195 protein-coding genes, 7 tRNA genes, 1 other RNA gene and 5 pseudogenes (2 of these 208 only partly in view) are annotated in these 230686 nt (G+C 54.3%); 139 read left to right on the forward strand and 69 right to left on the reverse strand.

Features of this window, described 5'->3' with window-relative positions:
• From ACT3RW_RS06770 to ACT3RW_RS06780, 3 genes and pseudogenes are all read left to right on the forward strand, one after another.
• Positions 1 to 710 (forward strand): annotated as a pseudogene (locus tag ACT3RW_RS06770) (IS1634 family transposase); its annotated part reaches 715 nt to the left of the window's first position; the annotation flags it as partial.
• Between the two features lie 105 nt (positions 711 to 815).
• On the forward strand, positions 816 to 2093 hold the full coding sequence (locus ACT3RW_RS06775) for an ISL3 family transposase (RefSeq protein ID WP_444612499.1): 1278 nt from the start codon (positions 816 to 818) through the stop codon (positions 2091 to 2093).
• A gap of 34 nt (positions 2094 to 2127) precedes the next feature.
• Positions 2128 to 2298: pseudogene (locus ACT3RW_RS06780) on the forward strand (IS1634 family transposase); the annotation flags it as partial.
• 427 nt (positions 2299 to 2725) lie between these two features.
• Here the strand turns inward: ACT3RW_RS06780 and ACT3RW_RS06785 are convergent.
• The 5 genes and pseudogenes from ACT3RW_RS06785 to ACT3RW_RS06805 form a co-directional block, all read right to left on the reverse strand.
• Complete coding sequence (locus tag ACT3RW_RS06785) at positions 2726 to 4387, reverse strand: stealth conserved region 3 domain-containing protein (RefSeq protein WP_444613243.1); 1662 nt, start codon at positions 4385 to 4387, stop codon at positions 2726 to 2728.
• Positions 4384 to 6030 carry a hypothetical protein gene (locus tag ACT3RW_RS06790; protein WP_444613244.1) on the reverse strand — a complete coding sequence of 549 codons (1647 nt, stop codon included), beginning with the start codon at positions 6028 to 6030 and terminating at the stop codon, positions 4384 to 4386. The genes ACT3RW_RS06785 and ACT3RW_RS06790 overlap by 4 nt, the downstream gene beginning before the upstream one ends.
• Before the next feature lie 248 nt (positions 6031 to 6278).
• A complete protein-coding gene (locus ACT3RW_RS06795) occupies positions 6279 to 6476 on the reverse strand; it encodes a hypothetical protein (RefSeq protein ID WP_444613245.1) in 198 nt (65 codons plus the stop codon).
• A gap of 445 nt (positions 6477 to 6921) precedes the next feature.
• A pseudogene (locus tag ACT3RW_RS06800) lies at positions 6922 to 8392 on the reverse strand (IS1380 family transposase).
• Positions 8393 to 9221: 829 nt separating this feature from the next.
• Positions 9222 to 9428 carry a hypothetical protein gene (locus tag ACT3RW_RS06805; RefSeq protein WP_444613246.1) on the reverse strand — a complete coding sequence of 69 codons (207 nt, stop codon included), beginning with the start codon at positions 9426 to 9428 and terminating at the stop codon, positions 9222 to 9224.
• 563 nt (positions 9429 to 9991) lie between these two features.
• Between ACT3RW_RS06805 and ACT3RW_RS06810 the strand changes: the two are divergent.
• From ACT3RW_RS06810 to metG, 4 genes and pseudogenes are all read left to right on the forward strand, one after another.
• Positions 9992 to 11075, forward strand: a pseudogene (locus ACT3RW_RS06810) (IS3 family transposase).
• Between the two features lie 976 nt (positions 11076 to 12051).
• The gene (locus ACT3RW_RS06815; RefSeq protein WP_444614621.1) at positions 12052 to 14778 is read left to right on the forward strand and encodes a stealth conserved region 3 domain-containing protein; all 2727 of its coding nucleotides are present in this window, start codon (positions 12052 to 12054) and stop codon (positions 14776 to 14778) included.
• A gap of 242 nt (positions 14779 to 15020) precedes the next feature.
• Complete coding sequence (locus ACT3RW_RS06820) at positions 15021 to 16013, forward strand: NYN domain-containing protein (RefSeq protein ID WP_444613247.1); 993 nt, start codon at positions 15021 to 15023, stop codon at positions 16011 to 16013.
• Between the two features lie 57 nt (positions 16014 to 16070).
• Positions 16071 to 17621: a methionine--tRNA ligase gene (gene metG / locus ACT3RW_RS06825; protein WP_444613248.1), complete on the forward strand. Its 1551-nt coding sequence runs from the start codon at positions 16071 to 16073 to the stop codon at positions 17619 to 17621.
• A gap of 80 nt (positions 17622 to 17701) precedes the next feature.
• On the opposite strand, the gene ACT3RW_RS06830 is transcribed toward metG, so the two are convergent.
• Together ACT3RW_RS06830 and ACT3RW_RS06835 are read right to left on the reverse strand one after the other, a co-directional pair.
• Positions 17702 to 18394, reverse strand: coding sequence for a response regulator (locus ACT3RW_RS06830; RefSeq protein WP_444613249.1), 693 nt, complete (start codon positions 18392 to 18394; stop codon positions 17702 to 17704).
• Between the two features lie 6 nt (positions 18395 to 18400).
• Positions 18401 to 19657, reverse strand: a complete 1257-nt coding sequence (locus ACT3RW_RS06835) for a sensor histidine kinase (RefSeq protein ID WP_444613250.1) — start codon at positions 19655 to 19657, stop codon at positions 18401 to 18403.
• Between the two features lie 156 nt (positions 19658 to 19813).
• On the opposite strand from ACT3RW_RS06835, the gene ACT3RW_RS06840 reads away from it, so the two are divergent.
• From ACT3RW_RS06840 to thiL, 10 genes are all read left to right on the forward strand, one after another.
• On the forward strand, positions 19814 to 20872 hold the full coding sequence (locus ACT3RW_RS06840) for a 3-isopropylmalate dehydrogenase (RefSeq protein ID WP_444613251.1): 1059 nt from the start codon (positions 19814 to 19816) through the stop codon (positions 20870 to 20872).
• Between the two features lie 115 nt (positions 20873 to 20987).
• Positions 20988 to 22082, forward strand: a complete 1095-nt coding sequence (locus ACT3RW_RS06845) for a branched-chain amino acid aminotransferase (protein ID WP_444613252.1) — start codon at positions 20988 to 20990, stop codon at positions 22080 to 22082.
• 75 nt (positions 22083 to 22157) lie between these two features.
• Entirely contained in the window at positions 22158 to 23249 is a 1092-nt protein-coding gene (galE, locus tag ACT3RW_RS06850; RefSeq protein WP_444613253.1) for a UDP-glucose 4-epimerase GalE, read from the forward strand.
• 17 nt (positions 23250 to 23266) lie between these two features.
• Positions 23267 to 24031, forward strand: coding sequence for a fumarylacetoacetate hydrolase family protein (locus ACT3RW_RS06855; protein WP_444613254.1), 765 nt, complete (start codon positions 23267 to 23269; stop codon positions 24029 to 24031).
• Positions 24032 to 24151: 120 nt separating this feature from the next.
• The gene (gene gltX, locus ACT3RW_RS06860) at positions 24152 to 25657 is read left to right on the forward strand and encodes a glutamate--tRNA ligase (RefSeq protein WP_444613255.1); all 1506 of its coding nucleotides are present in this window, start codon (positions 24152 to 24154) and stop codon (positions 25655 to 25657) included.
• A gap of 368 nt (positions 25658 to 26025) precedes the next feature.
• A tRNA-Gln gene (locus ACT3RW_RS06865) sits at positions 26026 to 26097 on the forward strand.
• Positions 26098 to 26145: 48 nt separating this feature from the next.
• Positions 26146 to 26221, forward strand: a tRNA-Glu gene (locus ACT3RW_RS06870).
• Between the two features lie 98 nt (positions 26222 to 26319).
• Positions 26320 to 28089, forward strand: a complete 1770-nt coding sequence (locus tag ACT3RW_RS06875) for a dynamin family protein (protein ID WP_444613256.1) — start codon at positions 26320 to 26322, stop codon at positions 28087 to 28089.
• Complete coding sequence (locus tag ACT3RW_RS06880) at positions 28086 to 29729, forward strand: GTPase (protein WP_444613257.1); 1644 nt, start codon at positions 28086 to 28088, stop codon at positions 29727 to 29729. The genes ACT3RW_RS06875 and ACT3RW_RS06880 overlap by 4 nt, the downstream gene beginning before the upstream one ends.
• Positions 29730 to 29735: 6 nt before the next feature.
• Entirely contained in the window at positions 29736 to 30746 is a 1011-nt protein-coding gene (gene thiL / locus ACT3RW_RS06885) for a thiamine-phosphate kinase (protein WP_444613258.1), read from the forward strand.
• Between the two features lie 27 nt (positions 30747 to 30773).
• On the opposite strand, the gene ACT3RW_RS06890 is transcribed toward thiL, so the two are convergent.
• Positions 30774 to 31499, reverse strand: coding sequence for an IclR family transcriptional regulator (locus ACT3RW_RS06890; RefSeq protein WP_444613259.1), 726 nt, complete (start codon positions 31497 to 31499; stop codon positions 30774 to 30776).
• Between the two features lie 122 nt (positions 31500 to 31621).
• On the opposite strand from ACT3RW_RS06890, the gene leuC reads away from it, so the two are divergent.
• The 6 genes from leuC to ACT3RW_RS06920 all read left to right on the forward strand — a co-directional run bounded on the left by leuC (position 31622) and on the right by ACT3RW_RS06920 (position 38220).
• Complete coding sequence (leuC, locus tag ACT3RW_RS06895) at positions 31622 to 33061, forward strand: 3-isopropylmalate dehydratase large subunit (RefSeq protein WP_444614622.1); 1440 nt, start codon at positions 31622 to 31624, stop codon at positions 33059 to 33061.
• A gap of 14 nt (positions 33062 to 33075) precedes the next feature.
• The gene (gene leuD, locus ACT3RW_RS06900) at positions 33076 to 33681 is read left to right on the forward strand and encodes a 3-isopropylmalate dehydratase small subunit (RefSeq protein ID WP_444613260.1); all 606 of its coding nucleotides are present in this window, start codon (positions 33076 to 33078) and stop codon (positions 33679 to 33681) included.
• Between the two features lie 257 nt (positions 33682 to 33938).
• The gene (murA, locus tag ACT3RW_RS06905; RefSeq protein ID WP_131088023.1) at positions 33939 to 35258 is read left to right on the forward strand and encodes a UDP-N-acetylglucosamine 1-carboxyvinyltransferase; all 1320 of its coding nucleotides are present in this window, start codon (positions 33939 to 33941) and stop codon (positions 35256 to 35258) included.
• A gap of 98 nt (positions 35259 to 35356) precedes the next feature.
• A complete protein-coding gene (locus tag ACT3RW_RS06910) occupies positions 35357 to 36040 on the forward strand; it encodes a lysophospholipid acyltransferase family protein (protein WP_131088024.1) in 684 nt (227 codons plus the stop codon).
• A gap of 33 nt (positions 36041 to 36073) precedes the next feature.
• Entirely contained in the window at positions 36074 to 37108 is a 1035-nt protein-coding gene (locus tag ACT3RW_RS06915; RefSeq protein WP_444613261.1) for an NAD(P)H-dependent glycerol-3-phosphate dehydrogenase, read from the forward strand.
• Positions 37108 to 38220, forward strand: a complete 1113-nt coding sequence (locus ACT3RW_RS06920) for a D-alanine--D-alanine ligase family protein (RefSeq protein WP_444613262.1) — start codon at positions 37108 to 37110, stop codon at positions 38218 to 38220. The genes ACT3RW_RS06915 and ACT3RW_RS06920 overlap by 1 nt, the downstream gene beginning before the upstream one ends.
• Before the next feature lie 78 nt (positions 38221 to 38298).
• Here ACT3RW_RS06920 and ACT3RW_RS06925 read toward each other — a convergent pair whose 3' ends face one another.
• Positions 38299 to 38751, reverse strand: a complete 453-nt coding sequence (locus ACT3RW_RS06925) for a DUF3515 family protein (protein ID WP_131088027.1) — start codon at positions 38749 to 38751, stop codon at positions 38299 to 38301.
• A 135-nt stretch (positions 38752 to 38886) separates the two neighbouring features.
• On the opposite strand from ACT3RW_RS06925, the gene ACT3RW_RS06930 reads away from it, so the two are divergent.
• From ACT3RW_RS06930 to rsmD, 4 genes are read left to right on the forward strand one after another with little or no spacing between them, the layout of a single operon-like run.
• Entirely contained in the window at positions 38887 to 39930 is a 1044-nt protein-coding gene (locus ACT3RW_RS06930) for an LCP family protein (protein WP_131088028.1), read from the forward strand.
• Between the two features lie 22 nt (positions 39931 to 39952).
• Positions 39953 to 40921, forward strand: a complete 969-nt coding sequence (locus ACT3RW_RS06935; protein WP_444613263.1) for a DAK2 domain-containing protein — start codon at positions 39953 to 39955, stop codon at positions 40919 to 40921.
• Positions 40914 to 43100 carry an ATP-dependent DNA helicase RecG gene (locus ACT3RW_RS06940; RefSeq protein WP_444613264.1) on the forward strand — a complete coding sequence of 729 codons (2187 nt, stop codon included), beginning with the start codon at positions 40914 to 40916 and terminating at the stop codon, positions 43098 to 43100. The genes ACT3RW_RS06935 and ACT3RW_RS06940 overlap by 8 nt, the downstream gene beginning before the upstream one ends.
• A gap of 18 nt (positions 43101 to 43118) precedes the next feature.
• A complete protein-coding gene (rsmD, locus tag ACT3RW_RS06945) occupies positions 43119 to 43703 on the forward strand; it encodes a 16S rRNA (guanine(966)-N(2))-methyltransferase RsmD (protein WP_444613265.1) in 585 nt (194 codons plus the stop codon).
• Here rsmD and ACT3RW_RS06950 read toward each other — a convergent pair.
• Both ACT3RW_RS06950 and ACT3RW_RS06955 read right to left on the reverse strand, forming a co-directional pair.
• Entirely contained in the window at positions 43680 to 44459 is a 780-nt protein-coding gene (locus ACT3RW_RS06950) for a spermidine synthase (protein ID WP_444613266.1), read from the reverse strand. The two genes, rsmD and ACT3RW_RS06950, sit on opposite strands and share 24 nt — an antisense overlap.
• Positions 44456 to 45667 carry an aminotransferase class I/II-fold pyridoxal phosphate-dependent enzyme gene (locus tag ACT3RW_RS06955; protein ID WP_444613267.1) on the reverse strand — a complete coding sequence of 404 codons (1212 nt, stop codon included), beginning with the start codon at positions 45665 to 45667 and terminating at the stop codon, positions 44456 to 44458. Before ACT3RW_RS06955 ends, ACT3RW_RS06950 begins: the two co-directional genes overlap by 4 nt.
• Positions 45668 to 45779: 112 nt before the next feature.
• Here ACT3RW_RS06955 and coaD point away from each other — a divergent pair, with 112 nt between their 5' ends.
• The gene (gene coaD / locus ACT3RW_RS06960; protein WP_131088034.1) at positions 45780 to 46247 is read left to right on the forward strand and encodes a pantetheine-phosphate adenylyltransferase; all 468 of its coding nucleotides are present in this window, start codon (positions 45780 to 45782) and stop codon (positions 46245 to 46247) included.
• Positions 46248 to 46339: 92 nt separating this feature from the next.
• On the forward strand, positions 46340 to 47239 hold the full coding sequence (gene galU, locus ACT3RW_RS06965) for a UTP--glucose-1-phosphate uridylyltransferase GalU (RefSeq protein ID WP_444613268.1): 900 nt from the start codon (positions 46340 to 46342) through the stop codon (positions 47237 to 47239).
• A gap of 205 nt (positions 47240 to 47444) precedes the next feature.
• Here the strand turns inward: galU and ACT3RW_RS06970 are convergent, their stop codons facing one another.
• Positions 47445 to 48158 carry an SGNH/GDSL hydrolase family protein gene (locus tag ACT3RW_RS06970; RefSeq protein WP_444613269.1) on the reverse strand — a complete coding sequence of 238 codons (714 nt, stop codon included), beginning with the start codon at positions 48156 to 48158 and terminating at the stop codon, positions 47445 to 47447.
• Positions 48159 to 48620: 462 nt separating this feature from the next.
• Here ACT3RW_RS06970 and ACT3RW_RS06975 point away from each other — a divergent pair, with 462 nt between their 5' ends.
• From ACT3RW_RS06975 to ACT3RW_RS07020, 10 genes are all read left to right on the forward strand, one after another.
• The gene (locus ACT3RW_RS06975; RefSeq protein ID WP_444613270.1) at positions 48621 to 49691 is read left to right on the forward strand and encodes an LCP family protein; all 1071 of its coding nucleotides are present in this window, start codon (positions 48621 to 48623) and stop codon (positions 49689 to 49691) included.
• 134 nt (positions 49692 to 49825) lie between these two features.
• The gene (locus ACT3RW_RS06980) at positions 49826 to 50674 is read left to right on the forward strand and encodes an ABC transporter permease (protein ID WP_131088038.1); all 849 of its coding nucleotides are present in this window, start codon (positions 49826 to 49828) and stop codon (positions 50672 to 50674) included.
• A gap of 148 nt (positions 50675 to 50822) precedes the next feature.
• On the forward strand, positions 50823 to 51542 hold the full coding sequence (locus ACT3RW_RS06985) for an ABC transporter ATP-binding protein (RefSeq protein WP_444614623.1): 720 nt from the start codon (positions 50823 to 50825) through the stop codon (positions 51540 to 51542).
• Positions 51543 to 51549: 7 nt separating this feature from the next.
• Positions 51550 to 52587 (forward strand): glycosyltransferase family 2 protein, encoded by a 1038-nt coding sequence (locus tag ACT3RW_RS06990; protein WP_444613271.1) that lies wholly within the window; start codon positions 51550 to 51552, stop codon positions 52585 to 52587.
• Entirely contained in the window at positions 52584 to 53405 is an 822-nt protein-coding gene (locus tag ACT3RW_RS06995) for a CDP-alcohol phosphatidyltransferase family protein (RefSeq protein WP_444613272.1), read from the forward strand. The genes ACT3RW_RS06990 and ACT3RW_RS06995 overlap by 4 nt, the downstream gene beginning before the upstream one ends.
• 44 nt (positions 53406 to 53449) lie before the next feature.
• Positions 53450 to 54340 carry a glycosyltransferase family 2 protein gene (locus ACT3RW_RS07000; protein ID WP_444613273.1) on the forward strand — a complete coding sequence of 297 codons (891 nt, stop codon included), beginning with the start codon at positions 53450 to 53452 and terminating at the stop codon, positions 54338 to 54340.
• A gap of 298 nt (positions 54341 to 54638) precedes the next feature.
• Positions 54639 to 55919 carry a stealth conserved region 3 domain-containing protein gene (locus ACT3RW_RS07005; protein ID WP_444613274.1) on the forward strand — a complete coding sequence of 427 codons (1281 nt, stop codon included), beginning with the start codon at positions 54639 to 54641 and terminating at the stop codon, positions 55917 to 55919.
• 162 nt (positions 55920 to 56081) lie between these two features.
• Positions 56082 to 56543 carry an adenylyltransferase/cytidyltransferase family protein gene (locus tag ACT3RW_RS07010; RefSeq protein WP_444613275.1) on the forward strand — a complete coding sequence of 154 codons (462 nt, stop codon included), beginning with the start codon at positions 56082 to 56084 and terminating at the stop codon, positions 56541 to 56543.
• Positions 56544 to 56591: 48 nt separating this feature from the next.
• Positions 56592 to 57866: a CDP-glycerol glycerophosphotransferase family protein gene (locus tag ACT3RW_RS07015; protein ID WP_131088044.1), complete on the forward strand. Its 1275-nt coding sequence runs from the start codon at positions 56592 to 56594 to the stop codon at positions 57864 to 57866.
• A gap of 150 nt (positions 57867 to 58016) precedes the next feature.
• Entirely contained in the window at positions 58017 to 61889 is a 3873-nt protein-coding gene (locus ACT3RW_RS07020; protein ID WP_444613276.1) for a CDP-glycerol glycerophosphotransferase family protein, read from the forward strand.
• Between the two features lie 75 nt (positions 61890 to 61964).
• Here ACT3RW_RS07020 and ACT3RW_RS07025 read toward each other — a convergent pair whose 3' ends face one another.
• Complete coding sequence (locus tag ACT3RW_RS07025; RefSeq protein WP_444613277.1) at positions 61965 to 63200, reverse strand: CDP-glycerol glycerophosphotransferase family protein; 1236 nt, start codon at positions 63198 to 63200, stop codon at positions 61965 to 61967.
• 396 nt (positions 63201 to 63596) lie between these two features.
• Between ACT3RW_RS07025 and ACT3RW_RS07030 the strand changes: the two genes are divergently transcribed.
• From ACT3RW_RS07030 to ACT3RW_RS07060, 7 genes are all read left to right on the forward strand, one after another.
• Positions 63597 to 64145, forward strand: a complete 549-nt coding sequence (locus ACT3RW_RS07030) for a YceD family protein (RefSeq protein WP_444614624.1) — start codon at positions 63597 to 63599, stop codon at positions 64143 to 64145.
• 17 nt (positions 64146 to 64162) lie between these two features.
• Positions 64163 to 64366, forward strand: coding sequence for a 50S ribosomal protein L32 (rpmF, locus tag ACT3RW_RS07035; protein WP_060701450.1), 204 nt, complete (start codon positions 64163 to 64165; stop codon positions 64364 to 64366).
• Positions 64367 to 64390: 24 nt separating this feature from the next.
• Positions 64391 to 65068: a ribonuclease III gene (gene rnc / locus ACT3RW_RS07040; RefSeq protein WP_444613278.1), complete on the forward strand. Its 678-nt coding sequence runs from the start codon at positions 64391 to 64393 to the stop codon at positions 65066 to 65068.
• A gap of 9 nt (positions 65069 to 65077) precedes the next feature.
• Positions 65078 to 66010 (forward strand): bifunctional DNA-formamidopyrimidine glycosylase/DNA-(apurinic or apyrimidinic site) lyase, encoded by a 933-nt coding sequence (gene mutM / locus ACT3RW_RS07045; RefSeq protein WP_131088048.1) that lies wholly within the window; start codon positions 65078 to 65080, stop codon positions 66008 to 66010.
• A gap of 472 nt (positions 66011 to 66482) precedes the next feature.
• Entirely contained in the window at positions 66483 to 67598 is a 1116-nt protein-coding gene (locus ACT3RW_RS07050; protein ID WP_444613279.1) for a PQQ-dependent sugar dehydrogenase, read from the forward strand.
• A gap of 47 nt (positions 67599 to 67645) precedes the next feature.
• Complete coding sequence (locus ACT3RW_RS07055) at positions 67646 to 68596, forward strand: aldo/keto reductase (protein ID WP_444613280.1); 951 nt, start codon at positions 67646 to 67648, stop codon at positions 68594 to 68596.
• A gap of 291 nt (positions 68597 to 68887) precedes the next feature.
• Complete coding sequence (locus ACT3RW_RS07060) at positions 68888 to 69721, forward strand: IS5 family transposase (RefSeq protein WP_444613281.1); 834 nt, start codon at positions 68888 to 68890, stop codon at positions 69719 to 69721.
• Positions 69722 to 69751: 30 nt separating this feature from the next.
• Here ACT3RW_RS07060 and ACT3RW_RS07065 read toward each other — a convergent pair whose 3' ends face one another.
• Complete coding sequence (locus ACT3RW_RS07065) at positions 69752 to 70567, reverse strand: serine hydrolase domain-containing protein (protein WP_262197882.1); 816 nt, start codon at positions 70565 to 70567, stop codon at positions 69752 to 69754.
• Between the two features lie 149 nt (positions 70568 to 70716).
• Here ACT3RW_RS07065 and smc point away from each other — a divergent pair, with 149 nt between their 5' ends.
• The gene (gene smc / locus ACT3RW_RS07070; RefSeq protein WP_444613282.1) at positions 70717 to 74289 is read left to right on the forward strand and encodes a chromosome segregation protein SMC; all 3573 of its coding nucleotides are present in this window, start codon (positions 70717 to 70719) and stop codon (positions 74287 to 74289) included.
• Positions 74290 to 74340: 51 nt separating this feature from the next.
• Here the strand turns inward: smc and ACT3RW_RS07075 are convergent, their stop codons facing one another.
• Together ACT3RW_RS07075 and ACT3RW_RS07080 are read right to left on the reverse strand one after the other, a co-directional pair.
• Positions 74341 to 75744: a tetratricopeptide repeat protein gene (locus tag ACT3RW_RS07075; RefSeq protein WP_444613283.1), complete on the reverse strand. Its 1404-nt coding sequence runs from the start codon at positions 75742 to 75744 to the stop codon at positions 74341 to 74343.
• A gap of 14 nt (positions 75745 to 75758) precedes the next feature.
• Positions 75759 to 75938 carry a hypothetical protein gene (locus tag ACT3RW_RS07080; RefSeq protein ID WP_444613284.1) on the reverse strand — a complete coding sequence of 60 codons (180 nt, stop codon included), beginning with the start codon at positions 75936 to 75938 and terminating at the stop codon, positions 75759 to 75761.
• Between the two features lie 296 nt (positions 75939 to 76234).
• On the opposite strand from ACT3RW_RS07080, the gene ACT3RW_RS07085 reads away from it, so the two are divergent.
• Positions 76235 to 77743, forward strand: a complete 1509-nt coding sequence (locus tag ACT3RW_RS07085) for a glycosyltransferase family 2 protein (RefSeq protein WP_444613285.1) — start codon at positions 76235 to 76237, stop codon at positions 77741 to 77743.
• Between the two features lie 92 nt (positions 77744 to 77835).
• Here ACT3RW_RS07085 and ACT3RW_RS07090 read toward each other — a convergent pair whose 3' ends face one another.
• Positions 77836 to 79119, reverse strand: coding sequence for an MFS transporter (locus tag ACT3RW_RS07090; RefSeq protein WP_444613286.1), 1284 nt, complete (start codon positions 79117 to 79119; stop codon positions 77836 to 77838).
• A gap of 172 nt (positions 79120 to 79291) precedes the next feature.
• On the opposite strand from ACT3RW_RS07090, the gene ftsY reads away from it, so the two are divergent.
• From ftsY to ACT3RW_RS07140, 10 genes and pseudogenes are all read left to right on the forward strand, one after another.
• On the forward strand, positions 79292 to 80464 hold the full coding sequence (gene ftsY, locus ACT3RW_RS07095; RefSeq protein ID WP_131088056.1) for a signal recognition particle-docking protein FtsY: 1173 nt from the start codon (positions 79292 to 79294) through the stop codon (positions 80462 to 80464).
• A gap of 466 nt (positions 80465 to 80930) precedes the next feature.
• A pseudogene (locus tag ACT3RW_RS07100) lies at positions 80931 to 81224 on the forward strand (SH3 domain-containing protein); the annotation flags it as partial.
• Positions 81225 to 81491: 267 nt separating this feature from the next.
• Positions 81492 to 82454 (forward strand): gamma-glutamylcyclotransferase, encoded by a 963-nt coding sequence (locus ACT3RW_RS07105; protein WP_444614625.1) that lies wholly within the window; start codon positions 81492 to 81494, stop codon positions 82452 to 82454.
• 16 nt (positions 82455 to 82470) lie between these two features.
• A complete protein-coding gene (locus ACT3RW_RS07110; RefSeq protein ID WP_444613287.1) occupies positions 82471 to 83151 on the forward strand; it encodes a hypothetical protein in 681 nt (226 codons plus the stop codon).
• A 388-nt stretch (positions 83152 to 83539) separates the two neighbouring features.
• On the forward strand, positions 83540 to 85648 hold the full coding sequence (locus ACT3RW_RS07115) for an acyltransferase family protein (RefSeq protein ID WP_444613288.1): 2109 nt from the start codon (positions 83540 to 83542) through the stop codon (positions 85646 to 85648).
• A 179-nt stretch (positions 85649 to 85827) separates the two neighbouring features.
• Positions 85828 to 86487 (forward strand): hypothetical protein, encoded by a 660-nt coding sequence (locus ACT3RW_RS07120; RefSeq protein WP_131088061.1) that lies wholly within the window; start codon positions 85828 to 85830, stop codon positions 86485 to 86487.
• A 296-nt stretch (positions 86488 to 86783) separates the two neighbouring features.
• A complete protein-coding gene (locus ACT3RW_RS07125) occupies positions 86784 to 88004 on the forward strand; it encodes an ammonium transporter (protein WP_131088062.1) in 1221 nt (406 codons plus the stop codon).
• Positions 88005 to 88256: 252 nt separating this feature from the next.
• Entirely contained in the window at positions 88257 to 89819 is a 1563-nt protein-coding gene (gene ffh, locus ACT3RW_RS07130; protein WP_444613289.1) for a signal recognition particle protein, read from the forward strand.
• Between the two features lie 189 nt (positions 89820 to 90008).
• On the forward strand, positions 90009 to 90137 hold the full coding sequence (locus tag ACT3RW_RS07135; protein ID WP_262197871.1) for a hypothetical protein: 129 nt from the start codon (positions 90009 to 90011) through the stop codon (positions 90135 to 90137).
• 285 nt (positions 90138 to 90422) lie between these two features.
• Complete coding sequence (locus ACT3RW_RS07140; RefSeq protein WP_444613290.1) at positions 90423 to 91616, forward strand: hypothetical protein; 1194 nt, start codon at positions 90423 to 90425, stop codon at positions 91614 to 91616.
• A 30-nt stretch (positions 91617 to 91646) separates the two neighbouring features.
• Here the strand turns inward: ACT3RW_RS07140 and ACT3RW_RS07145 are convergent, their stop codons facing one another.
• Positions 91647 to 92480, reverse strand: coding sequence for an IS5 family transposase (locus tag ACT3RW_RS07145; protein ID WP_444613281.1), 834 nt, complete (start codon positions 92478 to 92480; stop codon positions 91647 to 91649).
• 240 nt (positions 92481 to 92720) lie between these two features.
• Positions 92721 to 94439 (reverse strand): AMP-binding protein, encoded by a 1719-nt coding sequence (locus ACT3RW_RS07150; protein WP_444613291.1) that lies wholly within the window; start codon positions 94437 to 94439, stop codon positions 92721 to 92723.
• A 230-nt stretch (positions 94440 to 94669) separates the two neighbouring features.
• On the opposite strand from ACT3RW_RS07150, the gene ACT3RW_RS07155 reads away from it, so the two are divergent.
• Positions 94670 to 95473, forward strand: a complete 804-nt coding sequence (locus ACT3RW_RS07155; protein WP_131088066.1) for an IclR family transcriptional regulator — start codon at positions 94670 to 94672, stop codon at positions 95471 to 95473.
• A 16-nt stretch (positions 95474 to 95489) separates the two neighbouring features.
• Here the strand turns inward: ACT3RW_RS07155 and ACT3RW_RS07160 are convergent, their stop codons facing one another.
• From ACT3RW_RS07160 to ACT3RW_RS07180, 5 genes are all read right to left on the reverse strand, one after another.
• Complete coding sequence (locus ACT3RW_RS07160) at positions 95490 to 96431, reverse strand: hydroxymethylglutaryl-CoA lyase (RefSeq protein WP_444613292.1); 942 nt, start codon at positions 96429 to 96431, stop codon at positions 95490 to 95492.
• Positions 96428 to 97675 carry a CaiB/BaiF CoA transferase family protein gene (locus ACT3RW_RS07165; RefSeq protein WP_444613293.1) on the reverse strand — a complete coding sequence of 416 codons (1248 nt, stop codon included), beginning with the start codon at positions 97673 to 97675 and terminating at the stop codon, positions 96428 to 96430. Before ACT3RW_RS07165 ends, ACT3RW_RS07160 begins: the two co-directional genes overlap by 4 nt.
• Before the next feature lie 31 nt (positions 97676 to 97706).
• A complete protein-coding gene (locus ACT3RW_RS07170; protein WP_444613294.1) occupies positions 97707 to 99128 on the reverse strand; it encodes a GntP family permease in 1422 nt (473 codons plus the stop codon).
• 192 nt (positions 99129 to 99320) lie between these two features.
• Positions 99321 to 101027, reverse strand: a complete 1707-nt coding sequence (locus tag ACT3RW_RS07175; protein WP_444613295.1) for an AMP-binding protein — start codon at positions 101025 to 101027, stop codon at positions 99321 to 99323.
• 253 nt (positions 101028 to 101280) lie between these two features.
• A complete protein-coding gene (locus tag ACT3RW_RS07180; RefSeq protein WP_444613296.1) occupies positions 101281 to 102429 on the reverse strand; it encodes a thermonuclease family protein in 1149 nt (382 codons plus the stop codon).
• 381 nt (positions 102430 to 102810) lie between these two features.
• On the opposite strand from ACT3RW_RS07180, the gene ACT3RW_RS07185 reads away from it, so the two are divergent.
• A complete protein-coding gene (locus ACT3RW_RS07185) occupies positions 102811 to 103521 on the forward strand; it encodes a hypothetical protein (protein WP_444613297.1) in 711 nt (236 codons plus the stop codon).
• A gap of 538 nt (positions 103522 to 104059) precedes the next feature.
• Complete coding sequence (locus ACT3RW_RS07190; protein ID WP_444613298.1) at positions 104060 to 104929, forward strand: VOC family protein; 870 nt, start codon at positions 104060 to 104062, stop codon at positions 104927 to 104929.
• Between the two features lie 14 nt (positions 104930 to 104943).
• Here ACT3RW_RS07190 and ACT3RW_RS07195 read toward each other — a convergent pair whose 3' ends face one another.
• On the reverse strand, positions 104944 to 105711 hold the full coding sequence (locus tag ACT3RW_RS07195) for a CatB-related O-acetyltransferase (protein ID WP_444613299.1): 768 nt from the start codon (positions 105709 to 105711) through the stop codon (positions 104944 to 104946).
• Between the two features lie 76 nt (positions 105712 to 105787).
• Positions 105788 to 107620, reverse strand: coding sequence for a glycosyltransferase (locus ACT3RW_RS07200; protein WP_444613300.1), 1833 nt, complete (start codon positions 107618 to 107620; stop codon positions 105788 to 105790).
• Between the two features lie 216 nt (positions 107621 to 107836).
• On the opposite strand from ACT3RW_RS07200, the gene ACT3RW_RS07205 reads away from it, so the two are divergent.
• From ACT3RW_RS07205 to ACT3RW_RS07285, 17 genes are all read left to right on the forward strand, one after another.
• Positions 107837 to 109528: an HNH endonuclease signature motif containing protein gene (locus ACT3RW_RS07205; protein ID WP_444613301.1), complete on the forward strand. Its 1692-nt coding sequence runs from the start codon at positions 107837 to 107839 to the stop codon at positions 109526 to 109528.
• A 254-nt stretch (positions 109529 to 109782) separates the two neighbouring features.
• Complete coding sequence (gene rpsP, locus ACT3RW_RS07210; RefSeq protein ID WP_131088078.1) at positions 109783 to 110193, forward strand: 30S ribosomal protein S16; 411 nt, start codon at positions 109783 to 109785, stop codon at positions 110191 to 110193.
• A gap of 2 nt (positions 110194 to 110195) precedes the next feature.
• Positions 110196 to 110438: an RNA-binding protein gene (locus tag ACT3RW_RS07215; RefSeq protein WP_444613302.1), complete on the forward strand. Its 243-nt coding sequence runs from the start codon at positions 110196 to 110198 to the stop codon at positions 110436 to 110438.
• A 147-nt stretch (positions 110439 to 110585) separates the two neighbouring features.
• A complete protein-coding gene (gene rimM, locus ACT3RW_RS07220) occupies positions 110586 to 111155 on the forward strand; it encodes a ribosome maturation factor RimM (RefSeq protein WP_444613303.1) in 570 nt (189 codons plus the stop codon).
• Between the two features lie 3 nt (positions 111156 to 111158).
• Positions 111159 to 112016 carry a tRNA (guanosine(37)-N1)-methyltransferase TrmD gene (gene trmD / locus ACT3RW_RS07225; protein ID WP_444613304.1) on the forward strand — a complete coding sequence of 286 codons (858 nt, stop codon included), beginning with the start codon at positions 111159 to 111161 and terminating at the stop codon, positions 112014 to 112016.
• Between the two features lie 251 nt (positions 112017 to 112267).
• Positions 112268 to 112627, forward strand: a complete 360-nt coding sequence (gene rplS / locus ACT3RW_RS07230) for a 50S ribosomal protein L19 (RefSeq protein WP_444613305.1) — start codon at positions 112268 to 112270, stop codon at positions 112625 to 112627.
• A complete protein-coding gene (lepB, locus tag ACT3RW_RS07235) occupies positions 112605 to 113288 on the forward strand; it encodes a signal peptidase I (RefSeq protein WP_444613306.1) in 684 nt (227 codons plus the stop codon). Before rplS ends, lepB (ACT3RW_RS07235) begins: the two co-directional genes overlap by 23 nt.
• Positions 113289 to 113717: 429 nt before the next feature.
• Positions 113718 to 116078 carry a S1 family peptidase gene (locus ACT3RW_RS07240; RefSeq protein WP_444613307.1) on the forward strand — a complete coding sequence of 787 codons (2361 nt, stop codon included), beginning with the start codon at positions 113718 to 113720 and terminating at the stop codon, positions 116076 to 116078.
• A gap of 189 nt (positions 116079 to 116267) precedes the next feature.
• Complete coding sequence (locus ACT3RW_RS07245) at positions 116268 to 116843, forward strand: hypothetical protein (RefSeq protein ID WP_262197851.1); 576 nt, start codon at positions 116268 to 116270, stop codon at positions 116841 to 116843.
• 207 nt (positions 116844 to 117050) lie between these two features.
• On the forward strand, positions 117051 to 117755 hold the full coding sequence (gene lepB, locus ACT3RW_RS07250) for a signal peptidase I (RefSeq protein WP_444613308.1): 705 nt from the start codon (positions 117051 to 117053) through the stop codon (positions 117753 to 117755).
• Complete coding sequence (locus tag ACT3RW_RS07255; RefSeq protein ID WP_444613309.1) at positions 117715 to 118494, forward strand: ribonuclease HII; 780 nt, start codon at positions 117715 to 117717, stop codon at positions 118492 to 118494. Before lepB (ACT3RW_RS07250) ends, ACT3RW_RS07255 begins: the two co-directional genes overlap by 41 nt.
• Positions 118494 to 118814, forward strand: coding sequence for a DUF2469 domain-containing protein (locus tag ACT3RW_RS07260; RefSeq protein WP_131088087.1), 321 nt, complete (start codon positions 118494 to 118496; stop codon positions 118812 to 118814). Before ACT3RW_RS07255 ends, ACT3RW_RS07260 begins: the two co-directional genes overlap by 1 nt.
• Positions 118815 to 118934: 120 nt before the next feature.
• Positions 118935 to 119297, forward strand: a complete 363-nt coding sequence (locus ACT3RW_RS07265) for a YraN family protein (protein WP_444613310.1) — start codon at positions 118935 to 118937, stop codon at positions 119295 to 119297.
• Complete coding sequence (locus ACT3RW_RS07270; protein WP_444613311.1) at positions 119294 to 120853, forward strand: YifB family Mg chelatase-like AAA ATPase; 1560 nt, start codon at positions 119294 to 119296, stop codon at positions 120851 to 120853. The genes ACT3RW_RS07265 and ACT3RW_RS07270 overlap by 4 nt, the downstream gene beginning before the upstream one ends.
• Before the next feature lie 10 nt (positions 120854 to 120863).
• Positions 120864 to 122108 carry a DNA-processing protein DprA gene (gene dprA / locus ACT3RW_RS07275; protein ID WP_444613312.1) on the forward strand — a complete coding sequence of 415 codons (1245 nt, stop codon included), beginning with the start codon at positions 120864 to 120866 and terminating at the stop codon, positions 122106 to 122108.
• A gap of 19 nt (positions 122109 to 122127) precedes the next feature.
• Positions 122128 to 123156 carry a tyrosine recombinase XerC gene (locus ACT3RW_RS07280; protein ID WP_444614626.1) on the forward strand — a complete coding sequence of 343 codons (1029 nt, stop codon included), beginning with the start codon at positions 122128 to 122130 and terminating at the stop codon, positions 123154 to 123156.
• Between the two features lie 142 nt (positions 123157 to 123298).
• Positions 123299 to 123802 (forward strand): DUF3145 domain-containing protein, encoded by a 504-nt coding sequence (locus ACT3RW_RS07285; RefSeq protein ID WP_131088091.1) that lies wholly within the window; start codon positions 123299 to 123301, stop codon positions 123800 to 123802.
• A gap of 154 nt (positions 123803 to 123956) precedes the next feature.
• Here the strand turns inward: ACT3RW_RS07285 and ACT3RW_RS07290 are convergent, their stop codons facing one another.
• The 6 genes from ACT3RW_RS07290 to aceE all read right to left on the reverse strand — a co-directional run bounded on the left by ACT3RW_RS07290 (position 123957) and on the right by aceE (position 131778).
• Positions 123957 to 124532: a dihydrofolate reductase family protein gene (locus tag ACT3RW_RS07290; protein WP_444613313.1), complete on the reverse strand. Its 576-nt coding sequence runs from the start codon at positions 124530 to 124532 to the stop codon at positions 123957 to 123959.
• 209 nt (positions 124533 to 124741) lie between these two features.
• Complete coding sequence (gene fabF, locus ACT3RW_RS07295) at positions 124742 to 125989, reverse strand: beta-ketoacyl-ACP synthase II (RefSeq protein WP_131088093.1); 1248 nt, start codon at positions 125987 to 125989, stop codon at positions 124742 to 124744.
• Positions 125990 to 126097: 108 nt separating this feature from the next.
• Complete coding sequence (locus tag ACT3RW_RS07300) at positions 126098 to 126343, reverse strand: acyl carrier protein (protein ID WP_131088094.1); 246 nt, start codon at positions 126341 to 126343, stop codon at positions 126098 to 126100.
• A gap of 208 nt (positions 126344 to 126551) precedes the next feature.
• A complete protein-coding gene (locus ACT3RW_RS07305; RefSeq protein ID WP_131088095.1) occupies positions 126552 to 127475 on the reverse strand; it encodes an ACP S-malonyltransferase in 924 nt (307 codons plus the stop codon).
• Positions 127476 to 127665: 190 nt separating this feature from the next.
• Complete coding sequence (locus ACT3RW_RS07310; RefSeq protein WP_131088096.1) at positions 127666 to 128874, reverse strand: PucR family transcriptional regulator; 1209 nt, start codon at positions 128872 to 128874, stop codon at positions 127666 to 127668.
• 159 nt (positions 128875 to 129033) lie between these two features.
• The gene (gene aceE / locus ACT3RW_RS07315) at positions 129034 to 131778 is read right to left on the reverse strand and encodes a pyruvate dehydrogenase (acetyl-transferring), homodimeric type (RefSeq protein ID WP_131088097.1); all 2745 of its coding nucleotides are present in this window, start codon (positions 131776 to 131778) and stop codon (positions 129034 to 129036) included.
• Positions 131779 to 132182: 404 nt separating this feature from the next.
• On the opposite strand from aceE, the gene ACT3RW_RS07320 reads away from it, so the two are divergent.
• The 3 genes from ACT3RW_RS07320 to ACT3RW_RS07330 all read left to right on the forward strand — a co-directional run bounded on the left by ACT3RW_RS07320 (position 132183) and on the right by ACT3RW_RS07330 (position 133201).
• Positions 132183 to 132557, forward strand: a complete 375-nt coding sequence (locus ACT3RW_RS07320; RefSeq protein ID WP_131089758.1) for a DUF3052 domain-containing protein — start codon at positions 132183 to 132185, stop codon at positions 132555 to 132557.
• Positions 132557 to 133006 (forward strand): redoxin domain-containing protein, encoded by a 450-nt coding sequence (locus ACT3RW_RS07325; RefSeq protein ID WP_444613314.1) that lies wholly within the window; start codon positions 132557 to 132559, stop codon positions 133004 to 133006. The genes ACT3RW_RS07320 and ACT3RW_RS07325 overlap by 1 nt, the downstream gene beginning before the upstream one ends.
• Positions 133007 to 133125: 119 nt before the next feature.
• Positions 133126 to 133201, forward strand: a tRNA-Val gene (locus tag ACT3RW_RS07330).
• Between the two features lie 66 nt (positions 133202 to 133267).
• Here ACT3RW_RS07330 and ACT3RW_RS07335 read toward each other — a convergent pair.
• A complete protein-coding gene (locus ACT3RW_RS07335; protein ID WP_262197840.1) occupies positions 133268 to 133558 on the reverse strand; it encodes a hypothetical protein in 291 nt (96 codons plus the stop codon).
• A 378-nt stretch (positions 133559 to 133936) separates the two neighbouring features.
• Here ACT3RW_RS07335 and ACT3RW_RS07340 point away from each other — a divergent pair.
• Together ACT3RW_RS07340 and ACT3RW_RS07345 are read left to right on the forward strand one after the other, a co-directional pair.
• A tRNA-Val gene (locus ACT3RW_RS07340) sits at positions 133937 to 134012 on the forward strand.
• Between the two features lie 91 nt (positions 134013 to 134103).
• Positions 134104 to 134712, forward strand: a complete 609-nt coding sequence (locus ACT3RW_RS07345; RefSeq protein ID WP_444613315.1) for a class I SAM-dependent methyltransferase — start codon at positions 134104 to 134106, stop codon at positions 134710 to 134712.
• A 49-nt stretch (positions 134713 to 134761) separates the two neighbouring features.
• Here the strand turns inward: ACT3RW_RS07345 and ACT3RW_RS07350 are convergent, their stop codons facing one another.
• The gene (locus ACT3RW_RS07350; RefSeq protein WP_444613316.1) at positions 134762 to 135991 is read right to left on the reverse strand and encodes a methyltransferase; all 1230 of its coding nucleotides are present in this window, start codon (positions 135989 to 135991) and stop codon (positions 134762 to 134764) included.
• Positions 135992 to 136200: 209 nt separating this feature from the next.
• Between ACT3RW_RS07350 and ACT3RW_RS07355 the strand changes: the two genes are divergently transcribed.
• On the forward strand, positions 136201 to 136395 hold the full coding sequence (locus ACT3RW_RS07355; RefSeq protein WP_061952239.1) for a CsbD family protein: 195 nt from the start codon (positions 136201 to 136203) through the stop codon (positions 136393 to 136395).
• A 95-nt stretch (positions 136396 to 136490) separates the two neighbouring features.
• Here ACT3RW_RS07355 and ACT3RW_RS07360 read toward each other — a convergent pair whose 3' ends face one another.
• Positions 136491 to 137702 carry a glycosyltransferase gene (locus tag ACT3RW_RS07360; protein ID WP_444613317.1) on the reverse strand — a complete coding sequence of 404 codons (1212 nt, stop codon included), beginning with the start codon at positions 137700 to 137702 and terminating at the stop codon, positions 136491 to 136493.
• A 67-nt stretch (positions 137703 to 137769) separates the two neighbouring features.
• Between ACT3RW_RS07360 and ACT3RW_RS07365 the strand changes: the two genes are divergently transcribed.
• The 3 genes from ACT3RW_RS07365 (at position 137770) to ACT3RW_RS07375 (ending at position 140964) form a co-directional block, all read left to right on the forward strand.
• Positions 137770 to 138429, forward strand: coding sequence for a TetR/AcrR family transcriptional regulator (locus ACT3RW_RS07365; protein ID WP_444613318.1), 660 nt, complete (start codon positions 137770 to 137772; stop codon positions 138427 to 138429).
• A gap of 94 nt (positions 138430 to 138523) precedes the next feature.
• Positions 138524 to 139693: an acetylornithine deacetylase gene (argE, locus tag ACT3RW_RS07370; protein WP_444613319.1), complete on the forward strand. Its 1170-nt coding sequence runs from the start codon at positions 138524 to 138526 to the stop codon at positions 139691 to 139693.
• A complete protein-coding gene (locus tag ACT3RW_RS07375) occupies positions 139690 to 140964 on the forward strand; it encodes an MFS transporter (RefSeq protein ID WP_444613320.1) in 1275 nt (424 codons plus the stop codon). The genes argE and ACT3RW_RS07375 overlap by 4 nt, the downstream gene beginning before the upstream one ends.
• A 78-nt stretch (positions 140965 to 141042) precedes the next feature.
• Here ACT3RW_RS07375 and trhA read toward each other — a convergent pair whose 3' ends face one another.
• Positions 141043 to 141732 carry a PAQR family membrane homeostasis protein TrhA gene (trhA, locus tag ACT3RW_RS07380; protein ID WP_444613321.1) on the reverse strand — a complete coding sequence of 230 codons (690 nt, stop codon included), beginning with the start codon at positions 141730 to 141732 and terminating at the stop codon, positions 141043 to 141045.
• 187 nt (positions 141733 to 141919) lie between these two features.
• On the reverse strand, positions 141920 to 142180 hold the full coding sequence (locus ACT3RW_RS07385) for a GlsB/YeaQ/YmgE family stress response membrane protein (RefSeq protein WP_444613322.1): 261 nt from the start codon (positions 142178 to 142180) through the stop codon (positions 141920 to 141922).
• Between the two features lie 318 nt (positions 142181 to 142498).
• Here ACT3RW_RS07385 and ACT3RW_RS07390 point away from each other — a divergent pair, with 318 nt between their 5' ends.
• Both ACT3RW_RS07390 and ACT3RW_RS07395 read left to right on the forward strand, forming a co-directional pair.
• Entirely contained in the window at positions 142499 to 143020 is a 522-nt protein-coding gene (locus ACT3RW_RS07390) for a gluconokinase (protein WP_444613323.1), read from the forward strand.
• A 47-nt stretch (positions 143021 to 143067) separates the two neighbouring features.
• Positions 143068 to 144483, forward strand: coding sequence for a GntP family permease (locus ACT3RW_RS07395; protein ID WP_444613324.1), 1416 nt, complete (start codon positions 143068 to 143070; stop codon positions 144481 to 144483).
• Between the two features lie 97 nt (positions 144484 to 144580).
• Here ACT3RW_RS07395 and ACT3RW_RS07400 read toward each other — a convergent pair whose 3' ends face one another.
• Positions 144581 to 145315, reverse strand: coding sequence for a FadR/GntR family transcriptional regulator (locus ACT3RW_RS07400; protein ID WP_131088109.1), 735 nt, complete (start codon positions 145313 to 145315; stop codon positions 144581 to 144583).
• 206 nt (positions 145316 to 145521) lie between these two features.
• Between ACT3RW_RS07400 and gndA the strand changes: the two genes are divergently transcribed.
• The 4 genes from gndA to ACT3RW_RS07420 all read left to right on the forward strand — a co-directional run bounded on the left by gndA (position 145522) and on the right by ACT3RW_RS07420 (position 150946).
• Positions 145522 to 146961, forward strand: coding sequence for an NADP-dependent phosphogluconate dehydrogenase (gndA, locus tag ACT3RW_RS07405; RefSeq protein WP_444613325.1), 1440 nt, complete (start codon positions 145522 to 145524; stop codon positions 146959 to 146961).
• 197 nt (positions 146962 to 147158) lie between these two features.
• A complete protein-coding gene (locus tag ACT3RW_RS07410) occupies positions 147159 to 148154 on the forward strand; it encodes a phosphodiester glycosidase family protein (RefSeq protein WP_444613326.1) in 996 nt (331 codons plus the stop codon).
• Between the two features lie 4 nt (positions 148155 to 148158).
• Positions 148159 to 149256, forward strand: coding sequence for a GtrA family protein (locus tag ACT3RW_RS07415; RefSeq protein WP_444613327.1), 1098 nt, complete (start codon positions 148159 to 148161; stop codon positions 149254 to 149256).
• Between the two features lie 67 nt (positions 149257 to 149323).
• Positions 149324 to 150946 carry a carbohydrate-binding domain-containing protein gene (locus ACT3RW_RS07420; protein WP_444613328.1) on the forward strand — a complete coding sequence of 541 codons (1623 nt, stop codon included), beginning with the start codon at positions 149324 to 149326 and terminating at the stop codon, positions 150944 to 150946.
• A 102-nt stretch (positions 150947 to 151048) separates the two neighbouring features.
• On the opposite strand, the gene ACT3RW_RS07425 is transcribed toward ACT3RW_RS07420, so the two are convergent.
• Positions 151049 to 151633: a TetR/AcrR family transcriptional regulator gene (locus ACT3RW_RS07425; RefSeq protein ID WP_131088114.1), complete on the reverse strand. Its 585-nt coding sequence runs from the start codon at positions 151631 to 151633 to the stop codon at positions 151049 to 151051.
• Between the two features lie 98 nt (positions 151634 to 151731).
• Here ACT3RW_RS07425 and ACT3RW_RS07430 point away from each other — a divergent pair, with 98 nt between their 5' ends.
• Positions 151732 to 152118, forward strand: a complete 387-nt coding sequence (locus ACT3RW_RS07430) for a DUF1304 domain-containing protein (protein ID WP_262197828.1) — start codon at positions 151732 to 151734, stop codon at positions 152116 to 152118.
• A 46-nt stretch (positions 152119 to 152164) separates the two neighbouring features.
• Positions 152165 to 153175, forward strand: a complete 1011-nt coding sequence (locus ACT3RW_RS07435) for an NADP-dependent oxidoreductase (protein WP_131088116.1) — start codon at positions 152165 to 152167, stop codon at positions 153173 to 153175.
• A gap of 109 nt (positions 153176 to 153284) precedes the next feature.
• Here ACT3RW_RS07435 and ACT3RW_RS07440 read toward each other — a convergent pair whose 3' ends face one another.
• The gene (locus tag ACT3RW_RS07440) at positions 153285 to 153794 is read right to left on the reverse strand and encodes a GNAT family N-acetyltransferase (RefSeq protein ID WP_444613329.1); all 510 of its coding nucleotides are present in this window, start codon (positions 153792 to 153794) and stop codon (positions 153285 to 153287) included.
• The gene (locus ACT3RW_RS07445; protein WP_444613330.1) at positions 153791 to 156058 is read right to left on the reverse strand and encodes an ATP-binding cassette domain-containing protein; all 2268 of its coding nucleotides are present in this window, start codon (positions 156056 to 156058) and stop codon (positions 153791 to 153793) included. Before ACT3RW_RS07445 ends, ACT3RW_RS07440 begins: the two co-directional genes overlap by 4 nt.
• A 431-nt stretch (positions 156059 to 156489) precedes the next feature.
• Between ACT3RW_RS07445 and ACT3RW_RS07450 the strand changes: the two genes are divergently transcribed.
• Positions 156490 to 157773, forward strand: a complete 1284-nt coding sequence (locus ACT3RW_RS07450; protein ID WP_444613331.1) for a dicarboxylate/amino acid:cation symporter — start codon at positions 156490 to 156492, stop codon at positions 157771 to 157773.
• A 71-nt stretch (positions 157774 to 157844) separates the two neighbouring features.
• Here the strand turns inward: ACT3RW_RS07450 and epsC are convergent, their stop codons facing one another.
• The 3 genes from epsC to msrA form a co-directional block, all read right to left on the reverse strand.
• Entirely contained in the window at positions 157845 to 158429 is a 585-nt protein-coding gene (epsC, locus tag ACT3RW_RS07455) for a serine O-acetyltransferase EpsC (RefSeq protein WP_444613332.1), read from the reverse strand.
• A 141-nt stretch (positions 158430 to 158570) separates the two neighbouring features.
• Positions 158571 to 159506 (reverse strand): cysteine synthase A, encoded by a 936-nt coding sequence (gene cysK / locus ACT3RW_RS07460; RefSeq protein WP_131088121.1) that lies wholly within the window; start codon positions 159504 to 159506, stop codon positions 158571 to 158573.
• Between the two features lie 127 nt (positions 159507 to 159633).
• Positions 159634 to 160161 carry a peptide-methionine (S)-S-oxide reductase MsrA gene (gene msrA / locus ACT3RW_RS07465; RefSeq protein ID WP_444614627.1) on the reverse strand — a complete coding sequence of 176 codons (528 nt, stop codon included), beginning with the start codon at positions 160159 to 160161 and terminating at the stop codon, positions 159634 to 159636.
• A 132-nt stretch (positions 160162 to 160293) separates the two neighbouring features.
• On the opposite strand from msrA, the gene ACT3RW_RS07470 reads away from it, so the two are divergent.
• Positions 160294 to 161244 carry a Nif3-like dinuclear metal center hexameric protein gene (locus ACT3RW_RS07470; protein ID WP_444613333.1) on the forward strand — a complete coding sequence of 317 codons (951 nt, stop codon included), beginning with the start codon at positions 160294 to 160296 and terminating at the stop codon, positions 161242 to 161244.
• Between the two features lie 12 nt (positions 161245 to 161256).
• Complete coding sequence (locus tag ACT3RW_RS07475) at positions 161257 to 161655, forward strand: VOC family protein (protein WP_131088123.1); 399 nt, start codon at positions 161257 to 161259, stop codon at positions 161653 to 161655.
• Between the two features lie 127 nt (positions 161656 to 161782).
• On the opposite strand, the gene ACT3RW_RS07480 is transcribed toward ACT3RW_RS07475, so the two are convergent.
• The 3 genes from ACT3RW_RS07480 to ACT3RW_RS07490 all read right to left on the reverse strand — a co-directional run bounded on the left by ACT3RW_RS07480 (position 161783) and on the right by ACT3RW_RS07490 (position 164906).
• Positions 161783 to 162961, reverse strand: coding sequence for a DUF7507 domain-containing protein (locus ACT3RW_RS07480; protein WP_444613334.1), 1179 nt, complete (start codon positions 162959 to 162961; stop codon positions 161783 to 161785).
• Entirely contained in the window at positions 162895 to 163737 is an 843-nt protein-coding gene (locus tag ACT3RW_RS07485) for a sialidase family protein (protein ID WP_444613335.1), read from the reverse strand. The genes ACT3RW_RS07480 and ACT3RW_RS07485 overlap by 67 nt, the downstream gene beginning before the upstream one ends.
• Before the next feature lie 356 nt (positions 163738 to 164093).
• Positions 164094 to 164906: a YaaA family protein gene (locus ACT3RW_RS07490; RefSeq protein ID WP_444613336.1), complete on the reverse strand. Its 813-nt coding sequence runs from the start codon at positions 164904 to 164906 to the stop codon at positions 164094 to 164096.
• Between the two features lie 147 nt (positions 164907 to 165053).
• Here ACT3RW_RS07490 and ACT3RW_RS07495 point away from each other — a divergent pair, with 147 nt between their 5' ends.
• The 5 genes from ACT3RW_RS07495 (at position 165054) to ACT3RW_RS07515 (ending at position 169925) form a co-directional block, all read left to right on the forward strand.
• Positions 165054 to 165674, forward strand: a complete 621-nt coding sequence (locus tag ACT3RW_RS07495; RefSeq protein WP_444613337.1) for a TetR/AcrR family transcriptional regulator — start codon at positions 165054 to 165056, stop codon at positions 165672 to 165674.
• 2 nt (positions 165675 to 165676) lie between these two features.
• Positions 165677 to 166543 (forward strand): N-acyl homoserine lactonase family protein, encoded by an 867-nt coding sequence (locus tag ACT3RW_RS07500; protein WP_444613338.1) that lies wholly within the window; start codon positions 165677 to 165679, stop codon positions 166541 to 166543.
• Between the two features lie 190 nt (positions 166544 to 166733).
• Positions 166734 to 167088, forward strand: an RNA gene (gene rnpB, locus ACT3RW_RS07505) — RNase P RNA component class A.
• 203 nt (positions 167089 to 167291) lie between these two features.
• Entirely contained in the window at positions 167292 to 168749 is a 1458-nt protein-coding gene (locus tag ACT3RW_RS07510; protein ID WP_131088127.1) for a glyceraldehyde-3-phosphate dehydrogenase, read from the forward strand.
• A gap of 129 nt (positions 168750 to 168878) precedes the next feature.
• A complete protein-coding gene (locus ACT3RW_RS07515) occupies positions 168879 to 169925 on the forward strand; it encodes a winged helix DNA-binding domain-containing protein (protein WP_444613339.1) in 1047 nt (348 codons plus the stop codon).
• Positions 169926 to 169937: 12 nt separating this feature from the next.
• Here the strand turns inward: ACT3RW_RS07515 and def are convergent, their stop codons facing one another.
• The 5 genes from def to orn all read right to left on the reverse strand — a co-directional run bounded on the left by def (position 169938) and on the right by orn (position 173813).
• Positions 169938 to 170510: a peptide deformylase gene (gene def, locus ACT3RW_RS07520; RefSeq protein ID WP_131088129.1), complete on the reverse strand. Its 573-nt coding sequence runs from the start codon at positions 170508 to 170510 to the stop codon at positions 169938 to 169940.
• 24 nt (positions 170511 to 170534) lie between these two features.
• On the reverse strand, positions 170535 to 171683 hold the full coding sequence (locus ACT3RW_RS07525; RefSeq protein ID WP_444613340.1) for an acyl-CoA dehydrogenase family protein: 1149 nt from the start codon (positions 171681 to 171683) through the stop codon (positions 170535 to 170537).
• A gap of 872 nt (positions 171684 to 172555) precedes the next feature.
• A tRNA-His gene (locus ACT3RW_RS07530) sits at positions 172556 to 172631 on the reverse strand.
• Positions 172632 to 172966: 335 nt separating this feature from the next.
• Positions 172967 to 173042: transfer RNA gene (locus ACT3RW_RS07535), tRNA-His, on the reverse strand.
• Positions 173043 to 173198: 156 nt separating this feature from the next.
• Entirely contained in the window at positions 173199 to 173813 is a 615-nt protein-coding gene (gene orn / locus ACT3RW_RS07540) for an oligoribonuclease (protein WP_444613341.1), read from the reverse strand.
• Positions 173814 to 174025: 212 nt separating this feature from the next.
• On the opposite strand from orn, the gene mptB (ACT3RW_RS07545) reads away from it, so the two are divergent.
• The 6 genes from mptB (ACT3RW_RS07545) (at position 174026) to ACT3RW_RS07570 (ending at position 182066) form a co-directional block, all read left to right on the forward strand.
• Positions 174026 to 175552 carry a polyprenol phosphomannose-dependent alpha 1,6 mannosyltransferase MptB gene (mptB, locus tag ACT3RW_RS07545; RefSeq protein ID WP_444613342.1) on the forward strand — a complete coding sequence of 509 codons (1527 nt, stop codon included), beginning with the start codon at positions 174026 to 174028 and terminating at the stop codon, positions 175550 to 175552.
• Positions 175552 to 177069 carry a polyprenol phosphomannose-dependent alpha 1,6 mannosyltransferase MptB gene (mptB, locus tag ACT3RW_RS07550; protein ID WP_444613343.1) on the forward strand — a complete coding sequence of 506 codons (1518 nt, stop codon included), beginning with the start codon at positions 175552 to 175554 and terminating at the stop codon, positions 177067 to 177069. The genes mptB (ACT3RW_RS07545) and mptB (ACT3RW_RS07550) overlap by 1 nt, the downstream gene beginning before the upstream one ends.
• Before the next feature lie 61 nt (positions 177070 to 177130).
• On the forward strand, positions 177131 to 178249 hold the full coding sequence (locus ACT3RW_RS07555; protein WP_444613344.1) for a VanZ family protein: 1119 nt from the start codon (positions 177131 to 177133) through the stop codon (positions 178247 to 178249).
• Between the two features lie 117 nt (positions 178250 to 178366).
• Complete coding sequence (locus ACT3RW_RS07560; RefSeq protein WP_444613345.1) at positions 178367 to 179155, forward strand: DUF2637 domain-containing protein; 789 nt, start codon at positions 178367 to 178369, stop codon at positions 179153 to 179155.
• A 79-nt stretch (positions 179156 to 179234) separates the two neighbouring features.
• On the forward strand, positions 179235 to 180332 hold the full coding sequence (locus ACT3RW_RS07565; RefSeq protein ID WP_444613346.1) for a GTP pyrophosphokinase: 1098 nt from the start codon (positions 179235 to 179237) through the stop codon (positions 180330 to 180332).
• Between the two features lie 132 nt (positions 180333 to 180464).
• On the forward strand, positions 180465 to 182066 hold the full coding sequence (locus tag ACT3RW_RS07570) for an ABC-F family ATP-binding cassette domain-containing protein (protein ID WP_131088136.1): 1602 nt from the start codon (positions 180465 to 180467) through the stop codon (positions 182064 to 182066).
• Positions 182067 to 182591: 525 nt separating this feature from the next.
• Here the strand turns inward: ACT3RW_RS07570 and ACT3RW_RS07575 are convergent.
• From ACT3RW_RS07575 to ACT3RW_RS07585, 3 genes are read right to left on the reverse strand one after another with little or no spacing between them, the layout of a single operon-like run.
• Positions 182592 to 183497, reverse strand: a complete 906-nt coding sequence (locus tag ACT3RW_RS07575; protein WP_444613347.1) for an SURF1 family cytochrome oxidase biogenesis protein — start codon at positions 183495 to 183497, stop codon at positions 182592 to 182594.
• Positions 183498 to 183743 (reverse strand): acetone carboxylase, encoded by a 246-nt coding sequence (locus ACT3RW_RS07580; RefSeq protein WP_131088138.1) that lies wholly within the window; start codon positions 183741 to 183743, stop codon positions 183498 to 183500.
• On the reverse strand, positions 183743 to 184141 hold the full coding sequence (locus tag ACT3RW_RS07585) for a DUF3099 domain-containing protein (RefSeq protein WP_165477262.1): 399 nt from the start codon (positions 184139 to 184141) through the stop codon (positions 183743 to 183745). Before ACT3RW_RS07585 ends, ACT3RW_RS07580 begins: the two co-directional genes overlap by 1 nt.
• Before the next feature lie 215 nt (positions 184142 to 184356).
• Here ACT3RW_RS07585 and ACT3RW_RS07590 point away from each other — a divergent pair, with 215 nt between their 5' ends.
• Positions 184357 to 185079, forward strand: coding sequence for a beta-ketoacyl-ACP reductase (locus ACT3RW_RS07590; RefSeq protein WP_131088140.1), 723 nt, complete (start codon positions 184357 to 184359; stop codon positions 185077 to 185079).
• A gap of 65 nt (positions 185080 to 185144) precedes the next feature.
• The gene (locus ACT3RW_RS07595) at positions 185145 to 185894 is read left to right on the forward strand and encodes an SDR family oxidoreductase (protein ID WP_444613348.1); all 750 of its coding nucleotides are present in this window, start codon (positions 185145 to 185147) and stop codon (positions 185892 to 185894) included.
• Positions 185895 to 186055: 161 nt separating this feature from the next.
• Here ACT3RW_RS07595 and ACT3RW_RS07600 read toward each other — a convergent pair whose 3' ends face one another.
• Both ACT3RW_RS07600 and serB read right to left on the reverse strand, forming a co-directional pair.
• Positions 186056 to 187786, reverse strand: coding sequence for a VanW family protein (locus tag ACT3RW_RS07600; protein WP_444613349.1), 1731 nt, complete (start codon positions 187784 to 187786; stop codon positions 186056 to 186058).
• Positions 187787 to 187948: 162 nt separating this feature from the next.
• Entirely contained in the window at positions 187949 to 188869 is a 921-nt protein-coding gene (serB, locus tag ACT3RW_RS07605) for a phosphoserine phosphatase SerB (protein ID WP_444613350.1), read from the reverse strand.
• 123 nt (positions 188870 to 188992) lie between these two features.
• On the opposite strand from serB, the gene ACT3RW_RS07610 reads away from it, so the two are divergent.
• From ACT3RW_RS07610 to ACT3RW_RS07630, 5 genes are all read left to right on the forward strand, one after another.
• A complete protein-coding gene (locus ACT3RW_RS07610) occupies positions 188993 to 189778 on the forward strand; it encodes an ABC transporter ATP-binding protein (RefSeq protein ID WP_131088144.1) in 786 nt (261 codons plus the stop codon).
• 28 nt (positions 189779 to 189806) lie between these two features.
• The gene (locus ACT3RW_RS07615; protein ID WP_131088145.1) at positions 189807 to 190604 is read left to right on the forward strand and encodes a sulfite exporter TauE/SafE family protein; all 798 of its coding nucleotides are present in this window, start codon (positions 189807 to 189809) and stop codon (positions 190602 to 190604) included.
• Between the two features lie 4 nt (positions 190605 to 190608).
• Positions 190609 to 191442 (forward strand): TrmH family RNA methyltransferase, encoded by an 834-nt coding sequence (locus tag ACT3RW_RS07620; protein WP_444613351.1) that lies wholly within the window; start codon positions 190609 to 190611, stop codon positions 191440 to 191442.
• Positions 191443 to 191590: 148 nt separating this feature from the next.
• A complete protein-coding gene (locus ACT3RW_RS07625) occupies positions 191591 to 191848 on the forward strand; it encodes a type B 50S ribosomal protein L31 (protein ID WP_131088147.1) in 258 nt (85 codons plus the stop codon).
• Between the two features lie 162 nt (positions 191849 to 192010).
• Positions 192011 to 193066: a lipoate--protein ligase family protein gene (locus tag ACT3RW_RS07630; protein ID WP_444613352.1), complete on the forward strand. Its 1056-nt coding sequence runs from the start codon at positions 192011 to 192013 to the stop codon at positions 193064 to 193066.
• 81 nt (positions 193067 to 193147) lie between these two features.
• Here the strand turns inward: ACT3RW_RS07630 and pepN are convergent, their stop codons facing one another.
• Together pepN and ACT3RW_RS07640 are read right to left on the reverse strand one after the other, a co-directional pair.
• Complete coding sequence (pepN, locus tag ACT3RW_RS07635) at positions 193148 to 195796, reverse strand: aminopeptidase N (protein WP_444613353.1); 2649 nt, start codon at positions 195794 to 195796, stop codon at positions 193148 to 193150.
• A gap of 63 nt (positions 195797 to 195859) precedes the next feature.
• A complete protein-coding gene (locus tag ACT3RW_RS07640) occupies positions 195860 to 196585 on the reverse strand; it encodes a FadR/GntR family transcriptional regulator (protein WP_444613354.1) in 726 nt (241 codons plus the stop codon).
• A 141-nt stretch (positions 196586 to 196726) separates the two neighbouring features.
• Here ACT3RW_RS07640 and ACT3RW_RS07645 point away from each other — a divergent pair, with 141 nt between their 5' ends.
• The 8 genes from ACT3RW_RS07645 to ACT3RW_RS07680 all read left to right on the forward strand — a co-directional run bounded on the left by ACT3RW_RS07645 (position 196727) and on the right by ACT3RW_RS07680 (position 205487).
• Positions 196727 to 198334, forward strand: a complete 1608-nt coding sequence (locus ACT3RW_RS07645; protein WP_444613355.1) for an ABC transporter substrate-binding protein — start codon at positions 196727 to 196729, stop codon at positions 198332 to 198334.
• Positions 198335 to 198434: 100 nt separating this feature from the next.
• On the forward strand, positions 198435 to 199391 hold the full coding sequence (locus tag ACT3RW_RS07650; RefSeq protein ID WP_444613356.1) for an ABC transporter permease: 957 nt from the start codon (positions 198435 to 198437) through the stop codon (positions 199389 to 199391).
• 2 nt (positions 199392 to 199393) lie between these two features.
• Complete coding sequence (locus ACT3RW_RS07655; RefSeq protein ID WP_444613357.1) at positions 199394 to 201397, forward strand: dipeptide/oligopeptide/nickel ABC transporter permease/ATP-binding protein; 2004 nt, start codon at positions 199394 to 199396, stop codon at positions 201395 to 201397.
• Entirely contained in the window at positions 201394 to 202191 is a 798-nt protein-coding gene (locus ACT3RW_RS07660) for an ABC transporter ATP-binding protein (protein WP_444613358.1), read from the forward strand. Before ACT3RW_RS07655 ends, ACT3RW_RS07660 begins: the two co-directional genes overlap by 4 nt.
• A 49-nt stretch (positions 202192 to 202240) precedes the next feature.
• Positions 202241 to 203188 (forward strand): dihydrodipicolinate synthase family protein, encoded by a 948-nt coding sequence (locus ACT3RW_RS07665; protein ID WP_444613359.1) that lies wholly within the window; start codon positions 202241 to 202243, stop codon positions 203186 to 203188.
• 11 nt (positions 203189 to 203199) lie between these two features.
• Complete coding sequence (locus tag ACT3RW_RS07670) at positions 203200 to 204135, forward strand: ROK family protein (RefSeq protein WP_444613360.1); 936 nt, start codon at positions 203200 to 203202, stop codon at positions 204133 to 204135.
• A gap of 11 nt (positions 204136 to 204146) precedes the next feature.
• Complete coding sequence (locus tag ACT3RW_RS07675) at positions 204147 to 204833, forward strand: N-acetylmannosamine-6-phosphate 2-epimerase (RefSeq protein WP_444613361.1); 687 nt, start codon at positions 204147 to 204149, stop codon at positions 204831 to 204833.
• Positions 204834 to 204923: 90 nt separating this feature from the next.
• Positions 204924 to 205487 carry a hypothetical protein gene (locus ACT3RW_RS07680; protein ID WP_444613362.1) on the forward strand — a complete coding sequence of 188 codons (564 nt, stop codon included), beginning with the start codon at positions 204924 to 204926 and terminating at the stop codon, positions 205485 to 205487.
• On the opposite strand, the gene ACT3RW_RS07685 is transcribed toward ACT3RW_RS07680, so the two are convergent.
• Positions 205484 to 206896 carry an aminotransferase-like domain-containing protein gene (locus ACT3RW_RS07685; protein ID WP_444613363.1) on the reverse strand — a complete coding sequence of 471 codons (1413 nt, stop codon included), beginning with the start codon at positions 206894 to 206896 and terminating at the stop codon, positions 205484 to 205486. The genes ACT3RW_RS07680 and ACT3RW_RS07685 overlap by 4 nt on opposite strands.
• Between ACT3RW_RS07685 and ACT3RW_RS07690 the strand changes: the two genes are divergently transcribed.
• The 3 genes from ACT3RW_RS07690 to ACT3RW_RS07700 all read left to right on the forward strand — a co-directional run bounded on the left by ACT3RW_RS07690 (position 206895) and on the right by ACT3RW_RS07700 (position 209320).
• The gene (locus ACT3RW_RS07690; protein ID WP_444613364.1) at positions 206895 to 207842 is read left to right on the forward strand and encodes a DMT family transporter; all 948 of its coding nucleotides are present in this window, start codon (positions 206895 to 206897) and stop codon (positions 207840 to 207842) included. The two genes, ACT3RW_RS07685 and ACT3RW_RS07690, sit on opposite strands and share 2 nt — an antisense overlap.
• A 73-nt stretch (positions 207843 to 207915) precedes the next feature.
• Entirely contained in the window at positions 207916 to 208809 is an 894-nt protein-coding gene (locus ACT3RW_RS07695) for a dihydrodipicolinate synthase family protein (RefSeq protein ID WP_207306500.1), read from the forward strand.
• 67 nt (positions 208810 to 208876) lie between these two features.
• Entirely contained in the window at positions 208877 to 209320 is a 444-nt protein-coding gene (locus tag ACT3RW_RS07700; protein ID WP_444613365.1) for a VOC family protein, read from the forward strand.
• Positions 209321 to 209389: 69 nt separating this feature from the next.
• On the opposite strand, the gene ACT3RW_RS07705 is transcribed toward ACT3RW_RS07700, so the two are convergent.
• Together ACT3RW_RS07705 and ACT3RW_RS07710 are read right to left on the reverse strand one after the other, a co-directional pair.
• A complete protein-coding gene (locus ACT3RW_RS07705; RefSeq protein WP_444613366.1) occupies positions 209390 to 211405 on the reverse strand; it encodes an acyl-CoA dehydrogenase family protein in 2016 nt (671 codons plus the stop codon).
• Between the two features lie 49 nt (positions 211406 to 211454).
• Complete coding sequence (locus ACT3RW_RS07710; protein ID WP_131088163.1) at positions 211455 to 212114, reverse strand: TetR/AcrR family transcriptional regulator; 660 nt, start codon at positions 212112 to 212114, stop codon at positions 211455 to 211457.
• 73 nt (positions 212115 to 212187) lie between these two features.
• Here ACT3RW_RS07710 and ACT3RW_RS07715 point away from each other — a divergent pair, with 73 nt between their 5' ends.
• Genes ACT3RW_RS07715 through ACT3RW_RS07725 form a run of 3 tightly spaced genes read left to right on the forward strand, consistent with a single transcriptional unit; the run spans position 212188 to position 215682 of the window.
• Complete coding sequence (locus ACT3RW_RS07715) at positions 212188 to 213483, forward strand: acetyl-CoA C-acetyltransferase (RefSeq protein WP_444613367.1); 1296 nt, start codon at positions 212188 to 212190, stop codon at positions 213481 to 213483.
• Positions 213483 to 214820, forward strand: a complete 1338-nt coding sequence (locus ACT3RW_RS07720) for a 3-oxoacyl-ACP reductase (protein WP_444613368.1) — start codon at positions 213483 to 213485, stop codon at positions 214818 to 214820. The genes ACT3RW_RS07715 and ACT3RW_RS07720 overlap by 1 nt, the downstream gene beginning before the upstream one ends.
• 1 nt (position 214821) lies before the next feature.
• Complete coding sequence (locus ACT3RW_RS07725; RefSeq protein WP_444613369.1) at positions 214822 to 215682, forward strand: MaoC family dehydratase; 861 nt, start codon at positions 214822 to 214824, stop codon at positions 215680 to 215682.
• A gap of 62 nt (positions 215683 to 215744) precedes the next feature.
• Here the strand turns inward: ACT3RW_RS07725 and ACT3RW_RS07730 are convergent, their stop codons facing one another.
• From ACT3RW_RS07730 to ACT3RW_RS07750, 5 genes are all read right to left on the reverse strand, one after another.
• The gene (locus tag ACT3RW_RS07730) at positions 215745 to 216935 is read right to left on the reverse strand and encodes a glycosyltransferase (protein WP_444613370.1); all 1191 of its coding nucleotides are present in this window, start codon (positions 216933 to 216935) and stop codon (positions 215745 to 215747) included.
• Positions 216936 to 217001: 66 nt separating this feature from the next.
• Positions 217002 to 217979: an alpha/beta fold hydrolase gene (locus ACT3RW_RS07735; RefSeq protein WP_444613371.1), complete on the reverse strand. Its 978-nt coding sequence runs from the start codon at positions 217977 to 217979 to the stop codon at positions 217002 to 217004.
• A 107-nt stretch (positions 217980 to 218086) separates the two neighbouring features.
• Positions 218087 to 218170: transfer RNA gene (locus tag ACT3RW_RS07740), tRNA-Leu, on the reverse strand.
• 228 nt (positions 218171 to 218398) lie between these two features.
• A complete protein-coding gene (locus tag ACT3RW_RS07745) occupies positions 218399 to 219046 on the reverse strand; it encodes an NADPH-dependent F420 reductase (protein ID WP_444613372.1) in 648 nt (215 codons plus the stop codon).
• 81 nt (positions 219047 to 219127) lie between these two features.
• A complete protein-coding gene (locus ACT3RW_RS07750) occupies positions 219128 to 220411 on the reverse strand; it encodes an Nramp family divalent metal transporter (RefSeq protein WP_131088170.1) in 1284 nt (427 codons plus the stop codon).
• A 242-nt stretch (positions 220412 to 220653) separates the two neighbouring features.
• Between ACT3RW_RS07750 and ACT3RW_RS07755 the strand changes: the two genes are divergently transcribed.
• The 5 genes from ACT3RW_RS07755 (at position 220654) to ACT3RW_RS07775 (ending at position 226305) form a co-directional block, all read left to right on the forward strand.
• A complete protein-coding gene (locus ACT3RW_RS07755; protein ID WP_131088171.1) occupies positions 220654 to 221322 on the forward strand; it encodes a response regulator transcription factor in 669 nt (222 codons plus the stop codon).
• Between the two features lie 179 nt (positions 221323 to 221501).
• Complete coding sequence (locus ACT3RW_RS07760; protein WP_444613373.1) at positions 221502 to 222752, forward strand: sensor histidine kinase; 1251 nt, start codon at positions 221502 to 221504, stop codon at positions 222750 to 222752.
• Positions 222745 to 223719, forward strand: a complete 975-nt coding sequence (locus tag ACT3RW_RS07765) for a TAXI family TRAP transporter solute-binding subunit (protein WP_444613374.1) — start codon at positions 222745 to 222747, stop codon at positions 223717 to 223719. Before ACT3RW_RS07760 ends, ACT3RW_RS07765 begins: the two co-directional genes overlap by 8 nt.
• Positions 223720 to 223805: 86 nt before the next feature.
• A complete protein-coding gene (locus ACT3RW_RS07770; protein WP_444613375.1) occupies positions 223806 to 225122 on the forward strand; it encodes a M20/M25/M40 family metallo-hydrolase in 1317 nt (438 codons plus the stop codon).
• 43 nt (positions 225123 to 225165) lie between these two features.
• Entirely contained in the window at positions 225166 to 226305 is a 1140-nt protein-coding gene (locus ACT3RW_RS07775) for an acyl-CoA dehydrogenase family protein (protein ID WP_444613376.1), read from the forward strand.
• Here the strand turns inward: ACT3RW_RS07775 and ACT3RW_RS07780 are convergent.
• Positions 226302 to 226541, reverse strand: coding sequence for a DUF5703 family protein (locus tag ACT3RW_RS07780; protein ID WP_131088176.1), 240 nt, complete (start codon positions 226539 to 226541; stop codon positions 226302 to 226304). The genes ACT3RW_RS07775 and ACT3RW_RS07780 overlap by 4 nt on opposite strands.
• 44 nt (positions 226542 to 226585) lie before the next feature.
• On the opposite strand from ACT3RW_RS07780, the gene ACT3RW_RS07785 reads away from it, so the two are divergent.
• From ACT3RW_RS07785 to mshC, 3 genes are all read left to right on the forward strand, one after another.
• Complete coding sequence (locus ACT3RW_RS07785) at positions 226586 to 226795, forward strand: hypothetical protein (RefSeq protein WP_262197798.1); 210 nt, start codon at positions 226586 to 226588, stop codon at positions 226793 to 226795.
• A gap of 78 nt (positions 226796 to 226873) precedes the next feature.
• On the forward strand, positions 226874 to 227698 hold the full coding sequence (locus ACT3RW_RS07790) for an undecaprenyl-diphosphate phosphatase (RefSeq protein WP_262197797.1): 825 nt from the start codon (positions 226874 to 226876) through the stop codon (positions 227696 to 227698).
• Positions 227699 to 227825: 127 nt separating this feature from the next.
• Positions 227826 to 229088 carry a cysteine--1-D-myo-inosityl 2-amino-2-deoxy-alpha-D-glucopyranoside ligase gene (mshC, locus tag ACT3RW_RS07795; RefSeq protein ID WP_131088179.1) on the forward strand — a complete coding sequence of 421 codons (1263 nt, stop codon included), beginning with the start codon at positions 227826 to 227828 and terminating at the stop codon, positions 229086 to 229088.
• A 49-nt stretch (positions 229089 to 229137) separates the two neighbouring features.
• Here mshC and ACT3RW_RS07800 read toward each other — a convergent pair whose 3' ends face one another.
• Positions 229138 to 230046, reverse strand: a complete 909-nt coding sequence (locus ACT3RW_RS07800; protein ID WP_444613377.1) for a proteasome assembly chaperone family protein — start codon at positions 230044 to 230046, stop codon at positions 229138 to 229140.
• An 82-nt stretch (positions 230047 to 230128) separates the two neighbouring features.
• Here ACT3RW_RS07800 and ACT3RW_RS07805 point away from each other — a divergent pair, with 82 nt between their 5' ends.
• Positions 230129 to 230686: the 5' portion of an HAD family hydrolase gene (locus tag ACT3RW_RS07805; protein ID WP_444613378.1), read on the forward strand. It continues 156 nt past the right edge of the window; the window shows 558 of its 714 coding nt (coding positions 1–558); the start codon lies at positions 230129 to 230131; its stop codon lies beyond the right edge, outside the window.

Consider the following 230686-nt stretch of genomic DNA (forward strand, 5'->3'; position numbering starts at 1 on the left):
TGGACCCGGCAGGATTCCCGCTGGAACTGCACATGTTCGAAGGCAACAAGGCCGAAACGACCACCATCATTCCCGTGCTTCAAGCATTCCAGGCACGCCACGGAATCACCGACTTGGTCGTAGTCCCTGACGCGGGCATGCTTTCAGCAAACAACCTGAACGCGATCGAGGATGCCGGATTCAAGTTCATTGTCGGCTCCCGGCTGACCAAGGCACCCTATGACCTGCAGGAGCATTTTGATACGAAAGGCAATCGGTTCACCAACGGGCAGGTCCTGGAATCCACGCGGGTGATGGGCACCGGGAAAAACGCTCGTGAACGTCGGATTGTTTATCAGTGGTCGGCCAAGCGTTTTGCTAGAGATAACCGCAATATCAACCTCATGGAGCGCAAGGCTTTGGCGGTCGCCGAAGGGAAATCGCCGATGAAGAAAGTGCGGTTCTTGAAAGTGTCAGGGGCTGAGAAGGAGCTGGATGAGAAGGTCATCGAGCGGGCCAGGATGCTGGCCGGGCTGAAGGGCTATGTCACTAATATGCTCGTCGATTCTGTGCCTGCCACGCTGGTGATCAGTGCTTATCACGACTTATGGCAGGTTGAGGCGTCGTTCAGGATGACGAAATCGGATCTGCGGGCCCGACCGATTTTCCATCGTGAAAAGGATTCCATTGATGCGCATTTGACGGTGGTGTTCGCGGCGTTGGCTATTGGCGGCTCTTCAAGTTTTAGCGTGGTGACCCCGAAAAAGAAGTAAGGCCCGCAGTCCTCTGCGAAGATGAGTGTTGTCTAGACATACATCAGCAAGGAACTACGAGCCGTGTTCAAGGATACCGGGCCAATCGATGCTGCGTCGATTCTGTTGAACCTCAACGACTACCGCGTCATCAGCGCCACCCACGAAGCAGACGGACGACAAGCCCTCATCGAGCCCAAAGCTACCGAAGCAGCATGCCCCACCTGTGGAGTGCTCACCCAACGAATCCAGGCCAGACCAATACATCGGGTGAAGGACGTGCCAGTCGGCGGCACCGACCTGCAGGTATTGGTGCGCAAACGCCGTATGGCCTGCCAGGAATCGGCCTGCGAACGCCGTTCATTCGTTCAAACCACCGAGCAACTCCCGTTCCGTGCCAGGATCACCACACGACTCTCCCAACAGTTCGTGGACGAGATGAGTTCCGAACTCAGGGCAGTGTCCCGGGTCGCTGCCGCGCATGGGGTGTCTTGGCCTACGGTCATGGCCCGGCTAACCACGATCGGTGAACTGGTCGGGGACGTGGACCGCATGTTCATCCGCCGGCTCGGCATTGATGAGCACCGGTTTCGCAAAGTCCGCTACGCACGGGGCCGGACCGGGAAAGTAGTGCGGATTGAGCCGTGGTCGATTGTGTTTACTGATCTGGATACCGGAAAGATTCTGGATATCGTGGACGGACGCCGCGGCACGGCGGTGAAACGGTGGCTGAAGAATCGGCCACGGTATTGGCGCCAACGGGTGCAGTACGTCGCGATCGACATGTCATCGGAGTTCCGCAAGGCGGTGCGGGAGAATCTGCCGAAGGTAAAGGTTAGCGTGGATCATTTCCACGTGATTCAGCGGGCGAATCTGATGATCACCCAGGTCCGCCGACGTCGCTCCCACGAAGTCTTTGATCGTCGTGGCCGGGCTGCTGATCCGGCTTACAAGTACCGGAAATTATTGACTTGCAATCTGGAGAACTTGTCGATCAAGCAGGTTGAACGGTTGAAGCTGATCTTGGAATCAGACCCGGAACTCGGAGTGATCTATGCGATCAAGGAGCATGTGCGGGAACTATTGAAAGCTACGAATATCCATGAGTTCCAATCCCGGTGGGCGGTGCTGGAAAAGTCCGTGCGAGCAACAACAATGGTTGAGGCGAAGTCGCTGTTCCGGACGTTGACCGGATGGCGCAGGGAGTTGCTGGTGTTCGTTAGAACCAGATTGACGAACGCCAGGAGTGAGGCAGCGAATCTGACGGCGAAGAACTTGAAACGCATTGGCCGGGGTTATCGGAACCATGCGCATTACCGCCTTCGGATACTGTTATATACGGCAGGGCTGCGCCCGTGCTGAACACTCTGCACCACGCTTAAGTTTTAAGAGCCCTATTGGCCGGCATTTGCAGGAATTATCTGGTGTGCCGTTGAAACGGCTGATCACCGATCTGAAAGCTATCCGCTCAGCGAAAGTACTGATCAATGGCCAAGTGTTGACCTTTGCAGCGCAGGTCCCCGAAGGGTTGGAAGAAGTGCTTACGAAGCTTCGTGGTGGTTACTAAGGCATTTGGCACGACACAGGACGAACTATTGAGACATGCTGTGCACGAAGTCATGAGTCCGTGTGTCCACAAAGTGATGAGACAGGACAAGCCGGAATCCCAGTACCATCTACCCGGACTGGTAGTACCCACTAACCGCATTCAGCACATAAGTCCCAATTGAGAAAGGGTAACGCGCGACAGGTGATGGCCATCTTGCGGAACATCGCTATCACTTTATTGAAGCATCGTGGAAAGCACAATCTTACGAGATTGTCGCGGAAGCTAAGAAATCAGACGCAACCGGTATTACCCATGATTGGGTTGGTGCCTGTTCACTGACTTTGTAGACGCGCTGCCACCGGCCGTTGGCGGAAGACCACATTGGATCGAAGCCTCCTAAGTTGTTCAACGCATGACCTGGAAAGTCAAAAGCAACAGAAACTCGTCACTTGCTAATTTCCCAGGGACAAGGAATAGGAAGAAATCGTCGCAGATGCGACTTGATGAAATCGGCAGAGGCGTTCTCAGGAATATCCGGGGAAGCAGATGCTCTGTCGTTAATCACTACACAGTCATAATTTCTGCGACGTAATAAACGCAGCATGCGCATTCGTCCATCGATAGTTGAAGGATCGATGTAATCATATTTGATCTTGCTAGGAACACCGATTCCTGTGGACAAAGCGAAATTAAAATAAAATGATCCTGCAGTAGCTAAGTCGTTGGACGACCTAAATTGAGCGGCACGGGTTGCGGCATACTCCTGACTAAATTCTAGTTCCAAGGATTCACAAACACTTCGACGTAGGACGCCTGGCGTGTGGAAGAACTTTCGAGAAAAATTCTTATACCCATTACGGACAAGCACCGCTCTGGCGTTCTTTGCAGCTGTAGTAGACGCACCTTCGTGAGCGTCCGGAGGTAATGAATTCACTTGTGCCTTGGACCAGAAGATCTTTGAAACTCCGCTGGCAAAAAAGAACAAATCAGGGCAAACTGGACGAGTAAGCAAAACATCATCATTAAAATATAGGAAATGTTCGCTAAGCCCTGGAATCCGATGAATGCATGATTCAATAGCATGAGAATTAAAGCTGGGAAGTCCAATATCGTCTGGCCAAATATCCTTGTGATCGACGACTTCAAGTCTTCCGTCAGTTCGCAACCAGGCAGGAGTCTGAGAATCGGTAACGACATAAATCTTGTTTACCCACGGAGCGTATTGATAGATTGAGCGAAGACTGAAACGCAACTCATCATTATCGCGAAAACGTGCGTCATCATGTGATTCAGCGACGAGATCTTGTCTATTTGCTGAGATTGCCGAGGCGTTCTTTTTCATCAGCCAATTTTTGTCGCTGCCATCGACCCATGTGTAGACAATATCAATTTTTTCGTGAAAACTACCAACATGCTCATTACATAAATTCCCCACCTGTCTCCAGAAATCCTCAGGGTCTGTTCTACAGTTCGGAAGTTCAGCAACTTCCTCATGCCAAACAGGGCAGGAGAGCATACTCGGCGACGTTTCGCTGTCCGGAACCTCATCCCAAAATCTAATTTCCACACCTTGCAACGCGCCAGACCTGAAACTCAGCGCCTCGGAGCACGCAACTCGTTCAAAAACGCGAATAGCCGAAAAATGATAATTATCAGAGAAGTCTGCAAGGAAACTAACTCCTTTTAACATTTTACCAGAATTGTCTACTGGTGACACGTACCAATGAGATAGTCCCTCCGTAGACTGTAGTATCCGCACAAACTTTTCTCGATCGTCGGATAGCAGATTTAGAATCACTGGCCCATTCGTTTTGGATGGCAAAGTCCAGTGAAGTAGGTTATTAGTTTGCGCAATTCCAGAAATAGTCGAAAGACTGCGAAGACGAATGCTATTAAGGGAAAATTCGGCCTCTAGTTTAAATAAGGCAGCCTTTCTGCCAGAACGAAGAATTGATAAGTTAGGATCAAACCTGCTGTGTTTCGACAGTAATCCTCTTATTGCACTTTCTTGTCGCTTGAAGGCTATTCGATCAACCAAATACCTTAATCTATATGCCATTGTGTTTGGCAACACAAACGTGGCCAGGCGAGATAAAAAACGAATCACTTCAATACCTCTCGTTGTAATGAAACCTTCCCTGATGAGGTGTAGTGCAGGATAAAGCCGGTCGGTACCCCGAAATAATTACTTCCCGACAACAACCCAATGGACAGACGGAATAAACCTTCATTCTCTATGGAACTATTCAATTCTAGACTGGTGCTGAATCCAGCGCCCGGGTGGAGAGTTCGGCTTAGCCCCTTGCCGATCGCCAAGTTTTCGGTTGACCGCCGAAGCGGAAATAACCTGATTTCATTGGTCTCAATGTTTGTTGCGATTAACTTGAAGCGGTGATAGCCGATTTTGCTTGCCTCAGCTGCTTCACTGAACACAAGCTCTCCCTGGATTTCAAGTTTTCGCTTGTCGATTTCGGCCTGATTGAGGCTAAAATGTAGAGGAGTGGCGGTAATTGGTTCGTTAAGAGCATATTTACGTATCCGCATGACTTTACCAAGTGAATACAAGCAATAAATTGATTCATTCGCTACACTCCAAGATTTTCGGACGGAGGAATCATCTAATGTGGAACGTTGTATTTGATCATCGTGTAAGGCTTCAATCGATAGATAATAGTCTCCTATCGGTAGGGTTGAGAGGTCAATCCCCTGGCTCTTTCGAGTAGAGAAACCGCCGCGATCATAATTAAGATATCGCCCCTGATAATAAATGTACGATAGGTAAAGATCGGTGGTATGAAACAGTGGGTAGCGGTATTCTTGACCCCAGTCATCTTTAAGGATTAGAGTATTGGACAGATTCGAGTCGTTTGGTTCAAGCCCTCGTATGAACGAATGCCCCGCAATATACAGATGATTTTGCTCTAACGAGGCCGAGCTCGTTTTGCAAATATGGTACTTCGATTCTTCAGTCTTCGAATCTATGCGCCGATAGTCGCGATTCCCGTTCGTAACCGTACCGAATCTCGGGGTTATGTTGTCGACGAGGAGGTTTACGACGGCTATGATGTTGGGCAGGTTGTAGCGTGTTACGTCGCGATGCCGTCTGACTAAGTCACTTTCGGTTATCGTCAGATTGAAATTTGTGTATTTTTCAAATTTAGGCAGATGTTCACGTAGTTCTCCTTCGAATAACGGGTCTTGGGGAGACGAGTATAAATAGATGTTCTTGTCTAACTTGTGATCATCAAGAATCAAATTCGGAATTATCTGATCTAGTTCACGGATTGATTGTTCGGAATGATCAGCAGTCAATCCATTGAGAATCTTCGGGCGTTCGACGTTCGCAGAACCAAGCTTTATTCGAGGAACTGTTGATACAATGTTCTTGAAATCATACTTTATTCCGTGGTAAAGTGCGGCGCTTCCCCCTTTTGAGAATCCCATTAGAATGACGTCGCGCTTTGAGATCCCTAATCGTGTTACATAATAAGAGATCAAATCTTGAATATCGTCGCCAAGGCCAAAACCTGAGCGATCTCTAATGTAGTAGGTGAATTCCCCATTGAACATGTCTCGAATCCAGAGAATATTTGATTTAACGAAGTCGCTAGACTTGCCTGAAAAGTCATAATAATTAGTGGCGGCAAAATCGCCAGAAAAGATGACAACTAATTTCCGTTTGTCAAGCCGCGCGGAGCGGAATTTATACGTTATCTTGTAATTTTTCCCAAAAAATGTTTGTTCGCTCATTGATTATCCCTTCGTAAGTGGCACACTTCTCGGATCATATGGCTCTCGATGCGATTTCCAAGAATGGTATTTTTGTCAAACTCTCTTGGTGATTTTACATGTGAGTGAGCAGTCCGGTCGAATCGATTTGAATTCATTGGACGGTGCGTGCCTGCCAAGGCTTTATGGTGCATGGCGGAAGTTTGTCCCTTGGCAGGCAAAGAGATTTGTTGTCAGCCTCGGCGGTGAATGTGTTCTCGTCTTCTATGTCAATTGATTTCAATCGACGACACGCCACGGGTTGAACCATTGCTGATCATGAAGAATGACTGTGCGCTGACGGTGGGCGTAGCCGCGAGGACTTCCAGTGTGACCTCGGAATCCAGCCATGGGCCGAGGCACTCCTCGGTGCGCGCATTGCGAGTGAGCAGTTCGGGGGCTAGAGACAGATCGAAACCAGGGGACATGCCCAAGGTGCATCATCTCGTCTGAGACTTGCAGGCTGCGCATCGTGTGCCCCATGGTGCGCGCTGTGTCCGCAATCGGGAAAGCGACCTTTCGTCACGCCACACAGTTTCGCGAAGTTTTCTGCGATACTCGCTTCGATAACCGGTTAGGTGTGCCGCAGGAATACGGCGATTCTGGACGACCACGAAAGCGAAGTGCCGTAAGGTGTCTGGTTGTCCTGAGTCAGCTAGCACGGCCCGTTTGCCACTGGGCCTGGTAGTGTACCGCTTCTAGCCCAAGTTTTTCACGAGGTCGTAGGGATGTCGCCTAAATGCACTCTCAAAGGATTCCTGGTGGCCGTCTCCGATTTCGCCGGCTGCAAAGTGCGCCAGAACCACCGGCGCAGGATGCCGGCCGCCATCAACCTGGAATCAAGGAACCTTGCGCAACCATTGGAACATAGACTCAATCGCAAGCACGGGCAGTCAGCTCACCGCACCGCAACCGATGAAACGCTAACCGATGCTCTTCTGCATCAAGCTGACCAATCCCGACTCCGACGCTATCACCGGGATCAGCAACCTCCGCTGCCGTCGGTCGGAGACGATTTTCTCTGCCATTGAGAGCATCCGGTACCTCCACCGTTACACAAATCAGCGGCTTGCCTCTTGTCCGCCGGGCAACACCGCCGACTGCAGCCAAGGCACTAGCTCTAGTGCGAACATCGCCAATTTAGCCCAGGTCTGGTTCGCGGCGAAAGTCCAAGAAGGCAACTGGCCCAAGCCGCATTCTGCAGTGTTTCGATCCTGTTTTCGAACTGGCCTCGGCCGCGGTGCCTCGCATTGAGGAACGTCACATTGAACCACGGACCGTTGGTCAAGAACGCCGTCGCCGGGTTTCCGTCGGTATCGAACAAGTTCGCTTTGGCCCCAAAATGCTACGACCAGCCCGCAAATAGATCCGTGTTCCTAGCCGGCAGTCCTTCAGCTGCATTACGTTGCTGGTGTCGATCACCCACACGTTATTCCGTTGATTGCTGTCAGCGTTCAGCGGTGGTTCCCAATCCTTCTTTTCGTCGATCCATCGAATGAATTGTTCCATGATGACCGGCAGTGCATAGGTGGTTGGGAATCGGATCCCCAACGAGTCCAGAAAGTTCAAGAAGTCGCGCGACGAACCGCATGCTTCGGTGCGGGCTAGCACCTTCTCCGCCATGAGGTTTCTGTGTTCATCATAGAATTCGTCAGGTAACTGGGCCAATGCTTGGTTGTGTTCTTCGATATGGGACTTGGCAGAGTACGCGCCCAGATTGCCCGGATGCAACTGCACTGCGAGGTCTTATCCGGTGCTGTTGACACCGCCGTATTCGGCTAGGGCAATCGTGTGTGAGAATCCGTATCCGCCTTTAATAGGTTCCAGCTGTGTTCTTTATCGGAATGCACATGCACCACGGAGATATCGATGTCGATGACCATTGGGTTCGAGGCCGTCGATTGCGGGGTGGGAATCCATGGCCCGGTTGCCGTTCAGGCTTTGGGTGCGAGGGGTGTGGGGGCATGGTGGCGAACCTATACTCAAAGGCTTCTGGTTGGTCCTTGAACCGGCTCATGAACCTGCTAACCGTGGGCATCGGAAGGTAGTGGTTTGAAGCGCTCTGATGCAGCATGTAGCTGGTCGATATCAGAAGCTTGCTCGCGGCCAGCAGCCAGATTCAAGGCCAGTATGCCGAGGATCTTGCCATGCCGGTGGGTTGCAGAGTCTGGTGCGCACTGGCTGAAACGGTCTTCGCCGAGAATGGGGAAGTACAAGGCGTTAAATAATTTGGTTAGCGCCGATAGACCTGCGTGGGAGACCAAGTACTTGGCCGGTGAGTTGAGTTGGAACGTGGGAAGATGTGACTATAACGGTTGTCTTGTCCATTTACGCCTGATGCCAAGGTGAAAATCTTCTCAAACTGCCGGAAATTACTTCGTGCGAGATACCACGTCAGAAAACGTTTGATCACCCGATAACTCAGCCCTTCAGCTGTTCGCCGTTCGACGTACTCCTTGGTCGTTTGATCATGGATCATTTGGTTCTTGATCACTATGTCCAATGTCATGTTGAGCTGGCGATCTCCGTGGCGATTTTGTCGATGTCTGGTCATGTTGTTGGACGAGGCAGGTAGAGCAGTGTGGTCTGCCCGCGACGCAAACGTGGCTTCTGAACGGAATCGACCATGGTGTGAGTACTACAACAGAATGATTCCCCTGGGCTACAGGACCCAGACCGGGCTGGCCCTGGCGCCCAGGTGGTAGCTGCACGCTCAACGCAGTCAACTGCTCCTCATTGCTCTTCAACCGTGCTGACGTTCTTAGGCTGTAAATGGCTGATTCTGTGGCTTCCTGCCGGGCAATGCGTTGCTTAAGCCCATCGCCGGGGCGGCTTCGCCAAGAACCGTTTTCTGAGATTTTCTGTTCGGGCAAAGCTCGACCTGTGTCCAGGCGAAGTTCGGTCTGACGGGTCCAGGAATACAGTGCGTTACTGTCGGTTGTGCACTGCTGTTCGATCCTCCTACGGCACGTCAGCAAGAGGTTCATGGTTGCCCGAATTCCGTCGGCACGCGGCTGTAACAACAATTCAATGTAGTGCCGAGGACGCTCATCTCTGCGGACGTCGCATCGTTTTCGTCGCTCTTCCCAACATCTGCGCGGGCTTGCATGAGTGGTGGCTTCATCGCCGTCCCAATGATGTCGGCATCAGTATGTTCACGGCAGAGCGACGTTTCAATACGATCTACTACTTTCCAGAGCAACAATGATTTCGTCGGTCATGTTACGTCGAACCCAGGCGATGGCACTGCCCAAACCCGGCCCGGATACCGGGAATGTTTCGCAGCCTGTACGGACTCCAGTTTTGGTGTTGATGTTCGCGTAGGCGTGGGTGCTGGAGTGGGTGCCGATTCCGATGACGTAGTCGCACTTCTCTGCCACGCTGGTCGTGGCGGTGGACTTCTGTCCCAGTTGGTGGCCCTTGACGTGGCATAAGTCGGGAAGGGGGCATTGCCAGACAGTTCACTAATTAGGCACCCCTCGTGGAAGAGATGACCAGCCATTTATCAAGCCATGGCAAGGGTCGAGACTGATGCCAACCCTTCACGCCGGACAAATCAGTGAGACGGCACATGGTCGCGCTTCTGGGTAGAAAAGGAGTGGGCAACGTTATGTCAGGGTGGCATCGATCTTGCCAGCGGGTCCGAGTTAGTCTCTGCAATGAAAGGCTCAAGATCCACAAGCTCCTAGAGAGAATTCTCTAAAAGGGTTACATCTTGTTAATGGTTCTGTTGGGGCTTCTTTGGTCTTGTGAAGGGGATGGGATATTTCATACTTTGAATACCAAGGGCAGCTCGGGACGTCGTGGTTGGGTCCCCGGAAAGTAGTCCAGTGACTTTGTGAGTATTCGTGTCCGACAATGGACACAGGAGGAAACACACAAAATCACGGCACGCAGACACATACCAGACCAGGTCATCGCTAAAGTCCGTGACGGACAAAAGATGCTCAATGAAGGCCACCCGATGATCGAAGTCATCAAAGAACTACAGATCTCTGAAGCGACCTAATACCGGTGGATCAACCAGTACGGGACCGAGAAAAACGCCGAAGCCAGCAAACGTACCAAAGAACTGGAAAAGGAAAACGCCCGACTCAAAAAGCTGCTCGCGGATCAGATGCTTGCCAACGACATCCTGACCGAGGTGGCGAAAGGAAAATTCTAAGCCCCGAACCACGCCGTCGTGCCGTACGGATGGCGATGGAAAAATTTGGGGCCTCCGAACGCTTCGCTTGTCAGGTCTTGGGCCAGAACCGCTCTGCGTTGAGTAAGAAAAAGGCTCCGATGAGCTTTGACGAAACGCGGCTGAGAGCCGATTTCCGTGCAGTCGTGTCTGAGTATCCGGTGTGGGGCTGGCGCAAGGCCCGTTGGCACCTGCTGAATACCGAACGATGGAAAGACGCGGGCTTGAATAGCAAGCGTGTTCGTCGGTTGTGGCGCGATGAGGGCTGGTCTGTAAGCCGAAGCGTCGAAAGAAGCGCCGTACTGGCCCTGGAGCAGGTGAGCAAAAGCGACTGACCGCCGAGTATCCGATGCATGTGCTCAGTTTCGACTTTCAGATGTCACCTCTTGCGGACGTCACGTCCGGTTTTTCAATGTCATTGCTGAGTACACGAGAACAGCATTGGCGATTATCGCGCGGCGGTCTTTCAAGGCTGATGATGTGGTGGCCGTTTTGGAAGGGATCATTGCCCAGACGGGGCTCCAGCCAACATTCGTGCGGTGTGACAATGGTCCTGAATTCACTGCTGGTGCGTTGGTGAACTGGTGCAACTGTGTTGGGGTTTCTACTGCGTTCATTGATCCGGGTTCGCCGTGGCAGAACGGTTTCATTGAGTCGTTTAACGCGCAGTTTCGACGTGAACAGCTCTCGGGGGAAAATATGGATACTTTGGTGGAAGCGAGGTATTTGGCTGATGAATGGAAGGACATTTACAATCAGGAGCCCCCATGGTTCCTTGGATGGAATGACGCCGTCCCAGTTTTGGGCTGAATGGGTTATGAAGAATCAGTTAGCTATCGCATAGTTACTGGACTGCCAAATGGGACCCAATCAGTCGGATTAGGTAAACAGTTCTGAACCTGAAAGAACTGGTGACAACAAAGACCGCTTGCTTAACCTTGGGAAATGTGGAACGGCAATTGGTAAGTTAGAATGATAGGACTGTGTTGGCGGTTTGTGCCCCTTCAATGGTGCAGTTCGATTTTTGGAGGACCTGGGAACCTAATGACGATCAATACAATTCACGACAGTCAGCATCAAATCGAAATCGTAGACTACGCGGTTGGTGCCACAACGCTGGATCTGTTGATCCGATCTGATCGTGAATTCACGCCCTACCTTAGGAGAGCCCGAGGTTTGAGGAGAAGGTTAGGGTTCGTTGAGCTTCCCTCCTCTAACTCAGGGCGGCATTTTCAGGCGGACTTGAGAGAAATCCAAAGCGATTACGACCTAAGAATTCTTGGAGATGATCGACGCCAAATTCCTGTGATTGTTCTTGAACGTCTGACTGAGCGTCCGATGCGGACTAGGATCACCTCGCAAAAAATCGCGGGGTCATATCGTGAGCTCGTTCTGAACCATAATTCAATTGGCATAAGAGGCATTAACGGGTCCGCGCCGTCCGTTAGTAAAATTATGGTATATACATCGACAATCGATGTGACGTTATGTAAGGAAATGCCAGGTGAGATTGAATTTAGACCTAGGTCTCAAGCGTTCCTTCCAAGAACTCTCGTTTGCAGTTCACGGGGCGTTCTAACTATTCACAAAGAATGGTTGAGGGAATTTCAATCAGTAAACGGGTCGTTGCTAATTAATTTGGTGGATTCGAATTCAGGTCAACGACTTAGCTATGAGAATCCAGAAGTCGGTTCTCCGCGAGAGTTATTTGCGTATTCCGCTATGTCATTAGTGGCAGAGAACTACCGCGTGAGCGCTCGACCTTATTGGACGGCGGATGGATACCTGTCACTTAAAATTGTAACGAAGCGAGCTTGAACGTGAAATTAATTTATCTTCTAACCACGGCTGATGCGAACGCAGGTACCGAGCGGGCGATTCAGAGTCAGATTGAAAATTTTTCGCCGGGAAATCATGAAATTGAAATTGTCAGTGTCTACCGTCAAGATGGCAGTGCAATCAATCGATTCCCTGGTCACGTGAAGGTGCGGTATTTGATCGATACTGCTTCCAAATTGGATCTTGAATTCGGACTTGGAGCGTCTCGATCAACTGAGTTGTATAACCTACAATCTAACCTAATTGATGTTTCGTGGGACAATCAATTCAACGCACTTTCGGATCTTTTGCTTAAGAATTACCTAAATTCTGTTTCGAATGCAGTGATCATGACGACGACGCCGGCTTTCGCGTATTTAGCATCTCTTTTTGTTGATCCCAGCGTTAGGATTATAGCCCAAGAGCACCGAGCAACTTCTGAACGTGGTATCGGATTGACACCATTGCTGCTTGCTCGGGAATCCTTGGCTGCAATAGTTTCTTTGAATGAAGAGAACAATGATTGGGTAAAAGAAAGATTTGGGTCTGTTGGTATCCATTATCGAGTTATTTCTAATTCAATCTCAGCGGATTTTGCGCCGAAGTCTTCCCTTGATTCGAAGATCTTAATGGCAGCAGGAAGGCTCGCGCCAGCGAAGCAGTTCGATCATTTGATCGAAGCTTTCTCTCAGATAGCGAAGAAGTATCCGGATTGGGTCCTAAGGATATTTGGCTCAGGTCCCGAAGGGAACAAGTTGCGTGGACTTATTGCGAAATACAATTTGTTCGATCAAGTTCAGATATTGCCGGCTGTTGAGTCACTTCAAGTTGAGTGGGCGAAAGCCAGCATACATGTAATGGCCTCAAGGAGTGAAGGGCAGTCGCTAGTCATTCTCGAAGCGGCAAATTCATTCGTGCCGACTCTCGCCTACGATTGTCCTACTGGTCCCCGGAATCTCATAGAAGATGGTGTGAATGGGCGACTGGTCGAACTGAATTCTATTATGGGGCTGGCCAGTGCTATGGAAGAACTGATCCTTAGTAAATCGCTTCGTAAGCGGCTGGGTGCGGCTGCTCGAGAATCAGTAATGGCTTATTCCCCTGCGACGATTTCGAGACTTTGGAATGACTTGCTGCACGACACTGCCAAGAAGCCACAGCCTGCTGAGGACGCTGATTCTAAAGATGTTCTGGATCTCCTTCCAACTAGCGGTGCATATCAGAAGGCCAACAAGGCAGAAAGGCCCAAGGTAGAGACCAAGGCCGCCGCGGCCATTCACTATTCAGCGGAGAGCATTGATATTGAACGCGCGAAAGTTGAGAACTATCAGTTTGTGCGCGGTCTTCTTGAATCTAAGGACATATCGTTCGTTCCTATAGAGACATACGGCTATTATCGACATGCCTTGGCCATTCGAGAAGACGACTTGGATCTGCTCTTGGACGCTTTCCTGGAAATTTCCGCACCCAATATAGCAGTCCGGTGCAAGAAGGGGAATGCTAGGCTCGTGCATCGGGACTGGTACCCCGCCCGTGGTGTAGTTCCTTATCAATTGTCTGAAGCGGATGTATTTAGGATTTTTAACCACTATTCTGATCCACTGGATTCTAAGATTGTTGGGGCGATTGCATCGACGGACATCGAACTTTGGCATTGGGACAGTGACGCGGAGGTATACAAAGCGCCACGTCATAACCGTTCGGTCGACCAGTTATTGGGGACGCAATTTGAACGGGAAGCAGCAAGACCTAGTACACCACTTTGGAGTAGTGTAACTTTTCCAATCGATGTTGTGTATACGTGGGTAGACGACACGGATGTGGACTGGCAAGAGCGCAAGCGCAATCATCTGCCTTTGGTAGATGGTTTGCATCCGATGGCTACGAGTTCGGTGAGGTTTAGAAATAGGGATGAACTCAAGTATTCCATTCGAAGCCTTCGGATGTTTGCGCCTTGGGTCAATAATATCTACATTGTCACCGATAAGCAGAGGCCCGGTTGGCTGGCTGACGAGTCGGACATAGTTGTCGTGGATCATAGAGAGTTGTTCCCGGATGCCGCCTCAATCCCTACGTTCAATTCACATGCAATTGAGTCTGTCCTTCATCGCATCCCGGACTTAGCGGAACATTTTCTGTATCTGAACGATGATGTAATGTTCATGAGATACCAGGATCCGGAAACATACTTCTATTCAAATGGTATCGCTAAGTTTTTCCATTCACCAGTTAAAATTGCCGATTTAGGTGATTATACGGAACCACACATGTGGGCGGCGGTAAACAATCGACAACTATTGAATCAACGTTTCGATCGACTTATAGCGCAATCTATGCTGCATACGCCACATCCGCATAGGAAATCAATATTGAAGAAAATTGAGAAGGAATTTCCTGATATTTTTTCCGTTGTAAGACTCAACCGATTCCGTTCGTCTGATGATATTTCCCTGCTTTCATCATTCGCCCAGCATTATGGGTACTTCGTGGGCAGTTACGCGCCCGGATCTATTCGGTATACGTACTGCGCAATTGGATCTGCAAATTCGCGTCAGCGTTTCCGTGAGTTGGCTGTCGAAGAACGCTTTGACGTACTTGCCCTTGGGGAATCCAATTCTCCTGAGCTGTCCGAAGAGGATGCTGACGGGGTATTGAGCGGTTTCTTTGCCTCGAAGTTTCCTGTCGCGTCTAGGGATGAGTCCAACGCTTCCAAATCCTTGGGGTGGTAGGTGCTTATGCAGCATGTCCTAACGGCCGTTGCCAGCCTTGACTATTTAGGAAGCTTCAACGGCCGTTAGAACTCGTCGTGTTTCTCATGATCCCGGAACTATTCATTTTGCGACGGGGTCGCGGTTACTAGCGATCCGCAAATTGGCCGGTTACGTGTTTGACGGCGTAGATTCGTTTGTTTGCTAGTGGATTTTATATTGCGTCGCAAGTATGTTCAGTCTGCAGTCGGTAGGATCGAATCATGATGAACCAAACTGCAATATTTATTGACGCCGGATTTTTGCTCTCACTAGGCGGCCATCGGGCTGCCGGCACAACTCTTAGATCAGCATTTACTACTCATTACGAAGCCCTCGTCAGAGGTATCGTCCAAACGGTAAAGAAGAACACAGGTCTCAATAACCTGCGCGTCTATTGGTATGACGCATCCAAAGACGGTCTTTTTACTGAGCAGCACAAACGTATCGGTCTGATTCCCGGCGTAAAAGTTCGACTCGGACGGATCTCTTATAACGGGGAACAAAAGGGTGTTGACCTTCGCCTGGCATTGGACCTTGTAGGCGTTGCTAGGAATTGTTCCGCATCTATCGCCTACCTTGTTTCCGGGGATGACGATCTTGCTGAGGCAGTCGAAGAAGCTCAAGACTTGGGAATGAAGGTCGTTCTACTGGGCATCGCCAAGTCCGATAGTCGTCTAGGTGTGGCTTCAGTTGCTGAGCACCTAGCGCTAACTGCCGACTATATTGAAACGATTCCTAGCCAGCTTTTGGACAGTGCCTTCACCAAGGTTCTGGAATGGGACAAGCACCACTCGGAAAAAACTTCTGAGATCGCCGGTGCGCCAACCGCGGTGCCTAAACCCGTTGTTCCGAGCCCCGCTATGCTGGCTCAGAAACCGCTTCCCAAGGTACCGGTACAGCCCGAACCGAATGTTGAGATGGTGTACTCCAGCGGTGGTGAACGCCCGGGCTATAAAGGTAACGCTGCCTACGAGCAAAAGGAGCTTAAAGTCGCTGAGGAAATCGGCGCCAAGGTCGCTGAGTCGTGGCTGGCCTTCACAACGCAACAGGAAGTCGTTGAGCTCATGGCCGATAAGCCGCAACTTCCACCTGAAATCGATAGAACACTTCTCAAAGACTGTGCCCAGGTACTGGGGGAGTGGAAGACTGATCAGCAGATCATTCGCCGAACACTTCGAGGGGCCTTCTGGGAGTACCTAGCCAAGATCATGTGACCGGCTAGCAACGACTCAAAGAACTGCAAAGCAATCAAGCTAAGGTAAATTGGTAATGTGACTTCTCAGCAGAAACCTTTTTACATAACCACTGCCATTTCTTACCCGAACGGCACCCCACACATTGGCCACGCCTACGAGGTCGTGGCTACCGACGTGATGGCTCGTTTTAAGCGCCTCGACGGCTTTGATGTTTTCTTCATGACTGGCACCGATGAGCACGGTCAAAAGATGATGCAGACGGCTGAAAAGCTGGGAATCACGCCGGCGCAGCTGGCTCAACGTAACTCAGACGCATTCCAGGCCATGAATGATGATCTGGGCACCAGCTATGACCGGTTCATTCGCACCACCGATGCTGACCACCATGCGGCTGCACAGGAACTATGGCGCCGAATGGAAGCCAATGGCGATATCTATCTAGATAAGTACGCTGGCTGGTACTCAGTACGTGATGAAGCATTCTACACGGATGATCAGACTGAAGTCCGTGAAGACGGTATTCGCTATGCCAAGGAAACCGATACCGAGGTTACCTGGACCGAGGAAGAATCCTACTTCTTCCGCTTGTCCAAGTACCAGGACAAGCTGCTCGAATACTACGAGAACAATCCAGAGTTTGGTGCTCCTCGTTCCCGCTTTAACGAGGTTGTCCGCTTCGTAGAGGGCGGGCTGACCGACCTATCCATTTCCCGCACGACTTTTGACTGGGGAATTCCTGTTCCTGGTAATGAAAAGCACGTCATGTACGTGTGGGTAGATGCCCTGACCAACTACCTCACGGGTGTTGGCTTCCCAGACGTTGACTCGGCCTCGTTCCAGAAGTACTGGCCAGCAGATGTCCACGTCATCGGTAAGGACATTTCTCGTTTCCACGCCATCTACTGGCCTGCATTCTTGATGTCCGCCAACCTGCCGCTGCCAAAGCGCGTCATGATTCACGGCTTCTTGCACAATAACGGCGTGAAGATGTCTAAATCGCTGGGTAATACCGTTTCCCCAGACGACTTTGTGAACCGTTATGGTCTCGACCAGGTTCGCTACTTCTTCCTGCGCGAAGTGCCATTTGGTGCGGACGGAAGCTACAACCACGAGACCATTGTCGCGCGCATCAACGGTGACCTTGCCAATAACTTCGGTAACTTGGCGCAGCGCTCCTTGTCCATGGTGGCCAAGAACTGTGGTGGAGTTGTCCCAACTCCTGCTCAACTCCTTCCCGTGGATCAGGAGATTCTTGATGCCGCCGGAAAGCTGTTGGAAATTAACCGCGATGCATATTCGCGTCAGGAATTTAGCAGGGCTCTGGAAGCTGTCTGGCACGTGCTGGGCGACACCAACGCGTACTTCGCCGAGCAGGAACCTTGGAAGCTTAAGAAGACTGACCCTGAGCGTATGGCCACCGTCTTGTACGTGACCATTGAAATTGTGCGCAAGGTAGCGCTACTCCTGCAGCCAGTCTTGCCGCAAGCAATGACTGCAATGCTCACTTCGCTGGCGGTGGGCGAAGGATCAGCCCGTACCTTCGAATACTTCGATACCGCTTTGGTTCCAGGCACCGAGCTTCCGGCACCTGCTCCGGTCTTCCCTCGGTATGAAGAAGAGAAGTAAATTCGACTTCTGAAATGTAATGCCGGTCTGGCTGGTAATCCTACTTTTGGGATTGCTAGCCAGACCGGCATTAGATCTATCTAGGGACTAACGACCCCAGTCTGGTAGGCGATTACCACCGCTTGAACACGATCACGGGCTTCAAGCTTGGAGAGAATGTGTCCCACATGCGTCTTCACTGTGGCTTCCGACAGGAAGAGTTCCTCAGCTATCTCTGGATTTGAGCGCCCGAGGGCAATGAGCCCGAAGACTTCACGCTCGCGTCGCGTCAGTGAGTCGACCAGGGCAGTAAGTTTCTCATTGCAGGGAGCGGACGCTTTTTTCATCAACGGCGCCATGTGATCGAGTAACCGTCGGGTGGTCGATGGCGCAATAACGGCGTCACCCCTATTTACGGTCCTGATGGACTCCAAGAGCTCTTCCGGCGGAGCATCCTTGAGGAGGAAGCCGCTGGCGCCTGCCTGGATGGCGCTGAATGCGTACTCATCCATGTCAAAGGTGGTCAAGACAATGACTTTGGGCCCTTCGGTAGCTGATCTAGCAGGAGCTAGTAAATGCTGGGTTGCTTCGATGCCGTCCATTTCTGGCATACGGACGTCCATGAGGATCACATCAGCCTGGTTCATCAGGGGAGAGGCGATAGCCTCACGACCATTGCTAGCTTCAACGATTACCTGCATATCTTCTTGAGAATCAATCAGCATTCTGAAGCCACTACGAACGAGCAGCTGATCATCAACCAATGCGATTTTGATGGCATTGATATTTTCCATGTGTATTTAGTCCTCGGAGTATGGGATGAAAACCGCTACGGCGAAGCCGCCGGATGGTTGCGGGCCTGAGGTGCAAGTACCGTCATATAAGGCTACGCGCTCACGCATACCGATGAGTCCTTGTCCGGCCCCTTCGACCTTGATCGCTCCAGCGCCGCGACCGTTGTCGGTTATTCGCAAATTAAGTCCGCGGTAGGTCCAGGTGAGGACAACTTCCGCTTGTGCATTGGTTCCTGCATGCTTCAAAACATTGGTCAGGGATTCCTGGACACAGCGATAGGCTGTAAGTTCAGCTCCGGCCGGAAGTTCCTTTCGTGGAGTACCTGCGGACTTCAGCCTTGCCTCTAGCCCAGTGTTTCTTGCTACTTCAACAAGGTCATCAAGGTCAGCAAGGGATGGCAACGGACGATTCTGCAGTTGTTCGTCGGTGCGCAAGACCCCTAAAAGTCGACGCATTTCCTTCAGAGAGGCGCGACCGGTATCCGAGACTGTCTTCAGGGTTTCGATGGCAATCTGCGGATCTTTGACAGCGGCATAGCGGGCGCCATTGGCTTGAGTGATAATGACGGACAGAGAGTGAGCGACGATATCGTGCATTTCGCGGGCAATGTGATTTCGTTCGTCGGAGGCGGCCAAGGCACGCTCCATGATGCGTTCGTTCTCGAGCCTTTCCGCATGGTCCTTGAGTGATTTCATGGCGAGCCTGCGGGTGCGCGCTAGGTCACCGGATGTCCATGAAAGCGTGACGACTAGTGCAAGCCCGACGAAAGAGATGATCATGTCGCCGGAGAATGAGGGTGTCGCCCCGGGATCATATTGCGACGGAGTGAAGATGCTCGCCGTTGCGAGCAACGCGCCAAGTAATCCAAGGGCCAAGGTACTAAACGATTGCCAGCGCTTACCGTAGACCGCCATGGTGTAAACCATGATTGGTACGGATAGTTGAGAAGGGAGCATGAGTCCGGCAAAGCCAAGTTGCAAAAGGTGTCCCAGCGTAACTATTAAAGTTACGGTCCAAGGAAATCGCCTGCGTACCATTAGTGGCGCTGATTGCAACAGCATGATTGCAAAGATAGACAGGACGGCTGAGGTGCTCATTGCCCCGATAAGTCCGACAGCAACTGGTATGCAGAACAGCGTATAGACCAGCCCTGTAATGAAATCTATGCGCCGAGGGTTCGCGCGGATCCAACCGTCAATTCGACGGTGGGGGTTGGCAAGAAACAATGCGTCCTTCAATTCAGTGGTGCTGCGAGGCAACAAAATGTGCCAGATCTTCTCTCGATATACCTAGAGTATCGAGTCATTGCGGCGATGCACCTCATGCCCAGGTTTGAAGTATGAAACTTCACGAGTACGAAGTTCTCAATATATGAGACGAACTCTCACATGTTGGACTTGGGTCGCTAGAGTTAAAGCATGGCAAATGAATTTGATATTGCGGTCATTCCAGGCGACGGGATTGGCCCGGAAGTAGTCAACGAAGCGGTCAAAGTACTGAACTATGTCACTAACGGCGGCAAGTACAACGTCAAGCTCACGGAGTACAAGCTCGGAGCAGAGCATTGGCTTGAGACTGGCGAGACGCTTCCAGATGAAACATTGGCCGCGATCAAGGAACATGACGCCATTCTCTTTGGAGCTGTTGGTGCAGCTCCGGGGGACACCCGAATTCCTTCGGGAATCATTGAACGCGAGCTACTTCTGAAGCTACGTTTCTCTCTGGATCACTTTGTGAACCTTCGCCCGTCTAAGCTCTATGCGGGAATTGAGAGTCCGCTGGCCAACCCGGGCGACATTGATTTCATTGTGGTTCGCGAAGGCACAGAGGGACCATATGTAGGTAACGGTGGCTCGGTACGAACCGGAACTGAGCACGAGATTGCCACGGAAGTATCGGTTAATACTGCTTACGGCGTCGAGCGAGTAGTGCGTGACGCTTTCCGCCGTGCTGCCGGCCGCGAACGTAGGCACGTGACCTTGGTCCACAAACACAACGTCCTGGTGCACGCCGGGCACCTATGGAAGCGCACCGTTGAGGCAGTTGCTCAAGAGTTCCCCGAAGTAACTCATGACTACCTGCACGTGGACGCCGCAACAATTTTCTTGACCACTGATCCTTCTCGCTTTGATGTTATTGTCACCGATAATCTCTTTGGCGATATTCTGACTGACCAAGCCGGAGCCATTACCGGCGGTATCGGATTGGCCGCAAGCGGCAACATCAACATGGAGCGTACCTACCCCTCAATGTTTGAACCGGTTCACGGCTCGGCTCCAGATATTGCTGGTCAGCAGAAGGCAGATCCAACTGCTGCAATTCTGTCCGTTGCTCTGATGCTTGATCATCTTGGATTGTCAGAAGAAGCACGCACAGTTGAGCAAGCTGTTGAAAAAGAGATCACTTCACGTCAAGAATTGACCGATAATCGCACCACCAGTGAAATTGGCGATGCAATTGTCGCGTTACTGGCATAAGCTGAACGTGTCGTTTCCGGTTATGAGCTAACCGGTAGCAATTCCACGAACGGGTGTTCCGCTTTGGAGTGGAGCATCCGTTCTTTGTTTATTGAGCTAGGAAGTCCAAGGGTAGATGGAATTCACCGAAAATCTCTCAACGAGTCGCAAGAGCACAGATGAGCGCGCCAGCGTATTGGCCAACCCAGGATTTGGGGACTTCTTCACTGACCACACTGCTGTCGTTGACTGGACGGCCAATGAAGGTGGACACGATGGCACGTGGCATGACGCACGAATTGAACCGTACGGTCCCATTGCAATGGATCCAGCGGCTTCGGTACTTCACTACGGGCAAGAGATCTTTGAAGGTCTGAAAGCTTACCGTCATGAAGACGGGTCAGTATGGAGCTTCCGTCCTCGCGCCAACGCTGCACGACTGAACAAGTCAGCTCAGCGTCTAGCATTGCCACAACTGGACGAAGACGTATTCGTTGATTCGCTAAAGAAGCTTGTTGCCACAGACATTGACTGGGTGCCAACTGGTGAAGGCGAAGCGCTTTACCTGCGTCCATTCATGATTGCCACCGAGGCCTTCCTCGGAGTCCGTGCTGCGCGTGAGGTTTCCTACCGCGTCATTGCCTCTCCCGCGGGAAACTACTTCGGTGGTGAGCTCAAGCCTGTAGCCATTTGGGTCTCCAAGGACTACGCACGTGCCGGTCGCGGTGGAACCGGCTCGGCCAAGTGTGGTGGCAACTACGCAGCTTCGCTCATCGCACAGCTGGAGGCAGAGGAGCACGGCTGCAAGCAGGTGCTGTTCCTAGATTCGTTCAACGACAATGCAGTTGAAGAACTCGGCGGAATGAACGTTTTCTTTGTCACTAAGGAGAATAAGCTGGTCACCCCTGCTTTGACTGGAACCATCCTTGAAGGCGTCACCCGATCATCGGTCATTCAGCTTGCCAAGGACCGCGGCATGGAAGTCGAAGAACGCAAAATCACTTTGGACGAGTGGCGTGACGGTATCGCTTCCGGGGAGATCTCAGAAGTATTTGCCTGTGGTACCGCTGCAGTCATCACTCCGATTGGTGTTCTGAAAAATGGTGATGAACTTATCGGAAACGAAAGTGCTCCGGCCGGTGAAGTGACCATGTCAATTCGTGAGGAACTGCTTGGTATTCAGTTGGGCACCGTTGAAGACCGACACGGTTGGCTGGAGAAGTTGGCCTAGGGGTCAATGCTAGCGACTACGATGGTCTCGGGGATTATTTCCCGAGACCGTTGTTTTTGTCTGTAAAGGATTAACATGCATGTACTGGTAACTGGTGGCGCTGGCTATATAGGGTCGCACGCGGTGCTCCTATTGCTTGAAGCAGGACACAAAGTATCCGTATTTGATAATTTGAGCAATTCTTCTCCAGAATCACTCAAGCGAGTACGCGAGATGTCAGGTTCTGCGCCACAACTGTTTACTGGTGATCTGCTTGATAGTGAACGTTTAGATTTTGTTCTCCAGGAGACGCAGCCTGATGCTGTGATTCACTTTGGCGGATTAAAGGCCGTAGGTGAGTCGGTCGAAAAGCCTATTACCTATTACCAGAACAATGTTGTTGGCACCTTGAACTTGGTGTCCGCAATGGAAAAGGCCGGGGTTAAGAGACTGGTATTCAGCTCCTCGGCGACAGTTTATGCAGAATCCACCGAGTTGCCATTGGTCGAAGGTGCGCAGCGTGACGCTTCAAACCCTTACGGCCGAACCAAGCTTCACATTGAGCAAATTCTTGAGGACCTTGCGGTGTCGGATAACTCGTGGTCAATTGCGACGCTGCGTTACTTCAACCCTGTGGGCGCACACCCATCGGGCAATATCGGTGAAGATCCGCAAGGCATTCCAAATAACCTGATGCCGTTCATTGCTCAGGTAGCAGTGGGACGCCGCAGCGAAGTTCAAGTCTTTGGCAACGACTACCCAACCTATGACGGTACTGGCGTTCGAGATTACATTCACGTCATGGACCTCGCACAAGGCCATCTTGACGCGCTGGACTTCCTCAGTAGCAACACCGGTCAGTACGCATGGAATTTGGGTACAGGCAGCGGAACCAGTGTCCTCGACGTTATTGGTGCATTCTCGCGAGCTTGCGGACGTCAACTACCATACAAACTAGTTGACCGACGCCCGGGGGATATCGCCGAGTACTACGGTGATCCAACCACTGCGCGATTGGAGCTAGGGTGGAAAGCGGAACGCGGTGTTGAGGAAATGGCCCGCGATATGTGGCAGTGGCAGTCTATGAACCCAGAGGGCTACCCGGAATACGCACTGGGCAACATTTCTGAAGAAGAAATGAACGAGTTTATTCGCGGCGAACGTACTTCGCTGGCCAAGAAAAATTAGACAAGAGAAGTAATCGAATGAAAATAGCAAGATTTGTAGTCGACAGTGATCCGCTTTACGGAGTCGTTGACGGAAACGAAATTCACGTTCTTGCCGGAGACCCGTTCTTCCAAGGCATCAAGACCACCGGCGCAACGCACAGTTTGGACGACGTGCGATTGGTTGCTCCGATCATTCCGCGCTCCAAGGTTGTGGGATTCGGCCGTACTTACCGCGAACATGCCAAAGAACTAGGCAACGAGGTCCCTAAGGAACCGATCATGTTCCTCAAGCCAAATACCTCGGTAGTTGGACATGGCGATCCAGTGACGTTGCCCGCATTTTCTGATGAAGTTTCCTTCGAAGGTGAACTGGCTGTTGTCATTGGTCGAATCTGCAAGGATGTTCCTGCCGATAAGGCACAGGACGTTATCTTTGGTTACACGGTGGCTAATGACCTGACCGCGCGTGATGCGCAGCGATCGGACCCGCAGTGGGCGCGAGCCAAGGGATTTGATGGCTCTTGCCCATTAGGTCCATGGATTGAAACTGAAATTGCGGACGCCGATGACTTGGGAATTATTTCCCGTGTTAACGGCGAGGTACGTCAAGACGGATCGACGAGCGATCTGATCTGGCCAGTCAACGAACTGATCGCACGCGCATCAGAAGCCTTCACGCTGTTGCCTGGTGATGTGATCATGACCGGCACTCCTGCAGGCGTGGGACTCGTTGAAGCCGGTGACGTCGTTGAAATTGAGGTCGAAGGTATTGGCTCCTTGCGTAGCGTCTTCCGCCGCTAGGCCCTAGGTCTGTCAGAGTTCCGTGAGGTAGAACTGCACTGGCTCTCGATCACTTATGTGATCGGGAGCCTTGCGTTTTAAATGCAACTTTGCGCGTCAAAGGCATAGAATGAAGACATCATGATTGATCTATCGCTGATTCCTGAAGTAACCGAAGAAACCCCGGTTCGCGTCCGCTTTTGCCCATCACCCACTGGCACGCCACACGTTGGCCTGATCCGTACGGCCCTTTTCAACTGGGCCTACGCGCGTCACACCGGCGGAAAGATGATCTTCCGCATTGAAGACACTGATGCAAAGCGTGACTCGGAAGAAAGCTACAACCAGGTGCTAGAAGCATTGGGCTGGTTGGGCATCGACTGGGACGAGGGCGTGAACGTGGGCGGACCCCACGAGCCGTACCGTCAGTCGCAGCGTGGTGAAATCTACCAAGACGTCATTGCTAAGCTTCGAGCAGCTGGACATGTTTACGAGTCTTACTCGACTCCTGAGGAAGTTGAAGCTCGTCACAAGGCAGCAGGCCGCGATCCAAAGCTTGGCTATGACAACTTTGACCGTGAGCTCACCGATGAGCAGAAAGCTGCATTCAAGGCCGAAGGTCGTGAGCCAGTTTTGCGCGTCCGCATGCCAGACCACGATGTAACTTTTAATGACTTAGTTCGCGGAGAGATCACCTTTAAGCCTGGCACTGTGCCGGACTACGTAGTAGTTCGTGCCAATGGTCAGCCTCTATACACCCTGGTTAACCCAATCGATGATGCTCTGATGGGTATCACCCACGTACTGCGTGGTGAAGACCTTCTTTCTTCCACTCCGCGACAGGTCGTTTTGTATGCATTGCTCCATGACATTGGGGTCGCGCAGTACATGCCACGCTTTGGACACCTGCCTTACGTCATGGGGCAAGGTAATAAGAAGCTGTCCAAACGTGATCCAGAGTCAAGCTTGTTCTTGCACCGTGATAATGGATTCATCCCTGAAGGCCTACTGAACTACTTGGCTCTACTTGGTTGGTCCCTGAGCGCTGATGAAGATATCTTCTCGCGTGATCAGCTTATTGAAGCCTTTGACGTGACGGACGTGCTGTCTAACCCAGCACGCTTTGACGTGAAGAAGGCCGAAGCTATCAACGGTACTCACGTGCGCATGCTTGAGCCACAAGATTTCCGTGACCGTTTGGTTCCTTACCTTCAGGCTGCTCAGCTTGTTGGTGAAGAACTTACCGCGCGCGAAAACGAGATCTTGGATCAGGCTGCTCCACTGGTGCAGGAACGCATTGCCTTGCTCGGCGAAGCTACAGACATGCTTGAGTTCCTCTTCAAATCAGATGATCAGATCGTTATCGCTGACAATGCGCTTAAGGGCATGCCAGCTAACTTGGTCGAGGTCGTTGATGCATCAGTAGCCGCTTTGGAAACTGTTAGCGAATGGAATGCTGAACAGATTCAGGTTGCCCTGCGTGCAAAGCTCGTTGACGAACTGGAATTGAAGCCTCGTCAGGCTTTTGGTCCAGCTCGTGTTGCCATCTCAGGCAAGCGAGTTTCTCCTCCGCTTTTCGAGTCAATGGAAATCCTGGGACGCGAATCGAGCCTGAACCGCTTGCGTGCATTCGGTGAAAGCCGATAGATAGCCACTGAAGGTTTTCTTGCTTTGAACCGTCGCTCCGAGGCGCCGCAGCATTTTTGTTGTAGCCCTCGGGGCGACGTTTTTGTGTCACGGACGCGTTGGTCTACCTGCGACGCAGAACTCTCTGTTTCGTTCTTGGCTAGTCGTAGGAAGAGTGCGTTAATTCACAGATACTAAACACTGGGTTCTGTGCTTGATAAAGGTCAACTGAACTGAGCTTTTCCGCACCATGTCGCGCAATATCTCCTTAGAAACGAACACAGTTCACGATTTGTGTTGATAATCGTAGAGCTGTATAGTTTTATCTCGTGCTGCGGGAGTGGCCGGAAATCAGAAGTACCTGAAGTCCCTAAACCTCCAAGTCACATTGGGATATGGTGTAATTGGCAACACAGCAGTTTCTGGTTCTGTCGTTCTAGGTTCGAGTCCTGGTATCCCAGCGCTTCACCAAAGTAATTTGGTGAGTTGAAGATTCGTCTTCAGCATACGGCCCCATCGTATAGCGGCCTAGTACTCCGCCCTCTCACGGCGGCAACACGGGTTCGAATCCCGTTGGGGTCACCACATTAAAACCACGGAGAAATCCGTGGTTTTTTGTTTTGCCCCAAAATTCCGCGTTGGGCTCTCCATAATCACCGTTGTCATAAGGCAAGATGGTGCACATGGAGTCGAATTCAGATCAGAGCGAAAGCGCAGCAAGTAATGTTGCTAGTGGTAGAGGATTCAGCAGCGTCGCCACCCAGAACCTGACTGAACTACGAGACACACTCACCGAATTAGTTTTTGTTCACGGTCCCTCAGAAGCTGTGTCACAAAGCGAAGAGTTGCGTGCCAAAACCTTGCACCAGATTTCTGATTACCTTCTGCCCCGTGTATCAAACTTGGGAGCACCGTTGCTTGCCGTGGTTGGCGGGTCTACCGGTTCAGGAAAATCGACTTTGGTGAATTCACTGCTGGGGGAGCAAGTTAGCGTTTCCGGTGCCGTGAGACCGACCACTCGAACTCCAGTTCTTGCATTTAATCCTGCAGACCAAGCATTTTTTGATTCGGAACGCGTATTACCGGAACTCAGCAGGGTATCTGGACAAGGTTTCGCTGTTGTCGGCGACTCATCTCGAAGTGATGCGCTGCTCATGACTCCACATGAACGCGTTCCGCAGGGTCTAGCAATTTTGGACGCGCCGGATATTGACTCGGTATCTGACGATAATCGGGCTCTTGCGGGACAGCTTTTGAACGCAGCTGATCTATGGATTTTTGTCACCACAGCCAACCGCTATGCCGACGCCCTGCCGTGGGATCTGCTTACCGACGCCGGCGTTCGAAACATTACTGTGTGCGTCGTACTCAACCGCGTACCTCTGGGCGCTGAGAAAGACATCGTCCCTGATCTACGACGACTGTTAACGGAAAAGAATCTTGACCCTGCGCTGCTCCACGTACTGAACGAGACGCAGCTAAGCGAGGACAAGCTAATTCCGGCAGACCAGGTAGCTCCACTATCTTTGTGGCTTAACGAGCTGGCTGCGGATGCGACCAGAAGACAGCAACTAGCAGCCCAAACGCTTGAGGGAGCAATGCGCAGAACCACAGCTGACGCGGGTGAGCTGCTGGCCGAAGTGCAAGATCAAGAGAATCAACTTGCTGAACTTCGCAAACTAACTTCCGACAGGTTCGATCAAGCGCTGGCGAGAATTAATGAAGGGTTAGACGACGGGTCGCTTCTTCGAGGGGAAATCTTGGCCCGGTGGCAAGACTTCGTCGGCGCAGGAGAGCTACTTCGCGGGATTGAAGGTGCCGTTGGCCGCATGCGCGATCGCGTGAGCTCGTTCTTCTCAGGACGGCCAGCCGCGACCCATAAAGTGGAACAGGCGATTGAATCTGGACTCCATACAGTCTTCATTGCAGAAATTACCAAAGCCTGCCACGACATAGACAGATCTTGGAAAAACACACCTCTGGGGCAAGTGCTTCGAGGCGAACTCAGTTCGCCTCGGCCCGCCGCTGACTTTAATGAGCAAGCTGCCGACAGCATTCGGCTTTGGCAAAAAGACATTCTTGAGATGATCCGTGAAGAAGGTGCGGGCAAACGTAAGACCGCCCGTATGGCCGCTTTTGGTGTTAACGGAGTCGCGGTGATCTTGATGGTGGTGGTCTTTGCCTCCACCGCTGGGCTCACCGGGCTAGAGATCGGTATTGCCGGCGGGTCCGCGGTTGTTGGCCAGAAGCTCTTGGAAGCGATTTTTGGTGAGGACGCTGTGCGTCGCATGGCTTCACGAGCAAGAAAAATGCTTGATACGCGAGCAAAAGCACTCATTGCAAATACATCCGAGATCTACACGAATGAAATAGACGGACACTCGCAGCCTGAGGTTGTAGAGGCATTGAACCGTGCTACGGAGAGCCTGAACAGCAAGGGGGCCCGCAAATGACGGAACGCAAAGTAGTCCGTGCAGCCAATGGTCTTGATCAGCAGATCAACAGCGTCGTCCAAGCGATGCAACTTGCTGAACCATACCTGGACACGGAGAGTATAGATTTAGCCGCTGCAGTCATCAACAAAGCTGAATCACGCCGTCAACTATCAGCTGACCACGTAGTAGTTGGGTTGTTCGGGGCTACCGGAAGCGGAAAATCCACACTTTTCAACGCACTCGTTGGCCAGAAGCTAGCAACCACAGGGGTCATTCGACCTACAACAACAAAGACCGTCGCGGCCATTTGGGAGACCGAAGGTGCCAACGAACTCCTTGATTGGCTACAAGTCACTGACCGCCACGTCATTGAGAAGTCTGCTGAAGGGAAAAGAAGGGTAACCAAGAAGTCCCTAGACTCAGGGTTGATGCTCTTGGATCTGCCCGATATGGACTCCACAAGAGTAGAACACCATGAGATTGCCACCCGGCTGGTTGGTCAAGTGGACTTCTTAGTCTGGGTGCTAGATCCCCAGAAGTACGCCGACGCGTCGATTCATCATGGATATCTGAATTCCTTGCGCAGTCAACAGGGAAATATTGTGATTGTCCTGAACCAAATCGACAAGGTTGCAGAATCAGACCGCAAGAACGTCGTGCATTCATTGCGCGAGATCCTCGCGCAATCTGGTCTTGAACGGTTGCCGGTAGTTTGTGCTTCTGCAGTGACTGGCGAGGGTCTGGACGAGGTTCAGAAGCAGATTGCAACTGTGGCTAAGAACAAGGCTTTGTCTACTCGGCGTTTACGTTCTGACGTAGATCAAGTTATCCATAGGCTCAACGGTGATTTGAGCACCGAAAAGGTGCGTTTGCCGGGGCAAATGCATCAAGCAGAGCTTGAACAGACAATTGCCAATGCGCATGGAGCAAAGTACATCGCGGATGCTGTTGAAACTTCGTACAAGCTTCGTGGCGCGCAACGCACCGGCTGGCCACTGACCACGTGGTTGATCCGACTGCGAAATGACCCGTTGCAGAGAATGAATTTGGGGCGTAGTAGGCAAACTTCTGATTTGTCCATTACTTCGCGTCCAGAGCGTTCGGTTGCAGAATCCGCGGCTATTGATCATGGGATCGACAAGTACGTAGCAGAGGCTACAAGTCAATTGCCGGAGAGCTGGCATGAACCGATTAGAGATGATGTCAGCTCAAACGTTACTTCGTTGGACAGCGCAGTAGACTCAGCCATCGCCGCAACACCACTTGGGGTGGAACGTTCTTCTTGGTGGTGGCCAGTGATCAAGTTTGTTCAGTGGGTGGCACTGCTCGCTGCACTGGCAGGGGCTCTTTGGCTCGCGGCCTACCCGGTGGCCGGATACTTCCAATTTGACCTGCCAGAAGCGCCGCGCATAGAGGGCCTAGCCGTACCAACGTTGGTTCTTGTCATTGGTGTGTTGCTTGGCGTGGTGCTGGGTATAGGGTGCTCGTTCGTCAATCGAATAGTGGCTAAAGTTAAACGTAGAAAAGCGTTGAAGAATATTCAACGTTCTGTGTCGGGTTTGGTCCGGACGGCAATCGTTGATCCGGTTGATCAGTACCTGAACACTTACAACAGTTATGCCGAACTCATCAGCTCGGCAGCAAAGAAAGCCGAATAGAACTCCGTGACTAATTTTCAATCCGAAGCTACGGTTGGTGACCTTGGCGAGCAAGGAATACTTGACGCCATTTTGCCGCTTCTTGATTCAAGCAAAGCGAGCTTGGGTCCCGGTGACGACGCGGGTGCGTTGCGCGTGGCCGGGGGAGAAGTTCTCGTTTCGGTTGACACGCTAGTTGAAAATCAAGACTTCAGATTGGTCTGGCCCAGCGGTCAAGAACACAAGGCTTATGACATTGGGTGGAAGTCAATTGCCCAAAATGTCTCTGATATCAACGCAATGGGTGGCAAATCCACGGGGGCTGTTATCTCGCTATCCCTTCCTGAAAACACGCCATTGGAGTGGGCCAAGGATTTTGCGCAGGGCGTTACGGATGCAATCAAGTATCTCGGAGCAGAGGAACTGACTATCCTCGGCGGTGATCTTGGAAAGGCATCAGAAATTTCGGTGACTACCACGGTGCTCGGTGAATCTGAGCATGGAAAAATTCTGCGTAGCGGTGCCAAGCCGGGTGACCTTTTAGCTGTGGCTGGCCATTTGGGTGATGCTGGTGCCGGTCTAGAAGTACTGGAGCATCAAAGCGATTCAGCAACCTGGAACAGAGCTGTGCGTCGGTTAGTCGCTGGACAGTGTAGGCCTGTTCCTCCATTGGGCTCTGGACCTCGCGCCGCAGAAGCTGGTGTTCATGCACTCATGGATATTTCGGATGGGCTGATTCGTGACAGCGCCCGGATGGCTAAAGCCAGCGGTGTGAGCATTGATCTTGATCTTGAGGTTCTCAAGAAATTTGCTGAACGGTTAAAGCCGGCTGCTGTGTTGACCAAGCAAGAGCCGATGAAGTGGGTTTTGCACGGAGGTGAGGATTTTGGACTCCTGGCTGCTTTCCCGAAGGCTTCGGATGTGCCAGAAGAATTCACTGTCATTGGCAAAGTCACTGCCCGCAGTGGCCGTCGGTCTGTGGTGACTGTGGGTGGCAAGCCCGCTCTTGGAAGTGCGGGCTTTGATCACTTCAGCTAAGTCAGCCTAGCGGCCGCAGCGTCGAGGTTAGACGTGGTCGTTCTGAACGCGCAGTAGTTCGGAAAGTTCGTGGGCCGCGCTGGTCACCGCTTCATGATGTATTTTGCCCGGCTGTCGGGTTAGACGTTCAATCGGTCCTGACAGCGATAACGCGGCGATGACTCTTCCAGACTGTCCGCGAACTGGAGCTGACACGGAGGCGACGCCTGGTTCACGTTCGCCCAGTGATTGGGCCCAACCGCGTCTGCGCACGCCGGCGAGGATTGTTGGAGTGAAGCGAGCATGGTGAAGCCCATCAACCATGCGTTCATTGTCTTCCCACGCAAGCAGAATCTGGGCGGCGGAGCCTGCCTTCATAGACAACTGTGTTCCTACCGGAATGGTGTCTCGTAAACCGATAGGTCGTTCTGCGCTGGCAATGCACACACGGAAGTCACCTTGCTTGCGGAAAATCTGAGTACTCTCACCGGTGATATCTCGAAGCTTAATCAGAATCGGCCCAGCGGCGCTCACAAGACGGTCTTCGCCGGCGGCGCTAGCCAGCTCTACTAACCGGTTGCCCAGCTCAAAACGGCCATGCATGTCTCGTCCAACGAGTCCGTGATGCACTAAGGATTGGGCAATGCGATGCACGGTGGGACGTGAAATATCGGTCAGGTCCACAAGCTGAGAAAGGGAAGTGGGTCCATTCTCAAGCGCGTTGAGAATAGCCGCTGCTTTGTCGAGTACGCCTACACCGCTACCAATAGTCATACAGTTAGTATCGCGTCTCATTATTTGAGATTCAAGTCCGCATACTGGAAAAGACTCTCTGTGAAGTGTCAAAGTTGAACTACCACAATTACGTAGCTTGAGGAGTGTGTCGCATGTCCGTCATGCAGTCGCCCCAGACATTGGCAGAAAAAGTTTGGAACGCACACGTTGTGCGCCATGGAGAAGGCAACGGCGAAGCCCGTCAGCCTGATTTGATCTACATTGATCTCCACCTATTACACGAGGTGACGTCCCCGCAGGCCTTTGAAGGTTTGCGCTTAGCGGGACGTCAACTGCGTCGCCCAGATCTGACCATTGCGACAGAAGATCACAACACTCCCACGCTTGAAATCGATAAGCCTATTGCTGATCTCACCAGTCGTACGCAGATTGAAACCTTGCGCGAGAACTGTAAAGAGTTCGGCGTGCGTCTGCACTCGCTGGGTGACAAGGAACAGGGAATCGTTCACGTTGTCGGCCCCCAGCTGGGGCTGACCCAGCCTGGCATGACCGTTGTTTGCGGAGACTCTCACACCTCGACCCACGGTGCCTTCGGCGCTTTGGCATTTGGTATCGGAACTTCCGAAGTTGAACACGTCATGGCTACTCAGTCTTTGAGCCTGAAGCCTTTTAGGACCATGGCCATCAACGTTGAAGGCACTCTGAAGCCGGGTGTTACCGCGAAGGATATTATCTTGGCTGTTATTGCCAAGATCGGTACCGGTGGCGGTCAAGGTTACGTACTTGAATACCGCGGTTCAGCAATTCGCTCGCTGTCCATGGACGCACGTATGACCATCTGTAACATGTCAATTGAAGCTGGCGCTCGCGCTGGCATGATTGCTCCAGATGAAACGACTTTTGAATACGTCAAGGGACGTCCACACGCGCCACAAGGCGAAGACTGGGACGCAGCAGTTGCCAACTGGAACACCTTGCATTCTGATGAAGGCGCGAGCTTTGACGCAGAAGTCTTCCTGAATGCTGATGAACTTGAGTCGTTTGTCACCTGGGGTACTAACCCTGGTCAAGGCGTTTCGCTCTCGCAGAGTGTTCCTTCTCCGGAAGATTATGAAGACGAGAATGACCGTAAGGCTTGCGAACGCGCATTGACCTATATGGGCCTGACTGGCGGAACGCCAATGAAGGACATTCGTGTTGACACAGTCTTCTTAGGATCGTGCACCAACTCCCGAATGGAAGATCTGCGAGCGGCTGCAGAAGTAGTCAAGGGCAAGGTTAAAGATCCAAACGTGCGGATGATTGTCGTTCCGGGTTCGGCTCGCGTTCGCTTGGAAGCCGAAGCAGAAGGCTTGGATCAGATATTCAAAGACTTTGGAGCAGAATGGCGTTTCGCCGGTTGCTCAATGTGCTTGGGAATGAATCCAGACCAGTTGGATGAGGGGGAGCGTTGCGCTTCGACCTCCAACCGAAACTTTGAAGGACGTCAGGGCAAGGGTGGGCGTACCCACTTGGTTTCACCGCTGGTTGCAGCTGCAACCGCAGTGCGCGGAACCCTGTCTTCACCTAGCGACCTGGCTAATACTCCGGCCGCAGTCTAGAAAGGATTACCATCATGGAAAAGATTCTTACTCATACCGGCATTGGTGTCCCACTGCGTCAGAGCAACGTGGACACGGACCAGATCATCCCGGCCGTTTATCTGAAGCGTATTACCCGTACTGGGTTTGAGGATGCCTTGTTTGCTGGCTGGCGCCGTGACGAGAACTTCATCCTGAACAAGGAACCTTTCAACGAAGGTTCTGTGTTGGTAGCGGGCCCGGACTTTGGTACAGGTTCTTCTCGTGAGCACGCAGTATGGGCGCTGAAGGACTACGGCTTCAAAGCTGTAATCTCAGCTCGGTTTGCTGATATCTTCCGTGGGAACTCTGGCAAGCAGGGATTGGTTGCTGCCGAGGTTGCTCAAAGTGATATTGAGCTGATCTGGAAGGAACTGGAGAATAATCCAGGCACTACCGTGAGCGTTGATCTTGAGTCACGCACGGTTCAGTGTGGATCGATTTCTGCTCCGTTCCAGATTGATGATTACACTCGCTGGCGCCTGATGGAAGGTTTGGATGACATCGGGCTGACCTTACAGCAGGAAGACGCCATCACGGCGTATGAAGCCACGCGCCCGGAGTACAAGCCAAGAACCCTGCCTGCTAAAACCGCCGGGTAATTCTCACGCGCTATTGCGGAATAATAGGTCCGTTCTCATCTGTTCAAATAGGTGAAGAACGGACCTACCTTTCTTTAAGGACGCACATACCGTGCGAGAAGGCTGACGTGGCTGAAAGCATGCTCACAATGTGTGCGCCACACGATGACCTGAACGTATCAACAGCTTGATAAGCGGTATGCTTGCTAAGTCCTGCCAGTTCGAAAGCTCAAAAGCTTCGGCGGGCGATAACGACTACGCGATGAGGTAATTCATACATGGGTAAGATCTTGACGATCCATGGTGGTGTCCCACTTAAGGGCACCGTACGAGTCGGCGGAGCTAAGAACCTAGTGCCAAAAGCCATGGTTGCAGCTCTGCTCGGTGACACTCCTTCGGTTTTGCGAAACGTACCGGAGATTAAAGATGTCGTTGTAGTACGCAGCTTGCTTGAAATCCACGGAGTCAAGGTTGATCAGGACCCAACCACCGGTGACCTCTCGCTGGATCCAACCAATGTGAAGACCGCGTCGAATCAAGCAATTGATGCGCACGCTGGTGATTCACGTATTCCTATTCTTTTCTGTGGCCCACTGATCCACGCACTGGGTGAAGCCTTCATTCCAGACCTTGGTGGTTGCCGCATTGGTGACCGTCCAATCGATTTCCACCTAGAAGTTCTTCGCGAATTCGGTGCAGTCGTGGACAAGGCTCCTGATGGCATTCGTATCTCGGCTCCAAACGGTCTCACTGGTGCCAAGCTGAACCTTCAGTACCCAAGCGTTGGTACCACCGAGCAGGTACTGCTTTCGGCGGTTCGCGCTAAGGGTGTTACCGAGGTCAGTAACGCAGCTATTGAGCCAGAAATTCTAGATTTGATCTCGCTGTTGCAGAAGATGGGCGCAATCATCTCTGTACACCGTGACCGTGTGATCCGTATTCAGGGTGTAGATAAGCTCAGCGGCTTTGACCACACTTCGCTGCCAGACCGCAACGAGGCAGCTTCATGGGCTTCGGCAGCGCTGGTGACCAAGGGTGATATTTTCGTTCAGGACGCGCAGCAGCGTGACCTGACCGCATTCCTGCACGTATACCGCCAGATTGGTGGCGAGTTCGAGGTCAAGTCCAACGGCATTCGTTTCTACCACCCAGGTGGAGATCTGAATCCGTTGATCCTCGAAACCGACGTTCACCCCGGCTTCATGACCGACTGGCAGCAGCCGTTGGTTGTTGCTTTGACCCAGGCTAAGGGTGTCTCGGTAATTCACGAGACGGTCTATGAAAACCGTTTCGGTTTCACCGACGCTTTGGTGCGCATGGGTTCTACGGTTCAGGTGCACACTGACTGCCTTGGTTCCACTCCTTGCCGGTTTGGCCAGCGAAACTTCAAGCACTCTGCAGTTGTTGTCGGTCCTGCAAAACTCAGCGGCGCAGACATTGACGTTCCAGACTTGCGTGGTGGCTTCTCGCACCTGATCGCTGCTTTGGCAGCTGAAGGTACCAGCCGTGTGACCGGGATTGAAATCATCAACCGCGGTTACGAGCACTTCATGGACAAGCTTCAGGGTCTGGGCGCAAACGTCGAGCTGAGCAACTAACTAAGGGGATCTCGTACGTGGTAAAGATCCTGGCTCCCGGAGAGTCTGCTAGCACCAAACTTGTGTTTTCTGTCTTGGCAGGAATTGTCCGTTCAGGCATGAACGTGATGACAGGCAAGTCATGGAAGGGCTTTGATTCTCTTCCAAAGGGTGGCTACATTGTGTGCCCTAATCACTTGACGGAAATTGATCCGTTGGTGGTTGGCCACGCAATCTATAGCAACGGCAGGCTCCCACGGTGGCTGGCAAAGGAATCTTTGTTTAAGGTTCCTGTGCTTGGGTGGTTCCTTAAGAAGACCGGTCAGGTTCCGGTGACACGTAGTTCAGCTAGTGCTGGTGAATCTCTGAAATCAGCGCAAGAAGTTCTGGACGCTGGGGGAGTCATTGTGATCTACCCAGAAGGTACCCTTACCCGAGATCCAAATTTATGGCCAATGGTCGGTCGCACTGGTGCTGCGCGTCTTGCGCTGCAGACCGGTGCGCCGGTCGTGCCTATGGCCCACTGGGGAGACCAAGAGCTGCTGCCTAGGTATTCCAAAAAGATGTATTTGTTCCCTCGCAAACACGTAACCGTCGCTGTTGGAGCGCCGGTAAATCTTGATGATTTGCGTGATGGCCCTCGTACTCGCACCGTTCTTCAAGAAGCCACTGACCGTATCATGGATGCAATTACCGGTTTGCAGGCTGAACTTCGTCAAGAAGAAGCTCCGGCGACTCGCTGGGATCCCAGTGACCACGGCCAAACTCAGACCGGCCGTAGTTTCGAAAAGCCAGAAAACTAATCGACTTCATCATCACTTTCTAGAGGACAGATAATGACTAAGCCGCTTCCACGTAAAATTGCCGTCATGGGTGCCGGTAGCTGGGGAACCACCTTCGCCAAAGTGCTTGCCGATTCCGTTGTGGACAAGGGGACTCCGGTGCAAATCTGGGCTCGCCGTGATGACGCAGCTGCAGAAATTAATGATCGCCACACCAATTCGCGCTATCTGCGTGAAACGAAGCTTCCGGCGAACATCTCGGCTTCCTCAGATCAGCGTGAAGTGCTAACGGATGCGGATTTGGTGGTTCTTGCCATCCCGTCCCAGTCGTTGCGACAGGAACTGGCGGCGTTCAAAGAACACTTTGCGCCTGGCGTGGTTTTGCTTTCGCTGATGAAGGGTCTGGAACGCGGCACCGATCTACGCATGAGTGAAGTCATTTCGGAAGTGACTGGATTGCCAGCCGAACAAGTAGCCGTGCTTTCAGGTCCAAACCTTGCAATGGAGATTGCCCGTGAGCAGCCAACTGCCTCGGTTGTAGCTTGCACAGATTCAGAAACTGCTGAGTGGATTGCAGAACTTTGTTCAGCACCATATTTCCGTCCTTACACCAATGATGATGTGTTGGGCGTGGAGCTTGGCGGAATCGTCAAAAACATCATTGCCCTCGCTGTTGGTATGTGTGACGGCATGGGTATGGGCGATAATACAAAATCAACTGTCATCACCCGCGGCTTGGCAGAAACCACTCGTCTAGTTCTCGCACTCGGTGGCCGACTAGATACTTTGGCAGGGCTCTCCGGCCTGGGTGACTTGGTGGCAACGTGCTCCTCATCATTGTCGCGTAATAACACCGCGGGCCGTTTGCTGGGGCAGGGACTTTTCCTGGAAGAGGTCAATGACCGCATGTCCCAGACTGCTGAAGGCATCAAGTCTGCACGTGCAGTATTTGATCTGGCGCAGACTCACAAGGTCGAAATGCCAATTACTGAAGCAGTAGTCATGGTTCTTGAAGGTACGCTAAGTGTTGAAAACATGGCAGCACGTCTACTTTCGCGTGAATTGAAGTCTGAAGGAGAACAGCACTAATGGTTGATCGTAAACTCCGAGTCCTGCTCCTTTTCGGCGGTCGTTCATCTGAGCACTCCGTATCTTGTGTAACGGCAGCCGGTGTCATGCATGCCATTGATCGTGAACGTTTTGACGTAATTCCAGTTGGAATTACTCGTGACGGTGGCTGGACCTTGCTGGACAAAGACCCAGAGGGCTGGGCTTTGGACTCCGGCCAGCTGCCGGAGATCTCCTCCGTTGACCACCCGGTGCAGCTGTCTCCTGAAACCAATACAACATCTCTTCAGTCATTGACTGGCGCGACCATTTCTGAGGTTGCTGAAGTCGATGTGGTCTTCCCACTGCTTCACGGTCCTTTCGGTGAAGATGGATCGATCCAGGGAATGCTGGAAACTGCAGGCGTTCCATACGTCGGCTCCGGAATTGCAGCCAGTGCCATGGGCATGGATAAGCACTTCATGAAGGTCGTTTTTGAAGGCGCTGGATTTAACGTTGGACCTTATGAGGTCATCACCAATAAGCAGTGGCTCCGCGATAGCGAAGCTGCTCTAGAACGTTGCCAGAATCTTCAATACCCACTATTCGTAAAACCTGCCCGTGCAGGTTCCTCTGTGGGTATCACCAAGGTGGATGTCCCATCGGAACTTCGCGCCGCAATCGATGTCGCTCGGGCCGAAGACCCAAAGGTGATTGTTGAGCAAGGCATCGTTGGTCGCGAAATTGAGTGTGGCGTATTGGAAGGCCGCGGTAGTTCAGCCGCACGAGCTTCGTTGCCCGGTGAAGTTGCCGTCGCAGCGAACGGACACACGTTCTACGATTTTGAAGCGAAATATGTGGACGGCACCGCAGCCCAGCTCAGTTGCCCCGCTGAACTGAGTGAAGAAGCCACCGCAGAAATCCGCGAGCTTGCAGTCAAAGCCTTTGACTCTTTGGACGCAGAAGGTCTATCCCGCGTTGATTTCTTCTACACGCCCGAGGGCGAGTGGATCATCAATGAAATCAACACCATGCCGGGCTTTACGCCGTCAAGCATGTACCCACAAATGTGGGACAAGACTGGCATTGCATATCCAGAGCTCATCAATGAGCTCATAGCTTTGGCGACTGAACGAAACGTAGGACTGCGCTAAACGACATACTGCATTTGCAAATAACAAAGCGAGGAGACGATTCGTCTCCTCGCTTTGTTATTGCTCAGTGCTTCTTGGCTACAGCTTTTCTGCCTTATCGACGCTAACACACGCCTTTTGGGCTGGAATCTTGGCCGCCGCGTCAGAAAGGGAAGCGAGCACCGTGCTGGAAGGTATGACGTTCGGATCAAGGACCACTTCTGTCGCAGGGGTGCGTCCGTAGGTGGTCAATGTCCAGATCTTTGTCTTTTCATCTTCGTGAGCAACCCAATCAACATCATTGACTGATACGCACGGATCTGAAGTAGGCGTAGGAACTTGCACGCCGCAACGCAGTACTACTTGCGAAGGATCGCCCCAAGCTGAGGTAGCTTGAGAAGTTGTGGACCGTCGTTGTGCGTCCCCGATCAAATCAGGTAACGCCACCATCATCTCTGCGCAGGCAGGATTGGCCGCGTCAGGTGCAGCATCAACGGCGGCGACAGATGAACAAGCAGTGAGAGAAGCAAGTGCAACTACGCTTGCCGCCATAGCCGCAATCTTTTTTATATTTGCATAACATTTCGGCGACACTTCGGAATTCACACTGAGTTTAGACACTTCATAAGCCTACATCCCTACGCTGACAGATAAGATGTATTCAGATGAAACTGTGAAAGGTAGCATATGTCCTTCGATGCACATGCGAGTCAGCCAGTAAAGAAAAAACATACTGGCCGCGCGATAGTACTGAGTATTCTTGTTTTGGTCGCAATTGCGGCGCTTGTAGCCGCCGGCTACCTTTGGAATCTGGGGCGAACATTCGACTCCGAAAGCGGCAAGATTGCTGATGCCTTCCCTAACGAGGACACCCGTCCTGAAGTTAAGGACGAGTCCAAGGATGCAGTCAATATTCTTCTGCTAGGTACAGACACTCGGGCCACGCGAGATGCGTCGGAAGACAGCGAAGACTTTGGCACACTGCCAAATGGCGGTCGTTCCGACACGATGATGCTGGTTCATATCCCTTCGGATCACAAGAATATTTTCGTCACCTCCATCATGCGTGATACCTGGTTGAACATCCCAGGTGTAGGTGAAGCAAAGGTTAATGCGGCCTTCGCCCATGGTGGTGTCTCCAAAGCAGTTGAAACCCTCGAAGGTCTATTCGGTGTTCGCATCAATCACGTTGCGTCAATTGACTTTGAAGGATTCAAGGGACTCACTGATGCCGTTGGTGGCGTGACCATCAACAATCCACGTGCATTCAATTCAACATCCTTCAAGGGCAACAATTTCCCTGAAGGTGTTCAGACCCTCAACGGTGATCAGGCATTAGCGTTCGTTCGTGAACGCCACGCGTTCCCCGAGAGCGACTACCAGCGCGTCAAGAACCAGCAGCTGTTCGTCAAGGCCCTGCTTGGTCAGATCATGTCTAAAGACACCCTGACTAACCCTGCAAAGGTGTCAGACGCTGTGGGACAGATTGCCCCATACATTGCTGTTGATGATTCGCTTGATTCTGCTCAGGTAGCTTCATATGCATCATCTATGCTCAACATCCGTCAGAGCGACATGGAATTCTTCACCCTTCCAAATAGTGGCACCGGTCGATCCGCAGATGGTCAGTCAATCGTGGTTCCAGACATGGCAGCCATTGATAAGTTTGGTCAAGCGCTTCAGGACGATAAAGTTTCTGAGTTCGTGAACACCACTGATCTATCTAAATAGTTCAATTAAGGACTAGGAATCCATGACTCCCCAAAAGCTCGATACCTCCGTGCGCGCAATTCATGAATGGCTTGCTCGGAGCGTCAAGAGTCTCGGGAACCACTCTGATCGACTTAATGCCATCAACGTCTTTCCAGTCGCAGACGGGGATACCGGGAGCAATCTCTACCTCACCGCACGCGCTGGGCACGATGCAGTTAGTGAACTGAAAAGTGACGATATCGGTGGTTTTCTTGAAGTTGCTGCGCGTGCGTCCATGGAGTCCGCCCGCGGTAACTCAGGAACCCTTTTTGCCGTCTTTCTCAGCGGCCTCAGTGAGCCATGGATTGGCCACGAACGGCTGACCGCACCTCTGCTCGCTCTGGGATTGGAGCGGGCAAAGGTACGCTCATGGTCTGCATTGAGTGAACCGGTTGAAGGCACCATGCTTTCGGTAATTAATGCGATAGCTCTAGCTGCTGGATCGACTCTTTCGCACATCAAGACTGATCTCGAAAGCCGTGCTGCATTAGACGCACTGTTGACCCAAATGACTCAGGCGGCGCAGCTAGCGGTCAAGGGTACGGAAACGGAATTGGAACCACTGCTTGAGGCCGGAGTTGTTGATGCCGGAGCAGTGGGAATGCTGATTATCATTGATGAGCTCTGTGCAGCGATCCGTAATGACGTCACTGATTTTGAATCTTATGAATCATTCCATGGCTACAGGGTGCAGGATCCGCATGTTCACCTGAATCGAGAAACCGAGTCCGGGGTTGAAGTCATGTGCACCGTTTCCTTAGATGCCTTGGGTGCGGCCACGTTGCGTGGTCAGCTAGACGCCATGGGCAATTCGGTGATCATGTCGCCGGTGAACCAATTGGGAGAAGATACCTATCGTTGGCGAGTCCATGTCCATGTTCCTGAAGCAGAGCCAGCCATAGAACTAATTGGGAAATACGGCGATCCCGTAAATGTCAGCGTCACCGACTTGTGCACGAATGATGACTGAACAGACCCTGGTTTCATTTGAGGCTTCAGAACTTTCCACCTACCTTGGCGACAAGAACGCCACGGCACTGGAAAAGACATTTGGATATACAACAGTAGGGGAATTGCTGTGGCACTTTCCGCGTCGATATGTTGAAGTCGGTGAGCTGACCCCTATCGCTGAGTTGCCATTTGATGAACACGTCACCGTGGTCGCTCAGGTTGTCAACGTTAGCCAACGTCAGATGCACTCACGCCGAGGCTTCATCTATGAAGTTACGGTTAGTGATGAGCTGAGCTCTGGCGGACAAGAACTGAAGATGACTTTCTTTAATGGTTATCAAGCGCGCACTGATCTGACTGTCGGTACTATCGCGATGTTCAGTGGAAAAGTTGGTTGGTATCAAGACCACTTACAACTCAGCCAACCAGACTACGCAGTATTGGACGAAGCCTCCCAAGCGGACCCTCGACCAATTCCTATCTATCCGGCATCGGCAAAGATGCCCAATAAACGGATACGAGATTTGATAGGGCTGCTTCTCCCACACGTCACCGAAGAGAACCTTCCTGAATTTCTCCCTAGTGACCTTCTTGGATCAAATCATTACCCCCAGCGTTTCCAGGCGTACCTGCAGCGACATGCGCCACGCGAGGTGAAGCACGCGTACGTTGCCCGTCAACGTTTCGCCTATGAAGAAGCATTTGTATTGCAGCTGACCCTAGCTGAACGTAGTCGTCAGCTCGGTGCCCAGCACGCCGTTGCGCGTCCGCGTCAGTCCGGGAAGCTGGCTGACAAGTTTGAAGCGCAATTGCCCTTTACCCTGACCGAAGACCAGCTACAAGTAGGGGATCAGCTTGCGTCTGATCTTTCCCAACCACATCCAATGCACCGTCTTTTACAGGGTGAAGTGGGCTCCGGTAAAACGATCGTCGCATTGAGGGCAATTCTCCAAGTCATTGATGGTGGGGGACAAGCCGCCCTCTTAGCGCCAACGGAAGTTTTGGCCGCTCAGCACTTTGCGTCCATTACTAAGATGTTGGGCAGGCTTGTAGACCCAGGACTATTCGGTGAAGGCGAGGGGGCTGGCGTAGCTCTTCTGACCGGTTCTGCAAAAACGGCACAACGACGACAAGCCCTGTTGGGCATCGCCAGTGGCGAGATCGGTTTGATTATCGGTACTCATGCCTTGCTTAGCGACCAGGTGCAGTTTGCCGAACTCGGGCTTGTCGTTGTTGACGAGCAACACAGATTTGGCGTTGAGCAACGCGATGCGTTGCGAGCCAAGTCTGGTGACGCGGTTCCACACACTTTGGTCATGACGGCCACTCCAATTCCACGTACCGTCGCGATGACAGTATTTGGGGATCTAGACACCTCTACCATCAAGCGTTTGCCAGCTGGACGTGCGCCCATTCAAACGCATATTGTGCCAATGCAACTGACCAGTTTCCGGGAACGATTGTTCTCGAAAATTACGGAAGAAGTGAGTCAGGGGCACCAAGTGTATGTTGTGTGCCCTAGGATCACTGACACCGCTGCAGAACAAGGTGTACTTCTATCGACGTATGAAGAATCGTCGGGCCAAACCATGAGCGTTGAAGCCATGATGGAGCTACTGGCCGGCATGCCAAGTTTCGCTAACGTACGGGTCGAAGCATTGCACTCGCAATTGGACTCAGAGGACAAGCAAGACGTTATGGACTCATTCGCAGGGGGCAACATCGATGTTTTAGTTTCCACGACGGTCATCGAGGTTGGCGTTGACGTCCACAACGCGACTCTCATGGTGATCATGGACGCTGAACGATTCGGAATCTCACAGCTACACCAGCTTCGCGGACGTGTTGGTCGTGGCGGCTTGCAGGGAACGTGCCTGATGACTACATGGCTGGATGCTGATCATCCTTCGGTGGGGCGACTGAAAACAATCGAGTCCACCATGGATGGATTTGAATTGGCTGAAGCGGACTTGGCTGAACGTCGGGAAGGCAATATTCTCGGTGCGCAGCAGTCCGGAAGTAGGTCAGCCTTGAAAGAGCTAAGCATTATCAAGGACCGTAAGCTCATTGAGCAGGCCAGGGCCAATGTTGAGGCGTTGATGAATGTATCCGAGTGGCAAAACAAATACCCAGAACTGCTGAAGATGGCTGGTTCCTGGGTGGACGAGTCATCTCAAGAATTTTTGAATAAGAACTAACTAAAGATTGAGGCTGGAATGAGCCGTATTATTGCCGGTGCAGCGGGCGGAAATCCGTTGAAGTCAGTACCCGGAGATGCGACGCGACCAACTACGGATCGAGTCAAGGAAGCACTGTTTTCCCGCTTAGAGAGCTGGGACGTGCTTTCTGGTGCACGCGTTCTGGACCTATTTGCAGGGTCAGGCGCTCTTGGCATTGAATCGGCAAGCCGGGGCGCACGCCAAGTTGTGCTTGTTGAAAAAGCGCCTAAGGCAGCGAGTGTTTGCCAGCAAAATGCGTCCATGGTTAACAAAGCGCTAAAGGCATCGGTGGTTGCTGTGCATCGAGGTTCTGTTGATTCAGTTCTAGACAGTTTCATGTCAAGCAGTACGGGTCTGCCGAACCGAACATTCGACCTTGTCGTTTTAGATCCTCCTTACCCGCTGACCGAAGAAGAGCTAACGGTTACTCTGGGCAAGATATCCAAGATTCTGGCTGATGACGCGACAGTTGTTATCGAACGCTCGGCTCGTTCACCCGAACCAACCTGGCCCGCGGGCCTAGAGAATTTCTCAGATAAAAAATACGGAGAAACGCACCTATGGTTTGCTGAACCGGTCTAGGTCCAGCGAGTGCCGCACCTCTGAAGGATATGGCCCGGCTGCTTGGCATCGCTCAACCATGTCTTCGGGTAATGGGCTCTGCATGGCGGTGAGGATCAAGTTTCCCGGATAGCGTTGCGTAAACATCTCGGGGCTAGAACTGAGCATCACAAATCTAAAGACAGACTGAGCTGCAACGACTTGAGACTTCGCAAAGTTCAACGGGGGATCATCGCCAATGTTAACGAATAGTAGTCCGCCCTCAGACAAGGAATTAAGAAGTTCTGAGTAGTAGTCAGCTGTAGTCAGGTGTCCGGGAGCTTCCGGCCCCGAGAAGATGTCCAGAACTATGACATCAAATTTTTCATTTGCTAGTTGATCGCTCAAGACCGATCTTGCATCGGCGACAATTGGTCGTAGCTGGCATTGAGCAGGTAGCGGCAATTGAGTTAGGACAAAGTCCAGTAGCTCACGCTCAATATCGACTGCAACATGGGTACTAGAAGGGTAGACAACGCTGGCCCACCGGGCCAGTGTTAGAGCTCCTGCACCCAGATGGAGCATCTTGAGCGGTTTATCCGGGGTGCGCAGCACCTGCAAATGATTAGCAACGCGGGCAAGATATTCGTAGAAGACCTCTTCAGGGTGCGCCAAGTTCACATGCGACTGCGGAGCATCACCGATGGCCAGTATTTTTGATCCTGGGATCAAATCGTCATCATAAATTGTTGCGTGCTCTTGGACGAATCCCAGCCAACGTTTTGCTGTTTTGCTCATCGGTCTAATACCTCTGGTAGGTGCTGGAGCTTTTCTACTGCAGCGGCGATCACCTGGGGTTGTTTGCAGAAAGCGAATCGTAAGAAGCCTTGATAGTGCTTCATGTTTTCGGGGCGCACAAACACTGACAACGGTATCGCAGCGACACCGACTTGTTCAGGCATCAATCGTGCTACCTCCACGGCATCCTTGCGCTTAAATTGATTAATGTCTGCCACAAGGAAGTATGTGCCCTTGGGCCTGATGACAGGGATGCCAGCCGCCTCCAGCCCTCGGGACAACGCTATTGCGCTTTCCTCTAGTGTCGCGGCGAATCTTTCAAAGAATGGAACTGGTAGCTGTAAAGCTTGGGCAATTGCTGGCTGAAAAGCTGGGCCTGAGGAGTAGGTGAGGAACTGCTTGACTGTTCGAAGCGCCGTGATCAGTTCTTTAGGACCAGTGGCCCAGCCGACTTTCCAACCCGTGAAAGAAAATGATTTACCGGAAGACGAGATCGTGAGCGTTCGTTCAAAACCGCCAGGCAGGCTTGCAATCGGAACATGCTTCGTACCAAAGGTGAGATGTTCATAGACTTCATCGGAGATGATGATGCAGTTGTGCTGATGAGCCAAGGCAATGATCTCATTGAGAACAGTGAGTGAAAATACCGCACCCGTAGGATTGTGTGGGTTATTGATAAGAATGATTCGAGTTTGGTCCGTGACTACACTGCGAAGATCATCTAGGTCGGGTTCAAACGCGGGAGCCCGCAGCGGGACTACCCTATGCTGCGCATTCGTCAAGCCGATCATGGCCGCATAAGAGTCGTAAAACGGCTCGAAAGTTACTACTTCGTCGCCTGATTCTATGAAAGCCAGTAGCGCCGCGGCGATGGCCTCGGTTGCACCAGTCGTTACAACTACTTCGGATAGTGGATCGATCTTCAACGAATAGAAGCGGTTCTGATGCTCTGAGATTGCCTCTCTGAGCTGCAGGGTTCCGGATCCCGGCGCATACTGATTGGCCCCGCCCATTATGGAATCTATAGCAATTTGGCGGACTTCTTCCGGACCTTCAGTATCCGGGAAACCTTGACCTAAGTTGATTGCATTATGTTTATTGGCGAGTGCGGTGATCTCTTCAAAGATCGTCACTCCGGGTTGACCGGCAGAGTCCAGAAGATTCGCCCCGTGCGCTGTACGTTGCCAAGGAGTCATTGAAATACCCATAGGTTCATTATGAGTGCCTTGCAATGGTTTGTTGGCAATTTAGTCAACAAATGGTTGCATGACATTTACCTTAGAACCAACAATTGAGCTGAGTTCTTGATAGATTCAGTTCATGCGAAGAGCAGTATGCCCCGGATCCTTTGACCCAATCCACAATGGTCACGTTGAAATCATTGCGCGTGCGGCAAGCCTTTTTGACGAGGTGATCGTTGCTGTGTCTACGAACTATTCCAAGAAGTATCGGTTTAGTGAAGACGAGCGCGTAGCAATGGTTGAAGAGACCGTCGGGGGGTTGCGCGGCGTAACAGCTGTCCCGATGGGACAGGGGCTCCTAGCTGATTTCTGCAAGGAAAACGGTGCCGAGGCCATAGTCAAAGGACTTCGTAGCACTGTGGACTACGCCTATGAGATCCCAATGGCGACCATGAATCGACACTTAACTGGCGTCGAGACGGTGTTCCTGCAGGCAGATACTCGTTTCACTCATCTGTCTTCTTCACTTTTGAAGGAAGTTCAAGCACTGGGTGGAGACGTTGACGAGTACTTCCCTCGTTCAGTCAAAAAACGGCTCCTTGAATAGCTGATGCTTAACGCAATTGGTAATTACACAGGGTAGATATAAGATTAGGGTCTTGAAAGATCACTCTCACTTTTTCGGACGGTATTTCTAAAATGAATCCACGAGTCATCACTAAAGCAGTAATCCCAGCCGCAGGTTTGGGTACTCGCTTCTTGCCAGCAACCAAGGCAATGCCAAAGGAGATGCTGCCAGTTGTCGATAAGCCAGCTATCCAGTACGTTGTCTCGGAAGCTGTAAAGGCTGGCTTCACCGACCTTTTGATGGTCACCGGCCGTAGTAAGCGGGCTCTTGAGGATCACTTTGACCGAGTTCCATCGTTGGAGTACTCGCTAGAGGCTAAGGGCGACAAGAAAAAACTGGCTGCAATTCACGAAGCAACTCACTTGGGCGACATTCACTATGTCCGCCAGGGTGACCCAAAGGGGCTCGGCCATGCAGTCTTGTGCGCTAAGCAGCACGTCGGTAATGAACCATTCGCTGTCTTGCTTGGCGATGACCTGATCGATGAACGTGACGAGTTGCTGTCGGTGATGGCTGAAGTTCAGCAAAAAACCGGTGGTTCTGTGATTGCTTTGATGGAAGTTGAGCCAGAGCAGATTAGCGCATACGGTTGCGCCGACGTATCAGTCGTTGAAGGCGAAGAATACGTCAAGGTCAACGGGCTTGTTGAAAAGCCGGCAGTGGACGAAGCACCAAGCAACTTGGCGATTATTGGACGTTATCTTCTTCACCCAAGTGTGTTTGAAGTACTTGAGCACACCGCTCCAGGACGAGGCAACGAGATTCAGCTGACTGACGCTCTTCAAGTTCTTGCTGCTGCAGAAGGAGAGGGCGCTGGTGTGCACGCTGTTGTGTTCCGTGGACGCCGTTACGACACTGGTGACAAGCTGAGCTACCTTCAGGCAAATATCACTCTGGCAGTAGACCACGAAGATCTCGGCGCAGGACTCAAGACCTGGCTGAAGGACTTTGTAGCAGGACTCGACGACTAGAGAGCTCCCGGCCTGTTCCGGATGGCATAGACGCTATAAAAGCGGCGACCTAGAAAAATCTAGGTCGCCACTTCGATTTTGAGGGTTCAGGTTTCAACTTCGTGGAATCCAAAGGTTCAGCTGATCTGGTGCTGAAATGTGTCCATCGTGAAGCTGAATTGCCACTAGAGATACCAGAACGGAATGGGTCGCCTAAACCCAAATCTTATTTGGCCTGCAGCCCCAGTTCGCGGCTAAGCCTTTTCGCGATGGCCTGATGACCCAAATTATTTGGATGGAATGCGTCTGACTTCCCTTTCCAAGTGACGGCGCCGGCAGGCCCACGATTGGCTGGCTGATCAAAAATGTCGGAGATTTGAATATAAGTGCCACCGTTTTGCAAGCATGATTCGCGAATGATGCGATCTAGGGCTTGAGTATTCTTTGATTTTGAATCATGCCACACGCCTAGACAAACCAGTTTTACCTTTGGCGAGCTGGCTTTGATCTTTTTCAAGTATGCCTGATATTCACGCTTGAACACTTGGGCCGGTGTGCGTCCCCTTATGTCGTTGGTCCCCAGCTCAACGATCGCCAGGTCGACTTTTGAGGGCAGTTCCTTGCGCTCGGCGATGTACTTTAACTTCGCACCGGACTTGGCAATGGTCGTGATTGAATTCGTTCCTCCGCTGCTGAGCTTTTGCTCAACAAGTTCACGAAAGCTCCTGGGCAGTTCCTGAGCATCACGACCGACGGTGATGGAATCGCCCGCAAACAGCACACGGTCGTAAGTGTTGATCGTGGTGGTCTGTTGCGGATCGGTACTTGGTAGTGACTCATTGGCCTGATCTGAAGAGGTGGTGACGCTTCGAATTACCGGAATTGCTCCTACGGCAAGAACGATTAATATGATTAGTCCGATTGCTAGCTTGCGACCCACGGATTTCCTATCGGTACTGGGGTGGTCAGGCACTCGGCACTCCCACATATACGTTTCTCATACTTCTTGACGACAGGGCTTAGTTTATCGGTGGAGTGTGAATACTGGGTGTCGGGCAACATGGAGATCTGGTGACATGCATCGCACTTTGGCGGCGCGTCCGACTCGCTCCTTTGGAATCTGATTTTGCCGGCTTGTTATTGTTGTTTCACCCCAAACACCCGTATTGGGCTTTCGTTTCAATAACTTCCGTTCTTGAATAATTCGATAGATCAATGACGTATCAAAGCAATATTGATCGGTTCATTCTCTGATTTCGTGGATTAATCGTGGTAATTATCACTAGCGAGTCGGCTGATTTTGCTCAGGGTAAACACAACTAGCGTCGGTATTCTGTTTGCTTGCGCGAAGTCTCGCGGATCGTTGGTTTGCTTCGGCGTGTGTCATCCCCGTGGAGTTGGTTTGAAAAAAGAAGTCCCTGAGTCGTCAGGTTTTGCGTCACGTAGTACGCGCAAAGCGGTAGAACGAAAAAAGAAGAAACGAACTAGAACTGTCTTCGTCGCTGTCGTTGCAGTGATGTTGGTTTGTGTGCTCGGAGCCGGTTACTACGTCTTTGATCTTCAACGACAGTTCAACTCAAAATCTAATTCGCTGTCTTTGGCTTTTTCGGATGCAGACCAGCAAGCCCGTCCCGTGAAGGACCCTGACGACAAGTCGATGAACGTCTTAATGCTTGGTGTGGATCATGCAGATGATGACAGTGACGGATCAGCTGCTTTGACCGGTGCTGTCGAGCAGCGTAGTGACTCAATGATGCTTGTGCATATTCCGGAAGACCGTTCGCAGATTTACGTCATGTCCATGGTTCGAGACATGTATGTGGATATTCCCGGGCATGGTCAGAACAAGCTCAATGCCGCAGTGTCATTGGGTGGCGTTCCGCTTCTAATGCAGACTGTCGAAGGTATGTTTGATACAAAAATCGACCATGTCGCCATGGTCGATTTTGAAGGTTTCAAAGAGCTCTCGACCGCACTCGGGGGTGTGAGCGTGGAGAACGACCTTCCATTTACTGCAAATGACACGGACTACTTCTATCCAAAGGGCACAGTTGCCCTAGAAGGAGACAGGGCCCTTCGGTTTGTTAGAGAACGTAAGTCATTCTCAAACGGTGATTATCAGCGCGTAGTCAACCAGCGAAAATTCATTGCCTCGGTCGCCAACAAGCTCTTGTCTTCGGATACGCTGACGAATCCAGTCAAGCTTTACGACATTGTGGACACCGTTTCGCCTTACCTAACCTTTGATGAAGATTTTGATGCAGCAACCTTGGTTGGCCTTGGAATGCAGCTAAAGAACGTGGATACAAGGAATATGGCTATGTTTACAATGCCTACCGCGGGAAGTTCGGTCGATGCCCAAGGGCAATCGATAGAGCTTGCCAGTGAGCAAGCCGTTGACCGAATTGGCGAGGCATTGCGTACGGACACCATGGCGGAGTACCTCAAGGTAAATCCACCTGAAAGTGAATAATCTTGTGATGGGCGTGACAAAACGACTGATAATCAGACTGAATCACGAAGATCGATGATCCGATCTACTAGACTTTGAACATCTGTGCTTACGAACCGAGCCACAGTTAGCTTCGAGAATGAGGACTTTTGGGGATGACAGTTGCAGAGGAGGCCGATAAATTCGGCCTGCACCGAGTAGGTGCGCGTCCTTCACTGGGCGACTATCTGAGGCAAACTTGGGAGCGCCGCGAATTCATTTATGAGTTAGCGAAGGCTCGAGTTCAGAAACAGAACCAGCAGAACCGCCTTGGAATGATTTGGGTTGTTCTGAAACCGACCATGAACGCCATCATGTATGGCGTTATTTTCGGTGTTTTGCAGGGGGACAAGAAGGGACCAGACTTCCCAGTCTTCGTAGTAATTGGCGTTTTTCTCTTTGAATTCTTCACCAGCTCGATGAACGGCGGCGCCAAGTCAATCACGGGAAACTCGGCCTTAGTGCAGTCCCTTTCCTTCCCCAGATTGAGCCTGCCGGTAGCTCAGGTAACGCAAAACCTACTTACGCTGATGCCCATGGTTTTGGTCATGTTCATCTACTCAATGATTCTCGGAACTACACCCAAGTGGTCGTGGTTTGGGGTCATTCCACTTATCGCCATTTTCTCAGTGTTTAACATGGGCATTGCACTGATGTGTGCTCGAATCACGGTTCACGTTAGAGACTTCACCCAAATTCTCCCGCTAATCTCCCGCATGCTGTTCTACACCTCCGGCGTTCTTTTTGACGTTGACCGACTCCTTAGCAGCTGGCCGTGGTTGGTAACCGTTTTTGAATTCCACCCGTTGTATCAGACCCTGCATCTTGCTCGAGCAATGATCATGAACGATTCTGAGTACAATCCGATGAGCTGGGTTATCGTCAGCGTTTGGGCGGTTGCAGTACTGGCCGTTGGACTTGTTTACTTCTGGAAGGCTGAGGAGCGTTACGGCCGTGCCAATTAGTTTTGATGATCTGATCAACCCTGGATTGCATCCAGAGTATGAGCCTGCGCCAATTTTTTCGGACGACACGTCTTTCATAGACGTCGTGAAACCAGAGGACATTAAGCCTTCTGCGTTGAAGATCGATGAATTGCGCAAGCCTGTCGTGATGGTCGATAACCTCCACGTGAAGTACCAAGTGTTTTCCAGTGGTAAAGCCGTGGGCAACGCTGGCGCTCGTAAGCTCCTTCAGCCAAAGATGCGAGGAGTCAGGACCGTACACGCGTTGAAGGGTATTTCTTTCGTTGCGTATGAAAACGAGTCCATCGGAATTATCGGTTCCAACGGTTCCGGTAAGTCAACTCTGCTGCGTGCCATCACAGGGCTAACTCCGCCTGCCGAAGGTTCTGTGTATGCTCGCTCTCGTCCAAGTCTGCTTGGCGTTGGAGCAGCACTAATCCCGGATCTTTCCGGAGACAAGAACATCACTTTGGGTGGTTTAGCTCTGGGGTACAACCGTGAGCAGGTTGAGCAGATGCGTGAGCAAATCACTAAGTTTGCAGAGTTGGAAGAGTTTATTGATCTTCCAATGCGAACGTATTCCTCAGGTATGGCCGCTCGTCTGAAGTTTGCAATCGCTGCGTCCAAAGAACACGACATTCTCATCGTTGATGAGGCCTTGGCCGTTGGTGACGCTAAGTTCCGAAAGCGAAGCGAAGCCAAGATCCGGGAGATCCGCGAGAACGCCGGAACCGTGTTCTTGGTGTCTCACTCGATGAATTCCATTAAAGAAACTTGCAACCGCTGCATCTGGATTGAAAAAGGCGTCCAGAAGATGGATGGCGACCCGGACACTGTGATCAAGGCCTACCAGCAACATAAGAAGTAAGAGACGAATGACTGAACTTCCCGGCGTATCGTACGTCATGCCAGTGCTGAATGAAGCTGATTATCTAGAAGAAGCAGTCGGTTCAATTCTGACCCAGGATTATGACGGTGATAAAGAGCTGATTATTGCTCTGGGTCCAAGCACCGATGATACCGATGAAGTTGCGCAGCGATTAGCGGCCTCGGATCCTCGGCTGATCTTGGTCGACAATCCGCTCGGACGTACGCCGATTGCTCTGAACTTAGCTATCAGAAAATCATCTCATCCCATCATTATGCGTGTTGACGCGCATAGTGAGCTTCCCGCCAATTACACGAGTCGGGGTGTAGAAACGCTTTATCGCGTGGGCGCCCACGACGTTGGCGGGCTGATGGACGCGCGAGGAAAAACCCCTGTACAACGCGCTATTGCAGCGGCGTACCACTCCAAATTTGGTTTTGGGGGACCGGCATACCATTCCGGTGCGCCTGAGGGTGAAGCCGAGTCTGCTTACTTGGGAATCTTCCGACGCGAAGTATTTGATGAAGTTGGTTTCTACGACGAAAACATGTGGCGAGCTCAGGACTGGGAACTGTGTTTGCGTATCCGCCAGGCGGGACACAAAGTTTGGTTTGATCCGGAACTCAAAGTTGGATATTACCCACGAGATAATTTTGTGGCATTAGCACGCCAGTCCTTTGCCTCAGGAACTTGGCGTGGAGAGATTGCGCGCAGATTCCCGGAGGGGAAATCATTGCGACATGACATCCCGCCATTACTGTTGGCCGGTGTGGGCATTGGATCCGTTGCGTTGATCCTCGCGCCGTTGACGCGCGGACGTGTTTCACCACCGGTGCAATCACTCGTAAACCTTGCTGCCTCTGCGCCCATGGTTTATGCGGCGGCCACGGTGGCAGCTGGATTAGCATCCAAGGGTGAGAACTTAAAAGAAAAACTTCTGACTGCTGCGGCTTTCCAATCCATTCACCTTCCGTGGGCTGCTGGTTATTTGAAGGGCCGTATTTTTGGTGCCGCAGGTACCTTGGATAAGGGTCGTGTTAAGTGAGCGTTCAACGCCCAAAAAATCCAACGCTTGAGCAACTCCGCGCTGTTTGCCAGCCGCCGGAGGTCAAAGCAAGGAAAAACGCGGAACACTGGACTGCTGAACTGTATTTGCGACACATCTCAATTTATCTGACCGCAGTTTTGGTAAGAACTCGAATCACAGCCAACGGCGTGACCGGTTTGATGATTCTGGCTGGTTGGTGCATGTCTTTGGCACTGTTGATCCCAGGCATCTGGGGGCCCGTACTTGCTGTAGTGCTGTCCCAAGTGCAGTTGTACTTTGACTGTTCAGATGGTGAGGTAGCCCGCTGGCGCGCTTCACAATCTCCACGTGGAATTTTCATCGACATGGTGGGTCACCACACCACCGAGGCATTGATTCCCATTGCCTTGGGTTATCGAGTGTTCAAGGAGCTGTCCGCTGATGGCATGCTCACTGAACAAGCCTGGCCGACCTTGTTTATGAGTGCATGTCTGTCGGTCTTGCTGATCCTGAACCGTTCACAGTCGCTTATGGTTCATGCTGCGCGTGGCATGGCGGGTCTAACTAAATTGCCAGATACTGCCGAAGCACGAGCAGTTTCAACGACCACTTTGATTGGCCGCCTGCGCTCGCTTGCACGCTTCCTTCCGTTCCACCGTCTATTGCACGCCGTGGAACTAAGCTTGCTCATTCTGGTTTGCTCCATTATTTCCGCTCTAGCTGGAGCTCCGGGTCTAGCTGAAAAGTGGATGATTTGGATCCTGCTACCGGCATGTGTGCTGGTGAATATTGGCCATTTCCTATCAAACATGGTGTCGTCGCGTTTGAAGGCTTAGAGCTTGGACGCAGTATCAATTCGAATAAACGGAAAGGGGAGTTCATGGAAAAGCGATTGGCTCCAACAATCGGTGTTGTCGTACTGACCATGGGCAACCGTCCGGTCGAGCTACGTCGGGCTCTTGACTCATTGTTGTCGCAGTCAGACGTCACCATTGATGCCGTAGTCGTGGGAAACGGTTGGGACCCAACCGATATACCTGCAGGCATCAAGACTCACTTTTTACCGGAGAACTTGGGAATTCCTGCCGGTAGGAACGCAGGAGTAGGGCAAGTCGAGGGGGAGTATCTTTGCTTCCTGGATGATGACTCCTGGTTCTTAGATGATGACTTTCTGATTGCTGCTGTGCAGCGATTCAAAAAGTATCCGCGCATGGGTCTTCTTCAGCCACGAATCACTGACCCGGAGCACAGCGATCAAGATCCAACCCGTTGGATTCCACGTCTAAAGAAGCGCACTGCTGAAGAACCGAGCCGAGTATTCCATGTTGGCGAAACTTGCTTGGTCACGACTCGCGTGCTATTCGACCTCACCGGCGGATGGGCTGGCGGATTCTGGTACGCCCACGAAGGCATTGAACTGGCATGGCGTATTTGGGATACCGGAACCTACGTCTGGTACGCAGGCGATATGCGTATCGCCCATCCAGTAGTTGACCCACGAAGGCACGAAGAGTTCTACCGTCTTAATGCGCGTAACCGGGTGTGGCTTGCTCGCCGAAACCTGCCAGCTCCCTTCAGCTTTATCTACCCGACCACATGGATGCTGATCGAATGCCTTCGCATGCGAGACAAGCCAAACGCAGTCAAGCAGTATCTGGCTGGCTGGAAGGCAGGCTGGAAAGGCAGCCCGTGGTACAAGGAACCGCGGGCAAAGCTTCGCTGGATTACTTTGCTGAGGATGACCCTTTCTGGGCGACCGCCGATTATCTAACACAACTCAGCAGCCGTAGTCGTGGTGCTATGGTGTCAACTGAGCACCGTTAATTGCCGTCAAAAACGAAGCTGCAAACAATCCTGTTAGTACGATGTTTCTCACTGCGCAGTTCAAACTTTAGATGAACAGACGGTAAGATGTTTTTGAACGAAGCATGGAATTCTTTGTCATGTGTGTTACTTACGACTGCTGGACGGTGTGAAATTTGGGAATCCACGGGTGGAGAGGACGGCTAAGCCGTAGTCTCCCTGATCCGTTCTGGGAGAAGGTTCTTGCATGGTCGACCAGCAACGCCGTGGATACTTCGCTTCGCATTACTGATGTTCGTGAGGCGAATATCGCTAGTACCCGTTCGATAGCTAAACGTCTAGGCATTGATTTTTCGCTGGATCCTTTGCTGGGCGTTTCCATTGTTTCAAAATCTGATTGGGCTCGGCTAGTCGACGGCTTCGCTGCAGTTGGACACAGAATCACCCGTTCTGATTCTGTTGCAGCTAGTGTCGGTGCCTTGCAGGTATGGTCCGTCCAAAGCTCCAATACTTCGGAAGGCAACACCCGCAAACTGCTATCTGGTGTTGGCGCTTTGTGGGCCGTCTATTCTGACGGTAAGTCCTATGCACCGGACATTCTCGACTTCACTTCCCCTATAGATGCCGTTTATACTTGGGTAGATTCTGCTGATCCAGAGTGGCAAACCTCGTATCGTGAATTCAAGCAGTCCGTCCCTGCAGGAGAAGCGCATCCCACCAGTCGTGATTTAGGCCGTTATACGTCGCGGGATGAACTCAAGTATTCTCTACGGTCCTTGGAAATGAACATGCCGTGGATCCGGAACATATATCTGGTTACAGCGGGGCAAGTTCCTTGCTGGCTGAATACCGAAAACACGAAAATCAAGCTTGTCAGCCATGCGGAGATCTTTGAATCTCCTGAAGAATGTCTCCCCACATTCAATTCGCATGCTATTGAAAGTCAGCTTGCGAATATCGAAGGTCTCTCAGAGCACTTCATCTACGTCAATGACGATATCTTCTTCGGACGACCAATGTCACCAAACGTGTTTTTCACCGGAAGTGGTTCGGTAAAGTATTCACTCGCCAAAGCCCACTACGCTGAGGCCGCGAACCCCCGTCTTGCGGTAAACCTTGCAGCTAAATTGAATGCTGGCTTGATTGAGACAAAATACGGGAAGACGACTTCACGGAAGTTTAAGCACGTTGCGCATCCGCAACTTCGCAGTATCCATAAACTCATTAGGGAATCTTTTCCCGAACAGGTGAGCGCGACGTCAAGACATAAGTTCAGGCACGTCGATGATATTTCGGTACCGTCGTCGCTAGCGCACTACGTCGCCGCCGCAGAGGGAGTTGGCGTACCGGCTAACATTAACTATTCGTACGTTGATTTAGGCGGCGAGCACTTGCCGATGATGCTCTATCGACTTGTTCGAGGCCGCGGGCGGCAAATGTTTTGTCTGAATGAAGTTGCTAGTGTCAGCGAGAAGGAAAAACGCGGTCAGTTGGCAAAGAGGGTGCTTGACTCGCTGTTCCCGTTTAAATCTTCATACGAGAAATGACGCGCTACATTCAGTTTTCGTCCAGTTCAGCATGACATGATTTTCGAAGCTTTCAGACGTCAAATAATCAAATACATGAGCAACCACAGGTCAGGAGGACCTGGACCTGTGATTTAGGCCTCGGCACCGAGGTGCTTTGCTCACTACCGCAGGAGAATACAAATGACCAAAACTGTTCTTACTTACGGCACTTTCGACCTCTTCCACGTCGGTCACCTCAATATCTTGAAGCGACTTAAGGCCAAGGGAGATCGCCTGATCGTCGGTGTTTCGACCGATGAATTCAACGCCATCAAGGGCAAGAAGCCAGTGGTTCCTTTTGAGCAGCGTCGCGAAATCGTGCAGGCTATTGAGTACGTTGACTTGGCTATTCCGGAAGAGAACTGGGAGCAGAAGCGCCTGGACATCGCCAAGTACGACGCAAAGGTCTTTGGAATCGGCGAGGACTGGAAGGGCAAGTTTGATGACCTCGGTGACGAGGTTGAAGTTGTCTACTTGCCACGTACCGATGGAATCTCAACCACTGAGCTAAAGCGCGTTCTGAGTGAATTCGACGAGCGTCACGTGGCTTCATTGAAGAGTACTCTGGATACATTGAGCCAGATCGTTAAAGAACTGAGCTAAACGTAGTTCTAACCACCGTATTGCTGAAGCCTTTTATTGAAAGATTCTATGTCTAGCTTGAATATCAAGAGCTCTATCAAGTCCCGCGTTAAAGTCGCACTACGCAAGGTTGGACGCCGGCCTGAGGGTAAGCGTCTGACTCGGGCCATGGGCTTTGTTAATAAGCCGGCTGGCGCCAATGTTGGTGTATCCAACGTGCCGTTGCCTGGTTCCGTTGCCGTGTACTTTGGCGACGGCGCAGACAAGATCTACCAGGTGAATCAGTGGTTGCCTGTGCTTGAAGAGTTGCATGAGAAAGAACAAGTTCTGTTGGTCTTCCGCACCCTCAGTGCTTTTAATGCAGCAAGTAAGGTGACGGATCTTCCTAAGATTTTTGTGCGCCGTTTCTCAGATCTTATGGACGCTTACGACGACAATGATCTCAAGCTGGTCATCTACGTAAACAACTCACGTAGTAACTTCCAGTCTTTGGATCATCCTCGTCTGGTCCATGTTCACGTTAACCACGGTGAGAGCGACAAGCTTTCGATGGTTTCAAACAAAGCCAAAGCTTATGACAAGGTCTTTGTTGCTGGCCCCGCAGCTATCAAGCGTCATGAGGCTATGCTGATTGACTTTGACTTCAACAAATTGCTGGTCACTGGACGCCCACAGCTGGACATTGACTTCAAACCTGAACTTGCACCAAGCGAAAAGTTTGACGTCATGTATGCGCCAACGTGGGAAGGTGAAAACGAGGACAATAATTACACCTCGTTGGACCAGTACGGTGTGGCAATTATTGAAGCTCTGCTGGAGAAGCCGGATTTGCGGATCATCTACAAGCCTCATCCTCGAGTGCAGTCAAGCAAGACTCCAGGCGTGGCTCAAGCGCACCGCCAGATCAAGGAACTGCTCCAGATTGCCATTGAAAAAGGCAACGAGCATGTGATCTCCGAGCAGGGAAATATCCTTGCTATGTTCGAGTCCACCGATGCCTTGATTACCGACGTATCCAGCGTTGGGTTGGATTACCTGTACCTGCATCCGGAAAAGCCTTTGGTGATTTCGGACCGTCGGAACAACCGTGAAAACCTGCATCGTGATGCGCCGATCGCTCAGGCTTGCCACGTTGTTGACAAGAAATCTTCTGAAGAACTTCCTGCGTTGCTAGAGGATGCATTGACTGAAGATAGTCACCGTGCACAGCGTCTAGAGATGCGTCAGTTCTACTTCGGTGACTTGCGCCGTGGTGATTCAACTAAGAAGTTCCAAGAGTTTGTGCAGGAACTGATTGTTGAGCGTGAAGCCAGCTTGGTTAATTTCCGCGGATGGCACAGCTAAATCTGAAATAGTCTTTCATCAACACCCCAAGTCTTCCTTCGGTTGACTTGGGGTGTTTTTGGTCCGCCACTAGTTTTGTCCGACGCGAGTCCAACACTCTCATCGCAATCGGGTAAATCACGAATAGATTAGGGCAGAATCGGTAGTTATGTGAGTACTCGTTGGTTGGTACTCAAGAGTAAGACCATGTTTGAAGGAAATAATCTGGTGGATGTAATTCGTACTCGTGTTGCTCTGGGGTTAGGGCGTCGTATTGAGCGCCTCGGACGCTACAAGATTGCCGCAATGTACTACGAGCGGACGTTGTCCACCGGGATTTCGCAATCATCTGAGATTCAATTCCGCTACGGATTCAGCTTATACAAGTGCAAGCAGTACACCAAGGCCATGCACCAAATTGAAGCGGCTATCGCTCGTCAGCCCCATCGATACGGTTGGATTCAAACACTTGCTCTAACCATGCAGCGTCTAAAGAAGTATGAGCGCGCCCTAGAGCTTTTTGAAGCGGCATGCCAGGGTGACCCGAGCAAGATGACGTGGCGTATCCGCTGGGCCCGTTGTGCCCGCGTGGCCAGAAAAGGTGACCTAGCATCATCGGTCCTCGATGGGCTGGTCTCAGATTTCCCGGATGATCCCAAGGCGTCTTCGGCGATCGCCACGTTCCTACTGAATAACAGCCAGCGCTGGCGTGAACTAGATGTTCGCGTGCAACATGAAAACCAGCATGCCGATGATCCGAAGTGGTTCTTCCTTACTGCGCAAGCCGCAACGTACATGTCCAGGTTCGAGCAGGCAGAAAAGTATTATCGTAAAGCCTTAGAACTTGATGATAGCCATGTGAATTATTGGTACGGCTTGGGACGTAGCCTCGAAGAACAAGGCAAGCAGGACGAAGCTGAGGTAGCGTATTCAAATGCTGTACTTCGCTCGCGTGATAAGACTGTTCAAAGTATTGGCATCGGCAAGATTCACGAACGTGAGGATGGCTGGAATAAGGCCTTAGATGCCTATGAAACTCAGCTTTCGCTCACTGAAGAAAACAATAATCTTTACCTTCTGAACTACCGGGCCGGCGAAGCGGCTACCCGTCTGTTTGAATTCCGCCAGGCAGCGGATTACTACCAGCGCGCGCAGAATTTAGCCGACACTGTTCAAGAACGAGTGCTTGCCGGCTACGCCCAAGGACGAGTTTTCTCTCGTGCAGGCGATTTTGAAGCCGCAGAACAAAGCTTTTCCCAGTTTGTTGACTTGTTGCCGGAGCAGAAGCACATTGAAAGTTCAGTTGCGCTCTTCCGTTATGCCCATAGCCTCCACCAGCTTGGCCGATTCGCTGAAGCAAGTGAACGTTATTTGCAGGCAGCTTCCGATTGGGGCTACCTCGGTACCTCGTTCAAGGGTTCCAAGGCAGCTGGCTTACGTGCCAATGAACATCGTCAACGCGCTGCCATCGCTGCGGCCACCGGTGACTGGTCAGTCGCTGCCCAGTCGTATTCCTCCGCACTGTGGCATGCATCCTCCACAGAACGTCAGTGGCAAGCTAGGGCCGGACAGGCCTATGCCAAGCTAGGCGAATTTGAGAAGGCGTGCCAGTACTTTGTTGGCATGATTCTGTTTACTGAGATCTCAGTAGCAGGACTAGGCGATGCGCTTAAGGGTGTGGGCCGTCGTCGTGGTGCTCTAGCCATTCATGCCCGCGAAGTTGAAGAGCTGGATGAGCACCTGGTGCTCTTCGAATCTTCACATGGCAAGAATGTTCACTGCCATCCGTACGCGATCTACCGCGGCATGCGTCAGGATCCTCGCTTCGCAAACTTCCGCTACGCCTGGGTGTACAACGAATACTCCGAGGTTCCAGCACAGCTGGCCAATGATCCTGATGTTGCAGTGATCAAGCAACATTCTGACAAATACATCCGGTTGCTGGGCACGGCAAAATATTTGATCAACAATGCCACGTTCCCAACGTACTTCGCGCGCCGTGAAGGCCAGCAGGTATTAAACACCTGGCACGGTACACCGCTGAAGTTCATGGGTAAGCTCGTGAAGGATGGAGTGGCGGAGCACCGTAACGTGCAGCGCAACTTCCTGCAGACCACACACATGATGGTCCCGAACGCCCACACGCTCAAGACCCTGAGCACGGACCACGATCTTGATGGCTTGTTCCCAGCCCAGGTTGCGCTGACCGGAAGCCCTCGAATTGACCAGATGGTCAATATGACCGTGCAGCGACGGAATGAAATCCTGACCGAATTGGGGATTGATCCTAATAACCATCAGAAGATTGTTCTGTTTGCTCCCACCTGGCGTGGCCAGCTCAAAGACCAGTCCTACGATGTCAGTGGCCTGGTCGAGGACCTAGCCACACTCGCCCAAGGGGAGCACCACATGCTCTTCCGCGCGCACCGATTTGCCGAGAAACTCATTGGTGACGCAGAACTGGACGCGACCGTAGTCCCTTCTTCAATTGACACCAATGAACTACTTGCTGCCATTGACGTATTGATCACCGATTACTCGTCGATCTTCTACGACTTCTTGCCAGCGAAAAAGCCAGTGATCTTCTATACCCCTGACTTTGAAGCCTATGAGGCAGAGCGTGGACTCTACTTTGAGCGCTCCACGTGGCCTGGAGAAGTGCTCGACTCAATCCAGGATGTAGCAACAGAACTGCAGCGCCAATTAGCCGGTGCTGATGCACTACTGCACCCGAATTTTGAGACGAATCTGGAAACCTTCGCTTCCATGGAAGACGGGCACGCTGTCCAACGTGTCATCGAGTTCTTCTTCTTTGCTGACCAGAGTCATGTTCTTACCCCTGCAATAGATGAACGCACAAAGCTACTGTTCTTCCAAGGACCGTTTAAGCCCAACGGTATTGCCACGGCGTTTACCAATCTCATTGGATCCTTGGACCCAGAAAAGTACCTTGTATCTGTTGCGGTAGACATGGGCGCGGTAAGCAAAAACGCAGACTCAATGGAGATCCTGTCTTCATTGCCTGAACACGTGAAGATCTTGCCGCGCGCTGGGGCAACGATCATGTCAGCGGAGGAACGTCACGTCTCTGATAGCTATCATGCACATCGTGGATTTGATTCGCCGGGTGCTGAGAATGTACACATGCAAACCATGACCCGAGAGATGCAACGCTCCTTTGGCGATGCCAAGTTTGACGCCGCCATCAACTTTGAAGGGTACTCTCGCTTCTGGGCCAGCCTTTTTGCTGCCGCTCGGAATAACGCAGAACGCAACTACATCTACCTGCACAACGACATGGTGGGCGAGTGGAAGCTTCGCTTCGGAACAATGCCAGGGTTGTTTGCTACCTACCGCCACTATGATCAATTGGTCTCGGTGACTCAAAGTGTGGGGGAGCAGAATGAAAAGGAACTCTCAACACTCTTCGGTATAGAGCCAGAGAAGTTCACCGTCTCTGAGAACCTCTTGGATCTAGAAAAGCCGATAGTTTGGTCAACTCTAGAAGAGCCAGTTCATGTATTTGATGGTGTTGGCCTGACAGTCTTCGCCAACATGGCACGCCTGTCACCTGAAAAGGGGCAGATGAAACTGCTTCAGGCTTTTGCGCAGGTTCATGAGCAGAACCCAGATACTCGTTTGTTGCTCATCGGTGATGGCCCACTGCGAAGTGACCTTGAAAATGAGATCAAGGCGCGAGGACTGACCGGACATGTAGTGGTGACTGGACTTCTTGCTAACCCATTCCCTACCTTGAAAACTGCGGATTGCTTCGTTTTCTCTTCAGACTATGAAGGTCAAGGGCTGGCCATGATCGAGGCAATGATGCTTGGAATGCCAGCTATATCAACTGACGTTGTGGGTTCGCGCAGTGTGCTTGAGGGTGGCTTCGGGTTACTCGTAGAGAATTCAGCGGACGGTTTGGCTGAAGGCATGATCAAGCACCTGAACGGGTTCCAGTCTGAAAAGACCTTTAATCCGGCAGAATATCAGGCAAGTGCGCTGAGCCAATTTGAACGGCTAGTCGAGCCAGTCAAGGTTTAGGGTACAGACGCAAATAGTGGAGTGCGAATTTCTTCGCACTCCACTATTTCGTTAACGTTCTTTTAGCTGGTGACCTTAGGCTGCCTTTTTTATCGGCAACTGTTGGGTCTGAACTTCGCCAACAACAAGCTTGAGTGACTCGGTAATGAAGCGATGCATGCTGGCTCCCGCCGTCACGTCACCAAAGTAGTAGTCAACAACTTCTCGGAAGCTGGCGTTCTCTTCAGCTAGAGCGGCACGAATCAGCGAGGCCGCATCGTGAGAAGCGTCAGCGCTGAGCGACGGTACCTTGGCCAATGCGGGCGAATCGGTAACCGTGGCTTCCTTAGATACTGGCTTGGTAACAAACATCGGCTTACCGGTGGCCAAGAAGTCATAGGCAACTGCGGAGATGTCGGTGATGCACAAATCTGATTCGGCCCATTGCCACCCCCAATGCGCGGTGTCGTCAAAGAGTAACCGAGCACTCGACGTTGCATTGGCTGCTGCGAGCTTGTGGCGAATCTTTTCCACCATTTGCCCGTAGGCTGCGGAATTCATTCCGGAGCGTGGGTGCGGACGGAAGATCAAGTTGAAGCCACCGTCTTTAACGAGGGCATCAACCAGTTGCTCGCCGTGCGAAACAACTGATCCATAATTCATTGACGGACGGTCACCCTCCCACGTTGGCGCGTAGAGCACCGTTGGCAGAGACGGGTTCAGCGAGTACGGGGCCAAGTAGGAAACGTCAATCTGAGGACGGCCGATCAGACGAGTTCGTTCTTGGGCATCATAGTTACGTAAGTGCAGTTCCAGGCGATCGCGGGCGGCCTGGCCAGCGGAGAAGACATAGTCATAGGCCTTCAGCTGGTTGGACCACATGTAGGCCTTTTCGCTTTCACCATGGCTGATGAAGACGTGGTTGGGTTCATTGAAGCGCATCATCTGGAAATTACGGATGTTCTGGTTTACGTAGAAGACCAGACGCAAATCTTGGGAATCAACTAAGCGCTCAACATCTTCAATGGTTGGCGCGTAGTGAACAGGCAGTGGGCATTCTTCACGTAAAGCTAAGGCAGAATCCGGGCGACGGGTGATGACAACAACTGGCAGGAATTCAGCCAGGCGTTTCATCGGTTCGTACCATTGGCGAATCTGATAGGCGTTGACCATCTCATCTGCGAAGTACAGGGCGACTTTATAACGGGCGTCACCAACAGGAGTGTGGAATAGCTCTGTGGCATGACGAGTGATGAACTGTCGTTGCTGCCTAGCAGCAAGGCGTTGGCCGGCATAGTTTGCCGCCCTGTTCAGGGTGTTGAACACCTTCATCTCAAATCCTTTTTGCCGCTAGTAACTGCCTGTTCTCATAAGCATAAGGTCAAGATCTAGCTGAGGACTGTTGACATGCCTTGAAACGCCTATGTACATAGGGAATTTTGAGCTTATGACCTAAATTTGCTCAGGTAATGTGCAAGGCGGTTTATAAATTGCGATAGTTGAGCCCTTCGCTTGGTTTGGCTGTGTAGTGTTCGGTCTTTTACTGGACACTGCGATAGGCTGTGGTGAGTGCAACACCAACATCCGGGTTCTTTGGCTGGTTTCAGTTTGGGAACTTGGGTCGCGGCAAGCTAAGATGAAATGTCGGACTATGTTTTAGTAGGAGTCATCATTAGCGAAAAGCGTTCTGATCGATCGTCACATGACGCACTCGATCGCAACTCGCCTCTGGTTTTTTCAACCAGGGATCTCGGCCGTTCGCCGGGCTCTATGGAGACTCTAAACGAGCAGGTTCCGGCACCCACTGATGTGGGAAATGCACTCATCGGTATTCGTGGAGGATCTGAGCTTGGCTTAGATCTTCGCCTTGAAGCCGTACATGAGGGAATTTTGGTATCGGGTACCGCTACAGCGCAAATTGCTGGGGAATGTGGACGATGCCTTGATCCTATCGAGTACGACTACGAGGCTGATATTCAAGAGCTCTTCTATTATGAAGAGAGCGAAGAATTCGAAGACGATGATGATGTGGATCAGTATTGGGTAGTCGGTGACTTGATTGACATCGATCCGGTATTGCGGAGCGCAGTGGTTACCGCCCTGCCGTTCCAGCCGGTTTGCCGGGAAGATTGCTTGGGGCTCTGCAACGAATGCGGAATCAACCTCAACGATGAACCTGAGCATCACCATGAGGTTCTTGATCCACGTTGGGCAGCGCTAGCGCAGCTGTCCGACAACGCCACAGAAGATGTGGCACAAAACAAAACGTTAGACTAGAGAGAAGAGAAGTAGTCGTGGCTGTTCCAAAGCGGAAGATGTCCCGTGCGAATACTCGTGCCCGCCGTTCTCAGTGGAAGGCTACCGCACCGAGCTTGGTTAAGACCGTTGAAAACGGTCGCGTAACCTACAGCCTGCCTCACCAGGCAAAGGTTGTGACTGACTCGGCTGGTACCGAATTGTTCCTTGAGTACAAGGGTCGCAAGGTCGCAGACGTCTAAGACATGTCTTCTAAAGAAGAACTAATGAAGCGTCTCGGAATCGATATTGATTCCGAGACGTTTCGTCTTGCATTTACCCATCGCTCCTATTCATACGAGAACGGTGGCATTCCAACGAACGAGCGCCTTGAATTCCTCGGCGACTCAATCCTTGGCTTCTGCGTAGCTGAATACTTGTACGCTACTTTCCCTGATCTGCCTGAAGGCGATCTAGCGAAACGTCGAGCTGCAATCGTCAGCACCCGCGCATTGGCCATCATTGCCCGTGACCTCCAAGTAGGCGAACACCTGCTTCTCGGACGTGGCGAAGCCCAATCCAACGGAGCAAACAAGTCCTCTATCCTGGCTGACACCATGGAAGCAATTTTGGGCGCAACGTACCTAGTGCAGGGGATGGACGCCGCGCGTGCATTTGTCCTGCGTTTTGTTACCCCGTTGCTTGAAGACCCTCGTCTGGTGGGTGCGACTACCGACTGGAAGACTGTCATCCAAGAAGTTGTTGCCTCGCAGAAAATGGGCGAACTTCGCTACGACGTTGCCGGTTCCGGGCCAGATCACGCCCGCACTTACGTAGCCACCTTGCGCATCGCTGAAAAGGGCTACGGCGAAGGCCACGGTCCATCCAAAAAAGAGGCCGAGCAAGAAGCTGCCCACCAAACGTGGCTGCAATTTAATCCTGGCGAGCAAGTTCCTAAGCGTTAGGTACTGCGCATGCCTGAACTTCCCGAAGTTGAAGTAGTCCGACGTGGGCTAGAGAAGTGGGTTCGCACCCGTACAGTTCAAACCGCTCAGGTGTTGGACCCACGTTCTGTCAGAAGACACCTTGATGGTGTTATCGACTTTGAGCAAACCTTGACCGGTTGCACCATTTCTTCTGTTGCCCGTAGAGGCAAATTTCTTTGGATGGGCCTTGACGGGCTTGCTACTCCTGCCGTCCTGATGGCACATCTGGGCATGAGCGGGCAGCTGCTGGTTGAGCAAACTGATGCACCCGACGAAAAACATCTTAAAGTCCGGCTAACGCTCAGTGATCACTTGGATTATCCCAGTGAGCTCAGATTCATAGATCAGCGCATCTTTGGTGGAATGTTTATCTCACCGCTCGTTCCAACTAGTGACGGTTTCCCTGGGGGAGACGGAAGCGACCAGGCCGCTATTCCGCTAGCCGCCGCGCACATCGCTAGAGACGTGCTAGATCCATACCGCAGTGCAGAAGACCTTTACGTATCCCTGCGCAAACGCAGTACAGACCTGAAGCGTGCCATCTTGGATCAGGGAGTCATCTCTGGTGTTGGCAACATCTACGCGGATGAAGCCCTCTGGTTGGCACAACTCTCTGGGCTGCGTAAAACTGCAACGATACGGCGCAACGAAGTTCAACGACTTAATGATGCTTTGAAAGACGTCATGACTCGCGCGCTCGCTGCCGGTGGGACTAGTTTTGATTCCTTGTACGTCAACGTAAATGGCGCTAGCGGTTACTTTGCGCGCTCACTGAACGCCTACGGCCGCGAGGGGAAAACATGCCTTCGGTGCGTCGAACAGGGCAGGGAATCATTGATTCGCCGTGACCCGTTTATGGGTCGCTCTTCGTATAGTTGCCCGGTCTGTCAGCCGCGGCCACGTGCTGCGCGGGGTCGGTAAACGCACTTCGCTGGTCTCGGGCTGAGAGCTTTCTTTGGCCTGTATAAGGCCGTGCGCTTCCGCGCCCAGTCAGATAATGATCAGGCTCAGGATAGTGCCGGAGATACACGTCGAATGCGCAGCCATTCCTCATGGTCCCGAATAGATCCGCCGGCCGCGCGGGCGTCGCCGGCTTCGGGTCGGCCACCTCGCTGCGTCGCAACCAGGGGACTCGCCGGTTTTGGCCAGTGGGCAGTCCCACCTGAGGTGATTCCACCTTCTCGCGGCAAGAAATCAAGAATTCTCGCACCTCTGACTTGTTACCCATGTCTATGTCGGTATAACGAAAACCGAGCTCAAGGGAGCCATTCTTTGTACCCCATGGACCTAGACCTGGTTCGATTCGTTGTGTAGGGGTACAAACAGGGACTGCCAGAGCGATGAACAAATCGCTAGGGTTAGTGACCACAGAGCCCACGAGAAAAGATGTCTGATGAGTATCCCTATTGTTTGCACCGCAAATGACCGTTTGGCTCGGCGCCGAGCGGTGACCTTGTTGTCGCCCCTGCTCAGCATCTGCCTCTTGACTGGGTGCTCTGCAGATGCCAAGCCAGCGGTAACCAGTCCTGAAGCCTCAGAAGCCTCAGAAGCCTCGGAAGCCTCGGAAATCTCGGCATTAACCACTGAGCTTGATGCGCCGTGGTCTATTGCTTTTCACGGTGAAACCACGTTGCTAAGTGAACGGGACTCCGGCAGGATACTTGAAATTGACGCCAACGGAAATCAAAGAGAAGCGGGCAATATTCGAGCAGTCTCCGGTGTCGGAGAAGGCGGGCTATTAGGAATTGCCGTTCACGAACGGTACCTCTATGCCTACTTCACTGCAGGTGAGGAAAACCGTATCGAACGCTTCACGCTCACAGGTGAGCCAGGGGCGCTGGAGTTAGGAGAGCCCCAGACGATTCTGGAAGGTGTCCCCTCGGCGAGTTACCACAACGGTGGACGGATAGCCTTTGGCCCCGATGGCATGCTCTACACGACAGTGGGGGATGCCGGGGATGGCTCGGCTGCGCAAGATAGAAACTCACTGTCCGGCAAAATTCTACGACTCACCCCTGAGGGCAAAATTCCTGAAGATAACCCCTTTGAAAACTCGCCCGTCTACAGCTACGGACATCGTAATCCGCAAGGGATTGTCTGGGACGCCAAGGGGATCCTCTATGCCTCTGAGTTCGGGCAGAATACCTGGGACGAACTGAACATTATTAAACCCGGCGGGAACTACGGTTGGCCAAAAGTTGAAGGAATCGCCTCGGATGATCAGTACATTGATCCGATACAGCAATGGGATCCATCCCAAGCAAGTCCCAGCGGCATGACTATTGCCGGGGATTCGATTTGGATAGCCAACCTTCGCGGTGAACTACTTCGGGAAGTTCCGCTTCAAGACACTTCAACGTCCATAGAGCATCTGGCAGACGAGTACGGCCGCTTGCGCGATGTTGCCACCGCACCGGACGGATCCCTACTGATCCTGACAAATAACACCGATGGGCGGGGAACTGCGAATAATGAAGATGATCGCCTACTGCGCATGGAGCTTGGCTGAGGGTTAGGCTAAGAGCCAACATCGCTTTCGCGCACTGGAGCTAATCAATGAAGACACTTCCCCTTGGTCGCACCGACATTCAGGTATCCACGATAATCGCCGGCATGATGCGAATCGCGGGGGACACCGATGAGCAGATCCGAAACTTGTACGACACTGCGCGCCAAGCGGGGATTAACTTTTTTGATCATGCAGATCTGTATGGCTTCAACCATCCAGGTGGTGGATACCACCACTGTGAGCGTCGCTTTGCTCAAGCGCTACAGCTAACTTCCTCACAGCGTGAAGAGATTATCTTGCAGACTAAAACCGGCATCTTGGTTAACCCATCCGGTTACGACCAATCTTATGAACATATTGTTGGCTCAGCAGAAGAATCTCTCAAAGCCTTGGATACCGACTATCTAGACGTTCTGATGCTGCACCGCCCCGACGCGCTAGTGGAACCAGAAGAAGTAGCCAGGGCATTTGATCATCTGCACGCTAGCGGAAAAGTGAAGGCCTTCGGCGTCTCCAACCACACAGCACGCCAGATTGACCTGCTGAAGACCGCGGTCACCCAACCGATCGTGGCCAACCAGGTACAACTGTCCATCACCCACGCCCCGATTATCACTCAGGGTCTGTCAACTAATATTGCCGGTCATGATGACTCGATCGCCCGAGATGGCGGTGCGCTCTTGGACTACTGCCGGATCAACAAGATCACGCTCCAAGCGTGGTCACCGTTCCAGAAAGGCATTTCAGACGGAGTCTTCCTAGGCTCCTCAGATTTCCAGGAGCTCAATGCAGAGCTGGATCGGCTAGCTGACGTTTATCAAGTGGATCCAATGGCTATCGCAGTGGCATGGATAACTCGGCATCCTGCTGGAATTCAGGTTGTTTTGGGTAGTACCAAACCACAGCGCATCCTGGATGCAGCCAAAGGTTCAGATGTTGAGTTGACCCGCAGCGATTGGTACACCCTATATAAAGCTGCCGGGCACAACCTGCCTTAAGCACCTCATTTGAAGAGACTTCACGACCCGCTATTGCCAGAAGCGCACATTCCACGATGTGGCCACCGAACGTGCAGCGCATCCGGTTCGAGTACTAAATAGCGCGAGACCGGTGAGTACAGCATGAAGTTAGTTGGCTGGTCTTAGAGATCGCGCCAATAGGTGTGCAACATCCGCAGTAAGTATTAATGACAGCGTAATTAACCACGTCAGGCACGTCATTAAGCAGTGAAGCAGGCACGGACAGTGTTAAACAAGGTTTGTCTAGAACCGTTTACACAAGAAGGTCACGTGCCTGCCCTACCATCTTCCATCATCGAGCCTCTCTGGCGCCAATTCGAAGCGTTGATCCCAGATCGGAACGTAACCCATCCACTGGGCTGCCACAAGCCACGGATCAGCGACCGGATCATCTTCGACAAACTCATCCAAGTCCTCGTCCTGGGCGCGGCCTACGAGAAAATCAGCGACACGACCTGCTCGGCCACCACCATCCGACGGCGCCGCGACGAATGGATCACCGCAGGGATCTTCCGCGAACTGGAGCAGATCTGCCTGGAATCCTACGACCGGATCATTGGACTGGACCTAGAGAATCTCGTCATCGACGGATGTCTGGTCAAAGCGCCGTGCGGCGGTGAAGCCGCCGGAAAATCCCCGGTAGACCGCGGCAAGCAAGGCACCAAACGCTCGCTGATGACCGACGGGAAAGGCATCCCGGTCGGCTGCATCACCGCAGGCGCGAACCGGCACGATTCCCCGTTGCTACGCCCCACGCTCGAACGCCTTTCCCGTTTCGGCTACCAGCTGCCAGAGCAGATTACCGTGCATCTGGATGCTGGATATGACAGCCGTAAAACACGGGAGCTGCTTACCGAGCTGGGTTGTGATTGGGAGATCAGTACCAAGGGCGAACCCTTGCAGGCCGGGGTCCGCTGGGTGGTGGAACGAACCAATTCGTGGCACAACCGGGGGTTCAAGAAATTGGCGATCTGCACCGAGCGCAAGGTCCGGGTCATTGACGCGTTGATCAGCCTCGCGAACAGTGTCATCGTGATCCGCAGGCTGATCGGGGAAGCGTGGGCGACCCATCGGTGGGATACGAGGCCTAATCGAAAGCCTTAAGAATCGTTTGTCCCCTATTGGCGCGATCTCTTAGCTAGTGAGTTCAGCGAGTAACTGCTCATTAAACGGAGTCCACGCATCAACGGCCCACTGGCCAAAGTTCTTATCGGTCAAGGTCACGCAAGCTAGCCGGTGTTCTGGATCCACCCACAGGAAAGTCCCGGACTGACCAAAATGGCCAAAGGTCGTAGCAGGATGATTAGCTCCGGTCCAATGTGGCTTCTTGGTGGAACGAATCTCGAAACCTAGACCCCAATCGTTAGGATTCTGACGTCCATACCCAGGCAGGATCCCAGCCAGATTCTCAAAATGAACGCGCGTTGCATCGTTCAAAGTCTGCAGAGCAATGAGGGTTGGGTTCAGCAGTTCAGCGGCAAACTTCGCTAAGTCTGCTGCGGTGGATCGTCCGTCTTTGGCGCAGCTACCAGCGATCGTAGTTTGGCTCATGCCCAAAGGCTCAAAAACAGCCTCACGAGCGTAGTCGGCCATACTGATCCCAGTTTGCGCCTCTAGATGTTCGGCGAGCTTCTCAAAACCAGTATTCGAGTAACCGCGCTTGGTACCAACAGCAAAGCGAATGGTTTCTGAATCGAAGTCGTAACCGGCGGTGTGCGCCAGTAGGTGATGAACGGTGGAACCTTCAGGCCCGGCGTGTTCATCAAGACTGATGGCTTCTTCTTCCAGAGCTATCAAGAAGGTGTAGGCACTGAGCAGCTTCGTTACTGAAGCCAATGGGTATACCCGGCCCGTATCGCCGTGCTGGTCAACGATGGATCCTTCGCCGTTGATAACAACGGATACGGCGTTATCGGATGGCCATTGCTCGATCTGGCTCAGAATGCTCATGAAATGATCTATCCCTCGATATTTCTTGACGGTATATGCGAGCAGAATCAGAAAAACCTAAGCACGCTTCGCTAGAATTGCGTGAAGGATTGAGTGTTACTACCCAAACCAACCATAGCGATCTGACCCAAACATAGGAACTTAACGCCGTGCATCTAAAGACTCTCACCGTTCGCGGCTTTAAGTCTTTTGCGTCGGCAACAACCTTTGACTTTGAGCCAGGTGTTACCGCGGTGGTTGGTCCCAACGGTTCAGGTAAGTCCAACGTGGTGGACGCACTTGCTTGGGTTATGGGTGAGCAGGGCGCCAAGACACTGCGTGGCGGCAAGATGGAAGACGTCATCTTTGCGGGCACTACCGGGCGGGCCCCGTTGGGTCGAGCCCACGTGTCTTTGACCATCGATAACTCAGATGGCCAGCTACCAATCGACTATGCAGAAGTCACCATCTCTCGTACGCTCTTCCGTGCCGGTGGCTCAGAGTACGCCATCAACGGAAATTCCTGCCGCCTGCTTGATATACAAGAACTCCTCTCCGACTCCGGCCTAGGCCGAGAGATGCACGTCATCGTTGGACAGGGCCAGCTGGACAAGATTCTGCATGCAACGGCCGAGGATCGCCGTGGCTTCATTGAAGAAGCTGCCGGTGTACTCAAGCACCGTCGCAGGAAAGAAAAAACCCTTCGTAAGCTTCAGGCGATGCAGGGAAATCTTGACCGTCTAGAAGATCTCAACGCGGAAGTCCGCCGTCAGTTGGCGCCATTGGGGCGCCAAGCTAAGATTGCTCGCCGTGCACAAACCGTCCAGCATGATGTGCGTGATGCAAAATCGCGTCTGCTCGCTGATGACTTGGTATCGCTGAACAATAAGCTTGCTCAAGACATTGATGATGAGTCGCAGATTCAGGCTCAGCAGCAAGAAGCAGCTTCACGCCTTGAACGCGTCAAGAAGCACATCAACGAGTTGAGCACCGAGCTTGAAGATGTGGCCCCACGCCTAGGGAAAATTCAAGACACGTGGGTGGCTCTGAGTACCCAGGCTGAACGTTATCGTTCGCTAGCTGCCCTGGCACGGGAACGAAGCAAGCTGCTGGAAAGCAACGAGACTCATTTTGATTCAAGCCGAGACCCAGAACGCTTAGAAGCTCAAGCCCAACGGGTGAGCGAAGAACTCGAAGAGCTAGAAGAAGCCGTAGAAGACCGCCACGAGATTCTTGCCGAAGCGGTCGAAGCCAAGGAACAGGCTGAAGAAGAATCGCGCGCGGAACAGCAGCGCATGGCTGCAATGCTTCGCGCCGCCGCGGACCGTCGCGAAGGAATCTCTCGTCTTGCTTCTCAGGTAGCCTCCGCTCGTAGCCGTGTGGACGTCACCCGAGCAGAGATTGTGCGACTTCAGGAAAGTATTCAGTCCTTTGACTCTGGCCTTGAACTTGATCAGCGGTCCCATGATGAAGTCTCCGTGGACCTCAATGTGCAGCTAGCCGGCGAAGCTGAACTAAACGATGCCTTTGAAACCGCGGATCATGAGTATTCAGAACTATCGCAAGCACAACTTTCAGATGCGCATCGAGAACGTGAGCTTTCGGTTCGCGTCTCTGGTCTGCGCTCGCGCCTCGAAGCGCTGAAGCTCAATACCAAACCGGATGATCAGTCCTCCCGGTTACTGCGTGATTCCTCTGAAATCTTGCTTGGACGCCTCGGTGAGCTGATGACCGTGAACGCCGGCTACGAGCAGGCCGTCGCTGCAATCTTGCGCGATAACGCGGAGTCCTTGGTAGCAACGGATATTCACAGTGCACAGCAGCTGATTGAACAGTTGCAGGCGGATGAGGCTAGCGCAGTATTCCTGCATGCAGTTAATCCTGAAGCAGCTAAGACAACACCAAAGATTGCCAGTGCTATCAGTGCCCGCGAGGTAGTGGGCGGTCCAGAAAATCTGACCGCCCTGCTAGATAACTTGTTCGCCGGTCATTATGTGATTGAAGAGCTGAGCCAAGCTGCTGAGATATTGAAAGAGAACCCAACGGCTCAACTGACCACCCTAGAGGGGGCAACACTCTCCGCACTACGCAGTTCGGTCGGTGACTCTTCAGGTGCTTCGCTGATTGCTCAGCAGGCCATGGTGGAACAAACCGAAACCGAACTCACCGAATGCCAAGAAGAACTGGCACGAGTTGAAGAACAAATCGCTGAACGCTCCCCAATCCTCTCCGTAGCACAACAGGGCCGAGAAGACGCACTGGGAGCACTGGGCGAATCGGATGCCACCATTGATGAGCTCAGTTCGTACCTTGCCCGTCTGGGCCAGAAGCTGCGTAGTGCACAAGAAGACAAGCAAAAGCTCGTTGAACGCCTTGAAGCCTCAAGGGAAAAGCTTGAAATTGAGCAGGAATCTCTTGAAGAGATCACCGAGCGCATGGAACTTGCCTCTACTGACCAAGAGGAAGAAACCATCGATGATGTAGCACGCGCGGCATTAGCCGATGCTGCCGCGTCCGCTCGCCAGCAGGAACTCGAAGCTCGGCTAGCGCTTCGAAGCAGTGAAGAGCGCGTCACCGCACTACGCTCACGCATTGAAGGACTACGCCGTACCGCTGCAGCTGAAAGAAATCACCGCGAAGTTGCTGCGCGCCGGGCCGAACAACGTCAGGCGCAGGCCGCAAACGCGGCACGTATTGAAAAGGCCGCTGAACGAGTTCTGCGTTTTATTGAAGTCTCGGTTTCCATGGCCGGCCAAGAACGCGAAGAACTGTCCGCGAAGAAGGCCGAACTTGATGAATTGCTCAGCAGCCAGCGCACCGAAGCTGAACAGCTCTCCACCGAACTAGCTCGTCTAGCCGACGCGGTACATCGAGACGAGATGGCCCGTGCTGAGTTGCGATTGCGCATTGAGAATCTAGAGACCAAGGCATTAGAAGAGCTAGGGTTCACCCCGGACCACCTCATTGCTCACTTTGGCCCAGATCAGTTGATTCCAGAAGCTATCGATGAAGACGACAAATGGGGATCACTGCGTCAAAATGTCGATGAAGATGGTAATCCAATCGGCACCAAACCTTTTGATCGTGTTGAGCAAGAGAAGCGTTTGAAAAAAGCTGAACGAGACCTCTCCGCACTGGGCAAGGTTAACCCGTTAGCGCTTGAAGAGTTCGCAGCGCTCGAAGAACGTCACAACTTCCTCTCTGGACAGCTAGAAGATCTCAAGAAGTCACGTGGAGACCTAGAACAGATCATCGCTGACGTTGACGCGCACGTAGAGCTCGTCTTTACCGAGGCGTACAACGATACTGCCGTTCAGTTCAAACGTATCTTTGACCGACTCTTCCCTGGGGGAGAAGGACAACTAGTTCTCACTGACCCTGAGCACATGCTTACCACCGGTATTGAAGTAGAAGCACGTCCTGCCGGTAAGAAGATCAAACGGCTGTCCTTGCTATCGGGCGGTGAGCGCTCATTGACTGCGGTGGCCCTGTTGGTAGCGATCTTCAAGGCTCGCCCTTCACCGTTCTATGTCATGGACGAGGTGGAAGCTGCCCTTGACGATATGAACCTGGGACGCCTGATCACCATCTTTGAAGAGTTGCGTGAATCTTCTCAGCTCATCGTGATCACTCACCAGAAGAAGACCATGGAAATCGCTGACGCTTTGTATGGCGTGACCATGAGAGGCGATGGCGTCACTACCGTGATCAGTCAGAAGATGGACCGCGCTGTTTCTTCGTAGCGGGTAAATCTCGTGTTCTGTCTGGATGCCGTGTACAAGCTAGATCAACAATCAGCTCGTGACCGCTAGCTTCTTTTTGGCCACGGCCGCTTGTACTGCCACAAGGCGCTTCTTCGAACGTTGATGTTTAGGTGCTAAGCGCACTGCCTCACGCATGGATGTCTGGGCGGCGTCCAAATTTCCGGCCTTCACCAGACATTCGCCCAATCTCAGATGAAATGCGGAAGTCTTAGGCGCAAGCTCAACCGCTCGCTCCATTGCGCTCGCCGAACGTTCATAGTCGTCTTGTGCGGCGAAGACGTAGCTGAGCCGAACCAGATAGTGGGAATTATCCGGCGCAAGCGTGATGGCTTGTTGCACCGACTTTTCTGCACCAACAAAGTCTTCAGCTTGCAGCTGCCACTCGCCTAAACGCAGGTGATACTCAGCCCGGTCAGGTGCAATAACGAGCGCCTGTTTCATTGCATCGATAGCGTCCACCCAATGTTCCTGAGCGGCGTAGGCATAGCTCAATCGAACGTGAGCAGCTGCGACTTTCGGATCAATCTTGATTGCCCTACTGATCGAGGCCTGAGCTTCCTTGGCTCTGTCGGCTTGTAGCAGCAGTACACCCAAACGCAGGTGGAAGTCGGCTTTGGAAGGGGAAATCTTGATGGCTCGTCGAATGGCCCTGATGGCGTCCGATATGCGGCCCTGGTTCTCAAAAATCTGACTGAGCCGAACGTGCGCCTTGGCCAACGCTGGTTCTCTGCTTAATGCCTGTTCGAAGGCTGTCTTTGCCTCATCGTAGTTTTCGGCCTTGAACAATAACTCACCGAGCTTATAGGGGAGTCGTGCAAGTTTTGTATTCAGCGTGACCGCGGTTCGTAAGCTATAGATCGCTTCAGTTAGATAGCCTTCGCGATTGAGTACGGCAGCCTGAGACTCATACGGATAGTGCGTGAGCGCAGTCTGGGTCTTCACGACTTCACGGAACTGGTCCACGTTGAATTCCTCGTGAGCAATTTCGCTGACGAGTCGTTTCAGTTTGTAGGTGTCGTTGAGGAAAAACGACACGGGGTGTCCGCCATATTCGAGGGGAACCATTGTTCCGGCGGTCATTCGTTCAATGCAGCGTGCGTGTTCCACATCGATGGTGTCTGGGCAGTAGAAAACGTAGCCTTTGGAATCCTTACATTCGCCAGTCCGGATGTAGTTGTGCGTGAAGTCAAGGATCTGTCCTTCGTCGCCCCACCTGTCGTCATCGACTTCGCCACCCTCAGCAATGTCGTACAGAGGGGAGAGGGCAATGAAGTATTTGGCGCCGAGTTTAGGTGCAAGACTAATCGCCGCCATACCTCCCATGCTTCCGCCGTAGGTGATTACGGTGGTTCCTTTGGCGCGATCCTTGATGAGCCTGATGACTTCTTCGATTTCATCGGTCTGATACCAATGATTTCTACTACGCTTAACCAAAAATTCATTTAAACCTAGTTGCGCAAATATACCGCGACCATATCCGTTTTCAAACGGGCTTGGCTCAACCGCACTGATGTATTTGTTTCTTGCCTCAAAAGTGACGATTGATATGGGAAAACCCCGTCGTGGTAGTCCACCGCAAGGTCTTCGCCGACAACTAGTTTTTCATGATTAATGGCATTCTTTTGCACAGATAAAACCTTAGCTGTGCGGCGCTGAATCGTTCAACATATTAAGGGGATTGGAGGGGCGTAGGATGTACCCAGAACTATTTTTCTCAGTTCGTGCAAGATGTGTCCCTAGTTACCGTTAGGTAGTCGACGAAGTGGTGGGTATGGCCAATCTGGCTTACCGTTACCAAATCGTAACCGTACTGATCAGACTGGATTTACTATCTAGTGAGTCCGCCTCGCAAATCGTGTGTATCTGTATATAATTAGGGTAGACATACACTGAACCTAATCGGGTTCTGAAATTTGGGAATTTGATGGCGCTGTTTAGAAAACGTAGCAAAACTACTGGTGACAAAGCTCTTCAGGAGGCCGTAGCCCCAGAGCCGACGATCTCGGAGCCGCAAAAGACTGTTACTCCCGAGCCGCAGGCACCAGCGGCCGAAGCGACGGTAGCGCCGGACGAAAACATTGAGCCCGCAAAGCCTGAGGGTATTTTTGTCAGCGTCGTCATCCCTGTTTACAACTCGATGCCATATTTGACCGAGCTGCTCAATTCGCTAGAGCTTCAGGATCTGGACAAGAGCCTGTACGAGGTTATTGCCGTCAACGATGGTTCCACCGATTTTGGTGGAGAAATCTTGGACGTCTACGCCAAGCGCAATGAGAACTTCACCGTGGTCCATCAGGAGAACAGTGGCTGGCCAGGCAAGCCCCGCAACGTTGGAACTGCCTTGGCTAAGGGCGAGTATGTCTTCTACGCTGACTCCGACGATACGTTGGGTACCGAAGCGTTGCGCCGTATGCGCGACTTCGCGCTGGAGCACGACGTTGACGTGCTTGCACCCAAGCTGGTTCCAGTAGGCGGCCGCGTCATTCGAACCTCGCTGTTCTCTTCGACCCAGGTTGACGTGCCACTGGAGTCCATCTTTGCGACCTTGATGCCACAGAAGCTGATCCGTCGTCAGATGATCCTCGACAATGATCTGCGCTTCGCTGAAGAAAAGGTCCGCCTGGAAGACGGCATGGTTCTAGCCGGCTGCTACCTGCACGCAAAACGTGTAAGCGTTCTTGCCGACTACGAGTACTACTACATTCGTGAACGTGGCGACGGCAACAACATCAGCGCCCAGCCATTTGAGCCCCATGGCTACGTGCAGTCCATGACTCACATCAGCAATACCATTCGCGATAACACCAAGGATGATCCCGAACTGGGTCGTCGATTGATCGCCGGGTTGTTCAAGCGCAAGGGCCTGAAGTTCTTCGTTGGAGAACGCTTCTTGAAGTACCGCGATGCACGTGCCAAGTTGTGGATGACGGCCTTTGGCCCCTATGTGCAGGAATTCCTGTCCGAACGCACCAACGAAGTGCTCAATGACCAGGACACTGCTAAGGCAAATGCGATCATCGCTGGGGATCACGATGAGCTCAAGCGTCTGGCCGCTTTGGATGAACAGGTCGCAGTTCGCCCAGAACTGACCAAGTCTGCAAACAAGAGTGATCACTTCGAACTGCAGTTTGTGGTTCCGACTCTTGGGCCTACGCCGCGCGCTGTCTACGTTGACGAACGAGAAACTGATCGTCGATTGGAATTCCCGGTTACCGAACAGGGTGCTGGAAAGTATGTTGCTCTGCTTCCATACGCAGCACTTTCGGCGCAGTCCCTGGCCATCACCGATGTTCACGTGAAGTATGACCATGCGGAGACCCGTCGAGTGCGCGTTCCCGCCAACGTCAAGGAAACTAGCTTTGCAGGTGTTCGGGTCTACCGAACTGTCAATGGTGCGTTGAGCATTGACCTACGTAAAGCCAAGTGGGCGTAAACAGCCTCGTTAGAGCAAAATAATGGCGCCACTACCCAATTATGGTAGTGGCGCCATTACTGATTTAACGTAGCCCGATTATCGTCTGGCTCTTATTTTGTGGTGTCGGTGTTCTGCGAACCAACGGTGTCTGTTTCATCGCTAATGGCCACCGGCCGGATGGTCCGGGGAACAAAGGACCAGCCGATCAGACCAACCAGAGCGACCAGGGCAGAGACCCCGAATGCGATTTCATAGTTGAACGCATCGGCGAGGAAACCTGCGAGCAGTGGGCCGATAATGGCACCCAGATCCTGACTCATCTGGAAGCCGGCCAGTGCCTTACCGCCGTTACGGCCGGTTCCAATCACGTCGGAGATTGATGCCTGCTGAGCTGGGCCAAGAATGCCACCGCCAAATCCGGCGAAGATTGAGCAGATGATAAATCCTGCGGCACTGGTGAATACACCCATCGAGCCGATGGACACCAGCAACAAAGTTAGGCCAACCATGACAGGGATCTTGCGCCCCACCACGTCTGTGAGTTTTCCGGAGAAAAGAAGCGCGAGGCCATTGCCGATAGCGAACAAAGCCATCGAGAAACCAGCAACGGTGGTTCCTAAGCCTTGACCAAATACTGCTAAAGCAAACAGCGGGATCATGCTGTTGCGAATACCGAAGGCTAACCATCCATAGCTGAAGCCAGAGAAGAGGGCCGCACGGTACGCAGGTGAAATCAACGCCTCACGGGTGGTGACCACCTCGATGGCTGCACGGGTCTTCTTCGGATCTTCGGCGTCACGATCCAGATCTCGGCGACGTCCCAACGCGAAGTACACCACGGCTGCAGCGGCAACCAGCGCGGTGCCGTAAATGAAGAAGGGCACCCGCATACCCAGAGGTGCCAGCACGCTACCGAGCACCGGTCCGGCGACGTTGCCCAGCAGGAACGCTCCTGCGTACAAACCTGAGATTCGACCGCGAGATGCCTCGGGGGAGAGTCGAGCGATGAGGGCCATGGCTGAAATGGTGAACATGGTCGAGCCAAAGCCACCCAGTCCGCGGGCAATCAACAGCTGAGTGTAGTTCTGCACAAATCCACACAGCAGTGTCGAGAGCGCAACCAAGAGCACACCGGTGACATAAATGCGCGGTTCACCAAGCTTGCCTACCAAGGCACCAGCCACGGGTGCGAAGATCAGTCGAGTGAAGGCAAAAATGCTCACAATGACACTGGCTGCCGCTGCGCCCACATCAAAACTAACTGCGTACTGCGGCAGGATCGGTGCGATCAGGCCAAAGCCCAGCGCGATGATAAAGGCCGCCACCAGAAGGACTCCGATTTCCCGGGGGATCGGGGCACGTGCCTTGGTATTGCGAGTGAAAAACTTGTTCATTGCCGATGGTCTGAGTCAGCTCAGACCTGCCAGCCTTTCTGCGGAGCAGTGAGTTGGGTCAGTAACTGACTAAGTCTATGTTCTCCACCTTGCATAAGACATCGCTAGAAGAGTGCTTTCTGCGACATCACAAGGCGTGGTAACTCACAGAAGGTGTGAGACGATTTAACCTGTGTCTGATTCGCTTACATTAACCATCATCATTGTCGCGGTTGTTGCCGTGGTGGCCATTGGCATCATCGCCTTTGTCACCAAGGGTCGCAAGCCGAAGACTCCATATACTTCCGAGCGCGATGCTGACGACAGTTCAGCTGGTCAAGGCGAGGATGGCTCTACCGTTACGACGGAAGGTGCCACCGATACTGCCATTGCTGTTGAGGAACCAGTTTTCCCAGCAGCGCCAAAGCTTGATGTACCCGAGCCAGTTCAGGGTCGTCTTGCGCGGTTGCGTGCTCGACTGACCAAGTCCAACAACATGTTCTCTAAGGGTCTTTTGGCCCTGCTCAGCCAAGACACCATCGATGAGGATGTCTGGGACGAGATCGAAGAGAACCTGCTCATGGCAGACCTCGGAACCGAACCAGCCATGGAGCTTGTTGACGCATTGCGTGAACGAGTGAAGATCGAGGGCAGCAAGGATCCTGTTCGGGTCAAGGCGATGCTTCGCGAGGAGCTACTCAAGTTAGTAGATCCAAGCCTGGATCGCAGCTACCTGCCTGAACCTCATGCTGACCGCCCAAGCATCATTATGGTTGTAGGCGTCAACGGCGTCGGCAAAACCACCACCATCGGCAAGATGGCCCGCGTATTTGTTGCAGACGACAAAGACGTGTTGCTCGGTGCTGCCGATACCTTCCGTGCAGCAGCTGCTGAACAGCTGGCTACCTGGGGTGACCGCGTAGGTGTTCCCACGGTACGTGCCGATATTGATGGTGCTGACCCAGCGTCGGTTGCTTTTGAAGCCGTTAGTGCCGGTATCGATCAAGAAGTCGATATTGTCATGATCGATACCGCCGGTCGCTTGCAGAACAAGGTCGGCCTGATGGACGAGCTGGGCAAGATCAAGCGCGTGGTTGAAAAGAAAGCCACCATTGACGAAGTCCTGCTAGTACTCGATGCAACCACCGGACAGAACGGTCTCCAACAGGCCAAGGTGTTCTCGGAAGTTGTCAACGTTACCGGCATCGTACTGACCAAGCTCGACGGTACCGCCAAGGGTGGAATCGTCGTTGCTATCCAGCGTCAGCTTGGTGTTCCAGTGAAGCTAGTTGGTCTGGGCGAAGGCCCGGATGACCTTGCTCCATTCAACCCAGAAGATTTTGTGGACGCGCTGCTCGAAGGCTAAGCGAACCAAAAAATCTGTACAACTGTGGCCCCGCCTTTTGGCGGGGCCACAGTTGTCTGCGCTGACCGTCCAAGGCATCTCAAAGATAACAATTACGTCTCAGCGCTCCGTGCGCCAGGCACCGTGGCGCGATGGTTACTGGGAGAACGTGTCAATAAATAATAAACACGTCGCGAATACCTGCAAGTGGTTCACGTTATTACTTGAGGGGCGCGAGGCACTTCATTGCATGGACAACCTTCGGTGCATTCGAGTTTCATAGGGCACGTGGGAACTTAAAATATAAAGAGTTGATAAAACGCTTGTGGGTCCATCTTTTGGGCTCTATTCTTCAATTGAGGTAACCTCCCGGGCATTCCTTGCCCGGAATCATCACTCGCACCTTTCGGATAGAAGATGAGGTCAAGGTCCGATGCACATGGCACAACTCAAACTTCGGTATGCGCTTGTCGCAAGCCTTGGAATCATGTCACTCTTTGTCACGCCTCTAGTGGCCGTGGGCGCCAACGCGTCAGTTCAATCGCAAGCAGTCCAGATATCACTAAGTCCCTACGATCCTGAGAACGCTCCGCCGTCAAAGTACATCAAAAAAGTAACCGAGACGAAGACCACGGAAAACCTGAATCTCAGGAAGTCTCCCTCGACCAGTGCTGCATCTCTTGGTGTCATGCCTAAAGGGACCATCGTTAAACTGACCGGTCAGAAATCTGGCACCTGGAGCCAACTTACGTGGGGGTCCAAGACCGGTTGGTCGGCAACCCAGTATCTGAGCACACGAACTTACTTGAAGGATGACTCGGTCCGGTACATGACTAGGTACTCAGGTATCTACTCCACCGCAGCGCGTACCAAGCGAATTGGTTCGGTGAACCTTCGCACTGAGGTAAGTCTGCTGGAGGTTAGCGGAACCAGTTCTCATATCAAGACTGCGTACTATCACGGTTGGGTCGATTCCAAGAATGTGGTTCGCACCCGTCCGGCAAAGCAGTATCGATACGTTCAAAAAAGCGGCAGCATCTACTCGACAATGAATCCAAAAACCGATGCCTATCTGGGCCGGATTCACCATGCTGAAAAGTATGAGTACCGTCGTTGGGATGCAGCAAACCGACGTGATGAGATCTACGTCAACGGTCGCTGGGTCTGGACCAGCACCACCAATCGCGACTATGTGACCCCGCAATACCGGTACGCACAGCGCAACGGATCGGTCTACAGCGCCGCATCAAAGACCAATTCGAAAGTGGTAGGCACCATTACCAGAGGCACCCGTGTTCGTTGGGGTGCTTGGGACTCTGCTAATCGTCGCGATGAAATCAATCTTAATGGCAAATGGGTCTGGTCCTCGGTTACCGACCGCAACAAGCCGGCTCCAATCATTCCTCCCGCCGTGGACGTCAAGAACTACGCCCGTTTCAGCACCATGGGGTCGACCTTGCGAAAGAATCCGATCTCCGGCTCTGCTTCCGTTGGCAGCATCAAAAAGGGTTGGAAAGTTGTTGTCACGCACAAGGCCGAAGGTGGATGGGTGCATATTAATGCTGGCTCCATCTCTGGTTGGATCAAGGAATCGGGGAACCTGCGAAAGCACGGACCATATTCTGTAGCCGTCTACGGCACCTTGCGTACCGGACAATCTGCTTACAACGTCATGGGCGGGTTCCAGCAAAAGGTCAAGGACCAGCGGTTAGCCAACTCGTCCCTGTACCAATTGTGGAATAGGAATTGGACCTTCCTTACCAATGGTCCAAAAACCGTTGTGGCCGAGCAATTCCAATATTCGGATTCGGCCGGTCCAGGCATGCTGAGGAAGCTTGATATCTACGAAGGTCAGTTGAAGTACCAAGGCAAGCCGATGTACACCAGGCAAAATGTTCCGCTCACCGACGGATCTGAGTCGTGGACGTACAAGACAACATCGTTCTCGGAGCAAGTGGTCAAGAATTCGGGCCGCTACATTTCCTCCGGCGACTTCCTGAAGCGTTCATAGAAAAGGGGACCGGACAATGAACACGCTTAATGAACAGAAGAATCCGTCCAACAGCCCAAAGCGCAAAGTCGCGCTGGCTGTAGGTTCCACTATCGCGGTGGCTGCAGTCTCGGTAGGGCTCATCATGAGCACCAACTACTATTCTGCCCAGGCAGGGCCGACCTCCCAGAAGTTGCAGGACGACTTGGCAGACGTAGCCAAGACCGATGCGGAAACTGGAGAGGACGTCCACGTTGATACCCAAGCCCAGGTCATCAAAAACTTAGGCCAGGCAGGAAAGCTCACGATGGATGGGGCAACCAAACCATCTTTTGAAGTGACCGTGCACAGCGTGAAGGTTCTAGATACCTGCACACTGCGTGGCTTCGGTGAAAAGATCGCACCAGAGCACAAGAAGTTCCTGTTGTTGGATGTCAGCGCCAAGCTCGCGGAATCAGCCGAAAAGGTAGTCAAGGAAGACATTGCACTGATGCCATTGGACGCCTCGGCTTTCGGCGTCTCACCGGGGGAGAACCGCACTGTTGTTTATGATCTGAATACCGTTGCGGCATTCTCTTGTGATGTGGATGATGCCTTAGATATCGCAGTCGGAGCAGGGGATGAAATTCGAGGCAAGGTCATTCTCGACTCTCCGTACGCAACCGGTGAGGTTGTTTACGACCCAGACAAGACCGGCGGATGGACCTGGAGCTACTGAGGTCATTTCATAACAAACAAGGCGCTTGGCTTCCACTGTCGTGGAAGTTAGGCGCCTTGTTTGCTCTACGGCAGTGTTTTGCTTTCTTACTTGCAGACGTATTGCGACACGCCCAAGGTCCTTCCGGGGCGAGGCCTACGCGAATCAGCGCGTCAGTCGGTGGGCAGTTGAGGAATATCCCAAGTCAAACGACAGGTAAACAAGAACTGGGCGAAATGTGAACCGACCCTAGAAGCGAAGCAGCGAAGGGATTTTCAGAAATCAACCAGAATTTCCGGTAATTATTGAATGCGAGCAACGGCGTTTGAACTCCATGGATGCCTGCTCCGTAAGCTAAACCAGCCGGTAAAGGATCCACCACGACGTGTCGTCAAATCAAGACTTGCCCATGCCTTTAAAAAAGGATCCTAAACCCGCGGGATTTCGCTCTGATATCCAGGGGTTACGTGCCATTGCCGTAGGCATTGTAGTGCTCTATCACTTCTGGAGTCACTACCTCCCAGGTGGTTTTGTTGGTGTAGACGTCTTCTTCGTCATCTCAGGGTTCCTGATCACCTCCCACCTGATCGCCAAGCCACCAAAGAACATTGTTGATGTCGGCCGATTCTGGATGCGGCGCGTCAAGCGACTGCTCCCGGCCTCGTTCCTAGTCATTTTCTTTAGCGTGCTGGGTATTTGGATCTTCGCCCCGCAAACGGTCTGGCAGGACTGGGGTCTGCAAGCACTTGCAGCGACGTTCTACTTCCAGAACTGGTTCCTGGCATTAACCAAAGTTGATTACCTTGCTGAAGGTGACGCGCCAAGCCCCTTCCAGCACTTCTGGTCACTCTCGGCTGAAGAACAGTTCTACTTCGTCTGGCCGGTACTCATCGGCCTGCTAGTTTTCACAGCATTGAAGTACAAGAAGCAGATCAAGCACATTGTTCTGGCAGGCGTTGGCCTAGTATTCGTTCTGTCCATCGCCTATTCGCTCTACGCCACGGCAACAGACCCGGGCGCTGCCTACTTCTCAACCTTCACCCGAGTTTGGGAATTCGCAGCCGGAGCATTGGTCGCCGCACTCGGGGCAAAGGCTCACGCCGCCAAGAATGATCTAGCTAGCTTGATCGGATCATGGGGCGGAATCCTCGCAATCGCCTTTAGCGCTTTTGCCTTTACCGGTGACATGCCATTCCCGGGCTACATCGCAGCCATTCCGGTGTTCGGTACTGCATTAGTCTTGCTGTGCAATTCAACGCACAAGTATTCCCCAAATATCTTCTTGAGCACTAAGCTCTTTCAGTTCTTCGGCGATAATTCCTACGCCATCTACCTCTGGCATTGGCCGTTGCTGGTCCTAGTGCCGTTTGTGGTTGACGACTTCAAATGGCCTCAAAAGTTTGCTGCCCTTGCGCTGACTTTAATCCTGTCGGTCTTGACGCAGAAGCTCGTTGAAGTTCGCTTCAAAAAGTTCATTGAGACTTCTGCACTTCTCACCGCTCCACGCTTCCTCGCCGCAGGCAGCCTGGTCCTTGCCCTATTTGCTGGCGCCTTCTACATGAACAGCGTCAATGTTGCAGATGAGGCCCAGGACATCAATAAAGCAAAGGCACAAGTTGAGAAAACAGTCGGTGAAGATTGCCTCGGCGCATCAGCATTGAGCGATAAATGCTCGTTGCCTAATGCCGCGCAAACGCCAGACCAAGAGATCGCCCCTGCGCCCGTAGCCGCAAAAACCGATAAGCCTGTGCTGTACAAGGACGATTGCTTCGCCAGCCAAGTCACCGACTTCAAAGAGCGCCCGGTCTGCAGCTACGGTAAGGGCAAGATCAAAGTTGCCTTGGTTGGTAACTCGCATGCCGGCCAGTGGTATCCAGCAATCAACCGCATTGCCAAAGAGCACGGCTGGCAAGTTGATACCTACGTAGCCAACCGTTGCGCCATCATGGGCGAAGGTCAGCGATTTGATGATGAAGCCAGCGTGCAAGGTTGCGAAGATCTAGGGGACTGGGTCACCGGTCAGATCAAGAAGAAAGACTATGACCTAGTCATCTCTTCCAACCGCCAGTCCGAGCCTCTTGCAGGACATACGATGGAAAGTTCTGAAGCCCCCGCCACAGAGGCCTATGAGAAGATCCTGAGCCAATGGTCCGACACCGGGGCTGAAGTAGCGGTCATCCGTGACACTGCGTGGCCTGGAGCCACGCTAGAAAATGCGCCTGACTGTGTTGCCGAAAACTCTGACGATCTTGATGAATGCAACGGCAAGGCCGAAGACTGGATCCCGATGGATCCACAGGCTGATGCCGCGAAGGCGCTGAAGGATCCAAACATCGGCGAGGTCGACATGAACGATCAGCTGTGCAAGGACGAGAAGTGCTACACCGTCATCGGCGGAATTTTGGCCTATTGGGATCACTCCCATCTCAGTGCTACCTACGCCGCGTCGCTTTCGGGCACTTTGGATTCGCGTCTACAAAAGGCTGTGGGATCTTCCAAGCTGTTTCCAACGTCTTAGGAACGCAACAACAACTTAACTGAATAATCAAAGCTGCCACCGGTCCCGGACCGGTGGCAGCTTTGTCTGTGCGGAGACATCCGATAAAGCCAAAGTGTCCCTACCCACTGTCATGATCAGCAGTACCTGGATGCAATTGGGGGATCCGGGAACTCGCACCCACGAAATGGAGTAGGACCATGAAGAGGTTCTCATTGGCAGCGGTCGCTGTCGCTGTCGTTTTTTCCTTGAGCGCTTGTGGAGTTTCAAAAGAAGACTTTGAAGCTGCCCAGGCATCCGCTGCGTCCTTGGACTCACAGAAGCAAGCACTGGAAGCTGAACTTGCTGATACCAAGACCACCTTGGCAACGGTTCAAGACGAAGCGGACACCTTGCGCACCGCTGAGGAAGAACGCGTCGCAGAGCAAGAGGCTGAAGCATCTCGCAAAGCCGAAGAAAAAGAAGCCAAAGAAGCTGCCGAGAAAGCTCAGAAGGAGCAAGAGAACAAGGCAAAAAAGATCAGCAAGCGTGAACTTGATCAGATTGTGAAGAATCCAGATTCTCACATCGGTGAAAACGTCATCTTCTACGCGCGGATCACCCAGTTCGATTCCGGTACCGGACCGTGCATGTTCCGTGCAGAGCTGAGCAACGTTTTGGTGGGCAAATACGACTACGAACACAACGCGTTGTTCGCCGCTGGTGATGGAGTTTCCGAGTGCGCCGAGCTAGATGATTATGTGGCTGAGGATCTGGTGAAGGTCACCGCCACCGTGACCGGTTCACTGACCTATGACACCACTATTGGCGGCTCCACTACCGTGCCGAAGTTCCAGGTAGTGAAGATTAAGCGCTCCTAAAGACGGTGTGAATTCACAAAGGTTCGGGTCAGTCCTCGATTCAGGGGTGCTGACCCGGACCTTTTTCGCCCGTATTTAACCTCGTGGTGAAAGAGGGGAAACAGGCTCGAAACATAGCAGAGAACTAAACGTTACTTAAAGGGGTGACTTGATACACACGCGAAACGAATCCGCGAGTATATCGAAACATCAGTGGCGAAGAATGGAGTCAACACCGGGCCAAGAACACCGTTCTCCTGCAGTAGGGCCCGACTCGCCACCGATACACCGATACACCTTGAGGGGATGTGATCCAGATGGAGTTGGACGTTGCCAGCTTATGGATCCTGATAGCAGCCGCACTTGTACTGATGATGACACCAGCACTTGGAATTTTCTACGGCGGTATGACTCGTTCTACCGGCGTAGTGAACATGATGCTGATGAGCTTTTCTGCAGCAGCGATCACCGCAGTAGTTTGGGTACTTTGGGGGTACTCGTTCTCCGCAGGTGAGCCAACCATCGCAGGCATCGTGGGAAATCCAATCAGCGATTTCGCTATGCACAACACCGCAGAAGCGGATCTGCTTGCTGCCGGCTTCTCCGGCACCTTCGCCATGATTTCGGTGGCCATTATCTCCGGCGCAATCGCCGACCGCGCTCGCTTTGCTCCATGGCTCTTCTTCATCCCACTGTGGGTCACCCTGGTTTACGCACCGGTGGCCTTCTGGGTATGGGGTGGCGGTCTTCTCTCCGCTGATGGCGCACTGGGCAAGATCTTCGGTGAAGCAATTGACTTCGCCGGTGGCGCAGTAGTTCACACCAACGCAGGTATCGCAGCTCTTGTACTCGCACTGAAGCTCGGCCAGCGTCACAACTTCCACGATCGTCCACAGCCACACAACACCCCACTGGTCATGCTCGGCGCTGGCCTGCTGTGGTTCGGTTGGTTCGGGTTCAACGCTGGTGCAGCCACCACCGTTGAGCAGGCTGGTTTGATCTGGATCAATACTTTCGCTGCCCCTGGTGCAGCAGTTCTAGGTTGGGTCCTCATCGAGAAGCTGCGCGGAGAACGTGCAAGCTCGGTAGGTGTCGCTTCCGGTCTGGTCGCTGGTTTGGTAGCCATCACTCCTTCGTGTGCAGACCTGGCCCCATGGGCTGCATTGGTTCTTGGCCTAGTGGCAGGTGCCGGTTCGGCTTGGGCAGTAAACCTCAAATGGAAGCTTGGCTATGATGACTCACTCGACGTGGTCGGCGTTCACCTGGTCTCCGGTATCATCGGCACCTTATTCCTTGGCTTCTTCGCACTGCCAACCGAGGAAAGTGCTGGTGGCCTGTTCTACGGTGGCGGACTATCGCAGCTGGTTGCACAGTTCGTAACCCTGGCCGTAGTCATGATCTTCTCGGCCGTGATGACCTGGATCATCGCAACAGTCATTGGAAAGTTCAGCCCATGGCGAGTATCGGCAGATATTGAAATCGCCGGTATCGACGCCGCAGAACACAACGACGCTGGATACCAGCTGGCTTCCAAGTAACGAGGTGGAATCTGAAAAATAACATGAACAAAATCAAGGGGTAGGACACCGGTTACGGTGTCCGGGAAACCGCCGGTGGGCCATGCAGCCACCGGCGGTTTTCTTTTACCCTTGGAGCGCAGCAAGCAAACGCACAACCAGTATTGGTGTGGAGCTGGTTAGATGCAGCCTCGATTCTTGATATTCTTATAAGTCGAGTCCTGTGCGTTTTTTATACGCACCACAAGACCTATCGAAAGAAGTGCCCGGCACGTGTTTAATTCACTTTCCGATCGCCTGACAGCAACCTTCAAAAACCTGCGCGGCAAGGGCCGCCTGACCGAAGCAGACATTGACGGTACCGTCCGCGAAATCCGTCGCGCCCTGCTCGACGCTGACGTTGCCGTCTCGGTGGTCCGCGCCTTTGTGGCCCAGGTGAAAGAACGTGCACTGGGCATCGAGGTCTCCGAATCTCTGAACCCAGGCCAGCAGGTCGTCAAGATCGTCAACGAAGAACTTGTTGGCATCCTCGGTGGCGAAACTCGCCGTCTGAACTTGGCCAAGAACCCTCCAACGGTGATCATGCTCGCCGGTCTACAAGGTGCTGGTAAGACCACCCTGGCCGGTAAGTTGGCTAAGCACCTGAAGTCTGAGGGTCACACCCCGATGCTGGTGGCCTGTGACCTCCAGCGTCCAAACGCCGTAAAGCAGCTACAGATCAACGGTGAACGCGCCGGTGTACCTGTTTATGCACCGCACCCGGGTGTCTCCTCGGAATTTGATACTCCAACCGGTGACCCGGTAGTAGTAGCCCGCGACGGTATCGCTGAAGCCAAGGCTAAGCTGCACGACGTAGTCATCGTGGATACCGCCGGCCGTTTGGGTGTTGACACCGAAATGATGGCCCAGGCTGCGAACATTCGCGCTGCCATCAACCCGGACGAAGTCCTCTTTGTTATCGATGCGATGATCGGTCAAGACGCGGTCAACACCGCGCAGGCCTTCCATGAAGGCGTCGACTTCACTGGTGTCGTTCTTTCTAAGCTGGATGGCGATGCCCGTGGTGGTGCCGCACTGTCGGTAGCATCGGTGACCGGTAAGCCAGTGATGTTCGCATCCACCGGTGAAAACCTGGACGACTTCGAGATCTTCCACCCAGATCGTATGGCTTCACGCATTCTGGACATGGGCGACGTCATGACGCTCATCGAACAGGCTGAGAAGAACTGGGACAAGGGCGAAGCCGAGCGTATGGCGAAGAAGTTCGCCGACCAGGAAGACTTCACCCTGGATGACTTCCTTCTTCAGATGGCCCAGATCAAGAAGATGGGCTCGATGAAGAAGCTGCTGGGCATGATGCCCGGTGCACAGATTTCTCGTCAGCAGCTTGAACAGTTTGATGAGCGCCAGATCGACCGTGTCGAAGCCATCGTTCGTTCGATGACCCAGCACGAACGTGTGGCTCCAAAGATCATCAACGGTTCACGCCGTGCACGTATTGCTAAGGGTTCCGGCGTTACGGTGTCCGAGGTGAACCAGATGCTTGAACGCTTCACCGAAGCGCAGAAGATGATGAAGAAGATGGCCGCCGGTGGCGGTATTCCTGGTATGCCAGGTGCCGGTAAGGGCGCAGCTCGCAAGTCAAAGGCCAAGGGCAAGGGCAAAAAGCAGCAGAAGTTCGGTAACCCAGCCAAGGCTGCACAGGCCGAGTTGGAAGCTCAGAACAAGAAGCCAGCAGCACCTTCGGGTGCCGCGTTTGGTCAGAACGCCAATGCGGACTTCGACCCATCAAGCTTGAACCTGCCTGCAGGCTTCGAGAAGTACTTGGGTAAGTAAGCACTATCGCGTAGAAAGGACCTGCACCAATCGTCAGTAGACGATTGGTGCAGGTCCTTTCTCATCTCATACCAGCGAGTCCTTTCAGCCAGTTGGTATCGGTTGCACCGAATGCACCGTAGGATGAGGCCATGGGGTACTCTCCCCATATTTTGGAAGCGATTAATGCTTCCGGCAAGGCGGCACATCATGTCCGACAAGTCACCACGCAAGGGCGAAGCGAAGAAGCCCACCAAATCCATCAAGGAAAAGCGCGCCGAGAAGCGGCTGAAGGGTACTGATTCCATCAGCGACCCGGTACGTAAGACTGCTAAATAAAATACAACTTTCCGCGTTTCCACCATGCGCTGAGTATGGTCTAGCGATCTGACAGCCAAGAGCCCAAGCATCATCGGTCAATGACCATCGATGCAAGGGCTCTTGCTGTATCCAGGCCAAGCAGGTTGCCGTCCGAACAGAACCCAACTTTTCGAATCCCACGTCAAGTGGCGGAGCGCAAGGGCTTCGGCTGGCTGATAGGCAGAAGTCTTGGAGCTGTTCTTCAGCGAGGTAACTAGAATTGACAGTAGCTAACCATTGCACAGATGAAAGGGATCAGACTTCGTGGATTCTTCAGAGTTCAACTACCTCAACCTTGAGTTCATTTTTATGGGTGATAAGCCGGATGCCGTTCAGGCTGTGCGCAGCGTTTTGGCCGACCGTCGTCTGCTCGGATTCATTGGCGGAGCTATCGAGCGAGAGAAAGCCACCGAAGTATTGGCTGAGGTTGCCACCGTCAGCGAAGCACGCGACGCGGTCCTCTACCGCATTGATGCCAATGGCAAACTGCGTGAGGGTTCCCGAGTGACCAAGCTTGTCCATGAGCTGAAGAACTCCACCGGTGCCAACTACGTTTTGGTTGATGGTGAAGAAATTGATGGTCCCACTCCGGATGAAGACATTCTCGGTGAACTTGGCTCCACCAACGAGTTGCTTCATGGTGCCACCCTCAAGGCTTCGGAACTAGTTTTGGCTGCCGGGTTTGAGGATAACCAGATCACCGTATGGAACAGTGAAGCCGGACTCATGGCCATGCCTACGTATCCAGTCTTTGCTCCTGGTATCTCTCGAAGCAACCGTCCGTTCTTGTCGCTTACGCGCACCGGTAACGTCATCATGGCCACCATAGAAGCCAAACGTGCCCGCAAGGATCTTTTTGCTCCAGCCCTGACCATGGTGCTGGACCTGGAACGACAGGTGATTCTTGATCCAGGTGCTGAGTCGCCGGCTGCAACCCGGTTGGCAGAATTAGATGCGTTGTTGCGTGGTATCGACGACGAAGTTATTGAGTTGATTGACCAGTTGCTCAGTGATGACGCCCAGCGTCAGGAAGCATTAACACTGCTGCGCAACCCCACGGACGTGGCTAGCCTCAAGCGTTTTGTGGCCCTGTTCGGGTTCGACCCGCGCAGCGTGGACTACCTCACCGGCCGTCCCATCCCTGAAGACCGTCGGATTATTGCCACTGGCGGTCCGTTCAGAAGCCTGCGCGCTGCACTGAGCGAGCAAGAGCGCGAAGCCACCGGTATTTCACGGGTACTTTTCCGCGGTGGATGGAACCCCAAAGCGCTGATGGCCTCCGGCGCCTTGGTTCTTGCCTCGGGCGCCGCTGCACACGCGGTTATGGCCAATAGTCAGAAATTTGCTTGGCTACCCAAGCCCGCACGTCAACTATTGATTTCCGCTTGGTATGCCGACGGCGCGTTCTACCTGGGCAAGGGAGTCGTTGACGCGTTCAAAGAAAAGAATAAATTCTAAGAGATCGCGCCAATAGGGGACAAACGATTCTTAAGGCTTTCGATTAGGCCTCGTATCCCACCGATGGGTCGCCCACGCTTCCCCGATCAGCCTGCGGATCACGATGACACTGTTCGCGAGGCTGATCAACGCGTCAATGACCCGGACCTTGCGCTCGGTGCAGATCGCCAATTTCTTGAACCCCCGGTTGTGCCACGAATTGGTTCGTTCCACCACCCAGCGGACCCCGGCCTGCAAGGGTTCGCCCTTGGTACTGATCTCCCAATCACAACCCAGCTCGGTAAGCAGCTCCCGTGTTTTACGGCTGTCATATCCAGCATCCAGATGCACGGTAATCTGCTCTGGCAGCTGGTAGCCGAAACGGGAAAGGCGTTCGAGCGTGGGGCGTAGCAACGGGGAATCGTGCCGGTTCGCGCCTGCGGTGATGCAGCCGACCGGGATGCCTTTCCCGTCGGTCATCAGCGAGCGTTTGGTGCCTTGCTTGCCGCGGTCTACCGGGGATTTTCCGGCGGCTTCACCGCCGCACGGCGCTTTGACCAGACATCCGTCGATGACGAGATTCTCTAGGTCCAGTCCAATGATCCGGTCGTAGGATTCCAGGCAGATCTGCTCCAGTTCGCGGAAGATCCCTGCGGTGATCCATTCGTCGCGGCGCCGTCGGATGGTGGTGGCCGAGCAGGTCGTGTCGCTGATTTTCTCGTAGGCCGCGCCCAGGACGAGGACTTGGATGAGTTTGTCGAAGATGATCCGGTCGCTGATCCGTGGCTTGTGGCAGCCCAGTGGATGGGTTACGTTCCGATCTGGGATCAACGCTTCGAATTGGCGCCAGAGAGGCTCGATGATGGAAGATGGTAGGGCAGGCACGTGACCTTCTTGTGTAAACGGTTCTAGACAAACCTTGTTTAACACTGTCCGTGCCTGCTTCACTGCTTAATGACGTGCCTGACGTGGTTAATTACGCTGTCATTAATACTTACTGCGGATGTTGCACACCTATTGGCGCGATCTCTAAGCTGCATTCTCTCTTTGTTTAGCGGTTGGTCGGAAGCTCCATCGAAGTCGCTTCCGACCAACCGTCGTTTTTTGCGGGGGAGCGCCCCTAAATTAGGCTGAGCCCAGTTTCTTTAGATCCGGGAAATCGGTGTCGCGGAATTCTCCAGCTGGAGTCGTGCCAGCAGCATGTTGTTCCGCCTCGGCAAGGCGTAGCTCAACTCGACGGATCTTGCCCGAGATGGTCTTTGGAAGATCTGAGAACTCTAAACGACGGATGCGTTTGTAGGGAGCCAGGTGCTCGCGGCAGAACCCAAGAATGTCCTCGGCCGTCTGCGCGTTAGGCTCATATCCAGCAGCAAGTATCACGAAGGCCTTTGGGACCGAAAGTTTGAGCGGATCTGGAGAGGGAACCACCGCAACTTCAGCCACTGCGGGATGTTCCAAAACTACTGACTCAAGCTCAAACGGGCTGAGCTTGTAGTCACTTGATTTGAACACATCATCGGCACGACCAACGTAAGTGAGAACACCAGACTCATCGATTTCCGCAATGTCACCAGTGTGGTAAAAACCGTCTCGTAGAACCTCGTCGGTTTTCTCCGGGTCATCAAAGTAACCCTTCATCAACCCAACCGGGCGAGGATCAATTCGCAGGCAGATCTCGCCAACCTCAGCCAACTGGCCGGTGGTTGGGTTGCGAAGTTCAATCTCATAACCGGGCATCGGTCGACCCATGGCGCCTACCTTCACCGGGGAACCTGGAGAATTGGCAATCTGCACCGTAGTTTCGGTCTGTCCGTAGCCGTCACGAATCACCTGACCCCACGCATTACGCACCTGGTCAATCACTTCAGCGTTCAGTGGCTCGCCGGCAGAGATCAGTTTGTGCGGCGGATTCGTCAAGGTGCTCAAGTCGGCCTGGATTAGATAGCGCCACACGGTCGGTGGGGCGCAGAAGCTGGTGACGTTTTCCTTATCCATCTGATTCATCAGCGCTTCGGGGTCAAAGCGCTTGTAGTTGAAGACAAATACCGTGGCTTCGGCAATCCAAGGACCAAAGAAGTTTGACCACGCGTGCTTGCCCCAGCCAGGGGACGCGACGTTCAGGTGCACATCGCCTGGCTCCACGCCGATCCAGAACATCGTTGCCAGGTGCCCCACCGGATAGGACGTGTGCGTGTGCTGCACCAACTTAGGCTGCGAGGTTGTTCCCGAAGTGAAATACAGCAGCAGGTTTTCATCTGCACGGGTTGGAGTCTCAAGCGAGAATTGTGCTGGTGCATGGTAAGAATCTGCATAATGCAGGGTGCCGGGTAGTGTTTGACCACCAACCTGAACGATGGCGTAGGTTCCAGGAACTTCTTGTAGCTTCTCCAGTTGGTCATCACTGGTGATGACCCAGTTGGCCTTGCCGCGATTAATGCGGTCAGCCAAATCTTCGGAAGTGACCTGTGTAGTGGTCGGGATGATCGCCGCGCCGAGCTTCATACCGGCTAGCATCGTCTCCCAGAGGGCCACTTCATTGCCCAGCATCAAGACGATGGTGTCTCCACGCTCCAGTCCTTCGTCGCTGAGCCAGCGCGCTACTTGGGTGGAACGGTGTGAAAGTTCGGCCCAGGAGTACCGGGCAGAACTTCCATCAGGTTCGGTTAAGATCAGTGCGGGTTCATTGGCACGCTGCGGATCTGCTGCTACGGCGTCAAACCAGTCGTAGGCAAAGTTGAAGTCGGTGAATTGGGGCCAAGTGAACTCTGCCCGTGCTCGCTCGTAGTCATCCCGAGCTGCCAACAGGAGGTTGCGGGCGGCTCGGAACTTCTCGGTATTGTTCATCGCAGTCCTTCATTTGTCGGGCGCCAATGCCCCTGAATCTGATCGTTGCTCTAACCCAAATATACGATAATGATCAGTGCTGACGAATTGTTGCGTCATTGTGCGTGGTGTTTTTGATTTGCAGTTCAGTATTTGTCCAATGATTGACCCCTCGATCTGTCATTGTGATGTCTGAGTCAAAAATAGTGAGCAATTGGACGGTGATGGTCCGATGGTCTAGCGTCTGAAATATGTCAAAGGATCAAGCTCCGGCAAAGAATCAGAATCAGCTTCTTGTGCTGGGAAAAATCAGCTCCATCCTTGATGCTTTTTCCTTACGCCAGCCGGTCCTTACCTTGACGGATCTTCGTGAGGCCACGTCCCTGCCTTCCTCTACCGTGCAGCGGTTAGTATCAAACCTCGTGGAGCAGGGCTTCTTAGATCGGGACGGAGACGGTTACCGCATCGGCATGAAGATGGCCTATTGGGCTGCTCCGGCTACCCGAGGCAAAGAAGTCCTCGATGTGATCAGCCCACTGCTTGGCGAACTGCGTGATGTTACAGGGGAGACCGCCTGCATCTTCCGTGCCGAACAGTCCTACCGGGTGTGCGTAGGTATTGCCGAAACCCGCCACGTTTTGCGTCGCGAAATGCATCTGGGGGAACTGGCTCCACTGCACGCTGGATCCGCAGGACGAGTACTTCTGGCCTGGAAGCCAGAACTGATGCAACGGCTTGTTGAAGGTTCCTTGGAACCCTTGACCGCCTCCACCATTACCGGTCTGGATGAATTACAAAGCGCAGTGGACACCACACTTGCCGATGGTTTTGCCATTACCACCGGCGAGCGCGAAAGTGGAGCTTCAGGATTGTCGGCACCAATTTTTGATTCTTCAGCCGGGTTGGTCGCTGCGGTAACAATCAGTGGTCCATCCCTACGCATGTCGCAAGAGGTCTGCGAGTCGTGGGTTGAACCGCTATTGGAGACGGCAGAGCGAATGACTCGACTCATTGGTGGACGTTTCCCCGGTGAGACCCACCGCCCTGCAGGCTAGTCGTTCCTGCTCGGCTTTAGCTTTCTTCGCTGGGGATGACCCATTCGAACGCTTTGGCTTTAGACCTTGCCCCTTGGGCTGACTTTGATCGGTTGGGTTCACCCAGTTTGTTGAGCAGATGCTCGGAGAGCTGCACCAGCGAGCCGAAGCGTTCTGGGCTCAGCCATGCTGGGCGGGTGGCGAAGAGAATATCTTCGCTGGAGGTGTTGCCGCTGGCTCCCGGAGCGAAGGGACATCCACCTAATCCGCCGAGGGCTCCGTCTACAACTTCGGCACCGGCGCTGATGGCTGCCAAGGTATTGGCAACTCCCAGTCCCCAGGTGTCGTGGCCGTGGAAGACGATTCTTCGTTGCGGGGAGTTTTCCTTAACGTTGCTGATCAGTGAGGCCACTTGAGCGGGGACGGCTTGGCCCAGGGTGTCGCAGATGACGATGTCGCAGGTGCCTTCGGCACGCGGGTCGTTGGCTATTTCTAGTACTCGTGCTTCTGGCACCTGACCCTCAAAAGGGCAGGTAAATGAGGTGGCCAAGCATAACTGGATGCGCCCGTTGACGGCCTGTGCATACTTGATGGCTTCGGGTAGTGCTTCAAGGCTTGCCTCGGTGCTGCGCGAGATATTCGCCTGGTTGTGCGCATCGGAGACGGAGAGGCAGTACTGAAAGTTGGTGATGCCGGCTTTGGCTGCCTTGGCTGCATGGCCCGGGGTGGCCACCCAGATCCAACAGTGCGCCAGTTCTTCTGCGGAGAGCGCTTGAGCCACCTCAAGGGTGTTGGCCATGGGTGGGACCAAATCTGCTCGGGCCATGGAGCCCAGTTCAATCTCTTGGACGCCAAGGTGTAGTAGTTGTCTGACGGTGGCGATCTTTTCTTCCGTGCTTAACAGTTTGCCGGTCAGCTGTAGTCCGTCGCGCAAGGTGACGTCGCGAAGGGTGGCTGCTGGGGTGAAGTTGTAGCTCATGCTTGGCTCTTTTCGCTGGCGCTGGCGTCTTGGATCTGGTCTTGGTCGTAGCCCAGTAACTCACCAAGTACCCAGTCGGTATGTTCGCCGAGGTCTGGTCCGAGGTTGCGGATGGGTAGGGAAGTTCCTCCCATGACCGGAACAATGCCGGGGAAGCCGACGTTCTTCAGGGTTTCTTCGCCGGTGGAGACGTCGAGGTGCTGGATCATATTGCGGGCCTGATACTGTGGTTCGTTTTCAATGTCGGCCGCGGTGTAGATCGGGCCTGCAGGAACCCCTGCGGTATCAAGGATGTCCAATGCTTGCGCCGAGTCTAGTGTGGCGCTCCATTGACCGATGGCGGCGTCGAGCAGCTCTCGTTGTTCCCAGCGCTGCTGGTTGGATTGCAGGGTGGGGTCATCTGCCAGATCCGGCCTACCGATGGCTTGCATATAGCGTTTGTAGATTCCATCGCCGTTGCCGGCCACCACGATGCTGGCCCCATCGGCGCAGAGATAGGCGTTGGATGGCGCTATGCCTTCCATGCGTCCACCGGTACGACTGCGCGTTTCTCCGTAGGCGCCGTGATCCGGGATCAACGATTCCATCATGGAGAACATCGCTTCGTGCAGTGCCACGTCGATGACTCGGTGATCTAGTGGCAAGGACTTTGTCTCGGGACGATTTTTATCGCGCTCAAACAAGGCCATGACCACACCGAAGGCTGCATAGAGTCCGGCGATGGAATCTCCAATAGAGACACCCACGCGTACCGGGGCCCGGTCGGGATCTCCCACCAGGTTGCGGAAGCCGCTGAAGGCTTCGGCGACTGCGGCGAATCCTGGGCGCTGGGAGAGTGGTCCGGTTTGGCCAAAGGCGGAGATGCGGGTGATGACCAGCTCCGGGTTGGCTTCACTGAGTACCTCGGGTCCTAGACCCCACTTTTCTAGGGTGCCGGGTCGGAAGTTTTCCAATAACACGTCGCATTCACGGACTAGATCTAGTACTGCGGCCCGTCCGGCGTCGCTACGCAGATCAAGGACAACGGATTTTTTGTTGCGGTTGATCGTTCGATACAGCATCGAGACGCTGCCCTTTTTTAGCCGCCAATTGCGTAGTTCATCCCCGGTGACCGGGCGTTCTACCTTGATGACTTCTGCACCGAAGTCGGCGAGTAGTCGACCGGCGGTGGGTGCGGCAATGTAGTTGCCTAGTTCTAGGACGCGGATTGAGGATAATGGTGCGATCGTTGCTTGTTCGTTCATGAGTTAACTCCTTGGGTTGATCGGTTGCGCACTAGATGAAGATGCTCAAGGTCAGCACCATGCCTAGTGCAATCACCGAAGCCACCGAAACTCCCACGCTGACCGATTTCAGGGCACCTCGCATGGTTTGGCCCAACAGGGATTGCAACAGCCAGAAGGTATTGGAGGTTACGTGAATCATGAACAGCGATCCTGCACCAGCGGCCAGGGCGATCAGTACTGGGTCCAGGCCTAGCGCTGGGGCTATTGGGGCAAGCATGCCTGCAGCGGTAATGGCCGAGAGGGTTACCGAGCCGACGGCGATGTGCAGAACGGCGGCGATCACCCAGACAACTACCAATGGTGCTACGGCGCTGGCGCTAAAGAAGCCGCCGAGGATATCGCCTAGACCTGCAGCTGCCACGGTGGCTGCCAATGATCCGCCGGCGCCGGTGAGTAGCAGGATCTGTCCGCTGTCCTTAAAGCCGGTGGTGATGGCCTCATCCAAACCCTTCTGACCCAGGGTGCGCCGTCCCACGATGGTGGTGCCGATCAGGCCGATCAGCAGTGCAACCACCGGGTTGCCGAGCAGCTCAAGAACACCGTTATGGATCTTGGCAATTTCAGTGACAGCACCAACGGCAATCAGGATCAGTGACAGTAGTAGGGGAGCAAAGAGTACCCACAGTGGTGCTTCGCGTTTGGCTTGCGGGTCAACCGCGAGCTTAACTGCGCCCGGTTCGCTCTGTGCCTCATCCGCATCATTCTGCGTTTTGGTGCCAGCGGTGTTGCGAAGACTTGCTTGGGGATAATCTTCTTCGTCAAAGATATTTTGTTCATCGCGTTCGGGCTTCCAGAAGCCGCGACGGAACAGGAAGGACATGATCATGATTGCCAGCAATACCGTTGGTACCACCACGATCAGACCGCAGATCAGCATGGTTCCCAGGGGGACTTCTAGCACGCCAGCCAAGGCCAGTGCGCCGACGCCCGGAACCATGAAGATGATGCCGCATTCCAGCGAAATGGCCATGGCGGTAGCCAGTCGCGCAGTGCCCAGAGGACCGATTTTGGGAGCCATGCGCCGGGCCAACGGGGCGGAGATGACCAGCAGTACGTCAACAAAGATCGACTGCAGGACGGTACTCATGGCCACCGCCATGGAGTACGGCAAGAACTTCGGCCCAAATACGCTAAGCAGCCGTTCAACTAGTCGTCGAATGGCTCCGACTTCGTTCAGGATGGCGCCCATCAGCACACCAAAGGCGATCAGCAACCCGACTTCCACCATGATGTCGCCAAAGCCCTGGGTGATGGTCTCAACGGTTTTGGTGATGCCCAGCCCGGTGCTGAGCCCCAGGTAGAGGGATCCAAGAACCAGTCCGATGACTGGATTGACCTTAAATTTCACGATCAATAGCACCGTGGCGAGTACTGCCACAGCGGTATTAATCAGAATCGCGGTATCTGACATGGTCGGTCCGATCTACAAAGGGGTGTGGGTCTTAGTGAGCTAGGTCACTGATCTTCGACTCATAGTATGAGCTGAAACCCACGATGTAAACTTCGTGTCTCAACTTGGTCATCTGGCTCTGTCACTACATAAAGCATTGGGACCTGTAGTTGAACTACAGGCCCCAATGGTGAATGTCAGTTATGGATTCAGTTATGGCTTCAGATTCGGGAAGTCGGTGTCTCGGTATTCGGTTCCCGCAACCGCGCCGCCGGCGAAGCGCTGTTCTTCGGCTTGGCGCAATTCCACCCGTCGAATCTTTCCCGAGATGGTTTTAGGTAACTGCGCAAACTCAATACGCCGCACCCGCTTAAAGGCCGAAAGATGCTCGCGGCAATGCGCCAAAATGGATTCGGCCAGTTCTGCTCCTGGTTCACGATCGGCAGTCGGAACGATATACGCCTTAGGTACACTCAGGCGCAGCTCATCGGGAGCTGGCACCACGGCAGCCTCTGCGACCCCGGGATGTTCGATCAGCACCGATTCCAGTTCGAAGGGGCTAATCTTGTAGTCGCTTGATTTGAACACATCATCGGCGCGGCCCACATAGGTCAGGATTCCACGCTCATCACGTTCGGCAATGTCACCGGTGTGATAGACGCCGTCGCGGAACACCTCGTTAGTCTTCTCCGCGTTCTCGAAGTACCCCTTCATTAAACCCAGCGGTCGCTGCTCGGTAACCAAGCAAATTTCCCCCAGATCACCAACTTCGCCGGTGGCCGGATCGATGAGCACCACCTCGTAGCCGGGCATCGCTTTGCCCATGGCACCAATCTTGACCGGTTCTCCCGGTGGGTTGGCGATTTGTACTGTGGTCTCGGTCTGCCCGAAGCCGTCGCGGATCACCTGACCCCAAGATTTGTGAACCTGATCGATAACTTCAGCGTTCAGCGGTTCGCCGGCCGAAACCAACTTTTGCGGAGCCGTCTTCAGTGCGCTCAGGTCTGCTTGAATCAGCAGGCGCCAGACCGTGGGCGGGGCGCAGAAGCTGGTGACCTTTTCCTTATCCATCTGGTTCATCAGGGCGATCGGATCAAAGCGGTCGTAGTTATAGAGGAAGACCGTAGCCTCGGCGATCCATGGAGCGAAAAGATTGGACCACGCATGTTTGGCCCAGCCCGGAGAGGCAACGTTCAGGTGCACGTCCCCTGGCTCCAGCCCGATCCAGAACATCGTGCTCAGGTGCCCGACAGGGTAAGAGGTATGTGTGTGCTCTACAAGCTTTGCCTTGGAAGTGGTTCCCGAAGTGAAATAGCGCAGCAAAGTTTCATCGGAGCGGGTCGGTGAGTCCAGTTCAAAAGATGCTTCCGCCGTATGCGATTGTGCGAAGTCCAGAATTCCATCCGCCGGGGTGCCGCCGATCTGAATCAGCGTGTAGTCACCCGGCACGGTTTCAAACTTGGGCAGCTCGGACTCGTTGGTGATCACCCAATTGATATGTCCGCGTTCGATCCGGTCCGCCAGATCTGTCGGGGTCAACTGGGTGGTACAGGGGATCAGCACCGCACCGAGCTTAATGCCAGCGAGCATGGATTCCCATAGTTCTACCTGGTTACCGAGCATCACCGCGATCGTCTCGCCGCGCGCCACACCCTGATCACTGAGCCAACGAGCTAGTTGCGTGGAGCGTTCGGACAGTTCAGCCCACGTACGCCGAGTGGAGACTCCATCTCGTTCGGTGATAATCAGCGCCGGTGTCTGTGCCCTCGCCGGATCCTTGGCTACCTGATCAAACCAGTCGTAGCCGAAGTTGAATTCGGTAAATTCTGGCCAGCTGAATTCGGCACGCGCTTTGGTGTAATCGGTGCGTAATTCTAGGAGTCGGTCACGGGCAGCTCTGAATTCTTCGGTAACGCTCACAATCAAACCTTCTGTCGCTGGAAAGATTTACACCTCTACAGCGACACAAACGACGATGTGAGGTGGCTCACTAGATAATCTACTTTGAAGTCCTAGTAATTGAAAGACCTTCTAGCTGCGTGCCGTGTTCTGCAGAATCGACCTCTCGGATTGAAGGGGTGATGCCGCCACAAAAGACCGATTCCCGCACGGCCGAAGCCATACGGGAATCTAATGAGCATCAAACTGCTATTACGCGTCTGTGCTTCCGCTGCTAGCCACACGGCTTCCAGGATTTGCCACCGGGTGCATAGCATCGTGGTCCGGTGTATTTTTCTGGCACCGATGACTTTGGTGGCGTCTTCACCTTAGGAGCCACCGATTTTGGTGCCTTGTAGGTTGGTGGGGTCTTCTTGGGTGCAATATACTTAGGCGCAACATACTTGGGTGCAACGTATTTAGGAGCAGTGTTTCGCCGCTGTTCAGCTGCCTTGTCTTGTTCCGCTTTCTTTTTGGCGGCTAATTGCGCAGCTTCCTTTTCGGCGGCTGCTTGCTTCTCAGCTTCGCGCTTGGCTTGTTCCTCGGCCTTTTGTTTTGCCTTGGCCTTAGCTTCTTCCTCTTTGCGCTTCTTTTCCTCAGCGACAAGATCATCGTGCTGCTGCGTGTGCTTTTGTTCCAGCTTTTGGGTCTGTGCGGTAACTTCGTTCATCGTTGTCACGGATTTTTTGAACGATGTCGCTAGCAAAATGGCCGTGACCGGGTGGGTATCAGGAGTGATTGCCGCCAGAGCCTTGCCTGTAGCCAGTCCGGTAGCCACGGCAGCTGCCGCTTCTTGGGCCGCTGACTGCGCTTGCTCGACACTGCTGGCTGCTTCGCTCGGCACTTGCCCCAGTTCATCAAGTGCCTTGGTTACCTGAGCGGGAATTGTGCATGAGATTTCGGTGCTGAAAAGACCAGCATCATCTTGTTCCGCTTCTTGCTGCGCGTCGAGAATCTCTTGGTAGTACTTGACGTTGGGTTCAAACTCTACGGCGACCCCCAGGCCGTTCGCCGCGATCGAGCGATTAATGAACTCACCGTCTTTGTATACCGCCGCCAGTGTTCTGCCGTAGCGATCTTCACGCTCAACGTCGTACTTTAAATCAACCTTGTCGCCCGATTTGAGCAGCGACTTGAGGTTCTCTGATGCCTCTGGGCCCATGCATTCGACGGGCTTGTTGGGATCTACGGTTTCTGGCGTGTCAATGTTTAGAAGTCGCACCCTGGTTTCCTGGCCTGCAATTTCCATATCCATGGTATCGCCGTCGATAACGCGGGTCACGGTTCCTCGTGAGTCAGGCTCGTGGGTGCTTGCGTAGACCACGCCACCGGTCGCGAGGGTTCCGGCTAAGAGCGCGGAGACCCAGATAGTCGTTTTCTTCAATTGTGTTCGTTCCTTGATGTGCGAGTGCTAATTCTCTGCTCCCTGGCAGAAAATCGAGTGATTTCATCAGAATAGCTAGTTTTATTGAACTTTCAAATGACGCGTTTTTTATGGCAGAAGCGAGGTCATAATTGACGAGGGTTTAGAAGGGCTACTCCCGCTTCAGGTTTCAAGACGCAAAGATGGCCTGATTCCGTCAGCCCTCAGTTTCTTCGCGAAACGGAACTGTTTGGGGAACCATTGTTCGCTACGAATTTGAGTGGATATCTTCATGCTGGGTGTGCGGTGGGTCGGCGCACCCAACTACTACTTAAGTATGATTGCACGCTAGACGAGCTGCGACTAGGCTATTTTTTGTAAGTCTATCGTCTAAGGGTAACCGTGAAGATCAAAATAAAAATAGCGCTCAGTTCCCTTGCTGCCACACTCCTGGCCAGCGGGTTGGCATTGCCTGCTCAAGCGCAGTCTTTGGGGCCATCCGTTGAAGCATTTGCGGTCGTTGGCGAAGAGAGTTCTGTCCCATCAAAATCTCAAAAACTGAAGCTAATTGACGCGTTGGAATTCAGCTACAAGCAAGGTGCTGAACAGGGCGACGAGGCAGCTATCGAATCCCTTCGGAAATTGGACAGCTTGTCTCGTGCGGAACAGTTGGACGAAGCGGCTTCTATTCTCACTGGCGAAGTGGAATTCGCCGAAGATGAGCCGCAAGTGGCCACTCAAATTCCGTTCGCAACTCCAGCTGCCAAATCCACAACAAGCCGTCAGCCAGTTGCCTGCTATCTGCGTGGTGTGTCTCTAGGAGGGCTTGTGGTCGCACGAGTCAAGGTGTCTGGCGGTGTTTGGGCTAAGAACTTCGGGGCGACGCTAGTCCGCGTGGAGAACCCTACTGCCCGCATCACCACTGTGTACGACCCGACCCTCAAGATCGCATTCAGTGGGGACAAAGCGTGGAAGAGCAATAACCGTGCCCATATGGAAATTGACGCAACTTCAAACAGGACAATCGGCTGGGCTACCACCGGAAGGACGGCAACTATCCAGTTTATTACTAACAGCTTTGGTATCACACAGTCCTGTAAGTGGGTGGCATAGAACTATGAATCCACTAGTGCCCAACGCATTTGAATTGGTATTTTTCATCATAATTCCACTATTGGTAACAGTAGGGCTTGCGGTTTTCTTGTTCGCCGCTCTCCGGAGAAACAATTCGAAGCCGTACAACAAGCAGGATGACGACAGTTCTGAGGCGGATCAGTAGCATTTCTTAGTTCAGGAGTCTGCAGTGGCAGTTCGGATAACCGGGCTGCCACATTCTTTTTCCTATTGAACCTTGACGCCTTCCTTGATACTGGAGCATGCCAGCTGCACTTTCGGAGAATTTGCTTATTCACCCGCAGGTTAGGGGGTCGAGCTTGGTTGAAACCTGATGGAAGTGGCCCTGGCACATGGCTCTCCGGAGCTCATTTTGGCAAGCGCTGCGCACCTTCGCGCAAGGGCGAGCAAGAGTCTCTTGGCGACGTCGTAAATTCACTGTGATGCACAGAGCTTCGAAAATTACTTGAAGCATCAACTAAATCGGAGTACGGTAGGTATCAATAGGAACAAGTGAACAGAAAACAGGGGACAGGTCATGACTACGCTCAAAGAAGATAAGCTCGCCGCCGAAACTCATATGAACGCCGTACAGCTCAAGGTCGGCGATATGAAGACCATGAGCGAGTACTACCAAAAGGCACTTGGGTTAGAGGTACTTGTTGAATCGGCCGAAGGCACCACGCTGGGTCGCGGGATTCAAGAGCTGGTCAACCTGCGCAACGCTCCGGGTCTACAGCTGGCCTCGCGCAATGAAGCTGGACTGTTCCACACCGCACTGCTCTTTGACACTCAGGCGGATCTGGCAGCCACCGTACTCTCGGCTGCACAATTTGATCAGAGCAAATTTGTGGGAAGCTCAGACCACCTAGTCTCCGAAGCGTTCTACTTCACAGATCCCGAAGGTAACGGCATCGAGCTCTACTTCGACCGCCCGCGCGACGGCTGGACGTGGAAAAACGGTGAGGTATCGATGGACACCATCTACCTGGACCCCAACGAATATCTCAACTCGCACTTGAGCGAACAGGCTGTCGCAACCCAGCGCAAGGCCGCAGCCGATATCGGCCACGTACACCTGCAGGTTGGCGATGTTGCCACCGCGCGCCAGTTCTACGTGAACACCCTCGGCTTTGATGAGACCACCGCATTGGGCGAGCAGGCCTTGTTTGTCTCCGCCGGCGGCTACCACCACCACATGGCGATGAACGTCTGGAACTCCCGCGGCGCCGGTCCGCGCAAAGACACCCTGGGCCTGGGTGAAGTACTGATCAATGTGCCTAGCGAAGAAGAAATCGGCAAATTGGCCGAACGCCTAAGCTTCGCGAAGGTAACGCACCATCACACCGGATCGGAACTACGCTTTAATGACCCATGGAACAACAATTTGCGCGTCACTCTGGGCTAATCGGTTCGTGCCAGCTACTTCAAGGTGTCCAGGTGCTCTTTGATCATTGGCGCGGTCAGTGGTTGGGTCACCAGCGGAACTAAACTGCCATCCTCGCGGCCACGCATCACCTGGTGAGCAAACTCCTCGGGATTACTGACATCAAAACGAGTCAGATCCTCCGGTGCAAACTCCCACCACTCCGAGGCTTGCAGTGCGTGCACGATCCCGGGGGCAAAACGTTCACGCAATACACGAGCTGGCACCCCGCCGACCACGGTATACGGGTCAACATCTTTGGTCACCACCGAATTTGAGGCGATGACTGCACCGTCGCCGATCTTCACTCCATGACCCAGCGACACCTTTTCGCCGATCCACACGTCGTTGCCGATGACGATTTGGCCCTGGTCATAGTCAAAATTGGTCGATTCAAGGCTGACGCCACGATCTTGAGAATAGGCTTGGGCCATCACGCGCTGGTTGTAAAAGACCGGACTGGTTGAGGCCCACTCCAGAGGGTGTCGGGCACCCATCACGCTCATACCCTTGGCGATCGAGGTGTAACGACCAACGCTCACCGACTTATGCAGCTTTGAAATCGTGTAGGAAAACGCACCCATCCGTGGCAAGGCGGTGCCTGCGGTGCCATAAAACGTCGTGTAAGGGTGTAGCTCTAGGTCTGCCTCAAAAGTAACCTGCGTGTTCGCAGCGTATGAGTCCCCGGACTTTTCCATCGTGTCCACGCCTTGGCCTGCGAGCAGGATTCGGTGGTGGCCGAGCAGTGGCTGCAGGTCAGACATCGCAATTTTCATAGCTTCAACTCTAGTTCGTGTTTCTGGGCGAGCGATAAGTGCGAGGCCGATGCGCGCTGGAAGCCTACTTCTCTGGTTTAAAGGACAGATTATTGTGGCTGGTGAAGTACGGTAGCACCCGCGAATTTTCAACACCCAAGCGCTTCATCAACATGCTGGAACCTACCCGCATACGCAAAAACACGTCGGTGGGCTTCTCTTGGGTGCGCGCTTCCTTTACCCCGGCGACGTCGATGGTGAACACGGCCTGTTGCTCATCAAATTCGCTGGCTGCATAGACCTTTACCTCAGCCTCATTGTCGCGCTGCACGATGACCAATTCAAAACCGGTGTCACGCGGCAATTTTGCCTTGTGCGCCACGCTGATTTTCAGGGCACCGCGCTCCAAGAACTCCACCGATTTTAGCCGTGCGGAAAATTCTGGAACTTCTTGCCGGGCACCGAGCTGCTTGATCTTGGACGCGATGGACATGGTTTCCTCCCAGAGCGAGACCAGGTCCCGCGAAGCATACTCTTGAGCAAATTTTCGAGCGTTGGCCGAAAGCTGCGCCGCCAATTGTGGATCGGTCATTAACTGTTCAGCGCGATCAGCCATCCGGGTAATGTCACCGGCCGGAACCAAGAAGCCGTTGACCGAATCTTGGATGCTATCGGCCGGGCCAAAGTTGATGTCGAAGGATATCGGCACACAGCCCTGGGCCTGAGCTTCAAGCAACACCAAAGCCTGCCCCTCATTGCTAGAGGTAAACAACTGCGCTGTGCAGGTGGCAAAGAAGGTTGGCAACTTATCGGAGAAGCCGTGGAAAATCACCGCATCTTCAACGCCGAGCTTGGCGCACAGCTGCTCAAGTTTTTCCCGTTGGGATCCCTGGCCGACCACATGCAAGACCGGAGCATGTCCGCGGCGCACCAATTCGGCCACCACTTTAATGGCTGCCGCCACGTTTTTATTGGTGGTCAGCGATCCGGCGGCGATCAATTGCGTTGGCTTTCGTTCCGGTGCATCCTGGCCCTTGGCTACCGGGGTGACCGCGCTGGATTTGAGCGGATTGGGGATCACAAACGTAGTATCGGCATCACCAAAACGGCGGTTATAAATGGCGCGTTGCCCCTCGGTGAGGAACACAAAACCGTCCCACAATTTTCGTTGGGCGATCACCGGGGAATGTGGATCGGACAGCTTACCGGTGAGCAGGCTTTCGCCCTTGGTCACGTGCACACTGTGGAAGGCGTACAACTTAGGCACGATCTTGGTTTCCCAGCTCCCGAGCATCGAGGCGGTGTACTTGCTGTCCACCACCACCAAGGTATTGTCGCGATCGGCCAACTGGCTTAACCAATGCCGGTACAAGGAGGCTGCGCTCGGGAAACGCGCGGTGATATTACCGGCACGATCAAGCACCTCGACGATGCGACGGTTTTTCCCGGCAGTATCGGTAAATCGGGTATCAAGTAGGAAGGTGCTGCCGTCCTTGCGCAAAAAACGTAACTGCGTGGTGGCCTCGTCCGGCCCGGCCGAACTGCTCTGGCTAAAGGCAAGCTGTGGCTCATCGCCGTAGTACACCGTATGTTGCAGTTCAAAATCCTGATGTTCCGGCTGCGCCTTGCGCTCCGGAATCCTATCCTGCGCGGCGATATCGTGTTGTGCCAAGAACGAGTAGATGTTCAGCACCTGCACCTTGGGATCCAACTTACCGCGCGCCACCAGATCCTCAACGGTCTGCGGCAGCTTCGGGTCGCGATTAAAAGTGACGATAAACGAGCGGCCATAACGTTGCGCAAAAAGTCCAGCGCGTTGGGTGCACACCGTAGTCATGCCACCAAATTCGCGTTCGAGCTTCCACGTCACCATGTAGGCGTCAAGTTCTTCGCTGCGTTCTTCGCTGCGCAAAGCCACGGGGGTATTCCTTCGGTCGATCTCAAAAACGTCGAACGCAACCGGCCGACATCTAAGCGCCAGCGCATCCAACTTTTACTCTACAGTCGCCTAGCTCATTGTGCGCAGTGGATCAGCAACCTGGCACGAGTCGAACAGCGCCTATACAGCATCACACTTACCCACAGCCGGTATTTTTTGTGCCCGATCCTCCCGCCGCCGCACCATGATGTCCCCATGAGCATTCATCAGTTGGCCGCCACCCTGGCAGCACTGCGCATCAGCCTCACCGGAAATTTCCCCCGTGGCGCCACCGCACTACTGCTGGAAATCATGGCCGCCTGCTGCACGCTCTTGCTCCGCCTTTCCCACACGCTGCGCACCAGCACCGACCCGCGCATCGCCGCCGCCCACGCCCAACTGATTGAAACCCTGCACCGCTACACCCTGCGAGAACAGCTGCACAGCATCATCGCGCTAGAATCCACCGGCGCACACCTGATCACCGATGAGGACCTGGCCGCCGTCCGCACCGGCACCACCGACTTTTCCACCCCCGCCCATCAGCATTCAGGCCGCGCGCACTACCTGAACACCGCCGACTTCGCCGCCAAATTTCTGGACCTCAACGCCCACGAGGCGATGCGCCGGGTGAACGACGCACACCTACTAATCGCCCGCCGCGCCATCGACGGCAGCACCATGCCTCCGCGCCTGACCAAATTAGCCGACCTCTACACTTCTTCGGCCGATCTTGACCCCCGTATGGTGGCCCGCGCTGCCCGCGCGCTGGACTCCTTCGAGCCAACCGACACTTGTTTTGAAGGGCTACCCCTCGCGCCCACCGCCCTCCACTCCGACGGCCAGCTACTTGAAGATCACGCAGTGCAGCTTCTGGCTGAACCCGAACGCAACACCCGCGAAAGCCTACTGAACAACTTCATCTCCGCCGAACGCAAAGCGCGCAAAAAAACCACAGCTCCCGAATGCGGACTGTTTTTACAGAGCCAGGTGGGGGACCGCGACATCTGGAAGCTAGTTGTCGCCGGCGATCAGCGCGAGGAAATGCGCTCCCACGCCGCCCAGAGTGATAACCCGCGCACCGATGCCGGCAAATCTGCCCGCGCTGACCAGTCCGGCTCACCTGATGAAACGCAGGCGTCAAAAGATCAAGACCACCCGGCAGACGATGGACCCCTGAACAGCGATGCACCCTTGAACAGCGATGCCCTCTTTAACAGCAACGACCCGATGCCACCGTGGGCCCAAGACCCCACCCCCGAAACGCAGCCCTTGTTAAAGGAGGGAGAACAAAACGCAGGTTTTGTTAATCCCAGCGCGCAGGTTCCCGGCGACGGTAATATCTCGGTCGCTCAACGACGCCTGAACGCCCTGCTCGCGGCCATGAAAAATTCGAATCCGAGCAACACCGCCAAAACCGTCACCCCAAAGATCGCCATCCACATCAAGCTCGACGCATTGGCGGATCTAAAAAATCTGGACAAGCTCACCTCCGTCACCGAACACGGACTAAAACTCGGGCCGGCAGATACGGGCCAACTAATCTGCCAAGGCGACATCTATCGGGTAATTTTTGGCCCCAATTCTCAACCGCTCGACGTAGGTCGATCTCAACGCTTCTTCACCGAGGCGATGAAGCGCGCCATTTATGCTCGCGATAAAGGCTGCATCGTTCCGGGCTGCACCGCGCCGGTGGAAATGCTCGAATACCACCACAACAATTGGTGGGAAAACGGCGGCTGCACCTCGAGCGCCAATGGCAGTTGCCTGTGCCGCGCCCATCACCATGCGATCCATGCCGGATTGTTAACGCTGAGCACCATCGGGGGACTGGCGTACATCACGCTGCCCAAACATCTTGATCCGCTCCAGATCCCGGCCCGAAACCGGATCCACACGGTGTCCTGACCCAAGCCCTGAGCTAAACTAGTGCTACCGGCTAACTGCGTGAGTGATCAACCTCATGGCATCAGCGCCACGCGCGACCAAAATAGAGTTGGCCAGCATGCTCGCTCTCTGGCATAATTGCAGGGTACTCGATTTGATTCGGCCCCTCTCTCCGCTTCGAATCCTGTCCCTTTTAGAGTCCGATCAGTAAGGCCTGCCCCACAGGTGCTAAAAATTGGGCTCGACCATGTTGAGAAACAGGAGTGACCACTACAGTGGCCGTTAAAATTCGTCTGAAGCGCTTCGGTAAGATGCGCGCACCTTTCTACCGCGTTGTTGTCATGGACTCCCGCGCTAAGCGCGATGGCCGTGCCATCGAGGAGATCGGTAAGTACCACCCAACCGAGAACCCATCGATCATCGAGATCGATTCTGAGCGTGCTCAGTACTGGCTGTCCGTTGGCGCTCAGCCATCGGAGCAGGTTCACAAGTTGCTGAACATCACCGGTGACTGGCAGAAGTTCAAGGGCATCGATGGCCAGGAAGGCACCTACAAGGTTGCCGAGCCTAAGCCAGCATTCGTTGCACCTGACAAGGGTTCAGTGATCCTCCCAGAGGCAATCACCAAGAAGGCTGAAAAGCCAGCTGCTGAAGAGGCAGAGGCCGAAGCTACCGAGGCTGAGTAACAGTGCTCGTTGATGCGCTCGACCATATGGTTCGCGGAATCGTTGAGGACCCGGAAGACGTCAAGGTTGCCTTGAAGTCCACCCGCCGCGGCGATCTGCTCGAAGTACGGGTCAACCCTGAAGATCTCGGTCGTGTGATCGGACGTCAGGGACGCACCGCACGAGCACTGCGTACCGTCATGGCAGCGCTGGCCAAGGAATCGGTTCGTGTTGATGTTATCGACACCGACCGTCGCCGCGGCTAAGCAACTGCAGCTCAACTTCTAGTTGGCTTCATTTCGAAAGGAGTTTCCGTCCTACAAGTGACGGGAACTCCTTTCGTGTTTCACCCAGATATTGCACCCCACCTCCCGGCGTATCCCCGGATCACCACGCAGAAAGAGCAGCAGACTATGCGATTGCAGGTTGCCCGTATTGGTAAGCCCCACGGTATCCGTGGCGAAGTCACCGCCCAGGTCCAGACCGACAACCCCGAAGAGCGATTCACCCCTGGGGTGGAGATCATCGTGGTCGATGGCCCGGTCAAAACCCTCACGGTGAAAAACGCGCGCTGGAACAAGACCATTTTGCTGCTCTCCTTCCAGGAGATCTCCGACCGCAACCAGGCTGAAACCCTGCGCGGCGCACGACTGGAAATTGAAGTCTCCGACGTGCCAGAGGATGACTCCGACGAGTGGTACGAGCACGAGCTGCTGGACCTGAAGGTCATGCTCGATGGCCAGCAGGTTGGCGTGATCACCGGACTACGCACCAACCCTGCCCAAGACCTTTTGGTCTTTGAGGACAACGACGGACAGGAAATCTACCTGCCCTTCGTCGACGAGTTTGTCCCGGATGTCGATCCGGAAGCCGGCATCGTCGTCATCACCCCACCAGCGGGCCTGCTCACCCTCAATAGCGACGAAGCGGACGACGAAGCGCAGCTCGACAACGAGAACTCCAGCGATCAGGAAGAGCGCTAAGCCATGCGTCTTGATGTCATCTCGATCTTCCCGGAGTACCTGCAGCCGCTTTCACTGTCGCTGATCGGCCGCGCCGCCCAAGACGGAATTCTGGACCTGAATCTCACCAACCTGCGTGACTTCACCGAGGATAAGCACCGCAAGGTGGACGACACTCCCTACGGTGGTGGCGCTGGCATGGTCATGATGCCCGAGCCATGGGGCAAGGCCCTTGATTCGGTACGCTCTGCTAACGCGCAAGGCCCCAAGCCAACGCTGATTGTTCCTTCGCCTGCCGGCGCGGTCTTCAACCAGCAGATGGCCTACGATCTGGCCGAAGAAGAGCACCTGGTCTTCGCCTGCGGCCGTTATGAAGGCATCGACGAACGTGTCATCGACTACGCGCACGAGAATTTTAACGTCATCCCGGTTTCCATCGGCGACTACGTGCTTAATGGGGGAGAAGTAGCGGTCATGGTGATGGTTGAGGCCATCGCCCGCCTGATCCCGGGCGTGATCGGCAACCCTGAGTCGCTGGTCGAAGAATCCCACTCCGATGTGCTGCTGGAATACCCGGTCTACACCAAGCCGTCCTCATGGCGTGGCCGCGAGGTCCCCGAGGTTCTGCTCGGTGGCAATCACCAGCGTGTGGGTCGATTCCGTCGCGACGAACAGATTAAGCGCACCGCCGCCCGTCGCCCGGACTTGATCGAGCAGCTCGACGTGCAATCGCTGAACCGTCGCGACCGTGATGCCCTCTGGCACAACGGCTTTGCCGTAGTTGAAGGGACGATCACCCCTAAGTCGCAGCTGGAGTGGGCCACCGGTGCCGGCGCCGAAACCAGCCCGGCAACCGCACCAGATCCGGAATCGGCCAGCTAAGAGGTCAACATCACGACGGCTTAATTTCTGGCAGACTCGCGTCCGCTAGTTAGATACGGCATAATTGTTTCTTGGTGTGTTTTTGTCCGGCTCCTGCCGCAGGGGGACGACTGGATATGAAAGAACCACCGCACCGATTGCTAGAGCCAATCGGTGGTATACGTTCCGGGGAGTTCGCAAAGCCGATGGCTAGCGAAGAGCCCCGCTACGAGGATTCGGTGACCTGCGGCATTGATCCTAGGAGATGCAACATGCATTTACTTGACTCTGTTGATTCAGCTTCGCTGCGTTCAGGCATTCCAGCTTTCGGTGCCGGCGATACCTTGAAGGTACACGTCAACATCATCGAAGGTAAGAACTCGCGTGTCCAGGTATTCCAGGGCTACGTTGTAGGTCGTCACGGCGACGGCATTCGCGAAACCTTCACCGTTCGCAAGGTATCCTTCGGTACCGGTGTTGAGCGTACCTTCCCAGTTCACTCCCCAATCATCGACAAGATTGAGGTTGTAACCAAGGGCGACGTACGTCGTGCCAAGCTGTACTACATGCGCGATCGTCACGGTAAGGCTGCTCGCATCCGCGAGAAGCGTGACTTCAACGCAAAGAAGTAATCTGCGTTCTTCGATGAACCAGACTGCCCGCTCCGAGCGAGCAACTTTGAAGCGCCGGGCCTTTTCATGGGTCTGGCGCTTCGCTGTACTCGCCATCATTCTCGGCCTGCTCTCTACCATTATCTTCCGCGCGAGCGTGATTGACCTGTTTCATATCGACTCCAGCTCGATGCAGTCCACGCTGAACCCTGGCCAAAGCATCGCCGTTGACCGCCGAGCCTACAAAGACACCGATCCGCAGCGCGGGGACGTGATCGTTTTTGACGGCCGCGGCTCATTCCTGCCCTATGCCAAGGCGAGTTTCGCCGACGATCTGCTCGGCGCACTGAGCCTGACGGGCACCGGCAGCAAGTACGTCAAGCGCGTCATTGGTATTGGTGGCGATACTATCGAGTGCAAGGGCACACCCTGCCAGCTCACCGTCAACGGTCAGCCCCTAGAAGAGCCCTACGTTTTTGACGGCGATGCACCAAGCGAGCAATCATTCTCGGTGAAGGTTCCTGAGGGCCGGCTCTGGGTGATGGGCGATCACCGCTCCGCCTCCAAAGACTCGCGCTCCCTGCTTGGTGCCAGCGGTGGTGGCATGATCAGCGTTGAGCGTGTAACCGGCAAAGCAACCAACATCGTGTGGCCGCTGGACCAGAAATCGCAGATCCAATAAATGGCCCGTGCGCAACTGCCACAACGGCTGCAAAGTAGCGTCAGATGACGAAATCCTCGACATCTGACGCTATTTTTTCGTTTCTCGTGTATTTTTTCGCAAGTTCCCAGACTCGACCGGGAATCTGTGTGTTTAGTATGGAATTTCTGCGACAGTACACAGGTTTCAATAAGCTGACTAGGCGCTAGAAAGAGTACTCCAATCTTAAACCAATTGAGTAACGGTGCGAGATGTGACCTAATCGAAAATCGACAGCGTGCACTGACTAGGCGGTTTGCGTGTTTATGTTTATATTTTCGTTGGATTCCTTACTTGAAACCATGCATTGCACCCGCTATTGTTTCATTTTGGTAACAACACCTGTGCTGAGGTGTGCCCGGAGGTATGGGCCGCGCTAGCACTCGCACCAAAAATGTGGGAGAAGCATTAATGCCAAATCCAAATAAAAAGACTGCGCAACGAGGTCTCGTTGCTGCAGCCGCTACCGCTTTGGTAGTTGGCAGTAGCTTCATGCCAGCCGTTGCGGCCCCGGAGGCGACTAGCTCGCCGTCGGCCCCTTCGAGCAGCTCAGCAACCCCTAGCGCGACGCCTAGCCAAAGTGCAGTGGACACGACCGGACTGCCTGAAGCTATCGAACGCGACCTAGGCAAAACCGTCGAGGAATACGTCGAAGAATCGAAGACCAGCGAAACCGCCGCAGCCCTTGCAAAGCAGCTGAAGGCCAAGGGTATCGAGTCCCGCACGTCCGTCAAGGACGGCAAGGCAAAGGTTGAGGTCAGTAAGAAGGACGCGACCGAGGCCAAGAAAATTGTCGAGGTTTCCCCTGCGGCTGTGTCTCTTGAAATCAACAAGAACAACCTGTCAACCGTTGAAGGCGTTTACGAGGAAATCGTTGACAACGTCGATAACTCGCAGCTAAGCCGACTGACCGCGATCGTCAATACGACCGTCAAGGGCAAGAACGTCGTGAAGATCATTGCTTCGGGTCCTGGCTCCATTGAGGGAACCAAGCGTAAGGCTCTCACCAAGAAGAAGGCCGCTGCCGGCGAGCTTTCCTTGGAAGAATTTGCCGAACATGCAGCCGCTTCTGACGTAGTCTTCGCGCCATCTAAGAAAGATGGCAGTGGAGCTGCGAAGCAGGGCGCTACCGAAGATATTTACGGTGGTATGGGCTACGCCATCGGTCAGGGCGGACAGGAACCAGGCGCTCGTTGCTCGATCGGTTTCAACGCATGGGACTCGACTGGTAAGGACGCAATCCTCAGCGCAGGTCACTGTACTGAAGATGGCTCCATGACCGACACCTATGTAATTGAAGCAGAAGCTCCAAACCAGTTCCTCGGATACTTTGCGGAACTTGGTAATTTTGGTTTCGCTCAGTTTGGTGGACCCGGCAACTCGGGTTACCCAACGGATGCAACCTGGGATGACGTAGACACTGAAAACCCAGGCACTGATATCTCGGTTATCGAGGGTATCAACGCAGATCTGAACCTGAAGCCAGCTGTTTCGCAGTGGCCAGCAGGTGGAGACGAGCGCGATAAGGTCATCAACATTACCGGTGCCGCTTCCGGTGCCGTTGGCGCCAACGCTTGTTCCTCGGGTTCAACTACCGGTTGGGGCTGTTCGGAAATTACCGGCGAAGGCATCTTCTTCGTGCAGGGCAAAGACGGAACCTTGCGTGACGTTTGGGGCTACACCGCAAAGAACCCAGGCCAGCGTGTTTTGGACCAGGGTGACTCGGGTGGAGCCGTGCTGATTGGCACTAAGGCTATCGGCATCAACTCTGCCAATGGTGCCGGAACCGACGGTGTGGAAAACACCAGTGATGACATCGCTATGTACACCGGGCTGACTGATGCACTGAACCGCATTAGTGGAGTCAAGGGTTACACCGTCAAGAAATTCATCAACGCACCAACCCTGACCACCAAGAATGGTTCAGAAGTTGACGCTGGAGATTCGATTTCCGGCAACGTAGAGGGTGCAGGCTCCGGTACCAAGGTTGACGTTATCGTCGACGGCAAGGTTGTGGAGACCGTAGCCGTTGATGGCAATGGCAACTTCAAGTTCACCGCACCGGAGAAGGCTGGCGCTTACGCCTTCACTTTGCAGGCACGCAATGGGTTCGACAAGTCGGCAACCACCAAGGGCAGCGTAGTAGTTGTTGTAGCTCCAACGCCTACTCCAACCCCAACGCCTACCCCGACTCCAACCCCAACTCCTACCGAGGAGCCTTCCGAGACTCCAACTGAGGAGCCTTCCGAGACTCCAACTGAGGAGCCTTCCGAGACTCCAACTGAGGAGCCTTCCGAGACTCCTACTGAGGAACCATCGGAAACTCCAACTGAGGAGCCTTCCGAGACCCCTACCGAGGAGCCTTCCGAGACTCCAACTGAGGAGCCTTCCGAGACTCCTACTGAGGAACCATCGGAAACTCCAACTGAGGAGCCTTCCGAGACTCCTACTGAGGAACCATCGGAAACTCCAACTGAGGAGCCTTCCGAGACTCCTACTGAGGAACCATCGGAAACTCCAACTGAGGAGCCTTCCGAGACTCCAACTGAGGAGCCTTCCGAGACTCCAACTGAAGAGTCGAGCGAAGCTCCACAGGATGAGACCATCGATGAGCCAACCAACTCGGCTACTCCAAAGGAAACTCCTAAGAACGACGATCCTTTGGCAGACACCGGTTCGGCTAGCGCTCCTTTGATCGCTGCAGGTGGCGCACTGGCTCTGGTCGGCGCAATGTTCCTGCTGTTCCGTCGCGGCAACCGTCGTCACGGCTAAGCAACACACGGTCCAGCAATGAACCGCTAAGAGGTTCTAGCAACCGCTAAAAATGTCCCGCTACTTCATCATTGGTAGCGGGACATTTTTAGTAGGCACACATGTGCTTCACCGAATGCTTTACGAAAGGCGCGTTAGCCTGAATTCTAGGTAGGCTGTGGCAACGCAAAAAATACTGAGGTGGAAATAATGAATTTCAACGCCAAAACATCCCGCACCCCATTAGCTCTGGCGTCGACGGCGCTCATGGCCAGCCTGCTGCTGTCGGGCTGTGGCCAAGAAGCGGAACCGGGCACCAAAGAGTCAGCCAGCACGCACTCAGCCCACCCTTCCGAAGAATCGAGCGAGAACACCGTGGACCAAACTGCACTATTGGACACCAACGAGAAGCTCTCGAAGGAATTGGGCGAGGACTACGTGCAGGGCTGGATCAAGGACGGCAAGCTGCACGTGTCTACCACCAATGAATCGAAGACCATCATCATTGAAGATGCTGGGGCGATCGGTCATGTAGTGAAGTTCAGCAACAAAGAGCTACGTGCGGCCATCGGCAAGATCATGAGCTGGCAATCCAAGCAGGAGACCCCGATCAGTTCCTCGATCCACGCCTACTCGCTGAACCCGGAAACCGGCGGCCTCACGCTCTCAGTGGATAGCAACCAGATCGACGCGCTTCAAACACTGATCAAGACCGAGAAGCCGATCGGCGAGATTCCGGTGGACTTAGAACCTAGCGGCGGCATCGGCTCACCGGCGAGCAACTAACCACCACCAACCAACTACCACCATCCCGTCAGGGTGCGCACAGTGGCTGGTCCGAAAATTCGGGCCGGCCATTAGCGCGCCCAGCGGCGGGTAATTAGCCGGTCGCCAGGCGCATCCCAAGGATCCGCACCACACAATGACCGATTGAACAACTTGGGGCACGTAAGATGGGGGTGTTACGCGATAATGGAAGGTACAAATCGAACTGTGAGCGCCGCCCCAGCTGAAAATTCCCACGAATCGGGACCGCTATACAAAATATGGCGCTTTGTTCGCGAGATCGTCATCATCGTTGTCATCGCGTTGGTGCTCTCCTTCGCGATCAAGACCTTCTTCTTCCGCGCGTACTACATTCCTTCGGGATCCATGGAAAACACCTTGGAAATCAACGACCGAATCTTCGCCAACTTGATGGTTCCCGGTCCCTTTGAGCTGAACCGCGGCGACGTGGTCGTCTTCCGTGATGATCTGGGCTGGCTGCCACCACTAGAGCAATCGCCCACCGCCTTTGAAAACGTGCTCTCCTTTGTCGGAATCCTGCCCGCAGCCGACGAGCAGTACCTGGTCAAGCGCATCATCGGCATGCCGGGGGACACCGTCTCCTACTCGCAGAGCGACGGCAAATTGAAGATCAACGGCGAAGAAATCGACGAGCCATATGTGTACCAGGGCAACAAGCCCTCAGATATGGAATTCTCGGTCACCGTGCCACAAGACAAGATCTGGGTCATGGGCGATCACCGTGCAGCCAGCGCCGATTCACGCTTCCACACCGACATCCAGGGCGGATTTGTGGACCTAAACTCCGTGCAGGGTCGCGCGTCGATCATTTCCTGGCCAGCCTCGCGATGGGGCACCGTGGATTCCCACGATGAGGTCTTCTCCAACGTTCCCGAGCCGGCAGCCAACTAACGTGCCAGCAGCTAAAATTTCGGCCAAAAACCAGCCCACCACCCTCGATCATGAACGTGCCTTAGCCGCGACGCAGCAGGTGCGCTTCATTGGCGCGGTGGATGAGGTGGGTCGTGGGGCCTTGGCCGGTCCCATCACCGTGGGCATGACCGTGATCGACATTCAGTCGGTCAGCGAGTTCCCACAACTACGCGACTCCAAACTTTTGCGTCCCGAAACCAGGGTTGATTTGGTGCCGCAGGTTCGTCAATGGGCGGTGGCCTACGGTGTGGGGCACAGCTCGGCCCAAGAAATTGATGAACTTGGTGTCACCGCAGCCCTGCGTCTTGCCGGCACCCGCGCCGCGGCGCAGTGCTGTGTCGCACCCGAGGCGATCTTGCTTGATGGTAGTTACGACTGGTTGACCGCCCCGGAGCCGGACCTCTTTGACCTCTTGGCCGATGATCGAGAACCGGTGGGTTTACACCTGCCGGTGCGAACCATCATCAAGGGCGATATGACCTGCCAAGCGATCGCCGGGGCTTCCATTCTGGCCAAGGTTGAACGAGATGCGATCATGGTCGACCTGGCCTCAAGCTACCCGAGCTTCGGCTGGGAAATTAATAAGGGCTACGCCACGGCTGCGCATCGTGCGGCGATCGTGGATCAGGGCCCGTGCGACTACCACCGCAAAAGCTGGAACTTGACTTCAGGGGCCAACACAGCCCAAGGTGAAGCCACAACAAAGAAAGCAAAGTGATGGCTGGCGACGACCTGGAAAATTACGAGTCCGATATGGAACTACAGCTGTACCGCGAGTACAAAACCGTGGTGGGGCTCTTTAATTATGTGGTTGAAACCGAACGGCGTTTTTACCTGGCCAATCAGGTTGACGTGAAAACGCTGAGCAATGCCGGCGAGGTCTACTTCGAGCTGAACCTCATCGACGCCTGGGTCTGGGACATCTATCGGCAGGGCCGCTTTGTTAAAGCCGTGAAGGTACTGACCTTTAAGGACGTCAACGTCGAGGAACTGAACCGCGACGAACTGCAGATCCCCAAAGAGGGCATCGACTCCTAACCACTCGCTGCGCTTTATTCCCCACCGCAGTAATCCACAACCGGCCACAACACCGCACCATGGCGTGCTGATCAAGCCCAGGATGTTCCTTACAGATAGTTTGAACATCCAGGAGCGATCATGCGCACTGCTGCACAGCGCTTGGGGGCGGCCGGGGAACAAGCCGCCGCCGAGTACCTAAGCCACAACGACTATGAGATTCTCGACCGCAACTGGCGATGCTCGGCCGGTGAGCTTGACGCGGTAGCCCGGGCCGGAAACGGGCAGATCGTGGCCATCGAGGTCAAAACTCGCTCCAGCCAGCGCTTCGGCACCGGCTTTGACGCGATCAACGCGCAAAAGTATCGCCGGCTGCACAAATTACTGATCCTCTGGGCCCAAGCGCACGCAATGTTCATCGCCCAACCGCGCATCGACATCGTTGAAGTCTATCCCTCGGGCGACCAATACCTCTTTGACCTGCACCAATCGGTGCAACCATGAGTACCGCCCGAACTACCGCGGTGGCCATCCACGGGGTCAACGTGTCGTTGATCGAGGTGGAGGCCGATCTTGGCAACGGCATCCCCGGGTTCATCATCCTCGGCCTGCCTGACGCCTCACTCAACGAGGCACGCGAACGCATCAAGGCCGCAGCCCGCAATACCGGGATCCCTCTGGCTAACCGAAAACTCACGGTGAACCTCACCCCGGCCACCCTGCCCAAATATGGTTCCGGTTTTGACTTAGCGATCCTTACCGCTGCGTTGGCCGCGGATCAACAGCTAGTCACCAGCCCCAACACGCTCTACCTCGCCGAGCTGGGTCTGGATGGCACGTTGCGCCCGGTGCCCGGGGTGCTGCCGGCGGTACAACTGGCCAAAGAACATGGACTCGCCCGGGTGATTGTGGCTGAAGCCAACGCCCACGAAGCCAGGCTCGTTGCGGGCATGGAAATCTTTTCCGCCCACCACCTCGGCCAGGTTCTTGAATACTGTGGGGCACCGCGAGAACTACTGAGCACCTATCTGCACCATCCACGCGCGGATCAAGTAACTGCCGGAACACAGAACGCCATCACACCGGCGGCCAGTGAAGAGGCGGATCTGCAACTAGTCAACGGGCAGCACGAAGCCAGGCTGGCCTTAGAACTAGCGGCGGCCGGGGGACATCACCTGATCATGGTGGGGCCCGCCGGTGCCGGCAAAACGATGCTCGCCAAGTGCCTGCCAACCATCATGGCGCCCCTTGACGATCAGCAAGCCCTAGAGGCCACCGCCGTCCACTCGATCACGCACGGTGCGTTGAGCGAAATGACCCAACTGCAACGCACCCCGCCGTTTATCGCGCCGCACCACACCGCCTCGTTATCCGCGTTGATCGGCGGTGGAACCTCCCAATTGATTCCCGGCGCCATCACTCGGGCGCATCAAGGTGTGCTGTTTCTCGACGAAGCCGCCCAGTTTAATTCTGGTGTGCTCGACGCGTTGCGCCAACCCATCGAGGAGGGCTACATCAACCTTGCGCGCGCTAAAGGGCACCAACGACTGCCTGCCCGCTTCCAGCTGTTGCTCGCTTCCAACCCGTGCCCCTGTGGACGCAACTTTGGCACCGGCACCGGTTGTACCTGCACTCCGATGGCTCGCCGCCGATACTTCGCCCGTCTTTCCGGGCCGATCCTTGACCGCGTAGACCTACAAGTGCGGGTTAACCCGGTGCCCCAAGCTCAGCTACTGCAAAACGCCCCGAACGAGTCCAGTGAAAAAGTGCGCGATCGAGTGCTGGCCACCCGCGAGCGTAGCCAAGGCAGGCTGAAAACCTTTGGCGTGAGTTGCAACGCGCAAATCCCCACTCGGGTACTGCGCCAAGAATTGCGCTACCCGGCGAAAACCCAAGTGGCCCTCGAACAGCTGGCCACCCGGCGTGGTCTATCGGCCCGCGGCATCCATCGCCTACTGCGCGTGGCGTGGACCGTTGCCGATCAGCAACAGCATGACGCACCCACCCAAGACGACTTAGCCATTGCCGCGCATCTGCGCCAAAGCCTAGAAAACAGTTAGGAACCACCCGATGCAACGCAACCAGAACGTCGAACTTCTCACCACCAATACCAGCGCGCAGCGGCGGGTCATCGCCCACCTCAACCAGCTCATCGAACCCAACGACTTCACCGCCACCGCATTACTGGAGCTAATGTCGCCGTCCGAACTACTCACGCTGATTCAGCGTCAGGACTTTGTGCCTCAGGGACTCAAAGCCCAGGTAGATCAGATCCTCGGGTTTAAACCTTCCTCGAATATGGCCCAAGATCTCAAAGTTGCCCTGACTCGTTGGCGCAAGCGACTTTCCCTGAGTAACCCGCAGGCGGTCCTAGACATGGCGGCGCGCCATGGCGGCGGACTCCTACTGAACACCGATCCCGGCTGGCCTAGGCAGGTTGATGAGCTGAACCTCGGTAGACCACTGTGCCTGTGGTGGCGAGCGAACAATCCCGAGTTGCTGAGCGGCCAACAGCTGTCGCGCAACGTCGCAATTGTCGGCTCACGCGATGCCAGTGACTATGGCGACCAGGTGACTTTTGATCTGGGGCGCACCCTTGCGTTGCGCGGTTACACCGTGGTTTCGGGCGGTGCCTATGGCATCGATGCCAGCGCTCATCGCGCAGCGCTGAGTGTGGATCAATGGGAGCACCCCAACCCTGCGACCATTTCGGTGATGGCAGGAGGGATCGACCGGCTCTATCCCTCGGGAAACAGCAACCTACTCAACCAGGTGATCGCTCGTGGAGTCCTGCTTTCAGAGGTGCCTCCGGGAACCACCTCGGCTCGATTCAGGTTCCTGAACCGTAACCGTTTGATCGCGGCACTGAGTCGACTCGTGATTGTCACCGAAGCCAGGCATCGCTCCGGAGCACTGAACACGGCAAGCCATGCGGTAGAGCTCAGTCGCGATGTGGCAGCCGTCCCCGGTAGCGTTTTTGCACCAAATTCGGCTGGCTGCCATCGGCTGATTTCTGAAGGCAGCGCCCTGTTGCTCACTAGTCCGCAGGATGCCCTGCGGCTTGTTGGTGCGGAAAGTGTCGCACAACCGGTGCAGGAGCAGTTGAGCATTGAACGTCCCACGGATCGGCTGGGTAGGGATGAAGGCATGGTTTACGACTGCATGTCCTTCGCCCGCGGCCTTGTCATCGACGAGATCTCGGCTCGAAGCGGGGTCCCGCTGATTCAAACCTTGCAAGCGGTGGGCCAGCTTGAAGCACTGGGCATGGCGAGCACCGATGGTAGGACGTGGAAGTTGGTTCGTCCGGCCGCCTGAGCAGACTCGGGTAAGCTCGGTGGTGATGAAGCATGATCCTTCCACCACCGTTCCAACGGGCCTGTCTGCGAAATTTGCCGAGCCTGTGGCCGATTATTTGGAATATCTGCAACACGAACGAGGACGCAGCGAGAATACCTTGCGCGCCTACGACGTTGACCTGCGAAACTTGGGGCAGTTCCTCAAGGACCGCGCGCAAGATCCGGGCTTGAAACAGATTTCGGTTGAGATGCTGCGTGATTGGCTCGCGTTGCTCCACGAGTCGCAGATTTCGCGCACCACGTTGGCGCGGCGTATCTCTGCGGTGAAAAACTTCTTCGCTTGGGCGCTCAAACATGACCTAGTTGATACCGATCCGGCGCTGCGTTTGGCCGCTCCGAAAAAGGAACGTCGCTTACCGCATGTGCTTCAGCCAAGCCAGATCGATCGACTGCTGTCTTCCGAGCCTTCCGATCCCTCAGCGACCGCCGCGCAGGCCGAACCACCATCCGGTGATTCCGAAACAAGTGCCGAGGCGAAGCCTGATGATGCCAAAGCGAGGGCGGTCAAATCCCGGGACAAGGTGATTGCTGAATTGCTCTACGCCTCAGGGCTACGCATTAGTGAGCTTGTTGCGTTGGATGTTGCCGACATTGATTTTGAACGTCGAACCCTGAAGGTTCTCGGTAAGGGTAACAAGGAGCGGATGGTTCCTTTTGGCAAGCCAGCAGAGCGGGTCATGATTGACTGGATCAGGTCTCACCGTCGGGTTTTAGCCGTCGAACAGGCCGAGGATGCGCTCCTGGTGGGAGTCCGTGGGTCCCGGCTCAACGTGCGCCAAGCTCGTGAAGTGATAGCTACCGCCCTTCGGTCGTTGGGGGACACCTCGGCTAGTGGGCCGCACGCCCTGCGACATACTGTGGCCACACATCTATTGGACGGCGGTGCTGATTTGCGCGCAGTTCAGGAGTTCCTTGGTCACGCATCCTTGGCCACCACCCAGCTCTATACCCATGTTTCGGTGGAACGATTGCGGCAAAGTTACCGCCAAGCACACCCTCGGGCATGATTATTTGCTAGTTATCTGGGAAAAGTGACGTACCGGGTGGCGAAAAGTGCCCTTCATCGGGCAAAATAGAAGTATCGGCGGCAAAAGCACCTGTTCGATGTTGACGTAGGGGAAGACGATCAACACCGCAACGGAGGATGGCATGTCTGCACCGATGACCAGAGGCGTGATTTTTGTACATTCCGCCCCTGCAGCGCTGTGCCCACATCTGGAATGGGCAATTGGGTCTGTGCTTGGGACGCCAGTCAAGATGGACTGGACGGAACAGCAGGTAGCACCCGGTTTTTGTCGCGCCGAAATCCAGTGGGTAGGCCCTCAAGGTACCGGCGCTCTGCTCACCAGCGAAATGCATGGTTGGCAGCACCTACGCTTTGAAATCACCGAAGACCCGAGCCCCGGCGCCGATGGCAGCCGTTGGTCAGTCACCCCGGATCTGGGAATCTTCCATGCCACTATCGATGTTGCAGGCAACATCATGGTCAGCGAAGAGCGCATCCGTTGGGCCTATGAAAAGGGCGAAGGCAATCCTTCGATCTTCTACCAAGAGATGTCCGTGGCCCTAGGCGAAGCCTGGGATGAAGAACTCGAACCATTCCGCCATGCTGGGGACGAAGCTCCAGTTCGATGGCTTAACCAGGTGGTATAACAACTAGTTAATTAGTCTCTGGGTGAGTTTTCGACTGCATCCAGTTGAGCCCGGGTGGTGCGGGGTTGTTACCAAAAGAAGTAGGGCCCAATACTAAATTGGGTCCTACTTCTGGCTTTTGCGCTAAATTTGCTCGCGCTAACCCCCGCAGCTCCTACCGAACAACATCAAATACGTTTTTCTGGACCCCGTTGGGGTAAGCCTGCGAGTCAACCAGCTTCAGCTTCTGTGCGTCCAAAGATTCCTGGCTAAAGAGCCGCTTGCCTTCGCCCAAGAGCACCGGGAACACCAAAAGGTTGTACCGGTCGATCAGGTGATGCTCCTGAAGTGAACGGACCAGCGTGGCCGAACCGTGAATGCTAATCGGCCCGCCCTCACCGGCACGCAAACGTGCAACATCAGCCACCGATCGCAAGATGGTGGTCTCACCCCAGTTCTGTATAAGATCCTTGTCATCAAGCGTGGTGGAAAGTACGTACTTGGGCATAGCGTTGTACAGCGGAAATTGGTCGTCCATGCTCGGCCACACCGGAGCAAATGCCTGGTAGCTGACTCGACCGAGCAGCATGGCGGTTGCCTCGCCCTGTTCGGTACCCTTGAGCTCGTAGGCGGCCGGATCGAACTCAACACTATTCATGCTCCAGCCCGTATTGCGGTAGTCAGCTTCACCGCCAGGGGCTTCAACAACACCGTCGAGGGAAATGAATGAAGTGGCGATCAGCTGACGCATAACGGTTGCTCCTTGGCTGGTAGTCAGTGTCGAGACGCGCAAAATGACCTGCAGGTTAGTTGCGCGGTCGCGAACGAAGAGAAATCAGGGTTAGACAAAGGTTAGCACCTGAAATATCGGGGTGAGCCGGGACAAGAGAGCAAAAAATGGGCTGGCTCCGGAAATAAATTCCTGGAGCCAGCCCAAATGTGTTTAGCCGGAGAGAATTACTAGACGCTACGGATTGCTACAACGGCGTTGTGGCCACCGAACCCGAAGGAGTTGTTCAGTGCGACGATGGTGCCCTCGGCCCGAAGAGCCTGAGGAGCGCCGGTCACAACCTTCAGCGGGATCGCTGGATCCTGGTTGTCCAAGTTGATCGTCACCGGGGTGGTGCGGTGGTACACGGCCAGTGCGCAGAGCACGGACTCCACTGCACCGGAAGCACCGAGCAGGTGACCCATCTGGGACTTGGTTGCCGAAACCCAAACGTTTTCGAGCTGATCGCCCAATGCATTCTTCAAGGCGGTGTACTCTGGAGCGTCGCCCACCGGAGTGGAGGTGGCGTGTGCGTTTACGTGCACCACGTCCTCTGGCTGAATGCGGCCGTCGTACATCGCTGCCTTCAGCGCACGAGTTGCACCGGAACCCTCTGGATCCGGTGCGGTGATGTGGTGCGCGTCCGAGGTGACCGAGGAACCGGCAAGCTCGGCGTAGATGCGTGCGCCACGAGCCAGAGCGTGCTCTTCGGATTCGAGCACCAGTGCGCCGGCGCCTTCACCCATCACAAAGCCGTCACGGTCCACGTCGTACGGACGCGAAGCCTTGGTTGGATCGTCGTTGCGGCGCGAAAGTGCGTGCATGGAGGCAAAAGCAGCCATTGGCATTGGGTGGATGGCAGCTTCAGCGCCACCAACCATTACAACATCAGCCTTGCCGGAGCGGATCAGTTCCAGGCCAACGTGCATAGCCTCGGTACCCGAAGCGCAAGCCGACACGGGGGTGTGAGCTCCACCAGCGGCGCCCAGATCCAGCGAGACCGCTGCGGCTGGGCCGTTAGGCATCAGCATTGGTACGGTCATCGGCAGCACACGACGCGGGCCCTTTTCGCGCAGGGTGTCCCAAGCGTTGAGCAAGGTCCAGACGCCGCCGATGCCGGTAGCAAATGCCACGGCCAGCTTGTTCTGATCGATCTCTTCCTTGTTCAGGCCAGAGTCGGCCCATGCTTCACGCGAGGCGATGACAGCGAACTGGGTCGAAGGGTCCATGCGCTTGGTTTCGGGGCGGCTGAGGACCTCGGCTGGCTGTACGGAAGCACGCGCTGCGAAGGTGACCGGCAGGTCGTATTCCTTCACCCAATCATCCTCTAGGGTTGCGGCGCCGGAGACGCCCTTCAAAGCATTCTCCCAGAGGGTGGGGACGTCCCCGCCGATTGGGGTGGTGGCTCCGAGACCGGTGATCACTACTTTGCGCGCCATCATCAAACTCTCTACTGTGCGATTAAGAAATTTAGGGGGCCGGCTTTACGTACCGGCCGATGTGCACGGCGTACCCATGCAACGGTGGTGGCGATAAACGCCGAAGGCTTAGGCCTGTGCGCCGGCGATGAAGCTAACTGCGTCGCCTACGGTCTTCAGGTTCTTAACTTCTTCGTCCGGAATCTTAACGTCGAACTTCTCTTCGGCCTCTACGACGATGGTCATCATCGAGATCGAGTCGATGTCCAGGTCCTCGGTGAAGGACTTGTCCAGCTGCACGTCTGCTTCGTCCAGGCCGGTCTCGGAGTTGACGATTTCGGCGAGGCCCGCCAGGATTTCTTCGTTGCTAGCCATGGATGGCTCCTTTTCTTCAGTGACCGGAGGACTCCGGTGTTCGTAGTGGCCGATCCGCTCCTGTTACCAGGATGCTTCACGAGCCGGTTTGCTAAAACCGCGGTGCTTCAAATGCTCCGCAGTTTCATCGCTTTAAAGCTTAGGTCAGAGATGAGCCTGCCTGCCGCATCATTGCGGGTAAGGCGCACAAATCTTTGAGTTCGCGTAGCTAGTTGCTGGTGTGCTCGGCGATGAAGGCTTGGGCGGCCTCTAGATCAGCCGGGGTCTTCACCGCGAGAGTCTTTACACCCTTCAGGCCACGGCGGGCCAAGCCCACCAAGGTACCTGCAGGGGCTAATTCCAGCACACCGGTCACGCCAGCTGCTGCCAGGGTCTCCATGCACAAATCCCAACGAACCGGGCGCGAAACCTGGGCGACCAAAGAATCCAAGTTGGCCGATCCATCGGCGACCGGCTGCCCGTCGAAGTTGGAGAGCAACGTGGAGGCTGGATCCTTTGGGGTGATGGTCCCGGCCAGTTCTGCCAAGGTGCCTACCGCTGGTTGCATGTGCGCGGTGTGGAATGCGCCGGCAACCTTGAGTGGGATCACGCGAGCCTTGACTGGTGGGTTTTCGCCCAGTGCTGCCAGCTGCTCTAGGGTGCCAGCGGCCACGATCTGTCCGCCACCATTGGCATTAGCCGGGGTGAGCCCAAAGCTCTCCAGCGCGGCCAGGACCTCGTCTGGATCTCCGCCAAGCACGGCGGCCATGCCGGTCGGGGTAGCCGCAGCAGCCTGCGCCATGGCGTTGGCGCGAACCTTCACAAAGTTCATCGCGTCGGCCTCATCAAGCGCACCGGCCAGAGCCGAAGCGGTAATCTCGCCAACCGAGTGACCGGCAACAATCACGCCTGCTGGCAGGCTGTCGCCAAACAGTGCACGAGCGGTCACCAAGCCGGCGGCCACAATCAGCGGCTGCGCGACGGCGGTGTCCTTGATGGTCTCTTCGTCGGAGACGGTGCCGTGGGCGGTGAGGTCGCGCTCGGTGATCTGACTCAGGGTAGCCAAGTGATCGGCTACACCTTCAACTTCGAGCCATTCGGCGAGGAAACCTGGGGTCTGGGAGCCCTGTCCGGGGCAAACGATTGCTAACACTCTTACAGCTTTCCAAATTTTAGGAGCTTTTGGCGCTTCATTTGCACACCAAGCTCATGGGAAGTGTTTGTAGGAACTCTACAAAAGCTTATCTTATGGTCGAGCAAAGTTCCCAAGTAATGCGCCATACGCGCAGAAACTAGTGTTCTGCGTCTCGTAGGTTCTTTGGGTGAAGCCTACAAGTTGACGCCTACAAGTTAACTTCGTGAAGTCGGCCGTAGAGCAGGGCCGATTGCAGCACAAAGGCATCGCGAGGGACCAGTGGGTCCCAGCCGGTGACTTCGGTGACACGCTTGAGCCGGTAGCGCACCGTATTGGCGTGTACAAAAAGTTCGCGAGCGGTGCCTTCCAAGGAGTGGCCCAGGGCCAGATAGCTGGAGAGCGTTTCGAGCAACCCATTGGAGGCCTGCTGCAAGGGCTGGTAGACCTGTTCGATCAGCGCGGTGCGGGCCAGCTCGTCGCCATTGGCTGCGCGTTCTGGCCACAAATCGTCGGTGCTCACCGGGTTGGGTGCCTGCGGCCAGGCGCGGGCTGCGGCATATCCGGCCACCGCGGCCACCGCGGCATGGTGCATCTCTTTGACTGCTGGGGCCAAGGGGGAGTAGACCAGTGGGCCGTGGCCAAAAAAGCGGGTGAAGCGGGACAGGTCGACGTCTTCAAAATTGGTGTCGGAGAGCATTAATACCGAGCGATCCCCGAGCACCCCGATTAATGAGTCCCGGGAGTAGCGGGTGGCCACCCGGCGCAGGGTGGCGACGAAAGTTGCTGAGTTGGAGGACGGGGTGGTGCCCACCAAAATGCGAATGTTTTTTTGTGACTTCCAGCCGATGGCGGCAATGCGCGAGGCCAGCGAGTCATGGGGTTCACCGTGCAGCACCGCGTCAACCACGTGCGCTTCCAGCCGGGAGTCCCAGGCACCACGGGTTTCGGCTGCCCGCGCGTAAACTTCCGCAGCGGCAAAGGCGACCTCTCGCGAGTAGCGCAGCACCGCTTCACGCAGCGCCCCTTGTTCGGCCTCGGTGGCAATATCTGGAACCTGGGATTCGACCACGTCCACGATGGTGCGCAGTAGACCCAGTGCTTTTTGCAGCGAGATCGAACGGGTCAGTTCAGTGGGGGCGGCACCAAAAACGTCGGTGACCACCCAGGCCGGCGAGGACGTGGGATCCTCATACCAGGAGACAAAGGTGGAGATTCCTTTTTGGGCGATCAGCCCCAGCGCGGCGCGTTCGTTGGGCTCCAGCGAGCGATACCACGGTAGCTGCTGATCCAGATATTTCAGCGCCGTGGTGGACAGAACCCCGATGTGGCTTTGGAGCCGTTTCAGCGTTTGGGCGCTGGGAGGCTGCTGGTGGCTGCTTCGGTTTTTCGACGCGGCGGCATCGAGTTCGGGACTCATACTTTAAGCTTAGTGACTTTTGTACAGGGATGTGAATGTGGCGGCGGATTTTTGGCTGAGGTGCTTAACCCCGGGATGTTAAAGCGGCCAGCCCCGCTACGAAGAAAATCGTAGCGGGGCTGGGAGAAACCCGGGCACTAGGTGCCACAAGTGCGAGACTTACGCGTCGCCACCTGCATTGCCGGACTTGCCGGCATTTGGGTTGTTCAGATCGTACTTGGCGTGCGCCTTCACTGCCGTGTCCGCAGGGATTTCGCCACGCTCAACCAGCGACTGCAAGGTCTGGACGACCAGCGAGTGAGCGTCGATCTTGAAGAAGCGACGAGCTGCTGCACGGGTGTCTGAGAAACCGAATCCGTCGGCGCCTAAGGTGTGGAATTCACCTGGGACGTACGGGCGGATCTGCTCAGGCACTGCGCGCATGTAGTCGGTGGTCGCGATGACTGGGCCCGGGGTGGACTCCAGCTTGCTGGTCACGTACGGGGTACGGCGAGCCTTGGAAGGATCGATGAGTACCTCGGCGTCGGCGTTCATGCCGTCGCGAGCCAGCTCGTTCCACGAGGTGACCGACCAAACATCGGCAGATACACCCCACTCGTCGGCCAGGATCTGCTGAGCTTCCAGAGCCCAAGGCACGGCCACGCCGGAGGCCAGCAGCTGTGCGCGTGGGCCGTCGGTGGTAGCTTCCTTGAGCAAGTGGATACCCTTGATGATGCCCTCGGTGTCAACGTTTTCCGGCTCAGCTGGCTGGCTGATTGGCTCGTTGTACACGGTCAGGTAGTACATCACGTTTGGATCCTGGTGGGTTCCGCCATACATACGATCCAGGCCGGAGCGCATGATGTGCCCGATTTCGTAACCGTAGGCAGGATCGTAGGTGATCACTGCCGGGTTGGTCGAGGCCAGGATTGGCGAGTGGCCATCGGCGTGCTGCAGGCCTTCACCGGTCAGGGTGGTGCGGCCGGCGGTAGCGCCGATGATGAAACCACGGGTCATCTGGTCGCCGGCAGCCCAGAACTGGTCACCGGTGCGCTGGAAGCCGAACATCGAGTAGAACACGTAGATCGGGATCAGCGGTTCGTCGTGGGTCGAGTAGCTGGTACCGGCAGCGGTGAATGCTGCGACGGCGCCGGCCTCGTTGATGCCCGGGTGGATCAGCTGGCCCTGAGGGGACTCCTTGTAGGCCAAGACGAGGTCGCGGTCTACGGATAGGTAGTTCTGACCTGCTGGGTTGTAGATCTTTGCGGTCGGGAAGAACGAGTCCATACCGAAGGTGCGCGATTCGTCGGGGACGATCGGCACAATGCGGTGACCAAATTCCTTGTCGCGCATCAGGTCCTTGAGCAAACGAACAAAGGCCATGGTGGTGGCTGCCTGCTGCTTGCCCGAGCCACGCTTGGCGATGGCGTAAGCCTTGTCGCCTGGCAGTGGAAGCTTAACCGAGGTCTCCTTGCGGCGGCTTGGTACCGCACCGCCCAGAGCCGAACGACGCTCCATCAGGTACTTGTACTCATCCGAGTCCTCGGATGGGCGGTAGTACGGTGGCGAGTACAGGTCGGCTTCGAGCTGCTCGTCGGTGATTGGGATGCGCAGGTGATCGCGGAAGCCCTTGAGGTCTTCCATGGTCAGCTTCTTCATCTGGTGGGTCGCGTTGCGAGCCTCGAAGTGCGAACCCAGACCGTAGCCCTTGACCGTCTTGGCCAGGATCACAGTTGGCTTGCCCTTGAACTCTACGGCTGCCTTATAGGCGGCGTAGACCTTGTGGTAGTCGTGGCCACCGCGCTTGAGGTTCCAGATCTCATCGTCACTCATGTCGGCAACCAATTCCTTGGTTTCCGGACGCTGACCGAAGAAGTGCTCACGCACGAAGGCGCCGGACTCAGCCTTGTAGGTCTGGTAGTCGCCATCTGGGGTCTGGTTCATGATGTCGACCAAGGCGTTGGACTTGTCGGCTTCGAGCAGTGCATCCCACTCGCGGCCCCAAGTTACCTTGATGACGTTCCAGCCGGCACCGCGGAAGAAGGCTTCAAGTTCCTGCATGATCTTGCCGTTACCGCGAACCGGGCCGTCAAGGCGTTGCAAGTTGCAGTTAATGACGAAGTTCAGGTTGTCCAACTTTTCGTTGGCTGCAAGCTGAAGGAAACCGCGGGATTCTGGCTCGTCCATTTCGCCGTCGCCAAGGAAGGCCCAGACCTGCTGGTCTGAGGTGTCCTTGATGCCACGGTTCTGCAGGTAGCGGTTCAGCTGTGCCTGGTAGATCGCGTTAGCTGGGCCAATACCCATGGACACGGTCGGGAATTCCCAGAAGTCTGGAAGCGAGCGTGGGTGTGGGTAGGAAGGTAGCGCGTGGCCTTCCTTGGAGTGTTCCTGACGGAAGCCGTCCATGTCTTCTTCGGACAAGCGGCCTTCGACGAAGGCACGAGCGTACATACCTGGGGAAGCGTGGCCCTGGAAGAAGACCTGATCGCCGCCACCTGGGTGGTTCTTGCCGCGGAAGAAGTGGTTGAAGCCCACTTCGTACAGGGTGGCTGCACCAGCGTAGGTGGAGATGTGTCCGCCAACGCCGATTGCTGGGTTCTGAGCGCGGTGCACCATGATGGCGGCATTCCAACGCATAAATGCGCGGTAGCGGCGTTCGATGGCTTCGTCGCCCGGGAATTCTGGTTCCTGATCTACAGGAATAGTGTTCACGTAGTCGGTGGTGGTCACATGGGGCACGCCCACGGACTTGGCACCTGCACGCTGCAGCAGCGAGCGGATAATGAACTGAGCACGCTCGGTGCCCTGGGACTCTACGAGAGAGTCAAATGAGTCCATCCATTCCTGAGTTTCCTCAGGATCCTGATCTGAAAGCTGGTAAGTCAACCCGCTACGGATCTGGGAGATGTGTTCCTCTACAGCCACGGAAGCTCCTTGATTGAATTGCGGCTCCGCTACGTTGCAGTTTTGCACTGCGATGCAACGGTATTGGGACAACGGGTGCAGTAACACTGGAGTGATGTGCACTGTCGGTTCATATGCAACTCTAGTGTCAATTGCCGGTGCGTGGGGTCATGATTACGAGCGAAAATCCGCTTAAGTATGACTTTTAAAGTGACTTGAGCAATATCGTATAGGTGCTATTGCTCCAATGACCCTGTCGGTATGATGTGGACCACCGGATCGTGGGTTATATTTGTTCGGCGTGTTATTGCCTTAGCGCTTGAATGGAACGAGAAAACCGTGTTTCGTTGGTAGTAACGCTTTGCACCAGCAGGAGGAATGAAGTGAGCGACGCCGTATCGGCAAACTTGGAGTCCGCTAAAAAGATGGGCTTCGTAAATGACAACCTTATTCAGGAACTGGGTTACGACGATGACGTAGATTACGATCTGCGTGACTCGATCGAGGAACTGATTGGTTCAGAACTGCTCACCGAAGAGGATCATGACGTTGTCGACGCAGTTATCTTCTGGTGGCGCGATGGCGACGGAGATCTAGTTGACGCATTGATGGACGCGCTCAACTGCTTGGACGAAACCGGCATCGTTTGGTTGCTGACACCTAAGCAGGGCCGCGACGGACATGTGTCCCCAGCACTAATTCAGCAGGAGGCGCCTAGCGCTGGCCTGCATGTGACTACCAGTGAAGGTGTTTCGGAGGACTGGTCTGCAGTTCGCCTCGCCCCACGTAAGAAGAACTAATGATTCAAACAGGTTCGCGCCTGTTCGATTTCTCGCTATCAAATCAATATGGTGAGACGATTACCAGCACCGATCTGTCAAAGGGTCGTGTGCTGGTTGTCTTTTATCCTTGGGCATTTTCGCGAGTCTGCGGTTCAGAGCTGGCGGCACTTCAAGAAGAACAGCAATACTTCACCGATCACCAGGTGCGGGTGGTTGGCATTTCGGTCGACCATAAATTCACGCTGCGCAACTACGCTGAATCCCTTGGCGTCCAGTTTGATCTGCTTGCTGACTTTTGGCCTCATGGTCAGGTGGCATTGAAGGCTGGCGCCTTCGACGAAAATGTTGGCGTTGCCACTAGGGTCTCACTGTGGGTAGTTGACGGGATTGTGCAAGAAGTTTTCAGCAGTTCGATGACTGCACCTCGAAGTATGGACGACTACAAATCCGCTATTGAGGCCCGGTAACTCAGGGGAAATGGCATAGTGTGTGCCAGTTCACAAGAAATACCGGTCTCTCGATTTGCGAGAACCGAAATATCTATGTAAAGTTATTCCTCGTTGGCTTGCAAAAGCGAACATGGTTAGGGCCTTTAGCTCAGCTGGTAGAGCGTCACGTTTACACCGTGAATGTCATCGGTTCGATCCCGGTAGGGCCCACCAAATAAAAATCCTCGATCCACATGGATCGAGGATTTTTTGTTTCCACGCAGATTGTTCAGCTAGTGGCTACTGCTTGCTCAGGCGCATCGTAGTTGTTGTGCCCATGATCCCGGCCTCATAGGAAATCTCGCCGTTGATAAACGTGAACTTCTTGCTGTCGTCGCCCGAGGCCATAATTGCGCTATCCGTCGCCTTTTGATCACGCTGAGAAGTCCAGGTAAATGATTCGGCGCCAGCCTTCGGAGCCTTAAACGTGCCAACCCAGTAAATTGACTTTGTGTCTCCGTTGTTCGTCACCCAGTCAATGCTGATGACGTCCCCTTTGATGGTGGCCAGTTGGTAGGCGTCTTCGTCCATGGAATTTTTCTGTTTCCACTTTCCGCTTAGGTCTACAGGCTCTGCCTGCTGACCTTGTTGCGCGGTGCTGGATGTAGTTGTTGCACTTGTTGCACTTGGTGTGGAGGCCGGCGCCTGGCCGCCACAAGCGGACAGTGCAAAACATAGGGCGAGAGAGGCAACTGCCAGTGATCTTTTCATAGGGAAAGTATCGCCGAAGGTGCCGACAGTTTAGGGTCCGCCGTTAGTAGCCAAGGCAGCTTCCGGAGAGTGACGCTCGGCACTCTTTGCGAAAAATACCGTTCTCAATTTGCCAAGTCAGTTCGGCATGTACTAAATTATTTCTTGTTGCAGAGAACGAATGAAGCAAAGAAATTTGCTTGGTTCTTCACTGTAGGAGGGCCTTTAGCTCAGCTGGTAGAGCGTCACGTTTACACCGTGAATGTCATCGGTTCGATCCCGGTAGGGCCCACCAACGAAAACCCGTTGTTTTTGATCGTCAAGATCGAAAACAACGGGTTTTTTCGTATGCCGTGACTGGTGCTCACTCGTGGCAAACTGGAGGCATGAGTGCCCCGGAAGAAAATCTTTGGCTTGCGACCCGTCGCGCCAATCCAGATCACGCGAAAAACTATGCGCAGCGCTGGCGAAACTTAGTGGCCGAAGGAAAAGACATTTTTGGCGAAGCCCGCGCCGTTGATGCGTTGGCGCAACGCGGCAGTCGAATTCTTGATGCTGGGTGTGGAACCGGTCGGATCGCCGGTTGGCTCGCCGAACAAGGGCATAACGTCGTTGGTGTGGACCTTGACCCCGATCTGATCGAGGTAGCCCGTCAGGACTATCCCAACGCCGCGTGGTATCTGGGTAATCTGGCGAGTTTTAGTCGCCAAGACATTACCTCAGGTCCGGTTGAATTTGATGTCATCGTTTGTGCAGGAAACGTTCTGACGTTCCTGTCCGAAGCCGAACGCTTGCCCGCCTTAAAACGCCTGGGTCAATTTCTTGCTCCCGACGGACGCTTGATTGTGGGATTGGGAGCCAACAGGGGGTACGACTTTGAGCAATTTGAAGCTGACGCACAGCGGGCTGATCTTCTGATTCAGCAACGCTACTCAACGTGGAACTTTCACGCGCCGGCCGATGATTTCCTCGTGGCTGTACTTGGCGCAAAGTAACGCTAGGTTGGCGAGCCTAAGATCTTGCTAGACCGGGGATTGACTGCGCTTAGGCCTTGACCTTCAGGCGCCACAAGGTGGTGATCTCCTTCGAACGAGCTGCGTGCAGGGGATCAGACTGATCATGGGCGCGGCCGTGTGTGGGACGTCCATCAATCTTCTCGACAACCCTTAGGCCAGCGTCGTCGATAGCGGCTAAGAGTAGTTCGCGGGTGCGCAGACCAAGCAGCTCGGCGAGGTCGGAGATGATGAGCCAGCCTTCACCGTCCTCGGTCAGGTGCTTAGGTAACCCGCGAAGGAACTGCAATAGCATCTTGCTGCCCGAATCATAGATGGCAGCGTCGAGTGTGCTCGGAGCGCTACCCGGTAACCACGGGGGATTGCAGATGATCAGCTCAGCCTGCCCGGCGGGGAACATGCTGGTTAATTCGGCGTGTGCGTCATCCTGCATACCCAAGCGGGCGAAGTTTTGATTGGCACAATCAACGGCTCGCTGATGGATATCCGTGGCCTTCACGGTCTTCACTCCCCGTGAGACCAACAGGGCAGCCAGCACTCCTGTCCCGGTGCCAATGTCGAAGGCGAGCTGCGCACCGTTAAGCGGAGCCTGGGCTACGAGCTGAACGTATTCTTGCCGGGTAGGCATAAAGGTGCCGTAGCGCGGATGGATGGTGGCCCCCAACGCGGGCACGTTGACACCGTTGAGGAACCATTGATGCGCGCTGAGCACCCCGGAGAGTTCTTGCAGGCTCACCACGGCTTGCGTGCCAGCAAAATCTTTGGCTTGTTCGTAGGCGAAGGTGATTGCTTCGGCTACCTGTGGGGAGCGCGCCAAACGTAGTTGTGCGGCATGCTCTGAATTCTCGAATGTCAGGGACACCAGGACCAAGGAGAGCATCCGGGAGCGGTGTGCACGAGCTTGACGGATGGCGTAGAACTTTTGACCAGCATCTTGTTCCTTCTTGGAGGACTTGCTGGTTTGGGTGGCGCTGAGCCGGCGGTCCATGGCCGAGATCAGTTGCTTGGCATTGTGATAGTCACCCTGCCACAACATCGCGATTCCACGCGAAGCGTAACGCATCGCGGCGTCGGCGGTCAGTCGATCATCAACGAGGACTACCTTTTTGGGCGCTGGTCGATCGTTGGCCGAGAACCATGTGGCGCTGAAACTTTTCCCCTCGTGGTCCCACGAAATAGATGGTTCAAGAGCACTGGGTGCAGTACAGATGGCCGAACGCCCTGTCGTTTCGCGGTGCTCACCCGTTGGAGAACCGCGCATGAGCCATGTGTTGCGTGGGTCGGTGTTAATAAGTCTACCGAGGATTGATCAGGGTGCGGTGCGCGAAGATCATACACTTCATTGGTGGATTCAGCAGGATTTGCGAGATCTTTCAGTTGGCCTCAAGTTGCTAACCAGCTGGCTACCGAAATTGGCATGTAACGTGGGATTTGTTCGTTGTTCGATCGACTGCAAAAGGAGTACCACTTATGGGTTTAGGCGATAAGTTCAAGAACAAGGCTCAGGAAGCATCCGGCAAGGTCAAAGAATCTGTCGGCGATGCAACCAACAATGAGGATTTGCAGGCTGAAGGCGTGAAGGATCAGGCCGCAGCCAAGACGAAGCAGGCAGGTGAAGCTGTCAAGGACGCAGCTAAGGACGTCCGCGACGACTTCAATAAGTAGCAAGTAGTTCAATAAGGGCACTCACCATTTTGGTGGGTGCCCTTGTTGCGTTAAGTTGCTGTTGCGTACAGCTTCTGATGCGTTGAACTTCGTGATCAGTAGCGCTCCAAGAACCTTGCGACCTTCAGCGCACTGTCCTCTTCAGCTGCTAGTTTCGTTGAGATCAATCTGGCACCCTGAGCATAGTTCTCGTTGCTCTCGGCTTCATTGATGGCCTGGGCCAGGGAATTAACGGTCAAATTTTTATAGGCGATAGGGGCAACACCTGCGCCCAGACGGTGAAGCCGAGACGCCCAAAACGGCTGGTCCGTGAAGATGGGTACCGGCACCGCTGGAACACCGGCGCGCAAACCGGCGGCAGTGGTGCCGGCCCCAGCATGGTGCACTACGGCAGCTACCTGGGGGAATAACCAATGATGCGGGACTGCGCCGACACCCAGAACGTTTGACTCGGAAAATTCTCCCGCGCCTTGGATGATGGTTCGTCGCCCGGTACGGCGGGCAACGTCGATAAGGAAGTCAGCTTCGAGTGCCTGTGTGCTTCCAAAACCTAGGAACACCGGTGGCTCACCTGCGCTGAGGAAATCACGCAGTGAGGCAGGTGCGCTCCACGATGGATCGGCCGCCGGCCACCAGTAGCCGCAATTGATAATGTTTTGGTGCCAATCAGCGGGGCGCGGCACCACGGTTGAACTGAAACCATTAAGAACTGGACTGCTAACCTTTCGGCGCAGACGTTCCGAGGCAGCACGGCTTCGTTTGGGCAATCCCAATTTTGCGCGAATGCGTGCGGTCGGTGCATCGTAGGGTGCCTTGGACGCGAAAATCAGTTGATGCAGCGCTTTGTTTCCTAGCTTTCCGAAACTGCGGGCCGTACCTAGCACCATAGGGGAGTAGTCCCCGCTGGGCTCGGACGGTTGCAAATGGGCGCTGATCGCCGGGATGCCCAGTGCCTCGGCGACATCAAAAGCGAAGGGCGCTACCGAATTGGCTAGGATCACCTCGGACCCGTGCTCGGCTGCCTTTAATGTTCCGGCAGCGGCTTGTTCGAAGTATGCGCCCAATTCTGCGAGGTATTTCCGCAGGTCTTTGGGACTGGTCTTTGTACCAGGAGGCGCAGGGTTGACCAGCGCGCTCATGTCACCTGGCAGCTCGCGGAAGGTGCAGCCCGCTGAGCTCACAAGTTCTTGGTAGGCAGGGTTAGCAGCGATCGATACATCAAAACCTTGCGCGGTCAGTGCCTGACCTAGACCTGCCATCGGAGCAACATCGCCACGGGTGCCTGGGGTGATCATCAGTACGCGCATGGTTCTCCTGTAAAGTTAATTGCGAACAGTGTTCGCGTTTAACTATACAGCCTCAGGAGTTCGCGCCATGGCCAAAAAATCACCGCAGAAAACCACCGGTCCCAAGCCCCGATACTCACGCGAAAAAATTGTTGAGCTTGCCGTTGATCTTGCCGACGCACAGGGAATTGGGGCCGTTTCGCTCAGGGCGGTAGCATCGAGTCTCGGCACGGGTCCCGCCTCCCTCTACCGATATGTGAAGTCCTACGATCAGCTCACCGAACTAATGGTTGATCGGATCAGCGCCGAGTATGACTTTGATGCCTGCACTGGATCTGCAATTGAGCAGCTGGTGAACATCGCTCACCAGGGTCGGGGAATCATGCGGCGCCATCCATGGGTGCCATTGATCGTCCTACAAAAACAGGTGATGACCCACAACTCCATGGCATACCTCGAGCGAGGATTGCTGGCCTTAGCGGATACGGAACTGAGCGCCGCCGTTAAGCTGCACACCATCGCGATGCTGAACTCGCTGACCGCCGCGTTTGCGCTTAACGATCAGAAACAAGATGAGCAACAGGAAGCCTCGGCCGTGAACGAAGCATTGCAGACGGGGGCCTACCCGCAGTTGCTGAGAACACTGAGCGAGCTGAAGCAGCCCCTTGATCGGGACAATGCCTTTGAGCAGGGAATCCGCACCTACCTGCACGGCATCGGGGTCGGGGTCGGGGTCGGGAAACATTAACCCGCATAGCCTTAGAATGAAATCTTCTATGCATAGGTGACTTGGTATGACAGCATGAAACCAGTGTAATTATGCCAAGTACTTAGGAGTTGTTGTGGCTGCACCGTCCGAAGCAAGCATGAAAGAAATCCGCGAGCTGATTGCCGTGGACACCACCAGTCGCGACACAAACTTGCCGCTGATCGAAAACGTAGTGGAAAAACTTCAAGCCTACGGAGTTGAATCCTCGCTGATCCATAACAGCGAGGGTACCAAGGCCAATCTGCTGGCGACCATCCCGGCCCATGATGGAACGCGTACCGGCGGCATCGTGCTCTCCGGGCACACCGACGTTGTTCCGGTGGACGGGCAGAAGTGGAGCAGCGAACCATTTAACGCAGAAGTTCGCGGAGATAAGCTGTATGGTCGCGGGACCTGCGACATGAAGGGCTTCCTCGGGGTGATCCTAGCCAAACTGGACAAGCTGACCGAAGCGAAACTAGCCGAACCAATCCACCTTGCCCTCTCTTACGACGAAGAGGTTGGCTGTGTTGGTGCGGTGAGCCTGGTTGAAAAGATCGTCGCTGACAAGTTGGCGCCGCGTGGATGCTTTGTGGGGGAGCCATCAAGCATGCGGGCTATTCGCGGGCACAAGTCAATGAACGTCTTCAAGGTGCAGTTTAATGGCGTGGCGGCTCACTCGTCCTTGCCATCGGAAGGCGTTAACGCCATTTCCTATGCGCTTCGCTTTGCGAACTTTGTGGAGCAAGTTTCCGCTGAGCTGCGCACCAGCGGGCCGAGTGATGATGCGTTCATCGAACCGACCGCCACCATGAACGTCAACAAGTTTGATGCCGGTATTGCCGTGAATACCATTCCATCCCAGGCAGTGGTGTTTTTCGAGTACCGTTCGCTGGCAGTGGTTGATCGTGAAGCGTTGACCAATCGTTTCCGTGAGGAAGCCACAAAGCTTGAAGCGCAGATGCAGAAGAAAAACCCTGCATGCTCGGTGAGCCTGGAACAGCAGGCCGGGGCGCCCGGGCTGAATACCGAACTAGATGAGGACATCGTCGCTTTTGCTGCAGCTTGTGGCGCGCACGCCACCGACGAGAAGGTTACCTACGGCACCGAGGCGGGACTATTCCAAGCCGCCGGGATTCCTACCGTGGTGTGTGGCCCTGGCGATATCGCTCAAGCGCACGCACCAGATGAGTACGTGTTGCTTGATCAGCTCGTGGAGTGTGAGGACTTCGTCGACTCCTTGATTGCACAGCTGAGCCGATGAGTGCCGGGACGCAGGTTACTGCCCAACAGGTAGCGATGGCCCGCAGGGCCGTGATCTCCAGTTCCATTGGAGCGGCGCTTGAATGGTTCGACATCATCGTTTATGCCACCTTCGCGACAACCATCGCGAAAGTCTTTTACCCGGATTCGGATCCGACCTTCGCGCTGATTCTTACCTTTGCCACGTTCGCGATTTCCTATGTGATCAGGCCACTGGGCGGAATGGTGCTGGGCAGCTACGCCGATCGTAGGGGTAGGAAAAAGGCGCTCACCCTGACCCTGGCCATGATGATGGTGGGCACGCTGATCATGGCGGTGGCCCCGCCCTTTGAATCGGTAGGTGTCGCCGGTGCCTTGATCATTTTGCTTTCGCGACTGATTCAGGGGTTCTCCGCCGGTGGTGAATTTGGCACGGCGACCGCATTTTTGATTGAAACTGCCCCGCATAAGAAGGCGTACTATTCCTCGTGGCAGGTGGCCAGCCAGGGTGCGTCCATGATGCTGGCCTCGGCCTTCGGCTATTTCCTGACCACGGGATTGAGCGCAGAAGCCTTGGAATCTTGGGGCTGGCGCGTGCCGTTCTTTGTCGGTTTGCTCATCGGTCCAGTGGGCTTGTACATTCGCGCTCGTCTGGAGGAGACCGAAGAATTCACTTCCTCCATCAAGGAGAAGTTCCCGCTGGGTACGCTGTTCAAGCAGCACTACGGTCGTTTGCTGGCCGGCGTTGGGGTGATTGGTGTTGCGACAATCTCCGTCTACCTGATCCTGTTTATGCCTACTTTTGCCGTGAATAACCTTGGGATTCCGGGAGACGCGGCGTTCTTGGGTGGGATCGCCGCGGGCGTTATTACCCTGTGCGGGGTGCCGATGGTAGGTCACCTGGCGGATCGAATTGGTCCGGCACGCGTGATGACCTATGCGGCCATCGCCGCCTTTGTCCTGGCCTATCCGATGTTCAAGCTCATGACTTCTAACCCGAGCGTTCCGGTCATGGTGCTGGTGATCGCGCTGCTCGGCGTGATCATGTCCTTCTACTTCGGACCGCTGCCAGCGTTGCTCTCCAACCTATTCCCGGCGGCCATCCGTGGCTCGGGCCTTTCGGTGGCCTACAACGTGGGTGTCACGCTACTCGGCGGAATTGCTCCGCTGGTGTTGACCTGGCTGTTGAAGATCACCGGATCGTTGGATGCACCGAGTCTTTACTACATGGCGATTGCCGTGATTTCTTTGGTAGGACTGTTTGTGGTTCGTCGCCGTTACGGACAGCGATAGACCAACCGAGAAAGCGCAGTGGCCGCCAGCTTGAGAAAGCTGGCGGCCACTGCGCTTTTTTGTGTGTGTTGCTGATTTCTAGATGGCTACCAAAAGAACTGCGGTCCAATGGCAGAGGAACGCGACGATGGTGCATGCGTGGAAGAGTTCGTGGAAACCGAAGATTGTTGGCAGGGGATTAGGCCGTTTGGTTGCGTAGAACACCGCACCGACGGTGTAGGCCAGGCCACCGGCAAGAATCAATATCATGACTGCCGGATTTGTGGCCCAGAAGGTAGGTAGCTGCATCAGTGCGCCCCAGCCAAGCAAGATGTAGAGGCTGACGCCGACCCAGCGCGGGGCGGTAGGCCATACGGTCTTGATGACGATACCTGCCAAGGCGCCGACCCAAATGATGGACAGAACAATGATTGCTTGTTTGGCTGGCAGCATAAGCGCGGCGACAGGTGTGTAGGTACCGGCGATCAGCAAGAAAATGTTTGCGTGGTCGGCTCGGCGGAACAGACCCATTACCTTATCGGTCCAGTTGCCACGGTGATAGAGCGCCGAGGTGCCAAAGAGCAGGATGGAGCACAGGGCAAATACTGCGCTGGTCCACTCGGCGAGGTGGCTGTCGGCAAGCACGATCAGAACCAGGTTCATGATGATGATTCCTGGTGTTGACCATGCATGAATCAGGCCGCGCCAACGAGTTCTTTCGGTACCGATAGACAGAAATTTCTTTGGTGCTCGAACTTCTGCCTCTGGGGTCATGGGATTAATGGCCATGGGCGTCCTTAACGTCGTGCTCGGGGAGTAATCCCCAGTTCTTGAAGTCTACGACAAATATCTGTTGTGAACCTGTGCTGAGAAGCGAACGCAGGACATGCAAAAGCCCGCCGGTTGCCACTGTAAAATTAGCGGCAGCCGGCGGGCTTGTTGCTTAGTGCGAGGGGCTAAAACCCGATGATACGAGCTATGCTCGCCTCTTGGTGATGAATCCCCAGATGACCAATACGATTAAGGCGCCACCAATGGCTAGGAGCCAGCTCCAAATGGAGAAGAATCCGCCGACACCCTTATCGAAGAGGGCACTTCCGATCCAGCCGCCGAGCAATGCGCCGACGACACCTAGCAGCAGGGTTGCGATCCAGCCGCCACCTTGCTTGCCTGGCAGGATTGCCTTTGCGATTGCGCCTGCAATCAAGCCCAAAACTATCCATCCAATGAATCCCATGATTCGCTCCAATGGTCAGAATCTGCAGCGGCCGGGTTTGACCACTCATTCGCGACAATACATGGCATTGAGCTGGGCTTCCAGAGTTGCCACGATGAAATTCATACTTTTCACACAGGAGTTTCGACTAGTGGTTGAAGGTCGTGAAGGTTTCATACCTAAACACCATCTGACCTGCCCTTTGCAGGAAAATGTTACTTCGCGCACTTGAAATGGTTGACAGCACCCGATTGCGCTCTTAGTCTTGTTAAATCAGATTTTATCCAACCAAATATTCCTTAAGTCTGATATTAGGTTTGCACACAACGGAGTGAAAACATGAGTGAACTGGTCCCGCCCATTGTTGTTATGGGTGTTTCGGGTAGCGGCAAGTCGACCATTGGTCAGATGCTGGCGGATGCATTGCACCGCGAGTTTATTGACGGCGACAGCTTGCACCCAGATGCCAACAGGCAAAAAATGGCGGCAGGTCAAGCACTAAATGACCAAGACCGCGAGCCATGGTTGCGAGTTATCGGGCAGAAACTTACCGACGGTACTGCACAGGGCGAACCTCTGGTCATCGCATGCTCCGCGCTCAAGCGCGACTACCGCGATTTGATCCGTAGTCTTGAACCAGCAACTCTGTTTGTGCACCTTGCAGGCGTTCCTAATCTGATTCGTGATCGAATGAACGCACGCTCCCACGAATACATGCCAACTTCGCTGCTCGACAGTCAGCTGGCCACTCTGGAACAGCCAGAGGCAGATGAAGCTGTGCTCACTGCAAACATCTCAAACTCTCCCGAAGACATCGTGCGTCAGCTCGTCGCTGACCTCGCCGTAGTCAACCACGCCTAATCCATCTGCCAGATGCTGGCATGGATAACCATTGATCAAGGACGACAATGACAACTGAGCTCGAAATGAATTGGACGCTGGGTACCCCCGGCCTCCTTGCACTGGCGGTGGCTGCAGTAGCCCTGCTGCTGGTGCTTATTATCCGCTTCAGAGTCCACGCATTTGTGGCTCTGGTGCTAACAAGCCTTATTACAGCCATTGCAGCTGGTATTCCAGCAGGCTCAGTCATCACCACACTAACCGGCGGTTTTGGTTCAACCTTGGCCAGCGTGGCCTTGCTGGTTGGCCTTGGCGCAATGCTCGGTCGCATGCTGGAAACCAGTGGCGGCGCAGAGGTGATGACCAACTGGTTGATCTCCAAGTTCGGTGAGAAGCGGGCGCCACTGGCGTTGTCCGTAGCTTCACTGCTCTTCGGTTTCCCAATCTTCTTTGATGCTGGCCTTGTGGTCATGCTGCCAATCATCTTCACCGTCGCACGTCGCCTTGGCGGCTCGGTACTGTACTACGCGATCCCTGCGGCTACCGCCTTCTCGGTGATGCACGTCTTCGTACCACCACACCCAGGTCCAGTGGCGGCCTCCGGTCTGCTTGAAGCAAACGTAGGACTGGTCTTGGTCTTGGGTCTGCTTGTTGCGATTCCTACCTGGTTCTTCTCCGGTCACCTGTTCGGTAAGTTCGTCGGCAAGAAGTTCGACATTCCTGTTCCAGATATCTTGGATGCCGCTCTGGGCAATGGCTCAAACAAGGATGCTTTCAAGTCCTCGCCTTCAGTAGGCACCGTCTTTAGCCTTCTGCTACTTCCACTGATCCTGATCTTCTTGAACACCGGATTGAACATGCTCGGCAGCGCCGGCGTTGTTGATCCAAAGGCTTCATGGGTTACCTGGTTGCGTCTGTTCGGTGAAACCCCAGTAGCTCTGCTGATCACCGTGCTGTTGGGCATGGTTCTGCTTGGCTTCCGCAAGGGCAAGGACAAGACCCTTATCGAAACCGTGGTCGACTCCGCATTGGGCCCAGTATGCTCGATCATCTTGATCACCGGTGCCGGTGGCATGTTCGGTGGCGTACTGCGTGCCAGCGGTATTGGTAACGCTATCGCCAATTCGTTGCAGGCTATTGGTCTGCCACTGATCATCGCGGGCTTCCTGATCGCTGCCATCGTTCGACTGGCTCAGGGTTCGGCCACCGTGGCACTGACCACCGCCGCTGCCATCGTTCAGCCAGCAGTGTTGGCAGATAGCTCGTTGAGCGCCTTCCAGATCGCCACCATGGTTCTGGCTCTGGCTGCCGGTTCGGTCTTCGCCGGACACGTCAACGACTCGGGCTTCTGGTTGGTCTCGCGCTTCTTGAACATGGACGTATCCACCACCCTGCGTGTTTGGACCGTTGGCCAGGCACTGGTTTCCGTGGTTGGTTTCGTCTTCGTGATGGTGCTATACGGTATTGCTACCGCAGTGGCGTAGCTACTGTTACTAGTAACCACAAAAAATCCTTCCTCTCTAACAATCGTTAGAGAGGAAGGATTTTTTGCTATCTAAAACAAGATTTTGGAGCTCGTGCTTAGCGTGTTTCCTTGGGTGGATCAACGAATATGCGCGCTTGGCCCTCCCATAAGCTGCAGATCTCGTTATGTGTACGACGCATAATACTTTCCATATTCTTGCGTGCACTGGCGGAGTCAGAGTTGGAGATGGCATCAGATACCGATTGGTGCCAGAGCAGCGCTTCTTCGTGCGGGCGTTCGGGCATGAGCCCAAGCTCTGTGCGACCGCGCAGGATTGCACCAATAGGGGTGGCAAGGTTGGCAAACATCTCATTGCCGGAGGCTGCAAGGACTAGGGAGTGGAACCGGATATCCAGTTCCAAGAATTTGTGCAGGTCACCTTGGCGACCGTAGTGACTCATCTGGGCTGAAACCATCATGAGCTCTTTGCGCATTGCCTCGGGGGCAACCTCGGCAGCCAGTTCGGCGGCCATGGGCTCTACTGAGATGCGAAGCTCGGTCAATGAGCGAAGTTGTGTACCTTTTTGATCGCTCGCTAAACGCCAGCGGATGACATGGGAGTCGTACGGATTCCAGAATTCAGCGCCCAGAACACGAATGCCGACTCGTTTGGTGCTGGTCACTAAGCCCGATTGAGCTAGTACACGAATGGCCTCACGAATCACCGATCGGGAGACTTGGAGTTTTTCCTCGAGTTCAGCGGCCAGCAGAATCGATCCGCGGGGGATTTGTCCGCCCACGATGCGCGAGCCGAGGTGCTCGACCACATGAGCGTGCAGACTAGTTGACATACCGTTAGTTTAGCCAAGGACTAGTCTCATACCTTGATACGCGCTGTAGTTCGGTGGGATAAATATGTTTTAACATCCGCTATGAGCTGTGAAACGTAGGGTATTGGCGAGTAGGATATAGAGGTCACGTGGTCGTGATTCAGGGGCCACTTTAATTGGTCTCTGTTTACGGCACACCTCCCCGTAATTGATGGAGACTTATTTTTATGCCTGCACAGATTGGTGTCACAGGTCTGGCCGTTATGGGCGCGAACCTTGCCCGTAACTTCGCCCGCAACGGATACACTGTAGCCCTGCACAACCGCTCGGTCGGTAAGACCGATGCACTGCTTGAGGCGCACGGCGATGAAGGTGACTTCATCCGCACCGAGAGCCTAGAAGAACTGGTTGCGAACCTCGAAACCCCGCGTCGCGTCTTGATCATGGTCAAGGCTGGCGGCCCAGTAGACTCGGTCATCGACCAGCTTGTTCCTTTGCTTGATGAGGGTGACATCGTCATTGACGCTGGTAACTCGCACTACTCCGACACTCGTCGCCGCGAAGCTGCGTTGAACGAGAAGGGCCTGCACTTTGTAGGCGTTGGCGTTTCCGGTGGCGAAGAGGGCGCACTGCTCGGCCCATCGATCATGCCAGGCGGTTCCGAAGAGTCCTACAAGGCTCTGGGCCCAATGCTAGAAAAGATCGCCGCTAAGGCTGACGATGGCACTCCTTGCTGCGCATGGATCTCCACTGACGGTGCTGGTCACTTCGTCAAGATGGTGCACAACGGCATCGAGTACGCCGACATGCAGGTTATCGGCGAAGCTTACGACCTACTGCGCAACGCTGCAGGTATCGAGCCAGCAAAGCAGGCCGAAATCTTCAACGAGTGGAACCAGGGCGAACTCTCTAGCTTCCTCATTGAAATCACCGCAGAAGTTTTGGGTCACACCGATGCTTCCACCGGCAAGCCACTGATCGACGTCATCCAAGACTCCGCTGGCCAGAAGGGCACCGGTCGTTGGACCGTACAGTCCGGCCTGGACATGGGATCGCCAGTTTCGGCTATCGCCGAGTCGGTCTTCGCTCGTTCACTATCTTCCCAGCGCGATATCCGCGCCGTGGGCCAGAAGGTTCTGGGCGCAGCAACCTCTGAGGTTACCCTGCCTGAGAACTTCGTTGAGGACGTGCGTCAGGCACTGTTCGCTTCGAAGCTGGTTTCCTACGCACAGGGCATCGATATGCTCACCTCGGCTGCCGGTGAATACAACTGGACGCTGAAGCTGGACGAGATCGCTGGCCTGTGGCGCGAAGGTTGCATCATCCGTGCAGCCCTGCTCAAGGACATCACCGCTGCCTACGCAGCCGATGAGAAGCCTGCGAACCTCTTGTTCGCACCTGCATTCGCTGAAGCGATCACCAGGGCTGTTCCAGCTTGGCGTCGTGTTGTAGCTGTTGCAGTTCAGCTGGGTATCCCAGCACCGCTCTTCTCCTCGTCGTTGGCTTACTACGATGGTCTGCGCAGCGAGCGTCTGCCAGCAGCCCTGACCCAGGGTCTGCGCGACTTCTTCGGTGCACACACCTACCGCCGTACCGACAAGGAAGGCACCTTCCACACCTTGTGGAGCGGTGACCGTTCCGAGATCGCAGCTGAGGACACTCACTAGAGTTTTCACAGCTAAAACCGGCCTTCTTTCTAAGGAATTCCTTAGGAAGAAGGCCGGTTTTTTCTTAATAGGAGCCGCGTCACAGAAGTTCTTTTTGCCCGAATTTATCGGGATTTATCTGGCATGAATTCTCATTCATGGAAAACACCTAAGTAGATCGAGATCTGCTGACAGGTAGCGTCTATATAAATTTTCACATGACGAATTCACCTGAAACGCAAAACACCAGATCCCAGCAGTTAGCCACCGAAAAAGCATCCAAGAGTAAAAAGCCATCACGTCGGACGGTGCTTATTGGCTCGCTCGCCGTTCTAGCTGGCGCAGGTGGCGGAGCCGGCTGGGCATTGGACCGCTTCGTTGTTGAGCACGTCGAGCAAACAGGGGTTACTAGTGCCGCAGCGGCGACTGCCAGCACCGCCTCTGACACGGCAGCCAAAATTACCGATACCAGCTACACCTCAGATCTTGCCAAAATCAATATCGCTAAGACCGTCACGGGCAGCGGCAACAGCCAAGTCACCTACTTCGCAGCCGATCTGAATCTCAAAGACGGCACCGTACTGGCCTCGGCTTTTGCAAAAGACAGCTTCGGCGAAAACATCACAGAGACCACCAGCGTCATAGCTGAGAACAACTCCGCAATCTTTGCTATCAACGGAGACTATTACGGTTTCAGGGACACCGGCATCATCATCCGCAACGGAGTCGCCTACCGTGACAAGGGGGCCCGTGAGGGACTGGCGTTCTACAAGGACGGCAGCGTCAAGGCGTACGACGAGACCAGCACCGAGGCAGACACCCTAGTTTCAGAAGGCGTATGGCAAACAGTGTCGTTCGGGCCGACGGTAGTGAAAAACTCCAAGCAGGTTGACGGCATCGACGACGTTGAGGTCGATACCAATTTTGGTAACCACTCCATCCAGGGCCAGCAACCACGCACCGCGATCGGCATCATCGATGATAATCACTACGTCTTTGTCGTGGTTGATGGTCGCTCAGAAGGATATAGCGTCGGGGTGACCATGCCGGAGCTCGCCCAAATCATGCTGGATCTTGGCTGCAAAACCGCCTACAACATTGACGGTGGCGGTTCTTCGACCATGTACTTCAACGGCAAGCTGGTCAATAATCCGCTGGGCCGCAACCAAGAACGTGGAACCTCCGACATTCTGTTCATCGCAGGACAGGGGTAAGACCATGATTCTCCTGATTCCCGCGTTTGAACCAGATGAAAAGCTCAATACCCTTATTGAGTCCCTGCAGCTGACGAGCAATGAAACGGTCCTGGTCGTTGTTGATGACGGCAGCGGACCTACGTCAGCAGAAATCTTCGCTTATGCCCAGCGTCAGGGAGCAATCCTCGTCCAACACCCGGTCAATTTGGGTAAAGGGGCCGCACTCAAGACAGGATTCAGCTTTATCGCTGGAAACTTCCCCGGCCACGATGTTGTCACCGCAGACTGCGATGGTCAGCACGCTGCTGAAGACATCTACGCTGTGGCCAGGGAAGTGGGTCAGAAGAAAAGCATGGTTCTTGGAGAACGTGAGTTCTCCGGCAAGGTTCCGCTACGCAGCAAGTTGGGCAATAAGGCCACCGCGTTATTCTTCGCACTCTCCACAGGCACATGGCTCAACGACACCCAAACCGGGCTACGCGGATTCCCCGCAGAGATACTTCCATGGCTAGGCAAGGTGCCCGGCGAGCGCTACGAGTACGAACTGAACATGCTGCTGGATGCACGACGGAACAATATAGAGCTCCAGCGGGTGAAGATTCAAACCATATACCTGAACGACAACGAAAGCTCACACTTCCGGCCCATCAGGGATTCGATAAGAATCTACGCCCCACTCTTGAAGTTCTCCGCTTCGTCATTGGCAGGATTCGCGGTGGACACGGTGTTGCTCCTGATCTTCACCGCGACGTTCCACCAATTACTACCTGCTGTGGTCATAGCTCGTCTCGGCAGCGCCGCCGTGAACTTTTGGATCAACCGACAGCTGGTGTTTACCGAAGGTCGTACGCTTCCGTTGCGCGCAACAGTAAGTCGTTATGCATTACTGGCCATTGTCCTACTGGCCCTGAATTACGAGTTGCTCACATTGCTTTCCTCGTCCGGGATTCCGTTATTACTCGGAAAAATCATTACAGAGATCGTGCTCTTCTTGGTGAGCTTTTCCGTTCAAAAGCGGTTCTTGTTCCGGAAAAAGTCGAGCAAGTCATCCCCATTTCAACATTCACAAGCGAGGCATTTGGTGAATACAGAGTCAGCACAGGGAAATATTGAAAGATAGTCATATACCCTCAGATAGGCAAAAATAAATTGCCGACAATCCTATTATGAATGCAGAGAGAATGCTCATGAAACGCTCATTTCGAAATAAGGCACTGAGTTCAGTTGCCGCTTTATCGCTGGCGCTGACCATGGTTGGGTGTGCGACAGGCTCTGGCGGGACAACGGTCTCCGATGTCATCAACGCAACCAGCAGCGCAAGTAGCGCATCCACGGTGGCAGAGAGCAGCAGCTCTTCGGGCAACACCTCAACTGCCTCAGCAACCGACATTTCGGAAGACACGCACTTTGATGAGGATGATCTGCAGTGGGACGCTGACAAAGAAACAACTGTGGACCTGGCCGATGGTGGCACCAAAGCTTCAGGAACTGACGCTGACAAGGTCTCGGTAGATGGGGATACCGTCACCATCACCGGTGCTGGTACTTACCGCCTGTCTGGCTCGCTCAGTGACGGCAAGGTTGTCGTCGCCGCCGGCGAGGAAGACGTTGTTCGAGTCATCATGGATGATGCCTCCATCACCAGTTCAACCGGTTCCGCAATCCAGGTTGATGAATCCAATGAAACCCTTCTTTATCTAGAAAAGGGCACCAGCAATTCTGTATCCGATGCGAGCACCTACGCTGATACCGCCGAAGATGCTGCCAATGCGGCAATCTACTCGATGGCTGACCTAACTATCGCAGGTGAGGGTTCCTTGGACGTGAAGGGAAATTACCAGGACGGCATCGTTAGTAAGGATGGTCTAGTTCTTGCCTCCGGTGACGTCACTGTCACCGCGAGCGACGACGGAATTAAGGGTAAGGATTACGTAGCCCTACTCGGTGGCGATTTGAAGATTACTGCAGCCGAAGATGGCATCAAGTCAACCAATGACACTGACGCTGATCGCGGCTGGCTACACCAGTACGGCGGCACGTTGAAAATTGACGCAGGAGACGACGGAATCAAGGCGGAGCAGATTTTGACGCTCAGCGGTGGAACCGCGACGGTCAGCAAGTCTAACGAGGGACTGGAATCGCCGACCATCAACCTAGCCGGAGCGACGGTCAACGTGAACGCTACCGATGACGGAGTGAACGCTACCGCTGGTAGCAGCGAGACTACAACGCAAGGTGGCGCAGGCGGAGGCATGGATGCCGCGCAGGATGCCCACCTGAACATTTCCGGTGGCAAGGTCACGGTCACTTCGGAGGGTGACGGGTTGGATTCCAATGGCGACATCTCAGTTACCGGTGGTACGACCGTAGTCAACGGTCCAACCAACGGCGGTAATGGCTCACTCGACTCTAATGGGGATATTTCGGTTGACGGCGGTGTACTTATCGCGGCTGGCAGTGACGGCATGGCTGAAGGTCTAAGCGATACTTCCAAGCAGTCCGGCGTTCAGGCTTCCCTTGGCACCACGGTTGAAGCAGGAACCGCTATCCACATCGTTGATTCGAGCGGAAAAGTAGTCGCTAGTTTTGTCACCTCAAAGGCCACCGCCAATGTCGTGTACTCCAGCTCCGAGATTGTTGACGGCGATAGCTACAGCTTCTACACGGGAGGTACCGTAGATGTTGATGCGGGTCTAGGTACCGGTAGCATCACCGACGCAACCGAGGTTGTCACCGCAATCGCCGGGGAGTTTGAATCCGGAATGGGCGGCATGGGTGGCGGCATGGGCAGAGGCCCAGACGGTCAGTAAAACTAAATAAACTAAAGGGTTGTCATACTAATGAACCCCGCTGTCCCATTCATGAGCTGGGGCAGCGGGGTTCAGTGTCGTTTCCGGAAAGAACCTGTTGGCTTAGTGCTCGCAGATAACTAGCGTCTTGGCATCTTCAAGCAGGGTCCGGGCCTGTGCTGGAGCGATTCGCACCAGCGCAAAAGCGGCAACAACAAGACCTGTCACCGTTGAGGCCAATCGTTGTTGGACGGTTGGGTCGAGATCGCTTCGGGCAGCGCTAATCCCGCGACCAAACGCAGTTTCTAGCTCTTCTCTGTAGGCCTGGACCACTTGCGACACGTGGGAGTCGGCTGATAGGGGTGAATTGGCGGTGTTGATCAGCAAGCAACCATTGCTGGTTGGCAGCGCCTTGGGCTGACCAAATACGGAGATCAAACCATCAAGGTACTCAGTGAGTGCTTGCGGGCTAACGTCATCAGATATCAGTGGTTCTAGGCGCGGGCGAACAATCTCATCGAGGTAGCTCTGCACGGCTGCGTCAAACAAACCTCTTTTGGAGCCAAAGGAGTTGTAGATGCTGGATCTGCTCAGGCCGGTGGCTGATTCAAGTTCTGGGATGGACGCTGCTTCAAAGCCCCTAGACCAGAATAGGGAGCGAGCTTTTTTGATGACAGCGGTACTGTCAAAGGCTAGTGTTCTTGCCATCACATACCTTTCTACTTTCGGAAACGACCATTACAGTATATATTGAAATGGACGTTACAGAATGCTTGTTCCGCTAAAACTTTCAGGAGCTGTTAATCATGATCATCACCGCACTCGTGCTGGCCACCCTTGCTGCATTGCTTCACGTGTACATCTTCTTCATGGAGTCCCTGTGGTGGACCACTGACAAAGTTCGAGCAACCTTTGGCTCGACGCCTGAAGATGCGGAAGCAACCAAGGAGATGGCCTTCAACCAAGGCTTCTACAACCTGTTTCTGGCCATCGCCACCCTGGCAGGCGTCGTCTTCCACATGGCTGGAGAAGCAACCATCGGCTCGACCCTGATCTTCACCGGAACCGGCTCCATGTTGCTGGCCGCACTGGTCCTAATCATTTCCAGCCCATCCAAGGCTTCGGCAGCAATCAAGCAAGGCGTCTTCCCATTACTGACGGTGATCGCACTGATCATCGGCGTAGCACTCTAAATTTTCAAACCCGAAAAAATTCGAAAACGGAAAGGTACTCAACATAATGAGCGAAACCACCAGCACCCAGATCCACCTCGCCAGCCGCCCAACCGGATGGCCAACGAACGAAAACTTCACCGTTGAGCACGTTGAACTTGCAGAATTGAAGGACGGCGAAGTTCGGGTTCGCAACGAATTCATCTCGGTTGACCCTTACATGCGCGGACGCATGAACGACACCCGCTCCTACGTCAAGCCATTCCAAATCGGCGAGCAGATCGCCGGCGGTGCAGTAGGACGCGTCATCGCTTCAAATGACAGCTCCCTGCCAGTAGACACCCTGGTTCTTCACCAGCTCGGCTGGTCGGACTTGGCTCAGGGTCCAGCAGCTAGCTTCAAGGAAATCCCTGACCTTCCAGGTGTTCCAAGCTCGCTGCGCCTGCACATCTTGGGCATGACCGGGCTGACCGCCTACGTAGGTTTGAACGCAATCGCCGGCTTGGCTGAAGGCGAAACCGTCTTCATCTCCGGTGCGGCCGGTGCCGTTGGTACCGCAGCCGGACAGATCGCCAAGCTCATGGGAGCTAAGCGCGTTATCGGTTCCGCAGGTAGTGCTGAAAAGGTCGAACTGCTCACCAGCAAGTACGGCTACGACGCAGCCTTCAACTACAAGGACGGCGACGTTCGTGGACAGCTAGCCGCTGCAGCCCCTGAGGGCATCGACGTCTTCTTCGACAACGTTGGTGGCGATCACCTCGAAGCAGCACTGGCAGCTTTCAATGACGGTGGCCGTGCAGCCCTGTGTGGTGCTATCGCAAGCTACAACACCACCGAGCCAACCCCAGGCCCACTGAACATGGCCAACCTGATCACTCGTGGCCTGAAGCTTCAGGGCTTCACACTGTCGAGCTACCTGAACTACGGCGAAGAGTTCTCCCAGCGCATGGGCCAGTGGTTCGCTGAAGGCAAGGTTTCCTACGATGAGACCATCGTTGACGGTGTAGAGAACACCGTTCAGGCCTTCTTGGACATGATGGCCGGAGCAAACACCGGCAAGATGCTTGTTCGCATCTAATTGATCTTGCACTAAGCAGGTAACAACTAACGGGTCCGACCGGAAAATTTTCCGCTCGGACCCGTTATGCGTTAATGATGACCTGTCGCGATGACGCAGCGAATCATTCTCAGACAGGCAAGCGCACCATGCGCAGATCAGTGATCAGCGGTGCGGTGGGGTCATCAAGCACTTGACCATCAAAGGAGAATCCGTTGCGCTGATAGAAGGCTATCGCCCGAGGATTCTGTTCGGCCACCCATAAGAGGGCTGGTTGATCCCCAAGTGCAGCATCCAGCAAGGCCTGGCCCGCACCGGAGCCGTGCTGATCGTTGAGCAGATACAAGTTGTATAGTTGCCGGTCAATTCCCGCCGGAACATCGACCGAGTCTTTGGTGCACGGTGCAGCAAACGAGAAACCAATCAAGTCTTCCTGCTCATTGCATGCCACAGCTAGAGAGAACGCAGGGTTCGGGTCAGCTAAAATCCGTTGCCACAGGTTGAGACGATGCTCAGCATGCTCTGTGCTAAAAAATCCCTGGGGCAACAGTTCCGTGTAGGTCTGCTTCCAGCATTCAACATGCAAAGCGGCCAGCTCAACGGCGTCATCAGCTACGGGTTTGCGCAAAGTGAAGCTCATTGACTGCCGCCGACGTATTCATTCAAGTGAATTCCGGTGAGCGTGCCAGATTGACTAAGTTCTGCTGGCGTTCCTTCAAAGACAATCTGACCGCCCTCATGCCCCGCCCCTGGTCCAAGGTCAATCACCCAATCAGCATGGGCAACTACCGCTAGATGGTGCTCAATGACGATGACGGTGTTTCCTTCGTCAACCATTTCGTCGAGTAGACCCAGCAAGTTTTGGACATCGGCCATATGCAGACCAGTGGTTGGTTCATCCAGTACGTAGGTGCCAGAACCCTTGCCTAAGTTGATGGCAAGCTTGATGCGCTGGCGCTCACCGCCCGAGAGCGTACTGAGGCGCTGCCCGAGCTTGAGATACCCCAGTCCTACTTGGTTTAGCCGGGTCAGCATGGCCTTGGCTTTGGGGATCTTGAGTTGTTCTAAGGCTTGCTCCATGCTCAAGTCCAACACTTCACCGATATTCAAACCGTCCAAGGTGTAACTCAATACCTCGGCAGTAAAGCGTGTGCCTTCACATACTTCACAGGGCAGAGCCACCCCGGCCATCGAGGCCAAATCGGTATAGGTGAATCCGACGCCCTTGCAGTTTGGGCAGGCTCCTTCGGAATTTGCGCTGAATAAGGCCGGCTTGACCGAGTTGGCCTTGGCAAAGGCGGCTCGAATCGGATCCATGATTCCGGTGTAGGTGGCAGGATTTGAACGGCGCGAGCCTCGGATCGCTCGTTGATCCACCACGGCCACATCTTCACGCTTGGAAATCGTTGAGTGAATGAGCGTGGACTTACCGGACCCGGCAACACCGGTGATGGCACACAGTACACCGGTAGGGATATCTACGTTCACGTCTTTGAGGTTGTGTGTGGAAGCGCCACGAACTTCTAGGGGAGTACCCAGTGACCTGGTAGCGGGCTTCAGCGGAACACGCGTAGAAAAATGTTGACCGGTCAGTGAATCGCTGGCCAACAGGCCAGGAACATCTCCGCTGTAACTCAGCGTTCCACCGTGCGTTCCAGCACCCGGACCAAGATCAATCACGTGATCAGCGATCTTGATAACTTCAGGCTTATGCTCAACGACCAGTACGGTATTGCCCTTATCTCGCAGATCCGCCAACAGCCCATTCATGCGTTGAATATCGTGCGGGTGAAGCCCCACGGTTGGTTCATCAAAGAGGTAGGTGACATCCGAGAGTGCGCTACCTAGATGACGAATCATTTTCACGCGCTGGGCTTCACCGCCCGAAAGTGTTCCAGCGGGTCGATCTAGCGAGAGATATCCCAAGCCCAACTCGACCATCGACTCAAGAATCGCAATCAAGTTCTTGATCAGGGGAGCGGCGTCCGGGATCTGAAGTTTGTCTAGTTCCGCGGAAAGCTCAGAAACCTGCATGGCCGTCATATCGGCGATGCCCAGTGAATTCATCTTTGAGGCTCTAGCAGCTTCACTCAGTCGGGAACCGGCGCACACCGTGCACGGTGCCGTGGTTGAGATCCGGTCGATCCATTCACGAATGTGCGCTTGCTTGATTTCGCGACCAGAAAGAATGTAGTTGGACTTGATGCGGGTGATGAGCCCCGAGTAGCTCATGTTCGCCCCGTTGAGCTTGACCTTGCCATCTTCGGCATAAAGCATGCGATCAAGCATGTCCTTGGGCATATCTTTGAGCTTGATATCAAGATCTGGTTCGGTGCCTGCAGTCAATGTTTGCCAGAGCCACGCGCCAGGAGCAAAGTTTGGTGCCTTGATGGCGCCCTCGTTCAGGGTCTTATCCCAATCCAATAACTCGTCAAGGTCGATACTTGCTTCCGTACCAAATCCCTCACAGGCCGGGCAAGCTCCTTGTCCGAGGTTGAAAGAATATGCGCCCGCGCCACCGGCACTTGGAGTTGAGTAGCGTGAGTAAAGAACACGAAGCAATGAGTAGGCATCGGTGGCGGTACCAACCGTTGAGCGGGAATTGGATCCCATGCGCTCCTGATCAACAACGATGGCTGCCGACAAGTTCTCTAGAACCTCAACGTCGGGCCGAGGCATCGAGGGCATGAACGACTGAACAAAAGAAGTATACGTTTCATTGATCAATCGCTGTGATTCGGCAGCGATCGTTCCGAAGACGAGTGAAGACTTACCTGAGCCGGAAACGCCAGTGAAAACCGTAATGCGTCGTTTGGGGATGTCGACATCAATACCCTTGAGGTTGTTCTCTCGGGCTTGACGGACTCGGATCATATTGTGGGTATCGGCAGGATGCGCATTCATAGGCCCAACATTACTAAGAGGTATCCAGATCGGGTACTAGGCTCCTCTAAGCTTCAACAAATCAGGGACGTTAAGTCAGGTTCATGTTCAAGCGGTGGGCCGAACATGCTCAGGCGCTCGCCGAGAGCACCCGCAACCGATCTTGTCAGTCGTCACGTTGCGCCACTTAATTCTGCAGAGGATTTCAGGCGATGCGGATCTCTCAGATCTTCCACTCGTCTGGTGTGCGCGTGATCGATTTCGAATTTTCTCGAAGAAAACTTGTCCTGCGAAGCTAAACGTTCGAAATTTGTCGGTACTGTGGGAGTTCCTGAGCGATTCACAATGTTTTCGGGTTGCCATGTGCCCAACTATCATTGTCGAGACGTGTGCTGCGACACATCGATGGCAGTTTAAGCGTCGCTATGATCCCGAACCAATGAAGGACCTTCATGAAGCTGTTGAAATCAATCCCACTGCTTGGCTGGGTGCTCATAGCAATCGTCTTAGGCGTTTTGCTTGGCCCAGTAATGCCGGTATGGCTAGGAAGCGTATTCCTGACCTATAACTCGATCTTCTCGGGCTTCCTGAACTTCGTTGTGCCACTGATTATTTTTGGTTTGGTTTCGCCAGCTATTGCTGAACTTGGCAAGGGTGCAGGCAAATGGTTGGGCATCACTGCGCTGCTCGCCTACGGATCAACTTTGGCTGCAGGGCTACTGGCGTACTTTGTCAGCCGCTGGCTATTTACCCAGTCATTGTCCGGTGGTGGACTTGAAGCCATCGGTGAAGGTGAAGGCTCAGGATTTAAGCCCGTCGTTTCCTTGGTTAGTAGTGCGGGGGACTCGGCCACCGAGATTGTCCTGCCACCAGCTTTGGACGTGATGACTGCACTGGTCCTTGCGTTCATCATCGGGTTGGGCATGACTGCTTTCCGCTCCACGGTACTTTTCCGCGGTGTTGTCGAATTCCGCACCATCATTGAGATGGTCATTCGTCGTGTTGTCGTCCCTGCCTTGCCGGTCTTCATCTTCGGCATCTTCTTGGATCTCTCCGCCAGCGGAAACGCAATCACTGTGGTGACCAAGTTCTTGTTGGTCGCTGTGGTTTCCTTCGCACTGACCCTCGTTGTTCTGCTGGCCCAGTACTCGATCGCTGGAGCCATGAACAAGCGCAACCCACTGAAGGCTCTCTGGGGTATGCGCGATGCCTACTTCACCGCACTGGGCACCTCGTCCTCGGCAGCCACGATTCCAGTGACGCTGGCTTCAACGAAGAAAAATGGTGTTTCGGACGCTGTGGCCGGCTTTGTTGTTCCACTGTGTGCGACCATTCACCTCTCCGGTTCAATGGTGAAAATTACCTGCTTCTCCGTCGCAGTCCTTTTGCTCACTGGCGGAGAAGTCACCTTCGGTGCTTACTTCCCATTCATCTTGATGCTCGGAGTCATGATGATTGCCGCTCCTGGTGTTCCAGGTGGCGCCATCGCAGCAGCAGCTGGTCTGCTTGGCCAGATGCTCGGCTTCGGTGATGTTGAAGTTGGCCTCATGTTCGCCGCTTACATCGCACTTGATAGCTTCGGCACCGCGACCAACGTGACCGGTGACGGAGCCATGGCGATGATCATGCAGAAACTGACCAACGGCAAGCTGGGCACCGCACCGCAAAGCCAGGACGATGAGATCGTTGAGCTGGCTGACGGCAGCCGCACCGAAACTCATCAAGTCGCTGAGTAAGCGTTCTTACTTAAATTGATCGGGTCCGCACCAAATGGTGCGGACCCGATCAGTTTAAGAACTACGTGCAGCTAGATCCACATCGCAGGATCGATGTACTCAGCTGGGTCAACAGCAGGCTTGCGCTCTTCTGGAGTACGTGGACGATTCTGTGCAGGAATGCCGGTAACGATCGAGCCTTCTGGTGCATTCTTGACCACTACAGCGTTAGCACCGATGGCGGAATCGGCTCCGATGATGATCGGACCGAGGACCTTGGCTCCGGCGCCAATGACCACACGATCACCAATGGTTGGGTGACGCTTGACCTTAGCTAGGGAACGACCGCCCAGAGTTACACCGTGGTACAGCATGACGTCCTCGCCGATTTCAGCAGTTTCACCAATGACGATGCCCATGCCGTGGTCGATGAAGAAGCGACGGCCGATGGTGGCGCCAGGGTGAATCTCAATGCCGGTCAGCGCACGTGCAGCCTGCGAGATCAGCCGTGCGGCTCCCTTGGTGGAAGGGTTCTGCCACAACTTGTGAGCTGCGCGGTGTAGCCAAATAGCGTGCAACCCGGAATACACGAAAAAGTTTTCGGTATCGCTGCGTGCCGCAGGATCGTGCTGTCGAGCTGTGGCTAGGTCTTCACGCAGGCGGGAGAAAAAACTCATGAATACTACCTTAGGGGTTGCGGTTCGCTGTGCAGGAATCCGAAGACGTCACACAGCAAATCGGCGCGAGCTGCACCGATTAAGGTCTCTATTAGACCAACGGTGGCTCGCGCCGATTTATTCTAACTTTCCGAAACTGATTTAGCCGCGGATGTCATCAAAGAGCAGGGTGGAGATGTAACGCTCACCGAAGTCAGGGATGATAGTCACGATGCGCTTGCCAGCGTTTTCTTCGCGAGCAGCGATCTGCAGTGCACCCCAAACGGCTGCACCAGCGGAGATACCGCCGAGGATACCTTCCTTGACGCCCAATGCGCGTGCGGTAGCAACCGAATCTTCGATGCTGGCATCCAGAACTTCGTCGTACAGTTCAGTGTCCAGAACCTCAGGGATGAAGTTAGCACCAAGGCCCTGAATCTTGTGTGGGCCTGGCTTGCCACCGTTGAGGATCGGCGAATCCTTTGGTTCAACAGCAACGATCTTCAGGTTTGGGTTCTTTTCCTTCAGGAAGCGACCTGCACCGGTGATGGTGCCACCGGTACCGATACCAGCAACAAGGATGTCTACCTGGCCCTCGGTGTCATCCCAGATTTCTGGGCCGGTGGTGTCCGCGTGAATCTGAGGGTTAGCGGAGTTAGCGAACTGCTGAGCCCAGACGGCGTTCTCAGAAGTCGCAACGATTTCCTTAGCCTTTTCTACTGCACCGCGCATGCCATCGGCACCTGGGGTCAGTACGATTTCAGCACCGTAAGCGCGCAGCATAACGCGGCGCTCGGTGGACATGGTTTCAGGCATGGTCAGGATGACCTTGTAACCACGTGCTGCGCCGACCATGGCCAGAGCGATACCGGTGTTACCCGAGGTACCTTCAACAATGGTGCCACCTGGCTTCAGCGCGCCCGACTTTTCTGCAGCGTCGACGATTGCTACACCGATGCGGTCCTTGACGGAGTTTGCTGGGTTGTAGAATTCCAGCTTCACAGCGACGTTGCCGGCTAGGCCTTCGTCAAGTCGGTTCAGCTTTACCAGTGGGGTGCGGCCGATAACTTCGGTGACGTTGTTGTAAATCTTGCCCATGTTTTATGCAGTCCTTACGTGACTCATTGCGGCCGCGATTGCTGGCGGCGAGTTACTTGCAGATGACCGGCTAAATGGCTCGGACATCTCGAGGTTCATTTCTAACCCTAGTAGGCATGCCGTCAAGCTAGGCTTCATTTAGCCATTGTGCGTAATATTTCCTGACTTTTGCGATCTTCGGGTCGATGATCACTCGGCAATATCCGACATCTTGGTTATCTGCGTAGTAATCTTGATGAATTTGCTCCGCAGGATAGAAATCTTTCGACTCTTCTATTGTGGTGACAATCGGATTAGGGTATAAGGGCGCAAATTTTGCGATGGCCCCGGCGAAAAGCGTCCGCTGCTCTTCATCCAGCGGGAACATGGCCGAGCGGTATTGGGTGCCTACGTCATAACCCTGGCGATTGAGCGACGTTGGATCATGAACGGTGAAGAACATGTCCAAGATGATCTCGGCTGGAACAATTTCTGGATCAAAGATGACTGCAACACCTTCAGCGTGCCCGGTGGTTCCGGAGCAGACCTGATAATAGTCCGGGTCACTGGTGTGCCCACCGATGTATCCGGAGATCACGGCGTGCACGCCACGGGTTTGCTGGTAGATGGCGTCCAAGCACCAGAAGCAGCCACCTGCCAACACGAAGGTTGTCAGCTTGGCCCCCTGAAGCTCGATAGTAGGGCTGAATTGATGCGGTGATTGAAGGCTGAGAGTACTCACACAGTTCACAACGATGCGGCGTTGCATTCTGTTCCATCGATGTACCCAACGCGTAGGGTTGGTGACATGCAGAGCAAGGCAAATAACTCGCAAGAACCTGATAAGAAGCCGTCAGTTACGGACGCCACTTCGCTCAAGCCAGTGACCGACGAAGAAGTAAAGCAGCCAGTTGATGGGGAACCGGCTGCAACTACTTTGGGCGATGTGCTTGAGGCAGTAGAAGAGCTTTGGCCAAAATCCTTGGCGGAGGACTGGGACGCCGTTGGTCTAGTGACCGGACGTAGCGCCCAGCAGATCACCAAGGTTGTAATGGCTGTAGACCCGACCCTTGAGGTGATCGAAGATGCCATCGCGCGTGGAGCCGACTTGCTCATCACTCATCATCCACTGTTACTTCGTGGTGTCACCCAAGTAGCAGGAACCAGCTTTAAGGGCGAAGCGATTCACCGGCTCATTGAGACCGGAACCGCTTTGCTCACGGCACACACCAATGCTGACAACGCCATTGGGGGAGTCAACGACGCCCTGTCCGACGCGTTTGGCCTCAAGGATTGTGTGCCTCTGGTGCATTCAAAGGACGGATTGCCAGAAGAAGGACTAGGCCGAGTCGGCTTCCTGGACAAGCCAATGAAGCTTGAAGATTTTGCTGAACGCGTTTACACCGTGCTACCTGCCGTGGCCGGTGGCGTACGCGTTGCAGGTGACCGCACCGGGATCATCCGCAAGGTCGCCCTATGCGGTGGGGCCGGTGACTCGTTATTTGATGCGGTGCGCTCACACCAAGCCGATGTCTACGTCACCGCAGATCTACGCCATCACCCGGCCAGTGAAGCACGCGAAGCAGCCAACGGTGGCTTCCCTTACTTGATTGATGTTTCCCATTTTGCCTCCGAGTGGGTCTGGCTTTCAGCCGGCGCTCGCGCTTTGCAGAATGTGCTCAACGATCTGGGACATTCGGTAGAGATTGAAATATCGCAAATTAATTCGGATCCTTGGGACTTTGTCCTGACCCCATAGGCAGGGAACCGCATGCTGCATCATTTGGAAATCTGGGTTGATGACTTATCAGCCAGTAAAGCAACGTTGGGATGGTTGCTGACGCGTCTGGGTTACCGGATTGATTCTGAGTGGAGTAATGGGATCAGCTACGCCCATTCAAACTTTTATATCGTTCTTGAGTCCGGGCCTGATGTGCGCCATGGACGCCACGAACGCTTGAATCCAGGATTGAACCACTTGGCTTTTACTGTTGAGTCCAAAGAACTAGTTGAGCAAATTTCACGCGAGGCTAGTGACCACGGATTTACCTTGATGTTCTCGGATCAGCATCCACACGCTGGTGGAGAACAGCACTACGCTGCGTATCTCGAAAATGGCGAGGGCTTTGAAATTGAACTCGTCGCCGCTGATGGGCAAGGTGGCAGTTAGTTCAACCAACAAAAGTTCAACCAACAAAGAAGACTGCCATGGTGGGATTCGGGAATAGTAATTCCCAAGTCTTGCCCACGGCAGTCTTCTTTTGCTTCAGTGCATTGTCAGGTTTTGCACTTTCAACCTACGGGGCGATGGATTGTGAAATCTCAGCCTGGATCTTAATATCGCCGTTGCGAGCGGTAGCAATTTTTGATTTTTCCTGTGCGCCTCGGCTTGAGGCGTCAGCGCCAGTGCGAAGGCGTGTGATGGTTGCGCTCTTAGATTCGCCTGCGTCAAGCTCCTGAATGCTGAATCCCGAACCTTCTAAGTCGCTGAGTCGAACGTTTCCGGTATTTGTAACCGTGACTTCATAGCTAATCCAGTCACCGGCTTTAGCCGACGAATTCAAAGCAGGCTCAGCGGCAACTTGCTGTGAGGCCTCGACGGTAAAGCTAGGCTGGCGATCGACGAGGTCGACTTCTTGACCCGTGATTGTGTATTCATCCACGATGGCGTTGCTGCCGACCCGGCCAGAAGTCCAGTGCGTTTGAGGAATAAAGAATCCGTTGGCTAGCTCATTGCTGGTTACCTCATGGCGTGGAGTGGCGCAGGTGTAGCCTGCACCCGCAGGTAGGTTCGAGTAGCGGCAATTGCCCGCCGGGCTGGGCTGTCCAATTGGGCTGGCGGCAAACGGTGAGAAGTTACCTGCAGTTGGTGCGACCCATTGAGCGATGTTTCCAATGCTATTCACACGGAAGCTGTACGGAACTTTTTCACCGACCACAGAAGGGTCCACAGCCAAGTCTCGACTCGTATCCGTGCGTTGACCCAAAATGTTAAGGCCAGCGGTTTCTTCGCCGGTGATCTGAGCGGACACAGATACCTGAGAAGTTTTTCCAGTGCTACTCGTGAACTGCAGCTGTAGACTCTGGTTTCCAAGCGCGGTGGACGCGACAGTGACTGGAAGGTTGATGGTGGTGCTGGCGCCTGCGGCAAGATTGGTGACCGATTTTGCTGTGGCGCTGAATTGCGTTGAGGTGCCCACCGCGATGGTACCCGAGAGCGCCTCGTCTTCCTGATTCGTGATAGTCACTGGAACGTCAAGAGTGGATCCTGACCTGGCGGTGAACGATTCTGCCTGCATCGGAGCACAGACGTAGTTCAACCATTCTTCATCGAATGTGGCAAGCTGCATTGCGTCGGTGTAGTTAGCTTCGTAGAACACGCCAAATTTTCCATTATCCAAGACATCGGCTACCGAGTACGCGGAGAAACCACGACGAATGGTGCGCAACCCTGGCCAGGTTTTCCGTCGTCGCATGAGACTCGAGCCGAAACGTTGGAGCGCGAAGTTTGTGAATTGGCTCCGGCATACAGCAACTTTTTGGCCTGCGCATCCGGGAACATCTGGGTGATGTGTGCGTTATTTGTGGGATCGGGGAGGTTCTTATCCTGGGTGACCTCCGAGTAGCTGTGGCCACCATCATTAGAAATAGCTACCGTTCGATATCCACCGCCGGCGTTGTCACGGGAATTGAGCATGAGCCGACCGTCGGATAGTTCAACCACTTTGTTCTCGTCCATGGCCCGTCCGGTGAATTCTCCATGTTTCCACGTTGCTTCGTGGTCATCGGAATACACCGAGAAGGCTTGAATCGCTCGGGTGCCATCGGCCTGCATGACATCTCCGGCGTATTGCTGAACGAGGCGCCCGGCGTATTGGTCGCGGGTTATCTGGATGCCTTGACCGGACGTGGCGAAGGTCGAACGTACAGCGCCGGGGACCGCGCTGTCTCCTGGTTTGACGACATCGGTAATCAGTCGAGGCTTGCTCCACGTGGCTCCGTCATCGGTGGATTCGACAACAGCTGCGCTGAGCACTTGCCGGTTGGCATCGTCAAGGCCCCAAATGCTCCCTACGAAGCCTTGATCCTTGGAGTAGATAAAGAAGGCGAAGGTCTTTCCGATTTCGTCATCCACCACATAACTGGGGTCAGAATAGCCGTGCTTTCCTTGTTCGGGGGAGCCGGTGAAGCCGGCCGCGACAGTGGTTACTGGCCCCCACGTTGCACCGTTATCGGTGCTTTTGCGCTGCACGATGCTATTGGGGTTCGGTGCATCTGAGGCGTTTCCCGGACGGCCTTACCACGCGGCGAGAACTACCCCGTCGCCCAAGTGAGCGAGAGCGGGGATGCGATAGAAGAAGTTGTTTTCGGTGCGGTCGGTTCCGAGATTTATTTCTTTGAAGGTTCCCGGCGGCACCGCAGGGTCCGCTTCCTCTAATGTGGTGGCCGCTATGGCCCCGTTTGCGCTGAAAAGGGGTATGGTTCCTGAAAATTGGAAGGACGTATGACGTAGGACGTCATGCTTGAAGCCTATGTGAATTGAATCACAAGCAGAAGAGGGAAAGTTTGTTTTTTGTCGTGTGCGCCAAGACGAGAGGCTGGTTCTTTCTACTTTGTGGTGGTGAACTGGTGGTCTTCGGGTAGCAGAATATTTAGTGCTTGACCCTTTTTGTCGTCCACCAGGGTGGCCTCCCACTTGGATTGAATCAGTTCAAGCAATTCCGTCGCCGTCTTGGGCTCGACTGTTTGCTGCACCAAGAACCGGGCAACTTCGCCACGAGTGTGTTTGGCGAAGTGCGATACGACCTTCGGAACACCGTTACGTAACTGAAATACATTGACAGCTACGCTATTTGAGTTGCGTGGCTTGTAGGCCGCCATGTAGGTACTCGAGCGTGCGTCGATGATGAGCTGGTTCCCGGCCATCTCGTCCAATACTGGAGTTAGTCGTTTCTTCCACCAGCTCCCGAGCCTGCCCAGTGGTTCAAGCTTGGTGGACATAGAAAGTCGGTACGGTGGGATCCGGTCATCAAATCTGACGGCGCCCCATAATGCAGAAATGACCAGAATGCTTTGATCTGCCCGCAACTTCGCTGGCTTATCCAATGACGCGTAGTTCAAAGCCTCAAAAAGCACACCTGAATAAATATCGTGTGCCCGGGCTGCCGGTTCAGTGTGCAGTGAGATATTGCGAGCTACTTCGTTAGCTAGTGAGGCACCAACGCCTAAGACTTCCATGGCATCTTCGCGAGCAGAAACTTGCGCAAGAGAATCGATCACTTGGTGACGATCATCAGTTAGTTCCGGAAACGAGAGTGTTTCCATTTCAAACGGAGCACCTTGAGTATGGGCTGTCTTGCCTTCAGAAGGCGGCAACAAAATAAGCACGCTTTCCAGCTTATCGGAATCCGACCCTGTCATATCCAAAAGGGAGCGCAACTACCTGGATGCTCCACCTCGGAAGTATCGGTGACGCTCCGTGCTGTCTTTGCTGTCGTTGAAACTGACCGTCAAGCACGTGCTGAAGAGCACTATGTAGGGATAGTTTTACAGATGTAAGATATTTACATGCGTAAGAATTCCTCTTTGAAACCCGGTAAGTCACACCTTCGGTTACGCGACGCTGCTCTTCGGCTTCTGGATGAACGTGTTCCAGAAGAGGTGACCATTACCGATATCGTCAGCGAGGCTGGGCTGACCCGTCCGACCTTCTATGCTGTTTTTCTGGACCTCGCCAGTTCCTTCGAGGACGCCGCGATGAGCCGACTAGAAGCCGCATTCGAGGGCGTGACTCTTGCCGGTGATTTACCCCCGACGCAGCAAGCTCAAGCAATGGAGACTGCGTTCCTAACCGTGATTCGCAGGATCGCTCTCAATGAGGTGTTCTTCGCACGAGTGCTGCGCAGTTCAGGTGGAATGCAAATACATCACCGCCTGGTGCAGTTTCTGGCCGAGCGCTTACGTGCGCACTCTCCGCTGTCTGCCGGACTAGCCGGTGGACCCGTGCCTGCAGAAGTAAGCTCCGAGGCGCTGGCAGCTGGCGTCATTTGGACTGTAATTGCCTGGTTGGAAGCCGAGAAACGTCGGCCAGCAGAAGAGCTTGCCACTCAAATCCGTGACCTTCTCTTTCACGCCGTCGTAGGCGGACTGAGCCAAACCCATACCACCGATCGCCGCAAGGAGTCCTAGCCATGAGCATCAGCCTTTCCGTTTTGGAGACCGGAACGATTCGCATTCGTCCGAGTCATCGCACGCAAAGTGCTACCAAGCCAGTGTTGCTACGACGTGCAAAGGCGGTATTTGGCGACAAAAACTGGACCGAGCCATTGCCGATCAACACCTATCTCATCAATCACCCCGACGGCCCGATCTTGTTTGATACCGGCGAATCCCCACATGCGAACGCGCCTGGTTGGTTGCCACGCTGGCAGTCATTTTTCCATCGCGCTGTCGACATCAATGTTGCCCCTGAGGAAGGTATCGGCGCGCGTCTTGCACAGCAGGGAATAAAGCCCCAAGATCTGCAAGCAGTAGTGGTTTCTCACCTGCACCATGATCACGGCGACGGTTTGGGGGATCTTGCTGACGCCCGACGTATTTTGGTCACCGACGATCACTGGGACTTCTACCGCAAGCCATTACGCGCAACCATCGAAGGCGCTGTGCCGCAGCACTGGCCAACAGGTTTTCAGCCAGAGCTCTTGCATTTGACCGGTCCCGCGCTTGGCCCATGGGAGAAGACCTACCCGATCACCGCTGACGGCAAGGTCGTTGGGGTACCCACCCCTGGGCACGTTCCCGGACATCTATCGGTGGTTGTGTTCGGTGACGACGCCACATACTTCCTCGGCGGCGACGTGACGTACGATCAGGCACTACTTGATCAGGAAAAGACAGACGGCGTGAACAACAATCCTAAGTTGGCTGTTGAGCAACTTCGCAAGATCAAAGAGTTCGCCAGAATGCAGCCGATAGTGCTGTTGCCGGCACATGATCCTGGCACTAGTCAGCGTTTAGCTAACAATGAAGTTTATGTACCCTCGCCGTTGCGCGATTAACCTTGAATGCTTCCGCGCCGCAGACTGAGCTATCGTCGCTAGGAAAATGGTGCTCCTTGGGGCGCACCAGTGTTAGTGCTCTGAATTCAAAAAATCGCATTGACTATGGCCAAGGACATGTTTGCCGTGTTGAACACCTCGCTCAGCGCGTTACGGCAGGCAAAGTCCCGGGGCTAGAATGGTTAACGAATGGGATGGCCAGACGGTCGCGTGGCAAGCAATTGTCCCGAGGAACGTCCGGGCTCCACAGAACAGGGTGGTGGGTAACGCCCACTCGGGGTAACCCGCAGGCTAGTGCCACAGAAAATAGACCGCCAGGTTTCCTGGTAAGGGTGAAACGGTGGTGTAAGAGACCACCAGCGTCCCGGGTGACCGGGATGGCTTGGTAAACCCCACTCGGAGCAAGGTCAGACAGACTGCGTTATGAGGGCTGTTCGCCCCATGTAGTCGGGTGGACCGCTAGAGGCTGTCGGCAACGGCAGTCGTAGATAGATGACCGTCCCGCTTCGGCGCGACAAAACCCGGCGTATCGGCCATCCCATTCACCGCATATTTCCTCACTTCTCAAGTGAGATGATTCACAGATCTAGGTGTCCGGAAAATTTCTGCGCAGTTTAGAATGGAAAATGTACTTAGTACTTACGAGGATGATCCTGTGACCTCGTACCACCGCAAAAGCAATGGTGCTTCCCACGGTGCCAACCGACTTTATGGATCTGCAAGTCGGCTGAATTGGAAGGATTTTCCTTTGACCCAGCAGTCTGTCGTCGCCCAGCAAGAATGGAGCGGGCGCGAAGAGCTCGCCGAGGCCATGATTCCACTGATCGGACGTTTGTACCGCAAGAACAATGTGGTGCCCTCCGTATATGGCCGCAAGCTGATCAATCAGTCTTCAATTGACATCATCAAGGCACACCGCGTTGTGCGCCGCATCGATGGCGAAGAGCTAAGCCTGAAGGCAACCAAAGCAATTCTCGATGAAATCGAGACACTCAATGTTGGCTCGGTCGCCGTTGATCTTGGCCGCTTGAACAAGAAGTTCAAAGAATCTGGCTCCGTCGACCTGAACTCATTTATCAGCAACGAACTGGGCGAAAAGGTCGGCAAGGCCGGCGCTACCGACGCAGAACCAAAGGACGTAGTACTCTACGGATTTGGTCGCATTGGTCGCTTGCTCGCTCGTATCCTGATTGAGCGTGGCGGTTACGGCTTGCGTCTGCGGGCAATCGTTGTGCGCAAGGGCTCGGATGATGACATCGTCAAGCGTGCTTCGTTGCTTCGCCGCGACTCGGTGCATGGCCGCTTTGAAGGTTCGATCACCGTCGACGAGGAAAACAACACCATCCTCGCCAATGGAACACTGATCAAGGTCATCTACTCGAATGATCCAGCAACCGTTGATTACACCGAATACGGAATCAACAACGCGATTGTTGTAGACAACACCGGACGCTGGCGCGATGAAGCTGGCCTGTCCCAGCACCTTGAAGCTAAGGGTGTTGCTCGCGTTCTACTTACCGCTCCAGGTAAGGGCGACTTGAAGAACATCGTTCACGGCATCAACGATTCGTGGATTACTGCAGAAGACAAGATTGTCACCGCAGCATCGTGCACCACCAACGCCATCACCCCAGTGCTCAAGGCGCTGAACGACAAGTTCGGCGTTAACCACGGACACGTTGAGACCGTTCACTCGTTCACCAACGACCAGAACCTGATCGACAATTTCCACAAGGGCGAACGTCGCGGACGCGCAGCTGCACTGAACATGGTGATCACCGAGACCGGTGCAGCCAAGGCTGTTGCTAAGGCACTGCCAGAGTTCGAAGGCAAGCTGACCGGTAACGCAATTCGCGTACCAACCCCAGATGTCTCCATGGCCATCTTGAACCTGACCCTGGAGAACGAAACCAGCAAGGAAGAGTTGAACGCTTACCTGCGTGAAACCTCGCTGACCTCGAACCTGCACAAGCAGATCGACTACATCGATTCCCCAGAAGTGGTTTCCACCGACTTTGTTGGCTCACGTCGTGCCGGCATCGTTGATGGCTTGGCCACCATTGTTTCGGGCAAAAACGCTGTTGTCTACGTTTGGTACGACAACGAGTTCGGTTACTCCTGCCAAGTAGTGCGCGTGATCGAATCGATCGCTGGCACCCACCCGGTAGCTGTTCCAGATGTGAAGGCTGAAGCCGTCAGCGTCTAGAACTAGAGCTGCAAGACTTTTCGGGACCGTACCTCGCGCATGATGCGTGAGGCATGGTCCCGAAAGTCGTTTATGCCCCAGCCCGTTCCTGCTACGCTCGGCTCTAGGTGCGAGAGATAGGGCAAGGACGTGGAACGAGAGCGGTTGTTGGCCGCGCGGATGCGCAGTCAGAAATTACGTGAGCCTGCACAAAGCTTGCTGGGTGCAGCCGAGCATATGTTGGCGATTCAAGCTCAAGACTTCACCGCCGGACGTTATGCCTTGGCTCAGCGGGTAGCGTCCGAACCGAACCGAGCACAGGTTAATGAGCTGTTCAATGATGGCCAGCTCGTTCGTTCGTGGACCATGCGTGGCACCCTGCATATCTGTAGGGCACAGGACGCCAAGTGGATGGTGCAGGCGGCCAGAGAGCGTACCCTGAAAACAGCTGCGACTAATTTGCGCGCTTTGCAGATAGATTCGCAAACCATCGACCGCGCCTCTACCATCGTCACTAAACTGCTTGTTGAGTACCAAAGAGCCAGTAGGGCCACAATCTTTGCCGAGCTAGAGAGTCACGGGATACCGACTAAAAATCAGCGCGGACTTCATGTGCTCTTGGTGCTGGTACAAAACGGGCTAATCTGCTTGGGGCCGATTCCTGCGCAGGCCAAACTGATCGCCCAAGACTATGTGCTGGTAAATCGCTGGATCAGTGATCACCGTGTGCCCACAGATCCGATGCACGAATTGTTGCTTCGCTACCTAGGCTCCCATGCACCTGCGACTTTGCGTGGTGCCGCTTGGTACACGGGACAAACCCTGACAACGATGCGCAAGGCGGCCAATGAGGTGGCCGATCAGCTTGTGGCAGTAGGGCAAGACGAGCGGGGTGAGGATTACCTAGTAGTTGCCGGCTCTGCCACGCATCAAGAGCTTGAGAGCTCTGGCGAGGTGGAACTACCCAAGCGGTTGTTAGGCCCGTTCGACGAGTACTACCTCTCCACCGCGGATCGGCATCTGATCGCCGATGCACCCATGCAGAAAGCGATCATGCCAGCTACCAACGGCATGTTTAATGCATTCTGGATTGAACAAGGGCGAGCCACGCAAGTGTGGAATACAAATGTAGCGCCGACCGATACACTCGGTGCGGCGCTACATCAGCGATATCTTGACTTCAAGACTGCAAACTAGGCAGCCAAAGCGTTAGTGACCAAAGGGGTCCTCGTCGGTGCCAGGCAACCAGGTAATGCCCGGTACGCCCCAGCCCAAAGACTTCTTGGCTTTGTTCCAACGCTTATCCCAGCGAGGTTGGAGCTTATCTACGTAGAGGAAACCATCAAGGTGATCGTATTCGTGCTGCATCACCCGGGCGAACCAGTCGTGAGCCTCGAAGGAGATCGGATTTCCGAACTCATCAAAGCCTTCAACCTTGGCATAGTCCGCACGCTTGAGCGGGTAGTTCAGCCCAGGGACCGACAAGCAACCCTCGGACTCGTCATCAACGTCTGCCGGAGCTTGCGACACCTTGGACAGGGTTAGCTTCGGGTTGATGATGACACCACGCTCAGGAGCGGTGTCCTGGTCTGCGTAGACATAGGTGAATAGACGTAGACCGATACCAACCTGCGGAGCAGCCAGTCCCACGCCGTGGGCTTCGTCCATGGTCACGTGCATATCTGCAACAAGCTGGCGTAGCTCATCATCAAACTCGGTGACTTCTACTGCGCGACGATGAAGAACAGGTTCTCCATAAACTGTGATCTGCCGGATTGGCACGTGATCAGGTCCTTTCAAAAGTGCTTAAAGTGCTCGTCCAATAGTTTCACGCATGATCTCACTTGTGCCACCAAAGATGGTCAACAAACGAGCCGCGGTGAAGGATTGAGCAATTGGGTACTCCATGATGTAGCCATAACCACCATGGATCTGCAACGCCTTGTCCGAAAGCTTTTTCGCGCTCTCACTAGCCCAAAGCTTCACTTCGGCAGCTTCCTCAGCACTAAGTTCACCCTCGTTAAACGCAACAACCGCCTGATCAACAAATGTCTGGGTGACATGCGCCTCAGTTTTCAGGTTAGCCAGTTCAAAGCGGGTGTTCTGGTACTCGGTGAGGGCCTGACCGAAGGTTGAACGATTGGAGGCGTGCTCCAGTGCTTGCTCAAATGATGCGCTGGCGATGGCAGATGCTGCTACCGCAATAGCCAAGCGTGCCTGAGGCAACTGTTCCTTGACGTAGGTTAGTCCCTGCCCGATCTCACCAATGCGATCAGCATCAGAAACCTTGACCTCATCGAAGAACAGCTCCGCGGTGTCAGAGGCACGCAGTCCCATCTTGTCGAAGGGAGTGCCGTTGCTGTAGCCCTCGGAACGCTCAACCATGAACAACGAGAACGACTGCGCCGTGGCGCGACCGCTTTCACCGTCAGTACGGGCAAGTACCAAAGCGGCATCTCCGAATGCACCATTACCTATGAAGGTCTTCTGACCGCTGAGCAGCCAATTCTCACCATCACGTACGGCCTTGGTGCGAACAGCACGTAGGTCCGAACCAGCTCCGGGCTCAGTGAAGGCGCAAGAAGTGATTGTAGAACCATCCACCATCCGAGGAAGCCACTTGGCCTTCAATTCGTCAGTACCGTAATTGATCAAGTACGGCAGAACCAGATCATCGTGCAGATGGAAGGCCAAGGCAAGGGCTAGGTGCCCGGCGCGGACGAACTCTTCATCAAGAACGACACGGAATCGGTAGTCATCGATTCCCATTCCGCCAAACTCTTCAGGAACAGCAAGCCCAAGCAAGCCGTTCTCGCCGGCTGACTGCCAAACCTCACGTGGAATCTGGTGGTCCTTCTCCCACTGGGCGTATTTTCCGGAGACTTCACGAGTATTGAACTCCGTTGCCAATTCACGGAACTGCTCGTGGTCCTCTTCAAGAAGTGCGCGTTTCACAGGGGGAGTACCTTTCGGTGGATTGGACGCAGGCAAAAAGCACAGAGGCCTGCCAAAGTACAACATCCATTATGGGTGGTCGAGCCAACTCGCGCCTATTTGAGCTGTAAAACTTTGCATCAAGTCGCAAAATAACGCTAGAAGTCTCGAAAAACAGGGGGATAGACCCCAAAAATCAACAGATTCGAACATAGTTTCGAATATGGTGTTGAATTTGCCGAAGTGTGACAAGAAGGCAACAAGAGGTTGGGGTGGAACGTCATGCGCTCTCCGAACTCCAGCCAGACTCAGCGCAAAGCGCGGAAGTCCGAAGCTGCGGTAAAATCTCCTGAGTCGGTCGGTTGATGCAACGTGGGGGCCTGAGTAGGTGAGTTCAGCTGTTCTAAGGGGTGCCCCTGGTAACGACCAATTGTGCGCGAGTCAGGTGATCCGTATTTCGATGCGCATGAGTAGATAAGCGTTGAACGGGCCTAAGGGTAATGCGAGGCCTCGATGCTAGTTGGTTGGACTAAATCTCCTCTGCACCACGTGGACCTGCGCATCCAACTGGTATTGCTCCGAAAGGTACGGGCGTCAAATCATTCACGTTACATACTGTGCCCATTGTCGAAAGCATGTTGAGTGGGGGACCGAGCAACGGTTTGTGCGCCGCATTGAGCGGACTTGGTGATCAGGAACGCGCTCGCCGTAGGTTCCGCGTCAGTGCCCACTGCTTTTGATTCAAAGTGAGGCAAACTGCGCATCTGCGGTTCTTGGGTTGCGTTTGTTGAACCCTGAATGGATGTAAGTACGCGGACCAGAGCTGCGTCAATAGGACTGAGAATGCAAAAGACTCGATTCGGAACCTAAGTTCTGAATCGAGTCTTTTGATATGGGGTGAGTAACGGGGTTTGAACCCGCGACCTTCTGGACCACAACCAGACGCTCTACCAACTGAGCTATACCCACCATGTTCACTTCAATACTAGTCAGACGCTCTAGAGCTGGTGACTAAGTATCCGGCAACGAGAAATACTATACACGTAGTTTGCCGTTCAATACTAATCAGGAAAGCGTGAGCCGTTGGTTTGTGACCAGAGGCTCATTTTCGAGTCGAAATGCTGGCGAGGTGTCATTTACTAATGTGCCATTGGTTCGAGCCTTGTGGGCAAATCTTGCGCGCAAAAGAAGTGGAAGCCTGGCGTGGGCAATGATGCCGCCAGCCGCTTGTCTGATGCTCGCAAGAGGGTGAACGAAGAAAAGGCTTGGTACGAAACCTAAGTTTCGAATCAAGCCTTTTGATATGGGGTGAGTAACGGGGTTTGAACCCGCGACCTTCTGGACCACAACCAGACGCTCTACCAACTGAGCTATACCCACCATGTTTGCTTTATTACTAGTCAGAATGCATTTGAAAACTGATTTCGTATCTGGCAACGAGAAATACTATACACATATTTCTCACCTATTAGCCAATCGGGAACCCCAGGGGCGCTATGCAGTGCATCACTCTGCGCCCCAAGGGTTCCGGTGCGACTACTGGTCGTCGCTGGTAACGATTTGAGCTGCTACAGCTTTGGCCTCGTCAGTGCTTGGTCCGGGAGCTGGAACCATGATGGTCTCTCGGTAGTACCGAAGCTCATTAATCGAATCTTGAATGTCGCCTAGGGCACGGTGGTTGCCGGTCTTGGCAGGGGCCGCATAGTGCGCCTTCGGGTACCAGCGACGGCTCAGTTCCTTCAGCGTGGAAACATCAATGATCCGGTAGTGCAGGTGCTCAATCACTTCAGGCATATCCCGAGCCAAGAAGTTCTTGTCTGTCCCTACCGAGTTGCCACCGAGCAGCGCTTTATTTGCTTCAGGAACATGCTTCTTGATGTACTCCACCACGATGCGCTGGGCTTCGTCCATGCTCAAACCCTGTTCCAGCTCTGGGAGCAAGCCACTGACGGTGTGCATGTTGCGCACAAAGTCGTTCATCTGTGCCAAAGCAGCATCTTCAGGCTTGATGACAACCTGAATTCCTTCATCAACGATTTCCAATTCGGAATCGGTGATCAGTACCGCTACTTCGATCAGTGCGTCGTTGACCAGATCCAGTCCGGTCATCTCGCAGTCGATCCATACAATTTTTTCTGAGTTACTAGCCACGTAACCAATCTACACTTGCTCCGCGCCTGTGGGAGAGCGCACGCGGTGAAAGCACGAGTGCAAGCAGTGTCCTGCCCAAGCTAAGCGGAGAGACAATGCTAAAATCGGCAGAGAATTCTGGCTACCAAAAGACCCTCTGTCAGGAGAGCTTTTGATACGACGTAGGCCTTGAAATTCACGAATTTTGGTCCGCTACAGCACGAGGTGTCAGTGTGTCAGCCAGCAACTTAGAAGCAGTGCGATCCCAGCCAAACGCTGGAGTGAACAAGACGCTGCTCAGTGGCGTCATTGGCGCTTCGCTGATACTTTTTGGCTCTTTCGGCACTGGCTGGCTAGCTAGCGTTTCCCCGCTGAATCGGGATCCGTTTTTCATTATGCTGCGCACCGAATCTTCGGGCGTGATCCTCTGCGTGATTCTCTTGGCGCTTGGTTGCTGGTTGCTCTTTCGCTCCTGGTGGCGCCTAGGGCAGAAGCTTCGCGACTGGGGCGAAGGATCACTGAAGATTGTTCGCCGGGCGGTCTGGCTGTGGAGCATTCCCATGTTTGTGGCCCTGCCAATCATGAGCCGCGATGCTTTTGCCTACCTTGGCCAGGGGCGACTGGTGGTAGCCGGTCAGGACCCATATGTTGATGGCATCTCAAGTTTGAACAATTGGTTCCAGCTGGGGACCGACACCATGTGGGCTCAAGATGGGACCCCGTATGGGCCACTCTTTCTTTCCATTGAATACTTGGTAGCCAAACTGGTTGGTGGCTCTACCGACGCCGCCATCCTCGCGTTCCGCGCTATCGCGTTTATCGGTGTTCTTCTTTGCTTGCATTTTGTGCCAAAGCTTGCTGAACTGCACGGGGTATCGGGGGCAAAAGCTACCTGGATGACTGTGGCAAACCCGTTGTTCCTGGTGAACTTTGTGGCCAGCGCGCACAACGATGCTTTGATGGCTGGACTGTCCGTATGGGCCGTTTACCTAGCGTGCAAGCGTCACGGTTTCTGGGCCATCGTTGTGTTGGCTGCTTCCATCGGAGTCAAGCCGATCACGTTGGTTCTATTGCCATTTATCGGTCTGCTTTGGGCCGGGCCCGAGGCCAAATGGCCACGCCGTATCTTGTATTGGGTCTATTCAGGTCTGATCTTCCTGGCACTGATGACCTTCGTTGGCTGGTTGAACGGCTACTGGTTCGGTTGGCTAGATGTCATGCTTCACTACACCGGTTCTGGATTCTCAATCTTTGCCCCGCTGGGTTTGATGACCGTCGCAATGACGAGCATCTTCCACTCGTTTGGGCTTGAATCAACCGGAGTGCTCCCAACCATCAGCACCATTGGTCGTCTGCTCGGTGTTGGCGTAGCCATGGTGTTGATGTTCCGTGGAAAGTACTCACATTTGGTTCAGCGCATGGCCATTGCCTATTCGGCCATTGTGGTTTTGTCCCCAGTCATTCAGCCTTGGTACCTCTTGTGGCTTCTGCCGTTCTTCGCGGTCACCGGACTTCGCGATGACTGGCAGATGCTGTGGCTACACTTGACCACTATTTTCTTCTTGGCCTACCAAGCTGCCGACCAAATTTTCGTCTGGCAATTCTTGCAAGAATCCCTGGTGCCTCGCGTACAAATGATTTCCTGGGGAACCTCCATCGCTTGCGCCGTCTATCTTGTCTTCTTTGATCGGAAAACCAAGTCAATTGTCCCTGACCTCTTGAGCTCAACTAATTGGCTGACAAAGGAAAAGAAGGCCTAGTGACAGTGCTGGAAATTCGCCGGAAATTACAGGGGGAAAGTCTGCGATCGCTTGGATGGCAGGGCTTTGCAGCGTCGGTGATGATCACCGTCGCGTCCTGGGGGATTGGCTGGTTTCCGCGCAATCAGCTCTCGCCGATAGCTCGGAGTGGATTCTTCATCGAATTTCGTACCGAGGCGAGCGGCGTCATTACCTGCATTGTGCTCATGGCCTTGGGCATGGTCTGGCTGACCCGAACGTGGGTTGTCACCCGTCCACGGGTTCAGAAGTCAACTGACATTACTTCAGGACAATTGGGCAAGCTCATCACGATGTGGTCAGCACCGCTCATGTTGAGTTTCCCCATTCTGAGCCGTGACGTATATTCCTACCTTGCTCAGGGACGAATGTTGCATGCCGACAAGTCTCCCTACGCTGAAGGGATTTCAGCCCTACCCGGCTGGTTCGATGGAGGATCAGACGGCCTCTGGGCGCAGTCTCCATCGCCCTACGGTCCCTTCTTCTTGGTTTTGGCCCGCATCATCTTTTTTGCCTCAAATGGCATTCCGGAAATCGGAGTGGGCCTGCTTCGCATTGTTGCGGCCCTGGGTGTACTTGGCTGTTATCACTTCACCGCAAAGTTGGCCAAGAAGATGGGACAGAATCCTAACTGGGCCAATTGGGCAATTGTAGGTAACCCACTGTTCTTGCTGACCATGATTGGCGGCGTGCATAACGACGCACTAATGATTGCCGGTGTCTTCAGCGCGTTGGCCTATGCCTATGATCGGCGCCCTGTTGCCTCAACGATGGCCTTGGCGATGGCAGTTTCGGTTAAACCGATCGTGCTTCTGGCACTGCCATTTATCGGCTTGATTCTCCTGAACAAAAATCCATCCAAACGTGCTCGTTGGATGGTCTGGGCCAAAGTCTCTGTCCTGTCATTGATCTGGTTGACCATCATTGGTGCGGTGACAAACCTCTGGTTCGGTTGGATCCCTGCGATGTTCAGCGCCGGCGATGCGGCCTTCCCCTATGCACCGGTGGGCCTGGTCGGTTGGAGCCTTAGCAAACTGGCCGGACTGCTTGGTGGCAACGCGTTACTAGTGAACAGCATTGTCGTTCAGCTGTTCCAACTATTTGCCCTGGCCATTGTGGCTCGTCTTGCGTTGGCCAAGAACATCTCAAATCCGGTACGCCTCACAGCTTGGTCCCTGTCTGCAGTGGTCTTGCTGGCACCCATCATTCAGCCTTGGTACATTCTTTGGCTTATGGCATTTTTCGCCATCTCGCACCGGGTGTCTTGGACCTCCGAAAAATTGATGATCTATGCTTCCAGCCTCATTCTGGTTGCCGTTTTTGTTGACCAGCTTTCCATAGAGCAATGGCACACAGCATGGATGATGAAGACTTTTGCTGGCGTGCTGACGGTATTGCTGTTTGTCGGGCTCTTCCGCTTTGATTCGACTACGCGTCGGGTTCTTGATGGTCCGTTCGGGCCCTTGGACAGCGCGGAACACCGCAACAAAAAATCGTAGATAGTCAAGATCACACATCCGGGCACAGGGCTTACTTTGGAGCATCGGCTTAGATTGAACTATGCAAACGATGTTCTGGCCAGCGACCATAGCCATGCTTGGTGGTGCCCTCTTCTTGGGCGCTGCAGGCATTTTCCTATTGGCACTTCAGTACCGTCGGCATGGTCGACTGTCTTGGCGTAGGACCATTACCACTGCTGCGGCAGCGGTGTATGGCTTCGGTTTATTCAGTTACACCATGTTGCCACTGCCTAGCTCGCGTAGTGCGGCCTGCGTTCCGGGACGCGGTCTTCCGCAGCTAAACCCGGGGCACTTTGTTAACGACTTTCAACTAACTATCGCCGAGCAAGGGATGCGTGGTTTTGCGACCAGTTTTACCCTGTGGCAAGTGATCTTCAACGTCATTTTGTTCATGCCCTTGGGACTTCTGGCCGTGCGCTGGCTCAGAGGAAATATCTTCACCGCCATCGTGCTTGGCTTTGCAGCGTCGCTTTCAATTGAGTTGACCCAGTACACCGGCATCTGGGGACTGTACGACTGCGCCTACCGCGTAGCTGATGTTGATGACATAATCATGAATACCGCCGGGACACTAGCTGGCGCAGTCTTTGCCTACTTGCCCGTGTTCAGCTTCCTGACTGGTCCAGGGGAAGGGGACGCGCGATTCGCAGCTCCACGCAGGGTTAGTCGTGCACGCCGAGTACTGGCCAACGTTTTTGATCTAGCGATCACTACCGGCGCCGTTTTTGTTATCTCAGGCGCACGCTCACTGGTAGAAGAACTAGGCGGGCCGGTGACCAACGAAAAGCTGATGAATCTGTGGATCCCAGTAGTGGTTGTCTTCTTCGTCTTCTTGCTGCCCAACCTCACCCCAGGGCGCGCATCGCTCGGACAGCGTTGCGCCTGGCTCATGGTTACCGGAGAAAACGGTGGCCCGGCGCCGGCCTGGCGAGCGGTACTGCGAAGCGTTCTTGGCTTCGGCGGGGTTACCTTCCTTTTCCAAATTTCCACCAGTATCACCGATCTAAGTCCCTACCCAGTACTGAATATGGTGCTCACCGCGTACATGGTAATTAGCACGGTATTCTTCCTTGCGGATTCACAATTGCGGGGACTGGCGGCCATGGTTAGTGGCACCGGATTTATTGATCGTCGAGCAATAAGACCTCCGGCGCAATAGCACTGATCATGTGGGGCTAAAATAAGAACTGATGGCTTTTTGACCAGTAACTTGGGGCTATCAAACTCGCTTTCGACGACATATCCGAATATTGAGAAGTTAGGTCTGCCCTGCAGCATGGAAGAAAATAAGCTCGACATCCCGAATGAACCGCACAAGGCAGTCCTAGGTACCGCTGTCGGCGCAACGGTTCTGATCGCCATTGGCGCATTCGTTTTGTCGTTCGCCGCACTGACCGACCTCGCCGAACGTTCAGGAATTAGCCCCCGCCTAGCCTGGATCTGGCCAATCATCATTGACGGTATGATCGTTGCCGCAACCGTGGCCATCGTCGCCTTGAACGGCTTTAGCCGCAAGGCCATGGTCTACCCATGGTCACTATTGTTCTTCGGCGCAGTGGTATCCACGGCCGCAAACTCAACCCACGCGATTCTTACCGTTGATTCCATCGAAAACGGTGTGCCAGCGGTTGTTTCGGCGCTTGTGGCAGCCATGCCTCCAATCGTTCTTTTGGCCATCACTCACTTGACCGTGCACATGTACCAGAAGAAGTCAGAAGCCTCGAAGCTTCGCGCTGAATTGGAATACGACGAAGAGCAGGCCAACGCCGAGAAATACGGTGTTGCTTACGATGATGGATACAGTGCAGCGTTGACCGATGCGCAGACTGCTGAGTCCGAGCGTTTGACTGAACTGGAACAGCAGCATCAAGACGCTCTGGCTCGTGCTCGCGCCGAAGGTATTGCCAGCGCACGCGCTGATGCAAAAACCGCCAGCGCCAAGGCAAACACCCAGACCGCCCAGAATCCGCAGACCGCTGCAGCGCCAAAGGCTAAGCCAGGCAAGCCTGTAGAAGATAAGGCCCCGTTGTTTGACGACATGGCCAAGCGTCTTTCCCGTCCGTAATTTCACATAGAGAATCCCGGCCGGCGAGAGCAAGTATAAGGACTAAAGCAACGAGCAGATCAGCACCTAGGAGGCAGCAATGACGGTTCCACAGCATGAACAGAAGGACGACGAGTTCTCTGAGAACATTGCGACCGCCGTTGAACAGTACAAATCTGTAACCGGCGAACTGAATACGGTTATGTCGGCCATGAAGGCCAAGATCCGTAGGCTATTTGCTCAAAGTGAAGTCCAGCCGTTGTTCATCACTGGTCGGGTTAAATCTGCTGCGTCATTTACTGCCAAGGCCTCGCGTCGGCTGCAAGAAACCTCCGAGAGCGCACCGGTACTGGAATTTCCGAATCCGTTGCGCGAAATCCATGACATGGTCGGTATCCGAATCATCGTCATGCTGCCTCACGAGATCCAACAGGTGGCTAGCCTGACCAAATCGCACCGGGATTCTTTCGATTGCCGAAGCGACCGGGAGAAGGATATTGGCTCGGTTGAATCCGGAACCTACGGATACTCCTCACGACACCTGCTGCTAAAAACCCGTAGCGAACCTACCGTACGCAAATTCCAAGAAGCGTTGGGCAAGCCTGTAGTAGCCAGCGGAAACTTTGTTTTTGAAGTGCAGATCCGCACCGTGCTCCAGCACGCGTGGAGCGAGATGGAACATGACATCCGCTTTAAGCACCCGGGCGAGGCAGCTTGGAATCCACAGATTGACCGGCATTTCACCGCCACTGCAGCCATGCTGGAAACCGTGGAAGATTACTTCACCGACATTGACGAGCTCTATCACCGACTTAATGGTTATCACGACCAACAAGGTGCCGGTGCTGAGCCGCTGACCAGTGAAAAAATTGGTGAGATCTGGCAAACCCTGTTGCCGCACGTTGACCGTAAGCGTGATGACGACTGGTCGTGGGCCGCAGAATTACTTGATGCCCACGAGATTAACCAGACGTGGCAACTCGCTCAGCTACTTGATGCCAATGTGGTGACCGACGTGCGTGCCGCACTTGATCACCGTTATTCTCCAGGGCCGGACCGTCTGCTTGATGATGTATTGCTGTGGAGATTTGGCAAGGAACATATCGATAAAACCAGCGGCGGCGACCTTCGCCGTGAAGGCTCGTTGCGCCGTCGTCTAATTCAGATGAAGGATTACCGCTCCCAGCTGGGTAGTTAGCCAAGAGGTGAACCACTGCGGATTGTTAGTTTATGCACTTTCCACCAGTGGTTTAGCTCTTGGCTAGTAGACTAGTTAAGTTGCCCATTAACGGGCCATAATATTTTTTCCCGCGTGAAAGGGCCACACCATATGATTTCCGTAGCCAACCTTGAGCTACGCGTCGGCGCCCGCTTGCTGATGGACGAAGTAAACTTCCGCATCGACAAGGGCGACAAGATCGGACTGGTGGGCCGAAACGGTGCCGGAAAGACGACCATGACCAAGGTCCTCGCCGGCGAAACCCAGCCTGCGTCGGGCGAAGTAACTTACAAGGGATCCATCGGCTACTTGCCGCAGGACCCTAAAACTCCGGACATGGAGCAGCTGGCTCGTGACCGCATTCTTGGCGCCCGTGGACTAGACGTTGTCCTTGGCAAGTTGGCCAAGAACCGTGACGAGATGGCAAGCGAAGACCAAGCCGTCTCCGAAAAGGCCATGCGTCGTTATGACCGCCTAGAAGCTGAATTCATCGCTGCCGGTGGTTACGCCGCTGAGTCTGAAGCTGCAGCAATTTGCGCCAACTTGGACTTGCCGGACCGTATCTTGGATCAGCCGTTGCGCACTCTTTCCGGTGGTCAGCGTCGTCGTGTGGAATTGGCCCGAATCCTTTACTCGGATGCCGAAACTCTGCTGCTCGATGAGCCAACTAACCACTTGGACGTTGACTCGATCATGTGGCTACGCGATTTCATCAAGAACTACGCTGGCGGCGTGCTGATGATCAGCCACGACACCGGCTTGATGGAAGAAACCGTTAACAAGGTGCTGAACCTTGACGCCAACCGTGGTGTAGTCGATGTCTACAACATGAACTGGAAGCGCTACAAAATCCAGCGCGAAACCGATGAGCGTGCTCGTAAGCGCGAGCGTACCAACATCGAGAAGAAGGCTTCGGTCTTGCAGGCTCAGGCCAACAAGATGAAGGCTCGTGCCTCGGGGGCTTCGGCAGCACAGTCCATGCTTAAGCGTGTGGATCGTATGCTCTCCGGCCTTCAGGAAGAGCGTTCTTCCGATAAGGTCGCCGCACTGCGCTTCCCGGATCCAGCACCATGTGGCAAGACCCCATTGATGGCCGAGGGCCTGTCCAAGGCTTACGGCTCGTTGGAGATCTTCAACGACGTGTCGCTGGCTATTGACCGCGGCTCAAAGGTCGTGATCTTGGGACTGAACGGTGCTGGTAAGACCACCTTGCTGCGTATGCTCGCAGGTGTGGCCGAACCGGATAGCGGCTCGATCATTCCAGGCCACGGCCTGAAGATCGGCTACTTCGCACAGGAACACGACACCCTGGATCCAGAAGCTTCGGTACTGGATAACATGCGTCGTAACGCACCTGATCACCTCAATGACGCTGATGTGCGTTCGATCCTAGGTTCATTCCTGTTTGTTGGTGATGACGTGTCCAAGCCTGCCGGTGTACTTTCCGGCGGTGAGAAGACTCGTCTTGCTCTGGCAACCATTGTGGCTTCCAGCGCAAACGTACTGCTTCTTGATGAGCCGACTAACAACTTGGACCCAGCGTCCCGCGCCGAGGTTTTGGGCGCACTGTCCACCTTCCCAGGTGCAGTAGTTATGGTCAGCCACGATGAGGGCGCAGTCATGTCCTTGAAGCCAGAACGTGTAGTTATCTTGCCTGACGGCGACGAAGACTTGTTCAACGAGGACTACCTAGAATTGGTCTCGCTGACCTAAGCGTTTACCGCAAAGCTCGAATCTCGTAGGCTTGGCACAACACCACTAGATGGGATGTGCCAAGCCATGCGTTTATCTACAGAGCTTTTCCGAGTTGCTTGTGTTGGCCTGATCGTGGCCACTATGTCACTAAGTGGCTGTGCCAAGAACACACCGGATCAGATCAACGCATAATGGGAACTAGCAGACCCCGCGGCTCTGACCGCACAGAGCACCCACCTTGATTTGAAGGTGACTCGAATTGGTTGTGGCTCTGGGGTGACCGGAGAGATTACCGTAACGCAGGTGAGCTACTCCAACGAGGATGTCTTAGTTGGTTTAGTAGTTGAACCGCTGAAGGGCAACGCGCAAACCTGCCAATCAAATGAGGCCGTGCCCTATACCCTCACGCTTGATGAACCGTTGGGCCAACGCAGACTCGTTGATGCATCCTGTGCCCAAAACAGCGAGCAGGATAGCGCAACAGAAAGTTGCCAATCTGATGCCGTTCGCTGGACACCTTGAGCCTAATGGCAAGTGGGCTAGCTACTTCTGATCTGGGGAAGAACTCACTGGCTGATCCAGCATCGCGTCTTCGGTGGCCTCATCGGTTAGCGAACCGTCGCGCCTAAATTTTTTGTCTTCAGCCGAGCGGACCTTGCGAACCTTGTGAATAGGTTCGTCAAAACCCAGTGCCTTAGCTTCAGCTATTTCAGCTGCATCTTCAGCGTTGAGCTTCTTCTGCTGTCGTGCCGCGTACCAGAAACCGACAAAGGCGAGCACACCAAAGGCATACCACTGGAATTCGTAGGATAGGTGTGGGCCCTCATCCATGTCCGGTGCATCCAACGGCAGGGGAGCCGAAGCCGGGGCAGGATCTTCTTGATACATGATGCCGTAGGCACCCTGAGCGATGTCGTAGTTCAGGTGCTGGGCATAATCTTGCAACTGAATTGAAGCGATCTGTCCCTCAGGAGCACCGCGGTCAAGACGAACTTCAGAAGGCTTCAGCCGAGCGTTGATGGTGACTTGTCCAGAAGGTGGTGCTGGCACCGCGTCGGGATGACCACTTTCCTTGTCGCCAATAGGCAAATACCCGCGGTCAATAATCGCTACTTCGCCGTTGCTGGTCTTAAAAGGTACGAGGACTTCATAACCAGGGCGGCCCGCTTTGATGCGGTTTCGAACAATGTAGGTGTCATCAGCGATGTAGCTACCGGTGAGTGAGACAGTCATCCAGGTCTTTTCTTCTGGAAGCTGTTTGAACTTGGCTAACGCCTCTTCGCCGGTAGCCGGGTCAGCAAAGTAATTGCGGTTCACTCGTTCAATACCGGTAAGAACTTGGTCTCGACGGTTTGCTTGCCAATTGCCCAAGCTAATGCACGCTGCGGCGAAGATCGCCACCAGTACCAACCAGCCAACCCAGCGGGTGCTTGCTAGAAATCGATACATCTACGCAGTGTCTCCTGAGGTGCTGGACAGTGGCAACGTCTCGCGATGAAGAAGGCGCTCTTTGAGGTAGGTTTCCAGCCACTGCAAATGTTCCGGGCAGGCCAGCCAAATCTTACGGCGCTCGGGAGTGTGGATTTTTGGATTGTTCCACAGCAGTTGATACTCCGCGTGGTTTCGGCATCCTTTACGCGAGCACTGAACTTCGGCGGGGGACTGAGGCTGTCCCAGTGAACCTAATAAATCCACTAGTCCTCCTTGTCGGTGCTGCTGGGCTGATCAACAAAAGTTCCGTCAATCACGTCATCGTTATCAAAGTTAGTTTCTTGCGTGGAGGCAGCTGCAGGAATCTGCTGTGGCTCTGGTGCTTTGTAGAACTCAGGAGCCGGTTCGCGCTTGGTTAGATCGGCACCGCCGTTGGCAATGACCACGGCGATATAGGGCAGGATCACTGCGCCAGCAATGAAGAACCAACGCAGCCAGTTATCAAAGAAAAATGCCAAGATGAAACAAACCATACGCACGGACATCGATATCGTGTACTTGCGCACACGGCTATCGCGCTCGGAGCTGTGGGATTCACGCGCTTCGGTGATGCGGTGAACGCCCGGCTCACCAGAATCATGATTCGTGGGCTGAGATGACATGTAAAAGACTTCACTTTGCTGTGCGGAAACTGCTTCCATTGTCTCACTTGTGGCGCGAAGAGCGTAATTTCTACGCGCTGTCGAAGCGGTAAAACCAGCCAGTAACTAATAGGATTGATCACGGAGAAGCTACTTAACTAGGCAAAGTGCGTCAGACGAGGCCCCGATCACATGATTCGGACACGCTTGAGTAGGCGCATGAATGGAGAAATACATTGACTACGGAACCAACCACTGGCCGCAGCGTCCTCGTGACCGGCGGCAACCGCGGCATCGGCCTTGCGATCGCTCGTGCCTTTGAGGCTAACGGCGACAAGGTAGCTATCACCTACCGCAGCGGCGAGGTTCCCGCCGGCCTGTTGGGTGTCAAAGCTGATGTCACCGACAGCGCATCGATCGATGAGGCGTTCAAAGAAGTTGAAGCAACGCACGGTCCAGTAGAAGTACTTGTTGCTAATGCGGGCGTCACCAAGGACACCCTGCTCTTGCGTATGAGTGAAGATGACTTCAGCTCGGTAATCGACACCAACCTCACCGGCGCCTTCCGCGTTATTAAGCGCGCAAGCAAGGGCATGATGCGCCTGAGGAAGGGCCGTGTTGTCCTGATCTCCTCGGTAGTCGGTCTCTACGGTTCGCCAGGACAGATCAACTACGCAGCATCCAAGTCCGGCTTGGTAGGCATCGCTCGTTCGTTGACCCGCGAGCTTGGCTCCCGTGGCATCACCGCAAACGTTGTTGCACCTGGCTTCATCAACACCGAAATGACCTCTGTGCTGCCAGAAGAAACCCAAAAGGGTTACCTGGCTAATATTCCAGCCAACCGTTTCGCCGAGCCAGAAGAAGTAGCCAACGTTGTTCGCTGGATCGCCAGTGACGAGGCTGCTTACATCTCCGGCGCCGTGATTCCCGTTGACGGCGGCCTAGGCATGGGCCACTAGAAGTTTTCATTGCCCTAAGTAAGGGCACAATCAATTTTCCCGAAGACCTAAGGAGAACAATCAAAATGAGCGAATACAAAGGTGCAGTAGTTACCGGTTCCTCCCGCGGCATTGGTGCGGTTACCGCACAGCTGTTGGCAGAGCAGGGCATTGGCGTTGTAGTGAACTACCGCGCAAAGGCCCCACGCGCAAACAAGATCGTTGCAGCGATCGAAGCAAAGGGTGGCAAGGCCGTAGCTGTTGGCTCGGACCTGACAACCGTTGAGGGCCCACAGGCTTTGGTTGACGCCGCAGTTGAGAACTTCGGCTCCCTAGACGTACTGGTACTGAACGCTTCGGGTGGCATGGAAACTTCCCTCGGTGAGAACTACGCGCTGCGTTTGAACCGCGACGCACAGGTAGCCATGCTCACCGCAGCATTGCCAAAGATGAGCGAAGGTGGCCGAGTTGTATTCGTCACCAGCCACCAGGCACACTTCATCAATGAAGTTTCCACCATGGGCGCTTACGACGAAGTGGCCAAGTCCAAGCGTGCCGGCGAAGACGCACTGCGCGAGCTGATTCCACAGCTGAGCGAAAAGAACATCAGCTTTGTAGTTGTCTCGGGTGACATGATCGAGGGCACCATCACCGCAACCCTGCTTAACCGCATGGAGCCAGGTGCAATTGATGCTCGCCGCGAGGCCGCTGGCAAGCTGTACTCCGTTGAAGAGTTCGGCGCTGAAGTTGCCAAGATGGCCTTTGCTGACGTTGAAACCGGACACACCGAACTGGTTGGCGGCGCAGGAGACTTCCTGGAGCAGGCCGGTAAGTGACCTGCAGCTTTAGCAACACCAAAGGCTGGTGTTCAGCATCTCTCACGGATGTTGGACACCAGCCTTTGTTTTGCACTCTTGGATCATCGGTAGGATTCTAAAAAAATCGCCGGATACCTTTGTTTGAAAGGCATCCGGCGATAGTCAACTAATGGATTCTGTTATGGCTTTTCGCCACAAATGATCTTGTTCCATGGGCTGTAAGTCCATGTCTTCTTATCGGCTGGGAGCTTATCGGAACCGTCAATGGACTCACGGTAGCGAGTGACATCGATGGTGAAGCCCTTTTGTCCGCCAGATTCTGAAACACACTTTTCAGCGCTGTTGTACTTGGTTTCAGGATTGGTCTTGTTGTACTTATCCGAGGTCTTCTGGGTGACCTTCCAGTACTTGGTGGACCACAGGCGGGTATGAACCGCATCGTCGTCAACCCAAGCCTGAACCATCACGCCATACTTAGTGTTGTTCTTCCAGATCATATCGACCTGGCCTTCCCACAAGGTAGCTTCACGACCAGCAGGGTAGCGGTCAAACCAGCGGGAGTGAGGCTTGTGGGTGATGTCGTCGTAGCCGGCCAGGAAGCCGACGTTGTACATCTGAGTGGAAATCTGCGACAGACCGCCACCAACTGCTTCCGAGCTGAAGCCGTTTTCAACAACACCTGAAGTGAAGTAACCGTTAGCCTCGGTGATTGGGCCCAGGGTATCTAACAATGAGAATTGTTCGCCAGGCTTAACAATGACACCGGTGACTCGTGCGGATCCGGCCTTCAGGTTCTTGGTGCGGACCTTATCTGAGGCAGGATACGGAGTCGAGAAGTCAACGATCGGTTCCTTGATGCCCAACTTCTTGGCATCCGCGGTAGTGAAGTCCGGTTCAGTTTCGGTCATCTTCACGGTTGCAGTGCGGTTAGCAGCGGTGGTCGCCGCTAGCACCTTTGCGCCCAAACCATCGGTTTCCAGAGAAATGCCGTTGGCTGACTCGGTGATCGAAGGCTTACCGTCCTTCAAAGTGATCTTTGCATCCTTGGCGGTGCTGGAAAGATCCGTGCCCTTGGTCGCTGACTTGTACAACTTCTTGTCATCCAAAACAATGGCAGGCTTGCCATCCTTAGGTGCGTACGAAGCTGCGCTTGCGATGTCTGAAGCTGAAACGGTGGCCTTCTTATCGCCCGAATCAAGGGTTACGTCATCCTTGAGCAACGCCTTGACCTGATCATCGTAGAAGGTCTGCAGATCCTTTTCAGCGATCTGTGGTTTCTTCACCTCTGCGGGCAACTCGATAGCGGAACCGTCGATGGACCATTCATCACTGATTTTCTCGACGGCGTCGTCGGTGTTCAAAGCGACACCATCAACCGGCTTGGTCAGTTTGGCTTGTCCGTCAGCGAACTCAATGTTTCCCTCAGAAGCTTCGGCATTGGCCTTCTTAGCCAGAGCCTCTACCTGGGTCTTGAGCTTGTCCTCGTCAACATCAAGGTCAGGAGTGACGTTGTAGTCGTTGGTGAGTCGTTCATAGAGCTTGACCGGATTGACCTCGTAGGAGGTAAGGTCTTCGACCGTGTCAGCGACATTCAGGCTCAAGCCAGCCTTAGCTGGATCTAGCTCGTAGTCCTTGCCGTTAACCTTGAGCGCGACAGGCTTTTCGGCCAGCGGAGTTGCGACTTTGGAAAGTTCCGCCTGAGCCTCATCCTTGCTCATGGAACCGATAGTTACACCGGCCACCGAAGCGTTGGCCGGAACCTGCGAGCTGATCACTGCGGCAGCGCCGAAGTATGCCGCAGTAAGGGCTACCGCGCACGATCCGCCGATGATCCAAGGCTTAGCCTTGCTCTTCGACTTCTTCTTGTTAGAAGGCGTTGCGGGGTTAGTGTCCTGAGGTGTGGTCTGCACTGGTATTAGAGTTCTTTCGAAAGCGTAATGTTGATGCCGCTCGGTCGAGGTATCTACCACAGGCCATTAATGCGTCAGTCAAAATACTAACCGCTGGAGCAACTGAACAACGTGCCTAAAGGCCCGCATGTACCGAATTGTTATCTAGTTGTCGGGAAACAACTAGCTAAGATCATCAAGTACAAGATCAGCAATAACATCCAGACGACCAAAATCTAGACGCACATCGGCTTGATCACGCAGCGCTGGCTTCGCATTAAAAGCGATACCCAATCCTGAGGCTGAAACCATAGACAGATCATTGGCACCATCCCCGGCAGCGATAGTGGCAGTCAGTGGAATCTTGTGTTCCTCAGACCATTGACGAAGTTTCGTTTCCTTCATCGTGCGGTCAACAATCTCGCCGTGGACGGTTCCGTCCAGGATTCCGTCAGTGATACCCAACGTGTTAGCAAGGGCATGGTCCAAACCTAGCGTCGCCGCGAGTGGGTCGAGGATCTGCTGGAACCCGCCCGAAACCACTGCGACCTTGTGGCCGGCTTCGTGGAATCGTTTGACCAGCGATGGTGCGCCATCTGAGAAGATGATGCGCTGACCGACTTCCTGAAGCACAGAATCGGGAAGATTTTTTAGTGTGGCCACCCGTTGAATCAATGACTGTGCGAAGTCCAGTTCTCCACGCATCGCGGCCTCGGTGACTGAAGCGACTTCCGCTTCGCGCCCAGCGTGCGCTGCGAGCAGTTCAATAACTTCCTGCTTAATCAACGTCGAATCAACGTCCATGAGAAGCAGTAGCTGCTTCGCGTCACTGATCTCATCTGGAACAACAGCAAGGCATACATCGGAATAACTGATGTTTCCAGCGCTCACCTGTGAATCGAGGAATGAACTGGCATCGTCTTGAAGTTCGCTACGCTCAGAATCAGGCAGATGCAACTTGGTAACTAATCGATCTTGGCTGGTCTTGATCGATTCCTCGCTAACCTCCGGAATGAGGTGTGCAGCTACAGCAAGTTCCAAAAGATTAAGGAACTGCGTGCGGGGCAGAGACGGGCGAGAGACAAAAACCAGTGAAGAAGCCATGCAACCAATTTTCGTCGATTCTGTGATTACGACCAAACATGACGGTGCTGACCGGGAGATAAGCGGTGATTTGACGGTGATTCAATTAGTGAATTAGCACCGAAAAGTCTAGTCTTGAATACCATGAGCGAAGTGCTAACTTTCAAAGATGTCAGCGTAGTACGCGGGCGAAAAGAACTGCTCAAGGACGTGTCCTGGGAAGTTAAAGAAGGACAACGATGGATCGTGCTCGGTGCTAACGGCGCCGGCAAATCGACCCTCATGAATATTGCGGCCGCTCGGTTGCACCCTACCCGTGGAACTGCCGACATTCTCGGCGAACGACTAGGCCGGGTTTCAGTATTTGATCTGCGCCCCCTGATCGGCTTGAGCTCTGCCTTGGTGGCGAATTCTATTCCAGCCAGTGAGACTGCACTGAACGTTGTGGTGACTGCTGCCTACGGTACTACCGGGCGTTGGCGTGAACAGTACGAAAAGCTTGATGAGCGTCGTGCTTTCCAGTTGCTACACCAGTGGGGTATGTCCACTTTCATGAATCAGCCTTTTGGCAAACTCTCCGAGGGTGAGCGTAAGCGTGTATTGATTGCTCGCGCATTGATGACTGACCCGGAACTGATGATTCTGGATGAGCCTGCAGCTGGACTGGACCTTGCAGGACGAGAAGAACTCGTCGCGCAAATGGCCGAATTGGCAGCCGACGAAGACGCACCTGCGTTGGTTCTCGTGACCCACCACCTTGAAGAAGTTCCTGCCGGATTTACGCACATCATGATGATGCGTGAAGGCGAAGTTGTTGCCGCTGGCGAACTTGAGTCCACCCTTACCGAAGAAAACCTTGAAGCGACGTACGGTCTCAAGCTGTCCCTTCGCCGCGAAGGTGGACGATTCTCGGCTTTTGCCAAGATCTAAGAGAACTATCTAAAGGGGATCACTCCGCGTGGTTGAATTTTGGCGTGAAGCCCTGATCTTTATAGGTGGCCTCTGGGCCGGAACCATCAATACCGTTGTTGGTTCCGGCACTCTGGTTACTTTCCCTATTCTTGTTGCCTTGGGTACTGCGCCGGTCAATGCGGTTGTATCCAACGCAATGGGTCTAGTCGCCGGAGGGTTCTCCGGAGCTTGGGGCTACCGCCGAGAAGCGGCAAGCGTCAAGAAAACACTGCTCAAGCTGATTCCCGTCTCACTTGTTGGTGGTCTGATCGGTTCGTTACTTCTGCTCAACCTTCCTGAAAGCGTTTTCGGGGTCGTCGCTCCGGTGCTGCTCATTTGCGCACTGGTCTTGGTGATCTTCCAGCCTCGACTGGCTACGTGGGCCAAGTCCCGCCAAGCGGCCCGAGGTGGCTCGGATCCTGATGCGGCAGACCGTGCCAAAATACCGATGATCTTGTATATCTTGGTCTTTGTTATCGGCGTTTACGGTGGCTACTTCACGGCGGCACAGGGCGTCCTGCTGATGGCGGTCTTTGGGGTATTCCTGCACGCATCGTTGCAACAGTCCAACGCGATCAAGGTAATTCTTTCGCTGATCGTTAACCTCATGGCCGCCGTGATGTATCTGCTGATCGCCCCCGAGCGCATCAACTGGCTCATCGTCTTGTTGATTGCGGTCGGATCACTGATCGGTGGCTTTATCGGCGCCAAGATTGGACGCAAGCTTTCGCCTGGTTGGTTACGCGGACTCATCGTGGTTCTGGGATTGATGGCCCTGACCAACATGATCATTAAGTTGCTGTAGAGCCATGAACGAGATTGTGAATCCTGAACGCATCTTGCACGTTGCAGATCTAGAAGATCCCCGTTTAGATGAATATTTGAGACTCTCCGAAGCGCATCTGAGGATGCGAACGGACGTTGAAAATGGACTGTATATAGCTGAAAGCACCAAGGTAGTTCAGCGCGCTATTAATGCTGGCCATGTTCCACGTAGCTTCCTGTTGGCCGAAAAGCATTTGGGCCAGTTGACCGAAGAGTTTAATAAGTTCCCGTCCGCCCCGATCTTCATCGGACATGACAAGCAACTAGAAGACCTGGTTGGATTCCATCTGCATCGCGGTGCAATGGCATCAATGAATCGCCCTGAACCGCTCGACTTGGATCAGGTTCTCGAATCAAGTTCGCGAATCGCGATTCTTGAAGACATCGCAGACCACACCAACTTGGGCGCGATCATTCGGTCCGCGTCCGGACTCGGTATCGATGCTGTGCTGCTGACACCTAAATGTGTTGATCCTTGGTATCGCCGAAGCGCACGCGTTTCTATGGGCACCGTATTTGATCTTCCGTGGGTTCGGTTGGACAACTGGCCCACCGATATTCAAAAGCTCAAGTCTCATGGCTACGAACTACTTGCGATGGAACTGACCGATGATGCCGTGGCACTGAATGATGTCCGTATTAAACCGGGCGAAAAAATTGCGATGATCTTGGGCAATGAAGGCAGGGGAGTGACGCAAGAAGCGTTAGCTTTGGCTGACCGCACAGTCATCATTCCGATGCATCGCGAAGTTGATTCGTTGAACGTGGGTGCGGCTAGCGCTATTGCGTTCTGGCATCTGTGCTCCGCACCACGCTAACAGGGTTCTCCATAGGTGAAATAGTGCGATAGGATGTAATGTCTGTGTGTTTCGAGTTCTTCAATGATCTCTGCTGCATATGACTAAATTTCCGAGTAGGTAGCTGCTGGCAAAATCCAGTGGCCAATTAACATAAAGGTGTATAGCTATGAAGGCTGATATCCATCCAAAGTACGCCGCTGTGGTTTTCAACGACCTGGCATCCGGCGAAAAGATCTTGACCCGTTCGACCGCAACTTCGGACAAGACCATCGAGTGGGAAGACGGCAACACTTACCCAGTGATTGACGTTGAAATCTCGGCTGCTTCGCACCCGTTCTACACCGGTAAGCAGCGCATCATGGACACCGCTGGTCGTGTCGAGCGCTTCAACGCCCGCTTCAAGGGCTTCGGCGGCAAGAAGTAATACTTCGCCCCTCGCAAGCTTTATGCGACGTGCTTCCATTTTTGGAAGCACGTCGTTTTGCTTTAACGCGACGATTTTCAGCCCTTAATTCAGGATTCGCTGATTCTGTGATCTGCACCCTCGTGCGCTGTGGAAAGCGGTGGTCAGGGATAGACTAGTGGCATGATGCATCATGGTGAATACAAGGTTGTCGGTGGCAAATTAGTCGTTGTAGATCTCGATAGCAAAGATGGAAAGATCACCGACGTTTCACTCAACGGTGACTTCTTCTTAGAACCTGATGAAGCGTTAGAAGACCTCAATGCAGCGGTGCTGGGCCTGCCAACAGATGCCAGCCACAGCACCATTAGGGATGCAGTCACCAAGAACCTGCGGACCGGCGCAGTCATGTTCGGATTTGATGCAGATGCCGTGGCACGAGTGGTTCGTCGAGCTCTCGGCCACGCAACCAAATGGGAAGACCACCAGTGGGAAGTGCTGGGTCCAGAGATCATCCCGATTGCTGAACAAGTAGCTCTCGACGAAGTCCTCACCCGCCAAATCGCTCAAGGCGTGCGTAAACCAACCATTCGCTTCTGGGACTGGAACGAAGGCGCAGTTGTTATCGGCTCCTTCCAGTCACTGAAAAACGAAGTGGATATGGAACAAGCACAGTACTATAGCATCAAGGTTGTGCGCCGCATTTCCGGTGGCGGTGCGATGTTCATGGAAGCGGGCAACTGCATCACCTACTCGCTTTACGCCCCAGAGTCCTTGGTTGATGGCATGAGCTTTGCCGATTCATACCCATACCTGGATGCTTGGGTGATGGAAGCGTTGGAGAGCATTGGACTTAAAGCTCACTACAAGCCTCTGAATGACATTGCCACCCAGACCGGGAAAATCGGCGGTGCCGCTCAAAAGCGATTGGCCAACGGCGCTATGCTGCATCACGTCACGATGAGCTATGACATTGATGCTGAAAAGATGACTCAGGTGCTGCGCATTGGCCGTGAGAAAATTTCGGACAAGGGGATTACGTCAGCGGTAAAGCGAGTAGATCCCTTGAAGTCCCAAACAGAGCTGGACCGTTTGGAAATCATCAAGGTCATGATGGATACCTTCGCAAAGCGAACTGGTGCCAAGCCTGCGCAACTTGACGAGGAAACTCGCGCTGCAGCCAAGAAGCTGGCCGAGACCAAATTTGATACCGAGCAGTGGACTGCCCGCGTTCCATAACCGTATTGGTACAGGCAGACAAGGAGCCCGGACTCTCGGATGAAATAATCATCCAAGAGTCCGGGCTCCTGTGTTGTGGACCTACCGGCTGGTGCGACTGAACGCCTGAGCATTCAGCGAGCGTTCCAACTCAGCACGCTCTTCCAAAAGGATTCGCTTCAGTGCTGTAGGAGCTTGAGCATTATCTTCTAGCCATTTTGTGGCGCAGGCTAATGCCTGATTCTGTTCTACCGAGCCATCCAAGTCCTGATGTCCAGGGAACAGGCCCTCGATCACTCGGGTTGCGAATTCCATGCTCATCGTTTCAAAGACGGGCAAGATAGCTGCCCAGAAACGAGACTCGAATGGGGCCAGCAGAGAAGCCGAACCCAGCGAGAATCCCAAGGCTGTGGCGGAGAGAGCATCATTGGACAGTTCTGACTTCTCGTCGCGAGCCATGAGTACAGTATCGAAGGCTGATTCCTTCACCTGTGCGTCTGGCCGCGCAGCTAGTGCTGTACGTACCGCGTTGTGCGCAATACTTGTTGGGTTCGCTTTGGCCACGGCATGCATTTGGGCTTCAGCTGATGCATCCAGCCGACCCGATGCTGCCAGAGCAACGTACGAGTTCCAGAGCAGCTGCTCATCGACAGTTACCTGCAGACGGTTAGGCTGTTCGCCCAGGAACGCATCAATAACCTCGTTGGCAACTCCGGATCGCGCGAGCCGGGTCAAGATTCGCGCGGTGGTCGTCTGCTGATCGCTGCCCGGTTCAAAGATGGCGAGCCAACCAGTGAGTACCTCAACGGCTTCACTTCGAAGCTCCACGCGCAATTCAGGAGCAACGTACTTGCTGATGGAATCAACCAACTGGTTGGTCAGCACGGTGAATACGCCGGCATCGGTAACCGTATGTGCATGAGCCAAAATGGCCTTGGCGTAGCTCTGTGCGTCCAAGGTCGCCGAGCGCACTGCGTCCCATAGCGAAGCCCAGCAGGTTGCTCGCGGAAGCGAGTCGGTCAGGCCCGAAAGGTTATTGAGCAAAGTGGAACGAGAAGCAGCATCAAATTCGATGAGCGCGTAGGTCTCGTCACCATCGTTGGGCAATAGCAGATCAGGAACTTTTCGGCCCACCAGGAAATCAAGGGCCACGGCCTGGCCTGTGAGTTCTACCGGGACAGACTCGGTACGTACCAGTTTGCCTTCACGAAGTTCGTACGCGCCAACGCTGAGCACATGCGGACGGATGATCCGCTGACCGGAAATGGGATCTGTGCCAAATTGCTCTAACTGAGCCGCTGAAATGAAGCCTTGCTCATCGGTGCTGTAACTGATCTTGAGCTTTGGTACTCCGCTGGTCTTTAACCATGCGTCGGCCCACTGGCGCATATCGCGACCACTGGCAAATTCAAGGGCCTGAAGGAAATCCTCAAGCGAAGTATTTGCGTAGGCATGCTTACGGAAGTAGGAACGTGCTGCATCGCGGAAAGCTTCTGCGCCGACAAAGGCCGCGAGCTGTTTGAGGACGCTGGCTCCCTTGGCATAAGTAATACCATCGAAGTTCTGGTCGGCAGCCAGAAGGTCAGGGATGTCCGCAACGATTGGGTGCGTCGTTGGCATCTGATCGGCCACGTAGGCCCACGCCTTGCGGCGGGCCGCGAAGGTGGTCCAAGCGGTGGTGAAGTCGGTGGCTTCGTCATTGGCCAGGGTGCCAATGTAATCAGCAAATGACTCCTTGAGCCACAAGTCGTCCCACCACTTCATGGTGACCAGGTCGCCAAACCACATATGCGCCATCTCATGCATGATGGTGTTGCCGCGCTGCTCGTATTGAGCCTCGGTAGCGTGCGAAGTGAAAACGTAGCTTTCAGTGAACGTCACCAAGCCAGGGTTCTCCATGGCGCCGAGGTTGTATTCAGGCACGAACGCCGAGTCGTACTTGCCCCACGGGTAAGGGTAAGCAAACAGCTCGTGATAGTAATCCAGTCCGCGGCTGGTCAGCTCTAGAATCTCTTGGCCATCAAAGTGTTCGGCTAACGAGGCACGGCAGGTAGCTGCCATTTCGATAACCAATTCTTCTCCGTCGGGCAATTCTTGGACATGCTCCGCACGTTCCACATGGTACGGACCAGCCAGCACTGCAGTGATGTAGCTGGAGATCGGTGGAGTGGGGGAGCATGCCACTGTTTTGGTGCCGTCGTCGTTAAACACTTCGTCAACGATTGGCTGATTGCTAGCCAAATGCCATGCCGAGGGGCCGGTGAGGGTGAAGCGGAAACTGGTTTTCAGATCTGGCTGTTCAAAGCAGGCGAAAACCCGCCGAGCCTCAGAAGGCTCAAATTGGGTATAGAGGTAGGTTTCCCCGTCTTGGGGATCAACAAAGCGGTGTAATCCTTCGCCGGAGCGAGAGTACAGTGCCTGACCGGTAATCCTCACGGTGTTGGGCGCATCGGTGCGCAAGGTATCCAGGTAGATACGAGCATCGAGTACCGCGCTGGAAAGATCAATAGCCGTTCCATTAACCAGAACTTCTTGAACGGACTCGTGAATGAAGTCGAGGAAGGTATCGGCTCGTTTTGAAGAGAAGTTTAAGGTAGTAATCGAGGTGAAACTGAGCGCGGAAGGATCACTCGCGTTGCCTAAGTCCAGTTGAACTTCAGCGAAGTGCCAAGTGATGTTTTCAGCGCGCCAAGCCGCCTCGTCGCGTCTTAGATTTTCATTGGGTGCGTAGCGTTCTAGTGTGTCCACCATCCCAGCTTAGCTGTGAAATGAATGTTTGAGACCTTGCGGAGTTTACTAATTCGCTTGGTCTTCTTACTCAGAGGCGCGTTTGGCCAGCAAGGCGCGGATCCCGTTGAAGTGTTCTGAAATCAATGACCGGGCAGTACCCACGTCACGGCTGCGAACGGCGTCGAGGATATCTCGGTGATCCTGTGCCGTCTTGGCTGGCTGGGTGATTTCCGTGTCGGTATCGACGGCATCGTAGATGGTCCGATAGACGTCCCAAAACACTCCGAGGAGATTGGTCAAAAGCTGATTTTCTAGCGGTTCAAAGAGGATGCGGTGAAAAGCCTTGTCTTGTTCAACAAAGGTCTCATCGCGTTCGGCGTGAGCTTCCATCTCGGTGACTACCTGCTCTAGTGCCTGCAAATGCTCTTTGGTCACCGACTGAATGGCCAATCCGATCAGTCCCGTTTCTAGTGCTTGGCGCACGTCCACCAGTTCGTTGGCTTCGTGCCCGTGATGCCGGAGAGAAAGCTGTCCACGGAAGGCTAGGGACTCCTGCAATGCGTTGAGGTTTTCCTTGGCTACAAACATGCCAAACCCATGGCGGGTATCAACGATGCCTAGTGCTTGGAGAACCTTGACAGCCTCGCGCAGCGAGTTGCGTCCAACGCCAAGCTCAGCCATCAGTTCTTGTTCTGTCGGCATCGGGTCGCCGGGCAACAAGCCGCGGTCAAGGATCAGTGTTGTGATGTCGTTGGTCAGGGTGCGTAGTCGGGCGCGTGCATCTGGCCGGCGTACAGGTGGAGTGCTCAATGGATCCTCCGTTGTCCTTGGGTGTTATTTTAAAAATTGTGAAGTAGTTGACCATAGGGTGTGTCTCGCACTACAGTCTAAACCATAGATGGGACATCCTACGTCCTACAACATGCACTTTTGACCTTGGAGGTGGCACCGATGGCGCTAAAAGAAGTAGCCAATAAGCCCTTTGCACGTCGAGATTTTTTGCGATTCACCGGAATGGTCGGCGCTGCGGCAGCATTTTCTGCCAGCTTGTCGGCTTGTTCCTCGGATTCCACTAGTACCGGAGGCGGCACTGGCGCCGGCACCGGAACTATTGAAGCCGGCATTTCGTACGCACTTTCCACCGGCTTTGATCCGATGACATCTTCGGGCGCAACTCCATTTGCGGCCAACATGCACATCTTTGAGGGTCTAGTTGATCTTCACCCGGCCACTCGCGAGCCATTCCTCGCCTTGGCTGCAGCCGACCCAAAGCAAGTTGACGACACTACTTGGGAAGTGGAACTGCGCGAGGGTGCGAAGTTCCATAATGGTGACCCGGTCACCGTTGAAGACGTTGTCTACTCATTCGAACGCGTGCTGGATACCAAGAACGCGTCGCTCTTTGCTCAGTTCATCCCTTTCATCAAGTCGGTCAAGGCTAAGGGCAAGACGGCAGTGACGTTCAAGCTGAACTATGCCTTCCCACTCTTTGCCACGCGCATCTCGGTGGTCAAGGTTGTTCCTAAGTCTGTTGCTTCTAAGGATCAGGCAGCCTTCGATGCTGCGCCTGTGGGCAGTGGTCCGTACAAGTTCGTCTCGGCCACCAAAGACGACAAGATTGTCTTTGAGAAGTTTGACGGTTACAACGGCAAGTACGCAGCTACCGCTAGTGGCATGACCTGGTACCTGCTCTCGGATGCTGCCGCTCGCGTCACCGCAATGGAATCTGGCCGTGTCCAGGCTATTGAAGATGTTCCATACCTAGATATGGACCGTCTGGCTTCCAAGGTCACTGTGAAGACCGCGGATTCCTTCGGCCTCTTGTTCTTGATGTTCAACTGCTCCAAGAAGCCGTTCAACGATCCGAAGGTACGCCAGGCACTGCACTACGCCTTGGACACCGAGTCAATCATTAACACCGCATTGTTGGGCAAAGCGAAGCCGGCAAGTTCATACATGCAAGAAAGCCACCCACAGTACATCAAGGCTTCCACCGTGTACTCCCATGATGCAGAAAAAGCAGCCAAACTGCTTAAGGAAGCTGGTGTGGACAAGCTCGAATTTGAGCTACTCACCACCGACACCTCGTGGGTCAAAGACATTGCCCCGCTGATCCTCGAATCTTGGAACAAGATTCCGGGCGTCAAGGTCACGATGAAAAACCTGCAGTCCGGTGCGTTGTATACCGACAACGTTGATAGCGGAAAGTTCAGTGTTGTCGCGGCCCCTGGTGACCCTTCGGTCTTCGGCAACGACCTGGACCTCTTGTTGAGCTGGTTCTACCGAGGCGAAGTCTGGCCAAAGGCTCGCTTCCGCTGGAGCGACACCGCGGAGTACAAGGAACTGCAAAAGCAGCTTGACGCGGCTATCAAGACCGAAGACAACAATAAGGCCATGGAAGCGTGGGGCAAGGCAATCAATATTGTTGCCGATCAGGTTCCCCTGTACCCAATCCTTCACCGTCAGTTGCCTTCGGCTTGGGACGAAAATGCGTTGGAAGGCTTCCAACCATTGCCTACGACCGGCATCTCGTTCGTCGGCGTCAACCGAAAAGCCTAGCTGGCCCATAGCTCCGGTCCGCACCCCGAATCATCGTGGTGCGGACCGGAAACTACTGGCACATTGAACTGCACGCTTCGATAACCAACGGAGTTATTTCATGGGGAATTTCCTCAACCTGCTATTACGTCGCCTTGCTGCACTGCCGGTGATGATCCTAGGCATCTCAGCCATGGTCTTCATCATCATGAAGCTTGCCCCAGGCGATGAAGCCACCAACGCCTTGGGCGACAGCGCATCAGAGGCGGCCAAAGAGGCCTACCGCGAAGAGCGGGGCCTGAATGACTCGTTGATCATCCAGTATTTCAAATTCATCGGACAACTGATCCGTTTTGATTTTGGTGTCACCACGCCGCCGGCCCAGTCCGTATCAGCAATGATCGCCAAGGCATTCCCGCTGACCTTGCAGCTAACTTTTCTCGGCGTGATCATTGCCGTGATTATCTCGCTGGCATTCGGTTTGCTCGGAGCTCTATACCGTGACCGCTGGCCGGATCAAGTAGTCCGAATTTTCTCCATTGCAGCCATCGCCACCCCATCATTCTGGCTTGGCATCCTGTTAATCCAGTGGTTCGCACTGGGTAAAAACCCGCTGCTTCCATCCGGTGGTGCGGCTGCCGCCGGCTCCGGTTTGGGCACCTGGTTCATGCACATGATCCTGCCGGCCTTGGCCTTGGCAATCCCCGTTTCCGCATCCCTGACCCGCGTGGTTCGTACCTCGATGGTCGAAGAACTTGACCGCGATTATGTGCGAACCGCCATTGGTAACGGTGTGCCTCGGGGTGAAGTGATCTCCCGCAACGTGCTACGCAATGCATTGGTCACCCCGGTAACCGTTCTAGGCCTGCGAATCGGCTACCTACTGGGCGGTGCAGTAGTCATTGAAATGATCTTCTCGCTTCCGGGCATGGGGCAGCTGATCATGAACGGCATTACCAACAAGGACACCAGCCTAGTTCAGGGAGTCACCCTGACCATTGCGCTGACCTTCGTTCTGGTCAACATCATCGTTGACCTGCTCTACTTGCTGATCAACCCACGTATTAGGACGGTGTAGCGATGACCATCATGGCTCCACGCAACAACCTGGTCACTCGACTCTCCAGCGGCGGCGCACGCTTCAAAGCGCTGCCAATTGGCTCAAAAATAGCTCTGGCCTTCTTGCTGATCATTGCAGTCTTGGCGGTTTTTGCACCGCTGATTGCTCCACATGATCCGCTAGGTACCGGCATTCCAGCCCAAAAGCCGGGTGCAGAACACTTCTTCGGAACCGACCGACTCGGCCGAGATATATACTCGCGCTTGCTCTACGGTGCCCAAGCATCCTTGATTGTCGGCTTGGGCTCCGTGGCCTTGGCCCTGGTCCTTGGCGGACTGCTCGGAGCGCTGGCTGCAACAAGCGCCAAGTGGGCTAATGAAACCATCATGCGCATCATGGACATGGTCATGGCATTCCCAGGCATCGCCCTAGCCGCTGCGCTGCTGGCATCACTGGGAAATACTCTGCCGGTGATCATCTTGTCTATCGCCATCATTTACACCCCACAGATCGCCCGTGTTGTTCGAGCGAACGTATTGGCCCAATGGGGCGAAGACTATGTTCGCGCAGAACGAGTGATTGGTGCTGGACGATTCTTCATCCTCGGCAAGCACGTATTGCGTAACTGTGCGGCACCGGTACTTGTTTTTGCCACCGTGATGGTTGCCGACGCGATCATCCTGGAAGCTTCGCTGTCCTTCCTTGGCGCGGGCATCCAGGACCCGGCACCAAGCTGGGGCAATGTGATCTCTTACGGTCGCAACCTGGTACTCAACGGTGCCTGGTGGGCTACCACCTTTGCCGGTCTGGTCATCTTGTTGACCGTTTTGGCGCTGAACATTCTGGCTGAAGGCATGACCGATGCTCTGGTGAACTCCAAGGGTTCAGGGGCAAAGCCGAAGTCGGATCAACCGGCAGTTCAAAAAGCCCGCCCAACCATGGACGGTGCTGCCAGCGAACGCCTGCGGACTGAATTGGATCTGCTCTCGGTAGCCGAAGCCAAGCGCAATGATCGTTTGGTTCTAGACACCTCCAACGGGGTCCCACGCACCATCTTGGAAGTTTCGAATCTGTCCATTCGCTTCCCCGAACGTTATGGGGATACACCAATCGTGCAGAACGTCTCCTTCTCGGTACGCGAAGGCGAAACCATGGCGTTGGTTGGCGAATCAGGCTGTGGGAAGTCCATTACCTCGCTGGCTATCATGGGTCTGCTCGGTAAGAGTGCAAAGCTGAGCGGTTCAATCACCTTCGACGGCAAAGAACTGCTTCCCGCCACCATCGATGGTGGGACCCTGGCTGGCGATGACAAGGTCTACAAGGGCCTTCGTGGTGAACAAATCGCCATGGTCTACCAAGATGCCCTCTCTAGCTTGAACCCATCCATGCTTGTTGGTGACCAGCTGCGACAGCTGACCAAGCGTGGCGGACGCAAGAGCCCAGAAGAACTGCTGAACCTGGTCAAGCTTGATGCCAAGCGCACCCTGCGTTCCTACCCTCACGAGCTCTCCGGCGGTCAGCGTCAGCGCGTCTTGATCGCTATGGCACTCTCGCGCAGCCCCAAACTGGTGGTATGCGACGAACCGACCACCGCACTGGACGTCACCGTTCAGAAGCAGGTTGTGGAACTGCTCAACGAGCTACGTGAGCAATTGGGCTTCGCTATGGTCTTCGTTTCACACGACTTGGCCCTCGTCGCTTCGCTGGCGCACCGCGTGACTGTCATGTACGCCGGACAGGTAGTTGAATTCGGTCCGATTAGCGATGTACTCAAAGACCCGCACCACGAATACACTCGCGGTTTGCTTGGAGCGGTACTGTCCATTGAATCGCAGTCCGAGCGCCTGCACCAGATTCCTGGGACCGTGCCAAGCCCGTACGACTTTGCTGATGGCGACCGCTTTGCGGAGCGATCCCTACGTGAAGACGCGGATCCATCCCGTCACTTGTCCTTTGTGCCGGTGGCTGCGGGAAGCGAACACCGATGGGCGAGCCATAGTGAAGAAGTAGGAGCAGCGAAATGAGTCAAGTTCCAGTCATCGAACTGCAAGACATTCACGTGCACCACAAGATTCGTGGCGGAAAACTTTTCAGCCCGCGTTTGGTGAAGGCCGTGAACGGTGTGAACTTTACGGTGCACCGCGGACAGACCGTGGGCATCGTGGGCGAATCCGGCTGTGGGAAGTCCACTTTGGCCTCCGTACTAGTTGGGCTGCAAGAACCAACCAGCGGCAAGGTGCTGTTCAACGGTGAAGTGGTGGCAAAGCGCAACGCGGCCGGACGAAAGGCCTTTGGCCGTTCGGTAGGCGTGGTCTTCCAAGATCCCGCCACCGCGTTGAATCCACGCATGTCCATTATGGATACGCTCACCGATCCACTGCGCGTACATGGAATCGGCAATGACAAATCCCGCCAAGCCAAGGCGCTGGAGCTGCTGAACGTGGTAGGCCTGCCTGCCTCAGCTGCCTCTGCGCTACCTAGTCAGGTCTCTGGAGGCCAGCGCCAACGTGTAGCTATCGCACGAGCCTTGGCTTTGGAACCGGACGTTATCGTGGCTGACGAACCTACCAGCGCACTAGATGTTTCGGTGCGTGCTCAGGTACTGAATTTGCTAACAGATCTGAAAACCCAGCTGAACTTGGCCATGGTTTTCATCTCTCACGACATTCAAACTGTCCGCTACGTCTCCGACGTAATTTGCGTGATGAATTCCGGAGAAATCGTTGAACGCGGCGACGCTGCGCAAGTTTTCGATTCACCAACTAATGACTACACCCGCACTTTGCTGGGTGCCGCTCCGGCCCTGCTGGAACACTAAAAATCCATAGCCTGCCCAACGCAGGCTTCAGAAGAAAGATCCGATTTCCGTGGCTTATCAGAATAATCCAAAATACACCGGCGTCATCCCACCGGTAGTTACCCCACGCACCGCCGACGGAAGCATTGACACTGTTGGCCTGGACGCCGTAGTTGAGCACCTCATCAAGGGTGGAGTCAGCGGCCTGTTTGTGCTTGGCTCCTCGGGCGAAGTCCCGTACCTGACCAATAGTGAACGCGATAGCGTATTGCGCCAGATCGTGGCCACCAATGCAGGACGAGTTCCGGTACTGGTTGGTGCCAGCGAACAGACCACCGCACGCGTAATCGACGAAGGCTCCCGACTCATCGCTTTGGGCGCCGACGCCTTGGTAGTGACCACACCGTTCTACGCCATCGCTAACGGTTCAGAAATCGAAGCTCACTTCACCGCAATTCACGAAGCGCTTAAGGTCGATATCTTCGCCTACGACGTGCCAGTTCGTACGCACCACAAGCTGCCATTGGATGTGGCAATTCGTCTTGCTGAATCCGGTGCCATCATCGGTGTTAAGGACTCCTCAGGCGACGACGTATCCTTCCGCCAGCTGATCCTGGCCACCAAGCATGTCCAGGGGTTCTCGGTCTTCACCGGACACGAAGTTGTTGTGGATGGCGCACTCTTGGGTGGGGCACACGGCGTGGTCCCTGGCCTTGGAAACGTCGACCCGGCCGGTTACCGTCGCCTCTTTGATCTTGCCCAGGCGGGTTCGTGGGCTGAAGCTGCCGCCGAACAGGATCGCCTCGCACGAGTCTTTGACATCGTTTACACCCCGGATGCATCACGAGTCTCTCCTGGCGCAGCCGGGCTGGGCGCGTTCAAGACCGCATTGGTAGAACTGGGTGTCATCTCCTCCAATGCGATGAGCACACCAATGGTGAACCTGGACGAAAGTGAAGCGGCGAAGATCCGCGAGATCCTTGCCGAAACCGGCCTGCTGGCCGTGGCTGTCAAGTAGGTTCAAAACCAGTGCAAGAAAAACACAGCGGCACCGGCGCAGTGCTGGCCTTAGATGTAGGCGGCACAAAAATCGCCGGTGCCGTAGTGCACCCCGATGGCAGTACTGGCTTTCGTGCCCAACTTCCCACCCCAGCGCAAGCTGGATCTACAGCAATAATTGAGGCCATGGCTTCAGTAGTTGCTCAACTGCAGTCGCACTGTGACAGCGTGCCTGTTGGACTAGGTATTGGATCCGCCGGGGTCATCGATCCGCACACTGCGAAGGTGGTTTCGGCAACCGATACGATTCTAGGCTGGGCTGGAACAGATCTGTCGGCCGCTCTGGGTGACGCTACCGGGCTAGAAGTGCGCGCCGTCAACGACGTCCATGCGCACGGTTTAGGCGAAGCTCGATTCGGCGCAGGCCAAGGAGCCGACTCGGTCATGCTGCTGGCCGTTGGCACCGGCATCGGTGGTGCGTTTTTCACCGGAGGGCAATTAGTCAGCGGATTCCATCACGTAGCTGGCCACATGGGTCATATCGATTCGTCCTACGCCGCGGGACTTGAATGTTCTTGTGGTCGGTTTGGCCATGTTGAAGCAATCGCTGCAGGACCAGGAATCTATCGGCACTATCAGCGCTTGGCCAACAACCCTGACGTTGGTGACACTAAAGCAGTGACCACGCTGGCCAACTCCGGAGATCAACAGGCACATAAAGCCTTGTACATCGGGGGATTAGCGGCCGGAAGCGCCGCTGGTTCTCTGGCCAACGTTCTTGATCCGCAAAGGATCATCATTGCCGGTGGCATGGCCGGAGCCGGCGACATCTGGTGGGATGGGCTGCGCGCAGGCTTCGCGGCTAGCGCCATCAATCTTGTCAGCGGCACCGAACTGAGCGCCGCCAAACTCGGAACTGACGCAGCACTTATCGGCGCAGCAAGCCTGTTCTGGACAGAAAGTTAGAGGAGTAAAAGTTGTTGTTATCAGCGACGGACCTAGAAAAACTACGTGGATCATTGATCGTCTCGGCTCAGGCATATCCGGGGGAGCCGATGCGTAATCCACAGACCATGGCGCAGGTGGCTGCCTCAGCGGTCATCGGTGGTGCCGCGGCGGTGCGAGTTCAAGGCATAGCTGATATTCAGTTCACCCGCTCAGCCGTTGAAGTCCCGGTGATTGGTCTGTTCAAGGATGGACACGAAGGCGTATTTATCACTCCCACCATCCACCACGCATTGGCTGTGGCAAACGCAGGAGCGCATATTGTTGCCTTGGATGGCACGTCGCGTGAGCGTCCGGACGGAAAATCACTTACTGAAACGATTACCGCGGTGCATGAACGTACCGGTGCCTTGGTGATGGCTGACTGCGGCTCACTAAATGATGCATTGGCGGCGGCCGAGGCCGGGGCCGATCTGATCGGAACCACACTGGCCGGCTACACCGGCGAACGAGAAAAGACCGAAGGCCCAGATCTAGAACTGTTGGCGCAGATCGCCGGGGCGCAATTGGGCCGTCCACTGATCGCTGAGGGACGGATCCACACTCCAGCACAAGCTAAATCAGCACTTGATGCCGGTGCTTTTGCGGTGGTTGTCGGCACTGCTATCACCCATCCGGCCAGCATCACCGGCTGGTTTGATCAAGCGATGCGAGGCTAGTTCCAATTTGGTGTCTCTCGTTTCGTGCAGACTAGGAACTGACCTAGGCTTAAGCGCAGAACCTTATTCCTGCACGATCGGAGAAAACCAGTGGACGCTTTCATCAAGGGCCCAAGCAAGCGCGATGTAGCCGGTATGAAAGCCGCGTTTGGTGACGTTGAGGCCGGCGACGTCCTTTCCGTACTCTACAAAACCACTCGATTCGGCAACTTCCTGATTACAGGTGCCGCGCACGCAACGGTTCTTGACGACGTGATGGTCGGCGGGCTCAACGCTGCCGCTGCCAAGAAAAAAGCCAAGGACACTGACGGTGCAGAAGTGATGCAGCGTCAGCCAGATAAGGACGTTCGCGCTTTCCCCGCTGAGTTTGAAGGCGACTTTGCGCCAGAAGATATCGAGGTCGCCCAGCTTTCCCACGGAGACTTGGTTGTTGCCTCCTTCAGCCAGAACCCTTATGGCGATTTTGTTGTCACCGGCGTCGTTACTGAAGCGCAGAACGATCACGAGTACTTGATGGTTGGCCCGTGGATCTTGCAGACCGCCCAAGGCCAGGGCTTGCGTTTGCTCTCGGTGCAGCGCGTGGCGGCCAACGGCACCCACGTGGCTCCGGTGCCTACCCGTCGCGGGCTGGTTGAGGTCGACGGGCTGGCTTAGCCGTACTGACTACGCAGGGCTTCGCCGAGAATTCTGGCGCCTTCATCAAAGGCGCCAGGATTTGGCCCCGAATAGTTGAGACGCAAAAATTGTCCAGATTCTTCGGCAGGGAACCAGCTTCCACCCGCAGCAATGGCCAACTTGCGCGTTTCGCAGTCTTGTTCCAACTGCCGCAAGTTGGTGCCATCGGGTAACTGCACCCAAAGGTTTAATCCGCCAGGCGGAACGGACTGCAGGTGAGCTTCGGGGACGTGCCGGTGGAGCGCGTTGATCAGTTGATCTCGTCTATTGGTCAACTGCTGGCGCAATGAACGCAGGTGCGTGCCCCACCCCGGCTGGGTAACAACATCCAAGGCCACCGCCTGCAACGGGCCACTGACGTACATTGACTGTGCCTGGTTATCTGCCAAAATCCGATCACGTGCCGGACCGCGAGCGATCAGCCCGGCCACGCGCACCGCAGGGGAGACACTCTTGGTCAGAGAACGCAGATAAACCACGTGCCCCGTGTCATCGCGGGCGGCCATGGGCGAAGACTCGGTGGAAATCCCGAAGTCCTTGGCCCAATCATCTTCGATCAGAAAAGCGCCACGAGCTTTAACAATCTCTAAAACACGTTCGGACACCAAAGGGGACCACTGTGCCCCTGTGGGGTTTGCAAAATTCGGGTGAGCGTAAAAAGCCCGTGCCCCAGTGCGCTCCAAGGCACGATCCAGTTCGTCGGTGTCTGGCCCGTTAGGCCCAGTTGGGACCGGCACCAAGCTCACACCGACTTGTGCTGCAGCCATAATGGCGCCCCAGTAGGTGGGGGATTCGATGAGCATTGGTTCGCCCTCACCGACCAACGCACGGAAGATCGAGCCCAGTCCGCTTTGGCTTCCAGGCAAAATGACGACATCTCTGGCAGTGGGCGCGCTCAGTCCGGGAAGCAGGTGTTCGTTTAGTTCGGAAGCGAACCATGCTTGTAGCTCTGGAAGACCGGCCGGCTCGGTACGCAGCAGTACCGATTCGGTGCGTGCTACTCGCGCGAAGGCCGACTTCACTAATCTCTGGGGCAACAATTCACGGTCTGGATAACCCGAGTGAAGAGCGATGACATCATTGGGCAACACCCGTTGGCTCGGATGCACCTGAGGCAAATGATTGCGCGTAGCACCCAATGCTGCGGTCTGCCATCCGTAGTCGTTTGGTCGGGTTACCGGGATAGAGCGCACGAAGGTTCCAATACCCGGGCGTGACTCAATGATCCCTTGAGTGATGAGAGTGCGTAAGGCTTTTTGAACCGTCACCGGGCTGAGCTCGTAGTCCGCAACAAGTTGGCGGGTGGAGGGAAGCTGCGCGCCGGTTGGTGCAGTGGAAATCCACTCACGCAGTTTCGAGACAAGCCGTTCACTGCTACTGTTAATCATGAAAGACAATAGTACCGCTACTCTGAAAACGCCTCAACCGCTACTGGGGACCTCAGCGGGTTTGATCTGGGGCATAGCTGGCGTCTGCGCCTTCTCGCTCACCGTCCCATTCACCCGAATCGCTGTTTCGGACGGAGGCATGGATCCCTTGTTTGTCGGATCTGGCCGAGCTGTTATTGCCGCAATTTTGGCCACGGCGGCACTTTTACTCACTGGGCAAAGGCCTCCGAACCGCACACAGTGGGCCAGACTGAGTGTTGTAGCCCTGGGCGTAGTCGCAGGTTTTCCTCTGTTGACGTCGTTTGCATTAACCTCGGTCCCGGCCAGCCATGGTGCTGTTGTCACCGCAATTCTCCCAGCAGCAACAGCTGTTGCATCGGTACTGCGAACCAAGGAACGACCTAGATTGCCTTTCTGGCTGGCCGCGGGACTTGGTGCCGTCGTTGCAGTCATGTTCGCCGCCATTAATGGAGGAGGAATAGCCGGCCTACAAAGCGCAGATATTCTGCTCATTATCGCGGTGATCGTTTGTGCCATCGGCTACGCAGAAGGCGGACTGCTCTCCAGAGAACTAGGATCATGGCAAACAATTTCGTGGGCCCTGGTGCTCGCCTGCCCCGTGATGGTTACCCTCACCGCCATCAGTTTGAGCAACAGTATCCCTGCCGGTGGAATTTCGAGTTGGGGTTCCTTTGCCTATCTGGGCATTGTAAGCATGTTCCTCGGATTTGTGGCCTGGTACCGCGGTCTGGCTATTGGGCCAATGTCGACGGTCAGCCAGGTTCAATTGGCTCAACCAGTCATGACGATGGGCTGGGCTGCTCTATTACTGGGCGAACATATCGGTTGGAAAACCCTCGCCGGAGGACTCGCAGTCATTGCGTGCGCGTTGCTGGCAGTCCGGACCAGAAACTCTGATCCTAAATCTACGTTCCTTCGACGCTAGGTGCGTTAGACGTATTTTGCACCTTCGTCTGTCATGATAAATTCACTAGCCAACTATTGGAGTCACATTGAAACTGTTCACCGGTCTGAGCGCATTCCCACTTACCCCAATGAAGGATGAACGAGTGGATGAAGGATCATTCACGAAGCTGATTCAACGATTGAACAAGGCCGGCGTTGACTCGATTACCGCGCTAGGATCCACCGGATCCTATATGTATCTGAGCCGTGAAGAACGCGCTCGCGTAGCGCGCTTAGCAGTCGAACATGCCGGCAACGTTCCTGTGCTTGTAGGCGTCGGTGCGATACGGACGGCCCACGTACTTGAACACATCGATGACGCAAAAGCCGCTGGTGCCGCCGGCGTACTTTTGGCGCCAGTGGGCTATCAAAAGCTGAGTGACGATGAGGTATTTGACCTGTTCCGAGCTGCCACGGAGCACAGTGAGTTACCTGTGGTTGTTTACGACAATCCCGGCACAACTCACTTCGAGTTCAGTATCGAACTCTATGCGCGCATAGCTGCACTACCGGGGATCGCATCAATCAAGATTCCAGGGGTGCCCACCGACCCTGTCGCTGCGAAAGCCCATGTGTCTGCGGTCCGAAAGGTGATTCCGGAGCACGTGAGCATCGGAGTCTCCGGTGATGGATTTGGAGCTGCAGGGCTGATTGCTGGCTGCGACGCGTGGTACTGCGTCATAGGCGGAACGCTTCCGGAACCGGCGCTTGCCATTACACGAGCAGCGCAATCTCAGGATGATGAAGTGGCCCTGCAACTTTCGGGTCAGCTGAATCCAATATGGGAACTGTTTGCTGAATTCGGTGGCAGCCTGAGGGTAACTGCAGCCATCGCCGAACACCTCAAACTGGTGAACCACAATTGCCTTCCGCTACCAGTTCAAGGGCTAAACTCTGAACAACGAGAAAGAGTAGCTCAGGTTCTTAAGGAGCTTCCCGCTAGATAGCCTTTACCTCTAGCCTGGAGCCAGATGAGCAGCTGTTAGCAATCAGAGCATTGGAAGGTTTTCTATCGTGGCACGCATCGTGAGGTTTGATCACATTGGTATCACCGTCGCGGATATCGATGAAGTCGCTAAGTTCTTTGTGAGCCTAGGCCTGCGCATTGAAGGACGAGCCGATGGACTGGAAGGCGAATTTCTTGAAACCGTCAGCGGAGTGCCCAATTCGCGTACGAATATCTTGATGCTCAAGGCCCCCGACAGCGAGGTAGGTATTGAGCTTTCCAGCTTCGAGAAACCGGAGCATGGCCCGGGACAACCGTACGCTATGGCTAATGAACTAGGCCTGAGATCTCTTGCCTTTGAAGTTGATGACATCGTGGCCGTGATATCCGAGCTAGATGCACAAGACTATACATTGATTGGCGGTCTCGGTGAATATGAGGGTGTCTGGAAGATGGCCTACATCAGGGGACCCGAGGGGCTAATTGTTGCCCTGGCCCAACGGCTTTCCTAAACAGCGAAGATCGCTTAAACAAATGTGGCGTCCACACTCATTTTGAGTGTGGACGCCACATTATTGTCCTTAGACAGAAGCCTTCTTTAGCGACTTCTCACTGATCGGAGCATTGTCGCTGGCGCGTAAAGCTCGGAAGTACTCCATCGCCTCGTCTTGACGCTGCGCTTCTCCACCGGAGGAGATGTCGGCACGCAGGTGGTCTTGGGTGTAGCCGAAAGCATCCACCAAGTCCTGAGCGTGTGGACGTAGGCGGGCGAGCAACCGGTTTAGGTAGCCGGGAAGGGTGCGTGCACGCTGCATCGACAGGTGTCCGTTGGCCAAGTACCAGCCCAAATCCTCCTCGATCAAGGTCAGCGCAAATACATCGCGCAACCAGGTCACGACCTCTAGGGTTGCTGGATCCTCGATCTTTGCCAGTGCAGCTGTGAATGCTTCCCAACGCAAGAGCTCACCGTGATCTCGTGCCGCAGAAATGAGCAGATCCTGATTCTCGTTGAATGCTGCTGCACCCTTGGCCTTGTCCTTACCAGCCGCACGCAACGCATTAGCTACTTCAGCAACCTTGGCATTTATGCGTTCGGTGAGTAGCGCACGCTGGTTGTCAGCATCCTTGAAGAAGTTAGCGCTCTTACGCTCGTCAGAGGCATCCGCAAATGCTTGGCCAACCTTGCGTAGACCAGAACGGTACAGTGCGGTAGTACCAACCTGTCGAGCAGCGAACAACGCCATGGCACCGTTATCAAGCTTGCGGAACTCCGAAGCGTAGTCCGTCAGCAGACGCTTGCCAACCAACTGAAGCAACACGTTGTTGTCACCTTCAAAAGTGACGTAGACGTCTAGGTCTTGGTAGAGCTGGGTGAAACGGTTCTTTGCGATAAAGCCTGCGCCACCGCAAGCTTCGCGGCTCTCTTGAAGCGTATCCAGCGCGTCCCAAGTGCTCAATGGCTTCAGCGCTGCCGCCAACGTTTCTAGATCTTGGCGATCATCATCGCTGTCTGCGCGGCCGGAGAAGACAGCATCAAACTTGTCCAACAGACCATCGTGAGCAAAGGATGAGGCGTAGGTTCGTGCGATGCGAGTAATCAATCGGCGCTGATGACGCTGATAATCAAGCAACGTGGTCTCTTCGGTATCAGAGGTCGAATTGAACTGACGGCGCTGGTTGCCGTAGGTGACAGCGATCTGCAGAGCAATCTTCGATGCGCTGGTCGCTGCGCCGTCCAATGAAACACGGCCCTGGACCAAGGTGCCGAGCATGGTGAAGAATCGGCGGCCCGGCGAAGAGATCGAGGAGGAGTAGGTTCCATCTGCGTCGACATTGCCGTACCGGTTGAGCAGGTTGGTGCGGGGGACTCGTACGTTGCTGAAGTGCAGGCGTCCGTTGTCGATACCGTTCAAGCCGCCCTTGAGTCCATCGTCTTCGCCGCCAATGCCGGGCATGAAGTTGCCCTGCTCGTCGCGAATTGGAACGTAGAAGCAGTGCACGCCATGGTTGACGCCCTTGGTGATCAATTGGGCGAAAACGGTTGCGGACTTGCCATGCAAAGCTGCGTTGCCAAGGAACTCTTTCCACGCCGCCTTGAACGGAGTGTGAATGACAAATTCGTCGGTGGCTTCGTCGTAGGTGGCGGTAGTGGCCACTGCAGCCACGTCTGAGCCGTGACCAATTTCAGTCATTGCGAAAGCGCCTGGCGTCTGCAGGTTCATTGCATCCGGGAGCCACTTAGCGTGGTGCTCTTCGGTACCAAGGTGAAGTATGGCACCAGCAAAAAGACCCCACTGGACGCCGGCTTTGATCTGCAGTGATGGGTCTGCGGCCACGAGCTCCTCGAAAGAAGCGATGGATCCACCATGATCGTCGTAACCACCGAACTTCTTCGGGAAGGCACGCTGGACAGCTTCTTCTTCAACCAGCAAGCTCAACTGTCCCAGAACGCGTTCGCGGTGCTCATCCATCGCCAATGATGGGTCGCGCTGCAGATCTGGACGTGCGGCGCGTGCGCGAGAAGCCTTGCGAACTTCCGCGTAGGGGCCAAGCAACTGTTCGGCCAGGGCAGTGACGTTGATGCGGTTCTCGCTCATGACGTACCTTTCATTCCTTGATGATTCAGTGAATTCGTTTTTACGATCTTTAGGCATTGATCTCTACCGAAGTTGAGGTGATTCCGTAGGCAAGCCAGTTGGTTAGTTCGAGCGCCATCGCTTCGAGACTCGGCTTTGAATCGGATGCGGGTAGGCGAAGCCATTGTTCTCCAGCTGCACGAACCATTCCCAAGGCTGCTCGGGGCCAAAGGCTCAAGGCAGCGGGGGTGGCTTTTTCGTCATAGAGCTTTAACAGGCGAATGCTAATGAGAGAGGAGGCTTCATCGAAAAAGTCGTTGAGTGCTCCGGCTGATTCATCATCCGCTGATCGCTGTGCGCCTGTGACGAAGTAATACAGATTTGGGCTGTTCGTGGCCAGCTCAAGGTAGGCAGTAACCATGGCGTGTAAGGAGCTGAGTTCTTTGTCCTTGGCCAGGGCTGCGGCGATAACCCTTTCGCGGAAGTCGTTAATGACCTTGGCGCTGAGCGCTTGGCGTAGCCCTTCCTTGTCACCGAAGTATCGGTAATAGACAGGCTTGGAGGTCTTTGCGTGGCTAGCAATGTCTTCCATGGAAACTTGTGGGCCGAGCTTGTGCACGGCCTTACGCGCTAACTTAAGCAGTTCCTCATGGCGAGCGGTGCGATGCGCCTGCCAGCGGACGGCCCGGCCGTCTGTTTCACCTTCTAATACTTCAGTGATCTTGTTCACGTAACTCAGAGTATCATGTACTCTTGGTTACAGTAATACGTGTCACAACAATCTTTGTAGGAGTTTTTTGAACATGAGCCAGCAGTCTGCGCGCAACGCCGTGATCATCGGTGGCAACCGTATCCCATTCGCCCGTTCCAACACCGCCTACGTTAATGCATCAAACCAAGACATGTTCACCGCCGCACTCGAAGGGCTGATTGCACGCTTCGGACTGCAGGGTGAACGCATCGGCGCCGTCAGCGGTGGCGCAGTACTAAAGCATTCCAAGGACTTCAACCTGATCCGCGAATCTGTACTCGGATCCTCCCTGGACCACGCAACTCCTGCCTACGACGTGCAGATGGCTTGCGCGACCGGCATGGAAGCAATCGGGTCCCTGGCAAACAAGATCAAACTTGGTCAGCTTGAATCCGCAATTGGTGGTGGCGTAGACACAACTTCCGACGCACCAATTGCTGTATCGGAAGCCCTGCGTGGCATTCTGCTAGAGCTATCCCGTGCACGCAGCACCAAGGCAAAGCTTGCTGCCCTTGCAAAAATTCGCCCTGCACACTTGGCACCTAACGCACCAGGTACCGGCGAACCGCGTACCGGACTGTCTATGGGCGATCACCAGGCACAGACCACCAAGGCCTGGGGCATCACCCGCGAAGCTCAGGATGAACTAGCTTTGGCCAGCCACAAGAATCTGGCCGCCGCCTACGACCGCGGATTCTTCAACGACCTGGTCACGCCATTTAACGGCCTTGCCAAAGACAACAACATGCGCGCCGATTCCAGCATGGAAAAGTTGGGTAAGCTGAAGCCAGCCTTCGGCAAGAATCTTGGCGACGAAGCAACCATGACCGCCGGCAACTCAACCCCGCTCACCGATGGTGCATCGGCTGTTCTTCTTGGCAGCGAGGACTACGCGCTGAGCCATGACCTACCGATGCTTGCCAACTTTGTGGACTTTGAAGCAGCTGCTGTGGACTTCGTTCATGGCGCCGAAGGTCTACTGATGGCACCTGCGTACGCCACCGCTCGGATGCTCAAGCGCAACAACCTCACCTTGCAGGACTTTGATTTCTACGAGATCCATGAGGCGTTCGCGGGCACCGTCCTTTCCACGCTCAAGGCATGGGAAGACGAAGAATTCTGCCGCGAGAAGCTCGGACTAGACGCGCCACTGGGCGCTATCGACCGAACGAAGCTCAACGTTAACGGTTCATCGCTGGCAGCAGGACACCCATTTGCCGCTACCGGCGGTCGCATCATCGCCAGCACCGCAAAGATGCTGCACGAAAAGGGTTCCGGACGCGCACTGATTTCTGTCTGTGCCGCAGGCGGACAGGGCGTAGTAGCAATTTTGGAGGCACGTAGCTAATGGCTGATAAGTACATGGAACTCGTAAACACGGGAGCCACCAAAAAGCTGGCCAAGCTCCTTGGCCTCCCACGACCACCGCGTCTACGCCGATACAGCGTTGATAGCCCACTGCTACCAGGCCCGTTGTTGGTGCTGGGTACCAGTGCTCGTGCTCAAGAGCTCAGCGATGTTCTGATCTCTTGGGGACTTGATGTGCGTCGCCATGATGCAGGGGACGTCAAACTTGGTGGTCTGTTGTTGTTGCTTGATGAGGCAGCGCATCCAGAAGAACTTTCACCAAACATGCTTGCCGCAGGTCGCGCCCTACGCCAGCTGCTGCCCGGCGCACGTGTTGTCTCGTTCTCCCGTCCAGCGCTTGCAGAAGATGAACCGGCTCTCGCCGCAGTACGTCAGGGCATCGACGGTGCCATGCGTTCAGTTGGCCGTGAAGTGCGTGCAGGAGCAACCGCCAACGGTATTGTGCTGGAAAATTCCACCAGCATCGTTAGCCCCAGTGCGCTGGCAGCACTTCGCTTCTTCCTCTCGGGTCGTAGCGCCTACGTGGATGGCCAGTTCCTGACCGTGTGTAATGAACAGGGCGTTCTTCCAGAAGACTTCGCCAAGCCATTAGCCGGCAAGGTCGCAGTTGTTACCGGTGCAGCACGCGGTATTGGTGCGGCTATTGCTAGCACCTTGGCCCGCGACGGTGCACAGGTTGTAGTGGTTGATATGCCGCAAGCAGGGGATTCCTTGGCCAAGGTGGCGAACTCCATCGGAGCGACTACCCTTCAACTTGATGTCACCGCCGCTGATGCTGCACAGCAGATTATGGATCATGCCATCGGCCGTCACGGCTCATTGGACCTGGTGATCCACAACGCCGGCATCACTCGTGACAAGCTGCTGGCCAACATGGACGCAGCGCGTTGGGATTCGGTCATCGCTGTGAACATCGCGTCTCAGTTGCGTATGAATGAGGCGTTCCTGGCCGCTGGGTTGCCAAACCTTCGTATCGTTTCGTTGGCGTCGACTTCTGGCATTGCTGGAAATCGTGGGCAGTCCAACTACGCTGCATCTAAGGGCGGAGTTATTGGCATGGTGCGTTCCAGCGCCAAACTATTCGGAGCCAACGGCGGCTCCATTGCAGCCGTTGCACCGGGTTTCATCGAAACGGACATGACTTCGAAGATTCCTCTTGGTACGCGCACCGTGGCACGAATGGTGCTTCCATCCCTGATGCAGGGTGGTTTGCCGCAGGACGTGGCCGAGGCGATCAGTTTCTTGGGTTCAGATTCTGCTGCTGGACTCAACGGTCAGGTACTGCGCGTTTGTGGTCAATCGCTGGTGGGTGCCTAAGGTGAGTGCATTGATCGTTTCTGAGATTCCTTCGATGGCTTCGGTGTATACCAAAGCCGTGAAAACTTTGGGACGTAAGCCAAAAAACCCTCAACTCCCGCAGACCGTGTTGGTGTATCAAGGTGCCAAGGCGGATCCGGCGAAGCTCACCGAGTTCCGCAAGGCGGTGAATGCACCAATGAACACGGTTCTGCCCAGCCTCTATGTGCATTCGTTAGCATTCCCGCTAGCCATGTCCTTGATGCTGCGTAACGACTTTCCATTGCCGCTGTTAGGGATGATCCACCTGAGCAATCAGGTCAGGGTTAACCAGCCTCTGGGCGAAGAGGAAGCCTTTGATATTGAGGTGCACAGTGAGAATCTCACCGCTCATGCCAAGGGGGCCACTTGCGATTTGGTGATTCGAATTGTTGTTGAAGGCCAAGACCGCATGCTCTTGCGCAGCACGTTCTTAGCTAAGGGAGTTAAACTCCCTGAATCTCAACCGGTGGCAACAGAGCATCCAGAGTTCGTTGCCCCAGTGCGTACTGCTCAGTGGAAACTTGATAGTGGCACCGGTAGGCGCTGGGCGAAGGTGGCGGGGGACTACAACCCAATTCACCTTTCCGCGTTGAGCGCGAAGGCCTTGGGAATGCCAAGTGCCATCGCTCATGGAATCTATCTGGCCGCTCGTGCCTTAGGTGGGATTGAACCCAGCTCTGGCGACTATTCGTGGAACATTGAGTTCAAAACTCCGGTGGTTCTACCTGCAACGGTAGACCTGGCTTTTGAACGAAATTCAACGGGATATGTGGTTAATGCTTGGCATGCTCGAAAGGGTAAGCCGCACTTCGAACTGGAACTAGCGACGACTAGTCACTGATGAGAAAAGCTCTGGTCTCTGACTGACCAATACGTGAGTTGGAGACCAGAGCTTGTTGCTGATTATCGCTGAAATTGTGATTGCGCCTGGCGATAACTGGCCAGCGTGGCGACACCTGCTCGTTCCCAGGTGAACAATCCGGAATGTTCCAGAGCGCCGTGCCCAGCAAGCGTGATCAACTCTGGGTTTCCGGCAAGTTCGATAAGCTTTTGTGCCCAAAGCTTTACCTCAGGTTCGGCCATTAGCCATCCAGAGACGTTGTTGTTGACCGCATAGGCCAACCCTCCCACGGCGTTAGCTATCACTGGTGTTCCGCATGCTTGAGCCTCCGCCGCCACCAGACCAAAAGTCTCCGAGAGGGAGGGCACAGCAACAACATCAGCGTTGGCAAAGGCGAGAGCGAGTTTGTTTGGCTCCAACGGATCATAAAAACGGACCGCGTCTTGTAGGCCTTCAGTGCTCACTATCGATTTCAAATCGTAGTCTGAGGATCCGGATAGGGAGCCGAAGATCGAAGCGGTGATACGCAGGTTTGGAGCTTGTCGTTTGGCCTCACCAATTGCCTGAAGTAAGAGGTGGGCACCCTTCAGCCGTTGCATGCGCCCTGCATAAACTAGATGCAGGTCGTCTTCACCCAGCGGTCGCTGCAGCTTGTCTTGGTTTGGGTGGAAGACGCGGTGGTTAACGCCGGGCAGAACTACGTCGAGTTTGTGGGAATCGACTGAATAGAATCGCTCTAGCTGATTCGCCTCAACAGGGGTATTGGCAATAATGCGTGAGCACTCTAGTAGCAACTGTTCTTCGGCAATTTTTCGATTTTCAGGTTCCGCTATTCCTGATTCATGTTCCTTGGCTGCAGCTGAGGTGTGCATCGAAACTACGAGTGGAACAGACCATTGTTTTGCCAGGCGCATGCCCACCATGCCCGATAGCCAGTAATGCGCGTGAACAATGTTGATCTTCAGCCCGTGCAGATGTTCTGTGATGGCGCTAATCGACGGATCAATAATCGAGGGCAGTTCTTCTTTGGACAACTCCTGCCCGGCAGCGATTTGAATTTGATGCATCCAGACACCTTCACCAACCTGAACGGATTCAGATTCGCTCGCGGTGCGCGTGATCATGTGCACCTCATGACCCAAGGCGCCTAATGCGAAGGAGAGATTCTGAATATAGACGTTCATGCCACCGGCATCGCCTGAGCCAGGTTGTTGCATCGGCGAAGTATGCAAGGAAAGCATGGCTATACGCATAGTTTGTGGCTCCAGAAGAGTAGGGGAGTGACCGAAATTTTCCGTCAAAGATCCGTCTTGATGCTATCAAGAAGCGCTATTGATCATTTTCAGATTGGCAGCAGTCCAGAGCTGCACCATTTCTTCGCCTCCGTGTGCATCCCTTGCGGCGATTATCAGTTCCGAATGAGCCCAACCTTGATGCAGTTTCCATGCAGTGCTCACTGGGCTTGAGACGTCGTATCGACCATGGATGAAGACTGCTGGAATATGTTGGATGCGGCCCAAGTTTTCCAAGATCGGAGGATGGCAGAACCCATCGTTGGCCCAGAAATGCGTGGTTAGCCGGGTCATCGTGTGTCTGAATTCTGAATCATTCCATCGGGGATCGCGCGTGACTTCTTTGTGGCCCAGCGAGATATGGGTATCTTCCCACAGCGCCCATTCATCGGATGCCTGATCACGAAGATCTGTGTCCGCTGACCAGAGCATCGCGGCATACGCCTCCACTAAGCTGATTGTTCCTGATCGGTAGTGCGGCACATGCGCCCCGGCGAACGTTGAGAGCCGATCCCACGCTTCAGGGAAGATCGAACCGACCCCTTCGGAGATCCATTGGATTTCGCTTTGGCTGGTGGTTGTCACCGCGAACAGTACGAGACCACGAACTCGATTCGGATGGGCCAGAGCATAGGCTAAAGCCAGTGTGGAGCCCCAAGAAACGCCGTTGATGATCCACTGCTCAATACCCAGATAAATACGAAGCGCTTCAATGTCGTCGATGAACTTCTGGGTGGTGAAATCATCAGCAAGGACATGCGGATTTGAGGCGGACGGCGTGGAACGCCCACAACCACGTTGCTCAAAACCCACCAGACGTGTGCGGCTCAGATCCCATCGATGACGATAACCCGAAGAGCCTAATGTGCCGCCCGGCCCGCCGTGTAGGTGCAACGCTGGTATTCCATCAGGGGCGCCGAATTCTTGCCAATACAAGCGATGACCGTCATTGACGGTGAGGAAGCCGTGGTCGGACGGTGCGGCTGATTCAGCGGTAGAAGACACGTTCAAATCATAGGCCAGCAGCGCCTGCTTGGTGGATAACCCTGGATCCTCAGAACCATGAAAAAAAGAAATCCCGATTGACCGTAGTCAACCGGGATTTCTACCTGTGCGCGAAAGGGGACTTGAACCCCTACCCTCTTTCGAGGACTAGCACCTCAAGCTAGCGCGTCTACCTATTCCGCCACCCGCGCAGGTTATTCGTTGTTCGCGTTGTTATCGCTGGCAACGAAGTAAAACATTACCATCCCCTGCCGATGTTTTCCAATCGGGCAACTCTGCGCCAAATGTGCTGAAAATTCCCGTGAACTCGCGGAAAATCATGGGCTGAGTAGTCCGTTAAGGAGAATTTCTAGCATTTCAGTGTCAAGCGTCACATGATATTTGCATTGCTGACCTAGTGAAGTGGGGTTTTTGTCGCCTCAACGGCCAATTTTTCCGGTGAGTCTGCGCGTTAGCTCATCCACGCCCAGAACTTCATTAAAAATCTCTCCGCCGGGCTCTAGGTGCTTGCCTTCAGCTAGGCTTGAAAGGATTACCGGAAAGAACCCGAGCTGCTCAATGAGGCTGGCAACGACTTTAGCGTCTTGAGCATTGTTGGAAGCCGTGCCAAGGGCGCGCTGAGAAGTCGCTTTTGCCACGCTGTCTGCATCCAAATCCCAATGGCTAATGTGATTCAGCGCTTTGACGAGGCGTGCCTGCGCGAAGCGCTCTGCCACTGCTTCAGAGCTGGACAGGCCCCGCGATAGTGAGTCTTCGAACCATTGCGGTAGTGGCTCATCTTGCCAGCGGTTGGTTGCATCCACGAGCAGGGAGCCTGAAGGGATATCGGGGTCCACCTCGTCCAGTTCTTCTTGGGGCACCATGAATACAACCAATTCCACGTCGTTAGCGACGTCTTCGGCCGAAACTGCAACGGCCTTAGGGGCATACTGCGCCAAATGGTATTTCATCATCCGTGGAGGACGAGACCCGGCAATGTTCACATCAATTCCGCTGGAGGCCGCTGCTCTGGCTAATGCTGTGCCGGCGCGGCCTGCCCCAAGGATTCCGATTTTTTTGATGCTCATTACCTCAGCTTAAGGGCCTAAGCCGTCGGCCCATGCCAATGTTGCGCATGAATCGACGGCTTAGCGAAATAGTTGAAAAGTTTATCCGGCCCACAATGGAGACAGTGACTTATAAAGCTGCTGAATGCCGAGAATGATGAACAACGCGGCAGTGATAGCCAGAGCGGTATTAGTGTGCCAACGGTTGGCCCACTGCTTGGGAATTCGCTTGCCATTAAGCAATCCCAGAAGCGTCACGGCCAGGAATGGCATGAACAATGCGCCCAGGACACCGTAAGCAAGGATCAGTGCAATCGGCTTGTCCAAAAGGAATAGCACCATCGGTGGGAACGTAAGCCAGAGGACGTAGAACTTGAAGTACTTGCCGCCGGTCATCGTGTCTGGGTGATTGGCCGGACGCTTACGCATGTGGCCCCAGAAGTCAGCGAACATCAGCGATACGCCGTTCCACACGCCGATGATCGAGGAGAAGGAAGCAGCCCAGAATCCAACGAGGAATCCGTTGCCTACCAGAACGCCGTACTTCTGGCGTAGAACTTCTGATAGATCCAGCAGCCCTTCGTCGCCACCGGTGATGGCGACGCCCGCGGACTGAACTACTTCGGCGCCAACGATCAACATGGCAATCACGAAGATACCGGTCATCACGTAGGCCATTGAATTATCAATGCGCATCACGCGCATCCATCTAGGGGAGTACCAGCCCTTTTCGCGCAGCCAGTAGCCGTATGCTGCCAGGGTGATCGTTCCGCCGACGCCGCCGGCCAGGGCCAAGGTGTAGACCACGCCACCAGCAGGGATCATCGGAATGAGGCCCTTGAGCATATTGGGCACGTTCGGTACGGCGATGACCGCAAGACCAACAACGGTCACAAACATGATGCCCACGAGCACCGCGGTAATTTTTTCGAAGAACTGATAGCGGCCGAACCAGACCATCACAAAACCGAGCAGGCCCATCAGTACGGCCCAGATCTTCAAATCGATAGCAGGCATGAGCGCTGCCAACGGTAGTGCTGCCGAACTCATGGCGGTAGCACCGTATACAAATCCCCAAATGATGATGTACGGGCCGAAGTACCAGGTAGTCCATTTGCCCAGGGTCTTCCATCCTTCAAAGATGGTCTTGCCGGTCGCTAGGGTGTAACGCCCTGCGCCTTCAACCAAGACAATCTTTAAGATGACACCGAGGATGACCGCCCAAAGTAATGCGTAGCCGTATTGGCTACCGGCAACAAGGGTGGCGACCATGTCGGCTGCGCCAACGCCCGTGGCGGCAACAACCAGTCCGGGGCCAATAATCTTCCAGCGCGGAGGTCCGTCGCTTTCTAATGAGGCGCCGGGCGCCTGGGTGCTTTCGCTCATGAAGTCTTTCCTTTGGTCACAGTGCGAGTCGCTTCGGCTTCCATCGACAGTGATGCGTGCCACAAGCGCAGGAGATCGTTATCCATACTGGTAGTGATTTACGTTACTCGCAAACTGAAGTGCAACTACTTACACTTTCTTAGGATTTGGGGAGCTCAAAAAGGATTTGAGCCCGTCAGCTTGCTAGAATTGACAGGTCATGGAGGATTCAATCCTCGTCTCTGAACGCCAAGGGTGGTGCCGTGCAGCTATTGATCGTCGAAGACGACCAAGCCCTAGCGAACGCGCTCACCGACGCAGTCACAGCTTCTGGGCATCAAGCCAATCATGTGGCAAATGGGGCCGACGCACTCTTGCGGCACCAACAAGCTGAGCTGATTCTCCTAGACCTTGGTCTGCCTGATATTCATGGGCTCGAAGTCCTGCGCAAACTCCGACTGGTGAGCGACGTGCCGGTCATCATTCTTACCGCCCAAGATGATGAACGAAGTGTGGTTCGTGGACTACGGCAAGGCGCTGATGACTTTCTCATCAAACCTGTAGGGCTCAGCGTTCTCTTGGCGAGAATTGAAGCGGTAGCTCGTCGCTCCAAGGCGAGCCAGGGAATCTCGTCACAGCGCATAGTTGCCGGACCGCTACTGATCGACCTAGATAAGCATGAGGCCACGCTCTTGGGGCGCAGCCTTGGCCTGACTGCCAAGGAGTTTGACCTCTTGCATCTGCTGGCACAGCATACTGGTTCTGTGGTGACTCGCGAACAGATCCTTGATCAGCTCTGGGGTGATGCGTTCTTAGCCGTTTCACGCTCGTTGGATGTGCATCTAACGGGACTGCGGTCAAAATTGGCGAGCCCGGGGATGATCATCAATGTGCGTGGTGTTGGTTATCGCCTTGAAGTACCTAACTCGTGAGGTTCAGGGTACTCGGAGTGTTCGGAGCGCTCATTAGTGTAATTGTGGTGCTGCTTTGCGTAGTGCTTGTGCAAAGCGCTAGTCGAGATGTGACTGCAGATGTCCAAGTTAACAGGTTGGCGTCGCTCAACCGGTTCGTCCAGCTTTCATCCCAAGCGCAAAGCAACGACGAATTGAACATGTTGCAGATTGAAATGGACACCTACTCCGAACTTTATGGGGAAGGCCTGCTGATCATTCGGGATGGGAAACGACTTGTTTCTGGAGGTATAGACCCGAACAATTCCCAAGTTCAAGAAGCTGTTTACGCCGCCGGACTCAACTTAGAACAAAGCAAAATTTCCGAGATTAGCCCCTTCTCTAAAACTCAGACGTTGATCACGCGACCCTTTGGAAATTCAGCGCAGGTGCTGGGATCAGTGACGATGCAGGTGAACCTTGAACACGCACGATTGCGGGTTCTGCATATATCGACAGTTCTTGTGCTGATTACACTGAGCATCGGTGCCGGATTCCTGCTTGTGGCCGACCGTCTCACCACTTGGGTATTGCGTCCTGTTCACCACCTTGACGATGCCGTTCAACTACTATCCAAGACTCAACGTCCGGTCACCATGGAAGAAGAAGGGCCACCGGAACTACGCAAGTTGTCCCGTTCGGTCAGCCTGATGGCACAAACCATGGCGACAAGTTTGCAACAACAACGAGAACTGATTGCAGAAACTTCGCATCAACTGCGCAACCCCGTAGCAGCCTTGCGACTTCGCGTAGATCTGCTGAACCTACGTCTATCTAAAGACGAAGATATTGCGGGTTTGAAACTAGTCGAGTTGGAGCTTTCGCGAGTGGAGGCCTTATTGGATGGGGTGCTTCGACTCGCTACGGCAGAACATCGGCTTAATGAACAAGGAGCCGAAGGGCCACTGCCAGAGGTTCAGCGACAACCCGAACAGATCAACGTGTGGCAAATAGTTGTTGAAGAAACCGAACGGCAATCATTGGCTGCCGTCGAATCAGGCAATCAACTCTCTACCGCTGTTCCGGAAGGTCCTGCAGGAGAGCTGATGGTGTGGTGCAACAGCTTCGAGTTGCAACAAATGTTGGCTGAGTTGCTATCCAACGCCTTTAAATACGCGCCAGGAACCCTGATTACGCTGAGTGTTAATTCACTTCCTACCGCTGTAGAAATCGTCATTGAAGACCACGGCAACGGAATGAGTGAAGCCGACCTCGCACACGCTGGCGAACGGTTCTGGCGAGGAAACAACGACACGACGAGTCCAGGCACTGGGCTCGGTATCGCCATTGTCGATCGCTTGGCAAGGGCCAATTTCGGAGAGCTGAAGCTAACGTCGGATCACGACTCGGGACTACGTGCGGCCATAACCCTACCGCGCGTATCGACATCGGAGGAGGGCCGGCGTGAGTGAAAATAACGGGATAAAGCGACGCACGCTTCTTCGGAGTCTGTTGGGTCTTCCGCTGGCGAGCACACCGATAGTACTTAGCGCCTGCAGCTCACCGAGGCCAACATCAAACTTGGTTATTGCCTCCGGAGAAGAAGGAGGCATGTACTACGAATTTGCGCAGCTCTTGTCCACGGCCATCGAGGACGCTGGCCTTGCTGAAGATGCACAAGTTCTCAGGACGCAGGCAACAGCCCAGAATCTACAGCTTCTTGCCGACGGTAAAGCTCAACTTGCACTGGGTCTAGCTGACACCGTTGCGCAGTTTAATAACGTGAGAGAAGTCGACCAGCAGTTATTGGCGCTCGGCAGGATCTATCAAAATTATTTCCATTGCATCGTGAACGCAGATAGCAGGATCAACACGCTTGCAGAACTGGCCGACAAGAGAATCGGGACAGGGGCACCAGGGTCCGGAACATGGGTAACCGGACAACGAATTTTGAAGGCATCGGGTCTCAAAGACGTTGATCAACCGCCCGTGGAAACCAAGCTTGGATATAGCGCTGGGATTCACGCGCTAGGTCAAGGAAAGATTGACGCACTGTTCCTCTTCGGAGGAATGCCAGTGACGGCACTGACAAAATTAGCCAGCGAGCGGAAGCTAAGACTCCTCGACGTTTCAGCAGTTCTACCTAAATTACGTGAGGCCGACCCGGGCCTGTACGACCAAGTGCTGATTCCTAAAAACACCTATCCAGGCGTTGCAGAGGTCAACACCATTGGTGTGAGCAACCTACTGATGACCCGTACGGATCTACCCAACAAGACTGCTTCAGCAATCGTCAAGATGCTTGCCACACGGTCAACTGTGCTCATCCCGTCAGGCAGCGCAGGAATTCAAAACCTGACCGCTGAGACCTTAATTAGCACCGCGGGCCAACGATTACACCCCGGCGCCCGCGAAGCCTACGAACAATTACACGGATAAGTGTTTCATTCGCTCTACCAGCGACGAATTGAGTTCTGCGCACTAGGGTGGTTACTAAAATAACAGCTGCGAAAGGTACTTGCCCGATGACTACTGCTACTGCCATTGAACGTATGGAACAAGAAGCTATAGACATCTGTCGAGATCTGATCAGAATTGATACAACCAACTTTGGTGGCAATAAAGGCGCCGGAGAACTTGAAGCCGCCCAATACGCAGTGCGGCGTTTCGAAGCTGTAGGACTAGAAGCAAAGATTTACGAGTCAGTGCCGGGCAGGGCCAACGTAGTTCTGCGTATCCCTGGAACCGATTCAACGCTGCCAGCACTGATTGTTCATGGGCACCTCGACGTTGTTCCAGCCATTGCTGAAGACTGGAGCGTTGACCCATTTGGGGCCGAGATCATTGACTCAATGATTTGGGGCCGCGGGGCAGTGGACATGAAAAACATGGATGCCATGATCATTGCTGCAATCCTTCATCTACACCGTGAAAATCTCACTCCACGTCGAGACCTCATTATCGCTTTCTTTGCTGACGAAGAAGCTGGCGGAGACTACGGTGCGGGTTGGATGGTAAAAAATCATCCGGACCTGTTTGCCGGCGCCGAAGAAGCGATTAGTGAGGTTGGCGGATTCTCTGTAGACATCAATGGTCGCCGAGCCTACATGCTGCAAACAGCAGAAAAGGGCATCGCGTGGCTCAAGCTCACTGCACAAGGAATGGCAGGTCACGGATCGCAGATTAACGCTGACAATGCGGTGACCAGCTTGGCCGCAGCGGTTCATCGTATTGGCGAGTATCAATGGCCGTTGTCCTATACGAAGACCACCACGTCGTTGATGGAACAAGTCGCTGAACTGACCGGTTTGGAATTTGATCCCGCCAACCCGCAGCCACTGCTTGAAGCCATGGGAAACGTCTCCCGGTTTGTCGGCGCAACGTTGCAAAACACGGCCAACCCATCAGCCTTGCAAGCAGGATACAAACACAATGTCATCCCCGGACAAGCTGAAGCTCTCATCGATTGCCGCACGTTACCGGAAGAACATGAAGCAACATTGGCTACCTTGCGCGAGCTGGCAGGAGACCGGGTTGAGCTCTCCATGGTGCATGAACAAGATTCCTTAGAAGTACCGTTTGCCGGAAACCTCGTGGACAGCATGGTGAAGTCTTTGTTGGATGAAGATCCTGAAGCTATCGTTCTGCCGTACATGCTCTCGGGAGGAACCGACAACAAATGGCTGGCGACCCTAGGCATTACCGGATACGGTTTTGCGCCGCTACAACTTCCACCGGAACTGGACTTCACGGGAATGTTCCACGGCGTAGACGAACGAGTCCCAGTAGATTCGATCAAGTTTGGCGTCCGGGTTCTGGAGAACCTCTTGCGTAGCTACTAATGCTTTCGCGCCTCACTCATCAATAAGTTTCAGGAGAAGTTAGTTGTCAATTGAGTCAGTCCTATCGGAGCAGTTGCTCGAACGATTCCGGGAACGCGCCACAAAATACGATGCAGAGAATACGTTCTGCACCGAGGACTTTGAAGAGTTAGTTTCCCTGGGATATCTCAAGGCCTTGATCCCAGTTCAAGATGGGGGACTGGGATGGAATTTTGAGCAGCTTGCCCTAGCACAACGCCGGCTTGCCACCGCCGCACCAGCAACCGCCTTGGCCATTAACATGCACCAGGTTTGGGCTGGTGTTGCCTATCTTCTTTCGGCACGAGGCGATACGCGCCTACAGATGGTGACTAACTGGATTGCTCAAGGCGAGGTGATGGCCTTCGGAATTTCGGAGCCAGGCAACGACTCGGTGCTTTTTGATTCCAAGACCAGCGCCGTCAGTGAAGCAGACGGATCGGTGACCTTTAATGGAATCAAGATTTTCACTTCACTCTCACCGGCATTTACCCGCCTAGGCGTATTCGGCAAGGATGAAGCGAACAATGAATTGGTGCATGGCTTCGTAGCTAAGGGCCAAGGCGTTGAATCCCTGGGGGATTGGAACACCCTAGGTATGCGAGCGAGTCAATCACACACAACTAAACTGCGCGATGCCGTGGCACCTGAAGAATGGGTTCACAGCCGACTTCCCATCGGTCCCAACTCAGACTTGCTCGTCTTTGGAATTTTCGCCTCATTCCTGACGCTGACCGCAAGCGTTTATGTGGGTATCGCTGACCGGGCTGTGAGCATGGCGCAAGAAACGCTGAACAAAAAAGTTCGTCACGACGGAACAAAGTACTCACAGGACGTTCGATCTCGCGGGCTACTAGCTGATGCGGCCATGCGCCTAATTTCCTTAGACGCGCTACAGCGCTCAGTGGCTGGCGATTTGGATTCTAAGGTGGACCACCGCGAAGAATGGTTCCCGAAGCTGGTCACGTTACGCACTATTGCTGGTGCGAGTGCGCGGGAGAATGTTCAGGTCCTTGGACAGCTCGTTGGTGGCGGGGGATATTTCCGAGGATCAGAATTCGAAAGACTGTACCGCGACGTTCAAGCCAGCTGGTATCACCCCTCTAATGCTGCCTCCGCTGCCAACACCGTTGCTTCTTGGCTCGTTGGCCCGCTAGAGAGCTAGTTCATGGGTGGCAGGGTACTTCGAATGCGCATAACCCTGCGGCGTAGCCAATACTTGTACGCCCCGCCCTCGTAACGGCATGTGCGCATGAGCTCCCATTTGCCGTTGTCAGCATGCTCGCGTAGCGCCGCGCGGGCTAGGTGCACTGGTTCGGTGGGGAACGACGTGATCACCAAATATTCGAAGCGCTGTTCATCGGAATGATGTAGCGATGGCTTAATTATTTCTTGAAGCACCTTGCCCCCTATCTAAAGAACCCTTTGCGTTGTAGCGTAATGCCATGAGCACTGATCCCAGTTTTGCACTGCAATCATTGATTGCCCGGCTTGAGCAGCATCTGGCTGTTGTCTCGCAGAGTCGTGGCGCCGCCGAATCTTCCGTTGATGCTGCATTTGGTGTACTCGCGGATGCCTTCGAAGACTACGAAGACGCTCTCTATGACCAGTATTCCGAACTTTTGCCTTTCACCATACCTTCAGACGATCAGTGAGTACGACCACGGGGTGAATTTCGCCCCAATCGTGTTTTTTAGACACGATCCTCGTTGGCAGTGAAGTAATGTCAAGGGGTGAATTGGTTTGAAGCAGCATTCCTCGGATTGATCCAGGGCCTGACCGAGTTCCTCCCGATCTCGTCCTCAGCGCACCTCCGTATCGTTGGTGAACTCCTACCCAACGCCCAAGACCCCGGTGCAGCCTTTACGGCTATCACCCAGCTTGGTACCGAAACCGCAGTGATCTTGTTCTTCTGGCGAGACATTGTGCGCATCATCGGCGCCTGGTGCAAGGCACTGGTCGGTAAGGTTCCGCATTCGGATCCCGACGCCAAAATGGGCTGGCTGATTATTGTCGGCTCCATCCCCATTGCAGTTTTGGGAATCTTGCTCGAAGACTACATCGATTCGAACTTCCGTTCGCTGTGGATTGTAGCGACCACGCTGGTTGTCTTTGGTCTCTTCTTGGCAATCGCCGACCACTACGGCAAGCAGAAGCAGGGCTTGGAGGATCTTACCGTCAAGCACGGCATCCTTTATGGTCTTGCCCAGGCTATGGCGCTGATTCCAGGCGTCTCGCGCTCTGGTGGAACGATCACCGCAGGTTTGCTCATGGGATACACCCGTGAAGCGGCAGCCCGCTACTCGTTCCTCTTGGCTATCCCAGCGGTCTATGCCTCTGGTCTATACAAATTGGTGAAGACCTTCGATGAGCCAGGCGTTTATAGCCTTGGCCAGACCGGCTTGGCTACGGCCATTGCCTTCGTTGTTGGTTTCTTTATTGTCGGTTGGTTCTTGAAGTTTGTCTCCACCCACTCGTACCGGTTCTTCGTCTGGTACCGCATCTTGCTGGGTCTAGTACTCTTTGTTGCTTTGGGCTTCGGCCTGATCAACGCATAATCTGCATAATTGGAGATGTCCGTGGAACGCTTCACGGACATCTCTGCGTTAACGGGAATAAACCTAGTCCTGCTTCACTTGGACTTAAAGGAACAAAATCGTCGCATCTGCGAAAGGACGTACATCAGTGCACGCGTGGAAAAACCCTGAGGTACCTCAGGTGGTTGGTTCAGCACCAATACTGGAACTTTTTAACACCGCCACCGGTAACCTGCAGGCCACCGCATCCGCGGACGCTGCCAAGGCCGATGCAAGCATGTACGTCTGCGGGATCACCCCGTATGACGCGACCCATATGGGCCATGCTTCCACCTATGTCACCTTCGACCTGGTGCACCGCACCTGGCTCGATAGCGGTCGTAGCGTTGCCTACTCGCAGAACATCACCGACGTTGACGATCCACTGCTAGAACGCGCAGAAGCTACTGGCGTTGACTGGCGCGATCTAGCCGAGGAACAAGTTCAGCTCTTCCGCGATGACATGGAAGCGCTGAACGTCATTCCTCCGCAGAACTACATTGGCGCAGTGGAGTCAATCAGCTGGTTGGTACCTGTAGTTGAGCAGCTGCTTGAGTCGGATCTGGCCTACAAGGTGCCAGCGGGCCCGGACGGTGTTGAAGGCGACATCTACTTCGACACCTATGCTGCACAGAACGACGCCTGGAAGTTAGGTTCGGTTTCCAACTACGACCGCGAAACTATGCTTGGCTTCTTCGCCGAACGAGGTGGCGACCCGCAGCGTGTTGGTAAGCGCGATTCGCTGGATCCACTGCTGTGGCGCGCGGCTCGCGAAGGTGAGCCGTCGTGGGACGGCGCAAAGCTAGGTACCGGGCGCCCGGGATGGCACATTGAGTGTTCGGTGATTGCTCGCAAGACCTTGCCAGCACCATTCACTGTTCAGGGTGGCGGATCAGATTTGATCTTCCCTCACCACGAATTCTCTGCCGCTCACGCTGCCGCCGGCGACCACCACGAGCTAGCTCAAACCTACGTTCACACCGGCATGGTCGGCTTGGACGGAGAAAAAATGAGCAAGTCTCTGGGCAACCTAGTCCTCGTTTCAAAGCTCCGTGCAGCTGGCGTTGAGCCAGTGGCAATTCGTGCGGTACTGCTCTCACAGCACTACCGTACCGATTGGTTCTGGACCGATGACCTGCTCGCTACCGCTCAAGAGCGTGTGGCTTCCTGGCGCGAGCGTCTGGAAACCACTTCGCAGCACGAAGCTACAACGCTGCTGGACAGCATTCGGTCCCACATGGCGAACGACCTCGACGCTCCTGGCGCATTGGATGCTATCGATCAGTGGGCTGCACAGCCTGCCGGTACTTCCAACGACGGCGCTCAGCTGTTGCGCGAGGGTATCGACGCGCTGCTAGGCCTCAAGCTTTAGGCCACAACGCAGTACGTAGATGATCGGATGATCATTGCAGGGATCGACTTCAGAATTCGAAGTCGGTCCCTGATCCATCTGGACGGTACTTTCCTCGTCGGCGCAAGTAGCGTTCGAACTCTCGAGCGATTGATTCACCGCTAGCTTCAGGAAGATTGCTGGTATCGGTAGCCTCTTCGAGCTGCTTCACGTACTTGGCCACATCGGGATCCGCCGCGGCCAGCTCATCAACGCCATGCTTCCACGCCAGGGCATCTTCGCGTAGTTGTTGATCTGCCACGGTGATGGGCAGCAACTCTTCGAGTATTTCAATGAATGCCAGCTGCACCCGAGGGCTAGGGGACTGGGCCACATAGTGCGAGAGCTGGGACCAGAGGGAGAGACAAGGGATCTGGCGACGCTGAAATTCAATACCCAAGATAGAAGGTATTCCGGTGGGACCTTCATAATCCGAAGGATCTACTTTGAAATACTCCTGGAACCGGACATCGTCGCTGCTCAGGGACGTCGGGACCGGGCGAGTATGCGGAACATCAGCCAATAATGCTCCAAGCGTCAAAATCGCCTGCGCATTATGTTCTTGAGCTATGTCTACGATTTGTGCACAGAAGTTTTTCCACTTAAAAGTAGGTTCCACGCCTATTACGACCAATAGGTCTGCGGCAGCTTGCGGAAGCGTTACCTTAAATATTTCAGTGCGTGGCCATTCCACCACTGCACCTTGATCGGTGCGTCGAGTCTTGGGACGGGAGAACTGGTAGTCGTAAAAGTCGTCTTCACCGATGGTGGCGATCAGCTCAAACGTGTTCTCTTCGAGTAATAAGCGCACCGCATCGCTGGCAGCTGAACCGGCATCATTCCATCCTTCAAAGGCCGCCACGACGATAGTGGGGCGAATCTCATGCTCACTCTGGGCAACATAAGTATTCAGCGTTGGGGTGTGGAAATCCTTGGTCAATGCAAACTCCTATCCAGCGTTCTAGCCCACGGCGTGGCTTGCCGAAGCGGCTTAGCCCCACTCTTCCATCTAGAATGGACTCATGCCAAGCACCAGTTTTGACTTTAATTCCGGCTCACACCCCAGAACACCGCAAGCGGTCCTCTGGGATATGGACGGCACCTTGATTGACACCGAACCTTATTGGATCGCTGCCGAGGAAGAACTGGTGACCGCACATGGTGGGCAATGGAGTGAAGAACAGGGCTTGTCGTTAGTTGGCAGTGCGCTTCCTAACTCGGCTCGCGTTCTCCAAGAAGCTGGCGTGAAACTTGATGTACGTCAGATTATCGATCTGCTCAGTGCCCAGGTGATCGCCGGCCTCAAGCGTGAAATTCCTTGGCGCCCCGGGGCCCGCGAATTGCTGACGGCCTGCAATCAAGCGGGAATTCCGCAAGCTTTGGTCACCATGTCTGAGCGCAGCATTGTCAACGAGCTATTGGAACAACTGCCAAAAGACACTTTTCTTACCTCCGTAACTGGCGAAGAAGTCAGCAAGGGCAAACCCAATCCGGAACCCTACCTTCGTGGACTTGAACTCCTTGGTGAAGCGCTGGACCAAAGCCTTGACGCTGAAAAGTGCATCGGATTTGAGGATTCA

The organism is Glutamicibacter sp. AOP5-A2-18 (assembly GCF_052446055.1).
Taxonomy (GTDB): Bacteria; Actinomycetota; Actinomycetes; order Actinomycetales; family Micrococcaceae; genus Glutamicibacter.

Bases quoted from the DNA above. Each gene is read 5' to 3' on its own strand.
- ACT3RW_RS06790 (WP_444613244.1), bottom strand. From the start codon at position 6,030: ATGAGCGAACAAACATTTTTTGGGAAAAATTACAAGATAACGTATAAA.
- ACT3RW_RS06795 (WP_444613245.1), bottom strand. From the start codon at position 6,476: ATGTCCCCTGGTTTCGATCTGTCTCTAGCCCCCGAACTGCTCACTCGC.
- ACT3RW_RS06820 (WP_444613247.1), top strand. From the start codon at position 15,021: ATGATGAACCAAACTGCAATATTTATTGACGCCGGATTTTTGCTCTCA.
- ACT3RW_RS06830 (WP_444613249.1), bottom strand. From the start codon at position 18,394: ATGGAAAATATCAATGCCATCAAAATCGCATTGGTTGATGATCAGCTG.
- ACT3RW_RS06840 (WP_444613251.1), top strand. From the start codon at position 19,814: ATGGCAAATGAATTTGATATTGCGGTCATTCCAGGCGACGGGATTGGC.
- ACT3RW_RS06845 (WP_444613252.1), top strand. From the start codon at position 20,988: ATGGAATTCACCGAAAATCTCTCAACGAGTCGCAAGAGCACAGATGAG.
- galE (WP_444613253.1), top strand. From the start codon at position 22,158: ATGCATGTACTGGTAACTGGTGGCGCTGGCTATATAGGGTCGCACGCG.
- ACT3RW_RS06855 (WP_444613254.1), top strand. From the start codon at position 23,267: ATGAAAATAGCAAGATTTGTAGTCGACAGTGATCCGCTTTACGGAGTC.
- gltX (WP_444613255.1), top strand. From the start codon at position 24,152: ATGATTGATCTATCGCTGATTCCTGAAGTAACCGAAGAAACCCCGGTT.
- ACT3RW_RS06875 (WP_444613256.1), top strand. From the start codon at position 26,320: ATGGAGTCGAATTCAGATCAGAGCGAAAGCGCAGCAAGTAATGTTGCT.
- ACT3RW_RS06880 (WP_444613257.1), top strand. From the start codon at position 28,086: ATGACGGAACGCAAAGTAGTCCGTGCAGCCAATGGTCTTGATCAGCAG.
- ACT3RW_RS06890 (WP_444613259.1), bottom strand. From the start codon at position 31,499: ATGACTATTGGTAGCGGTGTAGGCGTACTCGACAAAGCAGCGGCTATT.
- leuC (WP_444614622.1), top strand. From the start codon at position 31,622: ATGCAGTCGCCCCAGACATTGGCAGAAAAAGTTTGGAACGCACACGTT.
- leuD (WP_444613260.1), top strand. From the start codon at position 33,076: ATGGAAAAGATTCTTACTCATACCGGCATTGGTGTCCCACTGCGTCAG.
- murA (WP_131088023.1), top strand. From the start codon at position 33,939: ATGGGTAAGATCTTGACGATCCATGGTGGTGTCCCACTTAAGGGCACC.
- ACT3RW_RS06910 (WP_131088024.1), top strand. From the start codon at position 35,357: ATGAACGTGATGACAGGCAAGTCATGGAAGGGCTTTGATTCTCTTCCA.
- ACT3RW_RS06915 (WP_444613261.1), top strand. From the start codon at position 36,074: ATGACTAAGCCGCTTCCACGTAAAATTGCCGTCATGGGTGCCGGTAGC.
- ACT3RW_RS06920 (WP_444613262.1), top strand. From the start codon at position 37,108: ATGGTTGATCGTAAACTCCGAGTCCTGCTCCTTTTCGGCGGTCGTTCA.
- ACT3RW_RS06925 (WP_131088027.1), bottom strand. From the start codon at position 38,751: ATGGCGGCAAGCGTAGTTGCACTTGCTTCTCTCACTGCTTGTTCATCT.
- ACT3RW_RS06930 (WP_131088028.1), top strand. From the start codon at position 38,887: ATGTCCTTCGATGCACATGCGAGTCAGCCAGTAAAGAAAAAACATACT.
- ACT3RW_RS06935 (WP_444613263.1), top strand. From the start codon at position 39,953: ATGACTCCCCAAAAGCTCGATACCTCCGTGCGCGCAATTCATGAATGG.
- ACT3RW_RS06940 (WP_444613264.1), top strand. From the start codon at position 40,914: ATGACTGAACAGACCCTGGTTTCATTTGAGGCTTCAGAACTTTCCACC.
- rsmD (WP_444613265.1), top strand. From the start codon at position 43,119: ATGAGCCGTATTATTGCCGGTGCAGCGGGCGGAAATCCGTTGAAGTCA.
- ACT3RW_RS06950 (WP_444613266.1), bottom strand. From the start codon at position 44,459: ATGAGCAAAACAGCAAAACGTTGGCTGGGATTCGTCCAAGAGCACGCA.
- ACT3RW_RS06955 (WP_444613267.1), bottom strand. From the start codon at position 45,667: ATGGGTATTTCAATGACTCCTTGGCAACGTACAGCGCACGGGGCGAAT.
- coaD (WP_131088034.1), top strand. From the start codon at position 45,780: ATGCGAAGAGCAGTATGCCCCGGATCCTTTGACCCAATCCACAATGGT.
- galU (WP_444613268.1), top strand. From the start codon at position 46,340: ATGAATCCACGAGTCATCACTAAAGCAGTAATCCCAGCCGCAGGTTTG.
- ACT3RW_RS06980 (WP_131088038.1), top strand. From the start codon at position 49,826: ATGACAGTTGCAGAGGAGGCCGATAAATTCGGCCTGCACCGAGTAGGT.
- ACT3RW_RS06985 (WP_444614623.1), top strand. From the start codon at position 50,823: ATGGTCGATAACCTCCACGTGAAGTACCAAGTGTTTTCCAGTGGTAAA.
- ACT3RW_RS06990 (WP_444613271.1), top strand. From the start codon at position 51,550: ATGACTGAACTTCCCGGCGTATCGTACGTCATGCCAGTGCTGAATGAA.
- ACT3RW_RS07000 (WP_444613273.1), top strand. From the start codon at position 53,450: ATGGAAAAGCGATTGGCTCCAACAATCGGTGTTGTCGTACTGACCATG.
- ACT3RW_RS07010 (WP_444613275.1), top strand. From the start codon at position 56,082: ATGACCAAAACTGTTCTTACTTACGGCACTTTCGACCTCTTCCACGTC.
- ACT3RW_RS07015 (WP_131088044.1), top strand. From the start codon at position 56,592: ATGTCTAGCTTGAATATCAAGAGCTCTATCAAGTCCCGCGTTAAAGTC.
- ACT3RW_RS07025 (WP_444613277.1), bottom strand. From the start codon at position 63,200: ATGAAGGTGTTCAACACCCTGAACAGGGCGGCAAACTATGCCGGCCAA.
- rnc (WP_444613278.1), top strand. From the start codon at position 64,391: ATGAAGCGTCTCGGAATCGATATTGATTCCGAGACGTTTCGTCTTGCA.
- mutM (WP_131088048.1), top strand. From the start codon at position 65,078: ATGCCTGAACTTCCCGAAGTTGAAGTAGTCCGACGTGGGCTAGAGAAG.
- ACT3RW_RS07050 (WP_444613279.1), top strand. From the start codon at position 66,483: ATGAGTATCCCTATTGTTTGCACCGCAAATGACCGTTTGGCTCGGCGC.
- ACT3RW_RS07055 (WP_444613280.1), top strand. From the start codon at position 67,646: ATGAAGACACTTCCCCTTGGTCGCACCGACATTCAGGTATCCACGATA.
- ACT3RW_RS07065 (WP_262197882.1), bottom strand. From the start codon at position 70,567: ATGAGCATTCTGAGCCAGATCGAGCAATGGCCATCCGATAACGCCGTA.
- ACT3RW_RS07085 (WP_444613285.1), top strand. From the start codon at position 76,235: ATGGCGCTGTTTAGAAAACGTAGCAAAACTACTGGTGACAAAGCTCTT.
- ACT3RW_RS07090 (WP_444613286.1), bottom strand. From the start codon at position 79,119: ATGAACAAGTTTTTCACTCGCAATACCAAGGCACGTGCCCCGATCCCC.
- ACT3RW_RS07105 (WP_444614625.1), top strand. From the start codon at position 81,492: ATGAATCCAAAAACCGATGCCTATCTGGGCCGGATTCACCATGCTGAA.
- ACT3RW_RS07110 (WP_444613287.1), top strand. From the start codon at position 82,471: ATGAACACGCTTAATGAACAGAAGAATCCGTCCAACAGCCCAAAGCGC.
- ACT3RW_RS07115 (WP_444613288.1), top strand. From the start codon at position 83,540: ATGCCTTTAAAAAAGGATCCTAAACCCGCGGGATTTCGCTCTGATATC.
- ACT3RW_RS07120 (WP_131088061.1), top strand. From the start codon at position 85,828: ATGAAGAGGTTCTCATTGGCAGCGGTCGCTGTCGCTGTCGTTTTTTCC.
- ACT3RW_RS07125 (WP_131088062.1), top strand. From the start codon at position 86,784: ATGGAGTTGGACGTTGCCAGCTTATGGATCCTGATAGCAGCCGCACTT.
- ACT3RW_RS07135 (WP_262197871.1), top strand. From the start codon at position 90,009: ATGTCCGACAAGTCACCACGCAAGGGCGAAGCGAAGAAGCCCACCAAA.
- ACT3RW_RS07150 (WP_444613291.1), bottom strand. From the start codon at position 94,439: ATGAACAATACCGAGAAGTTCCGAGCCGCCCGCAACCTCCTGTTGGCA.
- ACT3RW_RS07155 (WP_131088066.1), top strand. From the start codon at position 94,670: ATGTCAAAGGATCAAGCTCCGGCAAAGAATCAGAATCAGCTTCTTGTG.
- ACT3RW_RS07160 (WP_444613292.1), bottom strand. From the start codon at position 96,431: ATGAGCTACAACTTCACCCCAGCAGCCACCCTTCGCGACGTCACCTTG.
- ACT3RW_RS07165 (WP_444613293.1), bottom strand. From the start codon at position 97,675: ATGAACGAACAAGCAACGATCGCACCATTATCCTCAATCCGCGTCCTA.
- ACT3RW_RS07170 (WP_444613294.1), bottom strand. From the start codon at position 99,128: ATGTCAGATACCGCGATTCTGATTAATACCGCTGTGGCAGTACTCGCC.
- ACT3RW_RS07190 (WP_444613298.1), top strand. From the start codon at position 104,060: ATGACTACGCTCAAAGAAGATAAGCTCGCCGCCGAAACTCATATGAAC.
- ACT3RW_RS07195 (WP_444613299.1), bottom strand. From the start codon at position 105,711: ATGTCTGACCTGCAGCCACTGCTCGGCCACCACCGAATCCTGCTCGCA.
- ACT3RW_RS07205 (WP_444613301.1), top strand. From the start codon at position 107,837: ATGAGCATTCATCAGTTGGCCGCCACCCTGGCAGCACTGCGCATCAGC.
- rimM (WP_444613303.1), top strand. From the start codon at position 110,586: ATGCGATTGCAGGTTGCCCGTATTGGTAAGCCCCACGGTATCCGTGGC.
- trmD (WP_444613304.1), top strand. From the start codon at position 111,159: ATGCGTCTTGATGTCATCTCGATCTTCCCGGAGTACCTGCAGCCGCTT.
- rplS (WP_444613305.1), top strand. From the start codon at position 112,268: ATGCATTTACTTGACTCTGTTGATTCAGCTTCGCTGCGTTCAGGCATT.
- ACT3RW_RS07240 (WP_444613307.1), top strand. From the start codon at position 113,718: ATGCCAAATCCAAATAAAAAGACTGCGCAACGAGGTCTCGTTGCTGCA.
- ACT3RW_RS07245 (WP_262197851.1), top strand. From the start codon at position 116,268: ATGAATTTCAACGCCAAAACATCCCGCACCCCATTAGCTCTGGCGTCG.
- ACT3RW_RS07255 (WP_444613309.1), top strand. From the start codon at position 117,715: ATGAGGTCTTCTCCAACGTTCCCGAGCCGGCAGCCAACTAACGTGCCA.
- ACT3RW_RS07260 (WP_131088087.1), top strand. From the start codon at position 118,494: ATGGCTGGCGACGACCTGGAAAATTACGAGTCCGATATGGAACTACAG.
- ACT3RW_RS07265 (WP_444613310.1), top strand. From the start codon at position 118,935: ATGCGCACTGCTGCACAGCGCTTGGGGGCGGCCGGGGAACAAGCCGCC.
- ACT3RW_RS07270 (WP_444613311.1), top strand. From the start codon at position 119,294: ATGAGTACCGCCCGAACTACCGCGGTGGCCATCCACGGGGTCAACGTG.
- dprA (WP_444613312.1), top strand. From the start codon at position 120,864: ATGCAACGCAACCAGAACGTCGAACTTCTCACCACCAATACCAGCGCG.
- ACT3RW_RS07285 (WP_131088091.1), top strand. From the start codon at position 123,299: ATGTCTGCACCGATGACCAGAGGCGTGATTTTTGTACATTCCGCCCCT.
- ACT3RW_RS07290 (WP_444613313.1), bottom strand. From the start codon at position 124,532: ATGCGTCAGCTGATCGCCACTTCATTCATTTCCCTCGACGGTGTTGTT.
- fabF (WP_131088093.1), bottom strand. From the start codon at position 125,989: ATGGCGCGCAAAGTAGTGATCACCGGTCTCGGAGCCACCACCCCAATC.
- ACT3RW_RS07300 (WP_131088094.1), bottom strand. From the start codon at position 126,343: ATGGCTAGCAACGAAGAAATCCTGGCGGGCCTCGCCGAAATCGTCAAC.
- ACT3RW_RS07310 (WP_131088096.1), bottom strand. From the start codon at position 128,874: ATGAGTCCCGAACTCGATGCCGCCGCGTCGAAAAACCGAAGCAGCCAC.
- ACT3RW_RS07320 (WP_131089758.1), top strand. From the start codon at position 132,183: ATGGGCTTCGTAAATGACAACCTTATTCAGGAACTGGGTTACGACGAT.
- ACT3RW_RS07325 (WP_444613314.1), top strand. From the start codon at position 132,557: ATGATTCAAACAGGTTCGCGCCTGTTCGATTTCTCGCTATCAAATCAA.
- ACT3RW_RS07335 (WP_262197840.1), bottom strand. From the start codon at position 133,558: ATGGACGAAGACGCCTACCAACTGGCCACCATCAAAGGGGACGTCATC.
- ACT3RW_RS07345 (WP_444613315.1), top strand. From the start codon at position 134,104: ATGAGTGCCCCGGAAGAAAATCTTTGGCTTGCGACCCGTCGCGCCAAT.
- ACT3RW_RS07350 (WP_444613316.1), bottom strand. From the start codon at position 135,991: ATGCGCGGTTCTCCAACGGGTGAGCACCGCGAAACGACAGGGCGTTCG.
- ACT3RW_RS07355 (WP_061952239.1), top strand. From the start codon at position 136,201: ATGGGTTTAGGCGATAAGTTCAAGAACAAGGCTCAGGAAGCATCCGGC.
- ACT3RW_RS07360 (WP_444613317.1), bottom strand. From the start codon at position 137,702: ATGCGCGTACTGATGATCACCCCAGGCACCCGTGGCGATGTTGCTCCG.
- ACT3RW_RS07365 (WP_444613318.1), top strand. From the start codon at position 137,770: ATGGCCAAAAAATCACCGCAGAAAACCACCGGTCCCAAGCCCCGATAC.
- ACT3RW_RS07375 (WP_444613320.1), top strand. From the start codon at position 139,690: ATGAGTGCCGGGACGCAGGTTACTGCCCAACAGGTAGCGATGGCCCGC.
- trhA (WP_444613321.1), bottom strand. From the start codon at position 141,732: ATGGCCATTAATCCCATGACCCCAGAGGCAGAAGTTCGAGCACCAAAG.
- ACT3RW_RS07385 (WP_444613322.1), bottom strand. From the start codon at position 142,180: ATGGGATTCATTGGATGGATAGTTTTGGGCTTGATTGCAGGCGCAATC.
- ACT3RW_RS07390 (WP_444613323.1), top strand. From the start codon at position 142,499: ATGAGTGAACTGGTCCCGCCCATTGTTGTTATGGGTGTTTCGGGTAGC.
- ACT3RW_RS07395 (WP_444613324.1), top strand. From the start codon at position 143,068: ATGACAACTGAGCTCGAAATGAATTGGACGCTGGGTACCCCCGGCCTC.
- ACT3RW_RS07400 (WP_131088109.1), bottom strand. From the start codon at position 145,315: ATGTCAACTAGTCTGCACGCTCATGTGGTCGAGCACCTCGGCTCGCGC.
- gndA (WP_444613325.1), top strand. From the start codon at position 145,522: ATGCCTGCACAGATTGGTGTCACAGGTCTGGCCGTTATGGGCGCGAAC.
- ACT3RW_RS07410 (WP_444613326.1), top strand. From the start codon at position 147,159: ATGACGAATTCACCTGAAACGCAAAACACCAGATCCCAGCAGTTAGCC.
- ACT3RW_RS07415 (WP_444613327.1), top strand. From the start codon at position 148,159: ATGATTCTCCTGATTCCCGCGTTTGAACCAGATGAAAAGCTCAATACC.
- ACT3RW_RS07420 (WP_444613328.1), top strand. From the start codon at position 149,324: ATGAAACGCTCATTTCGAAATAAGGCACTGAGTTCAGTTGCCGCTTTA.
- ACT3RW_RS07425 (WP_131088114.1), bottom strand. From the start codon at position 151,633: ATGGCAAGAACACTAGCCTTTGACAGTACCGCTGTCATCAAAAAAGCT.
- ACT3RW_RS07430 (WP_262197828.1), top strand. From the start codon at position 151,732: ATGATCATCACCGCACTCGTGCTGGCCACCCTTGCTGCATTGCTTCAC.
- ACT3RW_RS07435 (WP_131088116.1), top strand. From the start codon at position 152,165: ATGAGCGAAACCACCAGCACCCAGATCCACCTCGCCAGCCGCCCAACC.
- ACT3RW_RS07440 (WP_444613329.1), bottom strand. From the start codon at position 153,794: ATGAGCTTCACTTTGCGCAAACCCGTAGCTGATGACGCCGTTGAGCTG.
- ACT3RW_RS07445 (WP_444613330.1), bottom strand. From the start codon at position 156,058: ATGAATGCGCATCCTGCCGATACCCACAATATGATCCGAGTCCGTCAA.
- ACT3RW_RS07450 (WP_444613331.1), top strand. From the start codon at position 156,490: ATGAAGCTGTTGAAATCAATCCCACTGCTTGGCTGGGTGCTCATAGCA.
- epsC (WP_444613332.1), bottom strand. From the start codon at position 158,429: ATGAGTTTTTTCTCCCGCCTGCGTGAAGACCTAGCCACAGCTCGACAG.
- cysK (WP_131088121.1), bottom strand. From the start codon at position 159,506: ATGGGCAAGATTTACAACAACGTCACCGAAGTTATCGGCCGCACCCCA.
- ACT3RW_RS07470 (WP_444613333.1), top strand. From the start codon at position 160,294: ATGCAGAGCAAGGCAAATAACTCGCAAGAACCTGATAAGAAGCCGTCA.
- ACT3RW_RS07475 (WP_131088123.1), top strand. From the start codon at position 161,257: ATGCTGCATCATTTGGAAATCTGGGTTGATGACTTATCAGCCAGTAAA.
- ACT3RW_RS07480 (WP_444613334.1), bottom strand. From the start codon at position 162,961: ATGCGACGACGGAAAACCTGGCCAGGGTTGCGCACCATTCGTCGTGGT.
- ACT3RW_RS07490 (WP_444613336.1), bottom strand. From the start codon at position 164,906: ATGACAGGGTCGGATTCCGATAAGCTGGAAAGCGTGCTTATTTTGTTG.
- ACT3RW_RS07495 (WP_444613337.1), top strand. From the start codon at position 165,054: ATGCGTAAGAATTCCTCTTTGAAACCCGGTAAGTCACACCTTCGGTTA.
- ACT3RW_RS07500 (WP_444613338.1), top strand. From the start codon at position 165,677: ATGAGCATCAGCCTTTCCGTTTTGGAGACCGGAACGATTCGCATTCGT.
- ACT3RW_RS07555 (WP_444613344.1), top strand. From the start codon at position 177,131: ATGCAAACGATGTTCTGGCCAGCGACCATAGCCATGCTTGGTGGTGCC.
- ACT3RW_RS07560 (WP_444613345.1), top strand. From the start codon at position 178,367: ATGGAAGAAAATAAGCTCGACATCCCGAATGAACCGCACAAGGCAGTC.
- ACT3RW_RS07565 (WP_444613346.1), top strand. From the start codon at position 179,235: ATGACGGTTCCACAGCATGAACAGAAGGACGACGAGTTCTCTGAGAAC.
- ACT3RW_RS07570 (WP_131088136.1), top strand. From the start codon at position 180,465: ATGATTTCCGTAGCCAACCTTGAGCTACGCGTCGGCGCCCGCTTGCTG.
- ACT3RW_RS07575 (WP_444613347.1), bottom strand. From the start codon at position 183,497: ATGTATCGATTTCTAGCAAGCACCCGCTGGGTTGGCTGGTTGGTACTG.
- ACT3RW_RS07585 (WP_165477262.1), bottom strand. From the start codon at position 184,141: ATGTCATCTCAGCCCACGAATCATGATTCTGGTGAGCCGGGCGTTCAC.
- ACT3RW_RS07595 (WP_444613348.1), top strand. From the start codon at position 185,145: ATGAGCGAATACAAAGGTGCAGTAGTTACCGGTTCCTCCCGCGGCATT.
- serB (WP_444613350.1), bottom strand. From the start codon at position 188,869: ATGGCTTCTTCACTGGTTTTTGTCTCTCGCCCGTCTCTGCCCCGCACG.
- ACT3RW_RS07610 (WP_131088144.1), top strand. From the start codon at position 188,993: ATGAGCGAAGTGCTAACTTTCAAAGATGTCAGCGTAGTACGCGGGCGA.
- ACT3RW_RS07620 (WP_444613351.1), top strand. From the start codon at position 190,609: ATGAACGAGATTGTGAATCCTGAACGCATCTTGCACGTTGCAGATCTA.
- ACT3RW_RS07625 (WP_131088147.1), top strand. From the start codon at position 191,591: ATGAAGGCTGATATCCATCCAAAGTACGCCGCTGTGGTTTTCAACGAC.
- ACT3RW_RS07630 (WP_444613352.1), top strand. From the start codon at position 192,011: ATGATGCATCATGGTGAATACAAGGTTGTCGGTGGCAAATTAGTCGTT.
- pepN (WP_444613353.1), bottom strand. From the start codon at position 195,796: ATGGTGGACACACTAGAACGCTACGCACCCAATGAAAATCTAAGACGC.
- ACT3RW_RS07645 (WP_444613355.1), top strand. From the start codon at position 196,727: ATGGCGCTAAAAGAAGTAGCCAATAAGCCCTTTGCACGTCGAGATTTT.
- ACT3RW_RS07650 (WP_444613356.1), top strand. From the start codon at position 198,435: ATGGGGAATTTCCTCAACCTGCTATTACGTCGCCTTGCTGCACTGCCG.
- ACT3RW_RS07655 (WP_444613357.1), top strand. From the start codon at position 199,394: ATGACCATCATGGCTCCACGCAACAACCTGGTCACTCGACTCTCCAGC.
- ACT3RW_RS07660 (WP_444613358.1), top strand. From the start codon at position 201,394: ATGAGTCAAGTTCCAGTCATCGAACTGCAAGACATTCACGTGCACCAC.
- ACT3RW_RS07690 (WP_444613364.1), top strand. From the start codon at position 206,895: ATGAAAGACAATAGTACCGCTACTCTGAAAACGCCTCAACCGCTACTG.
- ACT3RW_RS07685 (WP_444613363.1), bottom strand. From the start codon at position 206,896: ATGATTAACAGTAGCAGTGAACGGCTTGTCTCGAAACTGCGTGAGTGG.
- ACT3RW_RS07705 (WP_444613366.1), bottom strand. From the start codon at position 211,405: ATGAGCGAGAACCGCATCAACGTCACTGCCCTGGCCGAACAGTTGCTT.
- ACT3RW_RS07715 (WP_444613367.1), top strand. From the start codon at position 212,188: ATGAGCCAGCAGTCTGCGCGCAACGCCGTGATCATCGGTGGCAACCGT.
- ACT3RW_RS07720 (WP_444613368.1), top strand. From the start codon at position 213,483: ATGGCTGATAAGTACATGGAACTCGTAAACACGGGAGCCACCAAAAAG.
- ACT3RW_RS07730 (WP_444613370.1), bottom strand. From the start codon at position 216,935: ATGCGTATAGCCATGCTTTCCTTGCATACTTCGCCGATGCAACAACCT.
- ACT3RW_RS07745 (WP_444613372.1), bottom strand. From the start codon at position 219,046: ATGAGCATCAAAAAAATCGGAATCCTTGGGGCAGGCCGCGCCGGCACA.
- ACT3RW_RS07750 (WP_131088170.1), bottom strand. From the start codon at position 220,411: ATGAGCGAAAGCACCCAGGCGCCCGGCGCCTCATTAGAAAGCGACGGA.
- ACT3RW_RS07760 (WP_444613373.1), top strand. From the start codon at position 221,502: ATGTTGCAGATTGAAATGGACACCTACTCCGAACTTTATGGGGAAGGC.
- ACT3RW_RS07770 (WP_444613375.1), top strand. From the start codon at position 223,806: ATGACTACTGCTACTGCCATTGAACGTATGGAACAAGAAGCTATAGAC.
- ACT3RW_RS07785 (WP_262197798.1), top strand. From the start codon at position 226,586: ATGAGCACTGATCCCAGTTTTGCACTGCAATCATTGATTGCCCGGCTT.